Genomic DNA, 230,686 nt, shown 5'->3' on the forward strand with positions numbered 1-230,686 from the left:
GCGCCCGAATCCGGCAGAGTAAAATCGTAATATCGCCCCCGGTCAAAGGGAGCGTCGGTTTCATAGCCGATGCCGACGATAACGGCCGGCACGACGCCGGTTTTATCGGGACGACGCGACTGCATCCGCAATGCCTCCACCATTGTTCCAAACACGGAATTGGCGTCAAGCAGATAAATTACGGGATATCCTGCGGGCGGCGGTTCCCCAAATGGTTTCGCAATAAAAATCCGGTATGTGCGGCTCCCATCCGTTGAACGCATGCACCGCTGTTCTGTCCCCGGTATCGCCACCGGAATACATTCAGCAGCATTGACAGACTGCTGAAGTTTTTCTTGAGCCATGTGATTCTCCCTTCCCCTCTTTGATTGAGCTAAAAACAGTCTAATGAACCGTCTTTTTTTGTTTAAACAGTAAAAATAAGAAGTAAGGCACACCGAAAATGGCGAGGATGATACCCGCCGGCACTTCGGACGGCTGGAACAGCAGCTTTCCGGCAAAATCGGCGCACAATACGAGAAACATCCCGATCAATCCGCTTAACAGCAATGAGTGGCGGTGCAGAACGCCGACGAGCCTCCGCGAGATGTGCGGAGCAATCAGGCCGACAAATGCCATGCTTCCAGAGATAGCCACACAGGCGCTGATGATGCCGACACAAGCCGTCAGCAGCACCACTTTTTCAACATTGGCGGATACGCCGAGACTCTTCACCGTATCTTCATGAAAGCGAATGGTATCGAGCAGGCCGGATTTTGTCAGCAGGAATGGGATGAGAAGCAGCAGCCACGGCAGTGCCGCTTGAATATACGTCCAATTCGCCGACCAGATGCTTCCGTTTTTCCACACCATGGCCATTTCGTGGTCATTCGGATTCATCTTCAATGACAGGTACAGCGAAATAGCGCTGAAACCCGAATTGATCGCGATCCCAACGAGAATAATTCTTCCCGAATCCAAGTTGCCGCCATGCCAGGCAAACATAAAAATGAATATCGCCGCCAAAATGCCCCCGATCAAGCCGAAGAATGGCATCCCCATTGCAGCGAGCAGGCTTGTCGTTTCAGTCTGGCCTTGAAAGATCAGCATGTAGCCGACGATTGCTGCACCCGCGCCGGCATTAATCCCCAGGATTCCCGGGTCAGCCAGTCCGTTCCTTGTCATCGCCTGGATAACGGAACCGGCAATGCCGAGCCCAAGACCCACGAGTGCTGCCGTCACAATCCTTGGAAGACGCAGCTCAAAAAGAAGAATGGCGTATTGCTCATTCGGATTGATGTGAAGCAATGTTGATAACAGCTCAGCCGGATGTGCGACAAACGATCCTACTGTTATGCTGAGATAACAGATTGTGAGAATCAGCACAATAAAAACAGCATAGATGACTGCAACCTTTTTAGGCACGCTGCTCCCCTCCTTTTCTTTTGATCAAATAAAGGAAGAAAGGAACGCCGATCACCGAAGTGACGACTTCAATCGGTGTCTCAAACGGATAGTTGAGCAGCCGGCTGAGAAGATCGGCCAGCGTCAAAAAAATGCCGCCGAGAACGCAGGAGCATGGAATCATCCGGCTGTAATCCGCCCCGACGAGAAAACGCGTAATATGCGGTACAATCAGTCCGACAAAAGCAATTTTTCCCGCCATGGCGACGGAGCAGCCTGTCAGAATGACAACCGCTGCCATCGCTGTCCATTTGACGGCCTGCTTTTTCTGACCAAGGCTTTCGGAAATGTCATCTCCCAATGATAAAGCTGTCACTTTTTTGCTGAGAGAGAGCGCCAGAATGATGCCGATCACAAAAAACGGCACAGCATACTTCAGCAGCTCGGGATTCAATTGATGCAGCCTGGCGCTGTACCAGAAGCTGACGTCCTGGGAAATTTGAAAGTAAATCGACATCGCCGCTGACAGACTGCTGAGCAGCATGCTTGTGACCGTTCCGATGATGGCAAGCTGAACCGGCATAAAACCGTTTGGAATCACCGAGGCGAGGCCGAAGACGAGGCCGGCGCCAACGGCTGATCCGATAAACGAATAGCCCATCATCTCCAGGGAAGTCGACCCCGGAATCAACACCATCAGCAGCGTGATCACGAATGCTGATCCGTCGGAAACACCCATAATCGACGGGGAAGCTAAATAATTTCGGGTAATGCCCTGCATAAGCGCACCGGACACCGCCAGCGCCGCTCCGATTAAAAGAGCGCCGGCAGCGCGCGGAAGGCGGGAATGCCAAATGATTTGATGATCTGTGTTGCCCGGATCAAAATGCAGCAGCGCTGAAAAAATCACTTCGGGCTCAAGCTGTTTTGCACCGTAACATACCGACAGAAAAACGGACAGCAGTATGGCAAACGGAGCAGAAATCATAATGATGCGGGTCATTTGCTTTGAATGCATAGCTCAAGGAACCTTTTCTATTTGTTCTGCGCCAATTTCTCAGCTGCAGCCTTTAAAAATTCAACCTTGCTCCATGCCGTGCCGCCCTGCGCAAGCGGATCTACAGCATTGACAAATACATGGTCATTTTTCACTGCAGAAATGCTTTTCCAAATTGGATTATTCTCTAGATCTTTCAGCGCATTCGGCTTGTCTGCATTCTCATCGTCAGAGAATTGAACAAACATATAGTCCGGATTCATTTCGCTCAGTTTTTCTAAAGAAACCAACTCCTGGGCTTTTGCCGCCTTGACTTCTTTGGGAGCTGTGAAGCCGAGCTCGCCGTATAATGTGGAATTAAAGAATACGTCTTCCGGATAGATAAAGACATTGCCTTGTCTAATTCTGACAACGAGCGCTTTTGTATCTTTGGCCGTTTTCTCAAGCTTTGTTTTTGCTTCCTTAAGGTCTGCTTCATAATCCGAAATAATCTGCTTCGCTTTATCTTCTTTGCCTGTCAGTTCAGCCAGCAGCTTTAAATTGTCTTTCCAGTTTGAAGAAACGTGGGAAACAGGAATCGTCGTCGCGATGTTATCCAGTTTTTTCACCACTTTTTCCGGAAATTTCGTTGAAGCCAGGATGACATCCGGTTTAAGCTCAAGAATTTTCTCCAGGTTCGGTTCTGTTTTTTCGCCGACGGCAGCTGCTTTGTCAGTAATGCTCTTGAACAGGTCCGGGAACTTTCCGGAGAAGGAAATGGCACCGGCCGGGTGAACATCCAGAAGCTTGGCATCTTCCATCGATTCCACGCTTCCCGTAATGACGATTTGTTCGGCCGGGGTCTTCACCTTGTATGTATGATCGAGGTACTCGATGCTTTTCTCAGCTGATGCTGAGCTCTTGCCATCGCCGCCCGCCTTTTCTTTGCTGTTCCCGCATCCCGCTGCGCCAAACGCGAGAAGGAGAATAAATAATAAGATTGATAGTTTTCTCATCTGACTGAGACCCCCTGATTTAATTGATAACTATTATCAATTAAAATTATAGGTAAGCCTCTTCGATAACACCATGGATTATATACGGCAATTAAAATGGATTTTTTCCGGACAGCAGCCGAACCGCCTGGCGAATGATTCGTTCATGGCTGCATGCGGAATATTCCCGCCAAGGATCTGAATTCACCTGATACACCCGGTGATGCCGCACCGCTTTCAAATCCTGCCATGCAGCCGACTGCTGCAGCTCCCGGTAGAATGCCAGCGTCTCGGGCTCTTTAAAAATGAAAATCATGATGATATCCGGCTGATATGCCGCAATCGTTTCGATGGAGACGGACCGGTCAATCGGTTCTTCCAGCGATACAGCAGGTTCAAAGCCAAGGTCGCCAAAAAATACATCTTGAACAGAGCGGTTATGCGCCAGATAAATCTCGTGTTTATGCAGGCGCAAAAACAAAAAACTTCGGCGTCCGCAGATTGGATAAAGCGTTTCTTTTGCGGTTTCGGTGAGACGCTGGTAAGACAGCAGCCATTTCTGAGCCTCCGCTTCTTCATCCAAATGGGATGCGGTCAGCATAAAATGCCTCCTCCATTGTTCCTGTGAAGGCAAAAAGAAGACATCGGCGATCGACTGGAGTTGTTTCCGTTCCTCGTGAGACACGCTGTCCATGCTGATAATGAGCTCAGGGGCAGCCGATGACAATGTCCGCAGGTTTTCTTCCCACGGCTCGTGAAAGCGGTAAGCGCTCAGATGAACCGGAATATCTGCCGCGTAATGTTTATAGTAATACGATGTCCACTTCGGATGCAGAGAAGCTGCGTAAGGAATGAGGTGCAGCGGTATCAGCTGACCGATCGTATTCTGGCCGTAGGCGGCCAGTTTCCTGCGCCTTTTTTTCATATAAACGGTCGGGGATAAGCCCGTATGCTTCTTAAATGTCCTGCTGAAATAAAATTCATCCTGATACCCGATTTGGCTTGAGATTTCCCTCAGCTTGTAGCTTGCTTTTGCCATCAGCTGCTTTGCTTTCGTCATCCGCGTCTCAGTGATAAACTCTGTCACGCTTCGACCGTACAGCTTTTTGAACGTTTCGCTGTAGTGCTTCGCGCTGATTCCGGCCATTTGCGCGAGTTGATCAAGCGTCAGGTGTGCATCTGAATGCTCTTCAATATACTCCTTTGTTTTTCCTATGGCTGATGCGGTGTTTTCGGGATGGGTCAGTTTAGCCGAATAGATATCGTACAAAAGCTGCTGCAGGTCTGCTTGGCATTTCAGCTCCTGGAGTGCTGAAGATGCCGGCCATAAGGCGGAAAGTTCCTGAAGGCGGGAGGCCAGATTTCCGACAGAATGGACATTCATCATCTGAAGGTCGGAAAAAACGTCAGGATCGGTGTCTGCTTCAAGTGTCAGGCGGCGGTCCTCATAGCTGTAGGGCTGCAGCCTGATGAGATACCCGCTGATTTCAGCTGACGAAGCTGTGATTCCGAATGTTTCATAAGGCGGAACAATATACAGCGTTTCTTTTTGGAGCGGACTGCCTGATGCCTGTATATCAATTCTCCCTTCACCCTTCAAGTGAAAGATCAAAACAAAAGAGTCTGCCAGCTGCTGTTCATCCGGAAGATCGCCGGGCTTTCTTATATGATCGACTTGCAAGAGACGATAGAAATAAGAAGATTTCATAGAAAAACCGCCTTTCTTAACACCAGTAATATCACAAAAATAAAAATGCCCCTAAAACAATATGGTAAATTGGTTGCGGGGTTCTGGTCCGGCACAAAATACCAGTTTGCAAGGTGCATTTCACATCACTTATAGCAATATGCTTCTTACGATTTACTATAACACAGTCGCTTTTATTGGGGAATAATGTTGTCAGTGCGGTCATCTGCCCAATGTGCACTTTAAAATATAATAAAAAATCAATACTTATCATTTCAATATCTTTTTGCCTGGTGTATAACTATAGAGAAATGACTATATTTAAAGGGAAGGCGTGACTTCTTATTTTGGAAATGACATCCAGCATGAAAAAATCGCTTGATGCGATTGCAAAATGGGGGAAAATAACCGGCGTTTTTATGATTATCGGCGGAGGCATCTATGCCTTCTTCGGAATTTCTTTGCTTATCATCGGAGCCGCTCCAGGTGTGCTGATGATTTTTTCGGGGATCTACCTTATAAAATCGGCAAACGCCGCTCAGAAAATGAGTGATGACATGACGCAAGAACCGCATGAAGCCTTGCTTGACAACTATGTGAAGTTTATGAAATGGCAATTTTTCTTCTTACTATCCATTATTGTGATCTTTATTTTATGCATAGTCGCCTTTTTCTTCCTGATCTTTTTAGGTATTCTTACCGATTTACACAGCGGGTATGATCCTTATTATTATGAATGAAAATCAAAAGCCTGTCTCGGGAATTGATCCCGAGACAGGCTTTTATTATTCGGCTTCACCGACAACAGTGAAACGCTCATTGATATGCTCGCCTTTTTCAGCCTCGTCCACCACTGCAATGGCATAGTCTGCATGAAGATACAGGCTGAGCTACTTGCTTTGTGCCAGATTGTTGAATAAGGATCGTCTTTAAAGAGGTCATTGTTGTCTTAATATCGAAATAAAGAGTGATGGGAGGTTCGTTTCATGCATATCACAACAGAAAGGTTATTGATACGTGAATTTGAATTTAAAGATTGGCAAGCTGTATATGAGTATACATCAGATATTAATGTGATGAAGTATATACCGGAAGGCGTTTTTACTGAAGAAGATGCAAAGGCATTTGTAAATAAAAACAAAGGGAATAACGCTGAAAAATTCCCTGTCATACTAATGGATGAAGATTTACTTATAGGCCATATTGTTTTTCATATGTATTTTGGTGAACATACATATGAGATCGGGTGGGTGTTTAATCGTAAATATCAAAATAAAGGGTATGCTTCTGAAGCAGCAGAAGCTATCTTGAAATATGGATTTAAAGAAATGAACTTACATAGGATTATAGCTACGTGTCAACCTGAGAATATTCCATCATACCGAGTGATGGAGAAGATTGGAATGAGAAGAGAAGGCTTCTTTAAAAAATGTATTCCCAAAGACAATGAATGGTGGGATGAATATTATTACGCTATTTTAAAGGAAGAGTGGAATTGAACGATGTTGAATTGGCGATACAACAAAATATCACCGATTACTTAGAACATAGTAGCTAAGCGAAGGTGATATATTAAGCGATATGCTTCCCTACATCAACATCATATGGCTGCAGCAAGCTTTGTAGATATGCAGTTTTAGGTGAGCCCTCCCTTTTCATTCTCATCAGTAAGGATAACCGGCATACGATCATGAATGTCCACCATAGGCCTCATAAGGCTGTGTTGTGATGATTGTGGATGTGTCATCAATAATATTTCCTTATTTGTAACAAAATAAGTTACATGTTGATGATGAAACATCATCTCTTATTTAAAAGAGATGAGTTAAGACGTCTTTAAGAGACTTGCTGGCCAATTCGTTCTCCATCGCCTGCTGAACGCTGTGAAACGTTTGGTCAAGCGTTGTTTGAATTTGTCTTCCAACCGGACAGTTTGGATTCGGCTTGTCATGAATCGCAAACAATTCCTCTTGCGGCTGAACCGCGCGGTAAATATCCAGCAGAGATATATCTTCAGGATCTCTTTTCAGGGTTGCCCCGGCCACTCCCGGCCGCGACGTCAGAATACCGCCTTTTTTGAGCTGGCTGATCATGCGTCTGATCACAACCGGGTTCGTATTGACGCTCCCGGCGATCATTTCCGAAGATTCCCGCGGGTTTGCAGCGATTAAAGACAAAATATGAATGGCCACTGAAAGACGGGTGTTCACCATAAGTTTTCACCACCGATGTAATTATTATAGTTACAGGATAAGTTTTTTGTCAACTATTATCATATCCTTAATAATCGTAAGAATAAATAAAATTTTTTTCAAACCACCTTCATGTCTCACTTTGGAACTTTTTCATAGGATCTTTCGTATTGATTGATGAAAGGAGTGTTTTCAATGAAAGAGATAGCAGAAGGAAAAGCAGCTTTGGATGTCCGGCTTGAGCCGAATGAAGAGATCAGATCTATTATTCTTTGCGCTTATAACGCGAGACTGTCTGCGCGTTACACTCCTTACAGAGGCGTGCTTGCGGCCACTGACAGGCGGCTCATGTTTTATTCTTCTCTGTTTGGCGCCCCTTTTCACCTTGACATCCGCTATGATACCATCTCCTCGTTCCGCCGAGAAAAAGGGCTGATAACAGGAGGCGATCACCTCGTCGTGATGAACGACGGGGATCGGGAAGCATTTCAATATTTTAGCGGCTGTGATCCTTTGGAAACATTCATCGAATCCGTTCGAAAGCTAAGGAAACTGCCTGAAGACATCATGCATGTCTGAAAAACGCCGGCTTCGGGTTGTGCCCGCAGCCGGCATACTCAATTATTAATCTCGTACTTCTCCCCATATCTCAGCACTTTATAAATTGCCATTCCATCAGATAGATGATTTTCGGAATATCTCACGGGAATCAGAGCAAAAAATACATAATAGGTTGAAAAATAAACAAACTGGTAGAAAAAAATATTTTCGGGTATGATGTCTTTGATAATCAGCAGATTGACAATAAAAATAGACGCTAAATTAAACAGCGATCCGCCGGCATAAATCATCGCATTCGTAAAACGGTTATCGTATTTCAGATCTCCGTATTTGCAGAAGGAATCCATGAAGTAAACACTTCTGATTTGCACAGGGCCGATTTTCAGCAATTTTTTGCCCATCCCGATTTCAAGCGAAGATTTCCCGCCGAACAACACCGCCATGACGCTGTGGCCCAAGACATGAAGCACCGACACGGCGGGAAAAACGATCAAGAACGACCAGAAGAATTTGACAATATCCTGCAGTCCGAACATTCAATCATCCTTTCTGTTTCAGCCCATGTTTTTTAAAGAATTTCCGCTTTTCCCCCCGTATCAAACCTGTCAATATGCAAATCAAGCCGGCCTCCGAAGCATAAAAAAAACCGCCCATCTTTTCAATGGACGGCTCTCTCCAAGGCGGTCAATTATCCTCCTATATAGGACATTTCAACCTTTTTCCGCGGAGCCGCTTTTGAAAGAGCGCGGTCGAGCGAATACTGGTCATCGCGATTCCGCCAGACGGTGCCGATCGCCTTTGCCAGCTCCTGATCGGTCTGCCCGCTTCTGATCAGAGTTCTTAAATCAAACCCGCTCGATGCGAAAAGACATGTGAAAAGCTCGCCTTTCGCCGATAGTCTTGCTCTGTTGCACGTGCTGCAAAAAGCATCGGATACAGAAGAGATAAAACCGATTTCTCCTGAACCGTCCAGATATCCGTACCGTTTGGCGACTTCTCCTTTGTAGTTCGGGTCGATCGGTTCAACCGGCATGTCTTCATTGATGATCCGGATGATGTCCGCTTTTGTCACCACTGACTGACGGTTCCATTCATTTGTGTTCCCGACATCCATAAACTCAATAAACCGCAAGATATGGCCTTTTTCTTTAAAATAGCGGGCCATCGGCAAAATATCCTTTTCATTGACCCCTTTTTGGACGACCATGTTGATCTTGACGCCGAGTCCGGCCTCTTTCGCCGCTTCAATTCCGGCCAGCACCTTGCTGACGGAGACGCCTCTGCCGTTGATCGCTTTGAAACGTTCGTCATCCAGGGAATCCAGGCTGACCGTGACCCGTTTCAGCCCCGCTTTTTTCAGCTTGTCAGCGTAAACCGGCAGCAGAACGCCGTTCGTCGTCATCGCAATATCGCGAATCCCTTTGATCTCCGCAAGCTTCCCGACCAATTCCGGCATATCTTTTCTCATCAACGGCTCGCCGCCGGTGAGGCGGATTTTTTCCACCCCGAACTGATGAACAAACAGCTTGGCCAATCGTTCAAGCTCTTCAAAGGACAACAGTTCGCCTTTTGGCAAAAACGGATAATCCTGTCCAAAGATTTCGGCAGGCATGCAATACGTACATCTTAAGTTGCAGCGGTCGGTGACAGAAATTCTTAAATCCCGAAGCGGCCGGCTTTTCTGATCCAAAACTTGTTCACTGTTGTTGTTCACGCCTGTTGCCTCCTTTATGTTAACTGAATTCGCTCGTGATGCGTATATACATTAAATGACCGGTTCCTGGCAAAACCAATCGTCATGATATTCAGCTCCTCTGCCATTTGAATGGCCAGCTCGGTCGGCGCCGACTTGGAAATGACCGCGGAAACCCCAATTTTTGCGGCTTTAAGCAGCACTTCCGAAGAAATTCTGCCGCTGAACACGATCAGCTTGTCGCGCACAGGGAGCTGGTGAAGCAGACAATATCCGTACAATTTATCAAGCGCATTATGTCTTCCGATATCAGATCTGACTGCAATCAGCTTGTCAGTGCTGCACAAAGCGGCATTATGAACGCCCCCCGTATGGCGAAAAAGCTTGCTGTTTTTCTGCATGTCGCGCATCAGCGCCAAACAGTTCTCAGGCGTAATGGTCACGCCGTCAATCGCCGTTTTTGCGGTTTTGACGTCCTGCTGGAAATAAAAATGCCGCCCTTTTCCGCAGCAGGAGCCGATCACCCGCTTCGTGTAATCCTTCAGTACCAGCTTTTTTGAGCTGACAAGGTCGACATATGCGAATCCGAGACTTTCATCTATTGTAAACCTTTTAATCTCATTTTTAAATCGGATCACACCTTCAGACGCGAGAAATCCGATCACCAGTTCTTCCAGGCTGTCCGGCGAACAAACAAGCGTGACAAATTCCTCACCGTTCACCATGACAGTCAGGGGGAATTCCGTTGCCATCTGATCTTCTTGCTGTGTCATCTCTCCATTATCATAACGGAAAATTTTTCGGCTTGTTGTGATGTTTTTCCCCATGAATAAACCCCGCCCCTTTGTTTCTTATCATATCTATTACTATACTCGTCTATCATGCCGTTTCACAACCGTCAGGTCAAATTTGGAAGCTTCATCTTGTTGATAGCTTGAAAACATGATATTATTTTTTAAAAGTTCAAAAAATATACACTTTTCAAACAGACTGCCTTTCTTCGCAGCAACCCCGGAAACCGCTTTCAAACAATCGCTCCCCGGCAGCCTTCTGTCTTTATGACAAGCCTTTCTTTTCCACAGGAGGTTCTCGCATGAAAAAAGTGAAAAACAGGTGGCTCATTGCTTTATGTGCTGTAGGTATTCATTTGTCTATCGGGTCTGTATACGCATGGAGCGTCTTTACAAACCCGCTCGCTGAAACCTTCGGCTGGAGCCTCAGCCAGATCAGCCTGACGTTCAGCATCGCTATTTTATTTCTCGGTCTTTCAGCCGCATTTTTGGGGCACTTCGTCGAAAAGCACGGCCCTAAAAAAGCAGGCATGCTCGCCGCTCTTTTCTTCGGAGCTGGCGTGACGTTTTCAGGCTTCGCCGTTCAGATCGGCTCCCTTCCCCTGCTTTATTTGTTTTACGGCGTCTTCGGAGGAATCGGACTCGGCGTCGGCTATATTACGCCCGTATCTTCGCTTGTTAAATGGTTTCCTGACCGCCGCGGCTTGGCTACGGGGCTAGCCATTATGGGATTCGGATTTGCGGCCTTGATCAGCAGCCCGATCATACAGATGCTGATCTCAGCGGTCGGTATAGCCAATACCTTTTTTATTCTCGGCATTTGCTACTTTCTTGTGATGATGCTGTCTTCGCTTTACCTCGCTCCGCCGGAAGACGGCTGGAAGCCTGAAGGATTTTCAACCGAAAAAAACGGAAAGGCGCAAAGCGCCGATATTTCCCAGCTGACGGCAAATGAAGCCATTAAAACGAAACGCTTTTATTATTTATGGCTGATGCTTTTTATTAATGTTACGTGCGGAATCGCCATCATATCCATCGCTTCGCCGCTGGCGCAGGAAAGTGCGGGCATGTCCGCCGCCGCTGCTGCCGCTCTCGTCGGCGTTTTGGGCGCATTTAACGGCTTAGGGCGGATCGGCTGGGCCTCAGCATCTGATTACATCGGCCGGCCGAATACGTATACCGTCTTTTTCGCTGTACAGCTGATCGCCTTTCCGCTTTTGCCGTTTATTTCTGACAAGGCCGTATTCTCTGTTTTGATGGCATTGATCTATACGTGCTATGGAGGCGGGTTTGCCGCAATTCCGGCTTATATCGGGGATTTGTTCGGAACAAAGCAGCTCGGTGCAATTCACGGATACATTTTAACGGCATGGGCGGCGGCAGGACTTGCGGGCCCGATGTTCTCTTCTTGGGTGCGTGATGCAACAGGAAGCTACAGCCAGAGCCTGACGGTTTTCGCAGCACTGTTCGCCATCGGCCTGTTCATTTCGATCTTCATTAGAACCGACATTAAACAGTTGCGAAAAAAAGCGGCGGTTCATGTCTCAAACTCGATAAAAGGATGATCTGGCAGTATCCGCTGGAAAGGAGAGAATGGAATGGGAAAAACAAAGCATGAAGGTCCGATGAAGCTGAATAAAAAACCCGCGCCAAAACTGTGGGCGTCTTGGGCGCCGCTGGGACTCGGAAAGGTAAAGCCAAAGCATATCAGAGATACGATGAAAACGGCGTGGGACAATAAAGACAACCTTTCGTACGCCTACAGAATTTTGACGCAAGGCGTGTGCGACGGCTGTGCGCTCGGTGTATCCGGGCTCCGTGATCAGACGCTCACAGGGCCTCATCTATGCACGACGCGGCTGAACGTCCTCCGCTTAAATACGATGCCTGCGATCGAGGACAAATGGCTGTCCGCCGACATTGAACAGCTGAGAAAGCTGGATAGCACCGAGCTGAGAAAGCTCGGACGTATCCCTTATCCGCTGTCGAGAAAAAAAGGAGAACGGTCGTTTTCGAGAATTTCATGGGACGAAGCACTCAGCCGAATCGCGGACAAAATCAAATCGATTGATAAACGACAGCTCGCCTTTTATTTAACGGCCAGGGGTATTACGAATGAGGTATACTATACAGCCGCAAAAGCGGCTCGGTTTATCGGCACAAACAACATTGACAACGCCTCGCGGATCTGCCACTCGCCAAGCAAAACGGCTTTAAAAAGGTCCCTTGGCATCGGCGCCTCAAGCTGCAGCTACCGAGACTGGATCGGGACGGATGTCCTCGTCTTCTGGGGATCTGTCGCCGCCAATAACCAGCCGGTGTCAACAAAATACATGTATGCCGCCAAAAAAGCGGGAACAAAAATCATTATGATCAACCCGTACCTGGAACCTTCGATGGAGAAATACTGGATTCCATCGATAGCTGAGAGCGCCCTTTTCGGCACCAAAATCACTGATGACGTATACCAAGTCAATATCGGCGGCGACATTGCCTTTATGAACGGGGTAATGAAGCACTGGTTTGAAATGGAACGGGAGGCCCCCGGTTCAAGCATTGACCGCGCTTTTATCGAAGCACACACAAACGGATTCAATGAGCTTAAACAGCATATCGAAAAACAAAATTGGAAGACGCTTGAAGAGTCATCCGGCATATCGAAAGATAGAATGAAAGAATTCGCCATCTTGCTGGCCCGGGCGAAAACCGGCGTTTTCATTTGGAGCATGGGACTCACACAGCACCGTTTTGCGACCGACAACATTTCACAGGTGGCAAATCTCGCCCTTTTACAAGGATTCATCGGCAGAAAGCATTGCGGCGTCATGCCGATCAGAGGGCACAGCGGTGTGCAGGGTTCTGGAGAAATGGGTGCCGATCCTTTCGTCCTGCCAGGCGGTGATTTTGACGAAGAAACTACCGCACGGATCGAGAAGATTTGGGGCTTCCGTATACCGACTTGGCAAGGCGATACGATCGGCCAGACAATCGAAAACATGCTGCTGCCGAACGAAAGCGAAAGAAAAGTAAAAGTGTTTTATACGAGCGGAGGCAACTTTTTGGAAACGATGCCGAACCCCGATTTTATCAAAAAAGCATTACAGGAAGTTGAGATGAGAGTCCATCAGGACATCATCTTCAATACTTCCACCCTTGTCGATGCCAAAGAAGAAGTTATCATTCTCCCCGCAATGACAAGATATGAACAGCCTGGCGGAGGAACCTCGACCAGTACGGAACGGATGGTCTATTTCAGCCCTGAAATTAAAGGACCGCGCATCGGAGAAGCCCGTTCTGAATGGGAAATTTATATGGATCTTGCCAAACGGGTTCGGCCCGCAGACAAAGAACTGATCCATTTTGACGACGCTGCAGAAATCCGTGAAGAAATCGCTGCTGCCAACAGGAATTATGACGGGATTCAGCATTTAAAAAAACGCGGAGATGTCTTTCAATGGGGCGGCGCCTGGCTTTGTGAAGGCGGGATGTGTCCGACGGCAGACGGTAAGGGTAACCTGATCCCCGTCGATCTTCCTGAAAACAGACAAACTGAAGGACGCTTCCTCGTGACGACAAGGAGGGGAAAACAGTTCAACTCGATGATTTATAGTGAAAAAGATCCTTTCAACGCGGCAGATCGCCGGGATGTCATGATCAATCCAAAAGATGCCGAGGAGCTTTATATTCAAGATGGAGAAGCGATCGTTCTATTCAACCGCTACGGAACTTTCCAAGGCCGGGCAAAATATGCCACCGTACAACGCGGAAACACGGCGGTCTACTGGCCGGAAGGAAATGTCCTGATCCCTAAAGGCGTATACGAAAACCATGCCCGTATTCCGGAATACAACACGGCGGTCATGATTGAAAAGGCGGAGATTTTCCATTCAAGAAAAGATCCGCGCTATGCAGAAAAACGAATCGAAGAACTCGAAATGTCGACAGATTAGCTTAACAGAAGGTCGGGACGGCACTGCGGCCGTCCCGCTCTCGTACGGAGTTACTGAGACAGTTTTACGCCTTCTTCTTTCCATACCTTTTTAAAATCAGAAGCTGAGTCGGCTTCAATCAATTTTCCGCCGCCAGCAGCAGCTACTTTTTTAAGCTTAGCTTTTTCTTTCACGGTTTTCACATCAAGTCCAACAATGTTGACGATTGTTTTAATGTTGGATTTGCGCAGATCTTTCGCTGCCTGAACAGGGTCTCCTCCGCATGTTTCTTCACCGTCTGTCACGATGTAAACATAATTCTTACCATCTTTATCGGCAAGATCTTCTTTTACATCATAAAGAGATTTTGCAATCGGAGACCAGCCTGTAGGCTTAATTCCGCTTAAAGCGTTTTCGAACGAGTTGGAAGAAAACGGCTGCAGATCATAGACGGTTTCCGTCGTACCGCAAGATAGTTCTTTTCCGGAGTTTTTATTGTTGCCTTTATGTCCGAACACATTCAGCATAACATTCGCATCGCTTGAAAGCAGGTCAGCAAAGTCGGTTACGGATTCTTTGGCAATATCAAATTTTCTTTCTCCTTCAACCTTTTGTGCCATGCTGCCGCTTGCATCAAGCACAACTGCAACATTGACATCTTTTTTGCTGTTGTCCGCATTTCCGTCTTCAGCCGCGAAAGCAGCAGCCGGAGCCAATGACAAAAGCATGGTGAACGTTGTTAACAGAGTAAACCTTTTTTTCACCTTTCTCACTTTCCTTTCCGCACTTTTTTTCGGACCGAACTTCCGCATGAGATCTAGTCCACCAACATCGTAAAAGAAGGCTTGATAGAAATAAATAGGCCGGATCTCCTTTTCAAATTCACAAATTCTTCATAATCCTTACGATAATCGACCGACACTTCCACTTAAGTCCTACCAAAAAAGTCCGCTAAAAGACCGTTTTCGTCCCAATAAAACAACAGTTACGACAAATTACCCCTCCAAAGGATTCAGCGGGGTTCAACGTTCTGAAACAATAACTTAATATTTGTAAAGTGTTTTACTTGACTTTTGACATTCTTTTCATCAAAAAAGGAAAGCTGCGGAAACATGTCCACAGCTTTTTTCCAGTTTATTTAGAAAGCTCGATTGCTTCCTGAGTGAAAATTCTTTTGATGTCATTTTTGGTTTTTGCTTGGAAATATTCACCGCCGCCAGCTGCTGCGATGCTTGTCAATTGTCCGTGAAAATCTCCTTCATAATCAAAGCCGATTACGTTGACAACCGCATTAGATTTGCGCAGTTCTGTTGCGACTTTTACCGGGTTGCCTCCACATGTTTCCTCACCGTCTGTCAGCAGATAGACGACGTTTTTCCCGTTGTTGTTCTGCTGGTCAAGCGCGTTTTTGGCATCTTGCAGCGCGTTTGCGATCGGTGTCCATCCAGTCGGTCCGATGCCGTTTAATGAATTGCGGAAGCTTTGCTCGTCATACGTTTGGAATCCGTACACTCCTCTGATTGCATTGCAGGATTGTACTTTTCCGGAGTTTTTATTGTTTCCCTCTGAACCGAAAACCCTCATGAGCACGTTTGCATTTTCAAGCTTTGAACCAAAGCTGAACGCCTCATTTTTGGCAAGCTCGTATTTTGAGACTCCGCCGATCTTTTTAGCCATACTGCCGCTTGCATCAAGCATAATCGCGATGTTAGGCGAATCTTCAGCAACTGTTACCTCCTGTTTTTTCTCAGCTGCGAAAGCAGGTGAACCAAGGCTAAGAACCATAGCGGTCAAAATCCCTAATGTCAGCTTCTTCTTCATTTCTCCCTTTCCCCTTTCTTAAATAAAGTCGTTAACACATTAATATCGTAGAAGAACACCAGGGAGAAATAAATAGGGCATGTCTCCTTTTCCTCGTTATTCATTTCAGCATACAACAAGCAGATAAAATAGACTTTATAGCCTGTGAACCCTTATATTGACAAGAGATTCACGGCCTTTTGACGCTGTTCAGCAAGCCCTCCGGCACATGATTCTTGAAATATTTGTATAATATTTTGGCGCACATCAACTTCATGAGAATGCCAAATTTGATGACATTCAAAAAGACGCCGCCAATGAGGCAGACGTCTCTTTATTATTTTTTCGCCATGTATTTATTTAAAAATTCATCAGCATTGGATACGGCTGTTCCTTTGTAATAATACTTGACGATGGCTTCCGCTTTCTTGCCGTCTTTCGCCATATAATGTGCGCCGTATTGGCTCATTCCTACTCCATGTCCAAAACCCCTCGTCGTGACGGTAATCTGATTCCCGTCGCGTTTCCAATCAAAGTCTGCCGATTTGAGGCCGAGCTTTTCACGAATATCTCTTCCCTCAAGCTTCTTTCCATTAATGACAGCAGTCGCTACGCGTTTTCCCGGCGTTCTTTCAGTGATCTTCCCAATGCTGTTTGAGCTGGGCAGCTTCACGCCGAGCTTTTGTTCAAATTCAGTGACAGTAAACGTTTTGTGGTTCAGGAATTTCGGCGACTTTGTATCCCAGGAGCTTTTCACGCTTTGCAGGTACGGAATATCACTTGTCCAATAAGCCCCCGCATTCTCGGTGTACCCGTTGCTCGTCGAGAAAAACGAAGCGTCAATTGGCTTATGATCATAGGTTAAAATTTTGCCTTGCGTACTGGCGACAGCTTCGGTCACTTTTTTGATTTTCCAATCGTAATCTTTCTTCCACAGCCTGCGGAGCTCTTCTTTGTTTTTATACACCTGGAACATCTGCGTATCATCGACGAGCGAGCCCTTCGGCGATCGGACAGCCTGCTCTGATACCATTTGCCTCACAATATATGTGCGGGCCGCGAGCGCTTGTGCTTTCAAAGCTTCGATATCGAAATCAGCCGGCATTTCCGAAGCAACGACACCAATGACATACTCTTCAAGCGGAATGTCTTCAACTTTCCGGTCAGCCGTTCTGTAGACCGGAATTGAAACGGGAGACTCTTTTAAGGTGACTTTCTTTTTTTCCTCGTGTTGCTGAGCGTGCTTTTCTGTTTTGATTGCCCCCGGTCCCCCGTGAAAAGGGAGGACAAGCAGTGTTGGTATGAGTAAAATCAGCATGCAGATTCCTGCTAGTACAATAAATAGCTGTTTCAAATCAGTGCCCCCATTTCTGTTTTGTCTCTTTCATTTTATGGGCGGGGACAAGCTAATATGACTGTACTTTTCAACTGCGGCTGCGTATTTTAAAAGCCATTCTTGTGCATAATGATAGATATGGGAGGCATACTGATATAGAATACTTGAAACATAAAAATCAGTATGCCGGATGACATACTGATTTCACGTTGATTTATGCGTTTAAATCGGATACAACTTCTTTATTTTCAATATGAACCGCTTCTTCATCGTTAACGCGCTCAATATCAGCACCGATACCGGCAAGTTTTTGGTGGAAGTTGACATATCCCCGGTCTAAATGTTTTAATTCGGTTACGCGCGTATGACCGTCAGCGACAAGGCCAGCAAGGATAAGAGCTGCGCCGGCGCGAAGATCCGTTGCGGCCACCTCAGCACCTTGAAGCTGCACAGGACCATTAATAATGACAGAACGGCCTTCGATTTTAATATCTCCGTTCATACGGCGGAATTCTTCCGCATGCATGAAGCGGTTCTCAAAGACGGTTTCTGTGATCATGCTGGTTCCATTTGCGCGCATCAAAAGAGCCATCATCTGAGACTGCATATCAGTCGGGAAACCTGGATGTGGCATTGTTTTTAAATCAATAGGCTTCAATTCAGAAGGACCGATGATCCGAAGACCGTCTCCTTCTTCCATGATTTGAACGCCCATTTCTTCCATTTTCGCAATTAAAGATGTTAAGTGCTCAGGAACCGCTCCCTTTACCAGTACGTTCCCTTCGGTAATCGCAGCGGCAACCATGAACGTACCCGCCTCGATCCGGTCAGGAATAATGGTATGTTTTGCACCATGAAGCGCCTTAACGCCTTCAATTTTAATGGTGCCTGTACCGGCACCCCGAATTTTACCGCCCATTGCATTGATATAGTTAGCCAGATCAACGATTTCAGGCTCTTTAGCAGCATTTTCGAGCGTTGTCGTGCCCTCAGCCAAAGCTGCAGCCATAATCAGGTTTTCAGTTGCTCCGACACTAGGAAAATCAAGATAAATTTTTGCGCCTTGAAGGCGGCCTTCTACAGTCGCTTCAATAAAGCCGTTTCCGACTTTAATTTTTGCACCCATTGCCTCAAAGCCTTTCAGATGCTGATCGATCGGTCTTGAACCGATTGCACATCCTCCAGGCAAAGCCACTCTCGAGTGACCTGTGCGAGCAAGAAGCGGACCCATCACCAATACAGATGCGCGCATTTTACGAACATATTCAAACGGAGCTTCCGTAGACAAAGTGCGAGATGCATCAACCGTTACTGTATTATTTTCAAAATGTACACTTGCGCCTAAATGACGTAACACTTCGTTAATCGTATATACATCGGAGAGCGTAGGCACATCACATATTACGCTTTTTTCTTCACTGGCTAATAAAGATGCAGCGATAACTGGTAAAACGGCATTTTTTGCTCCTTCAACTTTGACTGTGCCGTTTAACTTTCGACCGCCGCGGACGATGATTTTTTCCAAGGTATTCCCCTCCGCGTCCCAATTTCTCTATATTAATATTCAGTCGTGACGATTGGTGTGCCAACCGTGACGGTAAGTTTTTCGCCCATTCCCGCATTTCTAAGCGAGACTTGCAGATTCATACGGTGTTTTTCTGTCTTGATGGATTCTTTCCACTCGTTAGTGTAAGCAGAAATAGAAACGAAATTTGGTTCGATTAAATCTTCAACTGACTTTGCATCAAATTCATGTACTAGTTCATTTGCTTTTTTTTGCAAAACAACATTCATCATACCATTTAAATGGCCCTTTAGACAAGTAAAAATTGCGGTCTTTTCTCGCATTATGTCGAATGCATCCCGTTCAAACTGCTTATATGTAGTATTCCAGTTTTCCCGTGGTCCCGCGCCTTTTTGCTCATACAATAAATACGAAACAAGTCTCTGGTTTTTGTGGGTGGATACCAAATGTATTTTGGAATTGATGTGATTTTTTTTGTCCTGAAAAACACCTGTTGCTTTAACTGTATCATCGTCTTCCCGCGTTATAGTCCATTGATATTGTCGATGCTGTTTCTTGAAATGTTTCAGTTTTGCAAAAAAATCTTTTTCACTTAGGGTAAGCTGCTTTTTTGTGTGCAGGGTCCATTCTTCAAGCTCGACATCATGGCGGCTCAAACCTTCCGCCAGCTGTTCCAGCGGCGTATTGCCCGCTGCTTCAAGCGATTGAAAGACATGAACAATTAAAAATAAAACCACAATAAAAATGAGGGCATTAACCGTTTGTTTTGTCTTCATTCCGCATCATCCTCTCCTACTCTCCATTGTTGACGGATCGTAGGAAAAGCATACGTGGAAAAACAAGGTCCCCCGGTGATTTTGCGGAATGCGGCGTTACCCACATTTGTCCATTCCCAAAAATTCTTTTACTCAATCATGAAAATAAATTTTGAAGCTGTCTGGAATAATAAAGATAGTCCAGGAAAAAATTGCTGACGGTGGAGCCGACGGCGATTGTAATGATGATCATTAACACCCTCGCCTGAATGACTTTTCCTTTCCTGATAAGCGGATCAATATTGACCGCCAGAAGAGCCCACCAAGTCAATGCAATAAAAAAAAGATGAACGATGATACTGACAGCAGCCTGTTGTCCGATCTCTTCCATTATTGATGACGCCTCCTTACGTTCCAGCCGGTTTGGTGGCTCCGGCCTGCCTAGTCTCTTCTGCTGTGGGATAAAGGAATAATGCCGGTCATTTCAAGTCATTTTAACAGTTTTGATGTTTCATGTTAAGACGTTCATGGATAGAACTTTTTCCCATAGATGGAGTGATCCTCTGTTGCCTGAGGCCAATGTTGAGGAGTTTGCTTGAATGTCTTACATCCTCTTTCTGGCGGAAGAGAACATAGCTTACTATTTTGTATTATAGATAGATTCAAACTAAAAAGGCGAACAATTTGTGAACTTTTTTCAACATTTTCAATTCTGTTTAATCATGAATATAAAAGAACCCTTCCCATCCTTAATATGGGAAGGATCCTCATCTTTATCTCGCAACATCCAACCGGTTAATCGCGCGTTTTAAAGCAAGCTCTGCCCGAATAATGTCAACATCTGGCGTATGCTTTTGCAAACGTTCCTCGGCACGCCGTTTTGCGGCCAAGGCGCGTTCTTTGTCAATTTGTTCAGATGTTTCCGCCGTCTGGGCCAGAATGGTGACATGGTCAGGGCGGACTTCAACTATGCCCCCGCTGACGGCAACCAGCTCAGTTTGACCGTCTTTTTTCAGACGGACTGCAGCAATTTTTAGCGGAGCAACCGTCGGAATATGGCCGGGTAAAATACCAAGCTCACCGCTCTCTGCTCGAACGCTTACCATTTCTATATCCGCATCGTATACTGGGCCGTCGGGAGTAACGATATTGACTTTTAAGGTCTTCATGCTTTTACCCTCCTAGGACCAGATTATACTTCTACACCCATTTCTTTCGCTTTTTCGACAACTTCTTCGATTCGGCCGACAAGACGGAAAGCGTCCTCTGGAAGGTGATCATACTTACCTTCAAGGATTTCTTTAAAGCCTTTTACCGTTTCTTTGACAGGAACGTAAGAACCTTTTTGTCCTGTAAACTGTTCAGCTACGTGGAAGTTTTGCGATAGGAAGAACTGTACGCGGCGCGCACGGCTGACGACAAGCTTATCATCGTCAGAAAGCTCATCCATACCGAGAATCGCAATGATATCCTGAAGCTCTTTATAGCGCTGCAGGATTTGCTGTACTTGGCGGGCCACTTGATAGTGCTCTTCTCCGACGATTTCTGGCGCAAGTGCACGAGAAGTTGAAGCCAGAGGGTCAACCGCAGGGTAAATACCCATTTCAGACAGCTTACGCTCAAGGTTTGTTGTCGCATCCAAGTGAGCGAACGTTGTTGCCGGTGCCGGGTCAGTATAGTCATCGGCAGGAACGTAGATCGCCTGAATCGATGTAACGGAACCGACATTTGTAGAAGTGATCCGTTCCTGAAGCTGACCCATTTCAGTTGCAAGCGTCGGCTGATAACCAACCGCAGACGGCATGCGTCCAAGAAGTGCAGATACTTCAGATCCGGCTTGAGTGAATCGGAAGATGTTATCGATAAAGAACAATACGTCCTGGCCTTCTTTATCACGGAAATGCTCTGCCATTGTAAGTCCTGTCAAGGCAACGCGCATCCGCGCACCAGGCGGCTCGTTCATCTGACCGAAGACCATTGCCGTTTTGCCGATAACGCCGGAATCTTTCATTTCATAGTAAAGGTCGTTTCCTTCACGCGTACGCTCGCCGACACCCGCGAATACAGAGATACCGCCGTGCTCTTGAGCGATGTTGTTGATTAGCTCCTGAATCAAGACGGTTTTTCCAACTCCCGCTCCTCCGAAAAGACCGATTTTTCCGCCTTTAATATATGGAGCGAGCAAGTCGACGACTTTAATACCCGTCTCTAGGATTTCAACCTCGGTTGATAGCTGATCAAATGTTGGAGCTTCTCTGTGAATCGGATCTTTGGCAGCATCAGCCGGAAGCGGCTCATCCAAATCGATGTTTTCCCCGAGTACATTAAATACGCGGCCGAGTGTCACGTTTCCGACCGGAACGGAGATCGGCTCTCCCAGGTCGATGGCTTCCATTCCGCGTGTAACACCGTCAGTTGAAGCCATTGCAATCGTCCGAACTGAATCATCACCCAAGTGAAGCGCTACTTCAAGGGTAAGTTCGATATCTACTTCATTCTCGTTCTGCGCTTTATGTGTAACTTTAATCGCATTATATATTTCAGGCAAGTGACCGTCTTCAAAACGAACGTCTACGACCGGTCCCAATACCTGGCTAACGCGTCCTTTTTTCATCTCTATCCCTCCTGACAAGCTTTTTCTATTCTAAGGCAGCTGCACCGCCGACAATTTCCGTAATCTCCTGCGTAATCGCCGCCTGACGAGCACGGTTGTAAGACAGTTCGAGGTCAGCGATAAGCTCTTTCGCATTGTCCGTTGCGTTTTTCATCGCTGTCATCCGCGCAGCATGTTCACTCGCTTTACTGTCCAGAATCGCGCCGAAAATCAAGCTCTCAGCGTACTGAGGCAGAAGCACTTCCAAAATTTCTTCTTCGTCCGGTTCAAATTCATAGGAAGTTCTTTTTTTGTTTGGCGCGATATCTGATAATGGCAGCAGCTTTTTCTCCGTCACCTCTTGAGAAATCGCGCTGACAAAGTGGTTGTAGAACAAGTAAAGTTCATCAAATGTCTCATCGATAAACATTTGTATCGTACTGTTCGCCAAATCCTTAATTTCTGGAAAGGAAACTTCGTCCCTGATGCCGGTCATTTCGGAAATAACCGGGATGCCGCGTTTTTTGAAGAACTCGCGTCCCATTTTTCCGATCGCGATGACCGCATATTCGTCTTTTGACTGATGGCGCTCCTGGATTTTCTGGTACGCTTTGCGGAGAACGTTAGCGTTAAAAGCACCGGCAAGTCCGCGGTCAGATGTGATGACCAGATAGCCGGTCCGCTTCACGGGACGGCTCGACATCATCGGATGCGTTCCGGTGTATCCAAGCGCAATATCAGCAACGACTTCCTGCATTTTCTCCATGTATGGAACGAACGATTTCGCTTTACTCTCAGCGCGGTTCAGCTTTGAGGCAGAAACCATTTGCTGAGCTTTGGTGATTTGACTCGTTTTTTTATTTGAAGTAATTCTGGATTTAATATCCCGTAATGAGGCCAAAAGGTTTCACCACCTTTTTGTTTTCAAATTCACTCCGAATTTACGTGAAAAAGAGAGAAAAAGAAGATCTTTTTCTCACTTCAAATGTTTAGTTGCTAGGTGCAAACGTACGTTTAAAGCCTTCGATCGCAGCCTTCATGTCCTCGTCGGCCGGAAGGTTTCCTGTCTGAGCAATTGAATCAAGGAGATCTTTATGGTTTTGATCAAGGTACATAAAGAACTCTTCTTCAAAGCGTCTGATGTCCTCTACAGGCACATCATCAAGGAATCCGCGGGTCAGGGCATAAAGAATGGCAACCTGCTTTTCGACGCGGAGCGGCTGGTTCAGATCCTGTTTCAGAACTTCCACTGTACGGGCTCCACGGTTCAGCTTGGCCTGCGTCGCTTTATCAAGGTCAGATCCGAACTGTGCAAATGACTCAAGCTCGCGATAAGATGCCAAGTCAAGACGAAGCGTACCGGCTACTTTCTTCATCGCTTTGATTTGCGCAGATCCGCCGACACGGGATACCGATAATCCAGGGTTGACGGCAGGGCGCACGCCTGAGAAGAACAAATCAGACTGCAGGAAGATCTGTCCGTCTGTGATTGAGATGACGTTTGTCGGAATATAGGCTGAAATGTCGCCAGCCTGCGTTTCAACAAACGGCAATGCTGTTAAAGATCCTCCGCCTTTAGCGTCGCTCAGTTTCGCAGCGCGCTCAAGCAAGCGGGAGTGCAGGTAGAATACATCTCCAGGGAATGCTTCACGGCCTGGAGGACGACGCAGAAGCAAGGAAAGTTCACGATAAGCCGTCGCTTGTTTTGAAAGGTCGTCATACACAACCAGCACGTGTTTTCCGTTGTACATGAATTCTTCACCCATCGTAACACCCGCATACGGCGCTAGATACAATAGCGGTGCAGGCTGTGAAGCGGAAGCTGTGACAACGATGGTATAGTCAAGAGCGCCTTTTTTGCGCAGCGTTTCAACGACACCGCGAACAGTCGATTCTTTCTGACCGATCGCAACATAGATACAAATCATGTCCTGATCTCTTTGGTTCAAGATCGTGTCAATCGCAATCGATGTTTTACCCGTCTGACGGTCACCGATGATCAGCTCACGCTGACCGCGGCCGATAGGAATCAGCGCATCGATCGGTTTAATTCCCGTTTGAAGCGGTTCATGAACGGATTTACGATCCATAACACCAGGTGCCGGGCTTTCGATCGGACGGGTTTTGCTTGTGAGAACCGGGCCCATTCCGTCTACAGGCTGACCGAGCGGATTGACAACGCGGCCGAGCAGCTCTTCACCGACGGGAACTTCCATGATCCGTCCGGTTCTTTTGACTTCGTCACCTTCACGGATGTCTTTGTAAGGTCCCAAAATAACGATACCTACGTTTGATTCTTCAAGGTTCTGAGCTAAGCCCAGCACACCGTTTGAAAATTCGACAAGCTCACCTGCCATACAGTTATCAAGGCCGTGCACGCGTGCGATACCGTCACCGACCTGAATTACCGTACCTACGTCGTGAACTTCTATTTCAGACTGATAATTTTCAATTTGCTGTTTAATAAGAGTGCTAATTTCTTCAGCTTTGATGCTCACTTAGGTTTCACCCCTTCTTTCGATTTTCGCCTGCTAATTGACGTTCTATCCGGTCAAGCTTTCCTCTTACACTGCCGTCATAAATACGGTTCCCGATGCGGATTTTTACTCCGCCGATCAGATCCGGATTCACTTCGTTTCTGACGCGCAGTGAAGCGGCGCCTGCTTCTTTTGCAAACACTTGAGAAAAAGAGGAAATTTCCTCTTCACTGAGCGGTTTTACAGAGTATACGATCGCGTCTTCCGTCCCGCGGAACCGGTTCGCCATTTTAACATAATCGTCCGCGAGATCCGGGACGATTGACGTGCGGCTGCGGTCAACGAGAAGATAAAGCGTATGTAAGACTGCAGTCGAAACAGATCCGAACGAGTCTTTTAAAATCTGCTTTTTCTTTTCAGCGGGCACTTTAGGATGACTCAGAACGGCATTGAGGTCTTTATGATCAATAAATATCTTCTTAACGACGGTCAGCTCTTCTTCTATTTCATTGACCTTCTTGGATTCAAGGGCAATGTCAAACAAAGCGGCTGCGTAGCGTTTGGAGACAGCTGATTGGCTCATCGGCTTTCTCCCACTTCTTTAAGATAGTCTTGGATCAATTTTTCCTGGGCTTGTTCGTCAAGCTCTTTTTCGATCACTTTCGAAGCGATCATCACAGACAGTGATGCAACCTGCTCACGCAGCGCGCTGACAGCCTGGTCTCTTTCTTTGACGATCTCGCTTCTGGCTGATTCTTTCATGCGTTCTGCTTCCTGGCGCGCAGCCTTGATGATTTCATCCTTTTGCTGTTCTCCCAGTTTTTTCGCGTTTTCAATCAGAGAATGGGATTCTTCACGCGCTTCTTTCAAAAGCGCCTGCTGCTCTTCAATGAGCTTCTTCGCTTCTTCATTCTTTTTCTCGGCAGAGGAAATCTCTCCGGTAATGTAGTCTTCACGCTCTTTCATTATATTTAATAGCGGCCCTAAAGCGTATTTCTTCAAGAGCGCTAACAAAATCAGCATGGCAACAAGCTGGAACAGCATAGTTCCGGCATTAAACCCTACTCCTGCACCCATAACCTGTGGTAAAAAAGACATCGAATACGGCAACTCCCTTCTTGCAGATTATCTCTCCGAGGCCATCGAAAAAATGTTCTCCCTCTTTTTTCAAGAGGTTGTTTCTTCCGGCCGTTATGACAGTTCAAGCAACCATAAAGCAATGGCGAAGGCCTCTTGCAGTGATCTTCGCCATTTTACTAGTTATATAAGTTTTTAGCCGAAGAATGCTAAGAACGCGATAACAACAGCGATAATCGGAAGGGCCTCAACCAATGCTACCCCGATGAACATAAGCGTTCTTAATTCTTTACCAGCCTCAGGCTGACGTGCGATTCCTTCTACTGTACGTGATACGATAAGTCCGTTACCAATACCTGCACCAAGTGCACCTAATCCAATTGCGATTGCAGCTGCTATTAAATTCATGAAAAAGTTCCTCCTTTAAATTGTTATCCTTTTCGGATATGTCTTGTTTTTAGTGTTCATGACTTACTTTGTGAGACATGTAAACCATTGTTAACATCGTGAAGATGAATGCCTGGATTGTACCTACGAACAAGCTGAACGCCTGCCATAAGATCATCGGCACAACCGCTCCAATGGTTCCAACCAGCCCCATGAAAATGCTTTGAGAATAGAAGTTGGTTGCCATTCCGGCAAGAAGGCCGAGCAGAATTTCGCCGGCGAAAATATTACCGTAAAGACGCAATCCCAATGTTAATGTATTCGCAAATTCTTCAATAATTTTGAGCGGCACTAAATACGGAATTGGTCTGAAGAAATCTTTGGTATACTCCCCCAACCCTTTTCTTTTCACTCCGTAGTAATGAGTGAGGCCTACTACCATGACGGCGAGGGTTAAAGTAACCGCCGGATCGGCTGTCGGGGATTTCCACCATAATTCATGGCCTACTGTAATGGAAAACGGAAGGCCGAGCATGTTGGCAACAAATATGTACATCAGCAGGGTTATGCCAAGGGCGAGAAAGTCTCTGCCGACTTTAAGATCCATTGTGCTGCCGATAATATTGCGAACAAAGTCGACAATCCACTCCATAAAGTTCTGGGCTTTCGTCGGCCGGATCGCAAGTGTTCTTGTGGTCAGCACCGCTATCAGAAAGACGATGATGCTTGTCACAGTAATCATTAAGATACTTGATACATCAAAGTTAAGGCCTAAAAAGTTAACAACTCTTGATTCGTGCAAAGGGTCTTCACCTCTCTTCCATTGATGAACGTTTTAGCTGGATAAAGGAATCTATCATAATGACAGGATAAATTGTCATCAACCCCACAATGACGCCTGCCAAATGAATATATTCAGGGTATTTATAAGCAATGGCCGCCGCGATAATGGCGTTGCACAATCTGGAGGCAGTCCCGAGAGAACGGATCATTTTGCCTTTTGCCACTGCTTTATCGAAGGCCTGCATCCTTTTGGTCAGCAGCCAGAGATTGAAATAGCTGAAAACAGTGCCGGTAATCAGGCCTAAAAAAATCGCCTGAAATGGCAGAAATCCATAGCCTAACACGCAGACTGCTAAAATATATAGGACATATTTTTGTTGCCTACGGAATGAAAGACTCGCATCGGTCATCAAATACGCTCCTGATGTGAAAATTTTAAATCTATCTTACGATTACGGTAAACTAGGCGGTCTGACCATTTTACAGAACGTAGTGTTCTGTTCAAGACTTCACACACTCCGAAAATTCTCGGGCCGGTGATCTGTCTGTCGCCTGCAAATATGGGGTTTTCAAAGGATTTTAACAGAGGACTGGTCATTATGATAACCGCTATGAAAACCTTATCATAATAGCCTATTTTAGCATACAATAGCCCCCCTGAGGTGTCAATCTGTTTAAAGTTAAAAAACTATTCATAATCACAGCGTCTCTCACAAAATGTTCACAAATTCGCCCCATTTAAGACGCACACATGTTTAATTATGGTATAAAACACAAAAAAAGAAAACCCTTTTTCAGGATTTTCTTACATTATTTCGTTCCGAACATGCGGTCTCCGGCGTCGCCCAATCCGGGAACGATATATCCTTTTTCATTTAGTTTCTCATCCAAAGCGGCAATGTAAATGTCAACATCAGGATGATGCTTCTGAACTTCGTCTACACCTTCCGGAGCAGCGATCAGACACATAAAACGGATATTTTTTGCGCCGCGTTTCTTCAAGCTGTTCAGTGCCTCTACCGCCGAACCTCCGGTAGCCAGCATCGGATCGACGACGATGAATTCGCGTTCTTCAACATCGGATGGAAGCTTGACATAATATTCAACAGGCTTCAATGTTTCAGGATCACGGTAAAGCCCGACATGTCCGACTTTTGCAGCGGGAATCAGCTTCAAAATTCCGTCTACCATTCCCAGTCCCGCTCTTAGAATCGGAACAACCCCGAGTTTTTTTCCGGCGATGACGTTTGACTTTGCCATTTGCACAGGAGTTTCTACATTCACTTCCTCCAGCGGCAGGTCCCGCGTAATCTCAAATGCCATCAGCGTTGCAACCTCATCAACAAGCTCTCTGAATTCTTTTGTTCCGGTCTCTACATCCCGGATGTATGTAAGCTTATGCTGTATAAGAGGGTGGTCAAACACATATACCTTTCCCATATCCGTTTTCAGCTCCTTTTTTTCACACACTTCTATTGATTCTACATAAAAAAACAGCTTGTTTCAACAAAAATCAGGAGACAATTTTATGAAAAAAGCCGCCCCTTTTGGGAGCGGCACAAATATCTTAGTAATCAAGCCCGGTATATAACGGGTATTTGCTTGTCAGCGCTTCTACGCGCTGTTTTGCTTCTTCCAGCTTCGCTTCGTCTTCATGGTTTTTAAGGGCAAGCGCGATGATCGCTCCCACTTCTTCGATCGCTTCCAGATCAAAGCCGCGGCTTGTCACGGCTGCTGTACCTACGCGGATTCCGCTCGTTACGAAAGGTTTTTCAGGATCATAAGGAATCGCGTTTTTGTTGACGGTGATGCCGACTTCATCAAGAACATTTTCAGCCACTTTTCCGGTCATGCCGAGAGAGCGCAGGTCGACCAGCACAAGATGGTTATCCGTTCCGCCTGATACGAGCTCGATGCCCTCTTTTTTCAATGTTTCAGCCAAGTGCTTCGCATTATTGATGACATTTTGGGCGTATGTTTTGAATTCGTCTTTTAAAGCTTCGCCAAAGGAAACAGCCTTTGCAGCGATCACGTGCATTAACGGTCCGCCTTGAATTCCAGGGAAGATCGACTTGTCGATTTGCTTTGCAAACTCTTCACGGCAAAGAATCATGCCGCCGCGCGGTCCGCGAAGCGTTTTATGAGTTGTCGTCGTCACAAAGTCAGAGTAAGGAACAGGATTCGGGTGAAGACCTGCTGCTACAAGTCCGGCGATATGCGCCATGTCTACCATCACATAGGCTCCGACTTCATCAGCGATTTCGCGGAACTTTTTAAAATCGATGGTGCGCGGATACGCGCTTGCCCCGGCCACGATCAGCTTAGGCTTATGTTTAAGCGCTTTTTCACGTACATCTTCGTAGTCAATATACTGCGTCTCTTTATCAACACCGTATTCAACGAAATTGTACTGAACACCGCTGAAGTTGACAGGGCTGCCGTGCGTTAAATGTCCGCCGTGAGCAAGGTTCATTCCCAATACGGTGTCACCGTGCTCTAAAATCGTGAAGTATACCGCCATGTTCGCTTGTGCGCCGGAATGCGGCTGAACGTTGACGTGCTCGGCGCCGAAAATCTGCTTGGCGCGGTCGCGCGCGATATCCTCTGCGACATCTACATGCTCACATCCGCCGTAGTAGCGTTTACCAGGATATCCTTCCGCATATTTATTTGTTAAAACCGAGCCTTGAGCTTCCATAACCGCTTCGCTTACAAAGTTTTCAGAAGCGATCAGCTCAATCTTCGACTGTTGACGTTTCCGCTCATCTTGAATGGCGCTAAAAACTTGTTCATCTTGCGCAGGTAAATGTTTCATCAGCGAGATCCTCTCCTATCTGTTTCCATTTCGTTAATTATACCATCTCATTGTACACGGTTTTTCATGCAAATGTAAGAGATTATTTTTAAAAATCGTTTTTTATTATTGGAAAAACCGAATATTAAACGAATAGACAAATCATATAGTTCGACATATCATTTGTTCAAAAAATTATTTTAATAAAGAAAAAAAGCCTGTCCGGCTCTTCCCCCCCGCTTCTTCCGCTACTCCGCTTCATAGACGGCGCGAACGCCTCCAATCAGCTTCGGCCTTGTCCGCGCAAGCGTCACATGCGCTTCACCCAGCTGTTTTTGAGAGACGCGGACAGGAACGGCCACAGGCTTTAAATGCATCCCTATAAACGTGTCGCCGATGTCGATCCCCGCATCGGCCTCTATTTGTTCAACAAGGACAGGAGCCTTCATATGTTGATAGGCATATGAAGCCATGGAACCCCCCGCTTTCGGAACAGGAACAGCAAAAACAACGGGAAGACGGTATGCTTTCGCCGTTTCTTCCTCGACAACCAACGCCCTGTTTAAATGCTCGCAGCATTGAAAAGCAAGGGCGACTCCTGTTTGATCCCTGAGCTCTTCTAAGCCTTTGTAGACCGCTTCAGCGATTTGTCCGCTTCCCGAAGTGCCGATTCGCCTTCCGGCCACCTCGCTTGTGCTGCATCCGATGACGACGATGTGGCCGTCGCGTAAATTTGCCTGCTGATGAAATTCATCTAATATAGAACGCCATGTTTGTTCGAGATTCTTCATGATTGACGACACCCTTTATTCATGCTTGTCTTCATAATCGGCGATTTTTCCGATGCGGACAGCGTGCCGCCCGGCTGAAAACTCAGTCGTAAGCCAAACCTTTGCAATCTCTCTCGCTAAACCAGGGCCGATCACCCGTTCACCCATCGCAAGAACATTCGTGTCATTGTGCTCTCTTGTCATTTTCGCGCTGAAAACGTCGTGGACAAGGGCGCAGCGGATGCCTTTTACTTTATTGGCGGAAATGCTCATGCCGATTCCTGTTCCGCATATTAAAATGCCTCTGTCAGCTTCCCCGTCCGCCACTTTTTGCGCGACCGGAAACGCATAATCCGGGTAGTCCACAGATCCTGAACCGCATTCGCAGCCGTAATCTTCGTATTCGATGTTCAATTCATCCATCAATGCCATAATTTCTTTTCTGATATTGATTCCGCCGTGATCTGAAGCAATGATTACTTTCATTGGAATGACTCCTCCTCGTTTGATGTGCCGCCAAAAGTCTCGTGCAGACCGTTAAGCAGTATACAGCCGCTATATATTTCTGATTGATCATGTCTATTGTACCCGCTGCCGCTCGATTTGCAAACGCTCCTTAGCTTCTATTCCCGAGATTTTCCCGCCAGCATTTCTGCCAATTTTTTCAGCAGCTGCTCCAGCTCATCTCTCGTTTTTTGATAGTCGCTGAGAGATCCGCCGAACGGGTCAATGATGTCCCCGCTTTCTCCTTTGACATACTCTTTCAGCGTATAGATTTTATCTCGGCTCTTTGAAAATTCATGTACTGCCACCTGTTTGTGCTGCTCCGTCATCGTCAACACGAGATCCGCCCATTCAACCTTCTCCTCGGAAAGCTGTGAAGATGTATGATTCAGAGCGATGTTTTTTTCAAAAAGCGCTTCGACTGCATATAAAGAAGCTTTTCCGTTTTCAGGAGCAAACAACCCGGCAGATTTGACGGAGACATCCAGTTTTTTTTCGGCAGCCGCAGATTTAAAAAGCGCTTCCGCCATCGGGCTGCGGCACGTATTTCCAGTACAGACAAATAGTATGTTCAATCCTGTTCACTCCTTTGTTCATATTATAAAGGATTCAGCCGGAAAATAATAAAATCCGCTCCAGAAATCAAAAAAGAGAGGATCTCTCCCCTCTTTTTCTAAGTTTCATTATGTTATGCAAAGTGGGAAAAAGATTTTCTCCTCTTTCAATTAAATGGGCAGCAAAAGCTTCAGGCCGAAGCTCAGTAGGATGGCTCCTCCGAGCGCTTCGCTGTAAGCTCCAAGCCACGTTTGAACCTTTTTTCCAAGCAGCAGACCCGCCCAAGTTAACACCATGCTGAACAAACCGAACAAAAAGATCGTTAATAGCGGTTTCGTCCCGTAGAGGCCGAGGCTGAGACCGACTGAAAAGCTGTCGAGGCTGACGCCGACGGCAAAAATGAATAAGCCGAAGCCGTGCGGAGAGATGATCTGCTCCCCGCTTTTATTAAAAGATGCGGCAATCATCTGAATGCCCAGCACCAATAAAAGCGCTCCTCCAAGATACCCCGCAAGCGCACCAAGCGCGCCCGAAAGAAACTGTCCCGCAATCATACCGCCAAGCGGCATGATGACATGGAACAATCCAATAATGACGCCGATTTGAAAGATTTGGTTCCTTTTCAGCTTGGCCATTCCCATTCCAAGACCGACTGAAAAGGCATCCATGCCGAGTGCAAAAGCCATGATCGAGAGCGTCAGGATTTCGCCTATTAACACATCAACATTCATGCAATTCCCCCTTGGACACGCCAGCTTTTCTAGCTTATGCACGTCCAAAGGCGGATAGAACAACCCTGCTTAGGCTACGCTTCGATTACGCGATGGCCTGCCGCTTTCAAGAGCCGGTTCATAATCGCCCGGCCCACCCCTTCCTCAGGGAAAGACTCAGCAAAAATAAAATCGAGCTGTTCTTCGTCAAAGCTGCGGAGAATGTCATACAAACCGGCGGCAACCGTTTCAAGACGGTCTCTTCTGCCGCAGATGCGGACGGCATCCGCCTGATAGGCACCGGCCCGTTCCTCTGTCGTAAGGACGCCGACTTTCATGCCGTCTTTCTGATATTGGCCGATCAGCCGTTGAATATCTTCAACGCTTCCGTTCACAATGGCAAGCGGGGCTTCCGGTGCATAATGCGTATATTTCATCCCGGGAGACATCGGCGCCTTTTTTTCGTCGGTGAGGCCCTGGTCAATCAAGACAGAGCCGGCCGCTTCTTCGAGCTGCTCTTTTGTGACGCCGCCCGGCCTCAAAATGACCGGAATTTCCCCGGTGCATGAAACAACTGTTGATTCAACCCCTACTCCTGTAGGACCGCCGTCAACGATACCTGCAATCCTTCCATTTAAATCGTGAACGACATGCTCGGCTTTCGTCGGACTCGGTTTCCCGGACAGATTGGCGCTCGGGGCGGCCACCGGAACGCCGGCCTGTCTAATCAGCTCAAGGGCAACAGGATGATCAGGCATTCTGACCGCGACCGTATCGAGCCCCGCCGTCACCTTTGTGGATAACACCCCGGGTCTGCAAGGCAGCACAAGGGTCAGCGGTCCGGGCCAAAAACGCTTCATCAGCATTTCGGCCTGAGGCGAATCAACCTCTGCAAATTCTCCGAGCTGTTCAATTTCAGCGATGTGGACAATGAGCGGATTGTCGCTCGGACGCCCTTTCGCTTCGTATATTTTAGCTACTGCTTCGCTGTGTTTGGCGTTTGCACCAAGACCGTAAACCGTCTCTGTCGGAAAAGCAACCGTTTCATTTTGCTTGAGCAGTCTTGCCGCTTGTGCAATTTGTGGACAGTTTGTGGACAAATCACGTTTTACATCCACAGTCCATACTTTTGTTTTCATTAACATCAAAACTCCCTTAACAAAACACTAAAAACGTTAATCATTCATGTAAATCCTGTTGAAAGTATAAAAGATGAAGAAAAAGAAAACAAGCGTTGTCCACATTTTGTGGATAACGCTTTTGAATCCGTGGATATCTCTGTGTATAAGTTAACGGCTAATTAGACGTTTTCTCCATCAAAACGGCTCCGTTTACGCTCAACGAGTCTGAAACATGCTCTGATCCATCAAGCTCTTCCGGAATTGCCGCAGCTTGTTTAAAACCGAGCACTTCAAGGAAATCCATCGATGTTCGTTTATTGGCAACTAAATACAGGGTTTGGATTCCCCGCTTTTCACACAATACCTGCATGCTTTGAAACAGGGAAACGATGTGGCCCTGGCTGAGCTTGTCAGACACGACAAGCGAGCGCAGCAGCCCTTTTTTGTTTTCAAATTCCTCCATTCCGAGGCAGGCGACGATTTCATCGGGAGGGTCTTCCATCATGATAAACTGGCTCTTCGCTTCCTCAATGCCTTTATGGCTTGTCCCCGCCTTTTTTAAAAACGCTTCGATCGCATTCATGTCTTTCATTTCCGCTAACCTCAATTGGTAGAACATCTTTTCACCCCGTTTTTTAACTTCTCTATCCAATCTATGAGGGCGACAGTAAAATATACCTTTTGATTTGGAAGAAAGCCGGCAATTCATTTTTCAATTTTGATTAGCAGGAACTAATGCTTTGAATGAGTATGCAAATGAACTCTGTACTGGTGATAAGACAGTTTCTCTTTCTACCGGGCAATGTAATTGACACATCAGAAAGGGGCAGAAGGTGTATATTCGAAAAGCAGTATTTTCCCTGAACCGTTTTGGAAAATTATATCATATTCAAAAGCGTGAATAACCATCATGAAAAAACAAACAGTAAAAAACCGCCCTGCACGAAAGCACGGCGGTTCCTTTAAGAAAAAAGCCCGGTAATCCATTCGACAAGAAAAAATTTCACTTCTTTGTCTTCTTTATCTTTGCCAGATACCGCTTCATCTGCAGCGACTGTTTTTTCTTCCCGGGCGTTTTCCCCGGCATCGGTTTGTTCGTCTTCAGGCGACTTTACGGCTTCCCCATTGGAAAAATCAAGAAAGCAAAGCGGCGGAAACAGGACACACCACCAGTTGGCTCCCTCTCCCTTGCCTAATGTAATTAAAACAGCCTCATATTCTCCGGCTGGATACACCATATTGCCGTATAGCTTTGTCGGAAATGAAACTCGATCAAAACGGACAGACACGGATTGCCGGACATTTTCGCGCTTCATAACATCCTTGGCAACCTCTTTGATTTCGGGCAGCTTCGACCTGATGACTTGTCTCGCTTCCTCAACCGAGGTCAGGTTTTCCACCCATTTCGTAATTTGTTTATTGACCTCATCCCTGATTTTACGTTTGACGCTTTGGTCGCTCCCGCTGTCGCTGTTTGCCAAAATCCGCAGCCGAATCGCTTCATCTGGAATCACGGCAGGCTTCCCGTCTGATGATTGGGCCGTCTCTTCCGTCGTGAGATTTGCAAGCGCTCCTATTAATAAAAGAAAAATATACATACAGGCAATGTTTGATTTCTTCATTTTCCCCACCGTTCCTCTCCGTTCTTCAACCTTTTCTAGCAATATTATGGTCAAAGATGGAACGGTTTAAACGGATGCTGAAAAAAATTCTACTAAGCTTGTAATCTCTTCCTAAAAGGTCTACATATCCAAATGGCTCTGCTTGTTTTTTTGCAGGCCGGATAAAAAAATCACCGCGCTGATCACGAGCAGCAAGCCCCCCAATCCGCCGAACAGCAGAAACGGGAAGACAGCCGCTGCGCTTGCATCAATCGCCCAGCCGATCAAAAATGAAAGAAGCGCTCCTCCCAGACTTGCGGATGAAATGAAGAGACTGGTGATTTCCTCTGTAAAAGGCTTTCCAGCCAACGAGGCCAGAGTGACGGCGCACGGAAAAATACCGGCTGCCGAGAGCCCGATGAAAAATACGAGGAGCAGCTGTGTTTGATGAAGCGGAAACCATACCAGAATCAAAAGCAAAACAGTCAAGGCTCCGGCACTGAAGATCAGAAAGGCAACGGAAGTCAAGCGTCCGCCAAAAATACTTGTCAACAAACGCCCGCACACCATTCCCGTCCAAAAAAACGAAACGCTGATCACGCTGATTTCTTCTGCTCCTTTTTCCAGCATCAGCGCCGGCAAAAAGTTTGCGAAATTGGTCTCGATACCCGCATATACAAAAGCGAATATGAGAAAGAGGAAAATGCTTTTTTCTTTCCTTCCGGTTTCAAATATGGCTGACACAGTCGGTTTTTCCTGATAAGTCATTTGACCGGAAGCAGTGTCAGGGGTTTTTCTGCACAAATAAACCACCCACATACACGCAAGCACAAAAACGAAGATAAATAAAGCATACAAGGGGAAATGCCAGGCATATCGTTCCGTAAGGATATAAATAAGAAAAGGAAACAGCAAAGCGCCCAATCCGAAAAAAACCTCTAAAATATTCATCCCCTTCGCATTTTTATCTTGGGCAATCACATACGCTCCCATCGTCGTTTCTAAAGTACCGGCGCCAAAGCCGAGCAAAAACCCCATGATGACAAAAAAGATGAACATATCAAAAAGGAACACGCCTAAAAGCGTTACGAGAATAAGAAGAAGGCCAAACGTCAATACAGCCGCATGAGAGGTGCGCCTGACAAATATCGGCGCAAGCAGGACACCGATTAGAAAACCGGTGAATTGGAAAAAGATCAGGAAGGATAGATCATGAACATCCCGGTGATATTCTTGAATGATATAAGGTGACAGGCTCCCCAGCAGGATATGGATAACCCCTACGAGAAAATAAAACGAACAGCCGAATAGAAATATTTTTTTCATTAGACTCACTCCTTCGTTGCAGACCATAAAACCCTTGCGGCTATTGGCACGGCCGGCAAGGGTTTTTCGCAATGCTAGTTTGCTTGTTTTGAAAGGGACAGCTGCTGACCTTTATTGAAAAATTCATTTAAGTAGAACTGCGTCTTGTATCCATCATCAAAAGTGGCAAGAGGTGCGAAATTGCGATCCCGAATTCCGTTCATCCATTGAATCAGCTGAACTCTGAAGGAATCGGCCCATCCGTAAAATTCATTTTCAGGGTCTGTCAGCCACGTGTCCGGCATTGTTATCATCTGCTCCGTCAATCCGGTCCTCAGCAAAAACTGATTTTTCTGCCGTGAATGATAGTAGAATACGCCGTTTTGGCCATTGACCTCGATGCTAAAGCCGCACTCATCCGCTTTTGTGCATTTTGACGTAATCATATTGACAAACACATGATTTTCAAGCTGGCCGTATACTTCAGAATGATCATCAACATATACCTGTTTTTGTTCTTTTTCTTTGACGACCGTCATCATTTTGACTTTTAAACTGTCCAGTTTAAACGGGCTGTCGAACAAATAAAGAATGAGATCGATTAAATGCACACCCAAATCTCCTAATGCCCCGCTCGTTTTATTGCTTTTCGAATGATCGCGCCAAGTATATTTTTTTCTTCTCAAGGCGCTGTTTTTCTTAAAATGGACATTGATGGACAAGATATCTCCAAGTTCATTGCCGGATAGCATATCTTTTAGGCGCTGAACAAATGTGAGATGGCGGTAATTGAAGCCCATGATCGGAATATAAGCAGATTGAGACGCCCTGTTTTTCATCTCCTCCGCTTCCTCCATTGAGACAGCCATCGGTTTTTCACACAATACATACTTACCTGCGGCCATCGCTTCAAGCACATGTTCTTTATGGCAAAAGTTCGGCGATGAAACGATGACTGCCGTCGACTGATTCAACAGCTCCTGCATACTGTTAAATGTGGTTCCTCCATATTCAAACGCACATTTGCGCGAGGCAAGCGAGTTGATATCAAAAAACCCGGAAAGCTCGGCACCTTTGACTGTTGAAAGAGCTTTCGCATGAGCTTTTGCAATTCCTCCGGCTCCAATAATTCCGATTTTCATCTAAGGACACTCCTTATCTTTTGATATGGGCTTTTAGCACTTCTAAAATTCCAGCCGTATAGCTGCCTTCTGTCATACGGGAATGGAGCGACTTTGCTTCTGCTGTTGCATTCCCCACCAAATAACCATGTCCGGTTTTTTTAAGCATATCCACATCGTTTCCGCTGTCGCCGAAAGCAAATGAATTCTCCCTCTCTATCGCGAATTTATCCAATATAAAATCCACAATGTACGGTTTGCCTGTCCGCAAAGGGATAAAGTCCACATCATAGCTGTTTTCCGGATCGCCTGCCAAAGGGTTGCAGCGATTGATATTTACTCCTATTTCATGCTCGCTTGCAAGCCGTCTGATGGCTTCAAGCGCCCTCTTATCTGTGTTCTCATCCGACGATCTATAGTAATAGTTGATTTTATAGCGGGAAAAACCATGCTGAGTCTGAGGCACAAGCTCAATCTCATATTTTTTAGAGAGAGTCTGCTTGATTTCTTCGACCAGATCATGGGAGAAATTCGATTCTTGCAATCGGGCTTCCCAATCTTTATCGGAGACTTGGCCTTCTTCAGAGAAATACGTGATCTCAGTGCCAAGGTCACTGGCGACAAAATGCGGAAGATATCGAAAGCCTCCCCGCTTCATTTTTGCAAGAACGGATGACAGGCTGCTCCCGGTCACCCAGCCGAGCAAAATCTTGTGATCGAGATGGTTCGAATGAATAAATGTTTCAAGGTCCATGAGCGCTTTCCTCGATTCATCGGTGATGCTGTGGGCGAAATATGTCTCATCAAAATCGCAAAATACGGCGTACTTCGGCTTGTTTACTTGCTGCAAAGTGTGAAAAGAAAGTGTTTCATGATACGACATCAATTAAGGCCTCCATTACTTTGTCTTGTTCTTCTACGGTGAGTCCCGGATAGAGAGGAAGCTGAAGCATTTGTTTATGCACTGATTCAGTGACCGGCAGCGATGTATGCTGATAATCGGCTTTTACAAGTGGTGTGTTTTGATGATGGGATAAAATCGGGTAGTATATATCTGTTTGGACATTATGAAATTTAAGCATCATATCTTTGACTTGGTCTCGATTTCCGCTTATCATTTTAATTGTAAACAAATGCCATACATGATCATCGGTCATTTGAGGCAATTGGATCAGACCTCTGTCTTCATACTGCTGCAAATGCGTAATATAACGATCTGCTAAATATAAGCGCTTCAGATTATTTAATGAAAGATGTTTCATCCTTGCCAGTCCAATAGCGGCTTGCAGATTATCAATCTTAGCGTTAAAGCCGTAATCAGCAGCCTTTTTATTTTTTTGATTCAGTTCAAAGCCGTGGTACATATATTCCATGCATGCGGATGCAAATGATGGATCATCCGTCACAATTGCGCCTGCTTTTCCGCAAGTGCCGAGATTTTTATACGGATTAAAGCTTAATATGGAGCAAAGGCTGTTTTTTCCCAGATCGGAAACGCCGATCGACTGGCAGGCGTCTTCAATAATCGGGATGCCGTATTTATCAGCGATTTTTGCAATGCCTTCCATGTCTGGCAGCTTTCCATAAAGGTGTACAGGCAAAATGCATTTCGTTTTCAAAGTGATGCATGCTTCAAGTTCAGAAGGATCCATGCAAAATGTAACAGGGTCAATATCGCAGAAAACCGGAGTGCCTCCAGCTGCAAGCACGGCGTTTTCCGTTGCAGCAAAGCTGTTTGCAGGCATAATGACTTCATCACCTTGTCCAATACCCGCAGCTTTCAGTGCGACAATCATGGCATCGGTTCCGCTGGAGGAAGCCATGACATGATTTTTTCTCAAAAGAGCGGCTATTTCAGCTTCAAATACACCGACATAAGAACCGCTTGTAAATTGCCCGGTCGGCAGCACGCCTTTCACCGCATGAATCACGTCATCTACTTCTTCTTCTGTGATCAGTCGATGAAGCGGCATAAAATCAACTCTGGAGGGCGGAGAATCCATTCTGTTCAGCAAATTTGCGGTCAAGTCGAATTGGTCCTGCTGCAATGTCTCTTTTAATTTTTGATTGGCCAGTGTGTCGTCTATACGGCATTCACCAGCGTGCTTCCCTTCCTTCAAATCATTCAGAAGGACAAATAGCTGTTTGCTTGTGCAAGTCATGTTTTCGCTTGCGGTTTTCATCAATTTCACCCCATTTTTATTATTTTGGGAAATTGTCATATTTCATGACATATCTTAAATGATGGAATCGATACCATAACAACTCTTTTTTTCAGGAAGTGACTTTATGCCTACGATTGACGAAATTGCAAAATTAAGTAATGTGTCAAAAACAACTGTTTCAAGAGTACTGAACGACCATCCTTATGTATCTGAAGAAAAAAGGAAGCGTGTTTTGGAAGTCATCGAAAAATTGGACTACATTCCGAACACCTCTGCACGAAAGCTCAGATCCAACAAAACAATGTTTCTCGCAGTGTCTGTCCCTCACGCGGACCATCCATTCTTCGCGCAGCTCATGAAGCATGTGTCCGCTGAAGCGCTGAAACACCAATACAAAGTCATTGTGTTTCAGACGTTTTATCAAAAGCAGAATGAACTGAAAGTACTGGAGCTGCTCAAGAGGAAAGAAGTCGACGGGCTTATGTTATGCAGCCTTGAAAATGAGTGGGAAGACATCAAAAAATACGTCAAATACGGTCCTGTGGTCTTGGCAAATGAATTCCACGCCGAAGCGGACGTGCCGGTGATCTGCTATGACGAATTCGAAGCCGGATATAAAGGAACGGAGCTTTTTATTCAAAAAGGGCATCATTTAATGGCCTTTTGCTGTGACACGATACACAGCAAGGCCCAGATTATGAGAAAAGAAGGGTTTATGAGAGCATTGTCTGATGCGGGTTTACATTTCCAGGAGAAGTGGATGTTCAGCCACGCATTTACCATTCATGACGGCTTCCGTATTATGGACCAGATCCACAACATGTCTGAAAAGCCGACCGCCATTTTTACGGGAAACGACCAAGTGGCCGCAGGAATTATTAAAAGGGCCCGCTATTATCAATATGAAGTGCCAAAGCAGCTTGCAGTGCTTGGATATGATAATCAATCGATCTGTGAGGTGACCGATCCGGAAATCACGACAATCGATATACCTGTTGAAGAGCTGGCTCAAAAAGCCGTATGTGCAATGGTAAACCACCTAAATGGGGAAAGCGGATTACAGAGGGATGTCGTAACTCTGTCTCCTACATTAAAAATCAGACAATCTGTTTAGGGTATATATTAATCTTGAACTATTTTTTATTTTATTCAGATAAAATTTTTGTTAAAAAATGGTGAAGAAGACCTTCTGAACGGTCATGGCTGCGGTTGCTGTTTTTTAACAAAAAAGACCGCCGGGAATTTGAACTGCCCCTCTTTTGTTAGACACACTTCACAATTGGAGGTGCAGTTTTTAAAATTTACAGTTGAGGAAATTCGCACAGTGTCTTTCATGGGTGGATTCGCAATACCGATATCATGGAGAAGACGCGTCTAAAAAGCCTATACAAGCTATTCTGCCGAAGATAAACCAAAAGGTACTTCACTCGAAAATGGGACATCTATCCGTGAAACAGCTTGAAACCGGAGGAATAGGTACCCTAAAAAGCGGCGTTTACCTATGAAGAAGGATCAGACGAAGGGACCCAAGCGGAAATTGAACGCCTGCGGATGGAGAATGCCTGCTTAAAAAAGTTGAAAGCCTTAGTTCAAAACAACGAAACATCACACAAAGCATGTCCCGTAAAGGCAACTGTCACGACAATGCGGTGGCGGAAAGCTTCTTTTAGCATTTTAAAATCAGAATTCATTTATTTTAAAGAATTTGGAGCGTCGAACATTTCAAAAAAGGACCCGCATAGTATATTGATTCTCTACAATCACAAACGGATCAAGATCAAATTAAAAGGCATGAAACCTGGTACTATACCGGAATCATGCCAGTCAAACTGCTTCATGAGATTTTAACTTTTTAGGGTCGCATCATTTCCGGCGGTTTCCTTAACGATGTTGCTCAATTACCGCGCAGACGATGCGGTCTTTTCCATTAAGATCCTTTTTCACCCGTACGTCAGCATCAGGAAAGAACCGGTGAAACAAGTCTTTGACGGCATTCCCCTGAGTCCAGCCGATTTCAAACACCACCAGTGCCTGATCTGCGATGACAAATGGAATTTCTTTCATGAAACGCTTATAAAACTGCAATCCGTCAGCACCGTCCGTCAAAGCCCCGGCGGGTTCATGAAGACGTACGACATCTGACAGCGTCTTCATGTCTTCCTCAGATATATAAGGTGGATTTGAAACGATGACATCAGCTTTCTTCTGTCGCTTGATAAGCGGCTCAAGCAAATCGCCGCCGATGAAATCCACTTTCGCCCCAAGCCGGTCAGCGTTGTGTCTTGCCGTGCTTAAAGCTTGTTCCGAAATATCCGTCGCCGTGACGGAAAAACGCGGGCTCTCAAGCGCAAGAGTCACCGCAATCGCCCCGCTTCCTGTACCGATATCGACGGCTTTAAGGCGATCTGTTCCGTGAAAAACTCTTTCCGCTTCAGAAAGAACAGCTTCAACGACTTCCTCTGTTTCAGGACGCGGAATCAAAACGTGTTCATTTACGGAAAATTCCCGTCCGTAAAAGGATTCTTTTCCGGTGATATATTGAACAGGCACTCCTTGATGATGAAGCTCGACAGATTTTTTAAACCGCGAAAAATCAGACTCTGATATGACATCATGGAAGCTTGCCAACAGTTTGCTGCGGTCGATGTTCAGCTGATCTGTCAGCAAAATTTCCGCGGCATTCCGGTCTCTTCCCGCTTCGGCCAAATAAGAAGAAGCCCATTTAAGGGCTTCAAATACCGTCTTCATCTCAGCTTTCCGCCTCTTGCAGCTTGCTTGCCTGGTCTTCTACGATCAGCGCGTCGATGACTTCGTCAAGCTTGCCTTCAAGGATCTGGTCGAGCTTTTGGATCGTCAAGCCGATCCGGTGATCAGTGACGCGGTTTTGCGGAAAGTTATACGTGCGGATGCGCTCTGAACGGTCCCCTGTTCCGACTGCGGATTTTCGGTTTTGATCATATTCAGCCTGAGCTTCCTGCTGAAATTTATCGTAAATTCGCGCGCGCAGAACTTTCATCGCTTTTTCTTTGTTTTTGATCTGAGATTTCTCATCTTGGCAAGACACGACAACACCTGTCGGAAGGTGGGTCAGACGGACGGCTGACATCGTCGTATTGACGCTTTGCCCTCCCGGACCGCTCGACGCGAAGGTGTCGACACGGATGTCTTTTTCATGAATATCCACTTCTACCTCTTCAGCCTCAGGAAGACAGGCTACCGTTGCCGTGGATGTATGGATACGCCCGCCGGATTCGGTCTCTGGAACGCGCTGTACGCGGTGTGCGCCGTTCTCATACTTCAGCCTTGAGTATGCGCCGTTCCCATTGATCATAAAAATGATCTCTTTATATCCGCCTGTGCCTGTCATATTCGCTTCCATCACTTCTGTTTTCCAGCCTTGGAGCTCTGCGTAGCGGCTGTACATGCGGTACAGGTTGCCGGCAAACAAAGCAGCCTCTTCTCCGCCCGCTGCGCCGCGGATTTCCATGATAACGTTTTTGTCATCGTTCGGATCTTTCGGGATCAGCAATACCTTCAGCTGGTCTGTGAGCGACTCGATTTCTTCCTGCAGTTCGGAAATTTCCTCTTTAACCATCTCGCGCATATCGGAGTCCAGCTTTTCCTCAAGCATCGCTTTGGCATCGCTCAGCTGTTCCGACGCGCTCCGATAACGTCTGTATACTTCAACTGTTTCCTGTAAATCAGATTGTTCTTTCGAATATTCTCTAAGCTTCTTCGGATCGTTGACAACTTCCGGATCGCTTAATAGTTCATTTAATTTTTTGTACCGGTCCTCTATCGATTTTAAACGGTCTAACACGCTATTCACCTCTGTTTGCTGTGCGTAACATTCTAATTATAGTACAGGGACTCCTCCCCGTCAAAACAACTTCGCCGTTATCGGCAGCTGCCGCGTCTTTTTGCTATACTTTTAAGAAAAAAGGAGCTTAACTCAATGCTGGAATCGATTCATCACATCGCCATCATATGCTCGGATTATGAAGCATCCAAAACATTCTATGTCGACAAGCTCGGACTTGAGATTCTGAGCGAAACGTACAGAAAGGACCGGGATTCATATAAACTGGATCTCTCATTAAACGGCCGCTATGTCATCGAGCTGTTTTCTTTTCCAGATCCGCCCGAGCGCCTTACCAGACCAGAAGCTGCCGGGCTCCGCCATTTGGCTTTCACAGTGGCCGATCTTGATCAGACCGTCAAGGAGCTCAAGCAAAAAGGCATCATTGCCGAACCGGTTCGCACCGATCCCGGAACAGGCAAGCGCTATACGTTCTTCTCCGATCCGGACGGCCTGCCTTTAGAGCTTTACGAGGAATAGCAACGCCTTCGCCATCTGTGGAAAAACCGCTTTCTTTGCCGAATCCCTTCTTCTTTTGTCTAACAGGAAGGAAGCTTTTCATTCAGATCGAATACCCTTTTTAATGAACAATTACAGGTTAAAAGGAGGTATCATATGAATACTGCTGATGCGGCAAATGAACTCGGGGTATCAACCAAAACGGTGCAGCGCTGGGTCAAGCAGCTGCAACTGCCCGCTTCCCGAAATGAGCTTGGCCACTACTTTTTCACGAAAGACGATATCGCCATTTTAAAAGAAGTAAAAGAGCAGTTAAAAAACGGTACGCCTATGCAGGATGTCACAGTCAAACGCCCGAAAAAAACCTTCCTCATCAAAAAAAACGAAATGGTTCAAACGGAAGAGCCGGCACCCCAGTTGAATGAGCGGCTCGAAGAAAGGCTGCAGCGTTTTTTAGAGCACGAACAGCTTGAACGCGAGCTGCTCCAAAAGAAAATCGCCGAGCTGGAAAGAAAGCTTGAACAAAAAGCGGACGATGTCGTCTCCTATCAGCTTCTGCAGCAAAGGCGCGAACTGGAAGAAGAACGGCAGCAGATCAAACATCTCGAACAGAAAATCAGTGAATTGGAAAGCATGAACCGCCACGAAAAAGATACAGCCGGCAGAAGAGAAGAAAAAAAACCGAAAAGCAAATTGAAATCGATCTTCTCTTTTTAAAGCGCAAAAAAGCTTGCAAGGCCATAAAACGGCTTCTTGCAAGCTTTTTCATTATGCTGTAATGGCAATCAATATCGGCAGTGAAATAATTGACAGCACCGCACTGATCACAAACGCGGATGCCGTTTCTGCTTCCTGGCTTTCAAAGTTTGTAGCAATCATAGCCGCCACGGCAGATCCAGGGAATGCCACAAGCAGAACCGCTTTTGTCATGTCGGCGGAAGAAAGGCCCACGACCATCGCGATCACAAACATTAAAGCAGGTTGAGCAGCGACTTTTAATAAAGCGATGCTCAAAGCAGGCATGCTGAATTTGATTTTACGGATTCCGACAGTCACCCCGACTGCGAAAAGAGCGATACCTGAAGTCGTATTTCCGAGCATATCAAGCATTTTCTGCGGCAATTCAGGAATTTGCAGACCGAATAATACAAGAATGATACTTGCAAGCGGTGCAAAAGCGAGCGGTTCAGACAAACCGTGTAAAATTGATTTTCCTGTCACCTTCCAAATGCTGTCTGTCGTTTCCGCTTGTTTTTTAGAAGAACGGCCGACAGTTCCGACGATGATCGCAAGAGGATCAAGCATCGCATTCACGACAATTCCCGTAATCGCGATCGGAATCGCAACTTCCTGCATGCCGAACAGGCTGCCCAATACCGGAATTCCCATAAAGGCGAATGTCGGCTGAGCTGAGTTTAATGAGAACATTGAAGCATCTGTTAAATCGTACTTAAATAAAAATCGTAAAAGAAGCAAAATAATTACGTAAAATCCAACGATACCGATGACCAGTGAAATCATCAGCGGAATCTGGCTGTAAAACTTATCTTTTGGCGTTGACAAAATGCTTGAAACAAAGTGGGCCGGAAGCGCGTATTTCGTAACGAGCGTACTTACCCCTTTTGCAGATTTAGCATCATAGCTTCCAAAGTGACCCGCGAACCATCCCAGCGCAATAACAAAAAATATTGGCGCAAGGAGGATTAAAATATTTAAAAAGTCCAAGACTGTTTCCTCCTCTATGTTGTCCCTTTCAGGGACGAATTAACGGCGGCTGATAAACGCAGTCGCCCTGTTACACAGCCGTCGATCCCATTTTTCATCTTTGATTGGTGCAGCCCGGTGACAAAATATCCGGACCCGGGCTGCTGTTTCTTTTTATCGTTTCCTCAGTATTGAATATTAGTCGCGTTTTGCAACAATTGTTTGATATTCCGGACGCCACATGGCTTCGCGAACCGCCTTTTCGACATCTTCAGGCTGAACTTGGGCCACGCCGTCTTTAATGGCAGCTTTCACAACATCAATTGCCACTTGAACGGATACGTCTTGCAGGTCGTCAATTTTCGGCAGCAGGCCTGCACCCGGTTTTTCATGGTCAACCATGTTCGCGACCGCGTTTGCAGATGCTGCAAACATGCCGTTTGTGATGACTTTCGCCTTCGAAACGATTGTTCCCAGGCCTAATCCAGGGAATACGAAAGCATTATTGGATTGTCCGATTTCGTGTTTCACGCCATTGTACTCAACAGCTTCAAACGGGCTTCCCGTCGCCACAAGCGCTTTTCCGTCCGTCCATTTGAACAAGTCTTCAGGAACAGCTTCAGCCAAATGTGTCGGATTGGACATCGGCAGAATCACCGGACGTTCAGTATGAGCCGCCATCTCTTTGATAATTTCTTCAGTGAAGGCGCCGGCAACACCTGATGTACCAATCAGAATGGTAGGCTTCACTTGACGGATGACTTCCTCAAAGGAAATCTCTCCCTTTTCATTGCGTTTCCATTCTCTCACTTCTTCGGTATCGCGCAAATACGGTTCTTGGAAATCCAAAATTTGATCCATGCCTGTCGTTAATAATCCTCTGTAGTCGACTGTCCAGAATGCGCGGCTGGCTTCTTCTTCTGAAAGCCCTTCAAGCACCATGGTGTCACGGATTTGGTCAGCAATTCCGATACCCGCAGAACCAGGTCCGAAGATGACGACGCGGTGGTCTTTCAAAGACGTGCCGGTCTTTTTAACAGCTGCTAAAATCGCTGCCAGCGTGATAGCCCCTGTTCCTTGGATATCATCGTTAAATGTTGAAATTTTATGGTTATATTTACTCATAATATTGCGAGCGTTTTTATTTCCGAAATCTTCCCAGTGCAGAAGCGCATTAGGGAAAAACTTCAATGCTGTTTCGACATAAGCGTCGATAAATTGTTCGTAACGCTCACCTTCTACACGCGGATGACGGTTTCCGATATAAAGCGGATCGTTTAGCAGTTTTTCATTATTCGTTCCGACATCCAGTACGACTGGGATGACGCGGCTCGGATCGATTCCTGCTGCCGCCGTATATACTGCAAGCTTACCAATTGCAATGTTGATGCCTCCGACGCCCCAGTCGCCGATGCCCAAGATGCTTTCGGAATCGGTCGCAACGATCAAATCGATGTCATCAGCAGACGCCTGCAGGTTTTTAAACGCCGTTTCGATTCCGTCTATATCATCGATTGACAAGTAAACACCGTGCGGTCTGCGGTATTCGTGGCTGTATTCCTGAATCGCTTCACCGACAGTTGGCGTATAGACAACCGGAAGCATTTCACGCAAATGGTTTTGCAATAATTTATAGAAAAGCACTTCGTTTCTGTTTTGCAGATCGTTCAAATATACATTTTGACGAAGTCTGTCAGGTTGACGGGAAAATTGTTCATAAGCCCGTTCCGCCTGCTGATCAAGGCTGAGAACAGTCGGCGGCAGAAGCCCTTCAAGACCAAGGTTCTTTCTTTCTTCAAGCGAAAATGCAACACCTTTATTAAGCGCCGGAATGGAAAGAACGTCTTTTCCCCGCAAAGAAGTCTCCAAATATCCTTCCTTCGTTCTTCTCATGTTGTTCACACTAATTACCTTCTTTCTTAAAATATTAATGAAGTGAAATAAATACGGTAAACAATATAGAACATTTGCCTTTTTTACACATGTAGATTGTCAAATATGTAACGCGCGTTTTTGACAAAAAACTGAACATTTCTTAAAACCTATTTACTTTTTACTGACTACAGTAAGTCATTTTATGCCTGACTTTGTCAAAATTCAAGCGATGAAAATTAGTTAATTTTTTCGTATTCTTAATTAAGTTTTTTAATTACATTAATTCCTATAAAAAGGATTCAATAAAAAAAACACTTGTTTTTACCAAGTGTTTTTTGCGTGAAAATCTATGTGTTTGTCCGATTTCATTTTGGCTTTCCAGGCACTTCATGATGGTGGCGACAGCGTGCTTCATATGCTTCGGAAGCCCCCACCAAAATGACCGGATCGTCATAAGAAGCAGGTTTTCCATTGATCAGCCTCTGCGTACGGCTGGCCGGAGATCCGCAGACAGAGCACACCGCTTGCAGCTTCGTCACCGTTTCCGCTAAAGCCATAAGATCTGGCACGACACCGAAAGGCTCGCCCCGGAAGTCCAAATCAAGACCTGCTGCAATCACACGGTAGCCCTGATCAGCCAGAGAAGTTAACGTGCCGACAATCGATTCGTCAAAAAACTGGACTTCATCGACGCCGATGACATCCGTTTCTTTGCTTATGTATTGAAAAATTTCTTCCGGAGATGCGATGGCATGGCAAACAATGGATGTCCCATTATGCGAAACAACCGATTCACTGCTGTAGCGATTATCAATGGCTGGTTTAAACACTTTGACTTCCTGTCTCGCAAACGTTGCCCTTTTGATCCGGCGGATAAGCTCCTCTGACTTGCCCGAAAACATGCTTCCGCATATGAGCTCAAGCCATCCGCTTTGCTTCATGATGTACATCCGACTAACTCCTCTCCAGCGATTATTGCAAGTAAAAAAACAGGCAAGAAAAATCCTGCCTGTTTATCATATCTATTATTACTTAAGACCGTATTTTTTGTTAAAGCGATCAACACGACCATCAGCAGAAGCGAATTTTTGGCGGCCAGTGTAGAACGGATGGCATTCAGAACAAATCTCAACGCGTACCTCTTCTTTTACTGAACCTGTTTCAAATTCGTTTCCACAAGCGCATTTGACTGTTGCTTTTTTGAACTCAGGATGAATTCCTGCTTTCATATCTGTCATCTCCTTCCGCCCTGAATCCAATTCGGAAACAGAGTTATTATTCCGGGACAAAACCTCCGGAACGCACATGATGAAATTATAACAGCGATTCGGACGTTTTGCAAACTAAAGTTTTAAATCAGCGCCTTGCCGCCGACATATTCGCTTGCTTCCATTCCTGGATCAGAATATCGAAAAACTCCTGATTCGTTTTCGTCTTTTTCATTTTTCTCATAAATTTCTCGACGAAATCAGGCGTGTCAGACATCGTTTTCCGGATGGACCACAGACGGTCAAGGTGCTCTTTCGGAACGAGAAGTTCTTCTTTACGCGTACCCGAACGGCGAATATCAATGGCAGGAAAGATTCTTCTTTCCGCAAGAGAACGGTCAAGATGAAGCTCCATGTTCCCTGTCCCTTTAAATTCTTCATAAATGACGTCATCCATCCGCGAGCCCGTGTCGACAAGCGCGGTCGCCAAGATCGTTAAGCTGCCGCCCTCTTCGATGTTGCGGGCTGCTCCAAAGAAACGCTTTGGACGGTGGAAAGCGCCGGGATCGATTCCCCCTGACAACGTTCGGCCGCTCGGTGGAATGACTAGGTTATAAGCGCGGGCAAGCCTTGTAATGCTGTCCATTAAAATGATGACGTCCTTTTTATGTTCGACAAGTCTCATCGCACGTTCCAATACGAGCTCGGCCACCTTGATGTGGTTTTCAGGCACTTCGTCAAACGTGGAGCTGACGACGTCTCCTGCAACCGAACGTTCGATATCGGTCACTTCCTCAGGCCTTTCATCGATAAGAAGCACGATCAGCTCCGCCTCCGGATGGTTGGTTGTGATACTGTTCGCGATCTCTTTCAAAAGCATGGTTTTACCTGCTTTAGGCGGAGCGACGATCAGACCGCGCTGTCCAAATCCGACCGGCGCCATCATGTCCATGATCCGTGTTGACAGGTGATTCGGTTTCGTTTCAAGCACCATCTGGCGGTCTGGATAAAGAGGCGTTAACGCTGGAAAGTGCACGCGCTCTTTTGCCGATTCAGGATCGTCGCCGTTAACCGCTTCAACATGCAGAAGGCCGTAATACCGTTCGTTTTCTTTTGGAGGACGGACCTTTCCGGACACTTTGTCACCGTTTCTCAAATCAAAACGGCGGATTTGCGAAGCGGAAATATAGATATCCTCTGAACTAGGGGAGTAATTGATCGGTCTGAGAAAGCCGAACCCTTCAGACTGGATGATTTCCAATACGCCTTCCATGAACAGCAGATCTTCCTGTTCGGCGTTCGCTTTCAGAATGGCAAAAATCAGTTCCTTTTTTGTCAGTTTGCTGTAATAAGAGACTTTATAATGCCTTGCAAGCTCATACAGCTCTTTTAATTTCATATTTTCCAAAGATGAAATGGATACATCTTTCACTAAGAACACCACTCTTTTCTAATCGAATAATTTACTTTGTCTCATCAAATTCATGAAAGACGCTTGATTATACTGCCGATTCGTTTACCGGCAACGCTTCTACCCATATATATCGACGTATTAAAAAGGATTATAAGTATGAGTCGAGAAAGAAGCGAGGACTTAACAAGAGAAGATAATCGCATATCTGATAGATGCGGCAGGATTTTGGCTCTCTAAGAACCAACATGTGCAGAAAATTTCGCAGCACTCTTTAGTTTTACCCCATTTGTCGTACATATTCAACTTCATTTACGATTTGACATGAAATTGATAGAGATGACCCTGTTTTGAAAATGCCTTGACATAAAGAAGAAAAGCCGTTAGCTATTGTATCAGAGTATGAACCTTGATTCAATTTGTGAAGTGAAATACAAGGGAAAAGCGGGTCGTCTATATCCCCGCTTTTTCTTATGGCCGGATGACCAGGTTAGGTTTTTTCTTGAGACTGTGTCTTCCGTCCACAAACCGCACCGTACCGGATTTCGCTCTCATGACTATACTGTGGGTCGTTCCAACAGATCCTTTGAATTGCACGCCTTTCAAGAGCTCTCCGTCTGTGACACCGGTTGCAGCAAAAATCGCGTCGTCTCCTTTGACGAGGTCTTCCATGCGGAGCACTTTGCCCGTATCAAGCCCCATCTTTTCACAGCGTCTCAGTTCTTCTTCGTTTTGAGGAAGAAGCTTTCCGTGAATTTCTCCTCCGAGAGCTTTGAGTGCGACAGCAGACAAGACGCCTTCCGGAGCTCCTCCTGAGCCGAATAAAATATCGACGCCTGTATGATCAAAAGCGGTGTTAATGGCACCGGCCACGTCCCCGTCGTTGATCAGCTTGATTCGGGCGCCCGCTTCGCGAAGCTCATGGATGATTTTCTCGTGCCGAGGACGGTTCAAAATCGTGGCTACGACATCTTCTACATCTTTATTTTTTGCTTTTGCCACAGCTTTTAAGTTATCAATCACAGGCGCTTCAATATCGATGCAGCCGACAGCTTCAGGACCTACAGCGATTTTATCCATATACATGTCAGGCGCATTCAGCAAGTTTCCGTGATCAGCCACAGCAATGACTGCGAGTGCGTTCCATCCGCCGCTTGCGACGATGTTCGTCCCTTCGAGAGGATCTACTGCTACGTCTACGCGAGGGCCGTAGCCGTTGCCGAGCTTTTCTCCAATATAAAGCATCGGCGCTTCGTCCATTTCCCCTTCTCCGATTACGACCGTTCCCTTCATAGGAATGGTGTCAAATACATCCCTCATGGCGCTTGTCGCAGCGTCGTCGGCCTCGTCCTTTTTACCTCTACCCATCCAGCGCGCTGACTTAAGCGCAGCCGCTTCTGTCACACGCACCAGTTCCATCGATAAGCTTCTTTCCATTCCTATCTAATCTCCCCTCACCCGTATGAAATCGTTTTATGTTTGATCTATCACAGCATTTGTCCATCAGGAATTTTGCAGCTGTTCAATTTCCTGGTCTGTCAATTTTTCGCGCCAGACAGTGGCCCCAAGCTTTGCCAGCTTTTCTTCAAGCTGGCTGTAGCCTCTGTCAAGGTGCTCCAAACCGGTGATTTCCGTGACTCCTTCCGCCATTAGACCCGCAACAACGAGACACGCTCCCGCCCGCAGATCGCTCGCTTTCACCTTGGCGCCCTGCAGAGGAACGGGACCGGTAATAATCGCCGATCTGCCTTCGACCTTCATCGACGCGCCCATGCGCCTCAGCTCGTCAATATGTTTGAAGCGGGCGGAATAAATGGTGTCAGTGACGACGCTCGTCCCGTTTGCCTTCGTTAAGAGCGATGTCATCGGCTGCTGCAGATCTGTCGGAAAACCGGGGTATACGAGCGTTTTTAAATCGACGGGTTTCAGCTCTTTCTGTCCGCCGACCATTAAAATCTGCTCGCTGCTTTCTTCGATTCGAACTCCCATTTCGCGGAGCTTGGCGATTAACGATTCCAAATGCGTCGGAATCACATTATCAATCAGCACTTCTTGTCCCATGGAAGCAGCTGCGATCATGAAAGTGCCGGCTTCGATCCGGTCCGGAATAATCGAGTGTCTGCACCCGTGAAGCGACTCAACGCCTTCGATGCGAATGACATCCGTACCGGCACCTTTTATTTTTGCTCCCATGCTCGTTAAAAGGGTCGCAACATCGATAATCTCAGGTTCTTTCGCAGCATTTTCAATTACGGTTCTGCCTTTGGCAAGCACGGCGGCAAGCATGATGTTGATCGTTGCTCCAACACTGACGACATCAAGATAAATGCGCGCGCCTTTTAATTCCTCCGCACGCAGATAGATCGCACCCTGTTCGTTCGTCACTTCGGCTCCGAGCGCCTCGAAACCTTTGATATGCTGATCAATCGGTCTCGGACCGAGGTGGCAGCCGCCTGGAAGGCCGATGACCGCTTTCTTAAAGCGTCCGAGCATCGCGCCCATTAAGTAATAAGAAGCCCGAAGCTGTTTCACTTTTCCATTCGGCAAAGGCATGCTGATCATCGGCGCAGGATCAACGACCATTTCTCCCTTTTCAAAGTGAACGTTTCCGCCGATCTCTCTCAGCAGATCGCGCAGCGTCAAAATGTCTGAAATATGGGGAAGGCCTTCAAGCGTAACCGTCGAATCAGCCAAAATCGTCGCGGGTATGAGAGCGACAGCGCTGTTTTTCGCTCCGCTTATATGTACTGTGCCATTGAGAGGATCGCCGCCGGCTATATTTAACTTTTCCATGATCGTCTCCTTCCTTAAAGAAGATAGCTAATGGAGCGCTTCATAATGAGATTTCCTTCAGACTCAAAATAAATGGTTCATTTCAAAATCTATCCAATTAAAAGAGAAAGAATACAACACATTTTAAATTTATCGGGAAGAAAAGTAGCGAAGCAGACTGCGGCAAGGTTCTCTTCTGCAAAACATTCATTTCTCTTTGTAAGACAAAATGGTGACAAACGGAGGGAGCCCCTCCACTTGCCACCCACATGAAGCAATTATTTATTCCAGTCAGCTAAAAACTGTTCAATCCCTTTATCAGTCAGCGGGTGCTTTGTAAGCTGATGAATGACTTTGAGAGGCATCGTACCGATATGCGCTCCCCTTAGCGCGGCTTCAGTCACATGCTGCGCATGGCGGATGGACGCGGCGATGATTTGCGTGTCCAAACCGTGCACATCGAAAATTTGTTTAATTTCACTGATCAAATCGAGGCCGTTGTGGCCGATATCGTCAAGGCGTCCCAGGAACGGGGAAACATACGTAGCTCCTGCTCTTGCGGCAAGAAGCGCCTGGTTTGCGCTGAAGATCAGCGTGACGTTCGTTTTAATCCCGAGATCGGTTAATGCTTTAACAGCTTTCAGGCCGTCAGACGTCATCGGAATTTTCACCGTAATATTCGGCGCGATTTTCGCAAGCTCTTTTCCTTCTTCAATCATCTCTTCAGCCTTCAGAGAAATAACCTCGGCGCTGACTGACCCAGAAACCACTTCGGTAATTTCACGCAGACGGTCATGAAACGAAATGTTTTCTTTTGCTACTAAACTAGGATTTGTCGTAACTCCTGCAAGCACGCCGAGAGCGTGTGCCTCTTTGATTTCGTCTAAATTTGCAGTATCAATAAAAAACAGCATATTGATAAAACCTCCTGTCATGAAAATGTCTGAACTGTGGAACATGTTTGCGCTTTCCGGATGATATGGATAAAACCGCCTGTCGCTATCAGGCGGCTTTTTTGACTGAACGGGAAGCAAAAGAGCCTCATGCCGTCAAAGGCATGTGTTAACAGCACTTCCCTAAAACATCAGAAAAACATCCTGTTCCCCCGGCTTTGCGGGAAAACAGATGCTTTTCCAATCGTCATTATGCTTTGTTTGAAGAACCAAATTCACGCATTTTGCCGATCACTGTTTCTTTGATAGCTTCGCGTGCAGGTCCGAGGTATTTGCGCGGATCATACTCTTCAGGCTTCGCAGCAAGCGTTTCGCGAACAGCTTTCGCAGAAGCGATTTGGTTTTCAGTGTTGACGTTGATTTTTGCCGTACCTAAAGAAATAGCTTTCTTGATGTCGGCAGTCGGAATGCCTGTACCGCCGTGAAGTACGAGCGGAAGACCAGTTGTGTTTCCGATTTCTTCCATTTCTTTGAATCCAAGGTTTGGTTCGCCTTTGTAAGGGCCGTGAACAGAACCTAATGCAGGTGCAAGGCAGTCGATTCCTGTGCGCTCAACAAGTTCTTGACACTCTTTAGGGTCCGCGTAGATGACGCCTTCAGCAATTACGTCGTCTTCCTGTCCGCCTACAGTTCCAAGCTCAGCTTCAACTGATACACCGTGGAAATGAGCAAGCTCAACAACTTTTGAAGTCGTCGCAACGTTCTCCTCGAAAGGATGGTGGGAAGCGTCGATCATAACGGAAGTGAATCCCGCATGAATCGCTTTTGCACAAGATTCAAAGCTTGAGCCGTGGTCTAAATGAATCGCAACAGGTACTGTTACGTTGTATTCTTCCATCAGCGCTTTAACCATTGCCACAACGGTTTTAAATCCGCCCATATAGCGTCCTGCACCTTCTGATACACCGAGGATAACAGGAGATTTCTCTTCTTCAGCGGCTTGTAAAATCGCTTGAGTGAACTCAAGGTTATTTAAGTTAAATTGTCCGACAGCATATCCGTTTTCTTTTGCTTTATTCAACATTTCCGTCATTGATACTAAAGGCATGTCGAAAGTCCTCCTTATGTAGCCTGATTTGCTTTTGCGAAAAAAGCCTCCACACCTACCTAGCATGACCAGAAAAATCCGCCATATGTAAAATGTTTTGGTTTTTTAAAAACGTTAGATAGCTTTTCTCTACTTATATAGAATAACAATTAATCAACAAATCGGCAACATTGTGACTGTGACAACATCAAAAACTTTTCAGCTATCCGTTGGACTTTATAGGCAGATAGGTTTTAACGGCATCGCGAATTTCGTCGATGTCAAAAGGCTTCGCAAAGTGCGTCAGGGCTCCGAGCTCCTTCGATTCCTGGATCATGTCGAGCTCTCCGTAGGCCGTCATAATGATGACCCGGATCCCCTCGTCAATGACCTTCATCCTTTTCAAAATTTCAATTCCGTCCATGCCGGGGATTTTCATATCGAGCAAAACGAGGTCGGGGCGCTGGTTTTTCACAATGTCAAGCGCTTGAATCCCGTTCGCAGCCTGGAAGGTTTTGTATCCTTCTTTATTGAAAACTTCATTCAGCAGAACCCGAATCCCGTACTGGTCGTCTACGATTAAAATCTTCTCATTCATGATTTACACCTCTATATTTATAATTTTCGCCAAAATTAAGCAGTAGTTTATCTATTCTGTTTTGTTTTTCTCTTTTCCTTTAATTAAAATATTTAAGTTTGCGACATATTTAGAGGATTTTTCCCATTATTCTCTTTTGTTATATAATGATAGTTAATAAAAAAGGAGGAGTCAGCTTGCTTAAAATTTTCACCACTCAATTGACGGGAATCTTCAACCGGATTCAAGAGGGCGAGGCCCAATCGATAGAGGACGGCGCCCGCTTGTTGGCTCAGGCGGTCATCAGTGATCATTCGGTTTATGTATACGGAAAAAATGAATTGGAAGGCATTTTGAAAGAAGCGATGTACAGTTCTGAACCGTTCCCCTCAGTCAAAGTGCTGCCGAAGAACGAAGAAAACTGGCCCGATTTTGAAATGACGGACAAAGTGCTGATGTTCTGCGCCGGTTCAGCGGATGACGAAGAGCTGAAAATGGCGGAAAAACTGTATGAAAGAGGAATCGGACTTGTTGTCGTCTCCCCTTCGGGAAAAGACGGCGCCCCGATCGCATCATTCGCCGATGTCCATATCGATTCAAAGCTGAGAATGCCGCTTCTTCCCGATGAAGACGGAACAAGGTTCGGATTTCCGTCCCTGATGGTCAGCCTCTACATTTATCATGCCCTATCCTTTACATTAAAGGAAATTCTTCAGGAATACCAATAAAACAGGGTTGCCTAAAGGAAATTAATGACGGTGGGGCCGGCCTTAATGAATATAGTACCAGTTCGGGCCGCCATTATCACCAGAAAAATCCAAAAAAGGCCTGCCGGCGTGATGTGCCGGCAGGCCTTTTTCTTTTTTACAGCTTTTCCGAAGTCTTCAGCGAAGCATGTACGAAGTCTCTGAACAGAGCCTGAGGTCTTGTCGGTCTTGACGTGAATTCAGGGTGGAACTGAGACGCGACAAACCATGGATGATCTTTAAGCTCGATAATCTCCACGAGACGGCCGTCAGGGCTTGTCCCGGAAAATACAAATCCGGCTTCTTCCATCTGCTGTCTGAATTCGTTGTTGAATTCATAGCGGTGGCGGTGGCGTTCATAGACCACTTCATTTTCATATGCCTGATACGCTTTCGACCCTTCTTGAAGCTTGCACGGATAAAGTCCGAGACGCAGTGTTCCGCCAAGGTCTTCAATGTCCTTTTGTTCAGGGAGAAGGTCGATAATCGGATACGGTGTGGAAGGATCGATTTCGGCTGAGTGCGCTCCTTCAAGACCGAGCACATTTCTTGCGTATTCAATCGATGCCACCTGCATTCCGAGGCAAATGCCGAAGAACGGAATCTTTTGTTCGCGGGCATATTTGACTGTCGTGATTTTCCCTTCAACACCGCGGTCTCCAAATCCGCCCGGCACAAGAATACCATCCGCATTCTGAACAAGATCGGCAACGTTGTCTTCCGTCACTTCTTCCGCATTGATCCATTTAACCTGAATGTCTGCGTCAAACGCATAACCCGCATGGCGAAGCGATTCCACAACTGAAATGTAGGCATCCGGGAGCTCGACGTATTTACCAACCAAAGCGATTGTCACCGTTTTGGACAGACTTTTCACCTTTTTGACAAGTTCTTTCCATTCTTCCATATCGGCTTCTCTGCAATCCAGCTTCAAGTGGCTGCAGACTAAGCTGTCCAGCCCTTGTTTTTGCAGGTCGAGAGGAATGGAGTAGAGCGTATCCGCATCGCCGGCCTCAATGACGGCTTTAGGATCGATGTCGCAGAACAGCGCGATTTTATCTTTCATGTCCTGAGAAATCGGCATTTCTGTTCTCACGACGATGACATTTGGCTGAATGCCGAGGCTGCGCAGTTCTTTTACGCTGTGCTGAGTCGGCTTTGTTTTCATTTCTCCCGCCGCTTTAAGATATGGAACTAGCGTACAGTGAATGTACATCACATTGTCGCGGCCGACATCGCTCTTGATCTGGCGGATCGCTTCAAGAAACGGCAGCGATTCGATATCACCGACGGTTCCGCCGATTTCGGTGATCACGACATCAGCGCCCGTTTCTTTTCCGGCGCGGAATACGCGGTCTTTAATTTCATTTGTGATATGAGGTATAACCTGTACGGTACCGCCTAAATAATCGCCTCTGCGCTCTTTTTTCAGCACCGTGGAATAGATTTTTCCTGTTGTCACGTTGCTGTATTTATTTAAATTGATGTCGATGAAGCGCTCATAGTGGCCGAGGTCAAGATCCGTTTCCGCACCGTCGTCGGTTACGAACACTTCACCGTGCTGATACGGGCTCATTGTCCCCGGGTCTACGTTGATATACGGGTCAAATTTTTGAATGGTGACATTCAAACCTCTGTTCTTCAGCAGGCGGCCGAGCGAAGACGCCGTAATTCCTTTTCCAAGCGAGGATACAACTCCTCCGGTTACAAAGATATATTTTGTCATTTCTGTACCCCTCTCTTCGATTAACGCTTATTCCTTAAAATGCTCTTTTTATGAAAAATCATTTAGATCTTTTCTAAATGATTTAAATGATAAGGAGGCGGAAAAACAAGAAAGCTCCCTTTCAATTTCTTGAAAGGGAGCTGATAGTCCGTATCACTCGAATCTCTTCGTTTTGAAGAGCCCAAAATACATACTACATAGTTCGCCTGTGAAAGTCAAGATCGATTTAAACATGAATTCCGTTCAGGCGGCAAAATTACTCCTCGTCTTCCTCTTCTTCAAAATCTTCATCATCATCGTCCAGGATCTCGTCTTCAAGATCATCCAGTTCATCATCGTCGGCTTCATCGATTTCTTCGAATTCATCGGCGGCAATGTCCAAGTCGTCTTCGACATCGTCAAGAAGAATATCATCCTCGTCGATTTCTTCGAATTCGTCAAGATCAAGATCTTCTTCAACCACTTTTTTCGCTTTTTTCTTTTTCGCTTTTACAGTCGGTTGTGTTTCTTCATCAAGCTGATCATACGGATACCAGCTGCGCAGGCCCCACGTTTGGTCTGACAGCGCCAAAAAGCGTCCGTCGATATTTAAATCTGTGTAGAACTGGGCGATGCGGTCTTCCAGCTCTTCTTTCCCCATTCCAAGCAAGGAAGCCACTTGATCTGTTAGCTCCTGGAATGTAATCGGTTTTTTGTGTTCCGAAAAAATTTCGTATGCGATTTCAACTAAAGCCATTTCCTTTAGCTGTTCCTCTGAGTATTGTTTCAAACTCATCGCCAGACACTCCCTTTCTATCTTCATGTATGTATCTACTATCTCTGTCATAGAAAATAAGCATGTAATCCCTGTCTTTACGACAAACCATACCTCTCATTATAAACAAAAGAAATCACTTTATGCCACCTTTATTCCCGTTAATTCAATAATTTTTACCTGTTGCATTGGAAATCGGCGGCAAGCGGGATTGAAACATAGAACAGCCGGGAGCGTCCGGCCCCTTGAAAACGAAAAAACTGCGTCGGCGGCCTGTCCGCCGGCAGCAGTCCAAACCGTGCCAGACGGCTGTTTTCCGCCATTATTTCATCAGCATTCTCGAAATGACGAGCTTCTGTATTTCCTGCGTTCCTTCATAGATTTGAGTGATTTTTGCATCGCGCATAAAGCGCTCGACCGGATAATCCTTTGTGTAGCCGTATCCGCCGAATATTTGCACGGCCTCCGTCGTCACTTTCATAGCCGTATCCCCTGCATATAGCTTCGACATCGCGGAAGCTTTTCCATAAGGCAGCCCCTCTGATTCCAGCCATGCCGCCTGGTAGGTTAAAAGCCTTGAAGCTTCAATCTCCGTCGCCATATCAGCCAGTTTAAAAGCGATGCCCTGCTGCTCGGCGATCGGCCTGCCGAATTGCTTCCGCTCTTTCGCATACGCCTTCGCCGCCTCAAATGCACCCTGGGCAATCCCGACGGCTTGAGCGGCAATTCCGTTTCTTCCTCCATCAAGCGTCTGCATTGCGATTTTAAAGCCTTCACCTTCCCCGCCAAGGCGGTTTTTTAAAGGCACGCGGCAGTCCTGAAAGATAATTTCGGTTGTCGGCGATGAACGGATGCCCAGCTTCCTTTCTTTTTTTCCGACAGAAAAACCGGGAAAATCCTTTTCAACGATAAAAGCGGTTGTGCCTTTGTGCTTCTGTTCCGGTGCAAGGTTGGCAAACACGATGTAGATGTCTGCAATTCCGCCGTTTGTGATAAAGATCTTCGTTCCATTTAAAATATAATCATCACCATTTCTGACCGCGGTCGTTTTCATGCCGCCGGCATCAGAGCCTGAACCGGGCTCCGTCAATCCGTAGGCGCCTATCTTTTCACCGCGGGCCATCGGCTTTAAGTATTCCTGCTTCTGTTCTTCCGTTCCAAATGCATAAATCGGCCAGCCTGCAAGCGAAGTATGGGCTGACAAGGTGACGCCCGTTGAGGCGCAGACTTTCGAAAGCTCTTCTACTGCGATGACATAGGCGAGGTAGTCACTGCCGATCCCCCCGTATTCCTCAGGCCACGGTATTCCCGTCAACCCCAATTCCGCCATTTTGGAAAACAGTTCCATGTCAAACAGCTCTTCCTCATCCCGCTCCTTTGCAGTCGGCTCCACCTCTTGACGGGCAAAGTCGCGCACCATCTTCTGTATCATTTGGTGCTCTTCACTCAGCTTAAAGATCATTCTTTTCCCCCCTTATAAATGCTTACCGATGACGATCCGCTGGATCTCGCTTGTGCCCTCATAAATTTCACACACTTTCGCATCCCTGAAATATCGTTCAGCGCTGAAATCCTTTGTATATCCAAAATCTCCGAGCAGCTGCACGGCCTCTCCGGCGACATACATTGCCGTTTCCGAAGCGAACAGTTTGGCCATTGAAGCAGCCTTTCCCGTCTGGACGCCTTGTTGTTTCAGCGAAGCGGCCTGATAAACGAGAAGCCTGGCAGCCTCTGTCCTCGCCGCCATGTCGGCCAGCATAAAAGCAAGCCCTTGTCCGTTCTTATACAGCTCTCCGTCCGGATACCGTATTTTTAGAAATTCGATGGCTTCAGAAAGCGCTCCTTCGGCGATGCCCAGAGCCTGCGCCGCAATTCCGATCCGCCCGGTATCCAGATTGGAAAGGGCCATTTTGAATCCTTTACCTTCCTTCCCCAGCAGCTGCCGGGCGGGAATGACAGCGTTATCAAAATTTAAAGTGACCGTCAGCGAACCGTGAAGCCCCATTTTCTCTTCATTTTTCCCAATAAAAAAGCCCGGCGTGCCCTTCTCCACGATAAAAGCCGAAATGCCCTCCGTTCCCGCTTTCGGATCGGTTGAAGCAAAAACAAGATAAATGTCGGCGGCTCCGCCGTTTGTGATAAAAACTTTCGTACCGTTGAGCACATAGGTATCGCCGCGCTTTTCGGCCCTGGTTTTTAGACTGCCCGCATCGGAACCGGCACTCGGTTCGGTTAAACAAAAGGCTCCCAAGTACTGCCCTGCTGCCAGCTTTTTAACATAATGTTCTTTTTGCCGCTCATTTCCGTATAAAAGAATGGGAATGGTGACAATTGACGTGTGTACAGATAGAACCGCGCCAAGAACGGCGCTTTTCTTTGACAGCTCATGGATGATCATTATATAGGTGATAAAGTCATGACCGGCCCCGCTGTACTTAGCCGGAATCGGAAGCCCCATCCAGCCGCGCTCCGCCATTTTCTTCAAAAGAGAGGTTGGAAAACGCCCTTTCTCCATTTCAGGTACAAAAGGAGCGACCTCCTGTTTAACAAATTGCCTGACAATCTTCTGCATGCGGGTCTGCTCTTCTGTAAACTGAAAATTCAAGGTCACCCCTCCTTATGTCGGCTGCTTTTCGTACGTATAAAACCCTCTGCCCGTTTTCTTTCCGAGACGTCCTGCGCTGACATATTGTTTAAGGAGCGGACAAGGCCGGTATTTATCATCGCCAAAACCTTCATGCAACGTCTCCATAATATACAGACACGTATCCAGACCAATCAGGTCAGCGAGAGCCAGCGGGCCCATCGGATGGTTCATGCCAAGCTTCATGATTCCGTCTATGCTTTCTTTCTCGGCGACGCCTTCATAAAGCGCAAAAACCGCCTCGTTAATCATCGGCATTAAAATGCGGTTGGAGATAAATCCCGGAAAATCCCGCACCTCGATCGGAACCTTGTTCATCCGCTCCGCCGCAGCCACGACGGTTTCATATGTTTCGCCGCTCGTCTCAAGCCCCCTGATGACCTCGACAAGCTGCATGACCGGAACCGGGTTCATAAAATGCATGCCGATGACATTTTGAGGTTTTTTCGTGACGGAAGCGAGCTCCGTAATCGACAATGACGATGTATTTGATGCCAATAGGGCTGAGTCTTCGGTCACTTCATCAAGCCGTTTGAAAATCTCTTTTTTTACATCCATTTGCTCAACAGCCGCTTCAATGATGAGAAAAGCTTCCCGCGCATCGTCGAGCGAAGCCGAAGGAGAAAGACGCTGGTAGATTTGCTGTACGTCTCCATGCGGAAGCTTGCCTTTTTCCGCCTGTCTGACTAGCTGGCCGGAAATGCGCTTCATTCCCTTTTCAATTTGGTCAGGTGATACGTCGTACATGTAAACATTGTATCCGGCCTGGGCAGAGACCTGGGCGATCCCGGCCCCCATCTGGCCGGCTCCGATGACCATGATCGTGTCTTTTTTCATTTAAAATCCCCCTTTTTTATACCTCGATCATCACGGCGTCTCCCTGACCGCCGCCGCTGCAAATGGCAGCAATACCTGTACCGCCGCCGCGCCGTTTTAATTCGTACATAAGCGTCAAAATGATTCTTGCCCCGCTCGCGCCGATCGGATGACCTAGCGCGATGGCGCCGCCGTTGACATTGACCTTCTCCATGTCAAGGCCCACGATCTTTCCGCTTGCCAAAGCTACCGCGGCGAACGCTTCATTGATTTCAAACAGTTTGATATCAGAAAGCTCAGCTCCGGTTTTGTTAAGCAGTTCTCTGATGACAAGCCCTGGGGTTTTCGGGAAGTCTTTGGCTTCGACTGCAATGGATGTGTGCGCTTTAATGACGGCGGACACATTCACATTGAGTTCCTTTGCCCTGTCTTCATTCATCACGATAAGCGAGCATGCTCCGTCATTTACCCCCGGCGCGTTTCCCGCAGTAATTGTCCCGTCGTGGTCAAAAACCGGAGCAAGCTGTGACAGCCTTTCCAATGACGTATCGCGCCGCGGAGCTTCATCTTGATCAACCGTTAATTCGCCGCCCCGCTTCTGCGGTATACAAACAGGGACGATCTCTTCTCCGAGCGCACCTGAAGCTGCAGCCTGTACGGCCCGCATGTGGCTCCTGAGCGCCCATCGATCCTGTTCTTCTCTTGCAATCTCCAACTCTTTCGCAGCGGCATTTCCGTAGGAGCCCATATGAACACCCGTAAATGAGCATGTCAGCCCGTCTGTGATCATCAAATCTTTAACCGCTCCGTCTCCCATTCTCAGCCCCCATCTCGCTTTTTGAAGCAAATAAGGGGCATTTGACATCGATTCCATACCTCCTGCTGCAATGACCTCCGCATCACCGGCCCGGATGATCTGATCCGCCATTGTGACGCTTCTTAAACCTGAAGCGCACACTTTATTAATCGTTTCCGTTTTGACATCCCACGGCAGTCCCGCAAAACGCGCAGCCTGTCTCGACGGCAGCTGCCCCTGTCCGCCTTGAAGAACGGAACCCATAATGACTTCATCGACATCCTCAGGATGTACACCGGAACGTTTTAATGCTTCTTTTACGGCGATTCCGCCGAGCTCCGCTGCCGTCTTTGACTGAAGCGCGCCCCCGAGTTTTCCAAAAGGCGTGCGCGCGCCGCCTGCAATAACCGATCTCGCCACCTGACATCCTCTCCCCTTATCATGATTTGTGCATACCGAAGATAAAAGAAGGCGGAGATCCGGCTCACACCTTCTTTATTCAAAACCTGAAATCCGTCTATGAAGCATGTTCTTTTTGTTCTGAGCCGAATACGGCGCGTTCAAGCAGCTCCGCCACATCGTAGGTGCCGACCTGATCCTCCATTTCCTTGGCTTTTGTTCCGTCGCCTAGCATCGTCAAACAATACGGACAGCCCGAACTGATGACAGAAGGTGAAGCGCTGAGCGCCTGCTCCGTTCTGGCAACGTTGATCCTTGTGCCCGTCTCTTCCTCCATCCACATGAGACCGCCCCCCGCTCCGCAGCACATTCCGTTTTCACGGCTGCGTTCCATTTCCACTAAATGGATGCCCGGAATGGAGCGCAGAATATCGCGCGGCGGTTCGTAAACCTCATTGTAGCGGCCCAAATAGCATGAATCATGAAAGGTGACGGTTTCGCGAACCGGAAACTCAGGTTTCAGCCTTCCTTCTTCAATAAGGGCAGCGAGAATTTCTGTATGATGATACACCTCCGCTTTCAGACCAAAATCAGGATATTCATTTTTAAAAATATTGTATGCATGCGGATCGATGGTTACAATTTTTCGAACATCATTTTTTTCAAATTCTTCAATATTTTTTGCGGCAAGCTCCTGGAATAAAAACTCGTTGCCAAGCCGCCTCGGCGTATCGCCTGAATTTTTTTCTTTATTGCCTAAAATCGCCAACGTGACCCCGGCTTGATTGAGAAGGCGCGCGAAAGCCATGGCGATCTTCTGGCTTCTCCGGTCATACGATCCCATCGACCCGACCCAGAACAGGTATTCAAAGGCCTCGCCTTTTTTCTTCATTTCTTTCACTGTCGGCACCTTAACGTCGTCTCTCATGTCACGCCAGTTTTCGCGTTCTTTTCTGTTTAATCCCCAAGGGTTACCCTGTCTTTCAATGCTCGTCATGGCGCGCTGGGCATCTGCATCCATTTTTCCTTCTGTGAGCACGAGATAGCGGCGGAGATCGATGACCTTGTCGACGTGCTCATTCATGACCGGGCACTGATCTTCACAATTCCGGCACGTTGTGCATGCCCAAATTTCCTCTTCGGTGATGATGTCGCCGATTAAGCTCGGATTGTATAGCTCTGAAGCAGCCGCTTCTCTTGATCCTTCTCCTCCCGCCGCCATGGCCAGCTGGTTGCCTTTCGTATGCTGAAAGAGAGGCGCGGGAACCCAAGGCGTTTTCGATGTTACTGCTGCTCCCTTTTCTGTCAAATGGTCTCTGAGCCGCAAAATCAGATCCATCGGCGAAAGCATCTTGCCTGTTCCGGTAGCCGGGCACATATTGGTACAGCGCCCGCATTCAACGCACGCGTAAAGATCGATCAGCTGGGATTGCCTGAATTCCTCGATCCGTCCGACGCCGAACGTTTCTTTTGTTTCATCTTCAAAATCGATTTTTTGAAGCTTTCCCGGGTTTGTCAGCCGGCTGAAAAATACGTTTGCCGGTCCGGCAATTAAGTGGGCGTGCTTTGACTGCGGCACATAGACTAAAAATGTCAGTAAGATAAGAAGATGCGCCCACCATGCCGCATAGAACACTGCCGCTGAGGCGGTTTCTCCCATGAAGCCGAGGGCAAAAGCGATGCCTGATGCCATCGGTTCGTGCCATGATAATGAATGTTCATGCCAGATCATGTTCATACCGTTTCCGAGTAAAACGGTAAACATCAAGCCGCCGATCAGCATGAGCACGATCCCCGACTTCAAATTGCGCTTCAGTCTGACGAGTTTTTCAATATAGCGCCTGTGAAAGGCCCAGACCACCGCAATTAAAATCATCAACGTGACGATTTCCTGAAAAAACGTAAACGCCGGGTAGACGCTGCCAAGCGGAAGTCCTTGATCGGGAACGAGCCCTTTCAAAATAAAATCGATCGCTCCGAACTGAACGAGAATAAAGCCGTAAAAAAACATGACGTGGATAATGCCGCTTTTTTTATCTTTAAGCAGTTTCTTTTGGCCGAACACGTTCTCCCATATCTTTTGAAGGCGCTCCTTCGTCCGCTTATCAAAATCCTCTTTTTGTCCGAGCCTGATGTAACTGATTCTCGTTCGGATCAAGTAGACAAACAGATAAACGGCGTAAGCGGTTACACCTAAAAACGCAATGAAATTCAACCACAATAAGACATTCATCAGCTGCTCCCCCTTTCATTTCCCCAACCTTAAATCCCCTTGAACTACCTTTATCTTAAATAATGAATGAGTGTTCAGTCAATATGTTTTCATAAATGCAGGAAATTAGGGGGACACTATTCTTTACACGAAAAAAGGGAGTGTCTTCATTGGTGCCGCTTATGATTATGGTATGTTTTCTCATCCTGCTTCTTGCGCTCGATTTCCGTTTCGGCCGCAAAGCCTTTGAAAGGAAAGCCTACGAACCCGTTTTTTCAGAGAAGAAAAGCGATATTGAACTGATTCATAACGGAGAAGACTTGTGTGAGCGGCTGCTGGATGACATCCGCCAGGCCGAATCGTCGGTGCATGTCATGTTTTATATTGTGAAGAACGATGATATCAGCCTTGAATTTTTAAAAATGCTGAAGGATAAAGCGAAAGCCGGCGTATGCGTACGCTTGCTGATTGACCGGATCGGCGCGATGAAGGTAAAGAAAAAAACGCTGTCAGACTTGAAACAAAGCGGAGCGCACGTTTTTTTTGTCAACAATCCGGGCTTCCCTTATTTCTTTTATCGACTGAATGCAAGAAATCACCGGAAAATCGCTGTCATAGACGGAAAGATCGGCTATGTGGGCGGATTTAACATTGCGAAAGAATACCTTGGTAAAAAAGCGGAATTCGGCCCGTGGAAGGATTACCATTTGCGAATGACGGGGGAAGGTGTTGCCGACTTGCAGCACATTTTTTTATCAGACTTCAATAGAGAAGCGCCGCTATCACAGCCGGACAGCGGTATGTTCCCGCCGCTCCATCAAGGAGCTGTCACCCATTCGATACATGCGACAAAAGGGTTTTCTCTGGAAGGAAAATACATTTCATTTATTGATCAGGCAAAAGAAAGAATCATGATTTGCACGCCGTACTATATTCCGAGTCCGGCTTTGCAGCAAGCAGTTCTTTCAGCCAGGGAAAGAGGCGTGATCGTCTCGGTTCTCGTGCCGATGAAAGCCGACCATCCGCTTGTCAAAGAGGCCGCCTACACGAACTTTCCCGCACTTTTGGAGGCGGGTTGCTATATTTACCGGTACTACAGAGGCTTTTATCATGCAAAAGCATTGATCGTCGACGACCGGCATGTGATGATCGGAACATCAAATTTTGACAATCGAAGCCTGTTTCTCAATGATGAAGTGAATGTCGTCATCCATGATAAAGACTGGACAAAACAATTCTTTGACGTCGTCAAGGAAAGTATTGAACACGCCGAGCTTCTGACAAAGGAGCGGTATGCGAAGCGGCCGGTGATGCAGCGGCCCATCGAATGGCTGGCGAAATCGATTTCATATTTTTTATGAATCGTACGTTTATCCTGCATAACATGCGGGTAACATTTCACCAAAGTGATGATTACATACGGAGGGATATATGATGAACCAAGCAGAGTCGATTAAGCTCCGCGCACAATCGATGACATTAAAAAACTTGATTGAGCTGTACAGACTTTGCCGCTCAGCCAGACATCAGCTATATATATGCTCAAGAAAAACAATGTGCAAAATTAAAGATTTAATTGAACTGGAAATGTTCAGAATGGCCAATCGCGAAAATGAGTGCCTGATTGTCATCGAAGGGAAGATGGCGCAGGAGTTAGTAAGAAAAGCACAATCGATTCTTTCTGACGCTCAAGTTCAATAAGGGAAGGCGACGGACCTTCCTTGTGTGAGACGCCTCCTCACCAAATCAAGAAAAAATCCCCCGTTCAAAGGACGGGGGATTCGTTTTACATTTTTTCAGGAGCTGATACGCCGATCAGCTTGAGTGCATTATTTAATGTGATTTGTGTTGCCTTCATCAATGATAAACGCGCTCGGCTTTTTTCTTCATCTGCCGGATCGAGAACTTTCTCAGCATTGTAAAAACTGTGGAGCACAGATGCCAATTCAAAAATATAGTTTGTAATGCGGTGCGGAATCCGCTTCTCTGCGGCATCGGCGACAGCCTCAGGGAACGAGCCGATCACTTTAAGCAGATCATACTCTTTTTCAGAAGCGATTTTCGTCAGGTCAAGGTTCCCTTCAAATGAAATACCTTTTTCTTCGCCTTGTCGCAGCATGCTGCAAATTCTCGCATGAGCGTACTGCGCGTAGTAAACCGGGTTTTCATTCGATGTGGAGACAGCCAGGTCAAGATCAAAGTCCATGTGCGTATCGGCGCTGCGCATCGCAAAGAAGTAACGCACCGCGTCAAGGCCGACCTCATCAATGAGATCGCGCATTGTCACAGCTTTTCCGGTTCTTTTGCTCATCTTCATTTTTTCGCCGTTCTTGTAGAGATGGACGAGCTGGATGATCTCGACCTCAAGCGTTTCTTTGTCATAACCGAGCGCTTCAATGGCCGCTTTCATGCGCGGGATATAGCCGTGATGGTCCGCTCCCCATACGTTGATCAGCTTTTGGAAGCCGCGGTCAAGCTTGTCTTTGTGATAAGCGATGTCAGGCAGAAGATACGTGTAGGACCCGTCTTTTTTGATCAGGACGCGGTCTTTGTCATCGCCGAACGCCGTCGAGCGGAACCATGTCGCCCCGTCTTCTTCATAGATGTGCCCTTTTTCGCGAAGGGCTTCGAGCGCCTGATCGATCTTTCCGTTTTGGTAAAGCGATGTCTCTGAGTACCAGACATCAAATGGGACACGGAAATTCTCGAGGTCTTCACGAAGTTTGCCTAATTCGTACTTTAAGCCGTATTCACGGAAAAACGCGAGGCGTTCGCTCTCTTCTTCATGAACAAAACGGTCGCCGAATTCATCGGCGAGCTTTCGGCCGATTTCCTTAATGTCTTCGCCGTGATATCCGTCTTCAGGCATCGGCTTGTCTTTTCCAAGCGCCTGAAAGTAACGGGCCTCGACGGATAATGCGAGGTTGTTGATTTGATTGCCGGCATCGTTGATGTAATATTCGCGGCTCACTTCATACCCCGCTTTTTCAAGTACATTGCAGAGAGAATCTCCGACAGCGGCTCCGCGGGCATGTCCAAGATGCAGGTTGCCCGTCGGGTTTGCTGAGACGAATTCCACCTGAACGCGTTCTCCGCCTCCGATATTTGTTTCACCGTAGGCCTCTCCTGCTTCAAGCACAGCCGGAATGAGCTTCGTTAAATATTGATTGTTCATGTAGAAATTGATAAAACCCGGTCCTGCGATATCAAGTTTGTCGATCGACGCTTTTCCTTTATCAAAGGATGCGACGATTTCCTCGGCAATATTCCGCGGCGCTTTTTTGGCGATTCTCGCCAGCTGCATCGCCATGTTAGTGGAATAGTCTCCATGCGACTTGTCTTTCGGGACTTCCAATACGACTTCGGGAATCTCGCTTTCTGCGGCGAGGCCGGCTTTCATGACAGCTTCTTTAATTTCCTGCTTCAGCACATCTTTCATTTGTTCGACTATGTTCATGACTCGTGTCCTCCTCTATACGAAATCGACATCATATGTAAATGCTTTTGTTCATCGCTTACAATCATATCGTACTCAACGCTGATCTTTCCGTCTGGCGGCTGCCGGGTGACTGATACGGATTTTGTATCCACGCCAAGCTCGAGCCTGCCGAAAGGCATTTTATAATGAGTGACGGTGCGGCTGCCCGGCCTGAAACGCTGTTTCATTTCAATGGCGCCGGAACGCATCACCAGAACTTCGTTTTCGCTTGCTTTTACGATCGTCTTCACCTTTCCCGCATCATGCTCTTCATGATAAGAAAGATATATTTTATCTTTTTTCATATAATAAAACCCAGTTGTCCGGAACTCGATCGTTTCCGTGTCCGATCCTTCCCGGATAACAGATTTCACATGGATATTAACGGGTGTCTCCTGGTTCATTCCGACACTTCCTTTTTTGATCCGATTTGACTTGATTAGTATAATCATTCGGGAAAAAAAGTTCAACCGCTGCTCCTTTATACCATCTTAACAGAACGGACGGGAAGATAAACCATTTTCTAAGAAAAAAGCCGTCCCGAAAAAGGACAGCCTGTTTATTTCACCCAGCCGAGCAGCATTTCGCGAATCAGCTTGCTTGCCGTATTTGCGGTTTGTTCCGAATGGTCGTAGACCGGAGCGACCTCAACCAGGTCTCCTCCAACGACGTTGACGTCTGAGCGGGCGATTTCGTGAATCGAAGCGAGCAGCTCTTTTGATGTGATGCCTCCGGCGTCAACCGTACCGGTTCCCGGCGCATGAGCGGGATCTAAGACATCGATGTCAATCGTTACATAAACCGGACGCCCTGCGAGTTTCGGCAGGACGGATTTAAGCGGCTCAAGCACTTCAAATTTGGAAATGTGCATACCGTTTTCGTTTGCCCATTCAAACTCCTCTTTCATACCGGAGCGGATGCCGAATGAATAGACATTGCCGGGACCGATCAGTTCCGCTGCTTTGCGGATCGGCGTCGAATGCGAGAGTGGCTCTCCTTCATAGTCGACGCGGAGATCTGTGTGCGCATCCATATGGATGATGGCAAGATCGGGATATTTTTTATACATCGCTTTAATGACCGGCCATGAAACGAGGTGCTCTCCTCCCATTCCGAGCGGGAATTTTCCTTTTTCTAAAATGCTGTCAACATATTCTTCAATCATGTCGAGGCTCTTCTGCGGGTTCCCGAAAGGCAGCGGGATGTCGCCGGCATCAAAGAAATGAACCTCGTCAAGCTCCCTGTCCAAATAAGGGCTGTATTCTTCAAGCCCGATGGACACCTCGCGGATTCTCGCCGGACCGAAGCGCGATCCGGGACGGTAGCTGACCGTCCAATCCATCGGCATGCCGTAAAGGATGGCGTCCGCCTCTTCCCAATCGGGGCGGCTTGCGATAAACACCTTGCCGGAATATGCTTCATCAAATCTCATCTTCAAAAACCTCCCTGAAAAAAAGCGCAGAATACCATCCTGCGCCAAACTGTTTTATTTGATTAAATCGCTGACGAATTTCGGAAGGACGAATGCCGCTTTATGAATTTCTTTTGTATAGTATTTCGTCTCAATATCGAAGAAGCGACTGTCCTCCACTTCAAGAGGATCGTATTTTTTCGAACCGATCGTAAACGTCCACAATCCGCTTGGATATGTCGGAATGTTGGCCAAATACAGCTTTGTAATCGGAAAGATCTCTTTTACATCGCGCTGAACGTTAGTGATCAGTTCAGGTGTAAACCAAGGGTTGTCCGTCTGAGCAACAAAAATGCCGTCTTCCTTTAGCGCATTTGCTATGCCGGCGTAAAAGCCTTTTGTAAACAAGTTGACAGCCGGCCCTACAGGCTCGGTTGAATCGACCATGATGACATCGTACTCATTTTCAGATTCTGCAATGTGCATAAAGCCGTCATCGACCTTTACTTCGACGCGCGGATCGTCAAGTTTGCCTGCAATGGAAGGCAAAAATTTCTTAGAGTATTCGATCACCTTGCCGTCGATATCGACAAGCGTCGCTTTTTTGACGCTCGGATGCTTCAAAATTTCACGGATGACGCCGCCGTCTCCGCCGCCAACCACAAGTACATGCTCAGGGTTCGGATGCGTAAACAGGGGCACATGCGCCACCATTTCGTGGTAGACAAATTCATCTTTTTCAGATGTCATGACCATGCCGTCAAGAAACAGCATGTTGCCGAATTCTTCCGTCTCGGCCATTTCGAGCTTTTGAAAGTCCGTCTGCTCTGTATGTAAAGTCTTGTTGATTTTCATCGTAATGCCGAAGTTTTTCGTTTGCTTCTCTGTGTACCAAAGTCCGCTCAAAGCGTCATCTTCCTTTCGTGATAAGCTGTATTTCCATCTATTTTTCTCGCCTGCGGCGACGATTATTCTGCACTGAAGCATCGGCTTTTGCCTAAGGAAAAAGTATAGAGGAATTGCAGGTGATTGTAAAGACGGATCGATTCATTTTCAGGAGTCATTCCATTCCCGACGGCCGTTTTGGGCTGAGCTTGCCACAGATGTACATAAGCTTATTCTGCAGCGGCGACTGCCAAAACTGAGGATTCCTCCGGTTGCTCTGTTAATCGCCTCCTAGAGGGTCTGCGGTTTTTTCCTTCCCGCTTGTTTAAACCCTCCTCTTTTTCCTCATAATGATAAGAACATTTATTTATCCGGGAGGAGATTTGAACATGGACATGATGACGGACAAGCGGGTCCGTTTAACTATCAAGACGATACGCGCATTTTTGTTCATGGGAGCATTGATGCTGATCTTCCTTTCAATCGTTGTCATGACGGTGGTCCTGGCAGCCAAATGGCAAGGCGCTCCTTCGATTCAGGTGCCGAGGTCTACCGTGCTGTATGACGGAAGCGGAAAGCAGATGGGAGAGACGCATTACGGGCAAAAGCGGTACTGGGTTTCGCTGAAAAGCATCAATCCCGCCGTCATCGATGCCACACTTGCCGTTGAAGACCGGAACTTCTTCCGGCACCACGGCTTCGACTATATGAGGATGGGCGGCGCCCTCATCGCCGATCTAAAGGCGATGTCCAAAGTTCAGGGAGCCAGCACCATTACACAGCAATATGCGAGAAACCTCTACCTCGGCCACGATAAAACATGGAAAAGAAAGTGGAATGAAGCTTTTTATACGATACGGCTCGAACAAAACTACACAAAGAAAGATATTTTGGAAGGCTATTTAAATACGATTTATTACGGGCATGGAGCCTACGGAATCGAAGCTGCTTCCCGGATGTATTTTGGCAAACGGGCCAAGGATATCAATGCGGCGGAAGCTGCGATGCTTGCCGGCATTCCAAAGGGTCCTTCCGTTTATTCGCCTTTTGTTAATGAAAAAAAGGCGAAAGAACGCCAGGAAATGATCCTGACAATGATGGAGAAAGAAAACAAGCTGACGAAAAAGCAGGCGGCAGAACTGAAAAAACTGCCGCTCCGCTTTGAAAAACAGGATAAGCAAACAACCGCTAAAACCGCTCCGTACTTTTATGACGAAGCGGTTAAAGAAATCGCGCGCTTGCTGCATTTGACACCGGAGCAAGCAGAAACCGGCGGCTACAACGTATTCACCACGCTCAACCCGCGTCTCCAAAAAATTGCCGAGGACACGATCGAACGCACGATTGATTCGTCATCTGACATTCAGGCAGGGTTTACAGCGATCAATCCGTCCGACGGCAGCGTTCTTGCGCTTGTCGGAGGACGCGACTACGAAAAAAGCCCGTTTAACCGCGTAACCCAGGCTATGCGGCAGCCCGGCTCCACCATGAAGCCTTTCCTTTATTATTCGGCTGTTCAAAACGGTTTTACGCCGGCCACCCGGATGAGGAGCGCGGAAACGACATTTGAGCTCGGGCAAGGCAGCGCTTATTCGCCGAGCAACTATCACGGCTATTACGCAGACGGCCCGATCACTCTTCTTCAGGCCCTGGCTTTGTCCGATAACATTTACGCCGTGAAAACGCACCTTTTCCTCGGCATGGACAAACTGATTGATGCTGCAAAACAATTCGGCATCACGAGCCCGCTGCAAAAAGTGCCGTCGCTTGCGCTCGGAACATCCCCCGTGAAGCCGCTTGAAATGGTGAATGGATACGCCATGTTTGCCAATGGCGGAAAAAAAATCGAACCTTCCTTTATTACGAAAATTACCGATTCGAACGGGGAGATTCTTTACGAAAAGCCGAAGCGAAGCAAACAAATCCTTGACCCAAGAGCGGCTTTTATCACGGCCAACATGATGAGCGGAATGTTCGACAAATCACTCAACGGCTATACATCTGTTACCGGGCGGACGATCGCAGATCAGCTGACGCGCCCATACGCCGGAAAATCGGGAACGACCAGCACCGACAGCTGGATGATCGGCTTTTATCCCGGCCTTGCTTCAGGCGTGTGGACGGGATATGACAAAGAGCGGACAATCGATGCCGTCGCAGAGAAAAACTATGCCAAACAAATTTGGGCCAAATTTATGGAAAAAGCGCTTGAAAACGCGCCCGCCGCAACTTTAAAGCCGCCGGAAGGCGTGAAAGGGATGTATATTGACCCTGCTACAGGCTATGCGGCGGCGCCCAGCTGTCCGTCCAAATATTTCGCTTATTTTATCGAAGGTACTGAACCCGAGCAGGTTTGCTACGGAAAAGAAATCTATAAGGATCAAAAAGCCGGGCGCGAAAAACCCGCCGCTCCCCACAAGCGGAAAAAGTGGTGGGAAAAATGGTTTAAAAAAGAAGAATAAACTTTTTTGGGCGGGATAGACGAACCCCCCGGACTTCACGGCGGTCCGGGGGGTTTTTTTCCTATTGCTGAAGCAATCCCTTTTTCAGCTCGTCTGATGAACGGTCCCAAAGCCCTTGATCATGATTTTTCAGAAAATTGGCCAGAACGCGCTTGGAACTTTCATCCATGTGCTCGACGATAATCTTCCGCTTCATCGACTTATCCATTAAATTCACGTGCTCCGGAAGCGATTTGTAGCCGCGGCGGATGCTTCTGTCCACCGTCATTTCGCAAGCCGTCACCCCCGCATAATAAGGGCCTTCTTCCCTGCGGTCGATCGTAACCCACACCAGCCAGTAAGGTTTTCCGTTCGGCACCTCTTCCTTGTTCGGCAAAAATTTGATTCCTTTTTCAACCGTGCTGCGGGCGTGCATGGCGCCGATATCAACAAACGCTTCTTTCTCTTCGACATCGACAAAGACAGGCGAGATGTTGTCAAGGCTTAAAGCCCCTGCACCAAATCCCCCGTGTCCGTCCGTCGGATCGCTTTTAATAATATTGAATCCGATTGTTTTTTTCTTTTTTCCTTGTTCCATCAAAAATACCTCCTACATCAGCGGCCGGAAAACGCTGTTAAATATCGAGATGATATATTCCCGCCCTTCATTCAAAAACGGCCAGAATACATATTGGCCAAGCGGCGTAATGACGATGATCAGAAACACGATCGAGCCGTACGCTTCATATTTCGACAGCTTCGCCCGCACATCGGGGGCGACCACATCCTGTATAACCCGAAAACCGTCAAGGGGCGGGAACGGCATTAAATTAAACAGAAATAAAAGCAGATTGAGATTCACCCAAATCGTAAAAAATTGAAGCAAGCCGCTGTAAAAACTGGAAGGCAGCGTCCCGGACAGCTTCACGGACAAAAGCAGCAATATAAAACCGATGAAAGCAAGGATCAGGTTGCTGATCGGTCCTGCGATTGACACGAGAAATCCGGCCAGCCTCGGATTTTTAAAATAAAAGCGGTTAACGGGCACCGGCTTTGCCCATCCGAATCCCAAAATAAAGATCAAAATCGTTCCAAACGGATCAAGATGCTTGAGCGGGTTGAGCGTCAGCCTGCCCTGCCGTTTGGCCGTCTCATCACCGAATTTGTATGCCACATATGCATGGGCGACCTCATGCACAGTGAATGCGGCAGCAAGTGTCAAAACAACATACGGAATCATTTCCAGCGGATAAATAAGAAAACGGTCTAAAATGTGGCTTTCCCTCTTTCTCATATACAAAGATTTACTATCTCCAGTATACTATAAGAGCAGCTGATGCTAAAGTAAGCAGCCATTTTTTAAAAGGAGGAGGAGAACATATGCCGTACGTAACGGTTCAAATGCTGGAAGGCCGCACAGATGATCAAAAAAGAAATCTGGTGAAAAAAGTGACCGAAGCCGTCTCCGAAACAACAGGCGCACCTGCAGAAAAAATCGCGGTCATCATTGAGGAAATGAAAAAGGAAAACTACGGTGTCGCCGGCAAACGAATGAGCGATATGTAATAAAAACGGCGTCTGCCGCTTACATGCGGGACGCCGTTTTTATTATTTATACCAAGCTTTATTTCTTGTGATCTGGCTATTGTGAGCCGAATCCCAGACATCGACCGTGTAGGCGTAGTCGTAGTTCATAATGCAGCGGATTCCGCTTCCTTGCGCATCGTGGTTCAAGCCGAAGTTATGGGAAAATTCGTGGGTCGCCGCTTTTGCCGTGTTGGCCGTTCCCTGGTCGAGGTTTACGCTGAAGGCGCTGCCGTTCGGCTTGCTGTTGTATACGTATGCGATGCCGCCGGCGTCAAAATTGCTGTTCGCCGTAAATCCGACGACAAATTTATAGCTGCGCCCGCTGAAATTGCTCTGAAGGTTTGATAGAATTTGAGAGCTGTTGCTGCCTGAAGAAGTCCAAGGCGCCACGGCTTCGACAACAAAATCAATATCGTGGTCCCTGTTGAACATGACATCCGCCTGCTCAATAATTTGGACGATTCTCGTCTGCCAATCGCTGTATTTCGCGCGATACTGAGCGTCAGCCACGGCCAGGACGCTCACTTTCTGACTGCCCGTGCCTGCCTGGGTTGAAAATGTCCCTTTGCTCGTATTCTTTTTAAACGTTTTTGTTCCCGCTACATTTCCTTTCTCATCCAATATTTTCGTATTGACCGTTTTTTCTATTTGAACTTTTCCTTTCAAGTCTTTAAAGTCTTTCGCCTTAGGCAAAGAATCGATATGAGTTCCTTTTACTTCATGGCCGTGTTCATGATCGTGCCCGTCAACCTTGGCGGCGCCTGCCGTCAAACCGGGGATGAGACTGACGGAAAGTAATAGAGATAAGAATATAGAACGCTTTTTCACTGCTAATTCCCTCCTTTTTTTGAACGAAAGAAAGATTCTGCTAGTTATCTAAAAATTCCTTCAATTCATCCAAAAAGAGGAAATATTACACGCGTTCTGTTTACTGCTCCTTTCTATTTCCCCACAAAAATTCCAAAATGTTTACAATAAAACAAAACAAAAAACCTACCGTTTTCCGGCAGGCTTATGAACAAAGGTCTCTGAGTTTTTTTATGTAAGCGACGGCTTCATCGAATTCTTCGTCCGTATACCGCTGCTTGCTTTTTACGGTAAACACTTTTTCTCTGATCTCTTCCTGCTCCAGTCCTTCAAAATACAGAATCGTCGACACCAGTTCCAAAAAGCGCGATGACTGGCCGTTCACGTCGTCTATATAGGCTTTAATATCCCGCATATCCAGCTCACACTGGCTCAAAAACTGCGTTCCCGCTTCAGTGGGCGAATAGCGGTATTGATAATAGCCGCCTTTTTTTTCTTTGACTTCATGAAGAAATCCGAGATTGCAAAGTTCTTCGACTTGAAGCGTCAGCTCCTCTGAATAGGGCCCGTAAAAATGAAAATCATACTTTTCATAAAAGGGAAGCTCCAATTTCTTTGCGATATAAATGATTTTCTGCAGCTTTTTCCGCCCGACAATCTCCCCCGAATCCGAGAAGACCTTCATCAGCTTTGCATGTTCTTTTAACAAATCTCCGCCATCTCCTTCATCCTTTTCTTTCTATATCAGTCCGAGCAATTCTTTCATTCTTTTCGCATGACGGCCGTCAGGCAATCCTTCGATTAAATCGAGCGGGAAATACAGCTTATGGTCCGTTCTCCGCTTGCCTGATATCGCATCGACAATATCGGATTGCCGCGACAGCTCCTTAATCTGGCCGTTGTGCGTCAGCAATTGAATCGGGAGGCGCTCCTCTTCTTCCCCCGGTCTGTAGAAATCATAAGGAAGGTCTGAGGACGAATCCACCACAAGGTAATAATCGGGATCAATCCCTGATTCTTTAAACAAGGCGGTCAGTTCAAAGTAAGTCGCCATTTCCTCATTCGGATTGAATTCCGCATACTGGAACAGCCTGCGGTTGATAAACCGGCGGCATAAATCAGACAAAACCTCATCCTCTTCTTTTTCCCAGGCCTGAAAATAATAAAGAATGATTGCTTCATCAAGACTCAAATAATCTTCCAATGTGACATTGCCTTCAAAAATAGAATAAAAATGCACGGGCGCATACGTGAAAACATAGCCTTCCTCATGAAGCTGCTTTGCACGGTGAAGAATCTTCGTCAAAATCACTTCCGCGCTTCTTGTCACAGGATGGAAATAGACCTGCCAGTACATCTGGTACCGGCTCATAATATAATCCTCAACGGCATGCATTCCGCTTTGCTTAATCACGATTTGGTCTTCGCGCGGCCGCATCACGCGGAGGATCCGCTCCATATCGAAATGGCCGTAGCTGACGCCGGTATAATAGGCGTCTCTCTGAAGATAGTCCATGCGGTCAGCGTCAATCTGGCTTGAGATCAGGCTGACGACCTGCTTGTTCTGATAGGTTTTCGCGATGACCTCAGCGACATCCTTTGCAAACGTCGGGCTCACCTTGTTTAACACCTGGTTAACTTCTGTATCGCCTAAAATGATCGCTCTCGTAAAATCTTCATGATCAAGCCGGAAGACCTTTTCAAACGAATGGGAAAACGGGCCGTGCCCCAAATCGTGCAGCAATGCGGCGCAAAGGCACAGATCACGCTCGCTGTCATTCCATTCCTCCCTGCCTTTAAAAACGTCATCAACCATTCTTCTGACAATTTCATAGACGCCGAGAGAATGGTTGAAACGGCTGTGTTCGGCTCCGTGAAACGTCAAATAGGTCGTTCCAAGCTGTTTGATTCTGCGCAGTCTCTGAAATTCACGGGTTCCGATCAAGTCCCATATCAGCTTGTCCCGTACATGGACATAGCGGTGAACAGGATCTTTAAACACTTTTTCTTCTGATAATTTTCCGTTTGGATACGCCATTTTTGTCCCTCTTTTTTTCAAACGTGAGGCAAACTGATCGCTGCCCATCCGTCTCTTTTTCTTCGGAGAACTAAATGTATATTGTAAGTATTGCCCGATCTGCTTGTTTTCTTTTAGGTCTGTTTCTATTATATCGAGTCTGCTTTTTTGAAAACATCCTTGAATTTACCCGGCTATTTGTTCCAGACTGCAAAAAAGCCGGCAAACAAGCAAAAACGCCTGACCCGTTAGGGAGGCGGTTATTTTTTGAGTTTCTTTTTCACTTTTTCGATCAGCTCGTCTTCATCAGGAGCTGACAGCGGACGATTATTGACAAACGCGAACGATTTTTTTCGTCCCGGCCCGCAGTAAGACTGGCAGCCGATTTCCACTTTTGCATCCGGATCGATTTCTTTCAGACGGGGCAAAAGCGTCTTTAAATTAGTGGCCTGACAATCGTCGCATACTCGAAATTCATTAGCCATTTCATACGCTTCCTTTCGTTTTGTTCATCTGTCTTTATGAAAGGCATTCAACCGTGCCGAACTTTGATAAAAAATGACACCATCCTTCATTTTACAAGGATTCTTTCATTCCTGCAAGGATCGCGCTAAAAAAATCAGTTCCTATTCTTTTAGCAAACTTGTATAAATATTTTCCAAAATGGACAATCTAATACCAATACTGACAATGGGAGTTGAGAAGTGATGAAACAAAGACAAGACGCTTGGTCTGAAGAGAATGATTTACTGCTTGCTGAAACGGTATTGCGGCATGTCAGAGAAGGCAGCACACAGCTGAACGCCTTCGAGGAAGTCGGAGACAGACTGAACAGGACATCAGCCGCCTGCGGTTTTAGATGGAACGCGGTTGTCCGCCACCAATACGAAAAAGCATTGCAGCTGGCTAAAAAACAAAGGAAGCAAAGAATGCGCGCCCTTGGAAACGGCCAGCCGGCGAAAAAACGCTTATTATACAAGCCGCCTGTCGAAACAGAGGCTGAACCGCCTGCAGAAAGCGTCATTGAGCAGCAGAAAGCAACCGCCGATTCAAGCGAACAGCAGCCGATCGCCAGCGAGCATCTGCCTTATGTTGATGAGAGCTTTAAAGAAGAGTTAGCTAGTTTATCGCACCTTCTATCGCCAAACCAGCCGCAGGCAGGCCATTCAGCCGATTCATCGAAAGACATGACGATCGATGATGTGATCCGCTTCCTGCAAAACTACACAGGAAACGAAGCACAGACTGCCGCTTTAAAAATGGAAAATGACCGCTTAAAACAGGAAAATGAAGAGCTGACGAAAAAAGTTGAAAAGCTTGAAGCTGAAGTCAAAAAGCTGGAAAAAGACCAGTCGACCATCCAGGAAGACTACGAAACGCTCGTAAAAATTATGAACCGTGCAAGAAAACTAGTTTTATTCGAAGAAGACGAACACGCTGCGCCCGCCTTCAAAATGGACCGGAACGGCAATTTAGAAAAAATGGCTGAATAGCGCTTTCAGAGGGTGCGGCAAAGAGACAGAACTGAAACATAAAAATTTGCCGATACGCTGATACCCCTTTCTTGAAAAAAGGGGGTATTTTTTACCTCTGCGGCTTGCTTTCATATGACAAAAATTTCATAATAGGGATAGCAATTTATAAGGCGGGGTATTCGATGAAGTTTGTTTTATATGCGGTTCAGTTAGGCACGGCAGCCCTTTTGTTTTTGTTTTCTGCATTGGCAAGCTGGTATCAAGGCAGCGAGCTTTTAAAGGTGCCGTGGGAGTGGAAATATACAGCCAAGTTTACAAAACTGCTCTATGGAGAGGACTCCATAAAATACGCACACGATATTTCCCAGCTTGATTTTTTCGTCTACGCGGCCAAGCATACGCCGGCAACCGTAATTTTAATGGCTGTCAGTTTGGCGTATATCATCGCTTTGGCGGCTTATCTTCTCATCAAAACATATGTAAAACGAAAAAGCGCTTTGAGCGCAGCATAAAAAAACCGCTTCGGAAGCGGTGAAGTGTGACAAAATCCTGAAACGTTCAACCGTTTTAGGATTTTGCCGTCTATGAAGCATTTTCTCAATCCGCTAGAGGCAGCCGCGGTTTTTCGCCGCTTTAAGCATGCCTGGCAACGAATATAACGGGAGCGCAGAGGCTCTTCTTCTATCCAAAAACTTTTTCATTCCGCTCAATCATACGGACGAGGTTTTTTTCATAGGCTTCTTCTTCTGCGGGCGTGAGGGGGCCTTGATAAATCTCCCCGCCCAGCTCTTTCAGCTGTGTCAGAAGCAAGAGCATCAAGTCCTGCACCGAGATGTCTTCATTGAGAAGCTCGGAGAGCGAAGCCATCGTTTCCGGGCGAATATCGGGATAAACGGCTTTTGTTTTCCCGCGCATGTCTTTCAATGCGGTGTCGTAGAAACGTTTGATCAGCTCAGCGCGACCGCTTCCGCTTTGATCAGCGCATAAATAAATTTGAACAGCCACTCCGCCTCTCAGCCGCCTCTGGGAAATTCCCGCAAACTTCCTTCCCCCGATGCTCAAATCAAAGCTCCCCGGACAGTAAGAGCCTTTGATTTCATAGGCTTCGATTGCTGCGTCATAGGATGACAGCATTCGCTTAACGAGCTCAAACATCGCTTCATAGCCCCGGTCGATATCAATTCCGTTTTTCTTATCCTGAAAAATCAGCGAAACGTTTAAAACCCCGCTGTCCAAAACGACGGCCAGTCCGCCGGAATTGCGAACGATGACTTGATAGCCCGCTTCTTCAAGCAATGAAATCCCGTCTTGTAAATAAGGAAGCCTTGTATCCTGAATTCCGAGCACGATCGTGTCATGGTGCACCCAGGAACGCGCCGTCGCCGGAGACAAACCCTTTCCGACAGAAGCGCACAGCGTATCATCTATCGCAAATGATTGTTTTGCATCAAAATATGGGCCGAGGCTGGATTGGTCAATAATTCTCCATTTCGGCTGGATGAGTAGATCAATCGGTTGCTTTGCCATATATATTGTAAACCCTTTCGTTATGCATTTCAGCCAACATCCATTATACCATTTACGAAAACATGATGTGGGATTTTTCTTATCTCCGGCGCTTCTCCTTCATTCATGTGACGCTTAAAGACGGTTCTCCGAATTCGAGCGGCAGCCCGACGTAATTTTCGGCAAGACTTTGAGCGGCCGCTGTTGAGGTTGTGACATGGTCAAGCTCAGCCAATTGAATTTGGTAGTCAAATGGCGTGTAGCCGTGATGACGGTGCAGCAGGGATGTCATATACCAGGAAAAGCGCTCCGCTTTCCAGACGCGGCGGAGGCAAGCCTCAGAATAGCGGTCCAGCCGTTCGGTATTGCCGGCTTCGTAATAGTCTTCGAGCGCCCACGCAAGCCGTTGGACATCCGCCATCGCAAGATTCAGGCCTTTCGCACCGGTCGGCGGTACAATATGCGCGGCATCCCCCGCTAAATACAGTCTGCCGTATTGCATCGGATCGCATATAAAGCTTCTCATCGAGACAATGTTCTTTTGAATCACAGGGCCTTCAGTCAGCTTCCATCCGTCATCGGCCGACAGCCTTAAATGAAGCTTCTCCCATATCCTTTCGTCCGGCCAGTTCCCGATTGAATCTGAAGGGCTGACTTGCAGGTAAAGCCGCTGGATTTCCGGAGTCCTCGTGCTGACGAGGGCAAACCCGTCCTCATGATGGGCATACACAAGTTCAGACGAGGACGGAGGGGCTTCAGCCAATATGCCGAGCCATCCGTATGGGTACACCTTTTCGTACTCTTTGCGGATCTCCCTCGGAATGCTTTGTCTGCTCGGCCCATGAAATCCGTCGCACCCCGCAATGAAATCGCAGGTCAGTTCTTCTGTATCGCCGTTTTCAGTCTGATAAGTGATGACGGGCGCTTCTGTATCAATATTTGACAGGCGGACGCCAGACACATTGAAAACGATGCGCCCTCCCGATTGCAGACGGACGTCGATTAAATCTTTGATCACTTCATGCTGGGGATAGATGGCAATGTACTTTCCTCCCGTCAGCTTGTGCATATCAATTCTGTGCCGCTTGCCGCCAAAGCGGATCTCAATCCCTTGATGAAACATGGCTGTTTTCATCATCCGTTCACCGGCGCCTGTTTCATTTAGCAAATCTACCGTCATCTGTTCAAGAACGCCTGCACGGATGGTTTCTTCAATCTCCTTTCGCGAGCGGGATTCGATCACGACCGCTTCGATTCCCCGGCGTTGGAGCAGGTTTGCGAGCATAAGCCCGGCAGGCCCCGCTCCGATAATTCCCACTTGTGTCCGCAAAATGGTTTCCTCCCTTTATCCATGTTTTGATGTGGCTTCTAACGTAAACTCGGCGCTTTCCGATTTAGAGACAAAATCAAATGAAGCATGCTTCTCTTGGACGAGCATGATGCCAAGCGCAGCAAAAACACTCGGGATCGCGAACACCATGAAAGCCTGCTTCGGCTCCATCCCGGCAGCAAGAATCAATGCAAACAGCGAAGGGGCAATGATCGCTCCGAGTCTGCCGACCCCGAGCGCCCAGCCGATTCCGGTCGCTCTGATTTCTTTCGGATAATATTCTGAAATATAAGGATTGGCGATATTTTGCGCTCCGACAGTGCATGCTCCGCCTAAAGCAATCAGCAAGTACAGAAGAACGGCGTTCATCGTCATTCCAAACGCTGCAAAACAAAAGGCCCCGATGACATACATCGCCGCAAGCACTTTTTTATGGCCGGCCTTATCTGCCAAATATCCGCCGAGTACCGCTCCTGCGGCTTGTCCGCTGCACAGCGCCAGATTAAATGACAAGCTTGACGACAGCCCGTAACCTGACTCCTGCATCATTTTCGGAAGCCATGTATTTAAGCCGTAGACCATGAGAAGGCAGCTGAAAACGGAAAGCCAGAATGCGAATGTGCTCGCTGCACGTTTTTGTTCGAACAGTTTTTTAACTGGAAAGCCCTTCTTTTCTTTCGCAATCACCGAAATTTGATAATTGTCGTCTTCCCTGTACCGTCCCGCCGGATGCACCTGATTGAGAATCTCAGCCAACGCTTTCGTCTTCTTCTTCAAAACGTAAAATGACAGAGATTCGGGGAACCGGCTGAAAAAAAACGGGAGCACAAAGAGCGGCACGGCTCCGATCAGATACAGCACTCTCCAGCTTGTCCCGGGCACGGCGAACATGCCGACGAGAGACGCCAGCACACCGCCTGCGGAATAGCCGCAATACATGGCGGCTACGATCACCGCTCTGTTTTTTTTCGGCGAATATTCGGTCATCAGCGAAATCGCATTTGGCATCAACCCGCCCATTCCAAGAGCAGCAAGAAACCGCATGATCGTAAACAAAAGCGGAGAATCGATCAGCCCGGCCAATGCCGTAAACAGGCTGAACAGAAAAATACAGAAGCCTAACACCTTTTTGCGGCCGTATTGATCTGCGAGCGGTGAAAAAATAAGTGCGCCGAGCATCATACCGATCAATGTATAGCTGCCGATCGCTCCGGCTTGAATGGCGGTCAGGCTCCATTCCTCCATCAGCCACGGCAAGCTGACGCCGTACATCGCAATATCATAACCGTCAAAGGCGATGGCGAAAAAACACCATAGGAAAACAGTCAGATGCACTTTGTTGAATTTGCTGGCCGCCATGATTTCTGCTGGATGAACTGAACGATTTTTCATGTTTCCCTCCACGATTCTAATCGTATTATGAGAACAGCTTAACGTACGGTGTCTTTTTCATTGAAAGCGTGCGTGCGAGCTTTTTGCCCCGCAGGTTCGAATGCCATGACGACATTGGAGCTCCCGGAAGACTGGCCGTATCCGTAAAACGTGCTTTTACATCCGTCTTCAAGCACGCCCAAAAGCATTGCAATGTGACGGCCGCCAGCTTCAAGTCCGGCATTTTTAGCATATTGAGGCAGCATCTGCTGAGCAGATATAAGATCGTTGTCTGTTAAATAGGTTAAAAATTGAGCATCGAGGGCCTGTTCGGCCAAAGTCGGCATGCATTCGGGCCCTCTCACCAAATGGTGGCTGAGTGCCCCGCTGCTGATGAACACGATTTTCTTTCTGCTTTCCTTCAGTACTCTTCCGGCAATCCGGCCCCACAAATACGTTTCTTCCAGGTTCGCCGCCAATGTAACCGATAAATCGATGACCGGAATATCCCCTTTTGGAACGAGATAGCGCAGCGGAACAACTGTCCCGTAGTCCCAGCAGTAGGCGGGATCGTTGATAGGAATGACGGAAAGCCCCTCTTTTGCGCCGGCTTCGGCCAACTGCAGCGCCAATTCCGTGTCCCCGGGGTAAGAATACGGAACATCGGAAATTAAATTCGGGCACTCCAAAGCTGTTAAAACGCCTTGATGATCGGGAGCCGCATCGATCAGATGATCGAAGCTTGACGTCCAGTGACAGGAAATCAAGACAACGGCATCAGGCTGAATTCTTTCGATGATCCCGGAGAGCCGCTTCATCCCTTTGACCAGCTCTTTTTGAAAGTCAGGGGTTTTATCTTCAAAGCACATCCTCGGTGTATGCGGAACAAGCGCCGCCAATTCGATTGACATGTAGATTCCTCCCGTCGCCTTCTTTAAGGTCTTAATTTTGAAACCGGTGTTCCGCCTATGCCCCAGTGGCTTTTAGGAATTTCGGTGACAAGAACACGGACGTTTTCCCTCGGAGCATCAAGGGTGGCGCTCAACGTTTCCGTCACTTTTTGAATGACTTCCTCGACCTTTTCAGGCGGCCGGCCTTCTAATAATTGAATATGAACGATCGGCATATGATCACCTCAGGTTATGATTGGACTGAAAATGATACATCTCCCAGTCCTTCTACTTGTGCTGAAACGCGGTCGCCCGGCTGCAGCATGACAGCTCCCGTTACACCGCCCGTTAAAATGATGCTACCGGCCGCAAGCTTTTGTTTCTTCCTGGAGAGCATATTGGCGAGCATGGCCGCCGAATTTGCGGGATGTCCGACAACTGCTGCACCAGTGCCCTGCTCTTTGACCTCGCCGTTTATCACTAAAGAGACTTTTGCTTCATCAAGCTTGAAATGGTCCGGCATCTTCACTTTTTCACCTAACACCACCCTTGAAGATGACGCATTGTCCGCAATGACATCAGGCAGGGTAAATGAGAAGTTTTCATAACGGCTGTCAATCACTTCAAGAACGGGAATCAATTCAGCAACGGCTTCAAGGACCTTCTCCTTTGTAACACCCGGCCCTTCAATATCCTTTCCAAGCACAAAAGCAATCTCGGCTTCAACCTTCGGGTGAATCAGCTCGTTCATCCGGATGCTTCCGCCGTTTGGTACGATCATATCTTCAAAAATATAACCGTAGATCGGCTCCTCGACGTTCATCTGCTCCATTTTCGCCCGGCTTGTCAGGCCCATTTTCGGACCGATAATGCCGTTGCCATCCCATAATTTCAGTTGAATCAGTTCTTCTTGAATCGCATACGCCTCTTCGACGGTCAGCTCCGGGTAGTCCTTTGTGATTCTTTCAACCTCGCGCTTCTCTGTTTCAGCAAGATACAAGAGGCGCGCCGTATCCTTCAATGCTGTGGCATTCATCCGTTTTCCTCCTTTTACAGCTTGATGCAAATATTGGTTAATTCGCTGAAGAATTCGAGGCTGTGAATGCCTCCTTCTCGTCCGAGCCCGCTCTGTTTCATGCCGCCAAACGGTGTCCGAAGATCGCGGAGAAACCAGCTGTTGACCCATACCATGCCCGATTCGATTTGCCCGGCTACGCGGTGCGCCCGGCGGAGGTCGTTCGTCCATACGGTCGCGCTTAATCCGTAATGTGTATCATTAGCCTGTGCAATAACTTCCTCCTCTTCGTCGAACGGAATCACCGTCACGACTGGCCCGAAGATTTCTTCTTTGATGAGCCTGGAATTGCGGGAAAGTCCGGTGATAATCGTCGGTTCAAGAAAGCAGCCGGATTCCTGTCCTTCAGGGCGTTTTCCTCCGGTTAAAATAACGCCGCCTTCCCGTTTGGCCAATTCGATGTAGTTCATCACACGCTCGGTGTGTTCAGAAGAAATTAAGGCGCCGATATTCGTATCCGGATCAAAAGGATCGCCGACTTTGAGCTCTTTCGTTTTCTCAACGAACTTGTTCAGAAATTCGTCATACGCTTCCCGCTCGACATAGATGCGGGAGCCACTCATACATACTTCGCCCTGGTTGACGAAACTCGATTTCAATGAGATGCTGACGGCTTCCTCCATGTCGGCATCGGCAAAAATAATATTCGGGTTCTTTCCTCCCAATTCAAAGGAAAGTTTCTTTAATGTTTTCGAAGCAGCTTCCATAATGATTTTGCCGGTTGTCGTTTCTCCCGTGAAAGATATCGCATCAACATCGGGATGCTCAGAAAGCGCAGCGCCGGCGGAATCAGGCCCAAACCCGTGGACGATGTTGACGACTCCGTCAGGCATTCCTGCATCATGGCAGATTTCCCCGAGGAGCGTGGCTGTCAGCGGCGTCAGTTCAGCCGGTTTGATGACGGCTGTATTTCCCGCCGCCAGACAAGGCGCCAATTTCCACGTCAGCAAAAGCAGCGGCAAGTTCCACGGATTGATCAGCCCGACGACGCCGACCGGACGGCGGATCGCATAATTGATTGCAAGATCGTCAGTTTGGTAAGCTTCTGTTCCGGCTCCTCTCATAAAATCCGCAAAAAAATGAAAGTTGAAAGCAGCCCGCGGAATATCTAAATTACTTGAGAGCGAAAGCGGCTTCCCCGTATCCAATGTCTCGAGCCTTGCCAGTTCGTCTTTACGCTCAAGTATGATGTCGCCGACCTTTCTGATGATCCGAATCCTTTCGTCAGCGGTCATGTTTTTCCAGCGTCCGTTTAAAGCACGCCTTGCTGCCGCGACTGCAAGATCGACCTCTTTTTTGCCTCCTTCCGCAACGCTCCCGATGATTTCCTGTGTAGCCGGGTTGATGTTGTCAAACGTACTGCCGTTCTCTGAAGGAAAGTACCTGCCGTTTATGTAGTGCTGACAGTCAAAAGGTTTTACGAGTTTTGCCGATGGGGTCTGAACATTCATATTCTACAAACATCCTCCTTTTCAAATCCTTTCCATTAAGTTAAATGATTTTAAACGACAAGAAAACAGCAATGTTCCTCTATGCGGAACAAATCAGACATTTTTCCGAAAATTTGATATTTTCCGCTTTTTTATTTTTTAAATCATGTTATATTATGGAATAAAAGGCAACGAAAACAAGGGAGAGAGTTGAGGAACCTATGACTGTTGAGACAAAGGACCACCAGCTGCTCGGTTCAGTAAAAAATGCACTTCGTCTGCTTCAATCGTTTACATTAGAGACACCGGAAAAGAAACTAACCGAACTCGCCTCATCGCTCGGCCTCGGAAAAAGCACAGTATCGCGCCTTTTGACTACATTGGAAAGCGAAGGGTTTGTCATGAAGGACCCGGAATCCAGAAGATACAAGCTCGGCTTATCGGTTCTGAAGTTAAACACCATTGTCAACTGCACTCTTGAAATCAACCGCGAATCCCAGCCGGTCCTCAAACGGCTGACAGAAGAGACCGGCGAAACGTCGCATATTGCGATGCGACGCGAGCTCAGCGTCGTTTATCTCAATCGGACGGAATGCCCCCGCCCTGTCGAACTTCTCTCATATATCGGGCGGCAAAACCCGATGCATTGCACAAGCTCGGGCAAGGTGCTTCTCGCCTTTGACGAAGACGGCATATTGGATGAGTATGTGAAGGAAGGCTTGAAAAGCTGTACAAAACAAACGATTACAGACGAGGACAAATTGAGGGAGGCGCTGAAAACCGTTAAAGAAAACGGGTTTGACGTCAGTTGCGGGGAATTCATTGATGGTGTCACATCCATCTCAGCTCCCGTCAGAAACCACGCGGGACGAGTGTTGTACGCCGTCAGTGTCGTAGGTCCGGCAGAACGCATAAAGGCCCGGCAGGCGAAAATCGTATACCAAGTGAAAAAAGCGGCCCGGGATATTTCCGAAAGAATCGGGTACTGGAAACGAATATAAAAATTGGGGGAATCGGCTTTGTATGATCTTCACACGCACTTTATACCGCACGATGTGCTGCTTTGGCTGGACGACAATGAAAAGAAGGTCCACGCCGTCCGCGAAAAAAAGGATGGCCGCCAAGCGGAGTTTTTGACGGTCAATCACAAATGGGGCTTTGAATTAAAAGAGCTGTTCTACCAGGAAGCTTTATATTTGGAAGCCCAGCAGGAAGCCGGCGTCTCACACTCATTGGTATCGCCGGTTCCCCAGCTTTTCCTTTACGATCTCGCCGAAGAAATCACAGACGAATTGTCCTTTGTATACAACAAAGCGCTTGCCGGGTGGGTTAAAAAACACGACGGCCGCCTTTCAGGCCTCGGCACCGTCCCGCTGAACAGCCCTTTAAAGGCGAGCGAGCGCCTGAATGAAGCGATGAACAACGGCCTTAAAGGAGCGATTATCGGCCCCGGCGCTTCGCAAATGCTTCTCTCAGACGAAGCATTTACACCGTTTTGGGAAACGGCTGACAGAAGAAAAGCGATTATCTTTATCCATCCGCTCCTTTCTGAAGATCCGCGGCTTCGCCGCAGGATGCTGCCAAATTTGATCGGCGTTCCGTGGGAAACGACAATTTGCGCCGCTGATCTTTTGTTAAGCGGGTTTACAGACCGTTTTCGCAATGTGAAAATTCTGCTGGCGCACGGCGGCGGCTTTTTGCCCTATCAGATCGGAAGACTGGACAAAGGATATGACAAATGGGCCGGCGTTTCTTCATCGCTCTCGGCGCCGCCGCGCGAATATTTGCGGAAGTTTTGGTTTGACAGCGTGCTGTGGGAGAAAGAAAGCGCGGCATATTTGAAGAAGCTCATCGGAGAAGACCGCCTTGTTCCGGGTTCCGATTTTCCTTTTGACCTTTGTCAGTGGCCGCCTCTCGATCCCGGTCGGAAAGGGGCGGAATCTCTGCTGAATGTAGCGATTGAAGCATAAAAAAAGGCGAACCTCTTCAGGTTCACCTTTTTCAAAAACAAATTACAGCGCTTGAACTGCCGTAATCAGCGCAAGATTATAAACGTCTTCAGCGTTGCATCCTCTGGAGAGGTCGTTTACAGGCATGTTCAGCCCTTGCAGAATCGGACCGACCGCTTCGAAGTTGCCGAGGCGCTGAGCGATTTTATAGCCGATGTTCCCCGCTTCAAGGCTTGGGAAAACAAATACGTTTGCATCACCTTTAATGACGGAGTCCGGCGCTTTTTTCTCGGCGACAGATGGAACGAATGCCGCATCAAATTGGAATTCGCCGTCCAGTGTAAGCTCAGGCGCTTTTTCTTTGGCGATCGCAACCGCATTGGCTACCTTTTCAGTTTCGTCTGATTTTGCAGAGCCTTTTGTTGAAAAGCTGAGCATGGCGACACGAGGGTCAATGTTGAACATTTTCGCTGTGTTCGCACTTTCGATTGCAATTTCCGCAAGGTCCTGACTGTCAGGCGCAATATTGATCGCACAGTCTGCAAATACATACTGCTCATCGCCGCGCGCCATGATAAACACGCCGGAAGTTTTCTTCACGCCTTCTTTTGTTTTAATAATTTGCAGCGCAGGGCGAACCGTATCCGCTGTTGAATGAGCCGCACCGCTGACAAGACCGTCGGCAAGCCCTTTATAAACAAGCATCGTTCCAAAATAGTTCTCATCTAAAAGGATTTGGCGGGCCTGTTCTTCCGTCGCTTTTCCTTTGCGGCGTTCAACGAAAGCCTGAACAAGGTCTTCCATTCCTTCGTATGTATGAGGATCGTATATGTCAACGCCATCCAGCGTCAAATTCAACCCGTTCGCTTTATCTTTGATTTCCTGCTCGTTTCCCACAAGGATCGGCTTTAATACGTTGTTTCCGGCCAAATCGTTGACAGCTTTGAGAATGCGCTCGTCCATACCTTCCGGAAATACGATTTTAACTCCTTTTCCTGCTACTTTTTCCTGCACTGTTGTAAATAGATCTGCCACTATATACCCTCCTTGAAAGTGTCACAAATACTTCATTTCTCTATTAAGCATACTCTTTTGTGATATAAATTCAATCCTTCTGTATTTTATTATAATGCTTTCACTTTTTAAACGCTTTTTTTAAATTAATTTAAGTGCGGCAGGGTTTAAACACTTCTATTAGTATATAACAGCCTTTCCCAGTTATACGACAGATCGTCACCTTTTGTTCAAATCTTCTAAACGGATAAAACGCGGCAAACTATGATATGATGAAGGCAAGTACATACAAATTGGGAGTGATTGCAAAATGAGCGAACAGCAAAAAACGAACGAAGCCGCCCAAACGCTTGACGGCTGGTATGCCCTTCACGATTTCCGGACAATGGACTGGTCCGCATGGAAAATGCTTTCAAGCGATGAGCGCCAGATCATTATCAGCGAATTTACAGGTCTTCTCGAAAAATGGGGAGCTGCTCAAAAAGAAGGAAACGGAAGCCACACGCTATACAGCATCGTCGGCCAAAAAGCGGACTTCATGCTGATGATTTTGCGTCCTACGATGGAGGAATTAAATCAAATTGAACTTGAGTTCAATAAATCCAAACTCGCTGAATACACGATACCTGCTTATTCATACGTATCCGTTGTCGAGCTGAGCAACTATATGGGAAGCGGCGAGGGAGACCCTTACGAAAATCCGCAAGTGCGTGCGCGCCTGTACCCTGAGCTCCCGAACGCCAAATATGTCTGCTTCTATCCGATGGATAAAAGAAGATCGGGCGATGACAACTGGTACATGCTGTCTATGGAAGAGAGAAGAAGCTTGATGCGCAGCCACGGGATGATCGGCCGCGGCTATGCGGGCAAAGTGAAACAGATTATTACCGGCTCAATCGGATTTGACGATTATGAGTGGGGTGTCACGCTCTTTTCAGATGATGTGCTCCAGTTCAAAAAGCTCGTCTATGAAATGCGCTTCGATGAAGTAAGCGCCCGGTACGGTGAATTCGGTTCATTCTTTGTCGGCAACCGCCTCGCAAATGAACAGCTGCCTGCATTTTTGCATGTGTAATGATAAAAAGCTCCAAAGACCTCGGTCTTTGGAGCTTTTTTGCCTATTACTTGCAGTTACACGGCTGTGTAGGCGGAGTCGCCCTTTTTTGCACCTCGATTGAAGATTCGGCATAGAAAGTCGATCCGAGCCCCAGCACTCTGTTCTCCGCCCGGAATGTATACTTTCCTGCGGCAGGCAGCGTTTTGTTTGCCAGCACAAGCTTAAACTCCGCAATACCCAACAGATCAATTGTAAGCGGCAGCCTTACCGTTTTTCCGTTATTCAAAATTTGCCCTGTAGTCAACGCTCTTCCGTTCACGGTATCTTTCGTTGTTGCGGAAAATCCCGACGGCAATGTAAATTCAACCGTTCCCAGCGCCAGGATTGAATTCGGACGATACGTCAGCTCAATATCCGAGAACGACCACTCCTGTTTGCTGGCACCTGTTATAGTCGCATACAAGGAAGCGTTCGCAGCCGGGCGGTAGACAGATTCAGTTTTGGTTGTTTGAGCGCTAGCCTGGAACGAAGGCAGAAAAATCGAAACCATCATCACGAGACTAACCGCCAAGATTGACAATTTAGAACGATACATTCTTTTCAACACAGCAATTCCCCCTAGTCATCATTTTTTTCATCATTCGTCATGACGAAAGCGTACAAGAAAGGCAACATCAAGCAACGCCTTCTTCCCAAAGCGCCGGCACTTTGGTGATTTCTATTAAAAACTACCATTTTTTCAACAGGTAGTAAATGTTTTCCATGTCATATTTTTAAAAGAAATGCAAAATAATAGAATTTAACCAGGCGTTGCTCCTCTTGATTTTCTTCGCTGTTCTTTAGTAAAGGACAAAAGACCCGTCCGCATTCCTTCTCTTCATTCTCCTGATTTTTGTTGACAAACGGTGTATCTGGCTGTACATTATTGACATTATTGAAACATGACCATCTGCGTTTAAATTTGAAATCACCTTGCTTTTTCTCCATTCATGTTTTGACTGAATGGATGAAGAAAGGAACGAAAAAATGCCTAAATTGGTTTCTTCAAATCTTGTAAAAGGTAAGATCATCAATATTAGTCCGCCGCAGACGCTGGCGCTCAGTTTCTTGATTATCATTGCCATCGGCGCCTGTTTATTGAAGCTGCCCGGCGCATCCACTACTTACATCTCATGGGTGGATGCTTTATTCACGGCCACCTCTGCAACTACGGTAACTGGGCTTGTTGTTGTCGATACAGGGGCAGATTTTACGGTTTTCGGACAAACAGTTATTATGTGCCTGATTCAAATCGGCGGACTCGGCTTAATGACGTTTGCCGTTCTCGTCATCATGATGATCGGCAAAAAAATCGGCCTGCAGCAGCGGATTCTCGTTCAAGAAGCATTTAACCAGACTTCTTTAGGCGGACTTGTCCGCCTGGTCAAGCATTTGTTTATTTTCACCATTGTCATAGAATTTGTGGCATTTTTGATCCTTTCGATCAGATGGGTTCCTGAATACGGTTTGCAAAAAGGCTTGTTTCATAGTTTGTTTAACACGATTTCAGCCTTTAACAATGCGGGGTTCTCCCTGTGGCCGGACAACTTGTCTCAATATGTGGGCGACCCGATTGTCAACATTGTCATCACAGGCCTTTTCATTACAGGGGGTATCGGCTTTACCGTTCTGCTGGATTTATGGACAAAGCGAAACTTCCGGACATTATCGCTGCATTCCAAGCTCATGATCGTTGGAACATTGATCATCAATACGACAGCCGCCTTGCTGATTTTTATTTTGGAATACTCGAATCCAGGTACGCTCGGCGGACTGCCTTTAGCCGACAAAATGTGGGGCGCTTACTTCCAGGGTGTGACACCGAGAACTGCCGGATTCAATACGCTTGATATCGCCCAGATGACAACGCCGTCCCTCCTGTTAACCATCGTTTTGATGTTTATCGGAGCCGGAAGCGCGTCAACAGGAAGCGGAATTAAACTGACAACGTTTATCGTGATGATCTTGGCGACGATCACCTTTTTAAGGGGAAAAAGCGAGACGGTTGTGTTCAAAAGGGCGATTAAAATGAAAACCATTTTAAGAGCTTTGGCCATCATTGTGATCAGTTTTTTATTCGTGCTTTTCGCATTATTTATATTGACGATCACAGAGAATGCTCCATTTTTGGAAATCGTCTTTGAAGTATTTTCCGCTTTTGGAACGGTCGGCCTGTCGATGGGACTGACACCTGATTTAACGACCGCAGGCAAAGCGGTTATCATGATGATGATGTTTATCGGCCGCGTCGGGCCTCTCACTATGGCGTTTACGCTGGCCAAGCCGAAGAAGGCGCCGATCCGCCATCCTGAAGATGAAGTGATCACAGGTTAATATGCAGAAAGACCGCTCTTTTCACGAGCGGTCTTTTTGTTTTTCTCTTTCCAACATGATGTGTCGTCATATTCCATCCCGCCCGTTCATACTGTAAAAGGGATGGGAAATATTGATCTATCATCTTGAGTCTTTTACAGCCGGATCGTCTTCATAGCAGCACTTTATCATTCCTCATGTATGGACGGTAGGCATGACTTTGACACAATGAAATGAGGAGGAACGAGATGAAATTTAAAAAAAATCAGATTCAGCCGCTTCAGGAGCTTGAAATGCCGGATTTCCGGCAGCAAATGGGGCCCAACCCTTATCCGCAGATGGGGCAGATGGGGCAAATGTACCAGCAGCATGGACAGCAGCCTTTCACCCAAACGGGGGGGCAGCAATCGTATCAGCAGCCCGGCCCACAGCTGTTCCAGCCGCAGCCGGCAGGAGTCCAGGTCCCTCCGATGCCTTCAGCACAGCAGACTTCACCGAGTATCCCCGGCATGCTGCCGCTTGAGCAATCCTACATTGAAAATATTTTGCGGCTCAATCGCGGAAAAGTGGCAACCGTATATATGACATTTGAAAACAATCCGGAATGGAATGCGAAAGTCTTTCGGGGAGAAATTGAAGCAGCCGGCCGCGACCACATTATTTTAAGCGACAGAAAAACAGGCACACGCTATTTGCTGCTGATGGTGTATCTTGACTATATTACGTTTGATGAGCCGATCACTTATGATTATCCGTATTCAATGGCCTCATATACCCCAAGATAAAGGTTCGGTTTCATTAAAACCGAACCCTTTTTTTATAGATATTAAGCAAAGTTTCTCACATCATTATTACGTTTGAATTTGTAAATAACGATGAGGAAAAAGACAGCAGCGAAAGCAAACAGGATCATGATATTCAAATAAAGACCTTGAAGCTGCTGTCCCTCCTGCAATTTTGCCAGCGTATCCAGCACCCACCGCTGCGGAAGAAAGTCCGCGATACGTTGTGCGAAAGACGGCATGATTTCAATCGGCCAAAAACATCCGGACAGCATGATCGTCGGCATAAATATTAAATTTCGCAATACCCCGGATGACTTGGAGCTATTTGCAAAGACGACGGTGATCAGCGCCAGGCCGACCGCGCTTAGCGCAAAAATCAACAGCACCGCTGCCATCTCCCAAAATGAGATGCCAGTCTCCATCCGGAACACATATTTCACCATTATCAATGTTAAAAAGATTTGGCATGCGATGACAGACATACTGACGGCCACATTGGACATAACGTACTGTCTTGCCGTTATCGGTGTGGTCAAAAGCCTGAAATACGTTCTGTTCTCTTTTTCCTTCACTAACAGTTCGGTCAAGCTTCCCGCTGAAAAAAGCATCGCCATCAGAAGAAAACCGACCGTTCGCTCCGTCATGTTTCTATTTTTCGCCGTGTCTTCAACCGTATATGTTTTGACACCCGTTTCAGAACTCCGGTAATTTTTATACATTTCCTCAAAACGCTTTTCATTCCCCTGCGCCGATTTGCCGATTGCGGCGATATTATCAATGTAATGATAAACATACGATTTCACAAACCCGGTGATTTCAGCGCCTTTGACAGATGCAATGGCGATATGAGCCGGTTCTCCGCTCTGCACGCTTTGAGAAAAGCCTTGTTCAAACGTAATGACGCAATCAAGCTCCCCTGACGCAATTTGACTTTTCCCTTCTGCTTCACTGACCGCGCTGATGTTGACATTCTCGATCCCCTTCAAAAAATCCTTAGTATCTTCGGCGATTCGTCCGCCGTCATGATTGATAATTCCGACGCGCAAATCTGTCTTGTCCATGCTTCCCTCTGTTAAAAGCGATACGAATATGCCTAGCAAGGGCAGACATACGAACAGAAAGATATTGATTTTCTTTTTGAAGGTGACATTCAGTGTGTTTTTGACAAGCCATAGCATTTCTTTCATCTTACAGCCCCTCCCTTCTCTGCAATGAGACAACGGCAATCAGCAGAAATAACAGGGATAAACCGATGTTCAGCAAGATTACGGGCAGCCCCGCCGCTAGATCGTCCGCAAATATAATGTTCATAATAGCTTCGTTCGTCCATGTGAGCGGAGACAGGTCTTTGATCAAAGCTAAAACACCTTCCGCACCCTCGACAGGAAAATAAGCGCCTCCGAAAAATGCAACCAGCGGAATCAACACGTTAATGATCGCCACTGCCGCTTCCCCCGTTCTCGTCAAATAACTGACGCCAAGGCCGAGGCATACGGCAAACAATACGATGCTGAACAGCACGGCCGCCACAAGGGCGAGATGATCTCCCCAGTACGCTTTAAATACGTATTTGCTGAATATGACGACGGCAAAAATACATAATCCGTTTGTCACAAGATTGCCAATCAGCTTGCCGGCAAAAATCTCGCCTTTATGAACCGGCGCCGCGATCAGCCGGTCGGCTGTTTTTCCAAGCCGCTCTCCCCTTATTAAATAACTGGCGCTTAGTGCACTGTAAAGCGCGATCAGAGTGGTCATGGTAACCGCGTAATAATCCATGGAGTTGGGCTTTCTGTCTGAGCTGAGAGACGTCTCCTTGATATAATGGTCGCCAGGTGTGTCCCCGAGCACGGCACCCGCTTGCTCAGGAGCGGCTTTGATGATCTCTTGTGCGGCATTGTACCGGTTTGCAAACGCGGTCAGCATTCCTTGAATAATGCTGTTTTTCATACTGTTTTTATCCATTTGGTAAAGCTTGATGCCGCTGTTTTCGATCTCAAGGTAAGCATCGTAGTTCCCTTGTTTGATTTCTTGTTTTCCATCCGTATCAGACAATATTTTTTTAAAATGAACGCCGGATGTTTTCGCTTCTTTTGCGAATGTTTTAAAACCTTCCGAAAACGCTCCGTCAGCCTTGTCTTTATACAGAACATGAACCTCGCCGACCGCTGCTGTTTGCTGATCGAAAGCGTTCGTCAGCGCGGTGCCTAAAATCATAATCAGTACAATTGGAAATGCCAGCATAAAAAGGAATGTCCGCTTGTCCCGAAAAGCCGATACAATTTCTTTTTTCGCAATGATGAGTGTATTCAAACCATGGCCCCCTTTCTAATCGCGCAACTGTCTTCCGGTCAAGGTCAGGAACACGGTTTCCAAATTAGGCGCTTTTTCTTCCAATGAACGAATCTCGGCCCCGTTTTTCATCAGCTTCTCAATAATCTGGTTTAAATTATTGACACCTGCATCCGAGTTGATTTTGATCGTATTGTCTTCAAGAGCAGCCGCCTCCACGCCGCTGATCGTTTTCAGTTCGCCGATATCGACATTTTCCGCCGATTTAAGAACGACCTGAATATCTTTCGTGTTGGTAATGATCGATTTCAGCTGCTCCTTCGTTCCTTCGGCGATAATTTTTCCATGATCCACGATGGCGATCCGCGTACAGATCTCTTCAACTTCTTCCATATAATGGCTGGTGTAAATAATCGTGCAGCCCATCGCATTTAACTTTTTGACGGATTCCAAAATATAATTTCTCGAATGCGGATCAATTCCCACCGTTGGTTCATCCATGATGATCAACTTTGGCCTGTGGGCGATCGCGCAGGCGATATTGAGCCTTCTTTTCATTCCGCCTGAAAAATTTTTCGGGAAGCTTTTATGCTTATCGCTTAAACCGACGAACTGCAATGCTTCTTCCACCCGATTGCGCAATTGGGCCCCGCGGAGACCATAGAGTCCGGCGAAAAACTTCACATTTTCATATGCCGTTAAATCCTCGTAAATGGCCAGATCCTGCGGGACAATGCCGATATTCATCTTGGCGAATTTGCGGTGTTTCGCAATGTTTTTTCCGAGAATCAAAATCTCGCCTTCATTGCATCTCAGCAAACTCGAGATCATGTGAATGGTCGTGCTCTTTCCGGCCCCGTTTGCGCCGAGCAATCCAAATATTTCGCCCTCTTCGATCGAGAGTGATATATTGTCGACGGCAACGAAGTCGCCAAATTTTTTTGTTAGATGATGGATTTCCAATACATTCATGTTCTCACCTCATTTTGATTTCATTATAAAAAAAAGATGAATGGTGCGGCAGTGCAGCATTTCATCTTTTTCACATGAGAAAATTCATATTCAATTCATGAAATCATTCATGCTTGGGCAGCAAGGTGGTGACAGAGAAGCCGTTCGAACCGTCAACAATCACCTTTCCGTTAACAGAAGCGGCCCGTTCCTCCATCCCGATGATCCCCATCCCTTTCTTGATTTTCTGCCGCCCTTTTCCATTGTCTTTCACTTCGGCTTTAATGAGCGTATTCAGCACATGAATATAGATGGATACATGTGTCGCTTCTGCATATTTCACCGAGTTTGTCAGTGCTTCGGTGATATTTTCAAACATAATCTTCCACTGAATTTGAGAAATAACATCCAAATCGCCTTTATGCAAAAATGAAATATTCATATGATACCGCGCCGAACATTCATCGATAAACAGCTTCAATCTATGGATACCCATCTGTTCTGAGGGCGGCTTGACGCTTTTTAACGTCAATCTGATATTTTCGATCCCGTCCTTGGAGATGTTAATCGCGTTTTGCAGGAGCTCGGAAGCTTTTTCCTTGTCTATGTCAAGGACGCGCTTCGCCGCTTCGAGCTGAATCAGCGCTCCTGTCATGGAATGGCCGATTTTATCGTGTATTTCCTGGGAAAGCCGGTTCCGCTCCTCAAGCTTATACGTATATTCGGATTGTCTGATAAACTCTTTGTTTTCCCGCAGCATGTTTGTTACCTTCTCCAGGTCTCTTCTCGTTTGATCGATATGATGTTCAAGCTTTTCAATCCGCGCTGCATCTTGGCTTGCCGCCCAGTACAGCAAAAATTGAAAAGCGGCTGTCAACGCGTAGACCGCTGAGATGCTTTCATTGATAAACAAAACCGGAACGATTGAAGCGGCAAGTACCATCCACTTCGGCAGCCCGAAATCAGCTGCTCCTTCATACAGGCTAAAAGGAAGAAATAAAATAAATAGGGGGTGCACCTCGGCATAAGAAAAAATTGAAATGATGACAGACATAATAATAAAAAGCTTTTTTATTTTTCCTTCAGGTAAAATTGCAATCCCGAGGTTGATACAGGCGTAAACAAGAATGCTGAACACAAGCCACGGCAGATTGTCAATTTCCGAAGAAACGCATTGATAGATGATAAATCCCAGCAAAATCAGTTTGCCGGTCAAAATCCGCAATTCCATGGTGATCCCCCAGATTAAAAGTTAACTTTTCCAGTTAAATAATAAATTGCGATTTGCGTCCGGTGTTCAAGCCCTGTTTTCCCCAAAATCGAGGAAATATAATTGGCAATCGTACCTTCAGAAATAAACAGTTCTTTCGATATTTCTTTATTGGACAGCCCTCTGGCAATCAGGGCCATAATTCCGAGCTCGCGTTCGGTAAACAGGCTTTCGTCTATTTTGGATTCCGCTTCTTTATGCTCCGCCAAATTGGATTTAATCTTGTCGAGGATGATATCCTGCATGACAGTATGGCCGTTGTACACGCTTTTAATTGCGTCTCTAATTCGCTCAGGATCGGCATTTTTCAGCAAATATCCTTTTGCTCCGTTCCGTATGGCAGCGACGATGTATTCGTCATCATCAAACGTTGTTAAAATAAAAGGCTTGGCGCCCGTTTCTGAAATGAGCCGCGCAGCTTCCACTCCATCCATGTTGGGCATGCGGACATCAAGCAGTGCAATATCCACAGCTTGGCCGCGGCAAAATTCGACCGCTTGCAAGCCATCCTCCACCGTCGCCAGCACTTCAAATTCATCATAAGTGCTCAGTATGATTTTCATACCCTCTCTTATGAATGAATTGTCATCCGCAATGATCACTTTAATTTTCATCTTTGAACGGAGACCGGTCCTCCGCCATGCACATCCCTTCTGTCAAAATGCAAAAGCCGGGTCTTTCGCCCTGTTCATAACATTAAATTACCATGAATCAGCCCCTGTTAAAATAAAAAAAAGCCAATCCTTTCAGGAGATTGGCTTTTTAGTAAGCTACAAGTATTTAACAGCTGATACAACAACCATGATCCATGCGGCAATAAACGCCACGCCGCCCAGCGGAGTAATCGCACCGAGGACGCTGATTTGCGTAAGGCTGAGGACATATAAACTTCCTGAAAATAAAACGATTCCGGCAAACATCAGCCAACCTGCCGCAGTTACGCTTCCCGCATCTGTAAGCTTTGACGCGATGAGCGCGACGGCAATTAAACCGAGCGCATGATACATATGATACTGGACGCCGGTCTGCCAGATTTGCAAATATTTCTCGGGAATTTTCCCCTCAAGACCATGAGCTCCGAACGCCCCTAAAGCAACCGCAAGCATCGCATTGACAGCACCTAAAATTAAAAATAATTTCACGATCAAATCGCCCGCCTTTCTTTTATCATCATAGCGCACACGCCTTTAATTTCAACGTTTACACATCTCATGACACGATATTGTCAAATTTCTTTTTCCGTAGCTGCATCTGTTCCGCAGCAATCGCTACAATTGTTCCAAGGACAAGCCCATTGCTTAAAATGGAAACAAAAACAGGATGCATTCCTTCCAAAGCACTTTCAGGTACAAACATGACCCCCACGCCGGCAAGGAGCGCAATCCCGGTAACAAAACGGATGCGGCCTGCCTCGTCCTTTTCATAAGAATCGAATTCGGCAAATGCCAGGCCGACCATCGTTGAAAACACGACGAAGTTCACCGCAAAGCCGACCGGAGACGGCAGGCTGGCAAAAGTATTCATGACCAGCGGGAAAAAGCTGATGACGATCACGATCAAACTCCCGAGCAAAAACGGTTTTTTCGAAGACATTCTCGTCGTTTGAATAAACCCGGCCGCCCCGGATATCGGCACCGTGCCTACAGCTCCGAGCAATCCGCTCAGCAAATGGCTGACGGAGGCGATAAATCCGGCAGGACGTGCCCGCCTCCTCTCCTCCAGCTTCTCAAACTGTCTGACCGCTCCTTCAACCACCCGTATGCTGGCGAGCATATTGACGATTAACAATACTGTAATAAATAGCGAAGTAACGACTAATCCGCTGTCAAACAGCGGCATTCCGAACGGAAAAATATCCGGAAGGCGGAACAGCTGGTTCGCATGCTCAGGCGCCTTCGCCACGCCGAATACGGCAAATAAGACCCAGCCGCCGAAAAGCGCAATTAAAATTGAATATTGCTTGAGAACCGGAATGTTTGACCGGCTCATCAGAAACGTAGCCAGCATGACCACAACCGCCAGCAAAAACACGGGTATATCGACCTCGTTTTTCCGGTAGCCGATCCCCATGACACCTTTAACGATCGGATCGCTAAGCTGGATGACCAGCAGCAGTAAATAAATGCCCGTCACAACAGGAGTAAACATCACAGCCAGCTTATCAATAACTTTAAATAAACTAAAAATAAAGAAGAAAACCGCGCTTAGCAACATCGCTCCCTGCAGCCCCTGAAGCGTTTCAATATGAGTCGCAAATACGGTCCCTGTAAGACCGGAATAAATCGTGTACACGCCCCACCAGAGGCCGGCCGGACTCTCATTAATCGGCAGGCGGTGTCCCAATAAACATTGGATAAAAGCCGTTGTGCCGAGCACGAAAAAAGTGCTTTGAACCAGCCCAGCGGTCTCTGCCTGATTCAGCCCGAATGACTGCCCGATTGCAATGGGCACCACGATTGCGGCCGCAATAATAAATGCCGTCCATTGTAAAGCCCCAAAAAGCAGTTTCAAGTTGATCAACCTCTCTTTTTTAAAACAGCCGACGGCGCCTAGAAATCAAAAATAGAATCTCCGTTGCCGTCATCTTCGTGCTTTTGTTTCTCTTGTTTTTTGTATTGTTCAGCACCGGCGCTCCCCATCATTTTTTCTAGCATCAGCTGGTCGCTCGATGGTTTATTGGCCGTTTGAACATAGGGTGAAGACTGGACGGACGGCCGCTGCTGCGGTTCAACAATGACGTCGCAAAGGGAGCGGATAACCGCGATGTGCATTTTCAATTCATTTTCCTGGCTGCATTCCTTTGCTTTTTTCAATTCGTCCTCCATCTTCTGCAGCAAACTTGATATATGTATGTTCATCAAATCGATCCTCCAAACCGTTTTCAGTTTCCATTTCATTTTACCAAATTAACTTCTCCCGTGCCGAATGCACTTTGCAAATATCCATTGCGAAAAATTGCCTCTCCTGCTGTGAAATATCACCTTTTGCACTTTTAAAAAAGATATCTGCAGGCAAACGCAGGTAGAAAACGCCGATTTTCTTACGGCTAAAAGTTGACAGCTGAAAAGGCTGTCACACATAATGAAAAAAAACTTCACTCGAATTTCTAAAAGCGAAAGGAATCAGGGAATGGCAGAACGTACACCCTCCATCGAAACGACCGTTACCGAGCAAAAGCGATATTTTTTAAGCGGGGCAACACTCGCTGTTGAAAATCGTCTGGAACAGCTTAACATTCTTAAGAATGCTGTAAAAAAATATGAACGGGACATACTTGAAGCCCTTCAGAAAGACCTTAATAAATCAGAGCACGAAGCCTATATGACGGAAATCGGCATTGTACTGGAAGAAATCCGCTTCATCAGCAGACGATTAAAAAAATGGGCCAAGCCGAAAAAGGCGAAAACGGCCGTCTCGCACATCGGTTCAAAAAGCATCGTCATTGCGGAGCCTTATGGCACGGTCCTGATCATCGCGCCATGGAACTATCCGTTTCAGCTTGCCGTTTCGCCTCTGATCGGCGCACTTGCTGCGGGGAATACGGCCGTCATCAAACCGTCAGAGCTTGCTCCCGCTGTATCCAGCGTCATATCCAAGATGCTTAAAGAAATCTTTCCCCCCGAATATGTATCCGTTATTGAGGGCGGGGTGGAGACGAATCAAGTGCTTTTGCGGCAAAAATTTGACTATATCTTTTTTACAGGCAGTGTTCCCGTGGGCAAAGTCGTCATGGAAGCCGCAGCAAAACAGCTCATTCCAGTCACACTTGAGCTTGGCGGAAAAAGCCCCTGCATCGTGCACAAGGATGCTGATCTTAAGCTTGCAGCTCAAAGGATTGTTTTCGGAAAGCTGACAAACGCAGGACAGACGTGCATTGCGCCTGATTATCTGCTCGTACACAAAGATGTGAAAAGCGGGCTGTTGCACGCTCTGAAGCAATCGATCCAAACATTTTACGGAAAAGCGCCGGAAAGCCATCCGGCGTACGGAAAAATCATAAGCGAACGTCATTTCGAACGGTTACTCCGCTTTTTACACAACGAGAATATCGTAACAGGCGGAACGTATCAAAAAGACGCACTTAAAATTGCTCCGGCCATTATCGATGAACCCGACTGGGAATCGCCGATCATGCAGGAAGAGATTTTCGGGCCGCTCCTTCCTGTCATCGGCTATGAAACAATCGAAGACGTTATCCAAATGGTTCAAAGCCGCCCTAAACCGCTCGCGCTCTATTTGTTTACGAATGAAAAACCGGTACAGAAGCACATCCTCAGCCGGATTTCATTTGGCGGGGGATGCATCAATGACACGCTGATGCACACAGCCACACCTTACCTCCCCTTCGGCGGCGTAGGCGAAAGCGGAATCGGAAGTTACCATGGGTATCACAGCTTTAAGACGTTTTCCCACGAGAAAAGCGTTTTAAAACAGACAAACCTGTTTGACATTTCATTCCGTTACCCTTCATCAAAAAACGGGCTGCGAATCATCAAAAAACTTCTCAGGTAGATAGGAGCCAGACAAACGAAGAACCGCTTATTTTAGCGGTTCTCGCGATTTTAAAGATTCGGAAGGGACCAATCAATCGGCTCATCACCGATTTGTTCCAAATACTGATTGGCTCTTGAAAACGGTCTGCTCCCGAAAAACCCGTTTCTAGCCGAGAATGGGCTCGGATGCGGCGACTGGATAATGAAATGCTTGGATGTATCGATTCGCTCTTTTTTCATTTGGGCATGCCGGCCCCAGAGAATAAAAACGACCGGCTTATCTCTTTTGTTTAAAACATCTATGATACTGTCTGTCAGCTGTTCCCACCCTTTTCCTTTATGCGAATTTGCCTGGCCCCGTCTCACAGTCAAAACGGTGTTCAGCAGCAGAACGCCTTGCTTGGCCCAACTGACGAGAGAACCGTGATTAGGGATGTCGGCGCCAATGTCATTCTGCAATTCTATAAAGATATTTTTCAAAGAAGGCGGCGGATTGACACCGGGTTGTACGGAAAAGCTTAAGCCATGGGCCTGCCCCGGGCCATGATACGGATCCTGGCCGAGAATCACGACTTTAACATTTTCATAGGAAGTATAATGCAAAGCATTGTATATATCGTTCGGTTCAGGATATACGGTGTGCTCTGCATACTCCCTTTTCAGCATTTCCCTCAGTTCTTGATAGTAAGGCTTATTAAACTCGTCCTTCAGCTGCTGCCACCAGCTGTCATTCAAAATCTGTTTCAATGTTCAGGCCTCCTTAACTCAATTGTCTTGCAGCGGAAAGCCTGGATGCGACCGGTTTTCCGTCCCAGACGATTTCGCTTTCCGCTTCCCTTTTTTTCATAGCAGGTTCTTCGAGAAGTACGAAAAAGTTCTTTGTCGGCAGCTTGCCAAGCTGATGCTTTTCACTCAAGACATCCAAATAATACTGTCTCATTCCGCCAAGATCTCCGGATTGGTTGTCACCCTGATCTGAAAACGCATAGATGACGCTTGCAAAAGGAACCCTTTTCACGCGAAAGCGCTCAGCTGCTCTCAGGAAAAAGTCCCAATCCCAATAATTGTGGACAGCAGGATCAAAATAGCCGATCTCGTCATGAAGAGACCGTTTGTACATACTCCCTGAAGGAACATATGTAGAAAACTTCCTCATTTCATCCAAGTTAAAGGAATACGCAAAAAGATAACGGCTTGTCGGAATTCTTTTATCCTCTTTTTCTTCGAAAGACACAATCTCAGCATCCGAATAAACAAAATCGGCGGTCTCCAGCGCATTCAACATTCTTTCCATATGGCAAGGAGTGAAAAAATCATCATCATCACACAGCATAATAACATCTCCGGAAGCTTCTTTCACCCCTATATTTCTCGCTTTTACATGCTTCACGTTTTCTTTCAGATGGATAACTCTGATCGGAAGGTCTGAATAAAGGCGCTCAACAAAGTCGACGCTCTCCCCGGCATCATTAACAATAATGACTTCAAATGGTGCAACAGACTGTTTTGTAATGGATTCAAGCAATTCGCACAAAGCGGTGACCCGGTTGTGCGTGACAACTACGATAGATATGTTCATATTTGTGATATACGCTCCTTCTTATTTCATTCTAAACATATTAAATCATAATGCGAATAATTTCACATGGATCAAAAGATGGTTTGGTTTTTTATGCCAATCCATTCACGAAATTTGGCAGAGGACCGCTGCACTATAAAGCGGCAGCCATTTCATTGTGATCTTGCGAAAAGCTGTCTATAATAAGTAATAAACCAACTTTGGATGGAATCTCTTATCGTGGAGGATTGACTGAACATGACAATGCACAAAGCACTGACAATCGCCGGCTCTGACTCAAGCGGAGGCGCCGGCATTCAGGCCGACTTAAAAACGTTCCAAGAAAAGAACGTCTATGGAATGACGGCCCTTACGGTTGTTGTCGCCATGGATCCTGAGAACAACTGGAATCACCAGGTATTCCCAGTTGATACAGAAGTCATCCGCGCCCAGCTGTCGACGATTGTGGACGGCATCGGGGTAGATGCGATGAAAACGGGCATGCTTCCGACCGTTGATATCATTGAATTGGCGGCAGACACAATCAAGAAGCACAGCATGAAAAATGTCGTCATTGATCCCGTTATGGTATGTAAAGGAGCAAATGAAGTGCTGTATCCCGAACACGCAAAGGCTTTAAGAGAGCTTTTGACTCCGCTTGCCACGGTCATTACGCCAAACCTTTTTGAAGCCGGCCAGCTCAGCGGACTTGGAGAAATTAAAACGGTTGAGCAAATGAAGGAAGCGGCAAAAGTCATTCACGGCCTCGGCGCTGAACACGTCCTCATTACAGGAGGAGGCAAACTGAATCACGAAAAAGCGGTAGATGTATTATTTGACGGCCGGGATGCAGAAGTCATCGAAGGAGAAAGAATTGAAACTCCATACACGCACGGGGCGGGCTGCACCTATTCCGCAGCGATTACGGCTGAACTCGCCAAAGGTTCAAATGTAAAAGAAGCCATTTATTCTGCAAAAACATTTATTACGGAAGCCATCCGCGAATCATTCCGTTTGAATCAATACGTCGGGCCGACGAAGCACTCCGCTTTACGGCTCAGCGGCAAATAAAAGCCAGCCCCATTAAAAGGGGCTGGCTTTTATTTAGCTTTCGCGTTTGATCGTTCTTGCAGATGATCTTAAGAAAGTCTCGATCGATTCCACAAAAAGAGCATATTCTTTCATTTGTTCATAAGTGTCTTGAAGTTTCTTTTGTATTTCTTCATCATCCGGAATTGTTTTATCTTCAATACCGCCGATCAGCTTCTTCATCTGAAGGAGCAAACCATTGTATTCCTCTCTCGTATCCTCAATATGATCCGCTATTTTTTTCAAACGCACAGCTGTCAACTTCTGCTGGTTTTGATCCAAAAAAACAACCCCTTTTTCACTGCACTCTCTCTAAAAAAAGCATATCATAAAGGGATTGTACAGAAAATAGCAAACCGCACCCGCTCCCTTTATGCGACCGTCCAGGATGTTACATTCACTATGATTTCTTTTCTGGCACCGATCCAAACATCATTATTTCCCGGGTAAGGAAAATATCTTGCCGTAAAGACTTCCTCTCCCCCATTGACGAAGATTTCAATCGCAGACGCGTCTAAAAAGATGTTTAAATCGCGGAGCTCATGCAAACGACAATGTCTGGCTTCCGTTCTTTCATCAACATAGCTGTTTCTTTCCAAAGTTATGATGCCGTCAGCTTTATTGTAAATGAGTCGCGCGGCACCCCTGAAGGAAATCTCAAAGCTGTCTTCAATAAGTTGCGGGCTGATGAAAAGCTCGGTTTTGTCCGGTTGAACAATGTCCAGTTTTTCGGTGCCTTGATTAAGTGATATTGCTGCGCGTTTTTCGTTTTGGCGGAGCGTTCTAAGCTCCGCGACCGGTTTTTGAACGATTTTATCGTTTTGCAAATGCAATTCCCTCGGCAATGTCATACAGTGCACCCATTGATGCTGAATCGTCGGCTGGCTCTGTTCATCCTGGTCCGGAACACCCATCCAGGCAACCAGTATCCTCCGGCCTGATTCGTCTTTTGTCGTCTGCGGCGCATAAAAATCAAAGCCGCGGTCAAGCTCTTCAAAGTCTCCGTGTGTAAAACCCGGTTTCTGCTCGTTCAATTCACCGACAAAATAACCTGACTGATAGACGTTTTGGTAGCGCATCTCTTTTGCTTCAAGGCCTTGCGGACAGACAATTAAGACGTCTTTGCCGTTTAGTTCGAACATGTCAGGGCATTCCCACATATAGCCGAATTTCCCGAGCTGATCTGTATTTGAACCTGTGATGTCGCCAAGGAACTGCCAGTCTTTCAAATTATCCGATTGAAATAGCACCGCTCTGCCTTCAAGTTTTTCAGTCTGGGCGCCGAGCACCATGTACCAGCTGCCACTCTTTTTCCATACTTTCGGATCGCGGAAATGAGCCGTGTATCCTTTCGGAAGCCTTGCAACAACCCCCTGTTTTTCAAACGAGATGCCGTCTTTCGAGACGGCGAGACATTGATAGGTCTCCCTATTTCCCTCGTCGTCTCTGACATTCCCCGTATAAAACAGGTGGAGCACATCATTTTCAGCGATCGCGCTTCCTGAATAACAGCCGTTTTTATCAAACCAGTCGCTCGGCGTGAGGGCGATCTCTTCATGCCGCCAGTTCACGAGATCTGTTGAAGAGTAGTGCCCCCACAGCTTTGCACCGTGCCCCGTTTTAAAAGGCATCCACTGATAAAAAAGATGGTAAATTCCCTTCCACTGAATGAACCCGTTCGGATCATTCAGCAGTCCGACAGGAGGCATGATGTGATAATGCAGCCGATAGGGATCAAGGTTTACAATATCCCGGTATTCTTCAACCCGGTTTATTGCCTTTTGACGAAGCTCCTGATCTTGATTCATCGTTTTCCCCTCCTTCCGTCACTTTTTCTCGTCTTCATTAATTCCTAAGATAAAGGCTGTGATAAACGCGACAGACACAGAGATCGCCATTCCGATTAAATAATGGATCAGGTTGCCCATTCCAAGCGGGGCAACAATCGCAATCATCGGTATTCCCGTCAAACCGTAGGCGTTTGCCGCAACATTCATAAAGACAACGTATGCAGCACCGAGCGCTCCACCAGCCATTGCCGCGATAAACGGCTTGCGGTAACGGAGGTTAACACCGAAAATAACAGGTTCGGTAATGCCGAGAAAAGAAGAGAAAGCAGCAGGTAAAGCGATTTCTTTTGTTTTTGCGCGCTTTGCCAAAAAGAATACGGCAAGTCCGGCCCCGCCTTGGGCGACATTGGACATAGACCAGATCGGAAGCAGGTAGTTCCTGCCGATATCAGCGATAAGGCCGGCCTCAATCGCGTGGAAACTGTGGTGAACACCAGTTAAAACGATCAGCGAGTATGTTCCTCCGAAAATCAGTCCGGCAACAGGTCCGGCAAGATCATACACATAAGTTAAAACGTTCGTGATCCCTGTACCAAGCATTCTTCCTAAAGGACCGATTGCGATAAAGGCAATAAATCCCGTTGAAATAATCGTGACAAACGGTGTCACTAAAAGATCGATCGCGTTTGGAACAATTTTTCTTACGCCTTTTTCGATTTTACTCATCACATACACGGCAAGCAAAATTGGAACAACGGTTCCTTGATAGCCCAACATCTCAATTTTGAGCCCGTAAAAGTTCATCACATCCGGAGATGCAGTTGCCAGTCCCCAAGGATTGAACAAGCTCGGGTGAATTAAAATACCTCCAAGTACAGCCCCCAGGTAAGGATTGCTGCCAAATTCTTTCGCAGCACTGACACCGATCAAGATCGGAAGGATAATAAATGCCGCGCTTGAGAACATATCAAGCATTTTATACAGTGCTGCATCAGGATCGACCCACTGAAATGCCTTCATCATCCCCAACAGCCCCATTAATAAACCGCTTGCAACAATGGCCGGGATGATGGGCACGAAAATATTTGACAGCGTTTTCGCGAATCGCGCTAAAGGATTCATTTTTCCCTTTGCGGCATCGCTGTGCTGAACCGTTTCCTTTTGGTCAAGATTCAGCTCTTTGGCAAACTGTTCATACACTTTATTAACAAGTCCTGTTCCGAAAATAATCTGGTATTGGCCAGAGCTCGAAAAGGCTCCTTTTACACCTTCCAGCTCTTCGACCTTTTCCTGGTCGATTTTCGCTTCGTCCTTGATCACCAAACGAAGCCTTGTCGCACAATGAGCTGCACTGATGACATTATCTTCTCCGCCAAGAAGCTGTATAAGACGTACGGCGATTTCTTTGTGATTCATGATGACTCCTCCTTTTTTTTTTTTAAAAAAGCAGAAAAGACCTAAAATTCACCAACGAATGGCGGATAGATTCTCCCCATTCATCTAGCAAATTTTAGGTCTTGCCTGCTTTACCAGTCACAATCCCCGGTATTTATTTTTTAATACGCTTTCATTTTATTATGTGATAACGCTTTCGTCAACTACTTTTTTATTTTCTGTGAAAATCGACCTAAAAAAGCCTGATCGCGCGTTATCAGGCGGTATTACCTATAGGAATCATTTAAACGCTGGACATGCAGCGTAATATATCCGACTTCCGATTCCGGAAGATGAAGATCATATTCAGTTTTCACGTAATCCGCCAGCCCTGCCGCACACTGGTAGCTTTCAGGATACTTTTTCCGGATGAAATAAAGCATGTCATCGTCCATGACATGAAACGCTTCATTTGATTCCAGCCTGTTGATGGCATACCTGAGATGCGTGACAAGACGCTGATATGAGATGCTGTTTTCGTCAATCTTCTGATTGAAACAGCATTCGATTTTTTCTATCAATTCTTTGATGATGTTCGTGTATTTAAGCGTCTTCTGCATGTTTTCCGCATCCATTTTTGCGGTATGAATATGCAGCGCAATATAACCCGCTTCATCATCAGGCAATTCGACTTTCAATTTTTCTTTGACCAAATCGATTGCCCAGAGTCCGATCTCATATTCTTTTTTATAAAGCGCTTTGATTTCATTTAATAATTTATTTTGAATGACGAATCCTTTGCGGACTCGCTCGATCGCAAATGACAAATGATCCACAAGGGCGATGTGGATATGATCACTCAACGGTGCGGACAGCCGCCCTTCCGCATAGCTGATGATCTCTTCGGCAGCTTCAATATGTTCTTCCGGAAGTGTTTCGAGGATTTGTTTAAACTTTTCATTTTCTTCATGAATGGTAAAAATTTTTTCTACCTTGTTTCTTGGAATGGTATCGTTTTTGCCTTTTTGAAAAGCGATACCAGGCCCCATGACAATTTTTTCTTGACCATCCTCCTTTATGATTGCTGCATTGTTGTTCAATACTTTATAGATTTTCAAAGCCGTCACCCACTTCCCGTTATGAGTGGGATTTTACCTTGTTTAAGTTCCCGTGTAAAGAGTTGGTCCGGCTCTTACCCTCTTCACCGCTTTTTGGCAAACAGCCCGGTTGGGTTCTGTCGTAAAACTGCCGGGCATCGCTCTCTTACAGCCCGACATCCGCTCTGTTGATTCTTCTCTTTTTTCCGAAAAGCCGCCTGCCTGATAAGCATCGGCAGCCTGATATGTACCGCCGGCGAACGCCATCACCTTCATCTGAGTCTCTCTGACAGGCACCACCGCATTCAGCAGCACGGCCGTCCATAATTTTAAAAATGATATCAAACCTTTCATACCGATCCCCTCCAGTTTCGTTGTGATAAAACTAGCAACTCTATTAAACTTTCTTGCTCTATCTTATCCCAGCAAAATGAAAATGTTTGTCACAATGTGTGTGCAAAATGATTCTAGTTTTTAGAAGTTTTGTTGAAAACTGATGGAAACGCATGATTCAACGGAAACAAACCATGAATGTAACTTACTCACAGCTTATCCTAAGGATAAACACATATTACCCACAGGGTATATCCACATATCCACATATTTATTCAACATTTAGTATAAGAACGTATATTCCCTACAATATCTATACACAAGTTTATTCACTTATACACAGTAAATTGTGCATAAATCTAAAGACATCCACTCCAATACATTGAATCTTTGAAAATTATTTCTATATATAGAAGGATTTTTTTGAAACTGAGAGAATATTTTAAAAGTTCGAAACTCTAAGGATTACAAAGAAACCATTTATCCGTAAGGGGGAAAACAGATTGAGAAAAAGTATCATGCGCTATTTCGTTATGGCTTTTATTCTATTATTTTCGTTATCCACATTCCTCACCGGAGTGCAGGCAACATCCGTTCCCGATCAAAAGTCGCCTGAACTTGAGAAAGCTGAAATCTACGGTGATATTGATGTGACGTCTGATAAACAGACAACAGTTATTGTGGAGCTGAAAGAAAAGTCGCTTGCCGAAGCAAAAGCGGATGGGGAAAAGCAAACGAAAGCTTCTTTAAAAACCGCTCGCAGCAAAGCGAAAAACAGTGCGCTGAAAACACTCAAAAAAGCGAAAATAAACCGCGAATACGACCGTGTATTTTCGGGTTTTTCAATGAAACTGCCGGCCAGTGAAATTCCGAAGCTGCTCGCCGTCAAGGAAGTAAAAGCGGTTTATCCGAACGCAGCTTACAAACCTGACAGCATAAAAGGAAAAGACGTGACACTTGCAGCGGATGCCATTTATCCACAGATGGATAAAAGTGCACCGTACATCGGAGCAGATCAGGCATGGAAATCAGGCTATACCGGTAAAGGCATTAAGGTAGCTGTCATTGACACGGGTGTGGATTACACACATCCTGACTTAAAGAAAAATTTCGGCCCATATAAGGGGTATGACTTTGTGGATAATGACTATGATCCACAAGAAACACCGGCAGGCGACCCGCGCGGAGAAGCGACTGATCACGGCACCCATGTTGCGGGGACCATCGCCGCGAACGGTCAGATTAAAGGGGTGGCGCCTGAAGCAACGCTTCTTGCTTACCGTGTGCTCGGCCCCGGCGGCTCAGGAACAACCGAGAACGTGATTGCAGGCATTGAAAAAGCCGTCGCGGACGGAGCAAAAGTGATGAACCTCTCATTGGGCAATTCACTGAACAGCCCTGATTATGCAACAAGCATCGCACTGGACTGGGCGATGGCCGAAGGAGTTGTCGCCGTTACGTCAAACGGAAACAGCGGACCGGAAAACTGGACGGTCGGCTCGCCGGGAACTTCAAGGGATGCGATTTCCGTCGGCGCCTCGCAGCTTCCATATAATGAATATTCTGTGAGGCTTCCTTCGTATTCGTCAGCAAAAGTGATGGGATACCAGGAGGAAAAAGATCTTGAAGCTTTGAACGGTCAAGACGTGGAACTTGTTGAAGCCGGCATCGGACAAGCTGACGATTTCAAAGGCAAAGATGTGAAAGGAAAAGTAGCGGTTATCCAAAGAGGCGTCATTCCATTTGTGGATAAGGCCGAAAACGCCAAAAACGCCGGTGCTGTCGGAGCCGTGATTTACAATAATGTAACAGGGGAAATCGAGGCCAACGTTATGGGGATGGCTGTACCGACTGTCAAATTGTCGAAAGAAGAGGGCGAAAAGCTTGTTCAACAGATCAAAGAAGGGAAACGCTCTGCTGTCTTTTCTTTCAAATTGGACAAAAAGCTCGGGGAAACGATTGCCTCCTTCTCGTCGCGCGGACCTGTCATGGATACATGGATGATTAAACCTGACGTTTCAGCGCCAGGCGTCAATATCGTCAGCACCATTCCGACCCACGATCCGAAAAACCCTCACGGTTACGGTTCAAAGCAGGGTACAAGCATGGCTTCCCCGCATGTCGCGGGAACGGCAGCCCTATTAAAGCAGGCCAAACCGGATTGGACGCCAGAGCAAATCAAAGGCGTGCTGATGAATACGGCGGAAAAATTGACGGATGAAAACGGAAAGCCTCTCCCTCACAATACGCAAGGAGCGGGCAGCATCCGCATCATCGAGGCCCTTCATGCTTCATCAATTGTAACGCCGGGCAGCCACTCATACGGAACGTTCCTGAAAGACAAAGGAAAACAAACGAAAAAACAAGCGTTCACAATTGAAAACCTTTCTTCATTCAGAAAAGCCTATCAGCTCGAATACTCCTTTAAAGGAGCGGGCATCACGGTATCAGGAACGGAACGAGTCGTGGTACCGGCCCATCAAACAGGTAAAGCAACGGCAAAAGTAACCGTCAATTCCGCCAAAACGAAAGCAGGCACATATGAAGGCACGGTTTACGTCCGTGAAGGAGGCAGAAAAGTCGCCGAAATTCCGCTCCTGTTGATCGTCAAAGAGCCTGACTACCCGCGCGTCACATCCGTAACGGTTGAACCGGGGGCAAAGCAGGGTGCTTACACGATCGAAGCCTACCTGCCGGGCGGGGCTGAAGAGCTCGCATTTCTCGTCTATGATGAAAATCTGAACCTTCTCGGGCAGGCCGGCGTTTATAAAAACCAAGGCAAAGGCTATCAATCTTATCAATGGAACGGCAAAATCAATGACGCCGCAACCCTTAAGTCCGGAAAATACTATATGCTAGCCTATGCGTCCGCCAAAGGAAAATCAAGCTACATTCTGACGGAAGACCCTTTTATCGTCGAATAATGACAAGCCTTGTTGAGAACCACTCAACAAGGCTTTTATATGTTAAAATACGGATAATGCGTTCAGGAGAAGCTCTCCCTTCTCTTCAAAACGTGAAAAAAGCAATCGGAGGACATCGTATATATGCTTTCTTTTATCGTATTATTCGGCTTATCCTTCCTTATTGTCTGCTTTATATTTTTCACGATTTTGTACTTCGCCGTCAACCTGCAGAAGCGCGAGCCCAAGCCTTTTCAAAAAGCAACGGAGCAAACCGTCGATACCGTCATCCTCGTTCCGCTCAGCTGGCTGTTTACAGCTTTATACATATGCATTCTGTTTATTCTTTTCCCGATCCGCCATTTTCTCGATTTTTTTCAGCAAAAACGTTAAATTGACTGATGAAACGCTTCGGCCAGCAGCCGGTAAGATTCCAGCCTGTCTTGAAAATCGTGGGTGATCGTCACCGCCATGATTTCATCCGTTCCGTAAGCGCCGGCCAGTTCAAGCAGCTGTTCCTTCACCTGCCGCGGCGTCCCGATGACCATCCGTTTTCGATTGTCTTCCACTCTCTTTCTTTCATAAGGAGAATATTGATATGACAGCGCCGTTTCCAATGATGGAAAGCCTTCGGTCACTATCCCCTGTTCATTGGCTAATAAAGAGAAATCCAAGCTTTTTGCAAGGTTCTCCGCTTTCTCTTCTGTCTCAGCGCAAATCACAAATACAGCAATGATCACGTTTGGCTGTTCACCCAATACAGAAGGTTCGAACCTCTCTTTGTAAAGTCTGGCCGCCTCTTCTCCGCCTTCGCCGTTAATAAATTGGGCAAATGTATACGATGCCCCTGTTTGGGCGGCAAGCCTCGCGCTTTCCCCTGAGGAGCCGAGCAGCCAGACAGCGGGCGCTGCGGCCACGTTCGGCGATGCGATCAAGTTGGGAAAGCGGTGGTGTTCATCGGCTTGATCGTGTAAATATGTGACGAGATCCTGAATTTGTTCGGGATATTGGTCAGTCATCCGTCTTCCTCCATTTTGAAGAGCCATGGAAGCGATCGGCATCCCTCCCGGAGCACGTCCGACACCGAGATCAATCCTTCCGGGCGCAAGTCCTTCCAAGACGCGGAAGTTTTCTGCCACCTTGTAGGCGCTGTAATGGGGAAGCATGACGCCGCCGGATCCTATACGGATCTTCTCTGTTTTAGCCGCAAGATAACCGATCAGAACCTCCGGACTTGATCCTGCCAAGTTTCTTGAAAAATGGTGCTCGGAAACCCAAAATCTCTTGTATCCGAGGCGCTCCGCCGCTTGCGCGAGCTCCACCGTATGCTGTAAAGCCTGTTCAGGTGTGCTTCCTTCAGAAACGGGAGTCTGATCAAGTATGCTTAATGACAACATCTTTTTCACCCCAAGTCTTCGTTTACTTTTCCTGCGCAAAAAGAAATAATAATATCATGGATAAACCTAAAGGAGCTCCTAATACTGATGAATGAGACGAAGCAAAAAACGCACCCGCCAGTCGTAGAAGAACGCTTTGCAAAAGGCTGTTTATTCGGAATCCTTTTCAGTCTTCCCTTTTGGCTGATGTTTTATCTTTTCCTTCAATACATGCTGACAAGATAAGTCCCCTCCGAGTCGGAGGGGACGTTCCTTACCTTTTGTTCAAACCTTTTCCTTTAACGAATTCATTCATATACGCACGCGGTGGCTTTTTGAGGCTTCCAGTGATCTGGTCTGTCCATTTGTCAGACCGTTTGCCGTCTGTCCGCTTTTGATAATAGTTTGAAATCGTTTCGTCATATGCGGACATATGTTTTTTAAACTCGGCTTCGTCCGCTTGATAGGCATTTTCATGATAAATGTGATCAAGCGGCAGACGCGGCTTTTTATCCGACAGGTTGGCCGGATGGCCGACGACAAGCCCGAACAGCGGCAGAACGTATTCAGGTGTTTCCAGAAGCCCGGAGACTTCGTTCAAGTTATTGCGAATCCCGCCGATATAGCAGATGCCGAGGCCCATTGATTCGGCCGCTATTGACATATTTTGAGCGGCAAGAGCTGCATCGATGACGCTGACCATAAAGGTCTCCGTCCCTTCAAGAGAAGCTGTGATATCTACACCCTTTTCCCGGGCCATTTTGTCATGCCGGTAAAGGTCTGCGCAAAATACAAACAGATGGCCGTTTTTTTCAACATATGGCTGATTTCCGGCCAATTCCGCAAGCTTGCGCTTCTTGTCCGGGTCGGTGACACCGATGATTGAATAAGCTTGAATATAGCTGGACGTCGATGCGCTTTGAGCGCTCTCCACAAGCAGGCGAATCTCTTCTTCGGTCAGGAGCTGATCTGTAAAAGACCTGATCGAACGGTGATTTAAAATTGTTTCAATCGTTTTATTCATCCTTTTACCTCCTCAACCTTTATCATATCCAATATCTGCTTTTCCCTAAAGCAAAACGGTTTGGCGGACTGCAGATGGATTCAATTTCATATGGTAAAATGATAGAATCGTCTTACAATTTTTGAAGCGGAAAGGGAGATGACGGTGAAGTCTGTAATTGAAGAATTAGATGCATTATATCCGGAAATGATCGAACTCAGGAGACATTTTCACCAATATCCGGAGCTTTCCCACCGCGAGGTCAATACACCGCGCACCATTGCAAATTACTTGGAAAACCTCGGGATTGACGTGAGAACAAATGTCGGCGGCCAAGGGGTCATCGGTCATATTAAAGGCGGCCGCCCCGGCAAGACGGTCGCCTTGAGAGCCGATTTCGACGCTCTGCCATTACAGGATCAAAAAAATGTTCCGTACCGGTCAACTGTCCCCGGCGTCATGCACGCTTGCGGACACGATGCTCACACGTCGGCTCTCCTCACAGCCGCAAAAGCCCTGGCAAAGCATCAAAAAGACTTGAAAGGAAATGTCGTGCTGATCCATCAATTCGGTGAAGAGGTCACACCAGGCGGCGCCAAACCGATGATTGAAGCCGGCTGTCTCGAAGGCGTGGATGCCATTTTCGGCACCCACATCTGGGCTCCGATGCCCGTCGGTCAAGTCGGTGTTACATCAGGCCCGATGATGGCAGCCGCTGATAAATTTAAAGTCACGATATCCGGGCGGGGCGGACACGGAGGCGCGCCTCACTTAACGACAGATGCTTTAATAACAGGAGCCTCAGTCGTCAACCATCTCCAGCAAATCGTCAGCCGCAGAATCGATCCGACGGAAGCAGCCGTCTTGTCGATCGGAACGTTTCATTCAGGCCAGGCGTTTAACGTCATCGCCGAAGAAGCGGTCATTGAAGGAACGGTCCGCACCTTTTCAAAGCATGTCCAAGAGACGATCATCGCCGAGATGGAACGCGTCATCAAGGGCGTCTGCGACAGCAACGGCGCTTCATTTTCACTCGATTATGAAAAAGGCTACCCGCCTGTCGTCAACCATGAAAAAGAAACGGACATCGTCCGCCAATGTGCCAAACGAATCGTCGGCCTTGAAGCTGTCATCGAGCTCGAACCGAATATGATCGGCGAAGATTTCTCTTATTATCTAGAACATGTCCCTGGATCATTCTTTTTTACCGGCGCGGGCAATCCGAAGACTGGAGCCGTTTACCCGCACCATCACCCGCTGTTTGATATCGATGAAAAAGGCATGCTGAACGCGGCGAAAATTCTTGTGTCGGCAGCTCTCGCATTTTTAAACCAAGATTAAAGACAGCCTGATTCGGCTGTCTTTTTTACTTAAACATATACCCTTTATATTTTGTCAGCTGGCAGCTGGCATTATAAACGATCGCATAGCCGATCAAAGCAGACAACACAGAGCTCCCTCCGTAGCTGATGAACAGAAGGGGAACGCCCGTAACCGGCATCAGTCCGACGTTCATTCCGATATTTTGGAATGTATGGATGACGATCAGCGCCGTATACCCAACACAGAAAAATGATGCAAACTTATTATAAGGATGTATCTTATCGATCAGCACGACAAGCCGGTAAATGAAAAGGAAAAACAGGATGACGACAAAAGTACAGCCAATAAAACCGAAACTTTCCCCGATGACGGCAAAGATGAAATCGGTTTGGCCTTCAGGAACGTAGACTTTCAAATTGTTCATACCCGTTCCGAAGATTTCTCCAGAGCCGATCGCCGTAACGGCCTTTTCGGTCTGATACGTATCGTTCGCGTCCTGCTGGCTCGAATCGACCCATGTCATCACCCGGTTGATCTGATATTGCTGGATGTGCAGCGTATCCTTCGAAAACTCCGGAAAATTGATCACCAAAAACAGAACGAGCAGTACGAGGGTGATTCCTGACCCCGCCACAATCGAAATCAGCTTCCAGTTCACACCTGATAAAAACACCATAACGGCGACAAAGAACATGCAGATACCGGCCGTACCGGCGTCCTGCATTAAAATCAAACCGACCGGAACCGCAGATACCCCTGCGATTTTCAGCAAAAGGTGAACATCCTCCTGCATCGAGCGCGAGCCTTTCGGACTTGCTTTGGAAATCACCGAAGCCAGCATCATAATCAGGCCGATTTTCATAAATTCCGACGGCTGCAGCGTGACCGAACCAAATTGAAACCAGCTTTTCGCTCCTTTGATAATCGGTGCGATCGACGTTGGACTGAACTTTAACACGATCAATGACAAGATGCCGAATAGATATATGTATATGCTGAATTTTTCAAGCTGCTCCAGATCAAAATAGAGAAAGCCGACGATCACCGAAATGCCGAGCAGATAAAAGAACAATTGCTTTGCCGGATAGCCCTTCAGTGAAAAAGACGGCTCTGCAGCGTAAACAGCGATCACACTGATTAAAAAGAACATGGCTAATATAAAAATCAAATCTCCCTGATAATAGGGACTTGTCGTATTTTTCTTCTGACCCATTGTACCCCGCCTTATTTCTTCATCAAAAGCACTAACTTTCATTATAACATGAACAACCGTTCACATTGCGAAAAAGGGTGAATAAAATAACAGCCTGCATGCATCAGGCTGTTATTTGAACATATAGCTTTGATACTTTGTTAACTGGCAGCTTGAATTGTAGACAACCGCGAAGCCGATCAAGGTTGCTACGACTGAGCTTCCTCCATAGCTGACCAAAAGCAGCGGGACGCCGGTCACGGGCATAATGCCGATATTCATTCCGATATTTTGAAAGGTATGAATGACAATTAAAGCGGTAAAGCCCGCACAGAAAAATGAAGCAAACCTGCTGAACGGATGTATTCGGTCTATGAGCACGACAAGCCGGTAAATTAGGAAGAAAAACATAATGACAACAAACGTGCATCCGACAAACCCGAAGCTCTCGCCGATGACGGCAAAAATAAAGTCTGTTTGCGCCTCAGGTACATAGACTTGAAGATCGCTTACACCATTTCCAAATACTTTCCCCGAACCGATCGCCAGCTGCGCCCTTTCGACCTGCATTTTATCGTCGGCATTCTGTTCGCTCGGATTGACCCAGGTCATGACGCGGTTGATTTGGTATTGTTCAACCCCGAGTGCTCCCGCGACATCGGGAAATTTGATAATGACAAACAAAATCAAAACAATGACTGTAAGACCCGTTCCGAAGATGAGAGAAATCAATTTCCAGTTCACGCCCGACAGGAATACCATCACAAGAATGACAAACGCGACGATTCCGGCTGTACCCGTATCCTGTTCTAAAATCAAGCCGAACGGAACAATGATAATACCGGCGATTTTCAGCAGAAAGATGCAGTCTTCTTTCAACGTACGCTTGCCGACAGGCCCGTTTTTCGACATGAAGGAAGCCAAATACATGATCAGCCCGATTTTCATGAATTCCGACGGCTGCAGCGTAAACCCGGGAAGCATAAACCAGCTTTTGGCACCGTTGATAACCGGCGCAAACCTGTATGATCCGATATATGCCGGACTGAACTTTAACACGATCAGCATCAAAATCCCGAGCAGATAAAAATAAAAGCTGAGCTTTTCAAGCTGCTCCAAATCAAAATAAAGAAACACGATGATGATAAAGGCCCCCAGCAAATAGTAAAGGGACTGTTTCATCGCAAAGGGTTCATTATATTGATTAAACTGCTGAGCGGCGTACACAGCCACAACGCTTATGATAAAAAAGACAATATAGACAAAAATCAAATCCCCCTGATAAAAGGGATTTGTAATATTCTTTTTCTGACTCATTCGAAATCCCGCCCTTATAATATGACACGATGAAATAATCCAGGAAGACGGCATCCGCTTCCTCACAAATGATATGACGTACAAAAGAATAAAATGTTTCGATTTTATTGCGAACAAATTCCTATTCTATTTTAAAGGATTTTTCCAACTATTGTCGAATGTGATAAATTCATTGATTTTTGATTGATTTGTATTAAAATGAGTAATGTTGCATAAAATTAAACTTTTGCCTCCGGCAGAAGCGATACAGAATCACCAATTCATAAGGAGTTTTTCATTTGGATAAAGCACTTCAAAAGCGTAAACGGCTTGATCTCATAAAATTTTTGGTCCCTTCGCTTATCGGAATTATTCTGTTTATGATTCCCGTTAAAATCGAAGGAAATTTAACGATTCCAATTGCTGTCTTTTCAAATGCATTGCAGAAGCTGCTTCAGCAGCAATTGCCGTTAATCATGACGGTCATCGTAACCGCAACATTTATCTTAACCTTTATCACCAAAACCTTTCATCCGGCTTTCATTAAAAAAAGCGAGTTTTTCTATAACTTGCTGAATGTATCTTTATTTTGGTATATCGTCCGCCTGTTCGGCATGATTTTCGCAGTGATGGCATACTTTAAGATCGGCCCTGAAGCGGTATATGCCAAGAGTACAGGCGGAACATTATTATTCAGCTTGCTGCCCGTTCTCTTCTCCGTCTTTTTATTTGCAGGCCTGTTTCTGCCGTTTCTGTTGAACTTCGGCTTGCTTGAGCTGTGCGGCGCTTTGATGAAAAAGCTGATGAGACCTGTCTTTAAGCTGCCGGGACGGTCATCGATCGATTGTATGGCCTCATGGCTCGGCGACGGCACGATCGGCGTGCTCCTGACAAGCAAACAGTATGAAGAAGGGTTCTACACGAAGCGTGAGGCCGCCGTCATCGGCACGACTTTCTCAGTCGTCTCCATCACGTTTTGCCTCGTGATTATTTCACAGGTTGACCTTGCCCATATGTTCGTTCCGTTTTATTTGACGATATTGCTGGCGGGTGCCGCAGCCGCAGTGATCAGCCCGCGGATTCCGCCTTTATCAAGAAAGGCTGATACTTATATTACAGACCAAGCGGATCAGGATCAAGAGGAGATTCCCGAAGGATACACTCCATTCCAATGGGGACTCAGCCGGGCTGTCGCAAAAGCAAAACAAAATACAAGCGTCAAAGATTTCTTGCAGGACGGAGCCAAAAACGTGCTCGATATGTGGATGGGCGTCGCTCCCGTCGTCATGGCGCTCGGCACAGCCGCACTGATTGTCGCTGAATATACACCTGTTTTCAAATGGCTCGGGCTGCCGTTCATTCCCCTGCTCGAACTGCTCCAGGTTCCTGAAGCCGCCGAGGCCTCACAAACGCTTGTCGTCGGGTTCGCCGACATGTTCCTTCCGTCTGTGCTCGGAAGCGGGATTGAAAGTGAAATGACCAGGTTCATCATCGCCTGTGTATCGGTTACACAATTAATCTACATGTCGGAAGTCGGCGGTCTTTTGCTCGGTTCCAAAATTCCGGTGACATTCCTTGACCTCGTCTTGATTTTTCTCGTTCGGACGCTGATTACGCTGCCTGTCATCGTACTGTGCGCCCACTTTATTTTTTAGACAAATAAGAGGCTCTCGGCGCCAAATGCCGAGAGCCTTTTTTGTTTAGAAAAAGTCGTTGATCCAAGGGGGCTGCGGCCTTATCGTGCGGTCCAGCCTGTCACTTCCTCTTCGTTTCCGGAATCCTGCCGGTTTCGTATAGGGAACGCGCGGTCTTGGCTAACTTTTGCAGGATCAATTTCCTCCACGCATTTTCTCTCCTTCATCCTTTATGTCCTATTGAATCGCCGCGAAAATTGAGCCGATAGTTGGAGCGGAAAATGCTTTCCAGTATGTATCATTTTTCGAAGAACGTGGTATAATAAATGTAACAGAATGTTCACAAAATATTCTCCAATTAGACACAATTGTCGTTTCATTCCGCTTTTTTGGCAGCGCTATCATTATTGAAAGGGGCTGAAAACGCATGGATATGTTTTTCGCTTACTTGCTGATCGCAAGCGCCACTCCTTTATTTTTATGGCTGGACAACAAAAAGGTCGCAATTTCTTCTATTCCGCCAATCATTTTAATGTGGGTCTTCTTCTTTTTCTACATGACCAGCAGCCTTTCTCCTACAGGACACTCTCTCATGATCGTACTCTTTATTCTCAACGTTGTCATCGCCCATGTCGCCGCTTTCATCATTTACGGACTTCCATTGATTCGAAAGCACATGAGCCGATAAAAAAGTGCCGGTTGTTCCGCCGGCGCTTTTTTTGCTGTAAGAGACACCATTATAGATCAAAGTTAAATGCTGAATGGGAGTAATCTTTGATAAATGTTTGATACCGGCCGCTGAAATCAAGCAGGTTGTATATTTTTGATTTTTCCGCAAACCGCTTTTGGTTGTCTCTGGCCGGATAATAAACGGACATGCCGCTTCCTCTCGGGTGCTCAGGAGACTTGATGTTCATGATGACAGCCTTTTTGACGGATTTTACGACCTCTTTCGCTTCTTTCTCAGCTCCGATCTGCTGGCCGATCAAGCTTGACAGATCGGCCAAATCAACCATATCCGATTCATCTGCATAATCTTCGGCAGCGAGACGTGCGTAGTGAAGCAGGCGCTTTCCATCCGGCTCTTTCAATGCCCGGTTCATGCTTAAGCTCAACCTGTCGATGGCATCGACAGCGTCTTTGACGCGGTTCAATTGAATTAAAGACTGCTGCAGGTCTTCTGTTTCACCGTTTTCTTTTGACTGCTTTATGTAGCCTGCCGCGATTTCCCTGCCAAGCTCTTTCGGATCGATTGAAGGGTCGTCTTGAACAGACTGCAGCGCATATTTGTAATCCCAGCCGTTTTGATTCGTATAGTCGACTGAAGCCAGCATGTACTTTCCATAATCCCTCAAGGCATATGCCGTTTCAATCCCGGCCATTTTACAGTTGTCAAAACCGATTAAATCAAACTTTTGCTTCGTATGTTCATAGGCCTTTTTGATTCCCGACTGGAGCTCGCTTATTTTCATTTTTTTATTGCCGAAGTTTTCGTCTCCCCCGTAGCCGTCAACGGAGCCAAGCCCATGCCCCCAGAAGATCAATACATATTTTTTAGCCGGGTATGTTTTGACTCCCCATGTGATAAAATCTGTGACGGAGCCGGGACTGTCCATATTTGTCTTCCCGATATTTTCGAGGGGCGCCAGCTTCTGATGTTCGACTTTCCACCTCTGATTCACCTTGTGACTGATCGACGGGTTCGCCCATTTTTTTGCTCCTCCTGTCTGAAGAACGACATTGACGTTTGAAGATGAACGCGCATCCATCATTTCCTGAATGTCATCGCTTGCCATATGAAAATCGCTTTCCATGTCAGAACCAATCATATATACAAGAATAGTGTAGTCGTCTTTTTCTTTTAATAGAGCGGCTGATGCCGGCTGAAAAAAGGCGACTGAAATAACGGAAACCACAATCCATTTGATCAAGTTCATCTTCTTATGCTCCTTATTTAAGATTCCGGGAAATAAATAAGAGAGTAGTAGCCGTCCTCGTCCGGCTGTTCATGTTCTAATGAATATCCAACGGATCGGAAGCACGCTAAGCACCTCTCGTTATCCTCTTCAATTCCGGCAAACCATTTGTTGATCCGGCTCATTTCCGGCAATGCCATCGTCCTTTTGATGAGCGCTTTTCCATATCCCCCTCCGCGCAAAAACGGATCGACTACAAGGGCAATGTTCCCGGTCAAGTCCTCCTCAACTTCAACCATGACAACGCCGACAGGCTTGCCGTCCTCTAAAGCCGCCCATACCCGGTAGTTTTCATTCCCGTCTGCAAAATTGAACCACTCGTCAAGCGGCATCATCCCTTCCAGCCGCCTTTTCACTTCTGCATCCTCAAACCAAGTCTGCAGCCATTCAATATTTTCTTTTCGAAACAGACGTAGTTCTTCTATATTGCTCATTGTTTTCTCCTTTACTGCGCGTATTTTTCAGCCTGCAGGCGATACAGCTCTGCATACTGGGCCTGATTTTTCATCAATTCTTGATGGGTGCCGGCCTCCGCTACCCTTCCTTTTTCTAAAAATACGATGTGATCGGCAAAACGGGCCGTGCTTAACCGGTGCGAGACAATAATGACTGTTTTGCCTTGCGTCAGCTTTTGCAGCTTATCAAATATCTCTTCCTCAATAAACACATCCAGCGCAGAGGAGGGTTCATCGAATATCAAAATGTCGGCAGACTCATCACGCATAAATGCGCGGGATATGGCGATCCGCTGCCATTCTCCCCCCGACAAATTCCTGCCGCCGAACAGTCTGCCAAGCTCTGTTTCATAACCGTCTTCAAGCTTATGTAAAAACTGATCCACTCCGCCGAAGGCCGAAGCACTTTTTATTTTAGCCAAGTCGGTGCAAGAAGAAATGTCGCCCAAGCCGATATTGTATTTCAATGTCATTTCGTACCGTAAAAAATCCTGAAACACAGCCGCGGCATTTGACCGGTAATGTTCAATATCATACTTATAAAGCGGTAAACCATTATAAGAGATCGTGCCTTGATTAGGATCAAAATAGCGCAGGAGCAATTTAACGAGTGTGCTTTTGCCTGATCCGTTTTCTCCCACGAGAACGGTCGTCTTATTCAATGGAATATCGAGCTTATGAATATCAAGAACCGTTTTGGTTCCATCATAAGAAAATTCCACTTGATCACATGTAAATCCTTTTTCCTTTTGAGCAGCTGGCGCGATTTCCCCATTTTCCATGGCATTTTTGCTGTTTAAAAAAGAATGAACATTTCCCAGGTGCCTCGTTTCTCTTGCACCGATCGCAAACGCAGCGAACATTTCATTGATTCCTTCGTTGAACTGAACCGCGGCTCCGATAAACAGCATCACATCCCCGATGGACAACCGACCATAAAAAGCCTGGTGAACGATGTAAATCAGAACGGCACCTGCGGCCAAAGATTGTAATACCGACCAGAACAGCTGATACAGCGCCAGTTTTTTTTGATCGTTGGACAGCGTATGGAGGAGCTCCATCGAGGTGTTTTTATAAAAAGATTTAAAAAAAGGAACAAGATTGTATATCTTGACCTCTCCGGCTGTTTCAGACATGAGAGGGACACCTGCATAATATTCCGCGCGCCGTCTCAGTTCCTGAACCTCTTTCCGTCCTTCAAAGGTCGCGTTGTTTAATTTCGCCTCCCAGTACAGTTTAGGAACAGCCAATATGAGAAACAGCAGCGGCACCCACGGTGCAGACATGCCGATCAGTAAACTGCTGGCTGCAATCATCACCATTCCGCCGAAGGTTTGAGACACGATGGAAACCCACATCGTGACAAAATATTCATTATAGCGGATGATTTGTGTATTGGTATGAAAAGATGCGTCTTCAAAAGCCGCGATATCAGGAATGGAAATTGCCTTTTTCATGAGCATTTCATCAAGATAAGCTTCGAGCTTGGCGGTAAGGAGCCTTTTCTGCATTTCAGCCACAGGCTGAAGGGCATCTACGATCAGCGTAAAAGCAATGTATGCAAAGGCCGCCCAAACCAGCGCATTCCAAGAAGACAGCTCAAACGGCGCCCGTGCAATCTCATCGATCACCTCTGCACTCAGCCAGACTAGGAGCGGTCCGAGCATTGCATTCAGCAGTGTAATTAAAAATAGAACAGCCGACTTAAAAGGATCGCAGCGCCAAAACAACGATAAACCATAAAAGATGATGGAAGCGGTTTGAGGCAGCTTTTTGAAAAAGGAACAAAACTTCAGCAATATACCTCATCCTTCCCCTGAAACGATTTGGCCTGCATGCGGAACATTCTGCTGTATTCCCCGTTTTTGTCCATAAGTTCCTGATGGCTTCCCTCTTCCGCGATTCTTCCGTTTTTCAAAACCAGTATGCGGTCAGCCATTTTTACCGTACTGAACCGATGGGAAATCATGATCACCGTTTTTCCCTCTGTGAAGCTGTGAAATTGCCGGAAAATATCATACTCAGCCCGAATATCCAAAGATGCGGCCGGCTCGTCCAAGATGACAAGTCCGGCATCTTTCATAAACGATCTGGCTAAAGCAATCCGCTGCCATTGGCCTCCCGAAAAATCGGTGCCCCCCCATTCAGGGCCGATCATTGTTTCCAGCCCTTCAGGCAACTCTTCGATGATTGGTTCCAGCTTAGCGGACCGGGCGGCGGCGCGAAGTTTTTCTTCATCACCTAAAGCTTCCGTTCGGCCTACCGCGATATTGTACCGGAGTGACAATTCGTACTTACCAAATTCCTGAAACACGACCGCCATCTTGTTTCTCAGCTCTTGAAGATCGATCTTGCGGATGTCTTTGCCGTTCACTTTAATCTCACCCTCATCATATTCATAAAAACGACAGAGCAGTTTGATGAGCGTTGTTTTCCCCGATCCATTCGCCCCTACAATGGCAATTCTTTCTCCCGGTGATACTGAAAAGCTGATTCGATTTAGAACATCGCCTGTGTGCATGTCATTCGGTTCAGGGTACTCGTCGTGTTCCCGCATCTCTTCATCCTCGAGCTCATCAAGCATATCCAAATCTTCCTCATTCACATCAGCTTCATTTCCCCGGGAGCCGGCAGCCGCTTCTCTGAAAGGATAACGGAAGATGACATTTTTGAATTCGACTGCCAGCGGTCCTGCGTCCCCGAGAGATTCTCCATTGGAAGGAAGCCTGATATCCTTTTCGGCGTTCATAAAAAGAAAAAAGTCTCTTCCCATTCTCCATATATCCAACGTATCTGCACCTTCCTTGGCGATATCCCGGAGAGCCGTTGATAATTGGAACACAGCCCCTAAGTACAACGATATATCCCCCACAGAAAAACTGCTTGAATGGGATTGGGACAGAATCCAAAAGTACCCCAAACCCGTCCCCGCCCCCGATAAGAAACCCGTTAAAACCGACCAGCGCGCGCTTCTGACTTGAATATTCCGCAGCACAGAATATAAGCCTTTAAAAGCAGATTGATATAAATCAAGAAAGAAAGACCCCAGGCCAAACAGGCGTACTTCTTTGGCGGATCGTCTCCCGAGCAGAATGTGGCGCGCATATGCGGCCCTCCTTCTGACAGGGGCGTAATCCTTGTGATATTCCCACTCCATTTCATTGTAATGATTATGGACAAAAGCGAATGGAGCGGTAGATAAAATAAGGATGACAGCAAGAACGGGCGACAGATAGGCAATAATCAAAACAACGCCCGCCAAAGACATAACGGCTGTCACCAAGTTCGAACTGATATTAATGAATTGGGAAGGAAGCCATGTCGAGCGATCCCGCAGTGTTTCCAGCCGGTCCCTGTACTTTGGATCCTCAAAAAAACGCATCCCCGGAATGCGGTCAAAAGCGTCGATTAACAAACTGTTGACTGTGATCATCGACCTCTCAGAAAGCATGGCCTTCACCCATTTTTCCAATGATTTAACGACACTGATCATGACCAGGCTTCCCGCATAAATGACAGCCCATATTTCCGCATAGATGACCGCTTCCTGCTCGACAATGCCGTCGATCATTTGCTTTGAAGCGTACAATTGGATTAAAGGTGCTCCGGCTTCGATCAACATGAAGATAACCATGCAAATCATCAGACGCGGACCGGATTTCCAGACCATTTTCCCAAGCAGGCCCGCCGTTTGCAGCGGCTCTTGAATATGCTTCATCTTCCACACATGCTTCACCTTCATTTTCTATACCTATTGTGGTCATTGATACGAGTATATTTTGGCTTTCTCCAGCGTATTGACGGTTTCGATATCAGCCATGACCCTTGGTTTTCCCGGACGGCTCCGATCGAGAAGGTGCTCCTTCCCCTTGGATGCTTCCCTGAGCCATATTTCCAAGTCAATGACAGATCTCATGTACTGATAGCCCATGCCCAGATCATTATTTGGATCTTCAGAGCGAATAGCCATAGCCAGCAAGTGTTTCCACCATATATTGCGCTTAATGATGCCGAGCTCTTCAACAAAGACGTGCTCTCCCGGTTCAAATAGCTGAAGAACGTGTCTGCGGTCATTCATAAAGCTTTTCCTGGCCATATGGGCATATGTTGTTTTCGTTGATCTGTTATAAACATAGGCAGGCAGGATATCGGTGAAAGATTTGCGAAGAAGCATTTTAGAGCCTGCATAATGTTCTTCAAGCCCTTTTAAAACATTAAAATGCTGTTCAGGCGGTACGGAAAATGAAAATTCGATCAGCCGCCGATCCAAAAACGGATGGTACGTAGGCAATGTCACACCAACAGCATCCATGTACCTCGCCCTCGGCCACAAAAAGTCATAATGAAACCTCTTGCCCCACACCGAGAGGTCCCGGCTTTTTCGATAGCGAAGATGATCCTCCTTATTGATCTCCCGTTCTCTCTGTCGGTGTTCTTCAGTAAAATATTCAGGCAGCTCATATTCCGTATCTGACCACAGCAGGTCGTAATAGAGCTTTTCTCCGACATAAGGCATGAAAGGGGCGATTCCGTATTGAAATCCCAGCTTCAGCATCTCTTTCATGCTGCCTCCCGACCATTCGCGAAGCAATTTGTAGATTTCAGAAAACCGTCTCTGCCGAAGCAGAGAATCGATCACTGACACTTCTCCGCTAAAAATGAAATCCCCGCCCTCACCCGTCAGGACAGACGAAGCACCATACTCCTCAGCGATCACTGTAAAAGTCTCATTAACCAGTGAATTGGCTCTCGGATCAGGACCGTCTACAAACCAAAGCGGATCACGCCCGATTTCCGCGTTTGGAATTTTGGCTGTGGCGTCTCCGAGAATGATCAGGCCGGGAATATCCATATCGCGCATCATATTTTTTACAAGGTCCTTGTCATGGCTTAATATCATGTCAGGTTCGGCAAATGATATATTGACGGCCAGCAGCTGTTCCTTCCGTCCGCCTGCAATTGCGGCGGCGGTTACGGCAGCTGAATCCAGTCCGCCGCTTAATTCGACAATATGCTTTTCATCTTTTAAACGATCTGCTGTCACTTCCTGAAAAAGCTCCCGGAACCGCGGAACTGCGTCTCCAGCAAGATCTTTCCCGTTTAACAGCTGCGAAAGTCCCCAATAGCTGTGCGCATGAACCGCATGATCCCGGCCAAGAAAAGCGTAGGACGCCGCAGGCACTTTGCGTATTCCTTTAAAAAACGTCCGATCTTCAAAGCCGTTTTCTCCTACAGCAAAGCCTGAAGTAGGAAACATTCTGCACACATTTTGATCGATCGCAAAAGGAATGTCATGAACAAGCAAAAGGATGCGCAAGTCATTCGCTGCAAACCATTCTCCTTTCGGACTGACCCAATAGTAAACAGGACGGGTTGCGTATATATCAGTCGCCAAAACAAGGCTATGTAGACTGTCATCCCACCACATCATCGTAAATTCGCCATGCGAGTGAGACAGCATGGCAGCTTGATCCTGCTTCAAAGACACGTACAGCTTGTCATATTGTTCAATCTTTCGGGTGCCATCCGATTTTGCGTTAAGACCGCCGCTGATCCAGCCGTCTAAGATGACGGGATGCAAAAGATTTATTTGAGTTGTAGGTCTAAAAGCTTCATCGTATCGGATATGCGCTTCAGCCATGTTGGCGATCCCGCGGCTGTAGCTGTGAATCCGTTCCGCACGTCCCCATTTCTTGACGGCGGAAACCCACTCATGCCATGCAACGGTGTTGTCTCCCTGCATTCCAAACCATACTTTCATACTAGAGATAACACCCACCTTTCAGCGTAAGCGCTCATCTTATACGTCTGTAAAACTTTTAAATCCTTATTTTTATGATTCGGATCGATCGATTTGCCGTTTTCCATTTGAACCCACGCATGAGAAAACAGCTTGTCATCAATTTTCTTGACCCCGATCATGAGATCAGCATCAAACCCATTGCTGAATAATATAGATTGAATCGTTAATGCAATAGAAACGCATGAAGTAACCAAATGGTCGTCTTCATCAAGCGAATATAAATATTCGCCGTTCTGGTGCAGTTCGTCTATATCAAGCAGCCCTGCACCTCTTTGCTGTGCGCTTGCATACAGCGGAAACAGATGGATCGCAATTTTTTCATAAGCTTCTTCAAAATCATGATTTAACAGCATCATACGTACAAAAGCATGAACGGTTGTAAAATATTCGTGATTTTTGACAAGCGCTCTTTTTTTCATCAGCTTTTATCCTCTATTTCAATCAGCTTATGATGTGTCAGTTCCTGTATCGCCTCATTTAATATCGCTGACAGTTCTTCCTCTGTCTGATCGAACGCCGATTGCCACTTGATCAGAATATCTTTTTTATCCTTTCGCTCATTTTCAATTTCGATCCACAGCTCTTTTAAAGCCCCTTCCAATCCGAAATACTGCCCATTGTCCAGGTTTAGGACGATGCATTCATTTTCCAACACGGTTGTCGCTGTCTCTTGATTTCGAATAATTTTCAAAGATTAGACCTCCCCGGTATGCATGATTTCAGAAAAATAAAGGAGAAGAGAGCCGGCAAGCTCTCTTTCAGCACTTTATGCATGATGTTCTTTCCACGCCCTTGGCGAATGCCGTTATCATTTCAGCTTTGGAGCGTTTTAAAAAGAGCCTGCAATGCGACGATACCCCTGAATTTACCAACTGACCACATGAATCAGATTATCACAGGACAATATCAAAAAAACCGCAAAAAACTACCGAAAACCGACATGAATAGCCAATGGCATCAATGGGCCATTATTACGGGATTTATTCGGAGGAAAAAGAAAAAGAGAGCCTATCGACTCTCTTTTGCAGGGAAAACCAAATATATACTTTGTCTAAACTTTCTGCTTGATCAAATTAAGCATCGTTCCTTTTTTTACTGCGCAGTACCGTGACGTTACTTTGAGCTTTTTATAGATTTTGCTCAAGTGATACTCTACGTTGCGCGTCGACATTTGTAGGTCTGCTGCGATCTCTTTATTTGTTTTACCGCTGGCCACCTTCTGCAAAATATCCAGTTCTGTGTCTGTTAAATGCTCGTCCACCGCGAGATCGGAATCAAGCCTCAGTTTTTGCAGCAAGCCGTCGGGAAATAACACAGCCCCTTTTAAACACAATAAAATACTCGAAGCAATCATGCTGTCTGTATACGATTTATCGATAAACCCTTTAACTCCGGCCTCAATCAGCTTATTAAAATATGAGTGAATTTCATCTCCCGAAAACATAATGATAATTTTGGATTGAGGTGCGGTTTCCAGCGTTTTAAGAGACAGTTCCAACCCGTTCATTCCCGGCATTTTTAAATCATAAAGAAAAACGTCTATATGTACCTCTTGATTTTTTAAGAGGTCGAGAGCTTCATTTCCTTCGTGGCAAACGATGACATCCATATTATATTTTTTTAAGATTTCCTTCATTCCGGATGTCAGAACCCTGTAGTCGTCTACTAACAACACGCGTATCATCAGTAACACTCTCCTTAAATCAGTTTCCTCCGAACAAATACCGCAATAAAAACCCTATGAATAGAATTGAAGGATGATGTCGGGTTTTAGTGCCTTTTTGTGGTTTTTACCACTTTATTCTATGATAGCATGAATATGTAATCAACTGGAAGTAATAAGGAGGTGACACAGATGCGCAAATTGGAAACTGCCCAAGTTAAAAACTATGGTACATTCCTGACTGTTACTCTTTCTAAAAAGAGCAAGCCGGGCGACGGCAAATTCGGCCGCGGCGTAAAACGCGGTTAAGAGTGTATGAGAAAGAGAGAGCCTGTGGCTCTCTCTTTTTCCGTTCAGCAACCAAAAAAGAGTGCGGATCGTTGAAATCCGCACTCTTTTGCCAATCAATTAATGTCCGCTGTGCTCAGAATGTTTTGCACCTGGAGTACCGCCCTCAGGGTTGTCTCCGTGATAGTTGTGAGCAGCGAAGATCCAGACAGAACCGGCAATAATCGCAACCGCAATAAATGCGGCAAACAGCGTATTCCCGACTTGGATTTTGCCGCTGTCACTTTCAGTCATATGCATAAACATTAAGAGCTGAAGTCCAGCTTGGATGATCGCAAAACCGAAAATAATCCACAGCTTTGCAGCCATGCTTAAGTCCGTATAGATCACCCACAAGGCCAATAAGGTCAGCACAATGGACAACACGAACCCGACAATATGCTTCCAAGGAAAGTGGCTGTGTTCAGCCGATTGTTTTGCTGCCATTATACATTCACCAACCCTATCAAATAGACGCCGGTAAAGATGAAAATCCATACCACGTCTAAGAAGTGCCAATACAAACTTGAGATAAACAGCTTAGCAGACGTTTGCGGGGTTAGGCCGCGCTTTTTCGTCTGAAGCAAAATGCCGATAATCCAGAAGATACCGATCGATACGTGCAGTCCGTGTGTTCCCAATAGAACAAAGAAAGATGACCAGTAAGCACTTGTCGATAAAGTGGCACCTTCGTGTACATAATGATTGAACTCATAAAGCTCATAGCTGACAAACCCAGCACCGAGCAACAGGGTAATGATCATCCAGATCATCACGCCTTTCAAACTGCCGCGGCGCATCTCATGCACTGCGATGCCGCATGTGAAACTGCTCGTTAACAGCAGGAACGTCATGATTAAAACGAGCTTTGCGTCGAACAGTTCTGCCGGCAGTACGCCCCCCGCTGTTCTGTTATGAAGAACAGCATAGGTCGCAAATAACGTAGAGAATAAAGCAATCTCCGCTCCAAGAAAAATCCAAAAGCCAAGGATATTCAACCTTCCGATTTCAGAACGGTATTCCATAGGAGCGTTAGAATTGCTGTGTTCTGCATGTTCCATCAATCCCGCCTCCTTTACTTGGCATTCTTTCGTTCAGTCTCTTTTATTTCCTCAACACTTACATAGTAGCCGTCGTCATATTCAAATGAACGAAGAATCATACAGAGGAATACACCGATCAGACCGACGATTCCCATCCAGAACCATTCAAAGACAAGCCCGAATCCAGCAAATCCGAAGCATAATGACATAAGAAACGGACGGCCTGAATTGCTCGGCATATGAATCTTTTTAAACTTGCTTTCAGGATGAATCTCGACATTGTCTTCCTTCATTTGCGCAAATGCGTCAGGTGATGTAACCTCAGGCAGAACCGCAAAGTTATAGTGCGGCGGGATCGCAGAAGATGTAGCCCATTCAAGCGTACGACCCATTCCCCAAGCATCTCCTGATTCTTCGCGTTTTGAATGACGGAAGCTGTAGAAAATGTTGTAGCAGAGAACGATGAATCCTGCGGCCATCAGCAATGCGCCGAATGTCGCAATCATGTTCAATGCAGTCCAGCCGTCTTCTGCTCCGTATGTGTAAATACGGCGAGGCATTCCTTGCAATCCAAGGAAATACATCGGGAAGAAGCAGATGTTAAAGCCAGTCATGAACAGCCAGAAGAACCATTTTCCGATGCGTTCGTTCAGTTTGTGACCGAACATTTTCGGATACCAGAAGATCAATCCGGCGAAACATGCAAACACAGTACCCGCGATCAGCACATAGTGGAAGTGCGATACGAGGAAGTATGTGTTGTGATATTGATAATCCGCAGCTGCCATCGCAAGCATAACGCCCGTAACACCGCCGATGACGAAGTTCGGAATAAATGCAAGCGACCACAGCATCGGCGTTGTGATTTTGATTCTGCCTCGATGCAGCGTCAACAGCCAGTTAAAGATTTTAACTCCGGTCGGCACCGATATCGCCATCGTCGTAATCGAGAAGAACGAGTTGACCGCCGCACTGTTGCCCATTGTGAAAAAGTGGTGCAGCCAAACGACGAAGCTGAGAACCGAAATGGCAACAATTGAATAAACCATTGCTTTGTAGCCGAACAGCTGCTTTCTTGCGAATGTCGCAATGATTTCTGAAAAAATACCGAAAGCAGGCAAAATAACGATGTAAACCTCAGGATGTCCCCAAATCCAGAACAAGTTCGCCCACAGCATCGGCATACCGCCGTTCGCCAAGGTGAAAAAGGCTGTTCCGAACAAGCGGTCAAATGTCATCAGCGCCAAAGCCACTGTCAAGACAGGGAATGCGAAAATGATAATCACACAAGTGATCAGCGTTGTCCAAGTGAACATCGGCATCCGCCATAGGGTCATGCCTTTTGTACGCATTTTCAGGATGGTCACCATAAAGTTAATCCCGGTGAGAAGCGTACCGATACCCGCGATCTGAAGTCCGAGCAAGTAATAGTTCTGCCCAGGCCCAGGACTCAGCTCATTGCCTGCAAGCGGCATGTAAGCCGTCCATCCTGCATTCGGCGATCCGCCGATGACGAATGAAATATTAAACAGCATCGCTCCGACCATGAAGGTCCAGAAGCTCAAGTTGTTCAAATACGGGAATGCAACATCGCGCGCACCGATTTGGAGCGGTACGACGACGTTCATTAATCCAATAAGAAACGGCATCGCCATGAAAATGATCATGATCGTACCGTGTGTCGTAAACACTTCATTATAGTGGTTTGAATCTAAAAAGCTGTTATTAGGAAGCGTGAGCTGGGCACGCATCATTAACCCGTCGACGCCGCCGCGGAAGAACATAATGACTGCGGCAATGAGGTACATGATTCCTAAACGTTTATGATCGACGGTGGTAATCCATTCTCTCCAAAGCCATTTCCATTTTTTGAAGTATGTCAGCACAAATACGATTGCAATGGATGTAAGCAAAATGGAAATCTGTGCTCCAAGAATTAATGGGTCACCTGTAATTATGAATTCGTCCCATTTCAAATTCATGCAAGCTTCCTCCTTTCCTAGTGAGAATCTTGGTCTTCAGATTGTTTTTGATCTTTGTTTGTCTTCACGTTTTCAAACGGATCTGATTTTGAGTGCGGAGACAATGGTTTATAGCCCAATCTTTCGCGCGCTTTAATGGCGTATTCCGCATCATTTCCGTGGTTAACATACTTCAGGTGTGTCGATGAGAACGTCATTTCGTCCGCATGCTGAGGAAGCATCAGTTCATCGTACTGGTTTTTCGTCAGCTTAGGAGCTTCTTTCTGCGTTTTCTTCACCCAGTCGTTAAACTTGCTTTCAGATACCGCTTTGACATTAAACTGTTGTTCTGCAAAACCTTCACCTGTGAAGTTTGCATTTCGGCCTTTATAAGTACCCTCATGGTCTGCCTGCAAATATTGCTCCATTTCCATTCCGGACATGGCATATTTTTGCCCGCCAAGCTGCGGAATCCACAGTGACGCCATAGAATCGGCAGATGAGATTTTAAACAAGATCGGTCTGTCTGTCGGGATATTCAAATAGTTGACCGTTTCGATATCCTGTTCCGGGTAGCTGAATACCCATTTCCAATCGACAGATGTCGCATATACGACCAAAGGTTCCTTGTCCTTTGATGCTTTTGGAGCCTCTTCTAGAGAATAAATTGTTTGAACTGTCGGCACTGACAGCGCAATAACAATTAAAATCGGAACCACTGTCCAGACGATTTCTAAAAATGTATTGCCTTCTACTTCCGGGCTGTAAGGAGACTTTCTGTCTTTACGCTCACGGTATTTCACAATCATCACAGTAAAAAGGACAAATACGACCGCTACGATAAACAGCATAAATCCAATCGATAATAGAATAAGATCTCTTTGCTGCGAAGCAACCGGTCCTTTAGGATCCAATACCGCGATTTGACTGCAGCCGCCCAATAAAAAAATGGAGGAAAGTAGAGTCAGCATAATCAGTGGTTTAAATGCTCTGAACAAGAGGATCACCATCCTTCCTTAAATGATGTCTAAAATTTGGTCAGAATATCTAAGATAAAAGGATTCTGAAAAACTTTTTTCTTCTACCTTGCTATGCTATCAAAATCTTCACCAATTAGCCTTATTTTTTTCGATTGTTCACCTTTTTTTCACCCAAATGTCACAAAATCGTCAAAATTTGTTCATGATATTATGAATAACGAAGGAAATAGACTGGTAATTTTTTAGTTCTTTTTACACACATAGCAAGAGCTGACAAATCCCTCCGAAACAAAAAATCTGTCAAATTTAGGTTTACCACAATAAAAAACTTTGGTCAATCATTAATTTAACATTGTTAAATTTTTTCATAGTGAATCATTATCTTCCTCCATTCCTTTTCCCTGTTGACAGCACGCTTTAAACTTCAAAACATCAAAAAAGAGCTTCCTTCTGTAACTGAAAGCTCTTTTTCATCCTATTTAATAGGCGTCACCGCATTCTAGCTTTGATAGCCGTTCGGATGTGCTTTAAACCACTTCCACGCGCTGTCAATGATCGTTTCCAGCTCGGCGTATTTCGGCTGCCATCCCAGTTCTTTCACTGCTTTTTCAGAAGAGGCGATCAGCTGTGCCGGGTCTCCAGCACGCCGCTCTGCAACCTCCGCCGGTATCGGGCAGCCTGTCACTTTCCGGGCTGTTTCAACGACTTCTTTGACCGAAAAGCCCGTGCCGTTTCCGAGATTGTATACAGTGCTTTCTCCGCCCTTTCGAAGCCTTTCGACAGCGAGAATATGCGCGTCGACCAGATCCATTACATGGATGTAGTCTCTGATGCACGTACCATCTGCAGTCGGATAGTCGTCGCCGAAAATCATAATCTTGTCGCGTTTGCCAAGCGCGACTTGAAGAATGATCGGGATCAGGTGCGTCTCAGGCTGATGATCTTCGCCGACCAATCCGTCTACATGCGCACCGGCAACATTAAAGTAGCGAAGGACGACATGACGGATTCCATATGCTTTTTCAGACCACTTCAGCATTTTTTCAATCGCGAGCTTCGTTTCCCCATACGGGTTTGTCGGATCCGTCGGATCTGTTTCCATAATCGGCACACGATCCGGTTCTCCGTATGTTGCAGCCGTTGATGAGAAGACAATTTGCTTTACATCGAACTCTTTCATGACCTTTAACAGGCAAACGGCTCCGTAAACATTGTTGTCATAATATTTGAGAGGATCTGTTACGCTTTCTCCAACCAAAGAATCGGCCGCGAAATGCATGACAGCCTCAATCTCGTTTTCCTGAAATACTTTTCTTAGGAATGCTTCATCGCGCAGATCTCCATTATAGAAAGAAGCTCCCTTTAAAGCCGCCTCTTGATGTCCAGTTTGCAGGTTATCAATAATCACGACTTCTTCATTGCGGCTTAACAGTTCCGCTACAGCATGGCTTCCAATATAGCCCGCCCCTCCGCATACTAATATTGCCAATTCATTTCTCTCCTTTCAGCGGCGTTATTCTTCCATTTTAAGTCTATAAAACGCCTGTGAATATATATTCGCTTTTTCATTTTACCACCTTCAGCATTTTCCAGCTCGTATTTTCATCATTTCTTCAAATAAAAACTAGGGGCAAAACAAGTGGAAAGGTTTCTGTTCCATTAAATGCCTTACAAGGAATAGTTCGGGTTTTTATCCATTACAATGGTTTCATCCTGGTGAATTAAAGCGATTTTGAGGCAAAAGCTATACTTTTTTCTCTGCATTTGAAACCAATGTTCTTTTTTTCCACTTAATACTGGTCGATAATAGTATTTTCGTATTACCCTTCTTTAACCCATACAGCAACTAAGCCGAAAGGACCCTCCCTACCCACCATGTCTTTATTCTAAATCATTCCTTGAAACCATTGATTTTCCAATACTTTTTCGTAATAATCTGCCAAAAATCTCTTTCTTATTTTTAGAATATTCAAAGGATATTCGGCTGCAATTGAGAAATTCTTAATAGGGAAAAATGATCATTTTTAATTGAATACTATCCAGTCAGTAATTGATTGTTTATTATTATAAGTAAGAATCTAAGATTTTTTGGTTTTTTTAGTCAGTTATTTAGGGAATAGGTAGGTTTATCAAAGATGACTTTGTGAATTTTTTATGAAATTTGTCATTGTTTTCACATGGCTGTTGTTTTATAACTTTTATTGCATCTCAAGGAAAAACCGTTTTTTTCTTTGAGGTGAACAACGTCTTATCATATTGGAGGAAGCTATGAATACTCAAACGAAACACAAGTTGGACAAAGATTGGGTGATTTTGATGAAGGAGGCGAAAAAACTTGGGCTGCAAATTGAAGATGTGAAAGAATTTCTTCACAGTCAGCCCGTCCAAAGCGATGCTGAAAAACCGATAAAGCAGTAAGCGTTTAGAAGCATCAGTTATCCAAAAAAACAGGCGGTTCTGTTGAATCTTGATCTATCAAGATGATCCAACCGGCTGTTTTAACGAGTGTTTTAATTGATAATGACGTATTTGAGCAGCAGGCCTGCTGCCTGTGTATAGATTCTGTCTGCTCCATAGAAACGCGCGTTTTAAGGAGCAGCCTTACCTTTGCCCTGTACATAGGTCGTTTCATTTTTCCAGCTTCACTCTCTTAAGGGGTACCAGACCGGATTGAATAAGGCGTTTTAGAGCCATTGCTAACCAACGCTGACGCCAGCAGTCCCATTCACTTTCTTCTGCATCGGTTTCGATTGCCTTTCTCCCGAAGGGGGGCGGAGCTTTTCGTCTTGATCCTTCTGATAATATCCTCATGCTTCCTTTCCATTCTCTCTTTTCTGTTAAGTTCGCTTATATAATCGATTTTTCCGATGGTAAATATCTAAAATATCAATTTTACTGATGATTGTTGTTATCTTAAACTGAATTCATGACCGATTCCAAAGGAGGATGAAACAATATGGGGATAGCAGCAATCTGCGGAAGCTCCCGTGAAAATGGAAATACGGAAGAACTGATGAATCGATTAGTAGACGGACTTGATGCCGATAAGATATTTCTGCGAAACTATCACATTCAGCCCGTATCGGACTACAGGCACAGCAATACAGCCCCTTTTTACCCTGATGATGACTACAGAGACCTGATCAGCCGGGTGCTGGAGAAGGATATCCTAGTTTTCGCCACTCCGATCTATTGGTACGGCATGTCGGGTCTGATGAAAAATTTTATTGACCGCTGGTCACAGACATTGATAGAGCATGGAAGATCTGCATTTAAACAGCAAATGGCGAAAAAAACGGTCTACGTGGCAGCTGTCGGAGACGATGATCCCCGCTTGAAAGGGCTGCCGCTCATTCAACAGTTTCACTACATATTTGATTTTATGAACATGACATTCGACGGCTATTTGCTCGGCAAAGGAAACAAGCCCGGCGGCGTGATAACAGACCGGGAAGCGATTGCGTCTGCAAATGAACTGAGAAGGAAGCTGACAGAGGCGGAAACGAGGCGGAAGGCATGACAAATGAGAAGAAAAAGGTGAACAAACGGTTTCTTTTATGGAAAAAACATTTATTCGAGATGATCAGGTCTTTCATCTTATATAAATAAAACGCTGTGTGAAAATTGAAGAATAAATCCGGAGCGTGTTACATACCTTTGTTGTATCTTTTCAGACAAACACAAGGAGGGGCAAAGAACAAATGAGAGAAGGCAAAATAGATTACAGCAAAGCTGCGGCATCTCCGGAGTTCCAGCGGTTGTTATCACGGAAACGGGCTTTTATTGTACCGATGACGATTTTCTTTCTGCTCTTTTATTTCCTGCTGCCGGTTATGACATCATACTTCACATTTTTGAATCAGCCGGCAGTCGGAGCCATCACATGGGCATGGGTTTTTGCGATAGCTCAGTTTGTTATGACATGGACGCTGTGCATTATGTATACAAAAAAAGCCGGTCAATTCGATCAAATTGCAAGCGATTTCAAAAAGAAGATTGGAGGCGTTGATTCATGAGTGCCACAGCCTTTATTCTGTTTCTTGCCATTGTTGCTCTCACGCTTGTCATTACGTATTTCGCGGCCAAACAGACAAAAACGGCCAATGAGTTTTACACGGCGGGAGGAGGGCTTACCGGCATTCAAAACGGACTGGCTATTGCGGGAGATTACATGTCAGCGGCTTCTTTCCTCGGCATTGCCGGGATGATCGCTTTGAACGGGTTTGACGGTTTTTTCTACAGCATCGGCTTCCTCGTCGCTTATTTAGTCGTGCTTTACATTGTGGCAGAGCCGCTCCGAAACCTCGGCAAATTTACAATGGCGGACATGATTGCCTCTCGTTTTAAACAAAAGAAAATTCGCGGTGTCGCCGCATTAAACACGATCACGATCTCCACCTTTTATATGATTGCACAGTTAGTCGGCGCCGGTGCGCTGATCAAGCTTCTGCTCGGCATCGATTATACGCTGGCCGTGTGCATTGTCGGGGTTTTGATGACCATATACGTCGTATTCGGAGGAATGATCGCAACCAGCTGGGTCCAGATCATCAAGGCCGTTCTCTTGATGGCAGGGACGCTCATTATCTCAATCATCGTTTTTTCAAAATTCGGCTTCAGCCTGACGAACATGTTTGAACAAATGAAAACAGCTACTCCGCTTGGGGCTGATTTTTTGAACCCCGGCAATAAGTATAAAGTTCCTCTTGAAACACTTTCACTCAATTTGGCACTCGTCCTCGGGACAGCCGGCCTGCCTCACATTCTCATCCGGTTTTATACAGTAAAAGATGCCAAAACGGCAAGGAAATCGGTAATCTCGGCTACATGGATTATCGGTATATTTTATATTATGACGGTCTTTCTCGGTTTTGGTGCTGCCGCGTTTGTCGGTTTTGAAAACATTTTAGCTGCCGATAAAGCGGGGAACATGGCTGCACCGCTGCTTGCTCAGGCGCTCGGCGGAGATTTTCTGTTCGCCTTCGTCTCAGCCATCGCGTTCGCAACGATTTTGGCGGTGGTCACAGGCCTTGTGCTGTCGGCGGCATCCGCTTTTGCGCATGATATATACAGCCAGATTATCAGAAAAGGCGCGGCTACGGAAAAAGAGCAAATGATCGCTGCAAGATGGGCTTCCATCGGCGTATCCGTCCTTTCGATTCTGCTTGCTGTCTTCGCCCAATCGCTGAATGTCGCGTTTCTTGTCTCGCTTGCATTTGCCGTGGCGGCAAGCGCCAATCTGCCGCTCATTATCTTCACCGTCTTCTGGAAAAGATTTAATGCGGCCGGCGCTTTGGCCGGCAGTCTGACCGGTCTTTTAAGCGCGCTGATTCTCGTCTCCATCAGCCCGAGTGTCTGGGACCCGGCCGGAAACGCTATCTTTGTTGGAGAACCGCTGATCCCGCTTTCCAACCCGGGTATCATCTCCATTCCGCTCGGCTTTCTAGGCGCTTATCTCGGGACGATTCTGTCTTCAAAAACCCCTGATCAAGAAGCATTTGCAGAAATTCAGGTCAAAGCACATACAGGCATTCACATGGATCAATCTTAAACTGGATGCACACCCGAAAAAAACTTATGAGCCGGCCGGCTCATAAGTTTTTTTATTCCCGAAAGCTCGCCAGCCGCTCGTTCAGCGCTTTCGTGTGCCGGTAGACATCTCTATAAATTTGAAACAGAGCTTTGTATTGTCTGCTGTATTCACGGCGGGGTGAAAAGGTTTCTTTGATGAGAACGAATCGGTCTGCACAAGCTTCAAGCGACGGAAACCAGCCGCACCCGACGGCCGCGATCATGGCTGCTCCATATGCCGGCCCCTGTTCGCTTGTGAGTCTGATGATGTCGGCGTTGAAGATATCCGCCTGGATTTGCAGCCATTGATCGCTTTTGGCGCCTCCGCCGATTGAAATCACGCGGCTGATATCCTTTCCCGCGGCACGGAATTGTTCAATGCTCTCGTGTAGGGAGAATGTGATGCCTTCAATGACGGCTCTGACGAAGTCCGCCCGTGTATGTGCGCTGTCCATCCCGATGAAGCTGGCGCGAATATCTGCGTCGGCATGAGGGGTTCTCTCCCCTGACAAGTAAGGGGTAAACAGCAGCCCCCGGGCACCGGGACGGGAATGGTCAATATCGCTAATTAATTCGTCAAATGACGTTTGCCCGGCAAATACATCTTTAAACCAGCTGAAGCTGCGTCCTGCGGAAAGCGTCACTCCCATTGAATAAAACGCATTGGGGGCGGCGTGGTTCAGAAAATGAATATTGCCATCAAACGCTTGATCTCGGTTTGATTCATATGTGAGAACAACCCCTGAGGTGCCTATGCTGCAAAGGGCCGTTCCTTCTCTTAAAATACCGGCGCCGACCGCGCCGCATGCATTATCAGCGCCGCCGGCAAACACCTTGACTTCAGGAGCCAGACCGGTTTCGGCCGCGAATTCCGGACTGACGCCGCCGACACAGGCGCACGGCTCAATCAGATCCGGACATAAGGACTCCGGGATGCCGAGCTTGCTGCAGATTTCCCCGCTCCATGTCTGATGTTTCACATCGAGCAGGAGCGTTCCGGCCGCATCTGAATATTCGCTGTGCAGACGCCCCGTCATCGTGTACCTGACGTAGTCTTTCGGCAGCAAAAAAACGGCCGCCTTTTCAAAAAATTTTTTTTCATGTTCTTTCACCCATAAAAGCTTCGGAAGGGTAAAGCCTTCGAGCGCCGGGTTTTTCGCGATCTCGAGCAGGCGCTCCTTTCCGACTTTCTCGTTAATCAGACGGCATTGTTCGGTTGTCCGTGTATCGTTCCACAGGATCGCGTTTCGCAAAACCTCTCCGTTGCCGTTTAAAAGTACCAATCCATGCATCTGTCCGGAAAAGCTGATCCCTTTAATCTGAGATGCTTTTCCCGGGAAATGCATAACTAATTCCTTAATGGCTTCCTTCGTTTTTACCGCCCATTCTGCGGGATCCTGTTCAGAATAACCGGAATGGGGCTGAATGATGGAAAATGGTTTGGAGACCTCGCCGCACAGCTCTCCCCGCTGATTGACAAGGATGATTTTAACCGCGCTGGTGCCGAGGTCGACCCCGATCACGTATTCCACTAGCGTGTCTCCTTTTCTGCCGGCGCTTCGCGCAAAGCGTTCAATAAGTAACGGTTAACGGTCGCTTTCAGTCGTTCCTGGCGGCCTGACTGATTTTCAATTTGGTCGTGTTCAAGAGCGTATGCGGCAAGCTTATTCAGATCGGTGCGGCCTTCTTTGATCTCAAGCCCGATCCCTTTCGTATAGCTTTCATAACGCCCTTCAATGATCTGGTCGAGGGCTTTGTCTTCAAGCAGACGGGAGGCGACTTTCAAGCCGACTGCATACGTATCCATTCCTGCGATATGAGCGTGAAATAAGTCTTCATCCGCAAAAGACGGGCGCCTTACTTTAGCATCGAAGTTAATACCACCGGTTTTAAACCCGCCTGCTTTCAAAATTTCATACATCGCAAGTACTGCAGAATACAGATCGGTCGGGAACTCATCAGTATCCCAGCCCAGGAGCAAATCGCCCTGATTGGCGTCAATGGAACCCAGCACGTCGTGCAAGGCAGCCACCCGTAGTTCATGCTCAAATGTATGCCCGGCCAAGGTCGCATGGTTCGCCTCAAGATTGAGTTTAAAATGGTCTTTTAAACCGTAAGTTTCTAAAAAAGCGATCGTTGTGGCCGCATCAAAATCGTATTGGTGCTTCGTCGGCTCCTTCGGCTTCGGCTCGATCAAAAATTGGCCGTCAAAACCGATTTCGCGCGCATACTCAACCGCCATTCTATAAAATGAAGCCAAGTTTTCGAGTTCAAGCTTCATATTTGTATTCAGCAATGTTTCATAACCTTCTCTTCCGCCCCAGAACACATAGTTTTCCGCTCCAAGCTCCTTGGCGATATCCAGTCCTTTTTTCACTTTTGCGGCCGCATAGGCATAGACATCCGCATTGCAGGAAGTTGCGGCCCCGTGGACATACCTCGGATGGGTAAACATATTGGCTGTATTCCAAAGCAGCTGAACACGGCTAGTCTCCATCATTTTTTTAAGAAAAGACGACATTTGATCCAAATACGTAAAGGTCTCACGCAACGTCGCTCCTTCATCAACGATATCAACGTCATGAAAGCAGAAATAGGGCACGCCGAGCTTTTCAAAAAATTCAAAAGCCGCTTCCGCCCGGGCTTTTGCTTTATCCAAAGGATGCGTCATCCGGTTCCACGGCCGGAACATCGTCCCGTCGCCGAAAGGGTCTTTCCCGTCCGCATCAAAGGTATGCCAATACGCAACAGCGAAGCGAAGATGTTCCTTCATCGTTTTGCCGCCGACGTATTCATCAGGGTTGTAATATTTAAATGCGTAAGGATTTTCCGAATCGGCTCCTTCATACTCAATCACTCCGACATTTCTAAAAAACATTCCGATCTCCCCCTTCACTTTTCCTTGCAAAGCAAACGTTAAAAAATAAGTTTGTTTAACCATTAAACTAACTTCCTTGTATTTATTTTACAAGATGAATCAACCGCTTTCAATGGAAATGAAGGAAAAAATTGAGTTTTCTAAATTTGTTATACTATAATAAATTCACAGCTTCAAAACAATGGAGTGATTGACATTGAATACAGCGGATCAAGCCCTTGTAAAAAAAATGAACAAAGCTCTGATTCTTGAGCAGATTATTGAGAACGCACCCATTTCAAGAGCAAAACTTTCGGAAATAACGGGATTAAATAAAGCGACCGTTTCCTCCCAAGTATCTTCCTTGCTTCAAAAGGACATCATTTATGAAACCGGCCCCGGCGAGTCAAGCGGCGGCAGGAGGCCCGTGATGCTGAAATTCAATCGAAAAGCCGGCTATGCGGTCGGTGTAGATATCGGAACCAATTATCTGATTGTTGTGTTAACCGATCTTGAAGGGCATTTGATTGAACAATTCGAACGGACGCTGGATGAAGAAGACATTCAGGCGACAGAAGAGGCATTAATCGAATTGACAGGGCTAGCCGTTGACAAAATACCGCCTTCCCCATACGGATTGACCGGAATCGGCGTTTGCGTACCCGGCTTGGTAGACAACGAACGGCAGGTGGTGTTTACGCCAAATAAGCCAATCCATTTGATTCCGTTAAAGGAAAAACTGGAAGAAAGGTTCGGCGTTCCCATTTTAATTGAAAACGAAGCAAACGCCGGCGCCGTTGGCGAGAAGAAATACGGAGAAGCCGGACAGCTGGAGCATGCCGTGTTTGTCAGCATTAATACCGGGATTGGTTTAGGGATTTTAATGAATGGAAAACTGTTTAGAGGTGTGCAAGGTTTTTCCGGAGAAGCCGGGCACATGTCCATTCACTTTGACGGCCCATTGTGCCGGTGCGGGAATAGAGGCTGCTGGGAGCTTTACGCTTCGGAAAAAGCCGTCTTCTCTCACTATGGAGCGAATTCCGAAGCCTCGCTTTACGAAACCGTTAAAGAACTTGCAGACCGCAGTGATCCGGGGATGATGGAGACGTTTGAAAGATTCGGTTTTCATATCGGCATCGGACTTCTCAACATCTTGAAGACGTTGAATCCCGATACGATTATCTTGCGGAATACCATTGTGGAATCCTATCCGATCATCGTCGATGCGATTAAAAAAACGATTGCCTCAAGAAGTGCTGCAGAAGCCTTGTCTAATTATCATTTGAAAATCTCCTCACTTGGCCGCACTGCCTCATCGCTCGGCATGTCCTCCCTGGTGATCGGGCATTTTCTGGAACGGTTTATGAACGAGAGATTTTAATTTTTATATCAAAAAGCGCATATTCCATTTAGGAATGCGCGCTTTGTTTAGCAGCTTGCACTTTCTTGCTGAACGCCTCGGCGGCCGCCTTTGGATCGGCAGCTTTGCTGATGGCGCTGATGACACTGATGCCGTCAGCGCCGGCCTCGATGACGGGGGCGCAGTTTTCGGCCGTGATCCCGCCGATTCCGACCACAGGTATGCCAATCCCCTGCCTGCGGAGCTCTTGAATGAGCGAGACACCCTGCACAGCTTTTGTATCCCGCTTTGTTTCAGTCGGGTAAACCGGCCCTGCACCGATATAATCCGCTCCATCCTTTTCCGCCTTTACGACTTCTTCAAGTGTATGCGCGGAAACGCCGAGGATTTTGTCCCCGATTCTCGCTCTGACGTCGGCGGCCTTATCATCATCCTGCCCGATATGCACACCATCGGCGTCAAGCGCAAGCGCAAGTTCTACATCATCGTTGATGATAAACGGAACATTGAACTGTTTGCAAAGAGCCTGCACCTGTCGAGCAAACGCCTTTTGATCTCCTGCTTTTAACGCGCCCTCGCCTTTTTCGCGGAATTGAAAAAGTGTCGCACCGCCTTTTAAGGCTTGTTCAATGACAGTTAAAGGATCGCCTGCAGTATTGTTTGAACCCATAATAAAATAGACTGACAACAGATCTTTCATCGTTTCTTTTGAGACTCGCGTCATCTTATTCCACCTCTCTGATCCTGCCGCGTTCTTTTATATCCATCGCTTCAACAGCGGCAAGCTGATTCAAAAACTCGATTTGAAAGCTTCCGGGCCCCAGGTTTTCCGTTTTCTCCGCGGCCAACTCGGCCGCCGTTCCATAAAAAGCGGCTGCAGATACAGCGGCATGGCAAACGTCTTTTTCAACGGCGCAAAACGCACCGATGACAGAGGTAAACAGACAGCCTGTCCCCGTCACTTTCGTTAACAGTTGATGTCCGTTGCCTACGGTATACGTTTTTGTTCCATCCGTTATGACATCTTCAGCTCCGGTTATGATGACGGCTGTATCCCATAATTTCGCGGCTTTTTTGGCGAGCTCTTTTCTGTCGCCGCTCCCTTCGCCTGCATCCACGCCTTTGATCAGCCAGTCCTCTCCAAGCGTGTTGGCAATTTCCGCGGCATTGCCTCTGACGGCGGAAACCTTCACTTCGCGCATAATCGCTTGAGCCGATTCTGTTCGAAACGGCGTCGCCCCAGCACCGACTGGGTCAAAAATAACCGGCACACCGTGTTCATTGGCGGACTTTCCTGCAATGATCATCGATTCAACAGATTCCCGGCTGAGCGTGCCGATGTTCAGCACAAGGGCTCCGGCGATCTTTGCCATGTCGGCGGCTTCTTCCCTCGCATACGCCATCACCGGCGATGCGCCGAGAGCCAGTAAACCGTTCGCCGTAAAATTGGTGACGACATTGTTTGTCATATTGTGTACGAGCGGTTTTTGCTTTCTGACTTTTTCAATTCCTCTTGCGGCATCTTCCAGATTCATTCGGCTGCATTCCCTTCTGTTTTTGAATTTTCGCTCCATATATACGATTTTGTATGATCAATCCACGCCCTCGCCGCGAACGACAGATAGCGGTCTTTTCTCCAAATGACGGCGACATGCCAAGGAATGGCCGGCCTCACCAGCGGAATGATTCTCACTCTTTCCGGGTCAAGATCGCGGCAGATTCTTTCGGGCAAAAGCCCGATTCCAAGGTTAGCGGAAACCATTTCGCTGATGAAATCCCATTGCGAGGTTTCATAAATGACATTCGGCTGAAATCCAGCCTTCAAGCAAGCCGTAATGATCCGTTCGTGAAGAACAAAGTCTTCCCGGAAAAAGATAAACGGTTCTTCGCTTAACTGCCGAAGCTCGATCTCATCCGCATCGGCAAAACGATGAGACGGGTGGACGATCAGCATCAAGTCTTCTTTTACGATTGTAAAGGAGTGAAAAATCTCCTCTTTTGCAGGCAAGACGACAACGCCGATATCAAGCGATCCGTCTTCCACTCCTTCCTGCACTTTCACAGAGCCGTGCTCAACAAGCTGAAAGGTGACGTTCGGATATTTGTCTCTGAAATCCCCTATCACTTTCGGAAAAAAGCCGGAGCCGATCATCGGCGGCAAACCGATCCGCACGTGCCCTTTTTTGACGTCCATCAAGTCATTCAGCTCTGAAGTTAAATTTTGAAACGACTTGGTGATTTCCTGGGCCTGCACATACATGCTTTGCCCCGCATCAGTCAGCTCGATCTGACGCCCCCGCCGGTAAAACAGCTCAATCCCGAGCTCTTCTTCAAGATTTTTAATCATTTTGGAAATTGTCGGCTGAGATATGTATAATGACTGAGCGGCTTTTGTGAAGCTTTTCAGACGGGCTACCTCCAAGAAATAGGTTAAGTGGCGTATGTCCATTTGTTTGACACCCTTTCAGAGTTCCTGCTTGTATTCATATTCTAAACCAATTTCATTGTTTTCTGCACCCCCGTGGAGCACCCTTCTACATCAACATAAAAAAACGCCGCCGGCATACAGCCGGCAGCGCCTATCTTCGGGCAATCGCTTCATCCTGTTCCTTCAGCGTGTCCACATTGGAGCGGGTGTCCTCAATGTTTTTACGAACAGCCTCTTTATACTGTTCGACCATATTGCAAATTTCGGCTTCGCGTTCAAGCCACTTTTTCGTAAAATCAAGGTTGTTCCGCCCGAGCGCTCCGGCTGACGGGCTTTTTAAAGACACGGCTTGAAGCGTGCTGCTTACTTGCTCCAGCTGCTTCATAACCGCTGCATGGTTAAGTTTAATCGTTTTGCTCATTTCAACCACCCTTTTAAACCGTTGATTGTGCTGTGCAGAGCGTCGACGGCCTCCTCTCCTTTTTCCATCAGAAAGTCCGCCCGGTCGGCTGACCAGCTTGCAGCTTGAACAGCCCCTTTTTCAGAATCTAAAGCAAATATCTTTAAATCAATTTTATGAATATACCGATCATATTCATCGGTGAAAATTCTGTACATTGCCGTGTGCGCTTCATCACGTGCTTCGTCAAAATCGGCTGCCCTGCTTCCGGTCCACGACTCATCAAGGTTCGGACGCAAAATCTGCCTGATTTCTTCGATTCCGAGGTTTTGTTCCCGCTCTACATCGCGCTTTGCCCGCTCCAGCCTTGCAATTTGTTCTTCCAGCTCTGCCGCCTTATGAGAGAGGACACCGTGTATTTTTTGCAGCGTGTCTGAGTAGTCCATTATTGTCACCTCTGAAATTGCAGTATGATTCGCATGGATTGTTTCCTTGTCAAATTATGATTCGGTTGGTTTTTCATAGATTCACATCTTTGACTGGACTTGCTCTCATTTCCAATATTTATAGTTTAAGTCGAAAATCACGGATGTTGAATAGGCTGTAAATACTGTTTTTAGGGATATATACACAGTTCATCATCTTCCTCACAGCGCATTTCAAGGACATATAACCCGTCTTTTTGAATCATCTGTACACCGCTTTCATCGCGGACAAGTCTAAAGGCACGGGAATACGGCAGTTTAATGGTCACAAAAAATCGCCAAATGATTCCGGACGACAATTTCTAATTTTAGTCAGGAAACTGTTTCTTTTGACCTGATTTGCGCTTTTAACTATAGACAAAATGAATAATATCTATTCTGTATATGTATTTTACCTATACTTAAAACTCATGTACACTCATGTTTAGAAAGGGGGATAATGACATGAAAACATTCATTAAAGGATTAGGTCAGGTCGCTCTTTTGTTTTTATTCGCGCGTTTCATGAATCTGATTGCCGAGGTTCTTCATATAAACATTCCCGGCAGCATTCTCGGGATTATCGTCATTTTTGCGCTTCTTCATTTCAAAATCATTAAGCTGGAATGGATTGAAATCGGCGCCTTGTGGCTGCTCGCGGAGCTGCTTTTGTTCTTTGTCCCTTCAGCCGTCGGGATTATGAACTACGGAGATATTCTGGCTGAATTCGGCACAAGCATTATACTCGTTGTCCTCATCAGTACATTCGTCGTCATGGTGTCGACCGGAATGCTGACTCAATTGATTGCCAAAAGAAAGGAAAGGAAAAAAACATGCTCATCGGATGCTTAAGCCTGATCGCAACAGTGTTAATTTATCTGGGCGCAAAAGCGGTGTATTCACGCCATCCAAAGGTGTATGCGTCACCTTTATTGGTCACGCCGGTGATACTTGTCGGCCTGCTGCTTTTCATCAATGTGCCCTTTGAAGCGTACAATGCGGGCGGTCGCTTGTTGACAGACATGCTCCAGCCGGCAACCGTGGCTTTTGCGATTCCGTTGTACAAATACTTTCCAGTCTTGAAAAAATACGCGGTTGAGATCGTTATCAACGTGACTGTAGGCTGCTGTATCGCGATCCTGTCAACAGCGTTTATCGCAAAACTTTTCAAGCTGAATGAAGACCTGATTGAGAGCCTCGTTCCCAGATCGGTCACAACGCCAATTGCAATGAGCGTTTCTGAAATGATCGGCGGAATGCCCGCGGTGACCGCTGTTTTTGTTATATTGACCGCCCTGTCCGGGTCAGTGATCGGACCGATGGTCATTCGCTACTTCCGGATTGATAATGAAATCGCAAGGGGCGTGCTGCTTGGCACAAGCGCCCACGGCGCAGGTACATCAAAAGCATTTGAGCTCAGCTCCGTGTCCGGAACGATTTCAAGCGTATCGATGATCCTGGCTGCGATCATCACGCTTTGCGCAGCGCCGTTTCTCATTTCCCTTATTGCAGTGTCATAGCCGAAAAATAAAAAAACCAAATTGGGGAAGTTTTTTTCCGCCAATTTGGTTTTTTTCATTTAGACATCGAGCAGCCATATGAATATGGACATTATCAATAATATAAGGGCCAGAATAAAAGAAATACACCTGAGAGCCCAGTCATGCGGCAGTTTTGGAGAAATTGCTTTTAACAGCTTGGCGAACAGCAAACCAATCAAACCGAAAAGTGTGAAGATTCCCGATCCATCCGCCGTCATTTCCGAGAAAAATTCATCGCTTTTTTCTTTGGAAAATGTCCACAGAAATCCTGCGAAAGCCCCTGTAAGAAAAGTGATTGTCCATAATACTTTGACAAAGACCATCACCCTATTCTCAACCTTTCAGCTGTTCAACCGCCGTCTCAAATTCCTTTTCAATCTCTACGGACGGTTTCTTTGTCATCAGGCTGACAACGATGATCACGACTGTACAAACAATAAATCCGGGAATGATTTCATAAACCGGGTCAAAAGCTTTTACTTGCTCCCACACAATAACAGTCAGCGCCCCGGACAGCATCCCTGAAAGCGCGCCCCACTTCGTCATTCGTTTCCAATACAGACTCAGCAGAACGACAGGACCAAATGCTGCTCCGAAACCTGCCCACGCATAGCCGACAAGATTCAATATCGTTTCATTCGGGTGAAGCGCCATCATGAGGGCGATCAGTGAAATCGCGAGGACAGACAGCCTTCCGACAAGAACAAGTTCTTTGTCAGAAGCCCCTTTCCGGACAAACGCTTTATAAAAATCCTCTGTCAGCGCGCTTGAGGTTACAAGAAGCTGTGAAGAAATCGTGCTCATGACAGCTGCTAAAATGGAAGCCAGCAAAAATCCCGTAATCATCGATGGGAACAAAAGGTCTGCCAACTTAATGAATATCGTCTCGGCATTCTTTAACGAAAGATGATTTGCGCTGAAATAGGCGATGCCGACGAGTCCTGTCAGCATCGCGCCGCAAATCGAAAAGATCATCCAGCCCATGCCGATTCTTCTGGCACTCTTCAACTCTTTCACGCTTGAAATCGCCATAAACCTGACAATAATATGAGGCTGTCCAAAGTAGCCGAGCCCCCACGCCAGTAAAGAAACAATACCGATTGCGGTTGTTCCTTGAAACGGACGGAGGAGGTCCGGGTTGACCGCGTTCACTTCCGAAAACGCCGGCGCAATTCCCCCCAATTGGACAAATACGACGATCGGCATTAAGATGAGTGCAATAAACATGATCGTCCCTTGAACAAAATCGGTCCAGCTGACAGCCAGAAAGCCCCCGAAGAGCGTATAAAGAATGACAACCCCGGCCGTCAGCCAGATGCCGATCCGATAATCAAGGTGGAATGCTGTTCTGAACAGCTCTCCGCCCGCCACCATTCCGGATGATGTATAAAAAGTGAAAAATACTAAAATAACGAAAGCCGACGTCACCCGTAACAGCCTTGAACCGTCTTTAAAACGGTTTTCGAAATAATCGGGTATGGTAATGCTGTTGCCGGCCGTTTCCGTATACGTTCTCAGCCTCGGCGCAACATACACCCAGTTCAAATACGCGCCGATTGTCAGACCGACAACGATCCAGCCGCTGCTCAATCCGTTCAGAAACATCGCACCAGGCAGCCCCATTAATAGCCAGCCGCTCATATCGGAAGCACCTGCGCTTAACGCGGTGACGGCGGGGCCCAGATTTCTTCCGCCAAGCATGTAGTCGGTCAAATTTGAAGTTCTTCGATATGCAAAATATCCGATAAAAAGCATTCCTGCCATATAAATACCTATCGATATTAAAATTCCGTAATCCATAACTTCCCCCTGCCTGAGTTTTTCGCGTAATATCAATATACATGAATAATTGATCGACAGGTATTGTTTTTATCGCAAAATTTTTCCCCGCCCTTAACATTAACGGCGGCGGATCCGCAAAAAGACAACTTTTAAATAATCGCCTTCAGGATAGCTTTTCACCGTTTTAAAATCTTCGGGCAGCGAATGCTCCTCAAGCACTGTAAAGCGCGTCCCCGTTTCTTTGCATGCCGCTTCGATAAAACCTTTGAATTTTTTCATCCCAAAAGCGCTGCTGTTCGTCGAAGCGACGATCACACCTTGATCTTTAGTGATTCGAATCGCGTCTTTCAACAGATTTTTATAATCCTTTGCCGCGCTGAATGTATGCTTTTTTGTTCTCGCAAATGAAGGCGGATCAAGGATGACGAGGTCAAAGGCGAGTTCTTTTTTGGCCGCGTATTGAAAATATTTAAAAACGTCCATGACTTTAATATCATGAGCTTCATAATCCAGCCCGTTCACGCTGAATTGTTCGATCGTCCTGCTTAAACTGCGGTTTGCAACATCAACGCTCGTCGTTTTTTCAGCGCCTCCAAGCGCCGCCGCCACAGAAAATGCACCTGTATATGAGAAGGTGTTGAGCACGGTTTTTCCTTCCGCATACCGGTCCCTAACCGCCTTGCGGACATGGCGCTGATCGAGAAAAACGCCTGTCATCGCACCGTCATTGAGGTAAACGGCAAAATGTATGCCGTTCTCTTTCACAATGATCGGAAATTCCCCTCTCTCTCCTCTGACAAAGTCGTCATCTTCTACATACTGCCCGGCCGTATTAAACCGTTTTTTCTCATATACGGCTTTATAGTCTGTCAATTCATCGAGGGCTTCCATAATCGCTTCCTTAAACGTATAAATCCCTTTGCTGTACCATTGGAACAAATAGTAGCCGTCATAATAATCAATCGTAAAGCCGCCGATTCCGTCGCCTTCCCCGTTAAACAAACGAAAAGCGGTCGTATCCGGGTCTTGAAAAAGCGATTTTCTGGCCTGAAAGGCGTTCGCCAGCCTGCTTAAAAAGAATGATTGATCAATTGATTCCTCTTCGTTTCGGGTCAGAATCCAGCCGATCCCTTTGTTTTGCTCGCCATAGTAGCCCTTTCCCAAAAACGTGCCGTTTTCATCGGCAACCCTGATCAGCGAACCTTCTTTTATGCCGTTTTCTTGCGAAGAAACAGCTTCTTTTTCAATTAAGGGATAGCCCTTTTTCATTTTTGCAGCGAATGGATGTTTTATTTTTAATGTATGCATTTGATTTCAGTCCTTATTTTAAAGTCTTCTCTATCCTACCATAACGCCTGATCAATATTCTTATTCATCATGTAATCGAGATAATTGACAGATGATTCCGACCTTTCTAAAATGATGGAGAAACAAAAGGAGGAATGGCGTAATGGCGCGAATTGACCACGTAGGACTGATGGTGAAAGACATTGATGCTTCGATCACATTCTACCAGAATGTGATCGGAATGACGCTTAAAGGCAGAATGACCCATACAAACGGCATCATGAAGCTGGCTTTTTTAGGCTTTGAGAACAGAGACGAGACAGAGCTTGAATTGATCGAGGGATATAACGACAGTCTTCCTCAGGAAGGAAAAGTACATCATTTTGCCGTCTCAACCGATGATATCGAGGCTGAATTCGCCCGCGTAAAAAGCGCCGGCATCAAGCTGATGGAAGACGAGATCACCGTATTGCCAAACGGCTTCCGCTATTTTTTTCTTTTTGGGCCCGAAGGAGAAATAATTGAGTTTTTTCAAAGAACATAACCGGATGCGGCTTTTCGCCGTTTCCAGTCTTTAAGAAACGCGGAAAGCCGGCGGCTGGTTTTCGATAAACCTTTTGATGTTTTGATATGTCACCTCTTCGATGCGCCTGATGCTCTCATACGTAGCGCCACCAATATGCGCCGTGCATATGACATTGCCGAGACTAGTGATCCGGGCGGCCGGCGGTTCGGTTTCAAAGACGTCCAATGCTGCACCTCTGATCTGTTTTTGTTCAAGCGCTTGAATGAGCGCGCTTTCGTCTACCACTTCTCCGCGGGCAATGTTGACCAGGTACGCGGTTTTCTTCATTTTTGCCAGCTTTTCTTGATTGATCAAATGATAGGTGGCAGGTCTTAATGACGTGCTGATACACATAAAGTCAGATTTTGCCAGGAGATCGTCAAGCTCTGCAAACCGTACATTCAGCCGTTTGGCTGCATTGTAGTCTTTGTATGTGCCGTACGCCAAAACGTTCATATGAAACCCGGAAGCCCGTCTTGCAACCTTTTTGCCAATTTCCCCAAAACCGATAAGCCCCAGCGTTTTTCCATCGAGCTCATAGCCCATCTCGGATTGCCACAAACCGGCTTTGACTGCGGCGTTTGACTGCGGGATCGAACGGGCGCCAGACAGCAGAAGGCCGAATGCCAAATCGGCGACTGCCGAGGCGTTTTGGCCGGGTGCATTCGTGACGAGGATTCCTTTTTCGCTTGCATATTCTACATCAATATTGTCGATTCCCGCACCGAATTTCATGATATATCTTAGTTCCGGGGCAGCGTCGATCAGCTCCCGGTCCACTTTTTCAACGCCGGCGATATAAATATGAACATCCTTGATATGAGTCAGTAAATCCTGTCTCGTCAACCGATTGGAATCCAAAAATGCAAATTCGGCGCCGAGCCGTTCGACCCTTTCCTTCAACAGCGGCGCTGCGCGGTAAAACAGTCCGTTAAGTGTCAACAGCACTTTAACCAAAAGCGCTCCTCCATTCGTAAAAAATTTTTGCAGCCAAGAAAAATGCTTGTTTCCGAAAGGAAACAAGCGAATATGGGGATACGTCAGGGTTTGTTGTCATTATATCGATTCATCCTGCGATTTAAAATGAGATTGGCATGTTAGCTGACATGGTTTTTAGACAATTTGGCCGGCTGGTTAAAGGCTGTGGACTGCAAATACTTAAAATATTGACGGGCGTACGGGTGTGAGGTGTTTGAATTCCAAGGCTTGTTTCCGCCGCAGAAATGAACGATTGCCGGGTTTGCCCTTGTTTCCATATAGCGCTTTTGATCGATGAGGGAAGCCGGTGTTTTTTCTTTTAAAATAATGTGTGTTTGGGCGTTCCATCTCGGATGAAGTTCGAGCCACTGATCATAAAGAATCGCATTCAGCGCGTCTTGGTCATGAAACACAAACATGTCTTCATCGTTGTTATTGATGAAGTCGATGACTTTTTTCGAAATGTTGTTTTTTCTCCAGGCTTCCATATCGATGATCATGATACCTGAGTTAAAATATTTTGCTTCGTCGCTGATGTTCATCTTTTTCAGCCGTTCATGCTGGCCTGCATCTTCTACTGCCGCTGCGAAATAAGGTGAAATGTCCTTGTCCCACAACTTCGATATATCCTCTAACACTAAGGCGTCGCAATCGACATAGATCATTCGTTTGACGGAATCGTCATCAATCAGATCGGGGATGGAAATCCGATAGTATGCCGCTTTTGTAATATGGCTGCTTTCGACCGCACGGTCATACTGGCTTTTTTCTACATTCAGAAATGTAATGGGGGCTCCGAATTGAAGGGTCGTCTCTTCCAGACGCTTTTTATTTTCCGGTTCAATCCCTCCGTCGATGACATACAGTTTCACATCGCGCGTCTGATCCATATTCGTCAGCAATGATGCGAACATCACGCTTAAATGCTGTGCGTAGTTATTGTCTGTACATGAAATAATATGCATGGTTCGGTCGCTTTTCATATGTCTTCCATCTCCTTTTCTTTTTTTGTTCTATTCCCTTTTTTTAAAAAATAAACACCGTCGATAGGCTGAAAAAAAAGGATCATGCAAGATCCTCTGATTGTATGGAGTCTATTTCACTATCTTTTGGCAAAAAGCTTCTTTGAATAAAAGTAAGGGTAGCCAATAATGATGATTGGAGCTGCTAATGTAAGGAGCATCCATGAGCCTGAGTGAATGTCTCTAATGACTCCAATAAATATACAAGTACCGATGAGAAAATATAATAAAGCACCTAAAAACCAATACATATTCATTCCCCTTTTTCTTTACACATGTTCTTGGATTGACTATTTTTGTTTCTATGTTTGTCTGTTTTTTCGTTCGTATTGCTTAATCGATCAGGGCACTGATTTTTTGACACTTTCTCAGTTCTGATTCCTTTTCTTTTTAATGATAAAATTGTGAGATCAATCGATTTCAATGTTGATCATTCCTTTAATAAATAGTGAGTTCCTCATGATTTTAAATGTAAATTTGAAAAGATAAAACGTACATAAAGGCAGAACGCTTATGTACGTTTGGGCAATGATCATATGTTTGGGAACATCTAATGGTTCACTGCACCTCGGTATTGTTGTGTTCTTTCTCTTCCTATAAAATGATTGGATAAATGTATGTTCACTTTCAATAAATTTCATGAATCTCTGTTCGGTTAAACTGTTAAAGGAAGTGGATGAGGTTTGAATCCTTTTAAAGAAAAGCATTACTCACATGATAGACGGGCATTAAATATGCTTGCGCTCAGAGTGCCGGGCCTGGCTTTTATTCTCATGATCTATGTAGCCTCTGTCGTGCTGCAATTTATTATTGGGAGCTGGTCCATTTTATTGCTTAACGTGTTTACAGTATTGACCGCCATTTTTGCTTTGCTGCATTGGCATTCATATCGCTGGGTTAAGAAAAGGGTCATTCTATATTTTGTGCTGCAAGGTTTGATCACTTTTACACTGGCTAATATCATGACTGGCTTCTTAGTGCTGGTCATCATCGGCCTTTATGCATTTTTGATGGGACAGATTGCAGGAATAGCAGACAGAAGAAGGACTTTCCTCATACTGTATTTACTGCTTCTGCTGTCAATCAATGCAACACATCAGATTCACAAAGGTGATTATTTGCATTTTCTTGTCATTGCCGTACCTATTATGATCGTGATTATTACTTATGCCGCTACATTATTTGCCCAAGTCGATGAAAAGATAAAAGCTCAGCTGACTCTTGAACGGCTGGAGCTGGCTCATCAGCAGGTCGAACAGCTGACGCTGCAAAACGAAAGGCAGCGTATGGCCCGGGACTTACACGATACGCTTGCTCAAGGGCTGGTCAGTTTAAATATGCAGCTCGATGCTATTCATGTTCATCTCGCCAAAGGCAACACAGAGAGAGCAATAGAAATCATTCAACAATCAATGAAAAGAGTGAGAGGTACATTGGCCGACGCGCGTTCAGCGATTGACGATCTGCGCAGCAAATCAGAGGAAATCGGTTTTCTAAAAGAAAGAATTACCTCACTAATGGATCATTTTCAAGAGTCGACAGGCATGGGTGGTTTTTTAGACTATCGATTACATCAGATATTAGACGTTCGTACAGCTGAAAACTGTTATTACATCATTGGAGAATGCATAACGAATGCAGCAAAGCACGCTGAAGCAGAAACGATATCGGTATCCATTTGGGATGATGATAAGGGGAGGCTCCATTTAACTGTCAAGGACAATGGCAAAGGATTTGATGTTGAAAAGAGCAAGAAAAAGAGAGGACATTACGGGCTTCTCGGCATAGAAGAACGCGTCAGAGCCATGAAAGGCCAATTTAATATAAAGAGTACAAAATCAAAAGGAACACAAATTGAGATCACAGTACCAATTCAGGGAGAGATGCAAGATGAATAAGGTTTTAATCGTTGATGACCATCTTGTCGTGAGGGAAGGTCTGAAGCTTTTAATTGAAACGAATGATCATTACACCATCATAGGAGAGGCCGAAAATGGCAAAGCGGCAGTCCGTCTTGCAGATGAATTAAAACCGGATATCATTCTCATGGATTTGTATATGCCGGAGATGAGCGGGTTAGAAGCCATTAAACAAATAAAAGAAAAACATGACATCCCTATCATTATTTTGACTACTTATAATGAAGATCACTTAATGATCGAAGGAATTGAATTAGGGGCGAAAGGATATCTATTGAAGGTTACGAGTTCAGAAACCCTTTTTCATACAATGGATGCAGCAATAAGAGGAAACGTGCTGTTGCAGCCTGAAATCTTAAAACGTCTGCAAGAAATCCAATTGGAGCGGATGAAAAAACAGAGCAGTGATACGCAGCTGACAGAAAAGGAAGTCATTGTTCTAAAAGCAATTGCTAAAGGTCTTAAAAGCAAAGCGATCGCCTTTGATTTGGGCGTCTCTGAGAGAACAGTAAAGTCCAGGTTAACGTCCATTTACAATAAATTAGGCGCGAATTCAAGAACTGAAGCCGTAACGATTGCCATGCAAAGAGGCATTCTGACATTAGACAAATAACATCAAATTTGAAATTTGCCCAAACGTACATACCCGAATGTACGTTTTTTTTATTTCATTGTCCACTACAATGAGGAGGAATATGATCAAGCAATGTGTTGAAAGGAGATTATCATGTCAAAAATGTTATATAAATTAGGAGGATGGGTTGCTCGCCATCGCATAAAAGTTATATGCGCGTGGATCGTTGTGTTAGTTGCTTCGATAAGCCTTGCAACCACATTAAAACCAAATTTTTCTGAGGATATGTCCATACCTGACACACCTTCGGAAAAAGCGATGGATGTCATTCAAAAAGAATATCCTCACGGCCCTGATAAAGGGAGCATACGGGTGATTTTCGGTGCTGAAGATGGAGAGAAACTTACTGCAGAGTCAGCCAAAAAAGCAATAGAAAATACGTTAAAGGAAATCGATAAAGATGGTTCTGTTGACTCGATTGCAAGTCCTTTTGTGACAGGAACAATCGCGAAAGACGGCACAGTTGCCTATGCTGATATCAAGTATAAATCATCAGCAGATGATATAAAGGATTACTCTATCAAACACTTAAAAGACAGTTTGAAAATCGCTGATGATGAGGGATTGCAAACTGAGCTAAGCGGAGATGTACCGGGAGCCGAGATGGAGATAGGCGGTGTCTCTGAAATTGTCGGCATTGTCTTGGCCTTTGTCGTTTTGGCCATTACATTCGGCTCTTTATTAATAGCAGGCTTACCGATTTTAACTGCACTGATTGGATTAGGTGTTAGTATTGGACTTGTTTTGATTGGAACACAAGTTTTCGATATTGCTTCCGTCAGTCTTTCATTAGCCGGAATGATTGGCCTTGCTGTTGGGATTGATTATGCTTTATTTATTTTTACGAAGCACCGTCAGTTTCTAGGCGAAGGCATACAAAAGAATGAATCTATTGCCAGAGCTACCGGAACAGCTGGGAGTGCAGTCGTTTTTGCCGGACTTACTGTTATTGTCGCACTTTGCGGATTGACGGTTGTTAACATTCCTTTTATGTCTGCAATGGGGCTGACAGCAGGGCTTAGTGTATTGTTAGCTGTTCTCGCCTCAATCACGCTTGTTCCTGCCGTCTTATCGATAGCGGGGAAACGGATGGTTCCGAAATCAAACAAGAAAAAAGATAAACAAAGCGCTGAAACAAATGTCTGGGGACGCTTTGTCACAAAAAACCCTATCATGCTAAGTGTATGCAGCATTCTGATTTTGCTCGTCATTAGTATTCCATCTGTGCATTTGGAACTGGGTTTGCCTGATGCAGGGATGAAAGCGAAGGATAATCCGGAACGCCGGGCATATGACTTGCTTGCCGACGGTTTTGGAGAAGGATTTAATGGTCAATTAACAATCGTAGCGGATGCTACAAGTGTGACAGAAAATAAGGTGGAAGCCTTCACAGATGCAGTGAAAGAAATAAAGGAACTAGACCATGTAGCGAGTGTCACTCCTGCAATGCCTAATAAAGAAGGGAACTTTGCTATCATTACGGTCGTTCCTGAAACAGGTCCAAATGATGTGGCAACGAAGGATTTGGTAAAGGAAGTACGCAGCTTATCAGATAAAAACGGGGTAGATTTGCTCGTTACTGGATCGACTGCCGTGAATATTGATATTTCAGATCGCCTGAATGATGCGATACCGGTGTTTGCTGTGCTCATTGTTGGTTTTGCGTTTGTATTGCTGACAATCGTATTCCGTTCGCTGCTTGTGCCTCTTGTTGCTGTTGCTGGTTTCGTATTGACAATGACTGCCACTCTTGGGATCTGTGTATTTGTTTTACAAGACGGGAATCTCATCGACTTTTTCAAAATACCAGAAAAAGGGCCGATACTCGCGTTCTTGCCGATTTTATCTATTGGAATTCTGTTTGGATTAGCCATGGATTATCAAGTATTCCTTGTCAGCAGAATGCGTGAAGAATATGTGAAAACAAAGAATCCAGTACAAGCCATTCAAGCCGGATTAAAACACAGCGGTCCTGTTGTCACCGCAGCCGGCCTGATCATGATCTTCGTTTTTGCAGGATTTATCTTTGCTGGAGAAGCTTCTATTAAAGCCAACGGGTTGGCTCTTTCCTTTGGTGTGCTCTTTGATGCCTTTATTGTACGAATGACACTGATTCCAAGTGTCATGAAACTGATGGGGAATGCAGCCTGGTACTTGCCAAAATGGCTGGACAAGATTATTCCGAATGTGGACATAGAAGGGCATCAACTCACGAAGGAAATACAGCCAGAAATAGATTATGAACAAAAGAAACAAATCAGTATGTAATAGAAAGCAGATCTTTTACGAGATCTGCTTTTTTCTTCATATTCCTGATCACGGTGTGAATGATTAGTTAAAAAGGAGACACTCATGGCGCAATCACTCATTTTGATTTTTTAAATTCTCTTGGCCAATGGAATACGGCCGAACCTATTCAGAAATACAGGAATCATGCAAGATCCTTTTTTTCTTTCACCTTCCTGGCGATCCAAAACGGCAGATAGAGAAGATAGAAGAAGACGATCGTGACCGCTTCCGCTGATAAAAGATACCATGGCCACGGCCCGAGCACGTCTAACAGCGAAGCTCCGCCGCCCGGCTTTTTCATCATGTACATATAGTTCGACTTCAGCAAACGGTTGATTAAAAAGATGAATGCCCCATAAATATTGACGAGAAGAAACGTGACCCAGAGAGAGCGCACGGTCGGCTTATACTTCTCGGCTGCAATCATCAGAAGGCAGGCCAGTACGACGATTCCGTGGGAAATGAAAAATTCAAAAAAGCGGAAATGAGGAAAGCCGTACCTTCCCAAGTCAGGCGTCAGAATCGCTTGCAAAGCGCTCCCCAAACCGGCAAAATAAAGAAATTTAAACAAGGTGAGGTTTTTCGTTAATAACAGAATGATGACAAGATAAACCGAAAGGTCGCTGAGGTGAAGCGGCAAACAATAACGCGGCGTCCAGGAATTTACATAGATAAACCAGGAGTGGTAGCTGATTTCAGAAATCAATAAAACCGCCACAAACGCATAGCGAAGCATCCGGTTCCACCGCGGTTTTTGCAGCGTCTTGCGAAAGACGAACAAACAAACACCGAGCGCTGCAAGCACCAGCAAAGTCAGTATATGAGATGTTGAAAAAAATTGAAACGAGCCGAGCTGATAATCTTTTTGAAAATATGTTTTCATCTTAAGCACCTGTCATCAAAATATTTTAACGTTATTTTGTGACAAACCATGATCTATTATTCAAAAAGGCCGCCGAATGTCCGGCAGCCGGGTGTCACATAGAAATAGAATCGTTTTCTTTTATATTATCATTGACCTGAATCCGTTCAACCTTTCCGACAAGAAAGATGTAGGAAAGGGCTCCCAGAAGGGCAAGGGTGCCGATAAAGACGAGGGCGGGCGCAAAGCTTCCCCCGTTTGCGAGAAAGCCGATGACAATCGGAACGATAACGGAAGCGAGGCTGCCGACAAAATTAAATACTCCGCCGGTCAGTCCGATCAAATGCTTAGGCGCTAAAGACGATACCAGCACCCATGTAATGGAGGCCAGACCGTTTCCAAAAAAGGCAAGCGTCATAAATAAAATGATCAGTGATGTCTGATCGACATAATTGGCACCGATAATGGAAATAGACAGGATCAATCCGGTAATAATCGGTGTTTTGCGGGCAACCCCGGCCGATACGCCCCTTTTGATCAGAAAGTCGGACAGGAAGCCGGACAACAGAACACCGATGAACGCCGCAAGAAACGGAAGCGAGGCGAGAAAACCGGATTGGAGAAAATCAAGGCCTCTATATTTTACAAGGTATGTCGGAAACCATGTCAGAAAAAACCATAAAGTCGAATTAACGGCGAACTGTCCAATATATATACCCCACAGCTTGCGATGAGCGGTCACTTGTTTGAAATGCTTCCAATTAAATGCCGATTTTTCCTTTTCGGAAGTCCGGCCGCGGCGGACGATCCCCCCGCCTTTTTCTATATGATCAAGTTCAGCCTTATTTACCTTTGGATGACGGTCGGGATCACGGTAAAAAATATACCAGATAAGGCCCCAGATGATGCCGATCACCCCAGTTACGATGAACAGGCCGCGCCAGCCGACGACATGCTGGATGGCGCTGAGCGCCGGCGTTAAAAACGCAAGGCCGGCAAATTGCCCCGACGTATAAAACGCAATGGCTGAAGCCCTTTCCTGTTCAGGGAACCATGAAGTCACCACCCGGTTATTGGTCGGAAAAGCCGGCGCTTCAAACGCCCCCGTCGCAAGACGCAACCCGAATAGAGAACCGAAGCCGCGGACAAACCCCTGAAGCAATGTTGCGAGCGACCAAGTAACCAAGGTAAAACCGTAGACAAGCCTCGGGCCAAACCGATCGACAAGCCCGCCTCCCGGTATTTGCAGGGCGCAGTATGCCCAGCCGAAAGCGGAAAAAATCAAACCCAGTTGAACGGCAGACAAGTTTAAATCGTCTCCAATTGCAGAAGCTGCGACTGAGATATTGCTTCGATCCATATAATTGATCACGACACATACAAAAATAAACAGCAGTACCCGCACTCTAACCTTTGTCGGCTTCTCTTTTACAGCAGCTTGTTTCATGACAGGCCCTCTCCTTTTATTTGTTTGTAATGACGGACATCTTTTGAAAACGGTATCATTTTTACCATTCAGCTATGCTTCCGTCCTTGTGCCGCCATACCGGATTGCGCCAGTTATGCCCGATATCAGCCATTTTCCGGACATGATCTTCATTGATGTCCACCCCAAGGCCCGGGCCATCCGGAATCCGGACATAGCCGTCTTCATAGAAAAACACCTTTTGATCCACGATATAATCAAGCAAATCCGTGCCTTTGTTGTAATGGATTCCTAAGCTTTGTTCCTGTATAAATGCATTGTGGCACGTTGCATCAACCTGAAGGCAGGCCGCCAGAGCGATCGGGCCCAGCGGACAGTGAGGAGCGGCGGCGACATCAAATGCTTCCGCCATCGACAGGATCTTTTTGCATTCGGTAATTCCGCCGGCGTGTGACAAGTCAGGCTGAATAATATCGACATAGCCGTCAGTCAGCAGATCTTTAAACTGCCACTTTGAAAACATTCGTTCTCCGGTCGCAATCGGAATTGAGACGAGGCTGGCGATATCGCGGAGCGCCTCGTTGTTTTCCGGCAGAACAGGCTCTTCTATAAACATCGGGCGAAACGGTTCAAGCTCTTTTGCCAAAATCTTCGCCATCGGCTTGTGCACCCTGCCGTGAAAGTCGATGCCGATTCCAATGTACGGGCCGACAGCTTCTCTGACGGCTGATATTCTTTCAATCACCTGATCGATTTTTTCATGTGAATCAATGTATTGCAGCTCTTCCGTGCCGTTCATTTTGACGGCTGTAAAGCCTTGGTCAACCACCTCCTTGGCAGCGAGGCCGACGTCTTGAGGCCTGTCTCCGCCAATCCAGGAATAGACCTTGATCGATTCCCTGCTCTTCCCTCCGAGCAGCTGATGCACGGGCGCATTGTAAAACTTGCCCTTAATGTCCCAAAGCGCTTGATCGATTCCTGCAATCGCGCTCATCAGAATGGGTCCGCCCCGATAAAATCCGCCTCTGTACATGACATTCCAGTGGTCTTCAATGTTCATCGGGTCTTTGCCGATTAAATATTCCATTAACTCGCCGACAGCCGCCTTAACTGTCGCCGCCTTTCCCTCGATTACCGGCTCTCCCCACCCTGTAATGCCTTCATCCGTTTCGATTTTTAAGAAAAGCCAGCGCGGTGGAATTTGGAAACACTCGAATCCCGTTATTTTCATCTCTGATCTCCCCTTTTACTGTTTTGCTGCTTCAACAAATTGCTTTGCTTTTTTGGACAGCTCTTCTAAAAACGCGTCATTCACATCTTGATGAGCCCTCACAAGTGAACCGCCGATTCCAGCACCGACCGCACCGGCCTGTAAAAACTCGTGAAGGTTTTCCAACCCTACCCCTCCCGTCGGAAGCAGCGGAATATGCGGAAGCGGTCCGTGGATATCTTTGATATAGCCAGGCCCCATCGTTCCGGGAAATACTTTGATGATGTCTCCACCGCTTTCATACGCCGTCAATATTTCCGTCGGGGTAAAGGCGCCCGGAATGCTGATCGCTCCATATCGCTTTGTCAGCTTGATCGTCTCTTCATGAACAGTTGGCGACAGGATAAACCGCGCGCCGGCTAAAAGCGCCGCTCTCGCAGATTCGGGATCAAGAACGGTTCCCGCTCCGATAAGCATTTCGTCTCCAACATCTTCTGAAACCGCTTCAATCGCTTTGATCGCTTGAGGGGAATTAAGCGTAATTTCCACAAGCCTGATGCCGCCCGCTTTTAAGGCGCCGGCAATGCTCACTGCCTCCTCCGGATTGTATCCGCGGATGATCGCAATCACTTTTTGTTCTTTGATTTGTGACAATACATGCATTTCTGCCACCCTTTCTTTACGGTTTTTTATCGGCTGACATCTTCTTCATCAGATTGTTCCATAAACGCAAACAGTGAATCGCTGTCAGGCAGCCCTTCAATATCACCGTTTACCGCAGCTACCATGGCGCCGACGGCACAGCCGCGTTTGACAGCTTCAGAAAGCGGAATATGATCAATCAAACCCGATAATACACCGGCTGCAAAGCCGTCTCCGGCACCCACGGGGTCCGCTGCAGTCTGAATCTGATAGCCTTCCGCATAGCCGTTTTCATTCCCGCTGGAATAATAGGCGCCTTTTGCACCAAGCTTGACGATGGCGGTTTCAGCCCCGTGCCCGCGGATGGCTTCCGCTATTTTTTTCTCATCAGCGGTGCCGAACAAAAAACGCCCTTCGCTCAAGCCGGGAAGCACGATATCAGACTGTTTGATCAAATCAAACATCGTCTGCCGCGCCCGCTCTCCGTCCCAGAGCTTTTTTCGAAAATTCGGATCAAATACAACGCATTTATTGTGCTTTTTGGCGAGCTCCACTGCATAAAACACTGCATCTGAAGCGCTTTCACTTAAAGCCGGGGTAATTCCCGTAATGTATAAAAACCCCGCTTTCTCAATGTATGGCTCATCAATATCGCTTTTTTTCAAAAAACTCGCCGCTGAAAGCGTCCTGTAATAGAAGACATTGACTTTGGCCGCGCTTTTCCTTTCTTTAAAAAACAAACCGGTCGGCGCCGTGTCATCGAGCTTCACTTGGCTGACATCGACTCCTTCTCCTCTGACAGCAGAAAGAATCATCGCCCCGAACTCGTCTTTTCCAAGCCGGGTAATCCAGCCGGCTTTTTTCCCGAGCTTCGAAAGCCCGATCAGCGTGTTGGTTTCTGCGCCCGCTATTCTCACCTGATAGTTTCTTGCGTATCTGAGAGGGCCGTCTTCATTCGGAGTGAACAGCGCCATTGTCTCTCCTATGCTAATAACATCCATCAGAACTTTCCCCCTTTGCTAAAGCGGCTTTTTAAATCCGCCAATGCTTTCTGTAATTTTTCCGGCTGTGTGAAGCAGCTGCTCAACGATAAGCGCCTTTCTTGCGAGCATGCGCTCCTTTGGCCCGGCGGTGCTGATCGCCGCATTCATTACGCCATCCGGACCATAGACAGGAGCCGCCAGACAAAACAAACCTTCTTCATTTTCTTCATTGTCAACGGCATATCCCTGTTCCAAAAATGTCTGCAGCTGCTTTTCCAGCTCATCTCTGGCGGTGATGGTATGCCCGGTAAACCGGATAAATTCCATGCGGTCGAGCAGCCCTTCCCTTTTGTCCTCCGGCATGAATGCCAAAAATGCCTTGCCAAGCCCGGTGCAATATAGCGGCTTGCGCGAACCGGGCTGTGCGGTTGTTCTGATTGACCTGTTGTTATCGATTTTTGCGATGTAGACGAGCTGATCATCGGATAGAACGGCCATAAACACCGTCTCTTGAACGCCGTCCATCAGCTGTTTTAAAAACGGAACACCTTGCGACGAAATGTCGATCGACTCCATGGCAGCGGTTCCAACTTGGATCAGTTTTGCCCCCAGCCTGTAACGCTTGATAGCATCCTGCTGAAGGTATCCTTCATCCAAAAGTGTAGCGGCCAAATTGAATGTACTGCTCTGCGGCAGCGACAATTCTTTGCTGATCTCCTTTACGGTTAATCCATCCGGATGATTTGACAGCAATTCAAATATACGTACAACACGTACCGCGGATTTTACTGACATGACACCCTCCAACATTCACATATGTGATTCAAAATCAGGATCCTGATAATTCGGACGTATTCTAAACAGAAAGAATGCTCACGTCAACCATCCTATTAAACAAAAAAACTTTTTTATCAAACTTCAAATTACTGGTCTATCGAATCATTTATCAGATGCATGCAGGATTCACCCACTCAGCTGCGAATATCTCTTCTCAGGAAAACAAGACCATCAAGGAGGTTTATGTATGAAGAGAAAAATGATGATGATCGGATTGGCGCTATCCGTAATAGCAGGCGGCGTGTTCGCCGATGGAACGGGAAATGCTGTTCAAGCGGCGCCTCAGGAAACAGCCATCGCAAAAGATGTCGAAAAATTCAGCAAAAAATTCAACGAAAATCGCGCCTATCAAACGATTTACCATTTAAGCGAAACAATCGGACCGCGTGTGACAGGCACGGCGGAAGAAAAAAAGAGCGCCGCTTTCATCGCCTCACAGATGAAAAAATCAAATCTGAAAGTGACCACACAAACCTTCAGCATACCTGATCGGCTGGAAGGAACGCTTACCGTTCAGGGAAATAACGTGCCTTCGCGGCCTGCCGCCGGTTCCGCCCCGACAGCAGCAGAAGGCCTGGCAGCTCCTCTCTATGATGCCGGCCTCGGCCTGCCCGGCGACTTCACCGAGGAAGCGAGAGGCAAAATCGCCGTCATTTTAAGAGGCGAGCTGACATTCTATGAAAAAGCAAAAAACGCTGCTGACGCAGGCGCAAGCGGAGTGATCATTTATAATAACGTCGACGGCCTCGTCCCTCTGACTCCGAATCTCAGCGGTAATAAAGTCGATGTTCCGGTAGTCGGCGTCAAAAAGGAAGACGGAGAAAAGCTGCTTTCTGAACAAGAAGCGATCTTGAAGCTGAAGGCTCATAAAAATCAAACATCGCAAAACGTGATCGGCGTCCGCAAAGCAAAAGGTGTCAAAAATCCGGACATCGTGTATGTGACTTCGCATTATGACAGCGTCCCTTATGCTCCCGGAGCCAATGACAATGCCTCCGGCACTTCAGTCGTCCTTGAACTGGCCCGGATCATGAAGACGGTTCCAGCCGACAAAGAAATTCGCTTTATTACATTCGGTGCCGAAGAAATCGGTCTCCTCGGATCGCGCCATTATGTCAGCACCTTGTCAGAGCGGGAAGTCAAACAGAGCGTTGCCAACTTTAACTTAGATATGGTGGCGACAAGCTGGGAAAATGCTTCACAGCTGTACATCAATACACCCGACGGTTCGGCAAACCTCGTCTGGGAGCTAAGTAAAGCCGCTTCTTTAAGCCTTGGGAAAGACGTATTATTTTTACATCAAGGCGGATCATCCGACCATGTCCCATTCCATGAAGCCGGCATCGACTCGGCCAACTTCATTTGGAGAGAGCCGGGAACAGGTGCATTGGAGCCTTGGTACCACACCCCTTACGACACGATTGAACACATCAGCAAAGACAGGCTGAAAACAGCCGGTCAAATCTCGGGAACAGCCGTGTATAACCTGAGCAAAAAAGAAAACAGAAAACCGTCTTACAGCTCAGTCGCCCAATAATATTAAAAAGGAGCAGATCGAATTGATCTGCTCTTTTTTTTATACCGCTTCTTTTCAATCCTTCATCAGCTTAATAAACCGGAAGCTCATCAAAACGCTGCCGATGGCAACCACAATCATGACCACCCCCAGATCCTGAAAATGACCCGCGGTTATTTCTTCTCCAAACAACAGACCCAGAATGACGGACGAAAAGATCGAGCCAAGATAGCGGCATGTTTGGAAGAGCCCCGAAGTGGTCCCGACGATGTCCGGCGGACTTGCCGTAAACATGGCAGCCTGCAGGGCGACATTGCCGAGTCCGTAGCTGACCCCCAGCAAAGAGAGGATAATGCCTTTCCACAACATCGGTGCATCGACAAAAAACAATGTAAGCAGGATGGCGCCGGCCGCCATTATGCAAGAACCAATGAAAACAGGCTGCGTTTCACCTGAACGGTCAATCCATCTCCCGACGAAAGGTGAAATCAATACGCTCGTCCCGGACATGAACAGCATCAAAAGACCGCTCGCTTGAACGGAAAGGTGCATTTCATCCTGAAAATAACTCGGAAGTCCAAAAAACAAACAGTAGTTAAAGATGTTCAGCATAATAAATTGAGCATAGACCGAAGTTAGCGTCCTGCGCGCGATCAACAGTCTGATATCAATAAACGGGCTGCTCACTCTCAGCTCCCACCAAACAAACATCAAAAGCAAGACAAGCCCGAACATCCCCTCGGCAAAACGGGGCTCGCCCGTGCTCAATGAGAGCAGGAATGCCAGCAGGAGAACGATTCCGCCCGCAAACAGAAGAATCCCGGTCAGATCAAGCCGCTTGATGACGGCGCGGACATTTAAGCCGGCTTTTTTCTCATCTTTCGGAAACATGTACATCCCCAGCAAAAAGCTGAACAAAATAAATGGAAAGTTCACAAGGAAAATGGCGGGCCATCCCCCGAGAACGATTAAAAATCCCCCCACAGTCGGTCCAAAAGCGGTCATAGCCGAAGAAAAAATGGACAGCACACTTAGTGCTGACGCCCGCTTTTCATGAATGTGGCTTCTGATCAGGCCCACTCCCGAAGGATAAATGGCGCCGCTCCCAATCGATTGAAACAAACGCATGATCAGCAAGACGGAAAAAGCCGGTGCGAGAGGAGCGCCGATTGCCGATACGGCAACGAGAACAAGCCCTGACAAAAACATCTTTTTCCGACCGATTAAATCGCCGATTTTTCCCGTGACAGGCTGCGCGACCGCACTGGCTAAATAAAAAGATGAAATCAGCCACGATACGGTTGCAAATGAAAGATGAAACTCATGCTGGATGCTGTGCAGCGCCAAAGAAATCATTGAAGAATTGAGCGGATTCAGCATCGTCCCTGATGCAACGGCTGTTAAAAACAGGGCGCGGTTCTTTTTCAATCCGGCCATTTACTTAGGGTAAAGCAGCCTTTCGCCAGCTCCGTCCGCTTTACCTTCCGCACCCGCATCACGGTCGAAAGCATTGCCGACGGTCCCGTATAAAGCAGCATCAAGCCGTTGCGACTCCCGGTTCATCATCGCTGCCGCTCCGTTTTGCAAACCGCATTCCGCAAGTTTTTCAATATCCGATTTCATTTTTAGACCTCCTCGTGCTCTTATCATTTTCTTGTTTTCTTTTTTCGATTCATGACAGTCATAACCTTTGATACAAAGGAGCGTTCTTCCTCTTTTCTTTTAGTTGAAAAACATATTTGACGAAGCTGGCATAGTGAAAAGTTCACAAAAGAAGAGCGCGAAGGCATCGCCGGGCCATGATTTCCAAAACAAAAAGCGGAAAGAAGTCGAGCGTCTTGCCGGAGATCAGGTGAAAGTGTGGATGAAGAGCGCGCTCGGCAAACTGCAGGGTGAATACCGGACGGACGTCTTGAAATTCTGGAATCGAAAAAGCGGAAGGGAAATGGGATGAGATTTTCACCGAATCCGATATTACATATGAGGTTGATATTCAAGGATTGACAACTTCGGGTCAAGCGGCAAAAAAAAATAGCAGCCGGGCTAAAAAATGCCCGGCTGCTTTTTATTGATCCGCTTTTGTTCGAATATGAAGCATCTTTTCATCCAGATAGTTCGCGATGTCAGCCGCTTCTTTCAGCTCATCCGTGAGCTGGTTCGGCACTTCATTGTTCAATTTGTAGTAGATTTTATGTTCGAGGCTCGCCCAGAAATCCATCGCGATCGTCCTGATTTGAATCTCCACCTTGGCGTGCTCGACGCGGTTGGTCAAGTAAACAGGCACTTCTACAATCAGATGGAGGCTCCTGTATCCGTTCGGCTTCGGATTTTTAATGTAGTCTTTCATGTTTAAAATCTTGATGTCTTCGTGTTCCTTCAGCACTTCAACCATATTGTAAATATCGGATAAAAACGAGCAGACGATTCTGAGACCTGCGATATCATTGATGTGCTCCTTAGCGGCCTTTGTGGTAATATCGCAGCCCTTCCGCACAAGCTTGTTGATCAGGCTTTCAAAGCTTTTTACCCTTGATTTCGTATGCTCAATCGGGTTATGGCCATGGATTAAATTATATTCCTGGCTGATAATCGAAAATTTCGTATCCATTTGATCCAAGGCAAATTTATAGACAAGGAGTTCGTTCTTCCAGTCCTCCATCAGGTTTCTTAAATCTTCTATCTGGGCTTCAGGCAGTCCTATCATCTTATCTATCGCCATATCCATTATATTTTTCTCCTTATGACATCATATCGTTTTTTCAGTTAGTAGACGGGCACATCCACGGTAAAGTTTCGACTTAAATCGCAAGATCAAAAAGTGGTCTGGTTGATCATTTTCCACTTTTATAAATTTATTTCCCTTTCAAAAGTCATAAAACATTCATATTCTGTATTACCACTTTTCGGAGGTGAGAATATGTCATACTCTAATAGCTTCGCTTTGATCGTTGTATTATTTATTTTGCTGATCATTGTGGGTTCCGCTTTTGTAAAGTATTAATTCCTTCACGCACTTCCGACAAACTGCAGGTTCATATCGAAAAGCGCTCCGCTTTTCATATGAGCCTGTTTTTTTTGTGATTTAAAAAGAAGTTATTTCCACAATAACAAAAAATGTTTATAATAGGATAGGCTCTGAGCTGACAACGCTCAGAAATAAAACTCTCCCACAAATGAAACTTTTATACAACATTTTCGTCTTATACTGTTGTTAAGGCAATTCAATAACGGAAAGGAAAAGATCAATGTTAAATAAGCTAAAAATGTTGTATGAAAAAACAACAATGAAGTGGCTGCTCAACACTTCCTATTACTTTCTTATTCTCGTACTGCTGTTTTTAATTTACGGATTCCACACAGCAAATACAGGTTCATATATTTATAATGACTTTTAATGGAGAAAAAAACAATGAAACTGATAGAAACTATTAAAAAATACGCGCAAACACAACCCGATACCCTTGCTTTTGTGAATGAAGAAGAAAAGCTGACATACGGAGAGCTTTGGTCACAATCTGAGCGCCTTGCCGCGCGGATTCAAAGCGAAGCATTAACAGAGGCTTCTCCGATCATTGTCTACGGACATATGAAACCGGTCATGGCGGTTTCTTTCCTGGCTTGCGTGAAAGCCGGCCATCCGTACATTCCAGTTGACGTATCGATTCCGGCAGACCGGATTCTGAAAATCATCAACAGCTCAAAAGCCGAGCTTATACTCAATAACTCAGGCACTTCGGTTGACACGGGAGATGCCCTCATTTCCGTTGTGGAACCGGGCGTTCTTGAAGGAGACGGGGTGCCGGAGACAGATCCCGGACGCTGGGTTCACGGTGAAGATACCTTTTACATTATCTACACATCCGGAAGCACGGGAAATCCAAAAGGCGTGCAAATCTCAGCCGCTAATCTTCAGAGCTTCACAGATTGGATCACGAATGACTTTCCGGTGGAAAGCGGCCAAGTGTTCTTAAATCAAGCCCCGTTTTCCTTTGATTTATCGGTGATGGACCTTTATCCGTGCCTGCAGTCCGGAGGCACATTATGGACGGTTACGAAAGATATGATTAACCGGCCGAAACTGTTGTTTGAAGCGCTGAAACAATCCAACGTCAACGTCTGGACATCAACGCCTTCATTCGCACAAATGTGCTTGATGGATCCGTCTTATTCTGAAGAGCTGCTTCCTGAACTGAGCTTGTTTATGTTCTGCGGAGAAACGCTTCCCGCGTCAGTCGCCAGACAACTTAAAGAGAGATTTCCGAAGGCTCGTGTTTTTAACACATACGGCCCGACCGAAGCGACTGTTGCCGTCACTTCCATCGAAGTAACAGACGACGTATTAAACAAGTATTCTTCTCTTCCCGTCGGTTCTGAAAAGCCGGAAACCGAGATCGTGATCATCGATGAAGACGGAAAAGCCGTCCAAGAAGGGGAAAAAGGCGAGATCATTATTACCGGAGCCAGCGTCAGCAAAGGCTATTTAGGCGAAAAAGCGCTGACGGAAAAAGCGTTTTTCTCTTACAACGGCGCCCCTGCTTATCGCACCGGTGACGCAGGGTACAAAGAAAACGGCCAGCTGTTCTTCCTCGGAAGACTCGATTTCCAAATCAAACTGCATGGCTACCGGATTGAGCTTGAAGAGATCGAATACCAAATCAATCAGTCCCGATACGTGCAGTCGGCGGTCGTTATTCCATACTACCGCGAGGAGAAAATCGAGTATCTGATCGCCATGATCGTGCCTGCCGAACACGATTTCGAAAAGGAATACCAGTTAACCAGCGCGATTAAGAAAGATTTGGGCAGCAAGCTGCCTGCATATATGATTCCGAGAAAATTCATGTATCAAAAAGAGATTCCGATGACAGCAAACGGTAAAATTGACCGCAAGAGATTAAAAGAAGAGGTAACCGTATGACACCCTATGGTTCATTTCTTTTCTTCATCATATTAGGAATTTTACTGGCGCCGACCATCATTCTCGGACTGAACGGAAAAAGCTTCCGCTTATATAACATGGCTGTTTCCGTTCTGATTCTGGCGCTTATTTTTTCAAACAGCCTGCACGGGCTGATCATGCTGTGCCTGTTTACGCTTTGGCAGATGGTTCTGATCAAAGGCTATATCGCTTACCGTCTCAAAGCGAACAGCGGCATCGTATTTTGTCTCGCTGCAGCAGCTTCTATCCTGCCTCTGGCACTGTCAAAGCTGCTGCCGTTTTTCGCCGTTGACAACTGGGCAACATTTCTCGGTATCTCGTATTTAACTTTTAAAGGGGTTCAGCTCATCATTGAAACCCGCGACGGTCTCATTAAAAAGCAGCTCCCAATCAGCAGACTGCTTTACTTTATTCTCTTTTTCCCGACCATCTCGTCAGGTCCGATCGACAGGTACCGCCGTTTTGAAAAAGACGATCAGACGGTATGGACGAAGGAGCAATACGAAGAACTGCTTTACAAAGGAATCAATAAAATCTTTCTCGGCTTTTTATATAAATTCATTATCGGCTATTGTATTAATACGTATGTCATTATGAAACTGCCGTTTTTGACTTCCGGCAGCATCTCGCATGGCTTGGCATACATGTATGCGTACAGCCTTTATCTGTTTTTTGATTTTGCCGGCTACACTGCTTTTGCGGTCGGCGTCAGCTATATCATGGGAATCAAATCCCCTGAAAACTTTAATAAGCCGTTCATCAGCCGCAATATTAAAGATTTCTGGAACCGCTGGCATATGTCGCTTTCATTCTGGTTCAGAGACTACGTGTTCATGCGCTTTGTCCTTTGGATGACGAAGAAAAAATGGATCACAAACCGGATGGCTGTTTCCAATATCGGATATGTGCTGCTGTTCCTTCTGATGGGTGTCTGGCACGGCCTTGCCCCTCAGTACATCGTCTACGGGCTGTATCACGCGCTGCTCATGGTCGGCTTTAACTTCTTTGAAAAATGGAATAAGAAATACAAGTGGTGGCCGAACAATAAGTGGACGACAGCCGTCTCAGTCGTGGTGACCTTCCACTTCGTATGTTTTGGATTTTTAATTTTCTCAGGGAAACTAATACACTAAAAGGAGATTTTCATAATGGATTTTAATCAAGAAGTACTTTCAGTTTTAGCAGAGGTATGTCAGGACGATATCGTAAAGGAAAATCCGGATATTGATATTTTTGAAGAGGGAATCCTCGATTCCTTCGGCACGGTGGAATTGCTGCTTGCATTCGAAAGCCACTTTAACATCACAGTGCCGATTACAGAGTTTGACCGGGATGCATGGAACACGCCAAATCAAATCATAAAGCAGCTGAATGAGTTGAGATAATGAAAAAGCGTTTTTTATTCGGGCCAATCATCTTGGCATTTTTACTTTTTTTCACCGCGATCTTGATTCCAAATGCATGGCTGGCAAAACTGGTTCCTAAAGATCGTGTCGAAACTTCAGCTACAGAAATAAACCCGATGATGTTCCAGGGTATGTATCTTCAAGGCAAAGCGCTTGAAGATCCGAAATATCTGCCGATTTACGGATCATCGGAATTGTCCCGGTTAGATGCCTTTCATCCGTCTAACTATTTTAAAGTAAACAACCAAGGGTTCACGCCTTACCTGGTCGGGAAAGGCGGTTCACAGTCCTTGATTCATGCAATCAACTTTGCGGCGCAGTCTGGTCAATTAAAGGGCAAGAAAATCGTTTTCATTATTTCTCCGCAGTGGTTTCAAAAAGACGGCTCGGACGAATCCCACTTTGCGCCGAACTTCTCGGCTTTGCAGGCATACGATCTTGTGTTCAATCAAAATGTCGATCCCGAGCTGAAGAAAAAAATGATCAAACGCATGCTTAAATTTCATGCAGTTACAAACGACGCTCTGCTTTCAGCCCTTTTTAAAGCCGAGCTCGATCAGGACAAAGTGGCGCTGTCCCTTCTGACGCCGCCGGCAAAAGCTTACCGGAGCATTCTGGAGAAAAAGGACATCTACTATTCCATGGTTGAAGGAAACGGACCGAAGCGGACCATTTCCCAGGATGTAAAAAACAAATCGTGGGATGAATTAAAGCAGATGGCCGAAAAGGTCGGCGCCAAAGAATCCCGCAACAATGAGTTTAAAATTTCAAACGGCGTTTATAAGAAATTGAAGCCGAAGCTGAAAAAGCTTAAAGGCCACAATAAAAAGATGAACTATGCCGAGTCAGTCGAGTTCCACGATTTTCATCTCATGATGGATGTTCTGAAAGAATCCGGCGCAGAACCGCTGTTCATCTCGGTTCCGGTCCACGGCAAGTTTTACGACTATACCGGCTTCCCTAAAAAAGGCCGGACAGATTTCTATAAAAAGATTAAAAAAGAAATCGAACAAGAAGGCTTTCAAGTTGCTGATTTAACGAATCATGAATATGATCCATACTTCTTGAAAGATACGCTCCACCTTGGCTGGAAAGGCTGGGTTTACGTCGATCAGGAGATCGAATCCTTTTATAAAAAGTCATCATAAAAAAGGATTCCCCCATGGGGAGTCCTTTTTTTGTCCGATTTAAATTTTTAAAGTTTCCAAAAATTCTATTTTACAAATTTCTCTGAAATCTATTGCGATTATCAAGAGAAGGTTTAAAATAGAAGATAAATATTTTTTGGAAAAAGACTAGAAACGGCAGGGAGAATGAATATGACAAAACAAACGATCAGCGTACAGCTCAGTACAGCAAAAAAGCAAAAGCCAGAGGCTGACCGGCTCGAATTCGGCCGGACCTTTACCGACCACATGTTTATCATGGACTATACGGCTGAAAACGGCTGGCACGATCCGAGAATCGTTCCTTATCAGCCGATTGAAATGGACCCGGCTGCAATGGTTTACCACTACGGGCAGTCCGTTTTTGAAGGGTTAAAAGCTTACTTATCAAGCGAAGGCAGCGTTCTTCTGTTCAGACCTGAAAAAAACGTCGAGAGGCTCAATAAATCCAACGACCGCCTCTGCATTCCGCGGGTTGACCCTGACACCGTTCTGGAAGGGCTGAAGCAGCTGGTTCAGATCGACAAAGAGTGGATTCCTCAAGCTGAGGGGACATCCCTTTATATCCGTCCGTTCATTATTTCAACGGAACCGTACCTCGGCGTCGCCCCGTCCAATATGTATAAAATGCTGATCATTTTATCGCCGGTCGGATCTTATTACAAAGAAGGCATCCACCCTGTGAAAATTGCCGTTGAAAGCGAATTTGTCCGTGCTGTGGCAGGCGGTACAGGCAATGCGAAAACGGCCGGCAACTACGCGGCGAGCCTGAAGGCTCAGGAAGTGGCGGAAAGCAAAGGCTTCTCGCAAGTACTTTGGCTTGACGGAGTAGAAAAGAAATACATTGAAGAAGTAGGCAGCATGAACATCTTCTTCAAAATCAGCGGTGAAATTGTCACTCCGGCTCTAAACGGAAGTATTTTGGAAGGCATTACGAGAAATTCCGTCATTCATCTATTAAAACAATGGGGACTTTCCGTAACCGAAAGGAAAATTTCAGTTGATGAACTGGTTCAGGCTCACAAAGACGGTCTGCTTGAAGAAGCGTTCGGCACCGGAACCGCCGCTGTCATTTCCCCGGTCGGCGAGCTGATCTGGAAAAACGAAAGCCTTGTGATCAACAGCGGACAAACAGGCGAAATCGCCAAAAGGCTCTACCAAACGATCACCGGTATTCAAAAAGGCGCTTTGCCTGACACATTCGGCTGGACAGTTGAAGTTGATAAAGTCAGCCAATCCTGCTAAGCGGTTTAAGCTCTCTTTTGCAAAAAAGAGGGCTTGCACCCTTATCGCGAAATGTACCGGCGGCAGGCTCTGTTTCCACACCGCTCGCCCCTCTTTTTCATTCCGCCTAGTCAATACCCCGCACAAAACGATTCCATTTTATATATTTTATGTTAAAATTATCAATAACCACACCGGAAAGGAGAGATTATCCGTTCTCATGTAACATGCAAATCAAGAAAGGACGCTGAACAATGGATCAAACAAAATTGAGCGTCTGGGAAAAGAATTACACGTTCCTTTTCATCTCCAGGCTAATCAAAATCTCGGCTGACTGTTTTGCCTTCAACTCTATTTTATGGTTCTTAATTTTTGACGGAAAAGGTGCAATCGGCACCTCCCTGCTTCTTGCCGTCACTTTCCTCCCCGAAGCCTTTTTGGCGCCGGTTACAGGGCCTTTAGTCAAAAGAAGCGCCCTGAAATTCTGGATGTATTTTTCGGATTTAACAAGAGCAGCCGTCGTCATTACAATACCGATTTGCTACTTAAACGGCTTTTCACCGATGTGGTTTGTTTTAGGGCTCATGATCATCCATTCGGCAACTGGTGCGACTTATAACCCGGCGTCGATTACGCTGATTCCGCAGATCGTGAACGAAAATCTCATCCAAAAAGCCAACGCGATTCTCCAGTCTTCTTCAGAAATCATCAGGCTGGGAGCCGTTACATTGTGCGGTGTGCTGCTGACTTTTATCGGTCCTGCAACGACTTTGGTCTTTTCATTTATCTTTTATATCATATCGGGCCTATTCGTGCTTTGCATCAAATACACCATCATCCGGAATCAATCACAATCTAAGTCTCTTGCTCAAAGAGGTACATATTTTGCGAGATTAAAAAGAGGATTTACATTGGTGAAAAACCACAAAATATTATATCCGCTGGCGATTTACTGCATCTTCATGAACCTGGCGGCTTCACCCTGGGAAGCCCTTTCTGCGGTATATGTTGCAGAGGATTTAAACGGAACGCCGTTCATCCACTCGCTGCTGAAGGCTACGACGGCAGGAGGAGCATTTTTACTTGGTTTTATCCTTGCAAAAGTAAAAATCAACAGGTACGGACTCCTTTTCATCACGGCAGGCATTCTTGAAGGTGCGGCTTATTTTATCGCTGGACTGAATACTTTCCTGCCGCTCGTATTTCTCGCAGCCTTTGCATTCGGAGCAGCCATCAGTTCGATCAATGTCCCCGAATTCACGATTATCCAGACATCTGTCGAAGGGGATGACCAGCCTCAAGTGTTCGCAGTCATCCATATGATCACAAATCTATCGCTTCCTTTAGGAGCAATTGCCTGCGGATATGCCGCAAAAACGCTTGGCGCGGGAAGCGTGATCGCAATCGGCGGCTTCATCGAAATCATTGCGGGCATCGGCATCCTCATATTCACTCAGCTTGCCAAAGCCCGGCAGTCAGATCTGGTCAAAGAAAAAGAAGCAAGCGCAAATATGTAGGCATGAATGGGACGGCCGCTGTTTCGCCGGGCCATTCGGACCCGGCGGCGCCTATATCTATTAAAAGGTTCCGGCTGACACACCGGAACCTCAATTTTATTCCTATGCTTCTACAGATCTAAAAAACTGCGGAAGATGCTCTTTATGCGCTTCAAGCATTTCGTCCAGTATTTGTTTCGCAATCTTGTCGGACGGAACGAGCGGGTTGATTGTCATGGCGACAAGCGCGGTGTTGTAATCACCTGTAACAGCCGCTTCAGCCGCAACGCGTTCGAATGATTTGATTTGCTGGACAAGGCCCCTCACGGTGACAGGCAAATCTCCGACCGCGATCGGTTTCGGCCCGTTTTTCGTCATGACACAGTTGACTTCCACTGCGGAGTCATCCGGAATGCTTGCGATCGCTCCGTTATTCATCGTGTTGACAGGCTGAATATCGTGCTTGTCATTATAAATCGAGCTGATCAAATTGCAGGCGGCATCACTGTAATATGCGCCGCCGCGCTTTTCAAGCTGGGGCGGTTTGATCGCCAGCTCCGGATCTTTATACAGCTCAAACAATTCCTTTTCAACTTGCTGAACGACCTCTGCACGCGTCCCTTCCGTTTTTGAAGCCTCCAGTTCATGTTCAAGCATCTCCTGCGTTTTGTAGTAGTAGCGGTGGTAGCCGCACGGAATCAGGCCGAGCCCCCGGATAAAGTCAGGTTCCCACGATTCTCCGGAAATGTTTTTCATCGTCATCGCATTTTCGGGATCTGCCATCGCTTCGATCACTTTGTCTTTGACGCTGACGCCGTCCAGGAAAACGTCGAGTCCGAACACCATATGATTTAATCCGGCAAATTGAATGTTTATGCGGCTTTCATCAACATCAAGCGCTTTTGCAACCCCCATCTTCATGCCGATCGGCACATTGCAGAGCCCGACGACTTTTTTCAAATTAGAGTAGCGGAGCAGTGCTTCAGTCACCATGCCTGCCGGGTTGGTAAAGTTGACAAGCCACGCGTCAGGGCACAGTTCTTCGATGTCTTTTGCAATCTCAAGGATGACCGGAATGGTGCGGAGCCCCTTGAAAAGACCGCCCGGTCCATTTGTTTCCTGTCCGATCACCCCGTATTTTAATGGAATTCGTTCATCTTTTGCCCTCGCTTCGAGCAAACCGACGCGGAATTGCGTCGTGACAAAATCAGCGTCTTTTAAAGCCTCCCTGCGGTCGAGCGTCAGATGGACTTCGATCGGGACGCCCGCTTTTTCGACCATTCGCTTCGCCAGCGTGCCGACGATATTGAGTTTTTCTTCCCCTTCCGGTATATCGACGAGCCAGAGCTCGCTGACCGGAAGTTGGTCATGCCGTTTGATTAATCCCTCGACAAGCTCGGGCGTATAACTAGAACCTCCGCCAATTGTTACGATTTTCAATCCTTTTTTCATCAATTGACACCTCCGTGGACATTCATTTTTTCATACAGCTCGACAATCTCCGCGGCCAAATCTTTCATGGTCATCGCATTCATTAAATGATCTTGGGCATGAATCATGAGAAGTGAGGGTTCGGTTTTCGCCCCCTTCGCTTCATTTTGAATCAAAGCTGTCTGAAAATGATGCGCCTTGATCAGTTCTTTGTCAGCCGCCCGGATCTTTTCTTTTGCAGCGGCGAAATCTCCCTTTTTGGCTTCGGCTATCGCTTCCATGCAAAAGCTCCTGCCGTTTCCTCCGTGAAGGATAATTTGAAATATCGTTCGTTCCAATTCCTCGGACATCTTGGCACCCCTTTTCTATACACTGGCCTGTTGACCGTCGCTTACGGCCGTTCCGGCCTCCAGTTCGCTCTCTTCTCTCAGCTTTTGTAGATCCCACATTCTAAAGAACGGATAGTATACGACAAACGAGATCAACAGATTAATCAACTGCATGACCGCTCCGGAAATTTTCCCTCCTGTTGCTAAATATCCGGAAAAGCCGGGCGGCATTGTCCACGGCACCGCAATCCCAGCCGGCTTTGCGACAAGACCTGTACTCATTCCAATATAGGTGGCCGTTAACATTAACAGCGGCGACACGATGAACGGAATCAGCAGCATCGGATTCATGACGATCGGCATGCCGAAAATAATCGGTTCGTTGATGTTAAAAATAGCGGGACCGATGGCTAATCTGCCGAGCTGTTTCATCTGTTTGCTTCGCGCTCTAACAAACATCGTAATGACCAAAGCCAAAGTGGCGCCGCTTCCGCCGATGTTAACCCAAATCTCAAAAAACTGTGTCGTAAATATGTTTGGGAGCGCTTCACCGGCTTGGAAAGCGAGGCGGTTTTCGTCCATCGCACCGTACCAGATCGGCGACATCACTCCGCCGACAATGTTTGCTCCGTGAAGGCCGCAGGACCACAGCAGCATTTTCACAGTTTCGGCTATAAGGCTTCCGCCGAGACTGCCTCCAAGGATGGACAGAGGTGTGCCTAAAAGTACGTTGACGACATTATGGAGGCTTCCAAACGGCGTCATCTCAATTAAAAGGCGCGCCCCCCAAATCGAGCCGATAACGGCGAATCCCGGAATCAGAGCGATAAATGATTTGCTGACAGCCGGCGGTACGCCGTCCGGCATTTTGACGACAATATCCTTTTGAACGACCCAGCGGTAAACCTCAGTCGAGAACATTGCAATCAGCATGCCGACAAACAGACCTTTGCTTCCCATTAATGAAATCGGGATGCCGCCCGACACTAAAATTTCCTCTGTTGCGCCTTCCGGTGTGAACGGAATCTGGTAGGGGGTCGCAAGCAGAAAAGCTGCTACGGCAATGGCACCTGATGACAGAGCATCAATGTCGTATTTTTCGGCCAGCCGGTAGGCGATGCCGAACGTTGCGATCAGCGCCATAATGTCAAAGCTGACATTAACCGGGTAGCTTAATTTATCAGCCCATTGCTCGCCGAAAATCCCCGCCATGAATTCCGGATATCCCGGAATCGGCAAATTGGCTAAGATGAGAAACAGCGATCCGATAATGATTAATGGCATGGTCAGAATAATACCGTCTCTGAGTGCCTGCAAATGGCGCTGGGCGGCAATTCTGCCGGCAACCGGCATGACCTTCTCCTCTAAAAACGCATTAAACTTATTCACTTGTGCCGCCTCCTTTAAGAGCCGGCAAGCTGTTCGGCGGATTTTAACACTTCTGCCCCATTACAAGTTCCGTAATGGACCGTATTGATGACATCGACGGGTACACCTTTCGATTCTCCTAATTTTTTTAATTGCGGGAGCATGTAACGGACTTGCGGGCCAAGAAGCAATACGTCGGCTTTATCGATATGATTCTGAACCTCTCCTCCGGAAACGGCCCAGATTTTATAGTCTTTGCCTTGTTCCTCTGCACTTTTTTCCATTTTCGTCACAAGCAGACTCGTTGACATTCCTGCAGCGCAAGCTAGTAAGATATTCATGTTCATATGTCCCCCTTTTACGTATCGTGTATGATCTCTTTTACAGTTCCATCATACAATGAAACCGTTTTCATATACACTTAATGATTTTCCTCAGTGAAGAGGAAAAAAGACAAGGGGACATCTTCATTTTGCATATCGATGAGCCGGCCTGCTTTTTTTGAAGACGGACATAAACTCCCCGTACGTTTTGCATTTCAGAAGCTCCCGGACAATGACCCTGTCATCTAAAACACGGCCCAAAAATTTGTACATCTCTTGCAAATTTGCTGTATTGTCCTTTTCCACGCAAAGAAGGCAAACGAATTGAACCCTCTTATTCTCCCAGACTATCGGTTTTTGCAGCGTACAAACCGCCCAAAAAGTCGAATCGGTTTTTGGTGCCATCGGATGCGGAATTGCAACCAGATTACCGAAGCAAGTGGGCGCAACGGCCTCCCGTTCAAAGACGGAGGCTTCAAGCCCAGAGTCTGCAAGCCCTGATTGCATCACTTTTCCGCACAGAAAGCGGAGGACCTCCTCTCGGGAAGACAGACTTTCCTGCAAAAAGACGAGCTGTTTTTTCGTATAGGTCGAAGCGATTCCGTCATCTTCAGCAAGCACCTGTTCTATTTTCGTTAAATCTCCCCCTCCCAATATGGCGTTAACTTGAATCACCGGAATAGGAAGATCAGCGGACAGCGGTATGGTGCTGATGACAAAATCGAGTGCATGGAGAGACATTTGATTCAGCTTGTAGTAATCAACTGTTCCAAGGATTTCAAGCTTTGAACCGAATGTAGCCCGCAGTCTGTCTTGAAGCAGCATGGCGCTTCCGGCTCCTGACGCGCAGACAATCATGCAGCGTTTTGAGGGCCTGTTCATGTTTCGTCTTTCCATGGCTGCGCCGATATGCAGAGCGAGATAGCCGACCTCGCTTTCCTGAATGTCAAATCCCGTCTCTTTTTTGATGACTTCACCAGCTTGAATCCCGGCTTCAAATGCGAGGGGATAATTGGCTTTAATTGCGTCCAGCATCGGATTTCTGATATTCATGCCGTATCTGCAGCGATTCAGAGCCGGTTTCAGGTGAAGACCGAGACCGATTTTTAATTCTTTGTCATTCCCAATGCCAAGGGTAAATTTTTGATCGATGGCTTTCATGATCAATTTCGTCAGCCGGTCTGTCTCTTCATCCATCATATTTTCGATTGCATCGCTGCGAATGGAGGCCATAACCGTCCTTTTCGCGCCAAGCAGATGGATGGCGATGTAGGCCGTTTCTTTATCCGGAAATGCCACTTGCAGCTTTTGTTCAAGAGTGCGGACAATCTCCTTCGCCACTTCATATTCTTTATGATTCATAATCTCCTTTACATCTTTGGAATAAAGAGAAACATGTTTGCCGCTTCGAATACGTTTGCATGCAATGGCGACGTGAATGAGAAGGTTGTTTAGTCCGATATCTGAAAGAGAAATGTGATCTTCGCTTATTTTTTCTAAAATCGTCTGACGGATCATAGCCAGCTCTTCTTTTGGGAGGATGGATATCCGGGTGTTCATAATATCAATATCCGTTTCCCGCTTTGGAAAAAGGTGCTCTGCGATGCAGGATCGCAGCTTCATCTCATCTCCCTTCAGCTTAAAGCCGTAATTCGGTTTGATCTCCAGTTCGATGTCGTAAGGTTTAAGCCTTTTCTTCACATCTCTCATATCGTTTTGGACCGTCGATTTGCTGATAAACATCTCACCGGCTAAATCTTCAAGTTTGACATACTCCTCAGTTAAGAGAAGCCTTTTTAATAAATAGAGAATACGCTCATTCGGAAAAACGGGAGTAGAAAGCTCTTCATGAAATGTGTGCTGCAGAAGCTGGCGAAAGAGGCGGTCATTCTTGATGGAGAGCCGATAGCCTGCACCTCTGATCGATTGAACGGCAGCGCCGTTTTTGGAGAGAAGCCGGTCTAATTCTTTCACATCTGACCTGATCGTCCGAGAGGTCACATTTAGCTCATTGGCCAAATATGTGCTGGTTAACGGTGATTCTGCTCCTATCAATTCGCCGAGGATAAGCTTAAGCCGAGCATTGAGCATAGAAAAAGACCCTCCCACTAAGATACTTGAACCGAGACCAAACCCATACACTCAGGTATATTCATTCTTTTTGTGAAATTTGTCTCATAGTTAAGTAAATTCTATTATGGCTGCGCTTTCAAGTCAATTTGGCCTTTCTCCAAGAAAAAAAGCCGGTTTACCCGGCTTTCAGATTCTTTTTCTCTCTTCGGCTTTTGATGATTTTCCATGCGATCGGATAGATGACAGGCGCCCATTTGACGGCGCTTTTAAACACTTTTTTCATAGCTTGACTCCCTCCTGTTTTTTTATTGTTTTCCCTGTTGAACGGGAGCCAAACCTTTTAACTATCTTGAGACATAGCGGTTTTCTTTTATCCAGAAACGCCAAGGGTATTCCCTCGCTTCTCCAGAGTTGTCAATTCCAATTCGCGGGCCGCACAAAATGTTCTGAGGTTCATATCCTTTTGCGATATAAAGCGGCGGCGATGTCAACGGTCTGCCGTAATCGTTCATCGTGATGGAAAGCGCTTTTGTCAGCTTTCCCGGTCCGTTCGTCCAATCGCGCGGTTTCTTTCCGCTCCTTCGCTTCTCCATCAGCACGAGGCCTTCATGGGGTTCAAGCGCTCTGATCAGCACGGCCTCAGGTTCATCGGCTCCTCCGCTTACAACATTGATGAGTGTGTGGGTGTGCATGGTGTACGTATAGACCAAGCCGGCTTCATGAAACATGATTTCCGTACGTTTCGTCCGGCGGTTGCCGTAGCTGTGCGCCGCTCTGTCCCCGGGCCCTCTATAAGCCTCTGTCTCCACAATATATCCTGAAGCAGTCCCTTCTTCTGTTTCCTTGACAAGAAGACAGCCTAACAGGGATTGAGCGAGTTCAATTGTTGGTTTGCTATAAAATTCGAGCGGGAGAGGTTCGTGAGCTGGATTCATTTTTGGATGGCCTCCTTTTTGCTCAAAGGCGAAATGCCTCTTTGTCGATTGTGATATATTTTACCATTTTCGACAGACGGGATGCCAGAAAATGAAGGTGCCTTGATTAAGATGAGGATCTCCCCTTGATTTTATTTTTCAGTCTTTCATGGATGACATTGACATATCTGTATTATTGTATACAATAATAATTATATTCTGAAAAAAGGAGGCGAAAGCTTTTTTCATGCACTCTTCAAATCCAGTCAAAAGACAGTCTGCAAGTGATTACGCTTACAATGAATTAAGAACGAAGATCATCGAACTTGAATACCCTCCCTCTGAACAGCTTGCTGAAGACAGTCTTGCAAAGGGTTTAAACATCAGCAGAACTCCTCTTCGCCAGGCTCTTTACCGGCTGGAGCTTGAAGGATTGGTCAGTAAACAGCCGAACGGCCGGCTTCGCGTATGCCCGATTTCGCTCGCTGAAGCGAAAGAGGTTTTTAAAGTTCGGGAAGCGCTTGAAGGACTGCTCACTGCCGAAGCCGCACAGCTGGTGACACCGGAGAGCCTTCATCAGCTTGAAGACCGCATCGAACTGATGAAACTGGCTGCCGTAAAGGGCCGCAAAACAGATACGGTCAAATACGGATCAGAATTTCATTCCATCTTGCACGCCATCAGCATAAACGCAACCGCAAAACGTTTTCTGGATCAGCTTGAAAGCAGGATCGAACGGTATCGCAGAATCAGCGGATACAAAAATCCTGACTACAAACCGTCTGTATCTTTCAATGAACACTTGGACATTTTTAATGCCGTCAAAGAAAAAAACAGCGTTTTGGCAGAAGCCGCCATGCGTTCCCACATTAAACGAAGCTTGCGTTCCATTGAAGAAACGCTGGAACGTTCATACTAATCCGCCGAACAGCCAATGCCATTCTCACAGCACGTTTTTGACACAAAAGTTAAAAAACGAATAAGAGGTGGAAAAATGGGCAAACAAGGTGTATTTAAACCGGGATTAGAAGGCGTTATTGCTGGGGAAACGAACATTTCCTTCTTAGATACGGAAGCGGAACAAATCGTCATTAAAGGCTATGATTTAATCGAACTTGCAGAACAAAAAACATATCTGGACCTCGTCTATCTCCTCCTTCAAAATAAACTGCCTGATCCAATGGAATTGCAAGGAATTGAAAGCGCTATAAAAAATTCGTATGAACTGCCCGGCGGAATCTATACCATTCTGAAGGCGCTTCCGAATAACACCCATCCGATGGATGCGCTCCGAACCGGGATTTCCGCTTTGGCTGGATATGATCCTGTATTGAATGACAGGTCTCCATCAGCAAACAGAAGCAAAGCGCTGCGCTTGATCGCACAGGTTCCGAATATTACCGCCAACAGCTACCGCATCCTTCACCAGAAAAATGTCATCACGCCTGATAAACAGCTTTCATTCAGCCAGAACTTTTTATACATGCTGACGGAAAAAGAACCGACTCCGGAAGAAACAGCCGTCTTTGATCAGACATTAATGCTGTACAGCGAGCACGAAATGCCGAACTCCACATTTGCCGCAAGAGTCATCGCATCGACAAACACAGACATATACGGTGCTTTCACAGGCGCCGCTGCATCGCTTAAAGGACATTTGCACGGCGGCGCGAATGAAGCAGTGATGTACATGCTGCTCGAAGGAGAAACAAAATCGGGCTTCTGCAAGCTGATTGAGCATAAGTTAAGCAGAAAAGAAAAAATCATGGGCTTCGGCCACCGCGTCTATATGAAAAAAATGGACCCGCGCGCAGCCCTGCTGAAAAAGGCGCTCTATTCGCTATCTCATAAAACCGGCCGACAGGATTTATATGAGATGTGTGATGCCGGTGAAAAGCTGATGCGCGAAGAAAAAGGCCTGTATCCGAACCTCGACTACTATGCGGCTCCGGTCTATTACCTGCTCGGCATACCGATCGATCTCTATACTCCGATATTTTTCGCGGCACGTTCGGTCGGTCTAAGCGCGCATGTCATTGAACAGCACGAAGACAACAGGCTGTTCCGCCCGAGAGTTCACTATACCGGACCGCGTCATCTTCATCCATAGTTCGCCTTTGATTCAGAAAGAAGGGAGATAAATGTTATGAAAACAGAAAGTCAAACGCTCCAAAATTGCGATCAATTGCTGGAAGAGATCGCAGACTATACGGTAAATGCCAAGATTTCAAGCGAAGAAGCGATTGAAACCGCCCGTTACGTCTTAATGGATACACTGGGCTGCGGCATTTTGGCGCTCAAATACCCGGAATGCGCCAAACATCTCGGCCCGATTGCCCCGGGTACCGTCGTCCCGAACGGCACCCGCGTCCCGGGAACGCAATTTGAGCTCGATCCTGTTCACGGAGCCTTCAATATCGGCTGCATGATTCGCTGGCTCGATTATAATGACACATGGCTGGCAGCCGAATGGGGCCACCCGTCAGATAACCTTGGAGCGATTTTAGCCTGCGCTGACTATGTCAGCAGGCAGCGGCTCGCGGCGGGCAAGGAACCGCTCACCATTCACGATGTATTAACGGCAATTGTGAAGGCTCATGAAATCCAAGGCGTCCTTGCTCTCGAGAACAGCTTAAACAGAAACGGGCTTGACCATGTGCTGTTTGTAAAAGTCGCCTCCACTGCTGTGGCATGCTCACTATTGGGGGGGACAAAACAGGATGTTGTCAATGCCGTCTCCCAAGCCTGGGTCGATAATTCAAGCCTGCGGACGTACCGTCACGCTCCGAATACCGGTTCGCGAAAGTCCTGGGCAGCCGGTGATGCGACAAGCCGCGGCGTGAGGCTCGCAATGATGACCTTGAAGGGCGAAATGGGATATAAAACCGCTTTGTCCGCTCCAATGTGGGGTTTTCAGGATGTCTTATTCGGCGGAAAAGAATTGACGCTCGCCAGACCGCTCGACTCTTATGTCATCGAAAATGTCCTTTTTAAAATTTCGTATCCGGCGGAATTCCACGCACAAACGGCTGCTGAAGCCGCGATCAAGCTTCACCCTGAAGTGAAGAACAGACTTGATAACATCGATCAAATCGTGATCACGACGCACGAATCGGCCATCCGGATTATCGACAAAACGGGAGAATTACACAATCCGGCTGACCGTGATCACTGCCTTCAGTATATAACAGCGATCGGGCTGATCTACGGCGATATTACCGCTGACCATTACGAAGACGAAACCGCGCAAAATCCGGAAATCGACAGACTGCGCGAAAAAATGACCACAGTCGAAAACAAACAGTATTCTACCGATTATCTCGACCCGGAAAAACGCTCGATCGCCAACGCTGTTCAAGTGTTTTACAAAGACGGCACACAATCGGAAAAAATTGCGGTCGAATACCCGATTGGTCATCGGCGCCGCCGCAACGAAGGCATCCCGCTGTTAAAAGAAAAGTTCACCAATAACTTAAAAACGCGCTTTCCGGCGGGGCAAGCGGAGCGAATCAACGCCCTGCTGAATGACCCTCGCCAATTAAGCGGTACACCTGTGCCGGACTTTATGGAATTGTTTGTGATTTAGGAGGTTTTGAATATGTGGATTGTCTCGAAACAATCAACTCAGGAAGAACTGGCCAATACATTCAGAAAGCTGATGAAAGCGCCTGATATTTTGAAAATACCAGGCGTTCATGACGGGATGGCAGCCATTACCGCAAAAAACATCGGCTTCAAAGCGCTCTACCTCTCCGGGGCAGCCTACACGGCAAGCCGCGGACTCCCTGACCTCGGAATGATTCATTCCCAGGAAATCGCTGAAAAAGCCAGCGAACTTGTGAGAGCCGCAAATCTTCCGCTTTTGGTCGATATCGACACCGGCTACGGCGGTGTCCTAAATGCGGCGCGCACGGCGGCCGAAATGGCTGAAAGCCGGGTCGCAGCCGTTCAAATCGAAGATCAGCAGCTGCCTAAAAAATGCGGACATTTAAATGGAAAGACGCTTGTCCCGGCAGAAGACATGATCGCAAAAATTAGAGCGATAAAAGAAACCGCCCCTTCACTCGTCATTGTGGCACGCACGGATGCAAAAGCAGCGGAAGGAATGGAGGCCGCCGTCAGACGCGCCAATTTATATGCCGACGCGGGAGCCGATGCCATCTTTCCGGAAGCATTAACGAGCGCAGCTGAGTTCAAGGAAATGGCCTCATCCATTAAAGCGCCGCTCCTCGCCAATATGACCGAATTCGGAAAAACGCCTTATTACACGGCTGACGAATTCCAAATGCTCGGCTGCAGCATGGTTATTTACCCGGTAACCTCCCTGCGCGCTGCCGCAAAAGCTTATGAACGGGTCTTCGCAGAAATTTTCGAAAAAGGCACGCAAAAGGGTGTGCTCGATGACATGCAGACGCGCGAAGAATTATATGATGCGATTCAATACTACGACTATGAAAAATTGGACGAAAATATCGCCAAAACGGTGCTTCCCGAAATCGGAAAAGAACATCGTTAATACGAGAAAAAAGGCTGCCGAATTGTCGGCAGCCTTCTCCATTTACAGCAGTTGCATCAATGCACCGCCGGCAGCACCGGCTGCAACGATGATCCATGGCGGAAGCTTCCAGTAGACAAGCAGGCTGAATAAAACCGCGGCGAATGCAAAATCAACCGGCGCCAATATCGAGCTGGTCCAGATCGGATGATAAAATGCGGAAATCAATATTCCCACAACGGCTGCATTCACTCCCATTAAAGCGCCTTTCACTTTAGGATTGCGGCGCAGCGTATCCCAGAAGGGCAGCGTCCCCAAAATCAGCAGGAACGCCGGCAGAAAAATCGCCGCTGTGGCGAGCATTCCGCCTTGCCAGCCGCTGATCACCGCACCAAGATATGCAGCGAATGTGAACAAAGGCCCCGGGACAGCTTGAGCGGCTCCATACCCGGCTAGAAAAGCCTCTTCGCTTAACCAGCCCGTCGGTACAAATTCCCGTTCTAATAACGGCAGGACCACATGCCCTCCGCCGAAGACTAAAGAACCCGACCTGTAAAAACTGTCAAACATGGCAATCCAGCTGGAAGATGTCAGTTCTCTGAGCATCGGCAGCAGTATGAGAAGCCCGAAAAACAAGCTGAGACAAACCGCCGCAAAACGGCGCGACACTGGAAATCGCATGACAGAATCATCTGTCTCAACTTGCTCTTTATAGATGAGATAACCGGCGAAAGCGGCGAGCAGGATGACTCCGACCTGTGTAAAAGCCGTCTGCCAGAGAAGGGTGGCGACTAGAGCAAACAGCGCGATCGCCTTGCGCCTTTTATCAGGTGTCAGCTTTTGCGCCATCCCCAAAACAGCATGGGCGACTACGGCTACGGCTACGATTTTCAACCCATGAATCCAGCCGGCTGTCCCGATATCGAAGCCTTGCAGAATCATAGCAAATAATACGAGTGCTATGACAGATGGGAGAGTAAACCCGATGAACGCTAAGATGCCTCCAATGATGCCGGCTCGCATGACGCCGATTCCGATCCCCACCTGGCTGCTGGCAGGGCCGGGCAGGAACTGGCATAAAGCGACCAGATCGGCATAGTTTTTTTCGTCCATCCATTTTCTTTTGCGGACATATTCAGCATGAAAATATCCCAAATGGGCGATCGGCCCTCCGAACGATGTCAATCCAAGCCTGGTTGAAACGAATAGAATTTCAAGCAGCGACCTCAAGCTTCGGTCCGCTTTATGCTTTGTCATGATTTCACTCCTCTATTCTTTAATTTCTTTAAACAGTTCATATGCTTTCAACCTTGCTTCCTTCAGTACGCTTGCTCCTTTTTCCGTAGTTGAGTAGTATTTTCTGATTTTCCCGTCCACATTCTGTTCTTCTTTTCGAAGAAGTCCGTCAGATTCCATTGAATGAAGGATCGGATACAGCGTTCCCGCACTGATGTTATATCCGTGCTCTTTCAATTCCTCAAGCATCCACAAGCCGAAAATCGGATGTTCGCTGGCGTGGTGCAAAATATGAATTTGAATAAATCCCAGAAATAGCTTTCGCAATACTTTATCTTCCAATACCGCACCCCCTTTAACGAAACTCAATATCGAAATCCGATATCGACAGTTTATAACGAAAGTGTAGCATCGGTTCTCTCTCTTTTCAAGGTCTTTTGCCCTTAAAAAAACAAGCCCAAACATGGGCTTGCCTGTTTCAAACATTTACGACTGATACTGTACACGATGAAGATTCGCAAAAATACCGCCGCGCTCAACCAGTTCATCATGTGTTCCTTCTTCTGCGATTCCGTTTTCTGTCACGACCACAATCCGGTCGGCATTGCGGATCGTAGCAAGTCTGTGAGCAATGACAAGCGTCGTCCTATCTTTTGCGAGCTCTGTCAAAGCGTTTTGAATCACCTGCTCCGTCTCTGTGTCAAGTGCTGATGTGGCTTCGTCCAATATGAGAATCGGCGGATTTTTAAGAAACATCCTGGCGATTGCGATCCTTTGCTTTTGGCCCCCTGACAGCTTCAGCCCTCTTTCGCCGACTTGGGTCTCATAACCGTCCGGGAGCGACTCGATCAGCTGTTCTAAATGCGCCATTTTGGCGGCCCGCTGAATCTCTTCATCTGTCGCATCCAGTTTTCCGTAGGCGATGTTTTCGCGGAGCGTCCCCGTAAAAAGAAACACATCCTGCTGGACGATGCCGATTTGCGAACGGAGAGAACGTTTTGTCATGTCGCGAATATCGATGCCGTCAATTGTGATGGCTCCGCCGTCTATATCGTAAAAACGCGGAATCAGCGAGCTGATCGTCGTTTTGCCCGCTCCCGAAGGACCGACAAAAGCGACCGTTTCTCCGGCTGTAATTGACAGATCGACGCCTTGCAGGACAGGTTTATGTTTTTCATAGCCGAACGTCACATTCTTGAAGACGATGTTTCCTTCCAACAGCTGAACATCAATCGCATCTTTGCGGTCGACAATCTGCGGCTTTGTACCGATCAACTCCGTAAACCGCTTAAATCCTGCCATTCCTTTCGGATAAAGCTCCAAAATGGCGCTGATTTTATCAATCGGCTTAAACAACACGTTGACATAAAGAACAAACCCGACGAATTCCCCGTAGGACATATTCCCGGAAAAACTGAGCCAAGCTCCGTACACAAGCACTGCCAGAATCATCAGCCGCGTCATCAAAAAGGTCCCCGCAGTCGTGAGAGCCATCGTTTTGTAGCCTTTCAGCTTCGCCTTGCGGAACTTTTGATTGTTCTTTAAAAACCGGGAAATCTCAAAGCGTTCATTCGTAAAAGATTGAACGACGCGAACGCCTGAGACGCTGTCCTCAACCCTGGCGTTAACATCGGCGATTTCGCTGTACATCTGGCGCCAAGCGCGGTTCATCCTGATATTTGAATAAGTGATTAAAATAATCAATAACGGCACAAACAGAACAGCAACCAAGGCAAGCTTCACATTAATCGTCAGCATGATCCAAAATGCACCGAAAAAGGTCATCACGGCGATGAACAAATCCTCCGGTCCGTGATGGGCCAGCTCTCCGATATCAAACAGATCATTTGTGATGCGGCTGATGATATGTCCAGTTTTTGTATTGTCAAAGTATCGGAAAGATTGGCGCTGTACATGTTGGAAAAGCTCCTGGCGCATATCCGTTTCAATATTGATGCCGAGCTTATGCCCGAGATAATTGACAATGTATTGCAGGCCCGTGCTGAGCAAATAAATCAGTAAGAGGCCGATGCTTACCCAGACAATTTCAAGCCAGTCTCCCCCGGGAATCAGCGTATCGATGAACCACTGAACGACTAGGGGAAAAGCCAGCTCAAGCACTGCGACGATGATCGCACTGCTGAAATCGATGAAGAACAGACGTTTATGAGGTTTATAGTATGAAAAAAAGCGGCGTATCATAAGATGATGTGCACTCCTTTTGAGAATCTTTACGAGATTGATCGTATCACAGTTTGGCATCGGAAGTGCAAAAATTTTGAAAAATAATTGAAAATTATTCTCAAGTAGACTGTTTTATAAAGGAATTCCCGTTTCTTTTTGCTCCCTGTGCAACAAGCTTAGCCATTTCATTTGCACCGAAATCGCAAAAATGGGTGTCGTCCCTGGCTCCGTCCGGATAGTTGGGGTGTTCCCCCGGTTCAAGCCATAAAAACAGCTTTTTGGAAGCTTCCGGGCCCAGCGATTCAAGCAATTGACGGCTTTTGGAGGCGAGATCGATGAGCGGCACCCGAAGCTCTTCAGCAAGCTGTATCATCGCATCAGGATAGTCGCCGTGGGTATTTTTGAACCGGCCGTCGCTTTCAAATGATCTTCTCTGGACCGGTGTAATGAGGACCGGATTGGCTTTTTTTAACCGGGCGTCATCTATATACCGGCGCAAATGCTGCTTGTAAGTTGTAAATGGCTCTGTATAGCGATCATCCGGCTTTTGGTCGTTATGACCAAACTGGACAAACAAATAATCGCCGCTTCGGATCTGTGTCATGATTCGCTCCAGCCTGCCTTCTTCAATAAAGCTTTTTGAACTTCTCCCTGATGCCGCTTCATTGCGGATCAAAACACCGTCTCTTAAAAACGCGCCAATTTTCTGTCCCCAGCCTGCACGCGGCGCCCTGTCGCTATCATAATCGCAAACCGTTGAATCCCCGGCCAAAAACAACTGAACGTCTCTCATTATCCATCCCCCTCATTCCTTTTTGTTTTATATTAAAAGGCCCCTCAAAGAACCGCAACCCAACATACATATTTGCCCATTTTGTTCTTTATACGACTCCTTTTTATAAAAAAGGCTATAAATTGATAGAAAACTATCAATTTATACTAATTTTTTTTAGAAATTTATCTAAAAATATTTACTTGGATGGTAAATGGTGATAGATTAAGTAAACAAGAAAAGGAATATAGTTGATCGCGATCTCGTTTCTACCTTTTCTTGAAAATAATAGGACGTCCTCTACTTTTTAACTTTAACATTGCATTTAGGAGGAACTTATCGATGCTTAAACGAAAACTCATTCGCAAAATCAGTGTTGGTCTATTAGCTTCTGTAGCATTGTTTTCATTTATCATTCCTACCCAAGGGGCAAATGCCCAAGAGGTGAAAACAAATCATTTTAGAGGACCGATCTTTTGTCCGCCGCCATTCAAGCCGTGGCCTAAGCCGCAGCCGCCTCAAAAACCGCAGCCGGATTATCCGCAACCGGATAACCCGACTCAGAAGCCTGTGCTTGAGGCAAAAACCATTAACAGCAATAAAGAGTGGTCAACTTCTGACATCGAAATTACTTATAAACCAAACACTTTTGTCGGTTCAAGCTATGTTGAATTTCATTTTCCATACCGTTTTCATGCAAGCACAAGAGATACACTAAATGGAAAAACACTTGACTATACACAAATTTTAAATGATGGACAAACGGTCCGAGTTCCCGTCTATGCTTTAAGCTCTTCTGAGTTCAAATTAGTGATGGTTCGGAAAACGCTCCCAAATGCAGGGACTCACAGAATTACTGCTGAACTGCAACAAAATGGAAAAAACATCAACCATGCTGAAACAACTTTGGAGATTGTTCCTCGTTAAATCAATGTTCGGCCTGCCGGCATCAATTTGCCGGCAGCCGTTCTGCTGTATTTCCCTTTACATATCATGCATTTTTTAAAAGTTTTTAGAATTTTTCTCAAAAAATATTTACTTGAATGGTAAACGGTGATAGATTGATGGAGCAGGAAAAGGAATATAGTAGATGATGAACTTATTTTTTCCTTTTTCATCTTTTTTAACAACATTCATTAGAAGGGGGAAGTACATGTTAAAACGTAAATTTATCGGTAAAATGGGAGTCGGGCTATTAACTTCAGCAGCATTGTTTTCTTTCATTCTTCCGACGGAGGAAGCGAGCGCCACTTTTTTCAGAAACGCTCCGACGCTTCATGTCGAAACGGTTGACAGCAACAAAGAGTGGACAACCTCAGACATTGAAGTCACTTACAAACCGAACTCTTTTGTCGGTGCAAGCTATGTTGAATTTAACTTTCCATACCGCTTCCATGCGAACACAAGAGATTCGCTGAACGGCAGAACACTGAACTATACACAAATTTTAAATGACGGGCAAACCGTCAGAGTGCCGGTTTATGCTTTCAGCTCTTCTGCGTTCAAACTGGTCATGGTTCGGAAAACGCTTCCAAACGCAGGAACCCACAGAGTCACTGCGGAGCTGCAAAAGTTCGGACGAAACTACAACCACGCTGAAGCTACAGTTGATATCCTGCCACGCTAAAACATTTCAGCCTGCCGGCAAAAGAACCGGCAGGCTTTTTTCATTTAAGCGCTGCCCGCCGAACCAGCATGTTAAAACAAGCGAGCGCGCTTATATTGCAAAACAGAATGACGACTGCCATCGGTAAAGCTGTATGGCTTCCGCCAATACCGACGAGCGGCGCCGCGGCAGCTCCTAAAATAAACGGAAGCAGTCCTAAAAGCGCAGATGCGCTTCCGGCCGATTTACCCTGGCTCTGCATCGCTAAGGATCCGCTGGTCGTCGTCACGATTCCGATGCAGGAAACCACGACAAACAGCGGAATTAAAATCAGAATCAGCGGTGCTTTGAAAAAGACAGAAACAAATAAAACAACGCTTGCGGTAAAAGACAGCAGCAAACCGCTCCGCAAAAGGGAAGCTTCGCCGAACCGGCCGGCAAGCCTGCCCGTAATCTGGGCTGCGATAATGATGCCCAAACCGTTTAATGCGAAACAAAAACTAAAGGCTTGCGCCGACAATTTGTAAATGTCCTGCAAAACAAACGGAGAGGCCGATATATAGCCGAACATCCCCGCTACGATCAGCCCTTGCGCCAAAGCGTATCCCATAAAAGTGCGCTGGCCGAAGAGCCTTCCAAATGATACAAACGTCTCTTTAAACCCGCCTGCCGTGCGGTTTTCCGGAGACAGCGACTCTTTCACCCCGAATATCACGGACAAAATCATCAGCAAGCCAAAAAGGCCGATAATGAAAAATACGCCGTTCCAAGTCGTCCATTTCATCAGCTGGCCGCCCACTACCGGGGATATGATAGGCGCAATCCCGTTAACCAGCATCAAGAGCGAAAAGAACTTTGTCAATTCTGTACCAGAATATAGATCACGGGCAATCGCGCGTGATATGACAATGCCGCCTGCACCCGCTGCACCTTGAATAAAGCGCATCGCAATCAAGACCCATACAGAGGATGTCATAGCACATAAAAATGAGGCCGCGGCAAAAACGGACAGCGAAACGATCAGCGGGAGCCTTCTTCCAAGGACATCGCTGAAAGGACCGATGACAATTTGGCCGATTGCCAGCCCCAGTAAACACGATGTTAAACTGAGCTGAACGACGGAAGCATTCGTATGTAAATCAGATGCCATCTGTGGAAGGCCGGGCAAATATAAATCGATCACAACCGGACCGATTCCCGATAAAATACCCAATATGACAGCGATCCATACCCTGTTCGACTTAGCTTTTGACTGAGCCGCAAGATCTGCCTGGCTGTTAAGCGTACCCATTGGATCACTCCTTTTTTATATTTTGAAATACGCCCTCGAAACCTTTCAATGTATTGTACACCTTAAGCTATGAAGATAACAATTAGAAAAACCGGGCAAGCCCGGCTGATTAGTAAGATTCATATCTTTTAAAAACAAAAACGGTGCACATGAACAAAAGAAGCACAATTCCCAAAGACGAAAACACCATCCAGCCGAAAGCATTATCCCATGAACCATGCATGATAAAATAGTCAGCCTGGCTTTTCGCCTTATCAGGCATCCATTCGGTAAAACGGGGAAATAAGGAACCCGCCAGTGAAACGAAGGCGATGGAACTGATGCTCATGCCGGCAATCCCCCCGATATGACGAAACAGGGCACCGAAAAACATCGTGACCGACATGACAAATACAATCCATATACTGTACACGAATAAGCTAAATAAGAACCGGTCAAATTCAACCTTTCCGAATAGAAGGTTTGTATAATAAAAAGCTAACCCGTAGCTCACAGCAAACGAAACCAATACGAGCAGCACCTGCTGAAGCCACTTGCTGCCGATATACTGCAGCGGGCTGACAGGTCTCGCCATCACCAATGAAAGGGATCCTTGGTTTCGTTCGTGGACAATGCTGCCCATCACACTGAAAACGAAAATTGCAGTACCAATCGTGCCGAACTGGGACAAGGTGCTCGCCATCACCTCTTCACTTCCCGGCTTTGGTATGTCGATCACAGCTCCCTCAGGCAAATTCCCGGCCATATCGATAATCTGAGGCATATAATACAGGGTGAGCGGCTGAATCAAGCCCAGAAGGATCAAAATGACTGGCAGCCAAAGCAGCTTTCCGTCCCTCCAGCTTTCCGTCCATTCTTTTTGAAATAACATAAAAAATGAATTCATAGCCCCATCACCTTCAAATACATATCTTCCAAGGACATCGTTTTTTGTTCAAAACGAACAATCGATACTTGCCTGCTCAAGCATTCAGCTAACAGCCGGCGGCTGTCAGACCGATCTGTTAAATAAAATTCAGCTTGTGAAGGCTTATGATACACGACTTTGCTGACATAAGGCAGGTGTTCCAGCCATCCTTCAAGGCTCTCTTCAGCTGTCAGGATATAAGATGGCTTTAAATGCCGGTTCTTCAATCTGTGAAGCGGACCGGACCATTTGACAGCCCCTTCTTTCAGCATGATCACTTGATCGCACACCTCTTCGGCATCATGCAGCACATGAGTCGAAAATAGAATTGTCATCTTCTTTTTTAATTCTTTCATCATATCAAGGACTTCGCGCCGCCCCGCCGGATCGAGCGCAGAAACAGGTTCATCCAAAATCAACAGGCTCGGCTCATGAACCAAAGCCTGCGCAAGCCCGAGCCTTTGCTTCATTCCTCCTGAAAAACCGCTGATTTTCCGGTCTTCTTCCTTTTCCAGACCGACATAGCGCAAAGCGGTTCGACTCTTTTCCAGGGCTTCACGACGTTTCATTTTAGAAAGTCTTGCAGCAAACACCATATATTCCAAAGCTGTCATCCATGAAAAAAACGCAGGATGCTGAGGCAAATATCCGATTTCCAGCCTGTTTATCGATTCCCTCCCCAAAAAGCGGATGCCTCCTGATGTAGGCGCCAATAAACCGGAAAGCATTTGCAATGTCGTCGTTTTTCCCGCTCCGTTCGGCCCGAGAAGGGCAACGCATTGCTGATATTCAAGGTCGAAGCTGACATTTCGGACAGCTTGGTGCTGCTGATACATTTTTGTTAAACCATTGACGGACAGCATCACACCCGCCTCCTCTCATATGTTTTTTTACCGATGATAAAGTAAGAGACGGGACCGACAAAACTGATCCCGAAAATGATCAAAATCCACATCCACTTTGGGCCATTCGTTTTCTCCTGTTTGATACAATTGACCAATGCGGACACTGCTAAAATGAAATACAGCACAATGAAAGGAGCGAGCAGCGCCCAAGGTATATCTGTTTCAGTCATGATGACGGCCTCCTTTTCTTATGAAACGGCCTTACAACAAATAAATAATAGAATAATAAAGGCATCGGTGTTTGGATCAAGCCCCATATGCCCCAAAACCACGCATTGGCTCCTTTTTTCTTCGCATTAAGAAATAGAAAGATACTCTGCGCAAATAAAAGCGGTGAAATGTAAAGCAGCAGCATCAATTTTTCCTGAGTCATATCAAGATTCATTTAATCAGCCTCCCCGTCAGCCGCACGCCGCCTTTTTTCTAATAAGGCGAGCGCCGGCAGAAATATAAGCGCCGCACCCTGCACCATGATAAAAACAGCCGGCACTTGAACGGAAATCGTCAAGTAAGCCGATAAAATCACCAGCGCCATGACGATAAAACAAAGCAATTCCTTTTTGAGCGCCCGCTTGCGTTCTTGCTTAAACCGCGCTAAACGCTGATTCAGTTCAAATACTTGAGGAACCGGCGGCACAAAAGTATCATCCATTCTTTCGAGTTCGCGTTTCAACTGTGTAATCGTTTCTTTTTCGTCTCGGTCGTTCACTGTCCCCACTCCTTTCGAATCTTCTTTAATCCATGATGCACGCGCGATTTGACGGTACCTTCTTTTATTTTCAGCATGTTTGCCACTTCAGGATAAGTAAACCCGTAATAGTGCCTTAACAAGATTGGCATTCTGAACTCTGGCTCAAGAGCAGCAAAAAGCTCCAAGTATTCGCTCCATTCGTGGCCGTGAAGGGCAGACTTCCATTTCATTTTTCGCAAGGCTTCCTCTCCTGCTGCTTGCGTTTTGCGGTTTTCGCGTTTTTTCCGGCGCTGATGGTCGATAAACAGCCGGGAAGCAATTGAAATCAGCCATGTTGAAAATTTCGCGTTGCCTTGAAACTGATGAAGGCTGACATACGCTTTCAGCATCGTTTCCTGGACCAAGTCCTCTGTAAGATCTGGGTTCAGCGTTAATTTCAGAACATATTGATATACAAAAGGATAGTGAAGCTGAAACAGTATCGTAAAAGCCTCATCTTCCCCGTCTTTTGCCCGTATGATCAGTTCTTTTTCATCTGCTTGATCCACTAAAACGCCTACCCCCTTTCTTTTTGTCTCTGTATCTAGGACGACGGCTGCAAGCAAACCGTTCAATTGTATTTCAATAAGATAAAAAATCATCTTGTTTTCCGAGCGGGGTTTATGATGTACTGGAATTTAAAGGGGTGTGAGTAAAAAGGGATGGAACTGCAAAAACAAATCGTCTATGAAGAAAAACAAATTTTAAGGAAAGATCATATCATCTTTTGGGGTGCCGTCTTTTGTTTCTGGTTTGCTACATACATCTATGTCCCTGTTTTCGGATTATATTTAGACAACATCGGATTTTCATATTCAGCGATAGGAATAATACTCGGAAGCTACGGCGTCACCCAGATATTACTGCGGTTTCCGTTCGGCATCCTGTCAGATGTTCTTTCGCCGCTTAGAAAACAGCTGTTGATCAGCGGCTTTGCAATGTCTCTGTTGAGCTGCTGCATATTTCTGTTGTCCGATTCGTTCATCATGGTGATCACGGCCAGGCTGCTCGCCGGTATGACTGCGGCGATGTGGGTGATGGCAACCGTTTTATACTCGCAGTATTTCACAAAAGATCAATCGTCAAAAGCGATGGGCATCCTGCAGTTTTTAACGGTTCTCCCCCAATTTGTCAGCATGGCTGTCAGCGGATACCTCGTCCATTTGTTCGGCTGGATGTTTCCGTTTTGGATCGGTGTTGCCGTTTCGTGCATCGGGCTGATTCTGTCATTTTACATTAAAGATAACGGCCCCCGCCATACGGCCAAAGGGATGGCTTTGTCAGACTATGTTAAACAGACGTTGCGTCTTCCTGATTTAAAAGCGATTACAACATTATCGTTTTTAGCCCATGCCGTGCTATTTATGACCGTGTTCGGGTTCACGCCGATTTACGCGGAATCGGTCGGCATTGATGAGAAGCAGCTGATTTGGATTATGTGCGCTTTTTTTGTTCCGCAAACGCTGGCTTCCGTGTGGTGTATCTTTTACAAAGTAAAGGCCGCCGATGCACTGATATGGATATCTTATGTGATAACGGCTGTTTTCTTTTCCTTGCTGCCGTTCGCCGAGAACCTTTTCGCAGTGTGTGTGATCCACGCCGTGACAGGACTGACATTGGGGTTTATTTTTCCGCTTTTGGTCAGCAAAGTCGTCCAGCTTGGTACGCCTCAGCTCAAAATGTCTGTGATGGGTTTCTATCAATCTTTTTATGCGCTCGGTTTTTTTCTCGGACCGGTTGTGGCGGGAAAAACGGCTGAACTGTTCGGGCTGCGGGAGGTTTTTTGGTTTGCCGGGGCTTTGTCATTAGCAGGGGCAGGAGTGATGCTCGTTTCAAAGCAGTTTTCGATACGTACAAAAAGCAGGCGAGGATGATGCCTGCTTTTTGCCTTGCTCAATAAGATATTTTAGCAGAGCCGGCAGGATACCAATTGCCATTCTGCGCTTTTGCCCATCCGTAAACCATATCGCCTGAATTGACCTTTTCTCTGATCAGCTCAAGCCTTTCGCTTGAGTTTGCCTCATACCTGCTTCCCGTTTTTGCCGGTATTTTCACAGATAAAATGTTGTCCTTTAATGTATCAGGCTCCTCATCAGTGCTTGTCCATGCGACTCTTTCATAATAAGTCTGATTAAACGGACTCTCCAATCCTTTAATATAAAAGCGGACTGTTTTGCCAACCACCTTGACATCTGTATATGCCGTGCTGTAGGGATGAATCGATTCCTGAGAAATTGACTTTCCGTATGCCAAAACAGACGTTCCGCCAGCACCGCAAAGCATGATTCCCAACATGAAAACGACCGCTGCCAACTTTTTCAACATGAAAACTCCTCCTTTTTTTCAACTCTTTATACATGTTTGATTTTACCATATTTTCCGTTTGCTTCTTTGTTGTGGATTTGTACATTTGTTGAATATAGGGAAATATTGGTTAAAGGGAGTAAGCGGGGATAAGCTTCTTTTGCTCGTTATTTTCTCGACAAATTGGAGCGAACACCCTAAACCTCTTTCTGTATTCTTCTTTTTCCTCCACTGCTGAACCGATTGTCTCCATTATTCCAAAATAAAAAGGATACGCTGAAGCGCATCCATATCTTAATATCAGTTTGAATAGATAATGATGATCCTTTAATAAGGATCTTCACTATGGCCTTTTTCTTCCGCCTGTCTCGGCGCATCTTCGGCGCCTTCTGCCCCGATCGGCTCCCGGCTGGATGTATTTTGGCTGGAAGCGTTTTTTAATCCTTCTTCGACCCTGCTGCCATATTCCTTGTCGCATTGCTTGAGCATCTCGATCATTTTCGTTTGAATTCTTTGATCGCAGGGGGCAAGTGTATTGACCAGATTCGTAATCAGCTCGTCCTTTTCCCAGTCTTCGAAATGCCTGTACGTGTCCCCGGCCTGCTTGAAATTATTCTGCCTTTCGATACTTTCGCGCACCAGATTTCCTTCGACATGCGGGGTATATTCTTTGCCGTCCTGCTTCGCTTCTTTCAGCCCGTTGATAGTTGAAGGTTCATAGTTGATGTGCGGGCTTTGATTTTTGCCTAAGTCGACCTTGTACTGCATCTGGCCGCCCCGCTGATTGGTTGCCACCCTTTTTTTCGGCGCATTGATCGGCAGCTGCAGATAGTTGGCCCCTACCCTGTATCGCTGTGTATCAGAGTAGGAAAACGTACGTCCCTGAAGCATTTTGTCATCGGAAAAATCAAGTCCGTCGACAAGAACCCCTGTTCCAAATGCCGCTTGCTCGACTTCTGTAAAGTAGTCTTCGGGATTTTTGTTTAATACCATTTTGCCGACAGGAAGCCAAGGAAATTGCTCCTCAGGCCATAGCTTCGTATCGTCAAGCGGATCAAAATCGAGTTCAGGATGCTCATCATCGCTCATGATTTGAACGAACAACTCCCACTCGGGATAGTCTCCCCGCTCAATCGCTTCGTATAAATCCTGTGTAGCGTGATTGAAGTTCTTCGCCTGAATTTCTTCCGCCTCTTTTTGCGTCAAGTTTTTTATGCCCTGCTTCGGTTCCCAGTGATACTTCACAAGGACGGCTTCTCCTTCTTGGTTTACCCATTTGTACGTGTTGACACCGGACCCCTGCATCTGCCGGTAGTTTGCCGGAATGCCCCAAGGAGAAAACAAAAATGTGATCATGTGCATGGCTTCAGGCGTGTTGGAAATGAAGTCAAAGATTCTTTCGCCATCCTGCAAATTCGTAACCGGGTCCGGCTTAAATGCATGGATTAAATCAGGAAACTTCACCGCATCGCGGATAAAGAAGATCTTCAAGTTGTTTCCGACTAGATCCCAGTTCCCGTCCTCCGTGTAAAACTTAACGGCAAATCCGCGGGGATCGCGAAGCGTTTCCGGTGAAGATATCCCGTGGGTCACCGTCGAAAAACGGACAAACACCGGGGTTCTCTTCCCTTTTTCCTGAAACAGTTTTGCTCTCGTATATTTTGAGACCGGCTCATCGCCTGCTGTTCCATAAGCTTCAAAATAGCCGTGCGCTCCGGCCCCCCTGGCATGGACGACCCGTTCGGGAACCCTCTCCCTGTCAAAGTGGCTGATCTTCTCCAAGAAATCATAGTTCTCCAATGTGGAAGGCCCCCGGTTGCCCACGGTCCTGATATGCTGATTGTTTGTGATCGGGTGGCCCTGCCGGTTCGTTAACGTCTCATCCGTCTCCATGTCAGATTTCTGCTCGTTTGAATGCTGATCCATCTCCGTACCTCCTTTATTTGGAATTAATAATAACTTATCCCAAATGAAGGGAGTTATTCAGTTTTAATATATTTAATCAACGATAATGAATTTTTCTTTATAATTATTATAAATAAATATTGTTTTTTTCTTGAGAAATGTTATCATTGTTTTGTAATTAAAATTTACGCGAGGTGATCCTTTGATGACGACAAATAAAAACAACCTAACAACCAGCTGGGGCGCTCCCGTTGGAGACAACCAAAACTCAATGACAGCTGGTTCACGCGGACCGACGCTGATTCAGGACGTCCACTTGCTCGAAAAGCTCGCCCACTTCAACAGAGAGCGTGTGCCTGAACGAGTTGTGCATGCAAAAGGCGCCGGTGCGCACGGTTACTTTGAAGTCACAAATGACGTTTCCAAATATACTAAAGCCAAATTTTTATCAGAAGTCGGAAAACGCACACCGTTATTCGTCCGTTTTTCCACTGTTGCAGGCGAAAACGGTTCAGCCGATTCCGTCCGCGACCCGCGCGGATTTGCTGTTAAATTTTATACAGAGGAAGGGAACTATGATCTCGTCGGAAACAACACACCTGTTTTCTTTATTCGCGATGCGATTAAATTCCCTGATTTCATTCATACACAAAAGCGCCATCCGGTCACACATTTGAAAAACCCGGATGCCGTATGGGATTTTTGGTCATTGTCTCCAGAGTCCCTTCACCAGGTGACCATCCTGATGTCTGACAGAGGCATCCCCGCCACTTACCGGCACATGCACGGTTTCGGTTCCCACACATTCAAATGGGTGAATGCCGAAGGAGAAGGCGTCTGGATCAAATACCACTTCAAAACAGAACAAGGCATTAAAAACCTGACCGAAGAAGTAGGGACAAAGATTGCAGGTGAAAACCCCGATTATCATACACAGGACTTGTATGAGGCGATTGAAAAAGGAGACTTCCCGGCATGGAAGCTGTACGTTCAAATCATGCCCCTGGAGGATGCGGATACGTACCGTTTTGATCCGTTCGATGTTACAAAAGTATGGTCGCAAAAAGATTATCCGCTGATTGAAGTCGGCCGCATGGTTCTAAACCGCAATCCGGAAAACTATTTCGCAGAGGTTGAACAAGCTACATTCTCCCCTGGAACATTGGTGCCCGGCATTGAACCGTCTCCCGACAAAATGCTCCAGGGACGCCTGTTCGCATATGCGGATGCGCACCGCTACCGCGTCGGCGCAAACCATAACAGCCTGCCGATCAACCGTCCGAAAGCAGACGTCCATAATTATCAAAGAGACGGACAAATGCGCTTTGATTCAAACGGCGGGGGCTCTGTCTACTATGAACCAAACAGCTTCGGAGGCCCTCAGGAATCTCCTGAAAACAAAACAACGGCTTATCCGGTGTCAGGTTCGGCGGACAGCACTTCTTACGACCATAACGACCACTACACACAGGCTGGCGATCTTTACCGCCTCTTGAGCGAAGAAGAGCGGACTCGTCTTGTCAGCAATATCGTAGGTTCGATGAAGCAGGTGACAAAAGACGAAATCAAGCTTCGGCAAATTCAGCATTTCTATAAAGCAGATCCGGAGTACGGAACACGAGTTGCCGAAGGATTGGGCTTGTCCGTTCCGCAGGAAGTTTAAGGCTAAATCATTTCAATCATTCTCAATGAATATTCTCATTTTCTCAGGTACAGGCACCCGTCTTCTTAAGCATGCGGGTGCCTGACCTTAATCAAAGAACGACAGGGGATGTTACGTGTGGAAGACGAACAGCTCGTCCCTTTCTTAAAGAAGCGGGGTTTACGAATAACAGCTCAGCGCGTCCTGATTTTAAAAACGATCGCTTCTCTGGGCGGCCACCCATCGGCGGAAGACATTCACCGGGAATTGCCGTACATGAGTCTCCCGACAATCTACAGCAACTTGAAATTATTTGTGAAGCTCGGCATTTTAAAAGAGCTGTCCCACGGAGACGCAAAAAGCAAATATGAATTATTTACATCAGAGCACTATCATGTTGTCTGTAAATCATGCGGAAAAGTCGCTGATCTGGACTATCCTCACCTCAAAGAGGTTGAGCATGCAGCAGCACAATTGACGAACTTTAAAGTGAACTCGCATTATTTAGGGATTTACGGAATCTGTACAACATGCCAAGAACAGCAGCAGAGGTGAAGACATATGAACCGAAAAAAAGTCGGCCTGTTAGTCATGGCATACGGAACCCCTTATCAGGAAGAAGATATCATTCCGTATTACACGCATATCCGTCATGGAAAACGGCCGTCCGATGATATGATTGAAGACTTGAAAAAACGCTACAAGCATATCGGCGGAATCTCTCCGCTCGCGGAAATTACGCTCGCTCAGGCAAAAGAGCTGGAAAAAACGTTGAACGAGCGCCAAGATGAGGTCGAATACGTGATGTATCTCGGCTTAAAACACATCTCTCCGTTTATCGAGGATGCGGTTGAACAAATGAAAAAAGACCAAATTGAAGCGGCCGTTTCCGTCGTCTTAGCTCCCCACTATTCCACCTTCAGTACCGAAGTATACAATCGGCGCGCCAAACAGGCCGCAGCAGCAATCGGCGGCCCCCGGATCGCATCGATTGACGAATGGTACCAGGAAGAAGGCTTTATTCGCTATTGGTCTGAAGAAATCGGCAGCATTTTAAACGGCATGTCTGAAAAAGAACGAAAAAAAGCGGTTCTTGTATGCTCAGCACACAGCCTGCCGGAAAAAATCAAGGAGCATGGAGATCCATACCCGGATCAACTCGAGAAAACGGCCCAACTAATCGGAGAACAACTGTCGTTTGACCAGATCGCCGTAGGCTGGCAAAGTGAGGGCAACACACCCGATCCGTGGCTTGGTCCGGATGTCCAAGACTTAACAAAAGAACTGTATCAGGAAGGCTTCCGGTCATTTATTTACGCACCGGTCGGATTTGTCTCTGACCACTTGGAAGTGCTGTATGACAACGACTATGAGTGTAAAGCGGTTACGGACGAGCTTGGCGCAAGCTATCACCGTCCGCCTATGCCGAACACCGATCCGCGCTTCATTGATACGCTTGCCGCAGTCGTTGAGCGAACATACAACAGCACAGAACAGGAGAAAGCGGGACTGTAAATCGCTCCGAAAAATGAAAAACTGAAGAAAACATGATTTAGAAGCAGAATCTATGGCTATTCATTTCCATAGATTCTTTTTTTTGCACCATTATGATGAAAGACCTTCAACTAAATGCGCTTATTCTCAGATTCGTGTCATTTGGCATAATCACCAGCTTATGCGCAAATCCAACTCACATCATGATTATTCAGATTATTCAGAAACGTATGCTATGCTCTCTCTGATTCCAATAAAAGGGAGGGATCATCAGTGTCCATCACTTGGCATCCGCCGTAATTGTAAGCGCTTCCTATATAGCGGCGGCATGAAAAAAGAATAGGAGGAATGAATGTGAAGAAATTAATCAGCATCATCTTTATCTTTGTATTAGGGGTTATCGGGTCTTTGACAGCGGCGGTTTCGGCAGAAGCAGCTTCTTCGTTAAGCTCGGGCAAAGTAAATCCGCTTGCCGATTTCAGCTTAAAAGGCTTCGCGACACTAAACGGCGGAACAACAGGCGGAGAAGGCGGTCAGACGGTAACCGTAACAACGGGAGATCAGCTCATTGCGGCATTAAAAAATAAGAATGCAAATACGCCATTAAAAATTTATGTCAACGGCACCATTACAACCTCAAATACATCCGCATCAAAGATTGACGTCAAAGACGTGTCAAACGTATCGATTGTCGGGTCAGGGACCAAAGGCGAACTCAAAGGCATCGGCATTAAAGTATGGCGCGCCAACAACATCATCATCCGCAACTTAAAAATTCACGAAGTAGCTTCCGGCGATAAAGACGCGATCGGCATTGAAGGCCCTTCTAAAAACATTTGGGTTGATCATAACGAGCTTTACCACAGCCTGAACGTTGACAAAGATTACTATGACGGATTATTTGACGTCAAAAGAGACGCCGAATATATTACATTCTCTTGGAACTATGTGCACGATGGCTGGAAATCCATGCTGATGGGCTCATCGGACAGCGACAATTACAACCGGACGATTACATTCCACCATAACTGGTTCGAAAATCTGAATTCGCGGGTGCCGTCATTCCGTTTCGGAGAGGGCCACATTTACAACAACTATTTCAATAAGATCATCGACAGCGGAATTAATTCGAGAATGGGCGCACGTATCAAAATTGAGAACAACCTTTTTGAAAACGCCAAAGATCCAATTGTCTCTTGGTACAGCAGTTCACCAGGCTATTGGCATGTATCCAACAACAAATTTATAAACTCCAGGGGCAGCATGCCGACTACCTCTACTACAACCTATAATCCGCCATACAGCTACTCACTCGACAATGTCGACAATGTAAAATCAATCATCAAACAAAATGCCGGAGTCGGCAAAGTCAATCCATAAACTTTGAGGTGAAACGTTCGGAGGCATTCCGAGCGTTTCACTCATTTCCATCCTCATACGCTTTCCAAACCGTAGGCAGCAGATCGGAAAGTTCATGTGCGAGAAGCGTATGGGCCGATCTGGTCTTTGTCCATGCATCAGCACATGCGCCATGCAGGTGGACAGCATTCAACACCGCTTCTCTCGGATTCTCATGACAGCACAGCATTCCGAGAAGCATTCCGGTTAACGTATCTCCGGTTCCTCCCTTTGCCAGCGCCCCGTTTCCCGTTACATTCCTCCAGCACTTGCCATCCGGGAAAGCAATGATCGTTTCATTGCCTTTCAATACAAGAGTAACACCGTGTTCCTCTGCATAATCTCGAGCATAACCGGCCCGGTTCGTCTCAATTTCTTGAATGGACAAGCCTGTCATTTTCGAAAATTCCCCCGGATGCGGCGTTAATATCACCGGTGCTTCCCTTTCTTGATACGTTCGTTTTGAAAGAGCACCCGCATCAAGGACAACCGGGCAGTCTTTCGTCAATACATTCCGGACCGCTTGCTCAGTCATTTGCGAAGGCGGCAGCCCCGGCCCGATCGCAATCGCCCGGTAAGGTTCGGCAATCTCGCCGGACGCCGCCTTTTCTAAGCCGTCCCGCCAATACGTCGCTTCAGGGAGAACGGGGACGATCAACGGAATGGCACTTCCGCACGTTCCGATGACAAGCTTTCCAAGACCGCTCCGCATCGCCCCAATTCCTGCAAGGAGAGCCGCTCCCGGCATATCATCGCTTCCCGCGAGCAAAAGGCCGGTTCCATAAGTTCCTTTATGACTTCCATTCCCCCTTTTCGGCAATGAGCCCTTCACACAGTCTTTCGTCCATATCGGCAATTGTTCTGCAGACATCCCGGATCACACCTTTCAATACAAAGTTTAAACAAACGTTTAATTAAATACTAACTGAATCATACCCTTCACCGCTCTTTAACATGCAAAATAAAAGCAGTTGATGAGCGGGCCATATAAAAAAAGACAGCTTCTCGACTTGAAGCTGTCTTTTGCGGTTTTCTACTAAGAAAGCCGGCCGACAGGCGCATCCAGACGATAAAGTCTTGAATAGCGCGGATTGTTTTCCAAAAGCTGCTGATGGCTCCCTGCCATTGCAAGCTTCCCTTTGTCTAAAAACAGAATCCGGTCGGCCGCTTCGGCTCCTGCCAAATGGTGTGTAATCCATAGAACCGTCTTTCCATCAAGCACTTGAAACATCGTTGATAGAAGCTCTTTCTCTGTTTTAGGATCAAGACCTATAGTCGGTTCATCCAATACAACGATTGGCGCATTCTGCAGCAGAATCCGCGCCAATGCAATCCGCTGACGTTCTCCGCCTGAAAAACGAATGCCCGTTTCCTGAACAGATGTATGATATCCTTCGGGTAGAGACTGAATATAATCGTGAAGCTTCACCTGGCGCGCCGCCCAATACACGTCCTCATCGCTCGCGTCAGGGTTTCCGAGCCTGATATTATTCAAAACCGTCGTATCAAACAGATGCGGCTGCTGATTAAAAACGGAGACTGCGCGTGAGATTTCTCCCTGAAGAGACTGCACAGAAATGCCGTTCAATGTAATGTTTCCTTTAGAAGGAGCGAGCGCCCCTTGTATTAACGACAAGATCGTCGATTTACCAGCGCCGCTCGGCCCGAGCAAAGCGGTCTTTTCCCCCTGCTTTAATATAAATGAAACACCGTCCAACACCGGATGGCCTTCTTCATAAGAAAAACAAACATCTTCAAAGCGAAGCGTGACATCGTCCAAACCTACAGCCTCCGCCCGTTCCTGCTGAACAGCGCCTCCAATTTCTTCCCTTTTCGGCGGCTCAAGCCCGTCCATTCTTTCTAAAGAATCCTGATACTCAGGGATTGACGCCGCTGCGTCTGAAAGCGGAAAGAAAGCTTCTGTCAAAGGAAACACAACAAGGACAAACGCTGCAATAAACACAGGAGCCAGGGCGCCTTCCGCGCTTTGTCCGCCCGCCCATATTAACATCAGAAGAACAAGTCCTGCCGCCAGGCATTGCATGGCAAAGTCCCTCCAACGACTGAAGCGCATCCGTTTCTTTTCGATCGCCAGCCATTCCTGCTCTGCCGCTTCATACGCATGGACGAAGTCGTTTTGCCGGCCGCTGAACACCCAGTCGCTCACGCCCATGACCGCGTCTGTCAGCTGACGGTACAAGAGGCTTCGTCCTCTTTTCAGCGCAACATTTTTCGCCCTTGTCACAAGCAGGGAAACAAGCGGAACAAGAAACACGAAAACCGCTGCATAGATCGCGATCAGCCCTGCAAAAGGCCATGAAAAAAAGCCAATAGCAGTGATGAATACGCCATATAAAAGAAGCGCCGACAGCCCGGGAAATACCGTTCTCAAATACATGTCCTGCAAATGCTCAACATCGTCGGCCAAAATGCCGAGCATATCCCCCGTCCGAAAGCGTTCACGCCATTTTAAAGCTTGAGGTTCCAGCATCCTGTAAAGCCTGACGCGCATATCGGATAAAATTTTCAAGATGATATGGTGTCCGGTCAATCGCTCAACATAGCGCGACACCGAGCGCAGAATCCCGAAGGTGCGGACCGCTACGATCGGGACATAAATCATCAAAACATTTTCCGGACGCGTAGCCGCTTTGGATATTAAATAACCGGAGGTAAACATGAGAGCTGCAGCCGAGCATGCCGTCAATCCGCCAAGCAACACGACAATGATCAAAAGCCTTATATTTTTCTTGATATAGGGCAGAATCCACCCGTCTTCATTGTTCATGATGCACCTCCAAACGACTGCGCCTGCACAAGCTCGTAATAAACGCCCCGCTTTTCAATCAATTCTTGATGTGTACCGGTTTCAGCCACCTGTCCATTCTTCAGCACGATAATTTCATCCATATCAAGCATCCAGTGAAGACGATGAGTTGCCATAAAAACCAGCTTGTCTTCAAACAATTTCAGCATCGTTTTTTTCAATTCGTATTCTGTTTCGATATCCAAGTGAGCGGTCGGCTCATCTAAAAGGAGAATCGGACGGTTGCCTAGGAAAGCCCGGGCAACGGCTGTGCGCTGCGCCTGTCCGCCGCTTAATGCCCTCCCGCCTTCACCGATCCGCTCCTCTAAGCCGGACGGAAGCTGATCAATCAGCTCCGTCAGCCCGGCGGCTCTTGCTGCCTGTTCAACTTCTTCGTCAGAAGCGCCGGGATGATAAAAACGGATATTGGCTCCGAGCGTATCCGGAAAGATATAGGGATGCTGCGGAATATACAGGAGCTGATTTTGCCAGCTGTCTGTCTGCAAATGCGTCCTCTCTTTTCCCCCGACTTTGATCACGCCGCTTTTCGTTTCCAAGAAACCGCCGAGCACATCGATAAGCGTAGATTTTCCGGCACCGCTTTCTCCGATGATTCCGATTTTTTTCTTTCCTTTAAACGATAGAGAAATGCCGGATAATGAGGAGTTTTCCTCCTCATCATGCCGCACCTCTACATCCTTGAACTCGATTTGATCGTTGTCTGACCATCGCTCAAGATCCAAAGGCGCCTCATCCTTGAAACCGGGCGACTCCAATATCGCCTTGATCGCTTTACCGGCTTCCCGTCCGTTCAACGTAGCATGATAGTCATTGCCGACTTCCCGGACAGGGAGAAAAAACTCAGGCGCAAGAATCAGAATGGCTAGCGCCGGCTCCAGTATGATAGTGCCGTCAACAAGACCGAGACCGAGAAAAACGGCTACGGTTGCCACGGACAGCATGGTGAAAAAATCCAGTGCAAACGAAGACAGAAAGGCAATTTTAAGCGTGCCCATCGTCGCTTTCCTGTACCGTTCGCTCACATGAAAAATATTCTTCGTATGTGAACGGCTCATGCCCAGCACTTTCAATGTTTCCAGGCCGCGCAAGGAATCAGTAAAATGATTTGAAAGCATCTCATACGTCTTCCACTGGCTGTCCGCTTTTCTCTTTGCCGCATAGCCGAGAAGGATCATAAATGCGATTAAAATCGGCAGCGTAATCATTAAGACTGCAGCGGAGGATGTGTCTTTAAAAAAGACATAACAGACAACCGCCGGCGGTATAACAGCCATGCTGATCATTTTTGGCAAAAACAGCTCCAAATAGCGGCGAAACTGCGCAATTCCTTCCATCGCGAGTGTGACGACGTGACCTGTTCCTTCTTTTCTCGCCAGTCCGGGGCCGGATTGGAAAAGCTTCTCCAAAAACTTTTTCCGCAGGTCGGCCCCCGTCTTGGCGGCATAATCAAAAATCAGCCTTTGCCTGACAAGGGTCACGGCATGGCGGAATAAAAAAGCGGCGGTAAATAAGATGATCAGCGGAACAAGCGAACCGACCCGCTCGCCGTTAAAAAGGCGGGTCACCGCTTCAGCAAGCCATTCGGCCTGCATGATAATAGCTGCGCCCTGCATGCATGTCAGTACGGTGAGTGCTGCAAGAATTCGCTTCATTCCTTTATATTGCAAAAGATCTTTTCCCATTAATAAATCATTGGCTCCTTACTGCTGACCCGTTTTCGAAAAACATAGTAGCTCCAGATCTGATAGCCCAGCACGAACGGAAGCAGTGACAGCGCGACGATCGTCATCACTTTTAAAGAATAGTCTCCTGATGAAGCATTATAAACCGTTAAATCATATGCGCTTTTGACCGAGCTGATCATGACGCGCGGGAACAGCGCAGTGAAAATCGTCGCCACTGTGAGGGCGATCCCAGCCCCTGTCATAGCAAATGTCCAGCCGTCGCGTTTTTGTTTCATAAATACGATCGACAGCACATAACAAACGACAATCAGAGCCGCAAGAGGTATCGTCACATGTCCCCTGCCCGTGAACAAGTCCGTTTCAAAAATGGATAAAGCAACAAAGGCAACAAGCGCCGCCAAAACGGCGAATACGACTTTTTTAGCCAGCTGTCTTGCCCGGTCGCGCAAATCGGCTTCCGTTCTCAACGTAATAAAGATCAGGCCGTGCAGCAGGCAGAGAAGTGTAACGGTGACTCCCCCTGTTACGGAATAGACGTTCACATAGTCAGTAAAACCGGCGTGCAGATTCATATCGGCATCAATCGGCATACCGCGCAAAATACTGGTAAATAAAACACCGAACAAAAACGGGGGCAGAATGCTGCCGAAGAATACGACCCAATCCCATGTTTTCTTCCATTTTGCGGTTTCGACTTTCCCTCTAAATTCAAACGCGACTCCGCGTCCGATCAATGCAAGAAGAACAAAGACAAACGGAATGTAATATCCGCTGAACATCGTGGCATACCAGTTTGGAAAAGCCGCGAAAATCGCGCCTCCCCCAGTCAGCAGCCAGACTTCATTGGCATCCCAGAAAGGGCCGATCGTATTGATCATCACCCTCCGTTCAAGCTCGTTGCGCCCGAGAAACCGGGTCGCCATTCCGACGCCGAAATCAAAACCTTCAAGAAAGAAAAAACCGATGAACAGCACAGCGACTAATATAAACCAAAGTTCATTAAGAGATACCATGGTAAACCTCCTGATCAAACGGGTCTGTCGATACGGAATCGTCATGATGGTGGTCATGGTGTGCAGCCCCTTTTTTAATCTCCCGCACAAACAAGTAGACAAGAACGAGCGCCAGTACAAGATAAATCGCTGTAAACGCGATGACGGAAAACAGCAGCATTCCCGCTGATACGTTCGGCGACACGGACTGCGCCGTTGTCAAAATACCGAACACCGTCCACGGCTGGCGTCCGATTTCAGTCATGATCCACCCCGCCGTATTTGCAATGAATGGAAAGGCGATTAAAGCCACCATCGTCCGCAAAAACCATTTGCTTGTTTCAAGTCTTTTACGGAAGCTGAGATAGAGGCCAGTCAAAGCGGCAACGATCATTAAAAGTCCTGAGCCGGCCATGATTCTGAAGCTCCAGAACGTCGTTTTCACCGGCGGAATATAATTTCCTTCTCCGTATTTTTCTTCATATTGCTTTTGCAGCGTCTTCATTCCGGGCACATCGCCGCTGAATTGTTTATAAGCCAAATAGCTAAGCGCATACGGGATGCTGAGCTCTGATTTGTTTTCCTGCTTGTCCGCGTCAATGTTCGCAAGCACCGTCCAAGCTGCAGGATCACCGCTGTCATCCCAAAGCGCTTCGCTGGCAGCCATTTTCATCGGCTGGCTCTTCATCAGATGCTGGGCCTGCTCATGTCCGCTGAACGCTACGCCGATGCCGGAAACAAGCGCCACAATCATCGCGATTTGAAAGGATTTTTTAAAAAAGAGCAATTCCTGTTTTTTCAGCATTTTATACGCGCTGACACCGGCAATGAAAAACGCTCCGGTGGCAAGCGCACCGAAAATGACGTGCGGAAATTCAACCCATAGCTGCGGATTTTTAATAATCGCAAAGAAATCGGTCATTTCCGCGCGGCCGTTTTTGATCGCGAATCCGACAGGCTCCTGCATAAACGAGTTGGCCGCTAAAATCCAAAACGCCGACATGATCGTTCCAAGCGAAACAAGCCAGATGGACAGCAAATGAATCTTCTTCGGAAGCCGGTCCCAGCCAAATATCCACAAACCGATAAACGTCGATTCCATAAAGAAAGCAAGCAGCGCCTCCACCGCGAGCGGAGCGCCGAATACATCACCGACAAAGCGGGAGTACTCCGACCAGTTCATTCCGAACTGAAATTCCTGTAGAATCCCGGTGACCACACCGACTGCAAAATTAATTAAAAATAAGTGCCCCCAAAATTTAGCCATCGTTCTGTAAATGTCTTTTTTCTTTACGACGTATAGAGTTTCCATTAAAGCAACCATAAAGACAAGCCCGATTGACATCGGCACAAAAATAAAGTGAAAGATCGTTGTTGAAGCAAATTGAAATCTTGCCAAAATGAGTTCGTCCACTGTTCCAGTCTCCTCCTCTTTGTTCTAGCCGGACCGTTGCCGAATGGCATCACCCTTGCTCAAAGTTTCACATGAATCTTATGAATATGATCACAGACAAAAGGGTGACCTTGGCCCACATTGATGTTCCGTTATTATCCGGATGGTTATTTATACCTGTACTTTACCGCGAATCCCTTCTTAAATAAAGTACATATCCCCTAATTTATGGATGTCATTGTGACAATTATCCGAAGAAATTATAGCTATTTTGTGACACTGTGGTTAACAAGAACTAAATCAGCATGAGAAAAATGCCCCTCATTCCCGCGGAGCATTTCGTCATTCAACGATTGCGATTCTCTGCGCAAAGCCTTGCGGATCAAAAGAATACCGTTATATGCAATCAAACAAATTCGGCGCTTTCCTTCAGCTTGAAAACGCCTGACGGAAAGTCCTGCTATTTTGTCCAATCTGTGAAATCTTCCCTCAGCCTTTTGCGCACGTCCTTCATCTATGCCTTCATGCAGCACTTGCTGATTACACTGCGCATTTACCTGCTTGCTGCCGTATCCCTCCCTGTCGAGCTATTTTTGAAACATCGCTCCCTCAGGCTTTTACGAATGGATGGAATATTTATTACTTGAAAATAAACAATAACGATACCCTGTTTATTCTATGAAAATCGAACCATACATTTGTTCAAACAAAATACACAAAATTTGTGAAATGTTTCACAATATCCTGCTATACTTAGTTTGTATTTATGATAGATACTTCTTAAGTAAACACTTGATGGTGGTGGAAAACATGGAATCAAAATCACTTGTTCTAGTCGAAGAGCTTGCCTTAAAAAAGCAAAGCATCTTTATGCAAAGCCCGCTTCGTTATCTTTTACGAGCTATGCTGGCCAGTATGTTTATCGGGTTCGGAGTCATTGTAGCGTTTAAAACGGGGAATCTATTTTATGTTGAACATTCTCCGTTCACATATCCAATTGCAGCAATCACATTCGGGGGCGCCATCATTCTGATCGTCTATGGCGGAGGAGATTTATTTACGGGAAATACATTTTATTATACATTGGCTGCGCTTCGTAAAAAAATGCGTTGGCCCGCTGTTATCAAGCTGTGGATGTTCAGCTATGCAGGAAATTTAATGGGCGCCGTGTTTTTCGCAGGCCTCATCTTTGCGACCGGTTTATTTAAGGATCCTTCTTCCACCGGCTTTATACTTAGCGTGGCGGAACATAAAATGAATACGCCGGTGACCGAATTGTTTTTCAAAGCGATTTTGTGTAACTGGCTAGTCTGCCTTGCGTTCTTTGTTCCGATGGCGCAAAAAGGAGACGGAGCGAAAATGTTCTCTATGATGCTGTTTGTTTTTACTTTCTTTATTTCCGGTTATGAACACAGCATCGCGAACATGGCCACTTTTGCCGTCTCTCTGGTCACCGAGCATCCGGATACGATTTCGATTGCAGGCGCAATCCATAACTTGATTCCGGTAACCCTCGGGAACCTGATCGGAGGCGCGTTTATGATGGGCTTCATGTACCACTATGCAAACAAGCCGGGCGGTGAAGAAATCATCAAATAAAAAGATTGTCCATTTTTAAAGGATTCTAAATATGCAGGTTCCCTTCATAAAATCGTGGTAACTTTAAAAATGGAGGTTCAGCAGATGCAAAGTTTTCATTCGCTTTGCCAGCAGTTTGGACATATTTTAAATTGGGAGCCGCACATTGAACACGGTGTCTGTTCTGTCAGCATCAAACGGAATTTGCGCGTCACGATTCAAGGAAGGCCAAGCCGTGGAGTCGGCATGGAAGAAGTCATGTTCGAGTCGCTCGATCAAAACGGAATCGCCTTGAATATGGCCGAAGTTGCCATTTTGCCTGAAGAAATTCCGTTGTTTACAAAAAAGCTTGTCGATCAAGGCATCATCATCAGCGCTCTCCACAATCATTGGATTTTTACAAAACCGAATATTTTATATATTCATTTTCAATCTGTAGAACCGCCGTTAACATTCGCAAGAAAAACAGCTGCCGCTTTATCCGTATTGCGATAAAGCAGCAGCTGTTTTCTTTATCCGTTCATTTTTCCCATTTCTGAAAGTGCGACCCTTTCGACTGCTTTGGCCACAATCTCGTGAACATCAGGATTCAGCGGATCAGGCACAAGATCGCCTTGTTTTGTGCAGGATGCGATCGCTTCGGCGGCCGCGACCAGCATTGGGTGGCTGATCGATTCCGCTCCGGCATTTAACACGCCCCTGAAAATACCGGGGAACCCCAGCACATTGTTGACAGACCGTCCATCCGCAGCGTAGGCTGCCCCGGCCTCAAGCGCATCCTCAGGCTCAATCTCCGGCTTCGGATTGGACAGAGCCAAAATCACCTGGCCTTCCCGAACCCATTTCTTATTGATCAATCCCGGAACGCCGGTTGTCGCGACGATGATATCGCAGCTTTCCATCAATTCTTCGATGCTTTCAGCCGCATGGCCGCCATAGTTCTCTAAACGCGCCATCGCCTCAAGCGATTTATCCGTTCCGATGACACGTTTTACCCCATATGCCATAAACATTCTGCAGATCGCGACCCCTGCCGCACCCAGGCCGATTTGGCCGACATGGGCCTGCTTCAGATCGACCCCTGCACTCTTGGCGGCTGAAATGGCGGCCGCCAGTGTCACCACCGCAGTACCGTGCTGGTCGTCATGCATGACCGGAATATTCAGGTCGTTTTTCAGGCGCTCTTCGATTTCAAAACAATGCGGTGAACCGATGTCTTCAAGCAAAATACCGCTAAATCCGGGCGCAATGTTTTTAACCGTCCGCACGATTTCGTCAGGATCATTCGTATCAAGCAGAATCGGAACTCCGCTGATGTCTGCAAGCTGGTCGAAAAGCGCGGCCTTCCCTTCCATAACAGGCATTCCCGCCACAGGCCCAATGTCTCCCAAGCCTAGGATGGCCGTACCGTCCGTTACAATTGCAACCGAATTGCCGATGCCTGTATAGATATTCGCTTTTTGCGGCTCTTCTTTAATAAGCTCGCACACATTCGCGACACCCGGCGTATACACCCGCCGCAGATCAGCGAGCGAGCGGATCGGCATCTTGCTTTTCACGCGGATCTTGCCGCCTTCATGGGCAGCCAGTACGTCGTCTGAAACGGTATGAAGATGGATGCCTTCTTTTAAGTTGCGGATCACTTCAAGGATCTCGGTAAGCTGTTCTTCATGCTCAACTTGAACCGTAATGTTCCGCATCGTATAATTCGGCCCCACCTTGATCGTTTCAACCTCTCCGATATCACCGCCGGCAAGGCCGATCGCCGTTGTCACCTTTCCAAGGTTTCCTGGTGCTGAAGGGATTTCCAGCATCAAATTCCGAATAATATTGTTGCCATTCATAACAGAATACCTCCATCAATTGTTTTAAAATCGGCTACTGAACCGGCGAGTCTTTTTTATCGGTGTACCAAATAAATTTACCTGTGTATCCGTACAAAATCGCAAGGCCGATTGAAACAAAGCTCAGCCACATGAACGGCAGATAAGAGAAGGTTGACACGCCGAGAATCCCCGCCATATATATACCGTTGTCTGACCACGGCACCATGCCTGACGTCATCGTACCGCCGACTTCCGCGTTTCTGGAGAGCACCCTCCGGTCAATTCCGAGCTTGTCATAGCTTTTCTCCATAATTTTCGGTGTTAAAATGAGCGAGACGTACATCGCGCAGCCGAACACATTCGCCAGGAAAGCGACGATAATCGTCGAGAATGTGACGTTGCCGGCAGAAGTCAGCTTTTGCTGGAATTTGGACACGATCACTTTTAGAACGCCTAAGTGCTCCAAAAGGCCGCCAAAGCCCAGACCGAGAATGATAACGACGACCGAACCGAGCATGCCTTGAATTCCTCCGCGGTTTAAGAGCTCGTCCATAAATTTGATCCCGGTGTCGATGGAAAAGCCGTTGTATGCCGTACCAAGTGCATCCGCAAAATTCATGCCTTGGAAGACCGCAGCCCAGATCGCCCCCAAAAGTGCGCCGATCGCGATCGTCGGCACAGACGGCTTTCTCATGGCCAAAAGAACGATAACGATAACAGCCGGAACAAGCATCCAAATATGAATATCAAACGTGTTTTGCAAAGAAGTTTTCAAAAATTCGACTTTCTGCAAATCGACATTTTTACTACCGTAAATAAATCCGGTAATGGTGAACAACACCGCCGTGATCAAATAGGCGGGAACCGACAAATACAACATCGCTCTGACATGGGTAATCACTTCGACCTTTGAAAGGGATGACGCAAGCACTGTACTATCGGAAAGCGGTGATAATTTATCTCCGAAATAGGCGCCGGACAGCACGGCTCCGGCTACAAGCGGAAGCGGTAGCCCCAGCCCTTCACCGATTGCCATCATGGCGATCCCGGCCGTTCCTACAGTACCCCAAGACGTACCTGTGGCCACAGAGGTGATCGAACAAATAATGAGCGTGGCAAGCAGGAATATGCTCGGATGGATAAACTCAAGCCCGTAATAAATCAAAGTCGGCACAACACCGCCGGCTATCCATGTACCGATCAGAGCGCCGACGGCAATCAGGATCAATATCGCTTCGAGTCCGTTTGAAATTCCGTTTGTAATCGATTTTTGCAAATCTTCATACCGGTGCCCCAGGCGCAGACCGAGCAAAATCACTAAAAACCATGAAATAAACAATGCCAGCTGAATCGGCAGATCAAATTTGACTGTAAATGAACAAACTATCGCTAAAAATGCACCTAATACACAAATGATTTCCAACATTGATGGCAACCGTGCTGTTTTCAACCTAAATCCCCCTTATTATTGAAACGCTTTCAAAATAAGCTACATAAAAATAGCAATCTGCTTCAATTTTTTCTTAAAAATTTAACTAACAACGAACAGTATACCACGAAAAAGGCTGACGCGGTACCACTTCACCGCTGTTGTCCTTTCTCTTCATAAAGTTATTGAAGGAAAGCGAAAACACTCTGTGTTTCTATCCCGGTAAAATGCTTCAGAGTGTTTTCGCGTACTGTTTTTTCAGCTTAATCCCGATTTAAAAGTTCAGCCCCGGCAATCCCCGGTTTTGTCATTTCATAAGGATTCAAAATCAGATCAAGCTCTTCTTCTGTCAACACATCGTTTTGAAGACAGAGATCGCGGACGGATTGCCCTGTTAAAATCGCTTCTCTTGCAATTCTTGCAGCTGCTTCGTAGCCAAGATGCGGGTTGACCGCAGTAATGACGCCTGCGCTTTTTTCTACATATGCCTTTAAGCGTTTTTCATTCGCTTCGATTCCTGCTACACAGTGATCGGTAAACGAACGGAATCCGTTGTTCATGATGCTGATGGACTGCAGGAGATTAAAGACGAGCACTGGCTCCATCACATTCAGTTCGAGCTGTCCGGCTTCAGAAGCGAGACAAATCGTATTGTCGTTTCCGATGACTTGGAATGCGATTTGGTTGATCAGCTCGGCCATAACCGGATTGACTTTCCCCGGCATGATGGATGAACCCGGCTGTCTTGCCGGAAGAGAAATCTCAGCAAGTCCTGCACGCGGACCTGATGCCATCAACCGAAGGTCGTTGGCGATTTTCGACATGTTCATCATGCATACTTTTAATGCAGCCGAAACTTCAGTGTACGCGTCCGTATTTTGCGTCGCATCCACCAGATGGTCAGCGCCGACTAGCGGAAGACCGCTGATCTCAGCCAAGTGCTTGACAACATTTTCAATATAGCGCGGATCCGCGTTCAATCCCGTTCCAACCGCGGTAGCGCCCATATTGACTTCATACAGATGCTGACGCGATTGTTTAATCCGTTTGATGTCGCGTTCAATCACGCGGCTGTAAGCTTCAAATTCCTGCCCAAGGCGGATCGGCACTGCGTCTTGAAGATGTGTGCGGCCCATTTTAATGACGTGGTCAAAGTCGCGCGCTTTTTTCTTAAACGCGTCAAGCATGTATTCCATTGTGTCCAGCAGCTTTTCCAGCTGCTTGAGCGTTGAAATGTGAATCGCCGTCGGGAATACGTCGTTTGTCGATTGAGACATGTTGACGTGCGTATTCGGACTCAGGTGAATATACTCGCCTTTGTTGTGGCCGAGCAGTTCAAGTGCACGGTTTCCGATGACTTCGTTCGCGTTCATATTCATTGAAGTTCCTGCGCCGCCTTGAATCGGATCAACGATGAATTGATCGTGCAGCTTTCCTTCAAGGATCTCATCAGCGGCTTGGACAATGGCATCTCCAAGGCCTTTATAAAGACGTTTTGTCTCCATGTTGGCAAGCGCGGCCGCTTTTTTCACCACTGCCAGCGCTTTGATCATTTCTTCGTGGATTTTATATCCTGTAATTGGAAAGTTCTCCGCTGCCCGCAATGTCTGAATACCGTAGTAGACATCGGCCGGAATCTTTTTTTCTCCGAGAAAATCCTTTTCCGTCCGGTATGTCATTTCAGTTTTCATTTTTTAACCCTGCTTTCTTTTTTTAGATGATGATATCGTCTGCAATTGGCGTTTCCATAATCTTTTTGACTTCAGCTTGTTGTCCGGTTTTTCCTAGTGCCCACATCAGCTTCGGAACGATCGCTTCGGTGTTCATATTCCTCGAGCGGATGATGGCATCTTGGTTTACCTTGCGGCCGACCTCGTAAATGCTCATATCCTCTCCTTCTTCAAGGCATTGTGTCGTAATAGCTACGACTACTCCGGAATCGATCAGCTCGTTCACTTTTTCTAAAATGTTTCTTTTCTCAAAAGGAATGCCGCCGCTTCCGTAGCTCTCAATCACAATACCTTTATATGAACCTTTCAGACAATCAAAAAACTCAGGCTTTAATCCGGGATGAAGCTTCACCAGACAAACATCGGTATTTAAGGAGGTATCGAGTTTCAAAGCGCCTGGCTTCACTTCGGGAACCCGTTTGTTATACTCGATCTCCTTGTCATGAATGAAAGCAACGTAAGGATAATTGATGCTTTCAAATGCATCGTAGCTTTTTGTTCTTAATTTGATCGCTCTCGTGCCTAAAATGACGCGGCCGTCAAAGACGACGTAAACTCCGCCGATACCGTCGCACGCGAAGCGGACCGCATCTTTAATATTTTTTTTCGCATCCGTTTTCTTAAATGTAATCGGAACTTGGGAACCTGTAATCGCAACAGGCTTATCAATATTCTGCAGCATGTATGAAAGCGCCGCCGAGGTGTAGGCCATCGTATCGGTTCCGTGCGTGATCACAAATCCGTCGTAGCTGCTGTAATTCTCATATACAGCCTCAGCCATCATCACCCAATGTTCAGGCTGCATGTTGGTGCTGTCTATATCCATTAAAGATTGGCAATCTATCGTATAATTAGAATGGTCATCAGATAAATAGTTGAGAAGCTCTTCCGCTTTAACCCCCGGAGCCAGTCCGTTTTCGCCTTCTACTGAAGCGATGGTCCCGCCGGTGGTCAACAGCAGTAACTTTTTCATGTGCTACACCTCTTTAAGAAGTAGTTGTTTTATACAGTATAAAGCATGTTTTGTTTTTACGAAGAAGGCTTGATACATCAGGAATGTATACGCTTTATGCGTACCTTCAATGCAATTATAGTCCTCAAATGTGAAATAATCAAGAAACTTTATTCATTTCGCGTACACTTTTGCTGATAATGTGCTATAATCACTGTGTATTAAAAGGAGCGTAAGATATGAATTTAGATCGATTAACAACACTGAGAAAAAATAAAAAATGGTCATTGCAATATACTGCCGACCGCCTCGGTATTGCGAAAAGCACTTACGCGGGCTATGAATCGGGCTACCGCCGCCCTTCTTTAGAGGCGCTTATCGAAATCGCTGATTTATTCAATACTTCCACTGATTTTTTGCTTGGCAGAGTTGACGATCCCCGGGATGAAAAGGCTAAAAACGAAGCCATTGAACTGACGGAATGGGATAAGCTCAAGCTGGCAGTCGACGGGACGCTTCTTTCCGAAGAAGAAATCAAGCAGATGGTTGCGTTTATCAAGGTCAAAAAAGAGCTGGATGCGGGGTAAAATGACAGCGGTTAACCGCATGCTGCAAGTGTTATAAAAAGAAAAAAACTTGACTGGCCTTTTTAGCCAGTCAAGTTTTTTTGCTTTTATTGATGTAAAAATTTCACACAAACCGCTTCAGGAGCAGGAACTCCGGACTGCAAATGCGTCAGCCGGCCCGTTGTCCGGTCTCTTTCAAACAATGTCAATGTCCCTGTTTCCTGGTTGGAAGCGATTAAAAATTGTTCTGAAGGATCAATCTCAAAGTCGCGCGGCCATTCCCCTTCAGTTGATACGTGTTCAACCAGGGAAAGTTCGCCCGAATACTCGTTGATGCTGAAGACGGCGATGCTGTCGTGTCCGCGGTTTGAAGCGTATACAAATTTGCCGTCTTTAGTGACATGGATGGCGCCGCCCTGGCTTGCACCGTCAAACCCTTCCGGCAATGCCGAAATGACTTGAATCTCCCTGAATTCACCCAAATCAGGATTGTATTCCAACACGATGACTTCATTGCTCAGCTCCGTTAATACATACGCATACTTTTCCTGCGGATGGAACTCAATATGCCTCGGCCCTGACCCCGGTGCAGTTGCGTGTTTTTTCACCGCTTCAAGCCGGTCCTCTTTCAATTGATACGTAATGATATGATCCGTACCGAGATCGACGGCTACTGCATACTTCTCATCAGGTGTGAATCCGGAATAATGAGTATGCGCTTTTTCCTGCCTCTCATGCGGTCCTGTTCCCTCATGCTGCACTTTTGCTGAAGGCTCAAGCAAGCCGCGGCTTTCATTTAAAGGGTATGCCATGATCGTCCCGTTGTGGTAATTGGCGGACAGAACATAGCGGTTATTCTGATCGACGCTGACGTGGCAAGGCGATGGTCCTTCCCCGGCCTGCTGGTTGACGAAAGTCAGCTCTCCTGTGGAGCCGTCAACACGGTATGCGGCAACCCCGCCATTATCGCCGTCTTTGACCACTGCATAGAGCATTTCATTGTCTTTGGCGATATTCAAATATGTCGGACTGCCCAGCTTTGCTGCCGGCTTTGGCGTGCTTAACGCCTTTTTTTCCGTATCAAGCTCAAATGTATAAATCCCTTCGCTGTCTGCTTTTGTATATGTTCCGATATAGCCTCTGTATTTTGCCATTTGATCCTCTCCTTTTTTGACAGTCGTCCATTCCTATTTTAACTCACAGAAACTGAATTATCATGATCTGGTATGCAAAAACCTTAAGCGCTCACATGAAAAAAAATTTTTTATGATATTCTTAACTTAAGAGACCTTCACTGCCGCTTTTATAATGGAATCGCTCATTTTCGGCAGCGGAGACTTGTTCATAGGAGTGTTCAAAATGACGAAAATCATGATTGTCGAGGACAGCGAAGACATTCGGAAGCTTTTATGCGATCATTTAGAAAAATACGGATACGAAACTGTTGCAGCTACTGATTTCACCTCTATCCTTGAAATGTTTCTCCAAGAGAAGCCCGATCTGATATTGCTTGACATCAATCTGCCGGCATACGACGGGTACTACTGGTGCCGGCAAATCCGCCAGCATTCGACTTGTCCGATCATTTTCATTTCAGCGAGAAGCGGAGAAATGGATCAGGTCATGGCGATTGAAAACGGCGGCGATGATTATATAGAAAAGCCTTTTTCCTATGAAGTGGTGCTCGCTAAAATTAAAGGCCAAATTCGCAGGGCATTTGGAGAATACGCCGTTAAGCAAGGAGAAAAAGTGATTGAATTTGAAGGCGTTCAGCTGTTTGTCGAACGATTTGAGCTGCGCTGCCGGGATGAGAAGCTCGAGCTTTCAAAAAAGGAAAGCAAACTCTTGGAAGTGCTGCTTGAAAGAGGAGAAAAAGTGACAAGCAGAGACCGGTTGATGGAGAAGACATGGGAAACCGATACATTTATAGATGAAAACACGTTAAATGTCTATATTACAAGGATTCGCAAAAAATTGCGAAGCATGGACGTGCCCTTCTCAGTTGAATCAGTGCGGGGCGAAGGGTATCAGCTGAGGGCGAAATCATGAAGCTGTTCCTAAAAAACCATGCCGTTCTCATTCTTCTGTTTCTTTTTCAGGGCGGATTCGTGTTTTTTTACTATTGGTTTGCCGGCATGCAGACTTTCACCCACCTTTTTTACATTCTCGGCGTTCAGCTTCTGGCGCTGGCGCTTTATCTTTCGTACAAATGGTATGAAGAACACAGAGTCTACCAGTGGCTCGGCTCAGAACAAAAAGATACAGAAATTCCTTTTTTGGGGACGGCTGAATTTTGCTCAGAGCTCTATGAAAAACATATGGAGCTGAGCCGGCTCCACCACCGCAAAATACATGAGATGGAGTCCAAGCTGGAAGACAGGGTAACCTACATGAATCAATGGGTGCATCAGGTGAAAACACCGCTTTCCGTCATCAATCTGATCATCCAGGAAGAGGACGAACCCGTTTTTAAACAAATCAAAAAAGAAGTCCAGCAGATTGAATACGGACTGGAAACACTCCTCTATTCATCAAGGCTTGACCTGTTTGAAAAGGATTTTAAAATTGAAGCCGTGTCACTTGGCGAGCTGCTTCATTCTCAGATTCAGCGCTATAAACGCTATTTTATACAGCATCGGGTCTATCCAAATAAACAGGTTCCCGCTGAAGACGCCGTTATTTACTCCGATCGCAAATGGCTCAAGTTTGCCGTTGGCCAGGTTATCACCAACGCTGTGAAGTATTCGTCAGGAAAAAGCGAACGCATCGATATGACGCTATTCCGTAATGGCGAACGCATCATCCTGGAAATCAAAGATTACGGAGTCGGAATTCCTTCACAAGATTTGAAAAGGGTATTTGAGCCTTATTACACCGGGGAAAACGGACGACGCTTTCAGGAATCAACGGGCATCGGCCTCTACCTTGTAAAAGAGATTGCGGAAAAGCTCAATCATGATGTGAGCATCGCTTCAGAAGAAGGGAAAGGAACGACTGTGCAATTTTCGTTCCTTACAAAAATGTAAGTCTTCTTTAATAAAACCGCATAGCTCATCCATATCCTCCTTGATATGATTTGTTTACACAAACAAACGTGGCAAGGAGGATTTTTTATTTGCAATCCAAGTTTATGAAAAGAATCGACACAATCGATGATACGCTTTATGCGGAATCATTTTTATGATCGACTTCAGGGCAGGCGGACCCTCAGCCATCTGATCGCCCAAATAAACGTCACTTGTTCAGCGCTTCTACATGATCTTTTCCTTTTTGTTCGTCATTATCGACGCGCTGAACAAAAAACGAGGCCCGCCATACTTTGCTTCTGCACACCGGCCATTCAGCATTCCGAATGGGCACTGGAGTGGATGTGAAGAATCGCAACATATTGGAAGCGGGCACCCCTAAAAAGCACCGCAAAAGGAGGATATCATGACAGACATGCTGATCGTTAAAAACATCAATAAAACATATAAAGGACAAGTCTCTCATCAGGCTTTAAAAGATATTTCATTCAATGTCGAGGGCAGTGAGTTCACGGCGATCATGGGGCCGTCCGGCTCCGGAAAAACGACGCTTCTCAATATCATTTCGACGATTGACCGCCCCGATTCCGGCGACATTTTGATTCGCGGAGAAAATCCGCATCATCTGAAGAGGGCCAAGCTTGCCCACTTTCGCCGCAGACAGCTCGGATTCGTATTCCAGGATTTTAATTTGCTGGATACGCTGACGATCGGTGAAAATATCATGCTGCCCTTAACGCTTGAAAATAAACCGCTTTCCGTCATGGAAGATAAACTTCAGGCGATTGCTGAAAAACTCGGCATCGAACAACTTCTGAATAAACGGACGTTTGAAGTATCCGGCGGACAAAAGCAGCGGGCGGCCATCGCAAGAGCCGTCATTCATCAGCCCGCTCTCATCCTCGCCGACGAACCGACAGGAAACCTCGATTCGAAGGCGTCAAAAGACGTAATGGAAACGATGCAGCATCTTAATGAAAACGACAATGCCACGATATTGATGGTCACGCATGACCCTGTTGCCGCAAGTTATTGCCGGCGCGTCATTTTTATTAAAGACGGAACATTATTCAACGAAATCCACCGCGGCGCCAACCGCCAAATATTTTATGAAGAGATACTGAATGTGCTGTCCATGCTGGGAGGAAACGCCAATGACCTTTCTTCAGTTCGCTTATAAAAACGTCGTCCGGAATAAAAGAGCCTACCTTGCCTTCTTTTTAAGCAGCGCGTTTTCAGTGATGGTTTTTTTCACATTTGCGATGCTTTTGTTCCACCCCGCTTTAGAGAAAGGCTACTTAAACACCATTGCAAAGCGGGGATTATCGGTGGCTGAATGGATGATTTTCGCCTTTTCCATTCTGTTTGTGCTTTATTCCGTCAACGCCTTTCTCAAGTCGAGAAGCAGGGAATTCGGGATCCTCACCATCCAGGGAATCGCTCCGGGTCAATTGAGGAAGCTGATTACCGCAGAAAACATCATCATCGGCGTGCTCTCGATCGTTACAGGGATCATCGGCGGTCTGGTTTTTGCAAAAACATTTTTTACGATCGGCGCTTATATTTTGGAAATGGACGCTTTGCCATTGTATCTGCCTTGGAAAGCGCTGGCTCTCACAGCCGCCTGCTTTCTCATGCTGTTTATTTTGCTGTCGCAATTTACGGTTTTGTTTATTAAATCAAAAACCGTTACCAAGCTGATCAAAGGCACAGGGAAAATAAAACCTGAGCCAAAACCGTCTGTTATCTTTTCGGTCATCGGCATCGGCTGCCTCGGCTCAGGCTACTGGCTCGTATTGTTCGCCGACATCCATTTTCCCCAAGCCGTCACGATCTTAATTCTGACGATCATCGGGACTTATTTCTTCTTTCGCCAAAGCAGCATTTGGCTGCTGCGGCTCTTAAAAAAACGGAAGTCATTTTATTTGCGCGGAAAAAACGTGCTTTGGGTATCCGATCTTGTCTATCGGCTGAACGATAATGCCCGTCTGTTCTTTCTCGTTTGCATCATTTCAGCCGTCGCCTTTACCGCCACTGGCACATTGGTGATTTCCAAGACTTCCATCGGAAAATTGGATTCTCAATATGAGATAGAGTACTTATTATACAGCGGGAACCAAAAGGAACAGACACACGTTAAGCTGATGGAACAAAAGTTGAAGGACGGACATTTTTCATATGAAAAGGAAGTGACAAAAGGAATTTATATGAGCTATAGCCAGGGACCCTGGGTGCTCCTGACCTCTGAAGGCGAATTCCAAAAGCACTTTAAGTCAGATTCCGGCGAACTGAAAGACGGCGAGGCGATGTATTATCCGAACGCCATCGAGGCGAAAGAAAAGCCGGAAATTCCCAAGACCTTGAACATGTTAAACAAAGATTCGAAGCCGGCAAATGAACATCTAAAAGTGAAAGGTATTAAAAAACCGCTCATTTTGTTAAACAGCGTCGTTGTCGTAAACGGCAAAACCTTCGAAAAGCTGAAAAAACAAGGCGAATTCGTCACATTGTATGGCTATAAGTACAACCGCTGGAAAGAGAGCCTTGATATGATCCAATCACTGGAAAAAGATCTTAGAGAAAAAGCTCCCAATATCCGATTTCAATTTGACGCAAAGGCCAGTACTTATTTTGAAACTGTTCAGCTTCCAAGCCTGAGTCTGTTTATCGGCCTTTTTATTGCGGTTCTCTTTTTTACGGCATCCGGAAGTTTTCTCTACTTCCGCCTGTTTACCGATCTTGAAGAAGATCAGCAGTGCTACCGGTCGCTTGCAAAAATCGGCCTGAGCGAAAAGGAAATGTCGCAGAGCGTGACGATTCAATTGGCCATCCTGTTCTTCTTTCCGTTCGCTCTTGCAGCAGTTCATACGTATTTTGCGATGAAGACGCTCGAGGCGCAGAGTCTTGGTCATTTTGCAGCTCCGGTGTTGATGACGATAGGCGGATTTCTGACCTTCCAACTATTATTCTTTATGATCATTCGAAAAAGCTATTTGAAAAAATTAAAAGGATTTTTAAGGTGATAAAATATGAAAAAAACAATTTCTCTGATTACAGCCGGTTTGGCTGTTGTATGCATCGGTGCATTTCTATTAATTCATCATGAGGTGACAGACAGGTTCAATCCACTTGTGAAGAAAGAAAGCGTGTATGTCCAAATCAACAAAGACGGAAAGCACTTGAGTCCGGGCCGCTATGAGTACACGCTGGAAGGATATAATGACACTGGGAAGGAAAAAGAAATTACATTCTCCTCCAGCGGCTCCCTTCGAAAAAACGCCTACCTAAAGGTACACGCGAAGGGAAAATACGTTGAGACATGGGAAGAAGTACAGCCCGGCGATATGCCGAGTGCAGTTCGGACCAAAGTGATCAGGCAGTAAAAAAACGGCGTCTAGCCGTTTTTTGTGTTACTATAATTTTACAGATTTCCGAAACTTTTTGGCCCGTTGTTCGTAGTAAAACAGAAGTCATATTGGTTAGGAGGTTTTCATATGATTGTTGGAATGATCGGTTTTATCCTGGTGGGATTCTTCCTCTACGCCGCCATGGCGCCGTCCGACGGAAACAACAGCGGCAGCAGCTCTTCAACTTTCTTTGTCGGGGGTCCTGATTCATCCGGCGACAGCGGAAGTGATTTCGGTGGCGGCGGAGATTGTGGCGGCGGCGGTGATGGCGGCGGCTGTTAAGACCCGCGGGCTGCCTTTCCCTATCTTCTGCTCGGACCCTTAGGCTGTATGCAGTTCTTGCTGCAGTCAGCCGGGTATGTTCCAGCCATCTCACTTCATCATTCATTCACCATCTAACTCCAAATACGCCATCATCAATCCAGTTGTTTAACCAGACTTCCGATTGGGAATGATGTAAAGACAGCAGATTCCCGCTCTTCAAACGATTTAAAAGTCACAATTAATCGATTCTGTTACAAAATATATAAAACTTTGCACCTACTTGTTCGATATTAAAAGAAGACATTCACAATAAGGAGGGTTTTTTCCAGATGATTTTTTTACTGGTTTTATTGGCTCTGTTTATTTTGTATTCATTCTTTTTTGACAAGAGCAACAAAAGATCTTATACAAAAGCGGCACCGAAAAGCAGAATATTGATCCGCCAGGCAGCTGCGCCGACCGGATTTTTGAGGGTCATCGAAACCGCACCCGGGCAGCCGGTAAACCGCCGAACCTCTGAAGGTATGCGTCCAAATCTGCGGCTTGTCATGAGCCCGACGGACCAAAATGAAAAAAAATAAAGAAAGCGGCATCATGATAAATGCCGTCTTTCCTATTGTATGCTGTGTTCCACCATTCTTCCAAAGGCGTCCGGCGACATTCCCGGCGAGATGCGGACCCTGTGCAGCGCATACATCCCCTGATCCCTAGCAGCCGCCCCCGGCTCTGTCGTCACCGCCATTTGATACCCCGCCTTCTCAGCCTGTTTGAGCGTTTCGGCATTATAGCGTCCAACTGGATAACTCAGCATGGTTGTGTTCTGCTGAAGCATGCCGTCAAACAATGTTTTGGAACGAGTCATTTCACTCAGCCGCTGCTCTGGAGCAAGTCCGTTCAATTCGACATGATTGATCGTATGGCTTTCGATGGCAATACCGTGTTCGGCCATTTCTTTCATTTGGCTTTCGGTTAAATGATTTTTTCTGCCGACCGATTTACCGATCATGAAAATTGTCGCCTTCATCTCATAATCTTTCAAAATCGGGTACGCTTTTTCAAAGTTATCTGTATAACCATCATCAAACGTAATCAGCACGCATTTTTCACTCGGCATTTTGTCTTGCGTTAAGACAATATAGGCTTCTTCAGGTGTCAGTGTGTAATAGCCGTTATCCTTCAGCCATTTCATATGTCCGCGGAACTCCGCCTCCGGTACGCGCAGGCTGTTTCCTGTGGAAATGCTGTGATACATGAGAATCGGAATGCGGGCGGGGCCTTTCACTTTGATCCACTTGGAGGATGGATCATGCTCCGCCTGCTGTTTTGATTGTTTT

General features: G+C 46.5%; 234 protein-coding genes and 2 pseudogenes (2 of these 236 cut by a window edge). 73 read left to right on the forward strand and 163 right to left on the reverse strand.

Features of this window, described 5'->3' with window-relative positions; genetic code table 11:
- From CP943_RS20130 to btr, 5 genes are all read right to left on the reverse strand, one after another.
- Positions 1-344, reverse strand: the beginning of a protein-coding gene (locus CP943_RS20130; protein ID WP_075212899.1) for an alpha/beta hydrolase. It extends 505 nt beyond the left edge of the window; 344 of the gene's 849 nt are visible here — the first part of the coding sequence; it begins with the start codon at positions 342-344; its stop codon lies off the left edge, out of view.
- A gap of 40 nt (positions 345-384) precedes the next feature.
- On the reverse strand, positions 385-1,404 hold the full coding sequence (locus tag CP943_RS20135; protein WP_075212898.1) for a FecCD family ABC transporter permease: 1,020 nt from the start codon (positions 1,402-1,404) through the stop codon (positions 385-387).
- Positions 1,397-2,401 (reverse strand): FecCD family ABC transporter permease, encoded by a 1,005-nt coding sequence (locus tag CP943_RS20140; protein ID WP_101561370.1) that lies wholly within the window; start codon positions 2,399-2,401, stop codon positions 1,397-1,399. Before CP943_RS20140 ends, CP943_RS20135 begins: the two co-directional genes overlap by 8 nt.
- 17 nt (positions 2,402-2,418) lie before the next feature.
- Complete coding sequence (locus CP943_RS20145) at positions 2,419-3,375, reverse strand: iron-hydroxamate ABC transporter substrate-binding protein (RefSeq protein ID WP_026580229.1); 957 nt, start codon at positions 3,373-3,375, stop codon at positions 2,419-2,421.
- A gap of 91 nt (positions 3,376-3,466) precedes the next feature.
- A complete protein-coding gene (gene btr, locus CP943_RS20150) occupies positions 3,467-5,062 on the reverse strand; it encodes a bacillibactin transport transcriptional regulator Btr (protein WP_026580230.1) in 1,596 nt (531 codons plus the stop codon).
- Positions 5,063-5,394: 332 nt separating this feature from the next.
- Here btr and CP943_RS20155 point away from each other — a divergent pair, with 332 nt between their 5' ends.
- Entirely contained in the window at positions 5,395-5,781 is a 387-nt protein-coding gene (locus CP943_RS20155) for a DUF5362 family protein (RefSeq protein ID WP_229129365.1), read from the forward strand.
- A 45-nt stretch (positions 5,782-5,826) separates the two neighbouring features.
- On the opposite strand, the pseudogene CP943_RS22755 reads toward CP943_RS20155, so the two are convergent.
- Positions 5,827-5,916 (reverse strand): annotated as a pseudogene (locus CP943_RS22755) (NAD(P)-dependent oxidoreductase); the annotation flags it as partial.
- 111 nt (positions 5,917-6,027) lie between these two features.
- On the opposite strand from CP943_RS22755, the gene CP943_RS20160 reads away from it, so the two are divergent.
- A complete protein-coding gene (locus CP943_RS20160; RefSeq protein WP_105981270.1) occupies positions 6,028-6,540 on the forward strand; it encodes a GNAT family N-acetyltransferase in 513 nt (170 codons plus the stop codon).
- Positions 6,541-6,613: 73 nt separating this feature from the next.
- Here the strand turns inward: CP943_RS20160 and CP943_RS22540 are convergent.
- Together CP943_RS22540 and CP943_RS20165 are read right to left on the reverse strand one after the other, a co-directional pair.
- Positions 6,614-6,783, reverse strand: a pseudogene (locus CP943_RS22540) (SOS response-associated peptidase family protein); the annotation flags it as partial.
- Between the two features lie 69 nt (positions 6,784-6,852).
- On the reverse strand, positions 6,853-7,254 hold the full coding sequence (locus CP943_RS20165; RefSeq protein ID WP_020453242.1) for an Rrf2 family transcriptional regulator: 402 nt from the start codon (positions 7,252-7,254) through the stop codon (positions 6,853-6,855).
- Between the two features lie 174 nt (positions 7,255-7,428).
- Here CP943_RS20165 and CP943_RS20170 point away from each other — a divergent pair, with 174 nt between their 5' ends.
- Complete coding sequence (locus tag CP943_RS20170; protein WP_023857097.1) at positions 7,429-7,812, forward strand: GRAM domain-containing protein; 384 nt, start codon at positions 7,429-7,431, stop codon at positions 7,810-7,812.
- A 38-nt stretch (positions 7,813-7,850) separates the two neighbouring features.
- Here the strand turns inward: CP943_RS20170 and CP943_RS20175 are convergent, their stop codons facing one another.
- The 3 genes from CP943_RS20175 to fdhD form a co-directional block, all read right to left on the reverse strand.
- Positions 7,851-8,330, reverse strand: coding sequence for a hypothetical protein (locus CP943_RS20175; protein WP_023857096.1), 480 nt, complete (start codon positions 8,328-8,330; stop codon positions 7,851-7,853).
- A gap of 152 nt (positions 8,331-8,482) precedes the next feature.
- Positions 8,483-9,508, reverse strand: coding sequence for a GTP 3',8-cyclase MoaA (gene moaA / locus CP943_RS20180; protein ID WP_023857094.1), 1,026 nt, complete (start codon positions 9,506-9,508; stop codon positions 8,483-8,485).
- A gap of 14 nt (positions 9,509-9,522) precedes the next feature.
- Positions 9,523-10,314 (reverse strand): formate dehydrogenase accessory sulfurtransferase FdhD, encoded by a 792-nt coding sequence (fdhD, locus tag CP943_RS20185; protein ID WP_105981271.1) that lies wholly within the window; start codon positions 10,312-10,314, stop codon positions 9,523-9,525.
- A 266-nt stretch (positions 10,315-10,580) separates the two neighbouring features.
- Between fdhD and CP943_RS20190 the strand changes: the two genes are divergently transcribed.
- Positions 10,581-11,843: an L-lactate MFS transporter gene (locus CP943_RS20190; RefSeq protein ID WP_023857091.1), complete on the forward strand. Its 1,263-nt coding sequence runs from the start codon at positions 10,581-10,583 to the stop codon at positions 11,841-11,843.
- A 33-nt stretch (positions 11,844-11,876) separates the two neighbouring features.
- A complete protein-coding gene (locus CP943_RS20195; RefSeq protein ID WP_025810649.1) occupies positions 11,877-14,228 on the forward strand; it encodes an FdhF/YdeP family oxidoreductase in 2,352 nt (783 codons plus the stop codon).
- A 50-nt stretch (positions 14,229-14,278) separates the two neighbouring features.
- Here CP943_RS20195 and CP943_RS20200 read toward each other — a convergent pair whose 3' ends face one another.
- The 28 genes from CP943_RS20200 to CP943_RS20340 all read right to left on the reverse strand — a co-directional run bounded on the left by CP943_RS20200 (position 14,279) and on the right by CP943_RS20340 (position 39,604).
- On the reverse strand, positions 14,279-14,971 hold the full coding sequence (locus CP943_RS20200) for a VWA domain-containing protein (RefSeq protein WP_023857089.1): 693 nt from the start codon (positions 14,969-14,971) through the stop codon (positions 14,279-14,281).
- Between the two features lie 370 nt (positions 14,972-15,341).
- A complete protein-coding gene (locus tag CP943_RS20205) occupies positions 15,342-16,028 on the reverse strand; it encodes a VWA domain-containing protein (RefSeq protein ID WP_023857087.1) in 687 nt (228 codons plus the stop codon).
- A gap of 316 nt (positions 16,029-16,344) precedes the next feature.
- The gene (gene spoIID / locus CP943_RS20210; RefSeq protein ID WP_023857085.1) at positions 16,345-17,361 is read right to left on the reverse strand and encodes a stage II sporulation protein D; all 1,017 of its coding nucleotides are present in this window, start codon (positions 17,359-17,361) and stop codon (positions 16,345-16,347) included.
- 196 nt (positions 17,362-17,557) lie between these two features.
- Positions 17,558-18,868, reverse strand: coding sequence for a UDP-N-acetylglucosamine 1-carboxyvinyltransferase (murA, locus tag CP943_RS20215; RefSeq protein WP_020453252.1), 1,311 nt, complete (start codon positions 18,866-18,868; stop codon positions 17,558-17,560).
- A 32-nt stretch (positions 18,869-18,900) separates the two neighbouring features.
- On the reverse strand, positions 18,901-19,644 hold the full coding sequence (locus CP943_RS20220) for a YwmB family TATA-box binding protein (RefSeq protein WP_020453253.1): 744 nt from the start codon (positions 19,642-19,644) through the stop codon (positions 18,901-18,903).
- Between the two features lie 136 nt (positions 19,645-19,780).
- Positions 19,781-20,014, reverse strand: a complete 234-nt coding sequence (locus CP943_RS20225) for a DUF1146 family protein (protein ID WP_003186001.1) — start codon at positions 20,012-20,014, stop codon at positions 19,781-19,783.
- Between the two features lie 382 nt (positions 20,015-20,396).
- On the reverse strand, positions 20,397-20,792 hold the full coding sequence (locus CP943_RS20230; protein WP_020453254.1) for a F0F1 ATP synthase subunit epsilon: 396 nt from the start codon (positions 20,790-20,792) through the stop codon (positions 20,397-20,399).
- A gap of 23 nt (positions 20,793-20,815) precedes the next feature.
- Positions 20,816-22,237 (reverse strand): F0F1 ATP synthase subunit beta, encoded by a 1,422-nt coding sequence (atpD, locus tag CP943_RS20235; protein ID WP_020453255.1) that lies wholly within the window; start codon positions 22,235-22,237, stop codon positions 20,816-20,818.
- Between the two features lie 25 nt (positions 22,238-22,262).
- The gene (gene atpG / locus CP943_RS20240; RefSeq protein ID WP_020453256.1) at positions 22,263-23,117 is read right to left on the reverse strand and encodes an ATP synthase F1 subunit gamma; all 855 of its coding nucleotides are present in this window, start codon (positions 23,115-23,117) and stop codon (positions 22,263-22,265) included.
- Positions 23,118-23,205: 88 nt separating this feature from the next.
- On the reverse strand, positions 23,206-24,714 hold the full coding sequence (gene atpA, locus CP943_RS20245) for a F0F1 ATP synthase subunit alpha (RefSeq protein ID WP_020453257.1): 1,509 nt from the start codon (positions 24,712-24,714) through the stop codon (positions 23,206-23,208).
- A 7-nt stretch (positions 24,715-24,721) separates the two neighbouring features.
- Entirely contained in the window at positions 24,722-25,276 is a 555-nt protein-coding gene (locus tag CP943_RS20250; RefSeq protein WP_020453258.1) for a F0F1 ATP synthase subunit delta, read from the reverse strand.
- Positions 25,273-25,791, reverse strand: a complete 519-nt coding sequence (atpF, locus tag CP943_RS20255; protein WP_020453259.1) for a F0F1 ATP synthase subunit B — start codon at positions 25,789-25,791, stop codon at positions 25,273-25,275. Before atpF ends, CP943_RS20250 begins: the two co-directional genes overlap by 4 nt.
- A gap of 174 nt (positions 25,792-25,965) precedes the next feature.
- On the reverse strand, positions 25,966-26,178 hold the full coding sequence (gene atpE / locus CP943_RS20260; RefSeq protein WP_020453260.1) for a F0F1 ATP synthase subunit C: 213 nt from the start codon (positions 26,176-26,178) through the stop codon (positions 25,966-25,968).
- A 49-nt stretch (positions 26,179-26,227) separates the two neighbouring features.
- Positions 26,228-26,899, reverse strand: coding sequence for a F0F1 ATP synthase subunit A (gene atpB / locus CP943_RS20265; RefSeq protein WP_025810648.1), 672 nt, complete (start codon positions 26,897-26,899; stop codon positions 26,228-26,230).
- A gap of 67 nt (positions 26,900-26,966) precedes the next feature.
- Positions 26,967-27,350: an ATP synthase subunit I gene (locus CP943_RS20270; protein ID WP_020453262.1), complete on the reverse strand. Its 384-nt coding sequence runs from the start codon at positions 27,348-27,350 to the stop codon at positions 26,967-26,969.
- 400 nt (positions 27,351-27,750) lie between these two features.
- The gene (gene upp / locus CP943_RS20280; RefSeq protein ID WP_020453263.1) at positions 27,751-28,380 is read right to left on the reverse strand and encodes a uracil phosphoribosyltransferase; all 630 of its coding nucleotides are present in this window, start codon (positions 28,378-28,380) and stop codon (positions 27,751-27,753) included.
- Between the two features lie 127 nt (positions 28,381-28,507).
- A complete protein-coding gene (gene glyA, locus CP943_RS20285; RefSeq protein ID WP_025810647.1) occupies positions 28,508-29,755 on the reverse strand; it encodes a serine hydroxymethyltransferase in 1,248 nt (415 codons plus the stop codon).
- Between the two features lie 227 nt (positions 29,756-29,982).
- Entirely contained in the window at positions 29,983-30,525 is a 543-nt protein-coding gene (locus CP943_RS20290; protein ID WP_020453265.1) for a TIGR01440 family protein, read from the reverse strand.
- Positions 30,526-30,540: 15 nt separating this feature from the next.
- A complete protein-coding gene (rpiB, locus tag CP943_RS20295) occupies positions 30,541-30,990 on the reverse strand; it encodes a ribose 5-phosphate isomerase B (protein WP_020453266.1) in 450 nt (149 codons plus the stop codon).
- A 137-nt stretch (positions 30,991-31,127) separates the two neighbouring features.
- Positions 31,128-31,583, reverse strand: a complete 456-nt coding sequence (locus CP943_RS20300) for a low molecular weight protein arginine phosphatase (protein ID WP_023857079.1) — start codon at positions 31,581-31,583, stop codon at positions 31,128-31,130.
- 150 nt (positions 31,584-31,733) lie between these two features.
- Entirely contained in the window at positions 31,734-32,294 is a 561-nt protein-coding gene (locus CP943_RS20305) for a manganese efflux pump MntP (protein ID WP_023857078.1), read from the reverse strand.
- Positions 32,295-32,368: 74 nt separating this feature from the next.
- A complete protein-coding gene (locus CP943_RS20310; RefSeq protein WP_023857077.1) occupies positions 32,369-33,412 on the reverse strand; it encodes an L-threonylcarbamoyladenylate synthase in 1,044 nt (347 codons plus the stop codon).
- Positions 33,413-33,569: 157 nt separating this feature from the next.
- Entirely contained in the window at positions 33,570-34,013 is a 444-nt protein-coding gene (locus tag CP943_RS20315) for a GNAT family N-acetyltransferase (protein ID WP_023857076.1), read from the reverse strand.
- Positions 34,014-34,356: 343 nt separating this feature from the next.
- Positions 34,357-35,016 (reverse strand): stage II sporulation protein R, encoded by a 660-nt coding sequence (spoIIR, locus tag CP943_RS20320; protein WP_020453271.1) that lies wholly within the window; start codon positions 35,014-35,016, stop codon positions 34,357-34,359.
- Positions 35,017-35,136: 120 nt separating this feature from the next.
- Positions 35,137-36,321: an MFS transporter gene (locus CP943_RS20325; protein ID WP_025810645.1), complete on the reverse strand. Its 1,185-nt coding sequence runs from the start codon at positions 36,319-36,321 to the stop codon at positions 35,137-35,139.
- Positions 36,322-36,395: 74 nt separating this feature from the next.
- A complete protein-coding gene (locus CP943_RS20330; protein WP_105981272.1) occupies positions 36,396-37,442 on the reverse strand; it encodes a Gfo/Idh/MocA family protein in 1,047 nt (348 codons plus the stop codon).
- Between the two features lie 13 nt (positions 37,443-37,455).
- Entirely contained in the window at positions 37,456-38,304 is an 849-nt protein-coding gene (locus CP943_RS20335) for an HAD-IIB family hydrolase (RefSeq protein WP_105981273.1), read from the reverse strand.
- On the reverse strand, positions 38,291-39,604 hold the full coding sequence (locus CP943_RS20340) for a DegT/DnrJ/EryC1/StrS family aminotransferase (RefSeq protein WP_105981274.1): 1,314 nt from the start codon (positions 39,602-39,604) through the stop codon (positions 38,291-38,293). The genes CP943_RS20335 and CP943_RS20340 overlap by 14 nt, the downstream gene beginning before the upstream one ends.
- Before the next feature lie 106 nt (positions 39,605-39,710).
- Here CP943_RS20340 and CP943_RS20345 point away from each other — a divergent pair, with 106 nt between their 5' ends.
- Both CP943_RS20345 and CP943_RS23070 read left to right on the forward strand, forming a co-directional pair.
- Positions 39,711-40,700: a LacI family DNA-binding transcriptional regulator gene (locus tag CP943_RS20345; RefSeq protein WP_105981275.1), complete on the forward strand. Its 990-nt coding sequence runs from the start codon at positions 39,711-39,713 to the stop codon at positions 40,698-40,700.
- A gap of 605 nt (positions 40,701-41,305) precedes the next feature.
- The gene (locus CP943_RS23070) at positions 41,306-41,434 is read left to right on the forward strand and encodes a hypothetical protein (RefSeq protein ID WP_373367299.1); all 129 of its coding nucleotides are present in this window, start codon (positions 41,306-41,308) and stop codon (positions 41,432-41,434) included.
- 33 nt (positions 41,435-41,467) lie between these two features.
- Here the strand turns inward: CP943_RS23070 and prmC are convergent, their stop codons facing one another.
- Both prmC and prfA read right to left on the reverse strand, forming a co-directional pair.
- A complete protein-coding gene (gene prmC, locus CP943_RS20355) occupies positions 41,468-42,334 on the reverse strand; it encodes a peptide chain release factor N(5)-glutamine methyltransferase (protein WP_103749413.1) in 867 nt (288 codons plus the stop codon).
- A gap of 1 nt (position 42,335) precedes the next feature.
- Complete coding sequence (gene prfA / locus CP943_RS20360; RefSeq protein ID WP_105981276.1) at positions 42,336-43,406, reverse strand: peptide chain release factor 1; 1,071 nt, start codon at positions 43,404-43,406, stop codon at positions 42,336-42,338.
- A gap of 135 nt (positions 43,407-43,541) precedes the next feature.
- On the opposite strand from prfA, the gene gloA2 reads away from it, so the two are divergent.
- Both gloA2 and racA read left to right on the forward strand, forming a co-directional pair.
- Entirely contained in the window at positions 43,542-43,925 is a 384-nt protein-coding gene (gene gloA2 / locus CP943_RS20365) for an SMU1112c/YaeR family gloxylase I-like metalloprotein (protein ID WP_105979542.1), read from the forward strand.
- 135 nt (positions 43,926-44,060) lie between these two features.
- Positions 44,061-44,621: a chromosome-anchoring protein RacA gene (gene racA, locus CP943_RS20370; protein ID WP_020453281.1), complete on the forward strand. Its 561-nt coding sequence runs from the start codon at positions 44,061-44,063 to the stop codon at positions 44,619-44,621.
- A gap of 51 nt (positions 44,622-44,672) precedes the next feature.
- Here racA and CP943_RS20375 read toward each other — a convergent pair whose 3' ends face one another.
- The 10 genes from CP943_RS20375 to CP943_RS20420 form a co-directional block, all read right to left on the reverse strand.
- Positions 44,673-45,629: an AEC family transporter gene (locus CP943_RS20375; protein ID WP_020453282.1), complete on the reverse strand. Its 957-nt coding sequence runs from the start codon at positions 45,627-45,629 to the stop codon at positions 44,673-44,675.
- 177 nt (positions 45,630-45,806) lie between these two features.
- A complete protein-coding gene (gene malS / locus CP943_RS20380; RefSeq protein WP_199792115.1) occupies positions 45,807-47,510 on the reverse strand; it encodes an oxaloacetate-decarboxylating malate dehydrogenase in 1,704 nt (567 codons plus the stop codon).
- A 338-nt stretch (positions 47,511-47,848) separates the two neighbouring features.
- On the reverse strand, positions 47,849-48,433 hold the full coding sequence (locus CP943_RS20385) for a thymidine kinase (protein ID WP_020453284.1): 585 nt from the start codon (positions 48,431-48,433) through the stop codon (positions 47,849-47,851).
- Positions 48,434-48,511: 78 nt separating this feature from the next.
- Positions 48,512-48,712, reverse strand: a complete 201-nt coding sequence (rpmE, locus tag CP943_RS20390) for a 50S ribosomal protein L31 (RefSeq protein WP_003186051.1) — start codon at positions 48,710-48,712, stop codon at positions 48,512-48,514.
- A gap of 127 nt (positions 48,713-48,839) precedes the next feature.
- A complete protein-coding gene (gene rho / locus CP943_RS20395) occupies positions 48,840-50,123 on the reverse strand; it encodes a transcription termination factor Rho (protein WP_003186053.1) in 1,284 nt (427 codons plus the stop codon).
- Between the two features lie 450 nt (positions 50,124-50,573).
- The gene (glpX, locus tag CP943_RS20400) at positions 50,574-51,539 is read right to left on the reverse strand and encodes a class II fructose-bisphosphatase (protein ID WP_080131527.1); all 966 of its coding nucleotides are present in this window, start codon (positions 51,537-51,539) and stop codon (positions 50,574-50,576) included.
- Between the two features lie 66 nt (positions 51,540-51,605).
- A complete protein-coding gene (locus CP943_RS20405; protein ID WP_023857064.1) occupies positions 51,606-52,895 on the reverse strand; it encodes a UDP-N-acetylglucosamine 1-carboxyvinyltransferase in 1,290 nt (429 codons plus the stop codon).
- A 257-nt stretch (positions 52,896-53,152) separates the two neighbouring features.
- Positions 53,153-53,788: a fructose-6-phosphate aldolase gene (fsa, locus tag CP943_RS20410; RefSeq protein ID WP_020453287.1), complete on the reverse strand. Its 636-nt coding sequence runs from the start codon at positions 53,786-53,788 to the stop codon at positions 53,153-53,155.
- A 229-nt stretch (positions 53,789-54,017) separates the two neighbouring features.
- Entirely contained in the window at positions 54,018-54,875 is an 858-nt protein-coding gene (locus CP943_RS20415) for a class II fructose-bisphosphate aldolase (RefSeq protein WP_020453288.1), read from the reverse strand.
- A gap of 202 nt (positions 54,876-55,077) precedes the next feature.
- Positions 55,078-55,455: a response regulator gene (locus CP943_RS20420; RefSeq protein WP_094777382.1), complete on the reverse strand. Its 378-nt coding sequence runs from the start codon at positions 55,453-55,455 to the stop codon at positions 55,078-55,080.
- A 173-nt stretch (positions 55,456-55,628) separates the two neighbouring features.
- Here CP943_RS20420 and CP943_RS20425 point away from each other — a divergent pair, with 173 nt between their 5' ends.
- Positions 55,629-56,159, forward strand: a complete 531-nt coding sequence (locus tag CP943_RS20425) for a DUF2529 domain-containing protein (protein ID WP_023857063.1) — start codon at positions 55,629-55,631, stop codon at positions 56,157-56,159.
- A gap of 136 nt (positions 56,160-56,295) precedes the next feature.
- Here CP943_RS20425 and CP943_RS20430 read toward each other — a convergent pair whose 3' ends face one another.
- From CP943_RS20430 to CP943_RS20460, 8 genes are all read right to left on the reverse strand, one after another.
- Positions 56,296-57,903, reverse strand: coding sequence for a CTP synthase (locus tag CP943_RS20430; protein ID WP_020453291.1), 1,608 nt, complete (start codon positions 57,901-57,903; stop codon positions 56,296-56,298).
- A gap of 256 nt (positions 57,904-58,159) precedes the next feature.
- The gene (rpoE, locus tag CP943_RS20435; RefSeq protein ID WP_023857062.1) at positions 58,160-58,678 is read right to left on the reverse strand and encodes a DNA-directed RNA polymerase subunit delta; all 519 of its coding nucleotides are present in this window, start codon (positions 58,676-58,678) and stop codon (positions 58,160-58,162) included.
- 155 nt (positions 58,679-58,833) lie between these two features.
- Positions 58,834-58,980, reverse strand: coding sequence for a hypothetical protein (locus CP943_RS22545; protein ID WP_164468295.1), 147 nt, complete (start codon positions 58,978-58,980; stop codon positions 58,834-58,836).
- A complete protein-coding gene (locus CP943_RS20440; RefSeq protein WP_023857060.1) occupies positions 58,980-60,119 on the reverse strand; it encodes an acyl-CoA dehydrogenase in 1,140 nt (379 codons plus the stop codon). Before CP943_RS20440 ends, CP943_RS22545 begins: the two co-directional genes overlap by 1 nt.
- 12 nt (positions 60,120-60,131) lie before the next feature.
- Positions 60,132-61,262 carry an acyl-CoA dehydrogenase family protein gene (locus CP943_RS20445; RefSeq protein ID WP_023857059.1) on the reverse strand — a complete coding sequence of 377 codons (1,131 nt, stop codon included), beginning with the start codon at positions 61,260-61,262 and terminating at the stop codon, positions 60,132-60,134.
- A gap of 12 nt (positions 61,263-61,274) precedes the next feature.
- Positions 61,275-62,138: a 3-hydroxybutyryl-CoA dehydrogenase gene (locus tag CP943_RS20450; RefSeq protein WP_023857058.1), complete on the reverse strand. Its 864-nt coding sequence runs from the start codon at positions 62,136-62,138 to the stop codon at positions 61,275-61,277.
- Positions 62,139-62,154: 16 nt separating this feature from the next.
- A complete protein-coding gene (locus tag CP943_RS20455) occupies positions 62,155-63,333 on the reverse strand; it encodes an acetyl-CoA C-acetyltransferase (RefSeq protein WP_023857057.1) in 1,179 nt (392 codons plus the stop codon).
- Between the two features lie 97 nt (positions 63,334-63,430).
- A complete protein-coding gene (locus tag CP943_RS20460) occupies positions 63,431-65,545 on the reverse strand; it encodes a (Fe-S)-binding protein (RefSeq protein ID WP_105981277.1) in 2,115 nt (704 codons plus the stop codon).
- Between the two features lie 149 nt (positions 65,546-65,694).
- Between CP943_RS20460 and cls the strand changes: the two genes are divergently transcribed.
- Positions 65,695-66,885: a cardiolipin synthase gene (gene cls, locus CP943_RS20465; RefSeq protein ID WP_026580253.1), complete on the forward strand. Its 1,191-nt coding sequence runs from the start codon at positions 65,695-65,697 to the stop codon at positions 66,883-66,885.
- Between the two features lie 73 nt (positions 66,886-66,958).
- On the forward strand, positions 66,959-67,225 hold the full coding sequence (locus CP943_RS20470; protein WP_023857054.1) for a hypothetical protein: 267 nt from the start codon (positions 66,959-66,961) through the stop codon (positions 67,223-67,225).
- 85 nt (positions 67,226-67,310) lie between these two features.
- Here CP943_RS20470 and argS read toward each other — a convergent pair whose 3' ends face one another.
- The 4 genes from argS to speE form a co-directional block, all read right to left on the reverse strand.
- Positions 67,311-68,981 carry an arginine--tRNA ligase gene (gene argS, locus CP943_RS20475; RefSeq protein ID WP_023857053.1) on the reverse strand — a complete coding sequence of 557 codons (1,671 nt, stop codon included), beginning with the start codon at positions 68,979-68,981 and terminating at the stop codon, positions 67,311-67,313.
- Positions 68,978-69,406 (reverse strand): YwiB family protein, encoded by a 429-nt coding sequence (locus CP943_RS20480; RefSeq protein ID WP_023857052.1) that lies wholly within the window; start codon positions 69,404-69,406, stop codon positions 68,978-68,980. Before CP943_RS20480 ends, argS begins: the two co-directional genes overlap by 4 nt.
- A gap of 155 nt (positions 69,407-69,561) precedes the next feature.
- A complete protein-coding gene (gene speB, locus CP943_RS20485; RefSeq protein ID WP_023857051.1) occupies positions 69,562-70,434 on the reverse strand; it encodes an agmatinase in 873 nt (290 codons plus the stop codon).
- A gap of 54 nt (positions 70,435-70,488) precedes the next feature.
- Positions 70,489-71,319, reverse strand: a complete 831-nt coding sequence (gene speE, locus CP943_RS20490) for a spermidine synthase (protein WP_023857050.1) — start codon at positions 71,317-71,319, stop codon at positions 70,489-70,491.
- Between the two features lie 368 nt (positions 71,320-71,687).
- Between speE and CP943_RS20495 the strand changes: the two genes are divergently transcribed.
- A complete protein-coding gene (locus CP943_RS20495) occupies positions 71,688-73,760 on the forward strand; it encodes a transglycosylase domain-containing protein (RefSeq protein ID WP_023857049.1) in 2,073 nt (690 codons plus the stop codon).
- A 61-nt stretch (positions 73,761-73,821) separates the two neighbouring features.
- Here the strand turns inward: CP943_RS20495 and CP943_RS20500 are convergent, their stop codons facing one another.
- Both CP943_RS20500 and CP943_RS20505 read right to left on the reverse strand, forming a co-directional pair.
- Positions 73,822-74,337: a YwhD family protein gene (locus tag CP943_RS20500; protein ID WP_023857048.1), complete on the reverse strand. Its 516-nt coding sequence runs from the start codon at positions 74,335-74,337 to the stop codon at positions 73,822-73,824.
- A 12-nt stretch (positions 74,338-74,349) separates the two neighbouring features.
- Positions 74,350-75,033, reverse strand: coding sequence for a site-2 protease family protein (locus tag CP943_RS20505; protein ID WP_031305130.1), 684 nt, complete (start codon positions 75,031-75,033; stop codon positions 74,350-74,352).
- Between the two features lie 86 nt (positions 75,034-75,119).
- Between CP943_RS20505 and CP943_RS20510 the strand changes: the two genes are divergently transcribed.
- Positions 75,120-75,305, forward strand: a complete 186-nt coding sequence (locus CP943_RS20510; protein WP_020453307.1) for a 2-hydroxymuconate tautomerase — start codon at positions 75,120-75,122, stop codon at positions 75,303-75,305.
- A 42-nt stretch (positions 75,306-75,347) separates the two neighbouring features.
- On the opposite strand, the gene CP943_RS20515 is transcribed toward CP943_RS20510, so the two are convergent.
- From CP943_RS20515 to CP943_RS20530, 4 genes are all read right to left on the reverse strand, one after another.
- Positions 75,348-76,154 (reverse strand): zinc-dependent metalloprotease, encoded by an 807-nt coding sequence (locus tag CP943_RS20515; RefSeq protein ID WP_105981278.1) that lies wholly within the window; start codon positions 76,152-76,154, stop codon positions 75,348-75,350.
- 184 nt (positions 76,155-76,338) lie between these two features.
- Positions 76,339-76,842 (reverse strand): YwgA family protein, encoded by a 504-nt coding sequence (locus CP943_RS20520; RefSeq protein ID WP_023857045.1) that lies wholly within the window; start codon positions 76,840-76,842, stop codon positions 76,339-76,341.
- A gap of 30 nt (positions 76,843-76,872) precedes the next feature.
- Positions 76,873-78,171 carry an HD domain-containing protein gene (locus CP943_RS20525; protein WP_095291515.1) on the reverse strand — a complete coding sequence of 433 codons (1,299 nt, stop codon included), beginning with the start codon at positions 78,169-78,171 and terminating at the stop codon, positions 76,873-76,875.
- Positions 78,172-78,410: 239 nt separating this feature from the next.
- Complete coding sequence (locus CP943_RS20530; RefSeq protein WP_003186096.1) at positions 78,411-78,635, reverse strand: YuzB family protein; 225 nt, start codon at positions 78,633-78,635, stop codon at positions 78,411-78,413.
- A gap of 219 nt (positions 78,636-78,854) precedes the next feature.
- Here CP943_RS20530 and CP943_RS20535 point away from each other — a divergent pair, with 219 nt between their 5' ends.
- Complete coding sequence (locus CP943_RS20535) at positions 78,855-79,643, forward strand: RsfA family transcriptional regulator (protein WP_023857043.1); 789 nt, start codon at positions 78,855-78,857, stop codon at positions 79,641-79,643.
- 164 nt (positions 79,644-79,807) lie between these two features.
- Positions 79,808-80,137, forward strand: a complete 330-nt coding sequence (locus CP943_RS20540) for a YjdJ family protein (protein ID WP_023857042.1) — start codon at positions 79,808-79,810, stop codon at positions 80,135-80,137.
- A 169-nt stretch (positions 80,138-80,306) separates the two neighbouring features.
- On the opposite strand, the gene CP943_RS20545 is transcribed toward CP943_RS20540, so the two are convergent.
- The 7 genes from CP943_RS20545 to CP943_RS20575 form a co-directional block, all read right to left on the reverse strand.
- Entirely contained in the window at positions 80,307-81,152 is an 846-nt protein-coding gene (locus CP943_RS20545) for an octanoyl-[GcvH]:protein N-octanoyltransferase (protein WP_026580256.1), read from the reverse strand.
- 103 nt (positions 81,153-81,255) lie between these two features.
- Entirely contained in the window at positions 81,256-82,461 is a 1,206-nt protein-coding gene (gene pobA, locus CP943_RS20550) for a 4-hydroxybenzoate 3-monooxygenase (protein ID WP_105981279.1), read from the reverse strand.
- 15 nt (positions 82,462-82,476) lie between these two features.
- Positions 82,477-83,853: an MFS transporter gene (locus tag CP943_RS20555; protein WP_023857039.1), complete on the reverse strand. Its 1,377-nt coding sequence runs from the start codon at positions 83,851-83,853 to the stop codon at positions 82,477-82,479.
- A gap of 38 nt (positions 83,854-83,891) precedes the next feature.
- On the reverse strand, positions 83,892-84,743 hold the full coding sequence (locus CP943_RS20560) for a DODA-type extradiol aromatic ring-opening family dioxygenase (protein ID WP_023857038.1): 852 nt from the start codon (positions 84,741-84,743) through the stop codon (positions 83,892-83,894).
- Between the two features lie 23 nt (positions 84,744-84,766).
- Positions 84,767-84,958, reverse strand: coding sequence for a 4-oxalocrotonate tautomerase (locus tag CP943_RS20565; RefSeq protein ID WP_020453317.1), 192 nt, complete (start codon positions 84,956-84,958; stop codon positions 84,767-84,769).
- Positions 84,959-84,972: 14 nt separating this feature from the next.
- The gene (locus CP943_RS20570) at positions 84,973-85,758 is read right to left on the reverse strand and encodes a 2-keto-4-pentenoate hydratase (protein WP_023857037.1); all 786 of its coding nucleotides are present in this window, start codon (positions 85,756-85,758) and stop codon (positions 84,973-84,975) included.
- A gap of 14 nt (positions 85,759-85,772) precedes the next feature.
- Positions 85,773-87,248, reverse strand: a complete 1,476-nt coding sequence (locus CP943_RS20575) for an aldehyde dehydrogenase (RefSeq protein ID WP_025810619.1) — start codon at positions 87,246-87,248, stop codon at positions 85,773-85,775.
- A 200-nt stretch (positions 87,249-87,448) separates the two neighbouring features.
- Here CP943_RS20575 and CP943_RS20580 point away from each other — a divergent pair, with 200 nt between their 5' ends.
- The gene (locus tag CP943_RS20580; protein ID WP_105981280.1) at positions 87,449-88,228 is read left to right on the forward strand and encodes an IclR family transcriptional regulator; all 780 of its coding nucleotides are present in this window, start codon (positions 87,449-87,451) and stop codon (positions 88,226-88,228) included.
- 18 nt (positions 88,229-88,246) lie between these two features.
- Positions 88,247-89,197 carry an amidohydrolase family protein gene (locus tag CP943_RS20585; protein WP_048350408.1) on the forward strand — a complete coding sequence of 317 codons (951 nt, stop codon included), beginning with the start codon at positions 88,247-88,249 and terminating at the stop codon, positions 89,195-89,197.
- A gap of 42 nt (positions 89,198-89,239) precedes the next feature.
- Here CP943_RS20585 and pta read toward each other — a convergent pair whose 3' ends face one another.
- Positions 89,240-90,211 carry a phosphate acetyltransferase gene (gene pta / locus CP943_RS20590; RefSeq protein ID WP_020453322.1) on the reverse strand — a complete coding sequence of 324 codons (972 nt, stop codon included), beginning with the start codon at positions 90,209-90,211 and terminating at the stop codon, positions 89,240-89,242.
- 289 nt (positions 90,212-90,500) lie between these two features.
- Between pta and hemQ the strand changes: the two genes are divergently transcribed.
- Positions 90,501-91,265: a hydrogen peroxide-dependent heme synthase gene (gene hemQ, locus CP943_RS20595; protein ID WP_020453323.1), complete on the forward strand. Its 765-nt coding sequence runs from the start codon at positions 90,501-90,503 to the stop codon at positions 91,263-91,265.
- A gap of 46 nt (positions 91,266-91,311) precedes the next feature.
- Here hemQ and bslA read toward each other — a convergent pair whose 3' ends face one another.
- The gene (gene bslA / locus CP943_RS20600) at positions 91,312-91,851 is read right to left on the reverse strand and encodes a biofilm surface layer hydrophobin BslA (protein WP_023857033.1); all 540 of its coding nucleotides are present in this window, start codon (positions 91,849-91,851) and stop codon (positions 91,312-91,314) included.
- A gap of 422 nt (positions 91,852-92,273) precedes the next feature.
- On the opposite strand from bslA, the gene CP943_RS20610 reads away from it, so the two are divergent.
- Together CP943_RS20610 and gerQ are read left to right on the forward strand one after the other, a co-directional pair.
- Complete coding sequence (locus CP943_RS20610; RefSeq protein ID WP_020453326.1) at positions 92,274-93,620, forward strand: TrkH family potassium uptake protein; 1,347 nt, start codon at positions 92,274-92,276, stop codon at positions 93,618-93,620.
- A 227-nt stretch (positions 93,621-93,847) separates the two neighbouring features.
- Positions 93,848-94,384 carry a spore coat protein GerQ gene (gene gerQ, locus CP943_RS20615; protein WP_020453327.1) on the forward strand — a complete coding sequence of 179 codons (537 nt, stop codon included), beginning with the start codon at positions 93,848-93,850 and terminating at the stop codon, positions 94,382-94,384.
- A 41-nt stretch (positions 94,385-94,425) separates the two neighbouring features.
- On the opposite strand, the gene CP943_RS20620 is transcribed toward gerQ, so the two are convergent.
- The 8 genes from CP943_RS20620 to CP943_RS20655 form a co-directional block, all read right to left on the reverse strand.
- Positions 94,426-95,571, reverse strand: coding sequence for an ABC transporter permease (locus CP943_RS20620; RefSeq protein ID WP_020453328.1), 1,146 nt, complete (start codon positions 95,569-95,571; stop codon positions 94,426-94,428).
- 1 nt (position 95,572) lies between these two features.
- Entirely contained in the window at positions 95,573-96,697 is a 1,125-nt protein-coding gene (locus CP943_RS20625) for an ABC transporter permease (protein ID WP_023857032.1), read from the reverse strand.
- Positions 96,698-96,712: 15 nt separating this feature from the next.
- Entirely contained in the window at positions 96,713-97,648 is a 936-nt protein-coding gene (locus CP943_RS20630) for an ABC transporter ATP-binding protein (protein ID WP_023857031.1), read from the reverse strand.
- 103 nt (positions 97,649-97,751) lie between these two features.
- Complete coding sequence (locus CP943_RS20635) at positions 97,752-98,858, reverse strand: sensor histidine kinase (protein WP_105981281.1); 1,107 nt, start codon at positions 98,856-98,858, stop codon at positions 97,752-97,754.
- A gap of 14 nt (positions 98,859-98,872) precedes the next feature.
- The gene (locus CP943_RS20640; RefSeq protein WP_023857029.1) at positions 98,873-99,511 is read right to left on the reverse strand and encodes a response regulator; all 639 of its coding nucleotides are present in this window, start codon (positions 99,509-99,511) and stop codon (positions 98,873-98,875) included.
- A 156-nt stretch (positions 99,512-99,667) separates the two neighbouring features.
- On the reverse strand, positions 99,668-100,039 hold the full coding sequence (locus tag CP943_RS20645; RefSeq protein ID WP_025810614.1) for a DUF423 domain-containing protein: 372 nt from the start codon (positions 100,037-100,039) through the stop codon (positions 99,668-99,670).
- A gap of 67 nt (positions 100,040-100,106) precedes the next feature.
- Complete coding sequence (locus tag CP943_RS20650; protein WP_023857027.1) at positions 100,107-101,408, reverse strand: purine/pyrimidine permease; 1,302 nt, start codon at positions 101,406-101,408, stop codon at positions 100,107-100,109.
- Positions 101,409-101,446: 38 nt separating this feature from the next.
- Complete coding sequence (locus CP943_RS20655; RefSeq protein ID WP_023857026.1) at positions 101,447-101,755, reverse strand: YwdI family protein; 309 nt, start codon at positions 101,753-101,755, stop codon at positions 101,447-101,449.
- A 271-nt stretch (positions 101,756-102,026) separates the two neighbouring features.
- Between CP943_RS20655 and CP943_RS20660 the strand changes: the two genes are divergently transcribed.
- Positions 102,027-103,409 (forward strand): aldehyde dehydrogenase, encoded by a 1,383-nt coding sequence (locus tag CP943_RS20660; protein WP_103749424.1) that lies wholly within the window; start codon positions 102,027-102,029, stop codon positions 103,407-103,409.
- A gap of 50 nt (positions 103,410-103,459) precedes the next feature.
- On the opposite strand, the gene CP943_RS20665 is transcribed toward CP943_RS20660, so the two are convergent.
- The gene (locus tag CP943_RS20665; protein ID WP_020453337.1) at positions 103,460-104,137 is read right to left on the reverse strand and encodes a uracil-DNA glycosylase; all 678 of its coding nucleotides are present in this window, start codon (positions 104,135-104,137) and stop codon (positions 103,460-103,462) included.
- Between the two features lie 13 nt (positions 104,138-104,150).
- The gene (locus tag CP943_RS20670) at positions 104,151-104,969 is read right to left on the reverse strand and encodes a glycosyltransferase family 2 protein (protein WP_020453338.1); all 819 of its coding nucleotides are present in this window, start codon (positions 104,967-104,969) and stop codon (positions 104,151-104,153) included.
- 237 nt (positions 104,970-105,206) lie between these two features.
- Here CP943_RS20670 and CP943_RS20675 point away from each other — a divergent pair, with 237 nt between their 5' ends.
- Positions 105,207-106,019 (forward strand): bifunctional hydroxymethylpyrimidine kinase/phosphomethylpyrimidine kinase, encoded by an 813-nt coding sequence (locus tag CP943_RS20675; protein ID WP_075212888.1) that lies wholly within the window; start codon positions 105,207-105,209, stop codon positions 106,017-106,019.
- A 33-nt stretch (positions 106,020-106,052) separates the two neighbouring features.
- Here CP943_RS20675 and CP943_RS20680 read toward each other — a convergent pair whose 3' ends face one another.
- From CP943_RS20680 to CP943_RS20700, 5 genes are all read right to left on the reverse strand, one after another.
- Positions 106,053-106,319: a hypothetical protein gene (locus CP943_RS20680; RefSeq protein WP_023857023.1), complete on the reverse strand. Its 267-nt coding sequence runs from the start codon at positions 106,317-106,319 to the stop codon at positions 106,053-106,055.
- Positions 106,320-106,408: 89 nt separating this feature from the next.
- On the reverse strand, positions 106,409-107,845 hold the full coding sequence (locus CP943_RS20685) for a sucrose-6-phosphate hydrolase (RefSeq protein WP_105981282.1): 1,437 nt from the start codon (positions 107,843-107,845) through the stop codon (positions 106,409-106,411).
- A gap of 18 nt (positions 107,846-107,863) precedes the next feature.
- On the reverse strand, positions 107,864-109,243 hold the full coding sequence (locus CP943_RS20690) for a sucrose-specific PTS transporter subunit IIBC (protein WP_023857021.1): 1,380 nt from the start codon (positions 109,241-109,243) through the stop codon (positions 107,864-107,866).
- 245 nt (positions 109,244-109,488) lie between these two features.
- The gene (locus CP943_RS20695) at positions 109,489-110,319 is read right to left on the reverse strand and encodes a PRD domain-containing protein (RefSeq protein ID WP_023857020.1); all 831 of its coding nucleotides are present in this window, start codon (positions 110,317-110,319) and stop codon (positions 109,489-109,491) included.
- 42 nt (positions 110,320-110,361) lie between these two features.
- On the reverse strand, positions 110,362-110,652 hold the full coding sequence (locus CP943_RS20700; protein ID WP_023857019.1) for a hypothetical protein: 291 nt from the start codon (positions 110,650-110,652) through the stop codon (positions 110,362-110,364).
- Positions 110,653-111,134: 482 nt separating this feature from the next.
- Here CP943_RS20700 and CP943_RS20705 point away from each other — a divergent pair, with 482 nt between their 5' ends.
- Complete coding sequence (locus tag CP943_RS20705) at positions 111,135-113,555, forward strand: S8 family peptidase (RefSeq protein WP_075212885.1); 2,421 nt, start codon at positions 111,135-111,137, stop codon at positions 113,553-113,555.
- A 123-nt stretch (positions 113,556-113,678) separates the two neighbouring features.
- Positions 113,679-113,927: a hypothetical protein gene (locus CP943_RS20710; protein ID WP_023857017.1), complete on the forward strand. Its 249-nt coding sequence runs from the start codon at positions 113,679-113,681 to the stop codon at positions 113,925-113,927.
- Here the strand turns inward: CP943_RS20710 and CP943_RS20715 are convergent.
- On the reverse strand, positions 113,924-114,931 hold the full coding sequence (locus CP943_RS20715) for an LLM class flavin-dependent oxidoreductase (RefSeq protein ID WP_025810610.1): 1,008 nt from the start codon (positions 114,929-114,931) through the stop codon (positions 113,924-113,926). The genes CP943_RS20710 and CP943_RS20715 overlap by 4 nt on opposite strands.
- Before the next feature lie 87 nt (positions 114,932-115,018).
- On the opposite strand from CP943_RS20715, the gene CP943_RS22550 reads away from it, so the two are divergent.
- Positions 115,019-115,156: a hypothetical protein gene (locus tag CP943_RS22550; protein WP_023857015.1), complete on the forward strand. Its 138-nt coding sequence runs from the start codon at positions 115,019-115,021 to the stop codon at positions 115,154-115,156.
- A gap of 28 nt (positions 115,157-115,184) precedes the next feature.
- Here the strand turns inward: CP943_RS22550 and nfsA are convergent, their stop codons facing one another.
- Positions 115,185-115,934: an oxygen-insensitive NADPH nitroreductase gene (gene nfsA, locus CP943_RS20720; protein ID WP_025810609.1), complete on the reverse strand. Its 750-nt coding sequence runs from the start codon at positions 115,932-115,934 to the stop codon at positions 115,185-115,187.
- A 144-nt stretch (positions 115,935-116,078) separates the two neighbouring features.
- Here nfsA and CP943_RS20725 point away from each other — a divergent pair, with 144 nt between their 5' ends.
- A complete protein-coding gene (locus CP943_RS20725; protein WP_105981378.1) occupies positions 116,079-117,254 on the forward strand; it encodes an amidohydrolase in 1,176 nt (391 codons plus the stop codon).
- Between the two features lie 25 nt (positions 117,255-117,279).
- On the opposite strand, the gene CP943_RS20730 is transcribed toward CP943_RS20725, so the two are convergent.
- Positions 117,280-118,449 (reverse strand): FtsW/RodA/SpoVE family cell cycle protein, encoded by a 1,170-nt coding sequence (locus CP943_RS20730; RefSeq protein ID WP_023857012.1) that lies wholly within the window; start codon positions 118,447-118,449, stop codon positions 117,280-117,282.
- A 111-nt stretch (positions 118,450-118,560) separates the two neighbouring features.
- Complete coding sequence (locus tag CP943_RS20735) at positions 118,561-119,745, reverse strand: FtsW/RodA/SpoVE family cell cycle protein (protein ID WP_023857011.1); 1,185 nt, start codon at positions 119,743-119,745, stop codon at positions 118,561-118,563.
- A gap of 278 nt (positions 119,746-120,023) precedes the next feature.
- On the opposite strand from CP943_RS20735, the gene CP943_RS20740 reads away from it, so the two are divergent.
- Complete coding sequence (locus CP943_RS20740; RefSeq protein ID WP_105981283.1) at positions 120,024-121,379, forward strand: YjiH family protein; 1,356 nt, start codon at positions 120,024-120,026, stop codon at positions 121,377-121,379.
- Between the two features lie 406 nt (positions 121,380-121,785).
- A complete protein-coding gene (gene ywcE / locus CP943_RS20750) occupies positions 121,786-122,046 on the forward strand; it encodes a spore morphogenesis/germination protein YwcE (protein ID WP_020453353.1) in 261 nt (86 codons plus the stop codon).
- A gap of 49 nt (positions 122,047-122,095) precedes the next feature.
- On the opposite strand, the gene CP943_RS20755 is transcribed toward ywcE, so the two are convergent.
- From CP943_RS20755 to CP943_RS20790, 8 genes are all read right to left on the reverse strand, one after another.
- On the reverse strand, positions 122,096-123,295 hold the full coding sequence (locus CP943_RS20755) for a clostripain-related cysteine peptidase (protein ID WP_105981284.1): 1,200 nt from the start codon (positions 123,293-123,295) through the stop codon (positions 122,096-122,098).
- A 17-nt stretch (positions 123,296-123,312) separates the two neighbouring features.
- Positions 123,313-123,768 carry a GNAT family N-acetyltransferase gene (locus CP943_RS20760; RefSeq protein ID WP_095291386.1) on the reverse strand — a complete coding sequence of 152 codons (456 nt, stop codon included), beginning with the start codon at positions 123,766-123,768 and terminating at the stop codon, positions 123,313-123,315.
- An 11-nt stretch (positions 123,769-123,779) separates the two neighbouring features.
- Positions 123,780-125,588, reverse strand: coding sequence for an ABC transporter ATP-binding protein (locus CP943_RS20765; RefSeq protein WP_105981285.1), 1,809 nt, complete (start codon positions 125,586-125,588; stop codon positions 123,780-123,782).
- On the reverse strand, positions 125,582-127,507 hold the full coding sequence (locus CP943_RS20770; RefSeq protein ID WP_234026548.1) for an ABC transporter ATP-binding protein: 1,926 nt from the start codon (positions 127,505-127,507) through the stop codon (positions 125,582-125,584). The genes CP943_RS20765 and CP943_RS20770 overlap by 7 nt, the downstream gene beginning before the upstream one ends.
- A 42-nt stretch (positions 127,508-127,549) precedes the next feature.
- A complete protein-coding gene (locus tag CP943_RS20775) occupies positions 127,550-129,550 on the reverse strand; it encodes an asparagine synthase-related protein (RefSeq protein ID WP_105981287.1) in 2,001 nt (666 codons plus the stop codon).
- Positions 129,547-130,011, reverse strand: coding sequence for a lasso peptide biosynthesis B2 protein (locus tag CP943_RS20780; RefSeq protein WP_023857003.1), 465 nt, complete (start codon positions 130,009-130,011; stop codon positions 129,547-129,549). The genes CP943_RS20775 and CP943_RS20780 overlap by 4 nt, the downstream gene beginning before the upstream one ends.
- A complete protein-coding gene (locus CP943_RS20785) occupies positions 130,011-130,283 on the reverse strand; it encodes a PqqD family peptide modification chaperone (RefSeq protein WP_026580277.1) in 273 nt (90 codons plus the stop codon). Before CP943_RS20785 ends, CP943_RS20780 begins: the two co-directional genes overlap by 1 nt.
- Before the next feature lie 360 nt (positions 130,284-130,643).
- A complete protein-coding gene (locus tag CP943_RS20790) occupies positions 130,644-131,276 on the reverse strand; it encodes a response regulator transcription factor (RefSeq protein WP_026580278.1) in 633 nt (210 codons plus the stop codon).
- A 171-nt stretch (positions 131,277-131,447) separates the two neighbouring features.
- Here CP943_RS20790 and CP943_RS23110 point away from each other — a divergent pair, with 171 nt between their 5' ends.
- Complete coding sequence (locus CP943_RS23110) at positions 131,448-131,564, forward strand: lariocidin family lasso peptide (RefSeq protein ID WP_423734433.1); 117 nt, start codon at positions 131,448-131,450, stop codon at positions 131,562-131,564.
- A 99-nt stretch (positions 131,565-131,663) separates the two neighbouring features.
- On the opposite strand, the gene qoxD is transcribed toward CP943_RS23110, so the two are convergent.
- The 5 genes from qoxD to galE form a co-directional block, all read right to left on the reverse strand.
- On the reverse strand, positions 131,664-132,029 hold the full coding sequence (qoxD, locus tag CP943_RS20795) for a cytochrome aa3 quinol oxidase subunit IV (protein ID WP_023857000.1): 366 nt from the start codon (positions 132,027-132,029) through the stop codon (positions 131,664-131,666).
- Positions 132,029-132,643 carry a cytochrome aa3 quinol oxidase subunit III gene (gene qoxC / locus CP943_RS20800; RefSeq protein ID WP_023856999.1) on the reverse strand — a complete coding sequence of 205 codons (615 nt, stop codon included), beginning with the start codon at positions 132,641-132,643 and terminating at the stop codon, positions 132,029-132,031. Before qoxC ends, qoxD begins: the two co-directional genes overlap by 1 nt.
- A gap of 14 nt (positions 132,644-132,657) precedes the next feature.
- Positions 132,658-134,607, reverse strand: a complete 1,950-nt coding sequence (gene qoxB / locus CP943_RS20805) for a cytochrome aa3 quinol oxidase subunit I (protein WP_025810604.1) — start codon at positions 134,605-134,607, stop codon at positions 132,658-132,660.
- Between the two features lie 17 nt (positions 134,608-134,624).
- The gene (qoxA, locus tag CP943_RS20810) at positions 134,625-135,593 is read right to left on the reverse strand and encodes a cytochrome aa3 quinol oxidase subunit II (RefSeq protein ID WP_095291511.1); all 969 of its coding nucleotides are present in this window, start codon (positions 135,591-135,593) and stop codon (positions 134,625-134,627) included.
- Positions 135,594-136,065: 472 nt separating this feature from the next.
- The gene (gene galE / locus CP943_RS20815) at positions 136,066-137,055 is read right to left on the reverse strand and encodes a UDP-glucose 4-epimerase GalE (RefSeq protein WP_023856996.1); all 990 of its coding nucleotides are present in this window, start codon (positions 137,053-137,055) and stop codon (positions 136,066-136,068) included.
- Between the two features lie 779 nt (positions 137,056-137,834).
- Between galE and CP943_RS20820 the strand changes: the two genes are divergently transcribed.
- The 4 genes from CP943_RS20820 (at position 137,835) to CP943_RS20840 (ending at position 141,117) form a co-directional block, all read left to right on the forward strand.
- Positions 137,835-137,984, forward strand: coding sequence for an anti-repressor SinI family protein (locus tag CP943_RS20820; protein WP_023856995.1), 150 nt, complete (start codon positions 137,835-137,837; stop codon positions 137,982-137,984).
- A gap of 538 nt (positions 137,985-138,522) precedes the next feature.
- Positions 138,523-139,086 (forward strand): flavodoxin family protein, encoded by a 564-nt coding sequence (locus tag CP943_RS20830; protein ID WP_025810603.1) that lies wholly within the window; start codon positions 138,523-138,525, stop codon positions 139,084-139,086.
- 181 nt (positions 139,087-139,267) lie between these two features.
- Entirely contained in the window at positions 139,268-139,582 is a 315-nt protein-coding gene (locus tag CP943_RS20835; RefSeq protein ID WP_023856991.1) for a DUF485 domain-containing protein, read from the forward strand.
- Complete coding sequence (locus CP943_RS20840) at positions 139,579-141,117, forward strand: solute symporter family protein (RefSeq protein ID WP_025810602.1); 1,539 nt, start codon at positions 139,579-139,581, stop codon at positions 141,115-141,117. Before CP943_RS20835 ends, CP943_RS20840 begins: the two co-directional genes overlap by 4 nt.
- A 52-nt stretch (positions 141,118-141,169) precedes the next feature.
- Here CP943_RS20840 and xylB read toward each other — a convergent pair whose 3' ends face one another.
- Positions 141,170-142,669, reverse strand: a complete 1,500-nt coding sequence (gene xylB, locus CP943_RS20845) for a xylulokinase (protein WP_079289517.1) — start codon at positions 142,667-142,669, stop codon at positions 141,170-141,172.
- Positions 142,669-144,015 (reverse strand): xylose isomerase, encoded by a 1,347-nt coding sequence (gene xylA, locus CP943_RS20850; RefSeq protein WP_105981379.1) that lies wholly within the window; start codon positions 144,013-144,015, stop codon positions 142,669-142,671. Before xylA ends, xylB begins: the two co-directional genes overlap by 1 nt.
- A gap of 196 nt (positions 144,016-144,211) precedes the next feature.
- Here xylA and CP943_RS20855 point away from each other — a divergent pair, with 196 nt between their 5' ends.
- Positions 144,212-145,375 (forward strand): ROK family transcriptional regulator, encoded by a 1,164-nt coding sequence (locus CP943_RS20855; protein ID WP_105981288.1) that lies wholly within the window; start codon positions 144,212-144,214, stop codon positions 145,373-145,375.
- A gap of 28 nt (positions 145,376-145,403) precedes the next feature.
- On the opposite strand, the gene thiE is transcribed toward CP943_RS20855, so the two are convergent.
- The 5 genes from thiE to CP943_RS20880 all read right to left on the reverse strand — a co-directional run bounded on the left by thiE (position 145,404) and on the right by CP943_RS20880 (position 148,628).
- Positions 145,404-146,078, reverse strand: coding sequence for a thiamine phosphate synthase (gene thiE / locus CP943_RS20860; RefSeq protein ID WP_025810599.1), 675 nt, complete (start codon positions 146,076-146,078; stop codon positions 145,404-145,406).
- Between the two features lies 1 nt (position 146,079).
- Positions 146,080-146,889 carry a hydroxyethylthiazole kinase gene (gene thiM, locus CP943_RS20865; protein ID WP_035337939.1) on the reverse strand — a complete coding sequence of 270 codons (810 nt, stop codon included), beginning with the start codon at positions 146,887-146,889 and terminating at the stop codon, positions 146,080-146,082.
- Positions 146,886-147,803, reverse strand: coding sequence for a cidABC operon transcriptional activator CidR (gene cidR / locus CP943_RS20870; RefSeq protein ID WP_023856984.1), 918 nt, complete (start codon positions 147,801-147,803; stop codon positions 146,886-146,888). Before cidR ends, thiM begins: the two co-directional genes overlap by 4 nt.
- A 130-nt stretch (positions 147,804-147,933) precedes the next feature.
- Positions 147,934-148,203: a YwqI/YxiC family protein gene (locus CP943_RS20875; protein ID WP_020453374.1), complete on the reverse strand. Its 270-nt coding sequence runs from the start codon at positions 148,201-148,203 to the stop codon at positions 147,934-147,936.
- Positions 148,200-148,628, reverse strand: a complete 429-nt coding sequence (locus CP943_RS20880) for a YwqH-like family protein (protein WP_020453375.1) — start codon at positions 148,626-148,628, stop codon at positions 148,200-148,202. Before CP943_RS20880 ends, CP943_RS20875 begins: the two co-directional genes overlap by 4 nt.
- Before the next feature lie 483 nt (positions 148,629-149,111).
- Here CP943_RS20880 and CP943_RS20885 point away from each other — a divergent pair, with 483 nt between their 5' ends.
- The gene (locus tag CP943_RS20885; protein WP_020453376.1) at positions 149,112-149,498 is read left to right on the forward strand and encodes a CidA/LrgA family holin-like protein; all 387 of its coding nucleotides are present in this window, start codon (positions 149,112-149,114) and stop codon (positions 149,496-149,498) included.
- Positions 149,480-150,166: a CidB/LrgB family autolysis modulator gene (locus CP943_RS20890; protein ID WP_035337942.1), complete on the forward strand. Its 687-nt coding sequence runs from the start codon at positions 149,480-149,482 to the stop codon at positions 150,164-150,166. The genes CP943_RS20885 and CP943_RS20890 overlap by 19 nt, the downstream gene beginning before the upstream one ends.
- A gap of 59 nt (positions 150,167-150,225) precedes the next feature.
- On the opposite strand, the gene CP943_RS20895 is transcribed toward CP943_RS20890, so the two are convergent.
- The 3 genes from CP943_RS20895 to CP943_RS20905 all read right to left on the reverse strand — a co-directional run bounded on the left by CP943_RS20895 (position 150,226) and on the right by CP943_RS20905 (position 153,277).
- Positions 150,226-150,510, reverse strand: coding sequence for a hypothetical protein (locus tag CP943_RS20895; RefSeq protein WP_048350642.1), 285 nt, complete (start codon positions 150,508-150,510; stop codon positions 150,226-150,228).
- Between the two features lie 10 nt (positions 150,511-150,520).
- The gene (gene putP / locus CP943_RS20900; RefSeq protein ID WP_035337945.1) at positions 150,521-151,987 is read right to left on the reverse strand and encodes a sodium/proline symporter PutP; all 1,467 of its coding nucleotides are present in this window, start codon (positions 151,985-151,987) and stop codon (positions 150,521-150,523) included.
- 99 nt (positions 151,988-152,086) lie between these two features.
- Complete coding sequence (locus CP943_RS20905; protein ID WP_023856980.1) at positions 152,087-153,277, reverse strand: class I SAM-dependent rRNA methyltransferase; 1,191 nt, start codon at positions 153,275-153,277, stop codon at positions 152,087-152,089.
- Between the two features lie 142 nt (positions 153,278-153,419).
- Here CP943_RS20905 and CP943_RS20910 point away from each other — a divergent pair, with 142 nt between their 5' ends.
- Positions 153,420-153,800 (forward strand): VOC family protein, encoded by a 381-nt coding sequence (locus CP943_RS20910; RefSeq protein WP_035337948.1) that lies wholly within the window; start codon positions 153,420-153,422, stop codon positions 153,798-153,800.
- 30 nt (positions 153,801-153,830) lie between these two features.
- On the opposite strand, the gene CP943_RS20915 is transcribed toward CP943_RS20910, so the two are convergent.
- The 4 genes from CP943_RS20915 to CP943_RS22765 all read right to left on the reverse strand — a co-directional run bounded on the left by CP943_RS20915 (position 153,831) and on the right by CP943_RS22765 (position 156,245).
- Positions 153,831-154,769, reverse strand: a complete 939-nt coding sequence (locus CP943_RS20915; protein ID WP_229129363.1) for a phosphoglycerate dehydrogenase — start codon at positions 154,767-154,769, stop codon at positions 153,831-153,833.
- A gap of 149 nt (positions 154,770-154,918) precedes the next feature.
- Positions 154,919-155,782, reverse strand: coding sequence for a glycosyltransferase family 8 protein (locus CP943_RS20920; protein WP_026580289.1), 864 nt, complete (start codon positions 155,780-155,782; stop codon positions 154,919-154,921).
- 119 nt (positions 155,783-155,901) lie between these two features.
- Positions 155,902-156,078, reverse strand: coding sequence for a hypothetical protein (locus CP943_RS20925; protein ID WP_095291354.1), 177 nt, complete (start codon positions 156,076-156,078; stop codon positions 155,902-155,904).
- Entirely contained in the window at positions 156,075-156,245 is a 171-nt protein-coding gene (locus CP943_RS22765; RefSeq protein ID WP_023856975.1) for a hypothetical protein, read from the reverse strand. Before CP943_RS22765 ends, CP943_RS20925 begins: the two co-directional genes overlap by 4 nt.
- A gap of 310 nt (positions 156,246-156,555) precedes the next feature.
- Here CP943_RS22765 and CP943_RS20930 point away from each other — a divergent pair, with 310 nt between their 5' ends.
- From CP943_RS20930 to CP943_RS20940, 3 genes are all read left to right on the forward strand, one after another.
- A complete protein-coding gene (locus CP943_RS20930; RefSeq protein WP_035339288.1) occupies positions 156,556-157,719 on the forward strand; it encodes a two-component system sensor histidine kinase YdfH in 1,164 nt (387 codons plus the stop codon).
- Positions 157,712-158,353, forward strand: a complete 642-nt coding sequence (gene ydfI, locus CP943_RS20935) for a two-component system response regulator YdfI (protein ID WP_105981289.1) — start codon at positions 157,712-157,714, stop codon at positions 158,351-158,353. Before CP943_RS20930 ends, ydfI begins: the two co-directional genes overlap by 8 nt.
- A gap of 114 nt (positions 158,354-158,467) precedes the next feature.
- Complete coding sequence (locus CP943_RS20940; protein WP_105981290.1) at positions 158,468-160,642, forward strand: MMPL family transporter; 2,175 nt, start codon at positions 158,468-158,470, stop codon at positions 160,640-160,642.
- A gap of 163 nt (positions 160,643-160,805) precedes the next feature.
- Here the strand turns inward: CP943_RS20940 and CP943_RS20945 are convergent, their stop codons facing one another.
- From CP943_RS20945 to CP943_RS20970, 6 genes are all read right to left on the reverse strand, one after another.
- Positions 160,806-161,546 (reverse strand): YwaF family protein, encoded by a 741-nt coding sequence (locus CP943_RS20945; RefSeq protein WP_023856971.1) that lies wholly within the window; start codon positions 161,544-161,546, stop codon positions 160,806-160,808.
- Positions 161,547-161,640: 94 nt separating this feature from the next.
- The gene (locus CP943_RS20950) at positions 161,641-162,972 is read right to left on the reverse strand and encodes an MFS transporter (RefSeq protein ID WP_105981291.1); all 1,332 of its coding nucleotides are present in this window, start codon (positions 162,970-162,972) and stop codon (positions 161,641-161,643) included.
- A 61-nt stretch (positions 162,973-163,033) separates the two neighbouring features.
- On the reverse strand, positions 163,034-164,182 hold the full coding sequence (gene dgoD, locus CP943_RS20955) for a galactonate dehydratase (RefSeq protein WP_023856969.1): 1,149 nt from the start codon (positions 164,180-164,182) through the stop codon (positions 163,034-163,036).
- A 15-nt stretch (positions 164,183-164,197) separates the two neighbouring features.
- A complete protein-coding gene (locus CP943_RS20960; protein WP_023856968.1) occupies positions 164,198-164,824 on the reverse strand; it encodes a bifunctional 4-hydroxy-2-oxoglutarate aldolase/2-dehydro-3-deoxy-phosphogluconate aldolase in 627 nt (208 codons plus the stop codon).
- Between the two features lie 26 nt (positions 164,825-164,850).
- Entirely contained in the window at positions 164,851-165,804 is a 954-nt protein-coding gene (locus tag CP943_RS20965; protein ID WP_026580292.1) for a sugar kinase, read from the reverse strand.
- A gap of 18 nt (positions 165,805-165,822) precedes the next feature.
- Entirely contained in the window at positions 165,823-166,581 is a 759-nt protein-coding gene (locus tag CP943_RS20970; protein ID WP_023856966.1) for an IclR family transcriptional regulator, read from the reverse strand.
- Between the two features lie 229 nt (positions 166,582-166,810).
- Between CP943_RS20970 and CP943_RS20975 the strand changes: the two genes are divergently transcribed.
- Positions 166,811-168,160 carry a M28 family peptidase gene (locus CP943_RS20975; protein WP_026580293.1) on the forward strand — a complete coding sequence of 450 codons (1,350 nt, stop codon included), beginning with the start codon at positions 166,811-166,813 and terminating at the stop codon, positions 168,158-168,160.
- Positions 168,161-168,214: 54 nt separating this feature from the next.
- Here CP943_RS20975 and CP943_RS20980 read toward each other — a convergent pair whose 3' ends face one another.
- Together CP943_RS20980 and CP943_RS20985 are read right to left on the reverse strand one after the other, a co-directional pair.
- Positions 168,215-169,576: an MFS transporter gene (locus CP943_RS20980; RefSeq protein WP_023856964.1), complete on the reverse strand. Its 1,362-nt coding sequence runs from the start codon at positions 169,574-169,576 to the stop codon at positions 168,215-168,217.
- Positions 169,577-169,762, reverse strand: coding sequence for a hypothetical protein (locus CP943_RS20985; protein WP_023856963.1), 186 nt, complete (start codon positions 169,760-169,762; stop codon positions 169,577-169,579).
- Positions 169,763-169,895: 133 nt separating this feature from the next.
- Here CP943_RS20985 and CP943_RS22555 point away from each other — a divergent pair, with 133 nt between their 5' ends.
- A complete protein-coding gene (locus CP943_RS22555) occupies positions 169,896-170,093 on the forward strand; it encodes a hypothetical protein (RefSeq protein WP_165973178.1) in 198 nt (65 codons plus the stop codon).
- Positions 170,094-170,204: 111 nt separating this feature from the next.
- On the opposite strand, the gene CP943_RS20990 is transcribed toward CP943_RS22555, so the two are convergent.
- Complete coding sequence (locus CP943_RS20990; protein ID WP_031305127.1) at positions 170,205-170,843, reverse strand: GTP pyrophosphokinase YwaC; 639 nt, start codon at positions 170,841-170,843, stop codon at positions 170,205-170,207.
- A 213-nt stretch (positions 170,844-171,056) separates the two neighbouring features.
- On the opposite strand from CP943_RS20990, the gene CP943_RS20995 reads away from it, so the two are divergent.
- The 8 genes from CP943_RS20995 (at position 171,057) to CP943_RS21030 (ending at position 178,391) form a co-directional block, all read left to right on the forward strand.
- The gene (locus CP943_RS20995) at positions 171,057-171,140 is read left to right on the forward strand and encodes a YjcZ family sporulation protein (RefSeq protein WP_016885663.1); all 84 of its coding nucleotides are present in this window, start codon (positions 171,057-171,059) and stop codon (positions 171,138-171,140) included.
- 244 nt (positions 171,141-171,384) lie between these two features.
- Positions 171,385-171,534 carry a teichoic acid D-Ala incorporation-associated protein DltX gene (locus CP943_RS21000; protein ID WP_023856959.1) on the forward strand — a complete coding sequence of 50 codons (150 nt, stop codon included), beginning with the start codon at positions 171,385-171,387 and terminating at the stop codon, positions 171,532-171,534.
- Between the two features lie 14 nt (positions 171,535-171,548).
- On the forward strand, positions 171,549-173,057 hold the full coding sequence (gene dltA / locus CP943_RS21005; RefSeq protein WP_023856958.1) for a D-alanine--poly(phosphoribitol) ligase subunit DltA: 1,509 nt from the start codon (positions 171,549-171,551) through the stop codon (positions 173,055-173,057).
- Positions 173,054-174,211 carry a D-alanyl-lipoteichoic acid biosynthesis protein DltB gene (dltB, locus tag CP943_RS21010; RefSeq protein WP_026580295.1) on the forward strand — a complete coding sequence of 386 codons (1,158 nt, stop codon included), beginning with the start codon at positions 173,054-173,056 and terminating at the stop codon, positions 174,209-174,211. Before dltA ends, dltB begins: the two co-directional genes overlap by 4 nt.
- Before the next feature lie 15 nt (positions 174,212-174,226).
- Positions 174,227-174,463 (forward strand): D-alanine--poly(phosphoribitol) ligase subunit 2, encoded by a 237-nt coding sequence (gene dltC / locus CP943_RS21015; protein WP_003186284.1) that lies wholly within the window; start codon positions 174,227-174,229, stop codon positions 174,461-174,463.
- Positions 174,463-175,632, forward strand: coding sequence for a D-alanyl-lipoteichoic acid biosynthesis protein DltD (gene dltD / locus CP943_RS21020; protein WP_023856956.1), 1,170 nt, complete (start codon positions 174,463-174,465; stop codon positions 175,630-175,632). Before dltC ends, dltD begins: the two co-directional genes overlap by 1 nt.
- 171 nt (positions 175,633-175,803) lie before the next feature.
- Positions 175,804-176,895, forward strand: coding sequence for a branched-chain amino acid aminotransferase (locus CP943_RS21025; RefSeq protein WP_020453399.1), 1,092 nt, complete (start codon positions 175,804-175,806; stop codon positions 176,893-176,895).
- Between the two features lie 233 nt (positions 176,896-177,128).
- Positions 177,129-178,391 carry an MFS transporter gene (locus CP943_RS21030; RefSeq protein WP_020453400.1) on the forward strand — a complete coding sequence of 421 codons (1,263 nt, stop codon included), beginning with the start codon at positions 177,129-177,131 and terminating at the stop codon, positions 178,389-178,391.
- A gap of 102 nt (positions 178,392-178,493) precedes the next feature.
- On the opposite strand, the gene licH is transcribed toward CP943_RS21030, so the two are convergent.
- The 6 genes from licH to CP943_RS21060 all read right to left on the reverse strand — a co-directional run bounded on the left by licH (position 178,494) and on the right by CP943_RS21060 (position 184,829).
- On the reverse strand, positions 178,494-179,822 hold the full coding sequence (licH, locus tag CP943_RS21035) for a 6-phospho-beta-glucosidase LicH (protein WP_020453401.1): 1,329 nt from the start codon (positions 179,820-179,822) through the stop codon (positions 178,494-178,496).
- A complete protein-coding gene (locus tag CP943_RS21040; RefSeq protein WP_105981292.1) occupies positions 179,822-180,151 on the reverse strand; it encodes a PTS lactose/cellobiose transporter subunit IIA in 330 nt (109 codons plus the stop codon). The genes licH and CP943_RS21040 overlap by 1 nt, the downstream gene beginning before the upstream one ends.
- Positions 180,152-180,166: 15 nt before the next feature.
- Entirely contained in the window at positions 180,167-181,519 is a 1,353-nt protein-coding gene (gene celB / locus CP943_RS21045; RefSeq protein ID WP_020453403.1) for a PTS cellobiose transporter subunit IIC, read from the reverse strand.
- A gap of 14 nt (positions 181,520-181,533) precedes the next feature.
- The gene (licB, locus tag CP943_RS21050) at positions 181,534-181,839 is read right to left on the reverse strand and encodes a PTS lichenan transporter subunit IIB (protein ID WP_003186297.1); all 306 of its coding nucleotides are present in this window, start codon (positions 181,837-181,839) and stop codon (positions 181,534-181,536) included.
- A 126-nt stretch (positions 181,840-181,965) separates the two neighbouring features.
- The gene (locus CP943_RS21055) at positions 181,966-183,912 is read right to left on the reverse strand and encodes a BglG family transcription antiterminator (RefSeq protein ID WP_105981293.1); all 1,947 of its coding nucleotides are present in this window, start codon (positions 183,910-183,912) and stop codon (positions 181,966-181,968) included.
- 326 nt (positions 183,913-184,238) lie between these two features.
- Complete coding sequence (locus tag CP943_RS21060; protein WP_105981294.1) at positions 184,239-184,829, reverse strand: DNA-3-methyladenine glycosylase; 591 nt, start codon at positions 184,827-184,829, stop codon at positions 184,239-184,241.
- Between the two features lie 226 nt (positions 184,830-185,055).
- Between CP943_RS21060 and CP943_RS21065 the strand changes: the two genes are divergently transcribed.
- The 4 genes from CP943_RS21065 to prpB all read left to right on the forward strand — a co-directional run bounded on the left by CP943_RS21065 (position 185,056) and on the right by prpB (position 189,324).
- Positions 185,056-185,727: a GntR family transcriptional regulator gene (locus CP943_RS21065; protein WP_105981295.1), complete on the forward strand. Its 672-nt coding sequence runs from the start codon at positions 185,056-185,058 to the stop codon at positions 185,725-185,727.
- Between the two features lie 75 nt (positions 185,728-185,802).
- The gene (gene mmgD / locus CP943_RS21070) at positions 185,803-186,918 is read left to right on the forward strand and encodes a citrate synthase (RefSeq protein ID WP_105981296.1); all 1,116 of its coding nucleotides are present in this window, start codon (positions 185,803-185,805) and stop codon (positions 186,916-186,918) included.
- A 36-nt stretch (positions 186,919-186,954) separates the two neighbouring features.
- Positions 186,955-188,394 carry a bifunctional 2-methylcitrate dehydratase/aconitate hydratase gene (locus tag CP943_RS21075; protein ID WP_105981297.1) on the forward strand — a complete coding sequence of 480 codons (1,440 nt, stop codon included), beginning with the start codon at positions 186,955-186,957 and terminating at the stop codon, positions 188,392-188,394.
- A 12-nt stretch (positions 188,395-188,406) separates the two neighbouring features.
- The gene (gene prpB, locus CP943_RS21080) at positions 188,407-189,324 is read left to right on the forward strand and encodes a methylisocitrate lyase (RefSeq protein ID WP_026580301.1); all 918 of its coding nucleotides are present in this window, start codon (positions 188,407-188,409) and stop codon (positions 189,322-189,324) included.
- 42 nt (positions 189,325-189,366) lie between these two features.
- On the opposite strand, the gene CP943_RS21085 is transcribed toward prpB, so the two are convergent.
- The 4 genes from CP943_RS21085 to CP943_RS21100 form a co-directional block, all read right to left on the reverse strand.
- The gene (locus CP943_RS21085) at positions 189,367-190,560 is read right to left on the reverse strand and encodes a chromate transporter (RefSeq protein ID WP_020453411.1); all 1,194 of its coding nucleotides are present in this window, start codon (positions 190,558-190,560) and stop codon (positions 189,367-189,369) included.
- A gap of 12 nt (positions 190,561-190,572) precedes the next feature.
- On the reverse strand, positions 190,573-190,881 hold the full coding sequence (locus CP943_RS21090) for a PadR family transcriptional regulator (RefSeq protein WP_020453412.1): 309 nt from the start codon (positions 190,879-190,881) through the stop codon (positions 190,573-190,575).
- A gap of 144 nt (positions 190,882-191,025) precedes the next feature.
- Positions 191,026-192,741, reverse strand: coding sequence for an ABC transporter ATP-binding protein (locus CP943_RS21095; protein ID WP_020453413.1), 1,716 nt, complete (start codon positions 192,739-192,741; stop codon positions 191,026-191,028).
- A 100-nt stretch (positions 192,742-192,841) separates the two neighbouring features.
- A complete protein-coding gene (locus CP943_RS21100; protein ID WP_407640587.1) occupies positions 192,842-193,516 on the reverse strand; it encodes a rhamnogalacturonan acetylesterase in 675 nt (224 codons plus the stop codon).
- Between the two features lie 321 nt (positions 193,517-193,837).
- On the opposite strand from CP943_RS21100, the gene bslB (CP943_RS21105) reads away from it, so the two are divergent.
- Both bslB (CP943_RS21105) and bslB (CP943_RS21110) read left to right on the forward strand, forming a co-directional pair.
- Positions 193,838-194,422, forward strand: a complete 585-nt coding sequence (gene bslB / locus CP943_RS21105) for a biofilm surface layer hydrophobin BslB (protein ID WP_105981299.1) — start codon at positions 193,838-193,840, stop codon at positions 194,420-194,422.
- A 226-nt stretch (positions 194,423-194,648) separates the two neighbouring features.
- Positions 194,649-195,122 (forward strand): biofilm surface layer hydrophobin BslB, encoded by a 474-nt coding sequence (gene bslB, locus CP943_RS21110; RefSeq protein WP_023856950.1) that lies wholly within the window; start codon positions 194,649-194,651, stop codon positions 195,120-195,122.
- Between the two features lie 40 nt (positions 195,123-195,162).
- On the opposite strand, the gene CP943_RS21115 is transcribed toward bslB (CP943_RS21110), so the two are convergent.
- The 7 genes from CP943_RS21115 to sigY all read right to left on the reverse strand — a co-directional run bounded on the left by CP943_RS21115 (position 195,163) and on the right by sigY (position 199,443).
- Positions 195,163-196,392, reverse strand: coding sequence for a multidrug effflux MFS transporter (locus CP943_RS21115; protein WP_105981300.1), 1,230 nt, complete (start codon positions 196,390-196,392; stop codon positions 195,163-195,165).
- Between the two features lie 109 nt (positions 196,393-196,501).
- On the reverse strand, positions 196,502-197,278 hold the full coding sequence (locus tag CP943_RS21120; RefSeq protein ID WP_020453418.1) for an ABC transporter permease: 777 nt from the start codon (positions 197,276-197,278) through the stop codon (positions 196,502-196,504).
- The gene (locus tag CP943_RS21125) at positions 197,275-198,162 is read right to left on the reverse strand and encodes an ABC transporter ATP-binding protein (RefSeq protein ID WP_020453419.1); all 888 of its coding nucleotides are present in this window, start codon (positions 198,160-198,162) and stop codon (positions 197,275-197,277) included. Before CP943_RS21125 ends, CP943_RS21120 begins: the two co-directional genes overlap by 4 nt.
- Positions 198,162-198,374, reverse strand: coding sequence for a PLD nuclease N-terminal domain-containing protein (locus tag CP943_RS21130; protein ID WP_020453420.1), 213 nt, complete (start codon positions 198,372-198,374; stop codon positions 198,162-198,164). Before CP943_RS21130 ends, CP943_RS21125 begins: the two co-directional genes overlap by 1 nt.
- Positions 198,371-198,589: a hypothetical protein gene (locus tag CP943_RS21135; protein ID WP_020453421.1), complete on the reverse strand. Its 219-nt coding sequence runs from the start codon at positions 198,587-198,589 to the stop codon at positions 198,371-198,373. Before CP943_RS21135 ends, CP943_RS21130 begins: the two co-directional genes overlap by 4 nt.
- Positions 198,590-198,913, reverse strand: coding sequence for a YxlC family protein (locus tag CP943_RS21140; protein WP_020453422.1), 324 nt, complete (start codon positions 198,911-198,913; stop codon positions 198,590-198,592).
- Positions 198,910-199,443, reverse strand: coding sequence for an RNA polymerase sigma factor SigY (gene sigY / locus CP943_RS21145; RefSeq protein WP_023856948.1), 534 nt, complete (start codon positions 199,441-199,443; stop codon positions 198,910-198,912). The genes CP943_RS21140 and sigY overlap by 4 nt, the downstream gene beginning before the upstream one ends.
- A gap of 153 nt (positions 199,444-199,596) precedes the next feature.
- Here sigY and CP943_RS21150 point away from each other — a divergent pair, with 153 nt between their 5' ends.
- Entirely contained in the window at positions 199,597-200,808 is a 1,212-nt protein-coding gene (locus tag CP943_RS21150; protein WP_105981301.1) for an MFS transporter, read from the forward strand.
- A 19-nt stretch (positions 200,809-200,827) separates the two neighbouring features.
- On the opposite strand, the gene CP943_RS21155 is transcribed toward CP943_RS21150, so the two are convergent.
- Positions 200,828-201,259 carry a hypothetical protein gene (locus CP943_RS21155; protein WP_026580310.1) on the reverse strand — a complete coding sequence of 144 codons (432 nt, stop codon included), beginning with the start codon at positions 201,257-201,259 and terminating at the stop codon, positions 200,828-200,830.
- Positions 201,260-201,565: 306 nt separating this feature from the next.
- Positions 201,566-203,164, reverse strand: coding sequence for a catalase (locus CP943_RS21160; protein WP_020453426.1), 1,599 nt, complete (start codon positions 203,162-203,164; stop codon positions 201,566-201,568).
- A gap of 184 nt (positions 203,165-203,348) precedes the next feature.
- Between CP943_RS21160 and katA the strand changes: the two genes are divergently transcribed.
- From katA to CP943_RS21180, 4 genes are all read left to right on the forward strand, one after another.
- Positions 203,349-204,806, forward strand: coding sequence for a catalase KatA (katA, locus tag CP943_RS21165; RefSeq protein WP_023856947.1), 1,458 nt, complete (start codon positions 203,349-203,351; stop codon positions 204,804-204,806).
- A gap of 117 nt (positions 204,807-204,923) precedes the next feature.
- On the forward strand, positions 204,924-205,340 hold the full coding sequence (locus CP943_RS21170) for a Fur family transcriptional regulator (RefSeq protein WP_105981302.1): 417 nt from the start codon (positions 204,924-204,926) through the stop codon (positions 205,338-205,340).
- 6 nt (positions 205,341-205,346) lie between these two features.
- On the forward strand, positions 205,347-206,300 hold the full coding sequence (gene hemH, locus CP943_RS21175) for a ferrochelatase (RefSeq protein ID WP_020453430.1): 954 nt from the start codon (positions 205,347-205,349) through the stop codon (positions 206,298-206,300).
- Positions 206,301-206,633: 333 nt separating this feature from the next.
- Entirely contained in the window at positions 206,634-207,659 is a 1,026-nt protein-coding gene (locus tag CP943_RS21180; RefSeq protein ID WP_023856944.1) for a pectate lyase family protein, read from the forward strand.
- Positions 207,660-207,696: 37 nt separating this feature from the next.
- Here the strand turns inward: CP943_RS21180 and CP943_RS21185 are convergent, their stop codons facing one another.
- From CP943_RS21185 to CP943_RS21205, 5 genes are all read right to left on the reverse strand, one after another.
- Complete coding sequence (locus CP943_RS21185) at positions 207,697-208,548, reverse strand: NAD(P)H-hydrate dehydratase (protein ID WP_020453432.1); 852 nt, start codon at positions 208,546-208,548, stop codon at positions 207,697-207,699.
- A gap of 165 nt (positions 208,549-208,713) precedes the next feature.
- Positions 208,714-210,465 carry a thiol reductant ABC exporter subunit CydC gene (gene cydC / locus CP943_RS21190; RefSeq protein WP_023856943.1) on the reverse strand — a complete coding sequence of 584 codons (1,752 nt, stop codon included), beginning with the start codon at positions 210,463-210,465 and terminating at the stop codon, positions 208,714-208,716.
- Complete coding sequence (cydD, locus tag CP943_RS21195; RefSeq protein WP_023856942.1) at positions 210,462-212,186, reverse strand: thiol reductant ABC exporter subunit CydD; 1,725 nt, start codon at positions 212,184-212,186, stop codon at positions 210,462-210,464. Before cydD ends, cydC begins: the two co-directional genes overlap by 4 nt.
- Complete coding sequence (gene cydB / locus CP943_RS21200; RefSeq protein ID WP_020453435.1) at positions 212,186-213,202, reverse strand: cytochrome d ubiquinol oxidase subunit II; 1,017 nt, start codon at positions 213,200-213,202, stop codon at positions 212,186-212,188. Before cydB ends, cydD begins: the two co-directional genes overlap by 1 nt.
- Positions 213,189-214,595, reverse strand: coding sequence for a cytochrome ubiquinol oxidase subunit I (locus CP943_RS21205; RefSeq protein WP_020453436.1), 1,407 nt, complete (start codon positions 214,593-214,595; stop codon positions 213,189-213,191). The genes cydB and CP943_RS21205 overlap by 14 nt, the downstream gene beginning before the upstream one ends.
- Positions 214,596-214,879: 284 nt before the next feature.
- On the opposite strand from CP943_RS21205, the gene CP943_RS22355 reads away from it, so the two are divergent.
- From CP943_RS22355 to CP943_RS21220, 3 genes are all read left to right on the forward strand, one after another.
- Positions 214,880-215,221 carry a hypothetical protein gene (locus CP943_RS22355; protein WP_155121659.1) on the forward strand — a complete coding sequence of 114 codons (342 nt, stop codon included), beginning with the start codon at positions 214,880-214,882 and terminating at the stop codon, positions 215,219-215,221.
- Positions 215,222-215,384: 163 nt separating this feature from the next.
- Complete coding sequence (locus CP943_RS21215) at positions 215,385-216,173, forward strand: formate/nitrite transporter family protein (RefSeq protein WP_020453437.1); 789 nt, start codon at positions 215,385-215,387, stop codon at positions 216,171-216,173.
- Positions 216,174-216,257: 84 nt separating this feature from the next.
- Positions 216,258-216,647: a DUF1259 domain-containing protein gene (locus tag CP943_RS21220; RefSeq protein WP_023856940.1), complete on the forward strand. Its 390-nt coding sequence runs from the start codon at positions 216,258-216,260 to the stop codon at positions 216,645-216,647.
- A gap of 17 nt (positions 216,648-216,664) precedes the next feature.
- On the opposite strand, the gene CP943_RS21225 is transcribed toward CP943_RS21220, so the two are convergent.
- From CP943_RS21225 to CP943_RS21240, 4 genes are all read right to left on the reverse strand, one after another.
- Complete coding sequence (locus tag CP943_RS21225) at positions 216,665-217,996, reverse strand: NAD-dependent malic enzyme (protein ID WP_020453439.1); 1,332 nt, start codon at positions 217,994-217,996, stop codon at positions 216,665-216,667.
- A gap of 34 nt (positions 217,997-218,030) precedes the next feature.
- The gene (nhaC, locus tag CP943_RS21230; RefSeq protein ID WP_020453440.1) at positions 218,031-219,428 is read right to left on the reverse strand and encodes a Na+/H+ antiporter NhaC; all 1,398 of its coding nucleotides are present in this window, start codon (positions 219,426-219,428) and stop codon (positions 218,031-218,033) included.
- Between the two features lie 242 nt (positions 219,429-219,670).
- The gene (aspA, locus tag CP943_RS21235) at positions 219,671-221,098 is read right to left on the reverse strand and encodes an aspartate ammonia-lyase (RefSeq protein ID WP_020453441.1); all 1,428 of its coding nucleotides are present in this window, start codon (positions 221,096-221,098) and stop codon (positions 219,671-219,673) included.
- Positions 221,099-221,120: 22 nt separating this feature from the next.
- A complete protein-coding gene (locus CP943_RS21240; protein ID WP_020453442.1) occupies positions 221,121-222,110 on the reverse strand; it encodes an asparaginase in 990 nt (329 codons plus the stop codon).
- A 218-nt stretch (positions 222,111-222,328) separates the two neighbouring features.
- Between CP943_RS21240 and CP943_RS21245 the strand changes: the two genes are divergently transcribed.
- Positions 222,329-222,676, forward strand: a complete 348-nt coding sequence (locus CP943_RS21245) for a helix-turn-helix domain-containing protein (protein ID WP_020453443.1) — start codon at positions 222,329-222,331, stop codon at positions 222,674-222,676.
- Positions 222,677-222,762: 86 nt separating this feature from the next.
- Here CP943_RS21245 and CP943_RS21250 read toward each other — a convergent pair whose 3' ends face one another.
- Positions 222,763-223,809, reverse strand: a complete 1,047-nt coding sequence (locus CP943_RS21250; RefSeq protein WP_020453444.1) for a lactonase family protein — start codon at positions 223,807-223,809, stop codon at positions 222,763-222,765.
- Between the two features lie 205 nt (positions 223,810-224,014).
- On the opposite strand from CP943_RS21250, the gene CP943_RS21255 reads away from it, so the two are divergent.
- The 7 genes from CP943_RS21255 (at position 224,015) to CP943_RS21285 (ending at position 229,933) form a co-directional block, all read left to right on the forward strand.
- Complete coding sequence (locus CP943_RS21255; protein WP_020453445.1) at positions 224,015-224,704, forward strand: response regulator transcription factor; 690 nt, start codon at positions 224,015-224,017, stop codon at positions 224,702-224,704.
- On the forward strand, positions 224,701-225,681 hold the full coding sequence (locus CP943_RS21260) for a sensor histidine kinase (RefSeq protein ID WP_023856939.1): 981 nt from the start codon (positions 224,701-224,703) through the stop codon (positions 225,679-225,681). The genes CP943_RS21255 and CP943_RS21260 overlap by 4 nt, the downstream gene beginning before the upstream one ends.
- Positions 225,682-226,087: 406 nt before the next feature.
- On the forward strand, positions 226,088-226,861 hold the full coding sequence (locus CP943_RS21265; RefSeq protein WP_020453447.1) for an ABC transporter ATP-binding protein: 774 nt from the start codon (positions 226,088-226,090) through the stop codon (positions 226,859-226,861).
- Positions 226,836-228,704: an FtsX-like permease family protein gene (locus tag CP943_RS21270; protein ID WP_105981303.1), complete on the forward strand. Its 1,869-nt coding sequence runs from the start codon at positions 226,836-226,838 to the stop codon at positions 228,702-228,704. The genes CP943_RS21265 and CP943_RS21270 overlap by 26 nt, the downstream gene beginning before the upstream one ends.
- A 6-nt stretch (positions 228,705-228,710) precedes the next feature.
- A complete protein-coding gene (locus CP943_RS21275; RefSeq protein WP_103749435.1) occupies positions 228,711-229,064 on the forward strand; it encodes a YxeA family protein in 354 nt (117 codons plus the stop codon).
- Positions 229,065-229,175: 111 nt separating this feature from the next.
- The gene (locus tag CP943_RS21280; protein WP_020453450.1) at positions 229,176-229,370 is read left to right on the forward strand and encodes a hypothetical protein; all 195 of its coding nucleotides are present in this window, start codon (positions 229,176-229,178) and stop codon (positions 229,368-229,370) included.
- 311 nt (positions 229,371-229,681) lie between these two features.
- Entirely contained in the window at positions 229,682-229,933 is a 252-nt protein-coding gene (locus CP943_RS21285; RefSeq protein WP_020453451.1) for a hypothetical protein, read from the forward strand.
- Positions 229,934-229,965: 32 nt separating this feature from the next.
- Here the strand turns inward: CP943_RS21285 and CP943_RS21290 are convergent, their stop codons facing one another.
- Positions 229,966-230,686: the 3' portion of a polysaccharide deacetylase family protein gene (locus tag CP943_RS21290; RefSeq protein ID WP_199792134.1), read on the reverse strand. It continues 86 nt past the right edge of the window; 721 of the gene's 807 nt are visible here — the last part of the coding sequence; its start codon lies off the right edge, out of view; the stop codon is at positions 229,966-229,968.

Origin of the sequence: Bacillus paralicheniformis (assembly GCF_002993925.1) — a bacterium.
Taxonomy (GTDB): Bacteria; Bacillota; Bacilli; order Bacillales; family Bacillaceae; genus Bacillus; species Bacillus paralicheniformis.

Coding starts and splice junctions, on each gene's coding strand:
- CP943_RS20140 (WP_101561370.1), bottom strand. CDS start 2,401: ATGCATTCAAAGCAAATGACCCGCATCATTATGATTTCTGCTCCGTTT.
- CP943_RS20145 (WP_026580229.1), bottom strand. CDS start 3,375: ATGAGAAAACTATCAATCTTATTATTTATTCTCCTTCTCGCGTTTGGC.
- btr (WP_026580230.1), bottom strand. CDS start 5,062: ATGAAATCTTCTTATTTCTATCGTCTCTTGCAAGTCGATCATATAAGA.
- CP943_RS20155 (WP_229129365.1), top strand. CDS start 5,395: ATGACATCCAGCATGAAAAAATCGCTTGATGCGATTGCAAAATGGGGG.
- CP943_RS20160 (WP_105981270.1), top strand. CDS start 6,028: ATGCATATCACAACAGAAAGGTTATTGATACGTGAATTTGAATTTAAA.
- CP943_RS20165 (WP_020453242.1), bottom strand. CDS start 7,254: ATGGTGAACACCCGTCTTTCAGTGGCCATTCATATTTTGTCTTTAATC.
- CP943_RS20170 (WP_023857097.1), top strand. CDS start 7,429: ATGAAAGAGATAGCAGAAGGAAAAGCAGCTTTGGATGTCCGGCTTGAG.
- CP943_RS20175 (WP_023857096.1), bottom strand. CDS start 8,330: ATGTTCGGACTGCAGGATATTGTCAAATTCTTCTGGTCGTTCTTGATC.
- fdhD (WP_105981271.1), bottom strand. CDS start 10,314: ATGGGGAAAAACATCACAACAAGCCGAAAAATTTTCCGTTATGATAAT.
- CP943_RS20190 (WP_023857091.1), top strand. CDS start 10,581: ATGAAAAAAGTGAAAAACAGGTGGCTCATTGCTTTATGTGCTGTAGGT.
- CP943_RS20195 (WP_025810649.1), top strand. CDS start 11,877: ATGGGAAAAACAAAGCATGAAGGTCCGATGAAGCTGAATAAAAAACCC.
- CP943_RS20205 (WP_023857087.1), bottom strand. CDS start 16,028: ATGAAGAAGAAGCTGACATTAGGGATTTTGACCGCTATGGTTCTTAGC.
- CP943_RS20220 (WP_020453253.1), bottom strand. CDS start 19,644: ATGAAGACAAAACAAACGGTTAATGCCCTCATTTTTATTGTGGTTTTA.
- CP943_RS20225 (WP_003186001.1), bottom strand. CDS start 20,014: ATGGAAGAGATCGGACAACAGGCTGCTGTCAGTATCATCGTTCATCTT.
- CP943_RS20230 (WP_020453254.1), bottom strand. CDS start 20,792: ATGAAGACCTTAAAAGTCAATATCGTTACTCCCGACGGCCCAGTATAC.
- atpD (WP_020453255.1), bottom strand. CDS start 22,237: ATGAAAAAAGGACGCGTTAGCCAGGTATTGGGACCGGTCGTAGACGTT.
- CP943_RS20250 (WP_020453258.1), bottom strand. CDS start 25,276: ATGAGCCAATCAGCTGTCTCCAAACGCTACGCAGCCGCTTTGTTTGAC.
- atpF (WP_020453259.1), bottom strand. CDS start 25,791: ATGTCTTTTTTACCACAGGTTATGGGTGCAGGAGTAGGGTTTAATGCC.
- atpE (WP_020453260.1), bottom strand. CDS start 26,178: ATGAATTTAATAGCAGCTGCAATCGCAATTGGATTAGGTGCACTTGGT.
- atpB (WP_025810648.1), bottom strand. CDS start 26,899: ATGATTACTGTGACAAGCATCATCGTCTTTCTGATAGCGGTGCTGACC.
- CP943_RS20270 (WP_020453262.1), bottom strand. CDS start 27,350: ATGACCGATGCGAGTCTTTCATTCCGTAGGCAACAAAAATATGTCCTA.
- upp (WP_020453263.1), bottom strand. CDS start 28,380: ATGGGAAAGGTATATGTGTTTGACCACCCTCTTATACAGCATAAGCTT.
- glyA (WP_025810647.1), bottom strand. CDS start 29,755: ATGAAACATTTACCTGCGCAAGATGAACAAGTTTTTAGCGCCATTCAA.
- CP943_RS20290 (WP_020453265.1), bottom strand. CDS start 30,525: ATGAAGAATCTCGAACAAACATGGCGTTCTATATTAGATGAATTTCAT.
- rpiB (WP_020453266.1), bottom strand. CDS start 30,990: ATGAAAGTAATCATTGCTTCAGATCACGGCGGAATCAATATCAGAAAA.
- CP943_RS20305 (WP_023857078.1), bottom strand. CDS start 32,294: ATGAATGTTGATGTGTTAATAGGCGAAATCCTGACGCTCTCGATCATG.
- CP943_RS20310 (WP_023857077.1), bottom strand. CDS start 33,412: ATGAAAACAAAAGTATGGACTGTGGATGTAAAACGTGATTTGTCCACA.
- CP943_RS20315 (WP_023857076.1), bottom strand. CDS start 34,013: ATGTTCTACCAATTGAGGTTAGCGGAAATGAAAGACATGAATGCGATC.
- spoIIR (WP_020453271.1), bottom strand. CDS start 35,016: ATGAAGAAATCAAACATTGCCTGTATGTATATTTTTCTTTTATTAATA.
- CP943_RS20325 (WP_025810645.1), bottom strand. CDS start 36,321: ATGAAAAAAATATTTCTATTCGGCTGTTCGTTTTATTTTCTCGTAGGG.
- CP943_RS20330 (WP_105981272.1), bottom strand. CDS start 37,442: ATGAAAATCGGAATTATTGGAGCCGGAGGAATTGCAAAAGCTCATGCG.
- CP943_RS20335 (WP_105981273.1), bottom strand. CDS start 38,304: ATGTCGTATCATGAAACACTTTCTTTTCACACTTTGCAGCAAGTAAAC.
- CP943_RS20340 (WP_105981274.1), bottom strand. CDS start 39,604: ATGAAAACCGCAAGCGAAAACATGACTTGCACAAGCAAACAGCTATTT.
- CP943_RS20345 (WP_105981275.1), top strand. CDS start 39,711: ATGCCTACGATTGACGAAATTGCAAAATTAAGTAATGTGTCAAAAACA.
- prmC (WP_103749413.1), bottom strand. CDS start 42,334: ATGAAGACGGTATTTGAAGCCCTTAAATGGGCTTCTTCTTATTTGGCC.
- gloA2 (WP_105979542.1), top strand. CDS start 43,542: ATGCTGGAATCGATTCATCACATCGCCATCATATGCTCGGATTATGAA.
- racA (WP_020453281.1), top strand. CDS start 44,061: ATGAATACTGCTGATGCGGCAAATGAACTCGGGGTATCAACCAAAACG.
- CP943_RS20385 (WP_020453284.1), bottom strand. CDS start 48,433: ATGTACATCATGAAGCAAAGCGGATGGCTTGAGCTCATATGCGGAAGC.
- rpmE (WP_003186051.1), bottom strand. CDS start 48,712: ATGAAAGCAGGAATTCATCCTGAGTTCAAAAAAGCAACAGTCAAATGC.
- glpX (WP_080131527.1), bottom strand. CDS start 51,539: ATGGAAAGAAGCTTATCGATGGAACTGGTGCGTGTGACAGAAGCGGCT.
- CP943_RS20405 (WP_023857064.1), bottom strand. CDS start 52,895: ATGGAAAAGTTAAATATAGCCGGCGGCGATCCTCTCAATGGCACAGTA.
- fsa (WP_020453287.1), bottom strand. CDS start 53,788: ATGCTGTTTTTTATTGATACTGCAAATTTAGACGAAATCAAAGAGGCA.
- CP943_RS20415 (WP_020453288.1), bottom strand. CDS start 54,875: ATGCCTTTAGTATCAATGACGGAAATGTTGAATAAAGCAAAAGAAAAC.
- CP943_RS20430 (WP_020453291.1), bottom strand. CDS start 57,903: ATGACAAAATATATCTTTGTAACCGGAGGAGTTGTATCCTCGCTTGGA.
- rpoE (WP_023857062.1), bottom strand. CDS start 58,678: ATGAGTTTGAAACAATACTCAGAGGAACAGCTAAAGGAAATGGCTTTA.
- CP943_RS22545 (WP_164468295.1), bottom strand. CDS start 58,980: ATGGCGGAAAACAGCCGTCTGGCACGGTTTGGACTGCTGCCGGCGGAC.
- CP943_RS20440 (WP_023857060.1), bottom strand. CDS start 60,119: ATGATCTTTAAGCTGAGTGAAGAGCACCAAATGATACAGAAGATGGTG.
- CP943_RS20450 (WP_023857058.1), bottom strand. CDS start 62,138: ATGAAAAAAGACACGATCATGGTCATCGGAGCCGGCCAGATGGGGGCC.
- CP943_RS20460 (WP_105981277.1), bottom strand. CDS start 65,545: ATGAATGTCTTATTGTGGTTGAATTTCATTGCGTTTTTAGGTGTAACC.
- CP943_RS20470 (WP_023857054.1), top strand. CDS start 66,959: ATGAACCAAGCAGAGTCGATTAAGCTCCGCGCACAATCGATGACATTA.
- argS (WP_023857053.1), bottom strand. CDS start 68,981: ATGAACATAGTCGAACAAATGAAAGATGTGCTGAAGCAGGAAATTAAA.
- CP943_RS20480 (WP_023857052.1), bottom strand. CDS start 69,406: ATGAACCAGGAGACACCCGTTAATATCCATGTGAAATCTGTTATCCGG.
- speB (WP_023857051.1), bottom strand. CDS start 70,434: ATGAGATTTGATGAAGCATATTCCGGCAAGGTGTTTATCGCAAGCCGC.
- CP943_RS20495 (WP_023857049.1), top strand. CDS start 71,688: ATGGACATGATGACGGACAAGCGGGTCCGTTTAACTATCAAGACGATA.
- CP943_RS20500 (WP_023857048.1), bottom strand. CDS start 74,337: ATGGAACAAGGAAAAAAGAAAAAAACAATCGGATTCAATATTATTAAA.
- CP943_RS20505 (WP_031305130.1), bottom strand. CDS start 75,033: ATGAGAAAGAGGGAAAGCCACATTTTAGACCGTTTTCTTATTTATCCG.
- CP943_RS20510 (WP_020453307.1), top strand. CDS start 75,120: ATGCCGTACGTAACGGTTCAAATGCTGGAAGGCCGCACAGATGATCAA.
- CP943_RS20525 (WP_095291515.1), bottom strand. CDS start 78,171: ATGGCGTATCCAAACGGAAAATTATCAGAAGAAAAAGTGTTTAAAGAT.
- CP943_RS20530 (WP_003186096.1), bottom strand. CDS start 78,635: ATGGCTAATGAATTTCGAGTATGCGACGATTGTCAGGCCACTAATTTA.
- CP943_RS20540 (WP_023857042.1), top strand. CDS start 79,808: ATGAAGTTTGTTTTATATGCGGTTCAGTTAGGCACGGCAGCCCTTTTG.
- CP943_RS20545 (WP_026580256.1), bottom strand. CDS start 81,152: ATGGCAAAGCAACCGATTGATCTACTCATCCAGCCGAAATGGAGAATT.
- CP943_RS20555 (WP_023857039.1), bottom strand. CDS start 83,853: ATGAAAAATCGTTCAGTTCATCCAGCAGAAATCATGGCGGCCAGCAAA.
- CP943_RS20560 (WP_023857038.1), bottom strand. CDS start 84,743: ATGTCAATCGAATTGGCGGCGCTTGTTCCGCATACACCGAGGATGTGC.
- CP943_RS20565 (WP_020453317.1), bottom strand. CDS start 84,958: ATGCCGATCGTTCATATTCAATTATTAGAAGGCCGGCCGCCTGAAAAG.
- CP943_RS20570 (WP_023857037.1), bottom strand. CDS start 85,758: ATGAATGCCACAGCATTGAAGGATACGGCGCGCCTCTTGTATCTTGCT.
- CP943_RS20575 (WP_025810619.1), bottom strand. CDS start 87,248: ATGAATGTTCAGACCCCATCGGCAAAACTCGTAAAACCTTTTGACTGT.
- CP943_RS20580 (WP_105981280.1), top strand. CDS start 87,449: ATGACTGTTGAGACAAAGGACCACCAGCTGCTCGGTTCAGTAAAAAAT.
- hemQ (WP_020453323.1), top strand. CDS start 90,501: ATGAGCGAACAGCAAAAAACGAACGAAGCCGCCCAAACGCTTGACGGC.
- CP943_RS20610 (WP_020453326.1), top strand. CDS start 92,274: ATGCCTAAATTGGTTTCTTCAAATCTTGTAAAAGGTAAGATCATCAAT.
- gerQ (WP_020453327.1), top strand. CDS start 93,848: ATGAAATTTAAAAAAAATCAGATTCAGCCGCTTCAGGAGCTTGAAATG.
- CP943_RS20620 (WP_020453328.1), bottom strand. CDS start 95,571: ATGAAAGAAATGCTATGGCTTGTCAAAAACACACTGAATGTCACCTTC.
- CP943_RS20630 (WP_023857031.1), bottom strand. CDS start 97,648: ATGAATGTATTGGAAATCCATCATCTAACAAAAAAATTTGGCGACTTC.
- CP943_RS20635 (WP_105981281.1), bottom strand. CDS start 98,858: ATGGAATTGCGGATTTTGACCGGCAAACTGATTTTGCTGGGATTTATC.
- CP943_RS20640 (WP_023857029.1), bottom strand. CDS start 99,511: ATGAAAATTAAAGTGATCATTGCGGATGACAATTCATTCATAAGAGAG.
- CP943_RS20655 (WP_023857026.1), bottom strand. CDS start 101,755: ATGAACATACATATATCAAGTTTGCTGCAGAAGATGGAGGACGAATTG.
- CP943_RS20660 (WP_103749424.1), top strand. CDS start 102,027: ATGGCAGAACGTACACCCTCCATCGAAACGACCGTTACCGAGCAAAAG.
- CP943_RS20670 (WP_020453338.1), bottom strand. CDS start 104,969: ATGAACATATCTATCGTAGTTGTCACGCACAACCGGGTCACCGCTTTG.
- CP943_RS20675 (WP_075212888.1), top strand. CDS start 105,207: ATGACAATGCACAAAGCACTGACAATCGCCGGCTCTGACTCAAGCGGA.
- CP943_RS20685 (WP_105981282.1), bottom strand. CDS start 107,845: ATGAATCAAGATCAGGAGCTTCGTCAAAAGGCAATAAACCGGGTTGAA.
- CP943_RS20690 (WP_023857021.1), bottom strand. CDS start 109,243: ATGAATCACAAAGAAATCGCCGTACGTCTTATACAGCTTCTTGGCGGA.
- CP943_RS20700 (WP_023857019.1), bottom strand. CDS start 110,652: ATGAAAGGTTTGATATCATTTTTAAAATTATGGACGGCCGTGCTGCTG.
- CP943_RS20710 (WP_023857017.1), top strand. CDS start 113,679: ATGCTTTCTTTTATCGTATTATTCGGCTTATCCTTCCTTATTGTCTGC.
- CP943_RS20715 (WP_025810610.1), bottom strand. CDS start 114,931: ATGTTGTCATTAAGCATACTTGATCAGACTCCCGTTTCTGAAGGAAGC.
- CP943_RS22550 (WP_023857015.1), top strand. CDS start 115,019: ATGAATGAGACGAAGCAAAAAACGCACCCGCCAGTCGTAGAAGAACGC.
- nfsA (WP_025810609.1), bottom strand. CDS start 115,934: ATGAATAAAACGATTGAAACAATTTTAAATCACCGTTCGATCAGGTCT.
- CP943_RS20730 (WP_023857012.1), bottom strand. CDS start 118,449: ATGGGTCAGAAGAAAAATACGACAAGTCCCTATTATCAGGGAGATTTG.
- CP943_RS20735 (WP_023857011.1), bottom strand. CDS start 119,745: ATGAGTCAGAAAAAGAATATTACAAATCCCTTTTATCAGGGGGATTTG.
- ywcE (WP_020453353.1), top strand. CDS start 121,786: ATGGATATGTTTTTCGCTTACTTGCTGATCGCAAGCGCCACTCCTTTA.
- CP943_RS20755 (WP_105981284.1), bottom strand. CDS start 123,295: ATGAACTTGATCAAATGGATTGTGGTTTCCGTTATTTCAGTCGCCTTT.
- CP943_RS20760 (WP_095291386.1), bottom strand. CDS start 123,768: ATGAGCAATATAGAAGAACTACGTCTGTTTCGAAAAGAAAATATTGAA.
- CP943_RS20770 (WP_234026548.1), bottom strand. CDS start 127,507: ATGAAGCATATTCAAGAGCCGCTGCAAACGGCGGGCCTGCTTGGGAAA.
- CP943_RS20775 (WP_105981287.1), bottom strand. CDS start 129,550: ATGAAAGTATGGTTTGGAATGCAGGGAGACAACACCGTTGCATGGCAT.
- CP943_RS20780 (WP_023857003.1), bottom strand. CDS start 130,011: ATGAAAAAAAGAGCGCTTGTCAAAAATCACGAATATTTTACAACCGTT.
- CP943_RS20790 (WP_026580278.1), bottom strand. CDS start 131,276: ATGATACGCGTGTTGTTAGTAGACGACTACAGGGTTCTGACATCCGGA.
- CP943_RS23110 (WP_423734433.1), top strand. CDS start 131,448: ATGCGCAAATTGGAAACTGCCCAAGTTAAAAACTATGGTACATTCCTG.
- qoxD (WP_023857000.1), bottom strand. CDS start 132,029: ATGGCAGCAAAACAATCGGCTGAACACAGCCACTTTCCTTGGAAGCAT.
- qoxC (WP_023856999.1), bottom strand. CDS start 132,643: ATGGAACATGCAGAACACAGCAATTCTAACGCTCCTATGGAATACCGT.
- qoxB (WP_025810604.1), bottom strand. CDS start 134,607: ATGAATTTGAAATGGGACGAATTCATAATTACAGGTGACCCATTAATT.
- CP943_RS20820 (WP_023856995.1), top strand. CDS start 137,835: ATGAATACTCAAACGAAACACAAGTTGGACAAAGATTGGGTGATTTTG.
- CP943_RS20830 (WP_025810603.1), top strand. CDS start 138,523: ATGGGGATAGCAGCAATCTGCGGAAGCTCCCGTGAAAATGGAAATACG.
- CP943_RS20835 (WP_023856991.1), top strand. CDS start 139,268: ATGAGAGAAGGCAAAATAGATTACAGCAAAGCTGCGGCATCTCCGGAG.
- CP943_RS20840 (WP_025810602.1), top strand. CDS start 139,579: ATGAGTGCCACAGCCTTTATTCTGTTTCTTGCCATTGTTGCTCTCACG.
- xylA (WP_105981379.1), bottom strand. CDS start 144,015: ATGTTTTTTAGAAATGTCGGAGTGATTGAGTATGAAGGAGCCGATTCG.
- thiE (WP_025810599.1), bottom strand. CDS start 146,078: ATGACGCGAGTCTCAAAAGAAACGATGAAAGATCTGTTGTCAGTCTAT.
- thiM (WP_035337939.1), bottom strand. CDS start 146,889: ATGAATCTGGAAGATGCCGCAAGAGGAATTGAAAAAGTCAGAAAGCAA.
- cidR (WP_023856984.1), bottom strand. CDS start 147,803: ATGGACATACGCCACTTAACCTATTTCTTGGAGGTAGCCCGTCTGAAA.
- CP943_RS20875 (WP_020453374.1), bottom strand. CDS start 148,203: ATGAGCAAAACGATTAAACTTAACCATGCAGCGGTTATGAAGCAGCTG.
- CP943_RS20880 (WP_020453375.1), bottom strand. CDS start 148,628: ATGGACTACTCAGACACGCTGCAAAAAATACACGGTGTCCTCTCTCAT.
- CP943_RS20885 (WP_020453376.1), top strand. CDS start 149,112: ATGAAAACATTCATTAAAGGATTAGGTCAGGTCGCTCTTTTGTTTTTA.
- CP943_RS20890 (WP_035337942.1), top strand. CDS start 149,480: ATGCTCATCGGATGCTTAAGCCTGATCGCAACAGTGTTAATTTATCTG.
- CP943_RS20895 (WP_048350642.1), bottom strand. CDS start 150,510: ATGGTCTTTGTCAAAGTATTATGGACAATCACTTTTCTTACAGGGGCT.
- putP (WP_035337945.1), bottom strand. CDS start 151,987: ATGGATTACGGAATTTTAATATCGATAGGTATTTATATGGCAGGAATG.
- CP943_RS20905 (WP_023856980.1), bottom strand. CDS start 153,277: ATGCATACATTAAAAATAAAACATCCATTCGCTGCAAAAATGAAAAAG.
- CP943_RS20910 (WP_035337948.1), top strand. CDS start 153,420: ATGGCGCGAATTGACCACGTAGGACTGATGGTGAAAGACATTGATGCT.
- CP943_RS20920 (WP_026580289.1), bottom strand. CDS start 155,782: ATGAAAAGCGACCGAACCATGCATATTATTTCATGTACAGACAATAAC.
- CP943_RS20925 (WP_095291354.1), bottom strand. CDS start 156,078: ATGAATATGTATTGGTTTTTAGGTGCTTTATTATATTTTCTCATCGGT.
- CP943_RS20930 (WP_035339288.1), top strand. CDS start 156,556: ATGCTTGCGCTCAGAGTGCCGGGCCTGGCTTTTATTCTCATGATCTAT.
- ydfI (WP_105981289.1), top strand. CDS start 157,712: ATGAATAAGGTTTTAATCGTTGATGACCATCTTGTCGTGAGGGAAGGT.
- CP943_RS20940 (WP_105981290.1), top strand. CDS start 158,468: ATGTCAAAAATGTTATATAAATTAGGAGGATGGGTTGCTCGCCATCGC.
- CP943_RS20945 (WP_023856971.1), bottom strand. CDS start 161,546: ATGAAAACATATTTTCAAAAAGATTATCAGCTCGGCTCGTTTCAATTT.
- CP943_RS20950 (WP_105981291.1), bottom strand. CDS start 162,972: ATGAAACAAGCTGCTGTAAAAGAGAAGCCGACAAAGGTTAGAGTGCGG.
- dgoD (WP_023856969.1), bottom strand. CDS start 164,182: ATGAAAATAACGGGATTCGAGTGTTTCCAAATTCCACCGCGCTGGCTT.
- CP943_RS20960 (WP_023856968.1), bottom strand. CDS start 164,824: ATGCATGTATTGTCACAAATCAAAGAACAAAAAGTGATTGCGATCATC.
- CP943_RS20965 (WP_026580292.1), bottom strand. CDS start 165,804: ATGGATGTTATTAGCATAGGAGAGACAATGGCGCTGTTCACTCCGAAT.
- CP943_RS20970 (WP_023856966.1), bottom strand. CDS start 166,581: ATGTCAGTAAAATCCGCGGTACGTGTTGTACGTATATTTGAATTGCTG.
- CP943_RS20975 (WP_026580293.1), top strand. CDS start 166,811: ATGAAGAGAAAAATGATGATGATCGGATTGGCGCTATCCGTAATAGCA.
- CP943_RS20980 (WP_023856964.1), bottom strand. CDS start 169,576: ATGGCCGGATTGAAAAAGAACCGCGCCCTGTTTTTAACAGCCGTTGCA.
- CP943_RS20985 (WP_023856963.1), bottom strand. CDS start 169,762: ATGAAATCGGATATTGAAAAACTTGCGGAATGCGGTTTGCAAAACGGA.
- CP943_RS20990 (WP_031305127.1), bottom strand. CDS start 170,843: ATGATAGGACTGCCTGAAGCCCAGATAGAAGATTTAAGAAACCTGATG.
- CP943_RS20995 (WP_016885663.1), top strand. CDS start 171,057: ATGTCATACTCTAATAGCTTCGCTTTGATCGTTGTATTATTTATTTTG.
- CP943_RS21000 (WP_023856959.1), top strand. CDS start 171,385: ATGTTAAATAAGCTAAAAATGTTGTATGAAAAAACAACAATGAAGTGG.
- dltA (WP_023856958.1), top strand. CDS start 171,549: ATGAAACTGATAGAAACTATTAAAAAATACGCGCAAACACAACCCGAT.
- dltB (WP_026580295.1), top strand. CDS start 173,054: ATGACACCCTATGGTTCATTTCTTTTCTTCATCATATTAGGAATTTTA.
- dltC (WP_003186284.1), top strand. CDS start 174,227: ATGGATTTTAATCAAGAAGTACTTTCAGTTTTAGCAGAGGTATGTCAG.
- dltD (WP_023856956.1), top strand. CDS start 174,463: ATGAAAAAGCGTTTTTTATTCGGGCCAATCATCTTGGCATTTTTACTT.
- CP943_RS21025 (WP_020453399.1), top strand. CDS start 175,804: ATGACAAAACAAACGATCAGCGTACAGCTCAGTACAGCAAAAAAGCAA.
- CP943_RS21030 (WP_020453400.1), top strand. CDS start 177,129: ATGGATCAAACAAAATTGAGCGTCTGGGAAAAGAATTACACGTTCCTT.
- licH (WP_020453401.1), bottom strand. CDS start 179,822: ATGAAAAAAGGATTGAAAATCGTAACAATTGGCGGAGGTTCTAGTTAT.
- CP943_RS21040 (WP_105981292.1), bottom strand. CDS start 180,151: ATGTCCGAGGAATTGGAACGAACGATATTTCAAATTATCCTTCACGGA.
- licB (WP_003186297.1), bottom strand. CDS start 181,839: ATGAATATCTTACTAGCTTGCGCTGCAGGAATGTCAACGAGTCTGCTT.
- CP943_RS21055 (WP_105981293.1), bottom strand. CDS start 183,912: ATGCTCAATGCTCGGCTTAAGCTTATCCTCGGCGAATTGATAGGAGCA.
- CP943_RS21060 (WP_105981294.1), bottom strand. CDS start 184,829: ATGAATCCAGCTCACGAACCTCTCCCGCTCGAATTTTATAGCAAACCA.
- CP943_RS21065 (WP_105981295.1), top strand. CDS start 185,056: ATGCACTCTTCAAATCCAGTCAAAAGACAGTCTGCAAGTGATTACGCT.
- mmgD (WP_105981296.1), top strand. CDS start 185,803: ATGGGCAAACAAGGTGTATTTAAACCGGGATTAGAAGGCGTTATTGCT.
- CP943_RS21075 (WP_105981297.1), top strand. CDS start 186,955: ATGAAAACAGAAAGTCAAACGCTCCAAAATTGCGATCAATTGCTGGAA.
- prpB (WP_026580301.1), top strand. CDS start 188,407: ATGTGGATTGTCTCGAAACAATCAACTCAGGAAGAACTGGCCAATACA.
- CP943_RS21085 (WP_020453411.1), bottom strand. CDS start 190,560: ATGACAAAGCATAAAGCGGACCGAAGCTTGAGGTCGCTGCTTGAAATT.
- CP943_RS21095 (WP_020453413.1), bottom strand. CDS start 192,741: ATGATACGCCGCTTTTTTTCATACTATAAACCTCATAAACGTCTGTTC.
- CP943_RS21100 (WP_407640587.1), bottom strand. CDS start 193,516: ATGAGAGACGTTCAGTTGTTTTTGGCCGGGGATTCAACGGTTTGCGAT.
- bslB (WP_105981299.1), top strand. CDS start 193,838: ATGCTTAAACGAAAACTCATTCGCAAAATCAGTGTTGGTCTATTAGCT.
- bslB (WP_023856950.1), top strand. CDS start 194,649: ATGTTAAAACGTAAATTTATCGGTAAAATGGGAGTCGGGCTATTAACT.
- CP943_RS21115 (WP_105981300.1), bottom strand. CDS start 196,392: ATGGGTACGCTTAACAGCCAGGCAGATCTTGCGGCTCAGTCAAAAGCT.
- CP943_RS21120 (WP_020453418.1), bottom strand. CDS start 197,278: ATGAATTCATTTTTTATGTTATTTCAAAAAGAATGGACGGAAAGCTGG.
- CP943_RS21125 (WP_020453419.1), bottom strand. CDS start 198,162: ATGCTGTCCGTCAATGGTTTAACAAAAATGTATCAGCAGCACCAAGCT.
- CP943_RS21130 (WP_020453420.1), bottom strand. CDS start 198,374: ATGACTGAAACAGATATACCTTGGGCGCTGCTCGCTCCTTTCATTGTG.
- CP943_RS21135 (WP_020453421.1), bottom strand. CDS start 198,589: ATGAATCTTGATATGACTCAGGAAAAATTGATGCTGCTGCTTTACATT.
- CP943_RS21150 (WP_105981301.1), top strand. CDS start 199,597: ATGGAACTGCAAAAACAAATCGTCTATGAAGAAAAACAAATTTTAAGG.
- CP943_RS21155 (WP_026580310.1), bottom strand. CDS start 201,259: ATGTTGAAAAAGTTGGCAGCGGTCGTTTTCATGTTGGGAATCATGCTT.
- CP943_RS21160 (WP_020453426.1), bottom strand. CDS start 203,164: ATGGATCAGCATTCAAACGAGCAGAAATCTGACATGGAGACGGATGAG.
- katA (WP_023856947.1), top strand. CDS start 203,349: ATGACGACAAATAAAAACAACCTAACAACCAGCTGGGGCGCTCCCGTT.
- hemH (WP_020453430.1), top strand. CDS start 205,347: ATGAACCGAAAAAAAGTCGGCCTGTTAGTCATGGCATACGGAACCCCT.
- CP943_RS21185 (WP_020453432.1), bottom strand. CDS start 208,548: ATGTCTGCAGAACAATTGCCGATATGGACGAAAGACTGTGTGAAGGGC.
- cydC (WP_023856943.1), bottom strand. CDS start 210,465: ATGAACAATGAAGACGGGTGGATTCTGCCCTATATCAAGAAAAATATA.
- cydD (WP_023856942.1), bottom strand. CDS start 212,186: ATGGGAAAAGATCTTTTGCAATATAAAGGAATGAAGCGAATTCTTGCA.
- cydB (WP_020453435.1), bottom strand. CDS start 213,202: ATGGTATCTCTTAATGAACTTTGGTTTATATTAGTCGCTGTGCTGTTC.
- CP943_RS22355 (WP_155121659.1), top strand. CDS start 214,880: ATGAGAAAAATGCCCCTCATTCCCGCGGAGCATTTCGTCATTCAACGA.
- CP943_RS21215 (WP_020453437.1), top strand. CDS start 215,385: ATGGAATCAAAATCACTTGTTCTAGTCGAAGAGCTTGCCTTAAAAAAG.
- CP943_RS21220 (WP_023856940.1), top strand. CDS start 216,258: ATGCAAAGTTTTCATTCGCTTTGCCAGCAGTTTGGACATATTTTAAAT.
- CP943_RS21225 (WP_020453439.1), bottom strand. CDS start 217,996: ATGAATGGCAACAATATTATTCGGAATTTGATGCTGGAAATCCCTTCA.
- aspA (WP_020453441.1), bottom strand. CDS start 221,098: ATGAAAACTGAAATGACATACCGGACGGAAAAGGATTTTCTCGGAGAA.
- CP943_RS21240 (WP_020453442.1), bottom strand. CDS start 222,110: ATGAAAAAGTTACTGCTGTTGACCACCGGCGGGACCATCGCTTCAGTA.
- CP943_RS21245 (WP_020453443.1), top strand. CDS start 222,329: ATGAATTTAGATCGATTAACAACACTGAGAAAAAATAAAAAATGGTCA.
- CP943_RS21250 (WP_020453444.1), bottom strand. CDS start 223,809: ATGGCAAAATACAGAGGCTATATCGGAACATATACAAAAGCAGACAGC.
- CP943_RS21255 (WP_020453445.1), top strand. CDS start 224,015: ATGACGAAAATCATGATTGTCGAGGACAGCGAAGACATTCGGAAGCTT.
- CP943_RS21260 (WP_023856939.1), top strand. CDS start 224,701: ATGAAGCTGTTCCTAAAAAACCATGCCGTTCTCATTCTTCTGTTTCTT.
- CP943_RS21265 (WP_020453447.1), top strand. CDS start 226,088: ATGACAGACATGCTGATCGTTAAAAACATCAATAAAACATATAAAGGA.
- CP943_RS21270 (WP_105981303.1), top strand. CDS start 226,836: ATGACCTTTCTTCAGTTCGCTTATAAAAACGTCGTCCGGAATAAAAGA.
- CP943_RS21275 (WP_103749435.1), top strand. CDS start 228,711: ATGAAAAAAACAATTTCTCTGATTACAGCCGGTTTGGCTGTTGTATGC.
- CP943_RS21280 (WP_020453450.1), top strand. CDS start 229,176: ATGATTGTTGGAATGATCGGTTTTATCCTGGTGGGATTCTTCCTCTAC.
- CP943_RS21285 (WP_020453451.1), top strand. CDS start 229,682: ATGATTTTTTTACTGGTTTTATTGGCTCTGTTTATTTTGTATTCATTC.